The sequence below is a fragment of the Priestia sp. 53B2 genome (assembly GCF_056099005.1).
Window position 1 is genome coordinate 341,812 of sequence record NZ_JBLZXA010000008.1, and the last position, 230,686, is coordinate 572,497.

The following is a 230,686-nucleotide window of genomic DNA, read 5'->3' on the forward strand; positions in this document are numbered from 1 at the left end:
ATTTGACAGCCGTACGTACGGATATAAAACTTACGTCCCTGTCCCATTCCATGAAACTGTTCATCGATTGCAAAATCATTGTGATAGGAAACTTCTTCTTTTCCTCGTTTTTTCGCATCTTTTAAAGAAGGTGGCATGTATACTGTTTGAAAATATTTGCTGTAATCCTTTTCGGATTTTTTGTCCGCTGGATTAACTTGGTTGCTTTCTAAACGTTGTTTTTCGTTCATAAAAAAATCTCCTTTCGCCATGACAATTGTCACGTTGCACCTGTAAATCGCAAAAAAATGTGACAGCCTTATGCTTATGCATAAAACTCATCACATTAACATAGTATATAACTTTCAAGTAGCGAACACAATCATATACCTATTTTCTATACCTGTTTCGTTAAAATTTATTTCGACTTCCGAAACATTTATTAAATTACAAAAAGAGATTGATACATAACTAAATTAATCTATTTTAGAGACGAACAAATGGTATAAAAGGGCTCATAGAAATTCGCTTATTACACCTCTGTTGATTTCTGTGCAAAACTTCGCTTTCCGCGAGCGGCCGATGAGCCTCCTCGTCGCTTCCGCTCCCGCGGGTTCTCACCTATTTCGCTTTTCCCGCAGGAGTCTTCTCCTTGCTCTCCAATTAACAGCCAGAAGCCACTACCTACATGAAACCTAAGTTCGCTATCACTATGAAAAAATCCGAACGAGTTGGATTCTCCATCAAGAATCTCAGTTCACCGTTCGGATTTTCCCTCTACTAAACTGCTTTTATTGCAGCCTCTTTTACATAAATTCAGCTACTAGCTCATCAAATTTTTCTTCAGTCATACCTAAGTCTGCTTTTGACAGCGGCTCTTCACTATAACCGTGAACAAGCTGCTGATACGACGGCTGATGCACATTTTGATAAATAAGTCCTGTTACTAAGCCGTTATACTCCATTAACGTCTGCATAGCTTGCATACGGTTGTTTGCATCATAACCTTCAATTGTGCTAAGACTAGTTAGGTTTTCTTTAAACCAATCATACGTGTTTACTTTGTTATACGTTACGCATGGGCTAAATACGTTAATTAAAGAAAAACCTTTATGTTGGATGCCTTGTTCAATTAAGCTTGTTAACTCTTTTAAATTCGTTGAAAAGCTTTGAGCCACAAAGGTTGCTCCAGAAGTTAACGCAAGCTCCATAACAGATAAAGACGACTCGATTGATCCTTCAGGCGTACTTTTTGTCTTGAATCCTACTTCACTACGAGGAGATGTTTGTCCTTTTGTTAAACCATAGATTTGGTTATCCATTACGATATACGTCACATCGATGTTTCTGCGAATCGCATGTACCGTGTGTCCCATACCGATAGCAAACCCATCTCCATCACCGCCAGATGCGATAACGGTTAAGTCACGATTAGCCATTTTTACACCTTGAGCGATTGGAAGCGCACGTCCGTGAATACCGTGAAAACCATATGAATTAATATAACCAGAGATACGTCCAGAACATCCAATACCTGAAATAACAGCAAGCTCATGAGGTTCTAAACCTACGTTGGCAGATGCGCGTTGAATGGCTGCTTGTACGGAGAAATCTCCACACCCCGGACACCAGTTAGGTTTTACACTGTTACGAAAATCTTTAAACGTTGCCATTTAACACAAACATCTCCTTACTTTTTGCGTATACTTCTTGCGGAAGAAATGGATTTCCATCATACTTCAATACGCTTTGAATTTTATCATGACTTGCAATATTCATTTTTAAAATATTAGCAAGCTGTCCAGTAGCATTGTTTTCAACGACGACTACTTTTTTAGCTCCTTGCACGTAAGGAAGCAGTTCGTCAGCTGGGAAAGGATGAATCAAACGAATGTGAGCGTGATTTACTTTTATACCGTCCTGTTCCAAACGTTCCATTGCCTCTTCAATGACTCCACGCGTCGAATTAAATCCAACAAATAAAATATCAGACTCTTTTTCATGAAAGTGAACATGAATTGGCGTATTAAAACGAATTCCTTTTGTTTTACGAAGGCGCTTATTCATTTGATCATCGCGGTTCACCGGAGATTCAGATGGCTTTCCTGTCTCATCATGTTCTACTCCCGTCACGTGATGAATGCCATGCTTCATTCCTGGAATGACACGTGGTGATACGCCGTCTTCTGTTACACGGTAGCGCTTGTAGTATTGTTTTTCTTCCAGCTCTTCTAGCTCTCCTTGCTGAAGCTTACCGCGGCGGATTTTAACGCGGTTATAGTCAAGCGGTTCTACTGATTGCTTCCCAAGTGAAAGCTGTAAATCCGTTAGCATAATAACTGGACACTGATATTCTTCTGCTAAGTTAAACGCTTCAATCGTATCGTAGAATGCTTCTTCAACCGTACTTGGCGCCATGACGATCTTCGGAATTTCACCGTGCGTACCGTAAATCATGGCCATTAAATCAGACTGTTCTTGCTTAGTTGGAAGCCCTGTACTTGGACCGCCGCGCTGCGTATCTATAATAACAACGGGCTGCTCAGTGATTCCCGCCAATCCAATCGACTCCATCATTAATGATAGACCAGGTCCAGCTGATGCTGTCAGCGCACGTACGCCTGCATAGTTAGCTCCGATAGCCATCGTACATGCTGCGATTTCATCTTCTGTTTGAATAACGGTTCCACCAAATTGAGGAAGCTTTTTAATTAAGTATTCCATGATTTCTGAAGCAGGGGTAATTGGATATGCTGGCATAAAACGAGCGCCGCCGGCTAAAGCACCTAACGCAATCGCATCGTTTCCAATCATAAACATACGTTTTTTACCATCCGCTGGATCTAGTTTCATTGTTTCTAATTGTTCGCCTAGCTGTTCACGAATGTAATCTGCACCTTTTTTAATAGCTTCCATGTTTTTTTGTACAACTTTTTGGCCCTTTTTACCGAAGATTTCAAGCACTACTTCTTCAAATACTTCTGTGTCAATATGAAGCACAGCACTTGAAGCGCCTACAGCAACCATGTTCTTCATTAGCGACGTTCCTAATTCCGTTGCAATTTCCGTAAACGGAACAGCATATAGCGTAGCAGTTGTACATGTTTCGGGCAGACTTGGGTTGAATTTCGCATCTGCAATTACAACGCCCCCTACGCGCAGCTCATGGACGTTTACATCGATTGTTTCCTGATCGAACGCAACTAAAATATCCAAATCATCTGACACAGATCGAACCTGAGTTGTACTCACTCGAATCTTATTATTTGTATGTCCACCTTTGATACGAGAAGAAAAATGACGATAGCCGTATAAGTAATAACCTAATCGATTTAAAGCGGTTGAAAAGATTTCTCCCGTACTTTCGATTCCCTCACCCTGCTGTCCGCCAACTTTCCATGAAAGTTGCTGTACCATAAATCAACGCCACTCCTTTAATTGCTCATAATATAGAAATCTATTTTATTGATAAAAACTGAAAAAAGTAAATTAGCAAACGATTTCATTTGCTTCTGCATTTCACCAACCAAAATCATCTGCAAAACTCCCACAGCACCTTGCCGCTGTGCAGGATACGTTTCTGCTTGAACAGCTCCATAATCCGTTTTCAATTTTATTCCGATTGCCAGAAAAATGCAACCCTTTCCATTGAATTCTCAATCGTTTTAATTATATTTATATTTAATGAATAAGATGAAGTTTTTTAATGATCTTTTCTGCCTTCACATGAGGCATTAGTATATAAATAACTTTTATAAAAAAAGAGCTTTTCCAAGAAGAAAAAGCTCTTTTTTTATTAGCTGCATACACGATCAGCAAAGTTTTGAAACAGAAAACGTTTTACCTGCTCCTCAGTGTAATGCTTAAGGAGCTCTTCGATTAAATTTGTATACTGTTCATATCTTCCGAGACGATGAACCGTTTTGTCAATGCCGTCAAAGTCAGAGCCAAAACCAACGGAGTATTCGCCTCCTCTTTCACACATGTAATCAAGATGACGGATCACATCCGCTATTTGCGCTTTGGCAGAACTCGTTAAAAATTCAGGCACAAACGTAATGCCAATCACGCCGTTTCGCTTTATTAAAGCATGAATTTGATCGTCTCTTAAATTCCGGGGATGAGAACACAATACGTGTGAATTGGAATGAGTAGCCACTACATATTGCGCTAGCTCAATCACATCCCAAAAACCTCTTACCGATAAATGAGAGACATCCGTCCACACTTTATATTCATTATTCAATTCAACAACTTCTCTTCCAAAAGAAGATAACCCCGCGCCTCGAGGTTCTAAAATACCGTCACACACAGCATTGCTGTAATTCCATGTCAAACCTACTGAACGTACACCCAGTGAAAAAAGTGTCTTTAAGCGAACTAAACTTGTATCAATGGCATCGCACCCTTCAAGCGTCAGCATTGCTCCTATTTCACCTTTTTTCAAGCTATCTATATCGGGCTTTGAACGAACCCATTTCACACCGGGAAGCGATAAAATATGACTCTGAAACAGCTGGACCATTTCTAACGCAACATCAAAACGCTGAGCTGCCGGAACCGCTTCTGGAATATAAATAGCGAATAGCTGAACTTTCCCTTTTGCTTTTTTTATTCCTTCTAACGTCACATGCAGCGCTGAATCATATGTAAAAGATAAACGTTTATTTAACCAGAGTTTCATCAGTACATCACAATGAGCATCAAATATCACAACCCACACCCCTTTAACTCTATACAAAAAGGACCTGTTTGGCTTCTATGCTTTACAGGTCCGTGGTTTTTATAATTATCGCGGCTCTACAATTAATTTAATGGCTGTTCGCTCTTCTCCATCAATTTGAATATCTGTAAAAGCTGGGATGCAGATTAAATCAACCCCACTTGGTGCAACGAACCCTCTTGCGATTGCTACAGCTTTTACTGCTTGGTTAAGCGCCCCGGCCCCAATGGCTTGAATTTCTGCTGCGCCGCGTTCGCGCAGCACGCCTGCTAAGGCACCAGCAACTGAATTTGGATTAGACTTTGCTGAAACTTTTAATATTTCCATATCTAGCTCCTCCTTATTCTTTACAATGTATGATGAGAGATCATTAGACCAATGACTTAATTGATTTCAATGTTACTATATTCACGATATGTCAAACGTATTCCTGCTTGTTTTTCCTAAATATTCAAAAACTTATATTTCTACACTTTTCTTTTTTCTTTTTACGTTTTTGACAAAATAAAAAAGCCAACGTATCGTCTTTCGACACATTGACTTTTTCCCTTTATTCAAAAAACGGATGGTCTTCGTTAATTAAAATTCGCTCTGTTTTTGTTGCTTTCCCCGTCTTTTGATCAATATCAATAACGATTCCACTAAGCTGCGTTCTTCCTTCTTTTGGCACTTCAAATCGAACAGGAAGAGACGTTAAAAAACGCTTAATAACAGCTTCTCGCTCCATCCCTAAAATGCCGTCATATGGTCCCGTCATTCCTACGTCAGAAATGTAGGCTGTTCCTTTTGGCAATATACGATTGTCAGCTGTTTGAACGTGCGTATGAGTGCCGACAACAGCGCTGACACGACCGTCCACATACCAGCTAATCGCTTGCTTTTCACTTGTTGTTTCAGCATGAAAATCAATAAAAATAAGCGGAGTGCGCTGACGTGCTTCTTCAATCAGTTCATCTGCTTTTTGAAATGGACAATCAAGCGGAGCCATAAACGTGCGCCCTTGTAAATTAATCACGGCTACCTCAAGCTGATTGTACGTAAAATACGTAATTCCCTTGCCCGGTGTACCTTCAGGAAAATTGGCTGGACGAACAAGATTTTTTGCATCGTCAATAAAATCAAAAATTTCACGTTTGTCCCACGCGTGGTTACCAAGGGTAATAATGTTAGCCCCTGCTTGCAAGAACTGACGATAAATCTTTTCAGTAATGCCTTTTCCCGAAGCTGCATTTTCTCCATTCACAATTGTAAGTCCCGGAGAGTATTTTCTTTTTAATCTTGGTAAATATTCTTCAACCATTTCACGGCCTGGAGAACCAACTACGTCTCCAATAAATAAAATTCTCATGTAAAAGCTCCTATACTTCATTCTTAATCTGCATCTTCATCTCTACGAAAAAAAATAAAGTGGCGAAACGCCACTTCATTTTTATTTTGCATACTCTACTGCTCTTGTTTCACGAATAACGGTTACTTTGATGTGGCCAGGATAATCCAGCTCATCTTCAATTCGTTTTCGGATATCTCTAGCAAGTCGATGCGCTTCTAGATCACCAATCGTATCTGGTTTCACCATAATACGAACTTCACGCCCTGCTTGAATCGCAAATGATTTTTCAACGCCTTCATAAGACTCTGAAATTTCTTCTAACTTTTCAAGACGACGAATGTAGTTTTCTAACGTCTCACTACGAGCACCTGGTCTTGCAGCAGATAATGCATCCGCTGCTGCAACTAGTACAGCAATGATTGATGTTGGTTCTGTATCTCCATGGTGAGAAGCAATCGCGTTAATAACAACCGGATGTTCTTTATACTTTGTAGCTAATTCAACACCGATTTCGACGTGACTTCCTTCTACCTCATGGTCAATTGCTTTACCAATATCATGCAACAATCCTGCTCGTTTGGCTAACGTTTCATCTTCACCTAATTCAGCAGCCATAAGTCCTGATAAATGTGCTACTTCCATTGAATGTTTCAGCACATTTTGACCATAGCTTGTTCTGAATTTTAAGCGACCAAGAATTTTCATCAAGTCTGGGTGCAACCCGTGAACACCGACTTCAAACGTCGTTTGTTCACCAACTTCACGAATATATTCGTCCACTTCACGGCGAGATTTTTCAACCATTTCTTCAATACGCGCGGGATGGATACGACCATCTTGAACGAGTTTATCAAGTGCAATTCTTGCTGTCTCACGACGAATTGGGTCAAATCCTGATAAAATAACTGCTTCTGGCGTATCATCAATAATAAGATCAATTCCTGTCAAAGTTTCAAGCGTACGGATGTTTCGACCTTCTCGACCGATAATTCGGCCTTTCATTTCGTCATTTGGCAAGTTAACAACTGAGACAGTCGTTTCAGCAACATGATCTGCTGCGCAACGCTGAATAGCAAGTGAAAGAATTTCTTTCGCCTTTTTATCGGCGTCTTCTTTTGCACGGTTTTCTGTTTCTTTTACCATTATGGCAATGTCGTGGGAAAGTTCATTTTCAACACGATCTAAAATAATCGCTCTTGCATCTTCTCTTGTTAAGCTTGAAATTCGCTCTAGCTCTGTTTGCTGTGCACGTACTACTTCTTCAACTTTGCTTTCCATCTCTTCAATATGCTGTTGTTTAACAGTAAGAGAATCATCTTTCTTTTCAAGTAACGCTTCACGTTTATCAAGTGATTCGTCTTTACGATCAAGATTTTCCTCTTTTTGCATTAATCGATTTTCTTGTTTTTGAAGTTCTGCTCGACGATCACGAATATCTTGTTCTGCCTCTGTACGAAGCTGATGGATTTCATCCTTCGCTTCTAGTAAAGCTTCTTTTTTCAAAGCTTCCGCCTCGCGGGTTCCTTCATCGATAATTTGTTCTGCACTAGACTTTGCTCCCGCAATTTTAGCTTCAGCAATCGATTTACAAACAAAAAAGCCAACAACTGCACCGACGATTAGGCCAAGCAAAGCGAAGATGATTGTATTAGTATCCATCATTTCACCTCCCCTTGCTATAAACTTGTAAGTTTTAAATTTCATGTCGGCATGTACATCGTATTCACCTTTCAATATACACACAAAGGCTTTTAAACGCTAAAATGTTTTAAAAAGGGAAAATATACATCTTAATTGTAAATCTGTGCATTTTTATTGTCAAGCCTGCCTCTACAGTATATATTGAAATTTCGTATGTTACTTTTCTAGCATTAACAATTTTTACAAAAAAAAGACCCCTTCTTTGAAATAGAGGAGTCTTTTTTTATCTCGCAGCAAATTAAATATTTAAATCGCCTTGATCGTCATCCTCAGGAGCTGGCTCTCCATCTTGGTCTAAACCATGATGTTCACGCACTTGTACCGCAATTTCCTGACGAATATCAGTATTTTCTTTTAAGAATTGTTTTGCATTTTCACGACCTTGACCTAGACGCTCGTCATTATATGAATACCAAGATCCACTTTTTTGAACAATATCTAGTTCAGAAGCGATATCCAAAATTTCACCCTCTTTTGAAATACCTTCTCCGTACATAATATCTACTTCAGCAGCACGGAAAGGCGGAGCTACTTTGTTTTTCACAACTTTAATTCTTGTTTTGTTACCTACAATATCGTTTCCTTGCTTTAACTGCTCTGCACGACGTACTTCTAGACGTACTGAAGAATAGAATTTAAGCGCACGTCCACCAGGAGTTGTTTCAGGGTTACCAAACATAACGCCGACTTTTTCACGAATTTGGTTAATAAAGATAGCGATTGTTTTAGACTTGTTGATAGCTCCAGATAGTTTACGCAATGCTTGAGACATTAAACGAGCTTGTAGACCCACGTGAGAGTCTCCCATTTCTCCTTCAATTTCCGCTTTTGGCACTAATGCTGCTACTGAGTCAACAACGATAATATCTACTGCACCGCTTCGAACTAAAGCTTCAGCGATTTCTAAAGCTTGTTCTCCCGTATCAGGCTGAGATAATAATAGCTCATCAATATTCACACCTAATTTTTGAGCATATACAGGATCTAACGCGTGCTCCGCATCGATAAATGCAGCCTGTCCGCCCTGCTGTTGAACTTCTGCAATCGCATGAAGAGCAACTGTTGTTTTACCTGAGCTTTCTGGACCATATACTTCAACTACACGTCCACGTGGATATCCACCTACACCTAAAGCTATATCTAACGCTAATGAACCACTTGGAATTGTAGAAATTCTTTTTTCCGTTTGTTCACCTAATTTCATAATTGAACCTTTACCAAATTGCTTTTCAATTTGTTTTAAAGCCATATCAAGGGCTGCTTGACGATCGTTCACTCAATTTCCTCCTCTATCTCTTTGAAATCATCTATAAACTGCAAACTTACTACGATGTAGTAGCAATGTCGAATTAACAACTTTCTATAACTTACTATACTAGTTTTTGAGTCGTTTGACAAGCAAAAAGCGAATAAATGTTCGTTTATTATTTTATAAAAAAAAGGCTGTTTTGGAAAAACCAAACAGCCTTTTTTCTTTATTTCTTTATCATCTTTAATACGTAATGACAGCCATAATTAACGGTTCGTGAACGGATCCCCTGGCGGCTTCCAGATAGCTGCAGGCTGTAAACTTGAGGAGCTTGATCTTTATAGGCTACCCCTATATATACTGTTCCTACAGGATGTCCTTCTTGTTTGGAGGGTCCAGCTACACCTGTAAACCCGATGCCAATATCCGTTTTGCATAACTGTTGAATACGCTGAGCCATTTCAGCCGCGCACTGCTCGCTAACGGCTCCGTACTGATTCAGCGTGTGTTCGCTCACTCCGAGAATATTTTGCTTGATTTCATAATGATAGGCGACCAGGCTGCCTTTTACAGCTTCTCCAGAACCTGAAACAGTTGTTAAACGTTCGCTGAATAAACCGCCGGTTAAACTTTCGGCTGAAGCAATCGTTAATCCTTGTGCCGTTAATTCTTTTACCAATTCATTATGTAAAGAAGTTGCTTCGTATCCATATAAATACTCGCCTACGCGCTCTGAAATGTTTTTTTCCACTTCGTCTAACATGCGCTGTGCTTCAGCAGCATCAGCGTGCTTAGCAGTTAAGCGAAGCGTCACTTCTCCATCTCCTGCTAGCGGCGCAATCGTCGGATTGGTTTGCGCATCAAGCAAATCTTCAATTTCCGTCTCAAGCTGTGATTCTCCTATTCCGAAAAAGCGAAGAACGCGTGATTCAATACTTTCTTTTAATTCAAGCTTTTGAGCTAAAAATTCTTGACCATACGATTCATACATTGGATAAAGCTCTTTTGGAGGCCCGGGAAATAGCATATAGTGTTTTCCCTCTACCGTAAGCCCCATACCTGGAGCCATTCCGTAATCGTTAGGGAGCACTGCCGAACCTTCTAGCACAATTGCCTGTTTTTTATTGTTAGGTGTCATGACACGATTTGACTGTTTGAAATAGGCTTCAATGCTTTCAAGTGCTTCTGCATTTGTTGTCAGCTCTACTCCTAGCACACTCGCAATTGTTTCTTTTGTTAAATCATCTTTTGTAGGACCAAGCCCGCCTGTGAAAATAATTAACTCTGCACGCGTTTGAGCTGTAGCAATCACTTCTTTTAAGCGCTGTGCATTATCTCCTACTACCGTATGATAGTAAACATTAATTCCAAGTTCGGCTAATTTTTTCGATAAATACTGAGCGTTTGTATTGGCAATTTGTCCAAGCAGCAGCTCAGAGCCGACTCCAATAATTTCAGCGTTCATCATATCATCTCCATCTTACTTATTTTGAGTTAACAAAAGCCTGTTTGTTTTTAGCAAAGTAGTCCCAGCCTGAAATAACCGTAAAAATCACTGAGATCCAAAGCATTACGCTAGCAAATGGAATGGAAACCCATTCAAAAGGCAAGTTATACAGCAGAATAGCTGAAATAGCTAAAATTTGAGTCCATGTTTTAATTTTACCTAACATATTTGCTGCTACAACTTCCCCTTCCCCTGCTAGTACAAGTCTTAAACCAGTGATAGCAAATTCACGGCTAATAATGATGATAGCAGCCCATCCTGCACCTGCAATTAAATCTAAGTCAACAATAGCTACAAGCGCAGCTGAAACCAATAGCTTGTCTGCTAGTGGATCTAAAAATTTGCCCAAGTTCGTGACTAAATCGTACTTTCGGGCATAGTATCCGTCTATCCAGTCTGTTGTAGATGCAATAATAAATAATGCTGCCCCTAATAGGTGAGCGATCGGAATCTCTTTTCCTGCTGCCTCCACTGTGCCAAATGGTAGCGGCACCATCATAAAAATGAGGAATACGGGAATTAGAAAAATCCGCGAAATGGTAATCTTGTTTGGTAAATTCACTTCTTCTGCCTCCAATTACTGTTACAAACTGAAAGCGTGCAAACGAAGTTGTTTGCACGGCTTTGGTTTTATTATAGCGTGAATGAATGATTAATTCACATATTATCTTTATTTACACTCTGATCACTTTTTAAAACAGGGTGTTTACTGTGCTTCTGCCGGCTGATATTGAATCGTTACAACTTGTCGAACTTGCTTGGATGAATCAAACGGCAAGTCAACCGCTTTTCCATTTACTTTTAACTCTACTCCAGGTGAATAACCGATGTTGACACGAGCTTCAGTTTCTTTCGTCAAATCAAATTCTTTTGTTTCACCTTTTTTTAGAATGGAGCTAAAGAAAGCATTTCCTTTTCCATTTTTCACATCTAACCAAGTATCTGCTTGAGTGGATGTTACTTCTAGATTAAATGCATCTGTACCGGAAAGAGCATACGTAGCACTTCTGCCTGTTTTTTGAACTTCCTTGTATTCTTGTTTACCGCTGTCTTTCTTTTCTTTTTCAGCTTTTTCTTTCTCAGCTTTTTCTTTTGCGGCTTTTTCTTTTTCTTTCTTATCAGCAGCAATTTGTTCATCTTCTGACTTGCTATTGTCATTTTTTGCAGTAGTTTCATTCGTTTCTTCCTGCGTGTTAGACTGCTGAACTTCGCTGTTTGGAGCTTCTTGGTTAGCCTGCTCCTTGTTTTTATCCGAGACGATATTTTGAGCGATTACCCAAATAATAATCCCAACAACTACAACTCCCGCCACCACTAGAACAGTTGGAAGGTAGTCATATGCTTTTGAAACTCCTTTTGTATGCTGAGGAATTTCTTTGCGGCTGCGAACGCGCGAAAGCTGCTGCGGCATGTCTTCTGTTTGAGTTGAAGGAATGTCTGATTTATATTCTTCAAAAATAGCATCTGTGTCCAACCCAATTGCTTCGCAGTATTGCTTAATAAATGCTCGTACGTAAAATTTTCCCGGCATAACCTCATAATTGCCTTCTTCAATGCCAAGTAAATAGCGTTTTTGAATTTTCGTTAGTTTTTGTAAATCCTCTAACGACAATCCTTTGCTTTCTCGTTCTTGTCTTAACCTTTGTCCTAACTCTGTCAATGCTAACACCTACCAATTATGCTAAAAATCAAACATCGATAATCCACCGTCTTGAAACATTTGAGGACCTTCCATTATTTCATATGTAATTTTCTCATTGGAGTCGTTTCTTATTTCAATAATGTAGGCAAAATCATCTAACGAATACTCGGTATTTTGTACAAATACATCCGGATGCTCCACAATTTTTGTCGCGGGTACATTCATTACTTCTCGAACAAGCTGCCAGTGCTTTTCATTCGCTCGTTTTGTCGATACAATTCCATCAATAATAAAAATATTATCAGCGTTGTATTCGTCAGCAATAAGCTGACTGCGAATCGTTTGTTTTAAGAGTGTAGAAGACACAAAAAGCCACCTTTTGTTCGCACATACGCTAGCTGCTACAATGGATTCGGTTTTGCCTACTCGCGGCATACCTCGAATGCCGATAAGCTTATGACCGTCTTGTTTAAACAGTTCCGCCATAAAATCTACGAGCAAGCCTAATTCATCTCTTACGAAACGGAACGTCTTTTTATCATCTGCGTCCCGCTGAATATAGCGACCGTGACGCACTGCTAACTTATCACGCAATTTAGGCGGTCTCATTTTTGTCACAATGATATTATCCATTGTTTTCAAAATAGATTCAAGCCTGTCTATTTGCTCATGTGAATCACAGCGCAGCAATAATCCACGACGAATATCATCCACTCCATTAATTGTGACAATATTAATTGACAACATTCCAAGAAGCGATGAAATATCACCTAAAAGACCCGGACGATTTTTTTGTATTTGATATTCTAAATACCACTCAATTTTCTCCATCAAACCCCTCCCATTTCTTGGCTGGCCTTCGAGAGGTGCCCCCTTTTTTTCACCTAGTTTAACTATAAATGATTTCCATTATATTATAAACCCTAAAGACAAGTAGTTCTACATTTGTTATGTATGTAAGCGCTTATTTATTTGTACTATTTATTTCTAAGAAAAAAGGAGCTTTCACACGCGGTGAATTAGCTCCTTTTTAGAAACGATAACTTATTTTACTGATCCGTTATTTTGAACTAATTTCACCATGCTGCTCGCAATCGCATGCTGCTCTTCTTTAGAAGCAACGCTCCAAAGGTCTGCTAAAATTCGCTCTTGATCATTTTTTGCATCAACTTGGTTTGCTAAATATCCACCAATTTGATAAGCAAGATCATGAATAACTTCTTCTTGCATTCCTTCGTTTTGCGCATGATGTAAACGGTCGCCTAAAAAATCTTTCCAGCTATCCCAGTTTTCTAATACTGACATGAGTAGCCCTCCTTAAGGTTTATTCATATCATAGTTTGTACCGTGTTTTTGATTTTATGCACACTTTATATGTACCAGCCGCCATTAACCGATAATATTTGTCCCGTTATGTAGGAAGCTCGTGAAGATATTAAGTATGAAACCGCCTCTGCCACTTCTTTTGGATATCCTATTCTTCCTAAAGGGATCTCTTCAGCCAGCTCTTTGACCTCTTCTTTTGAATAGCTGGCCATCATATCCGTTTCAATCGCTCCGGGCGCAACTCCATTTACTCGAATCCCACTTAGTGCAACCTCTTTTGCCAAAGCTTTTACAAACGTATTTTGTGCACCTTTTACCATGGAATAAAGGACTTCAAATGAAGCTCCTGTAAGTCCCCAAATGGAAGAAATCATGATGATTTGTCCGCTTTTAGCACTAATCATTTTAGGTAATAAAGCTTTGGTAATAACAAAGGGAGCCGTGATGTGAAGATAGATCATTTCTTCGGTTTCTTTTGCCGGAGTATCTGTCATTAACCCGCTAACGCTTCGTCCGCTGTTATGAATAATAACTTCTACCGGAACAATAATTTCCTCTAAAAACTTCTCCACTCCCTCTTTACATGATAAATCCGCTTGTACCGTAAACACGGTTTTTACCTTTTCAGCAAGCTCATGTGCAAGCGCCTCTATTCTGTCTCTTCGTTGATGGTAATGCAAAATAAGCGAATATCCATCCTCAGCCAATTGCTTAGCAATCGCTGTGCCAATTCCTCCGCTTGCACCTGTCACAAGGGCAAATTTCTCCATAACCTTCTCTCCTTTACATGCAAAAAAGCTGATGAACATCAGCTTTTTTGGCAACAATCATCTTTATTTAGGTACTACTTCACAAACCGTAAAGTTTCTTTCATCAATAATCTCGTTTAGCACATCTTTTATTTCGTTCACCTTCAGTTTTTCCAGCGTTTCAACAATATCAAATAAATTCATATCATTAAATGCATAGCGTGTAAACTGATTAGCGATAAACTCAGGTGAGTTTAATGAACGTAAAAATCCGCCGATTTTCTTTTTACGGATACGCTCAAGCTCCTCTTCTGTTAGTGATTTTGTTTTCATTTCAAGTAAAATTTGTTTAACTCGATCATACAGCTGCTCTGGTTGGTCCGTATCTCCTCCGATAAGAGCAAAACCAAATCCTCTTTCCTCCGTATAATCATAAGCAAATGTTTCATCAATGAGCCCGTCTGCATATAACTCCTCATAGTACGAAGAGCTTTTTCCAAATGCGTAATCTAAAATAATATTCATTGCTAACTCATATTTAAGCATTTCTCCACCTGAACGCTGCGGATTTTTCGCTTTTAGACCCACCATACATTTAGAAGACTGCACCGGCATTTTTAGTACTTGTTTTTCTTGATCCACCGTTTCAGGCTCTTCGTCAAAATGACGCTGTATGTCAGAGATTTCTTTATAATCTTTTTTCTGCTGATTGTCTCGAACTTGCTTCATTACCTTTTCCGCATCAACAGGACCTACAATGAACAACAGCATGTTGCTTGGATGGTAGAACGTTTCATAGCATGTATACAGCAAATCTTTATTAATATGTGAAATCGATTCGATCGTGCCGGCAATATCAATTTTAACAGGGTGGTTTTTGTACATATTTTGAATGGTACCAAAATACAAGCGCCAGTCCGGATTGTCGTCATACATTGTAATTTCTTGACCGATAATGCCTTTTTCTTTTTCGACCGTTTTTTCTGAGAAGTACGGCTCTTGTACAAAATCCACTAATGTTTCAAGGTTTTCTTCAAAATTTGACGTACAGCTGAATAAGTAAGCTGTGCGAGTAAAAGAAGTAAATGCATTGGCCGAAGCACCTTGTTTACTAAACTGCTGAAAGACATCCCCGTCTTCTTTTTCGAATAATTTATGCTCTAAAAAGTGTGCGATTCCGTCCGGAACTTTTGTCATTTCATTTTCATTTAGTGGTACGAATTGATTGTCAATCGATCCGTAGTTCGTTGTAAAGGTAGCAAACGTTTTGTTAAACTCCGGCTTTGGCAAAATATATACCTGCAGCCCATTGTCCATTTTTTCATGATACAGCTGTTCCTGAAGCTGCGAAAATTCAATTTTCTCCATTTTCTTCACCGCCCGTTCCTGTTAAGAAATAAATTGTATCCATTTCAATTTTCTCAGCCACTTTAATAATTTCCTGCTTAGATACCGCATCAATATGCTTTAAGTATTCGTCAATTGAAATATCTTTGCCTGTTAATTCATTATGATACATAACCTCTACTAGTCCTCGTGGAGTATCCACCGTTTCAAGCAGCTGATTGTGAATAACGGCTTTTGTTTGAGCGATTTCGCCGTCTGTAAACGACCCTTGCTTCATCTCCTGCATTTGTTCTTTAATAATGGTCACGGCTTGGTCGTAATTTTTAGCATCAATACCCGACATGACCATCAGTAATCCCTTATGACTTTCTACCCTTGAAGCGGCATAATAGGCTAAGCTTGCTTTTTCACGCACATTGATAAATAGCTTAGAATGTGAGAAACCTCCGAATATACCGTTAAATACTTGCAGAGCAAAGTACTGTCTATCTCCGTATACAACATTTGTGCGGTAGCCAATATTTAATTTCCCTTGTTTTACTTCTTGTTTTTCCACTACTTCATTTACTTTTGAGATATCTTTAGATGTAATAGAATCTTCAATGTCTTTTTGCTCGCGCTTTGGTAACGTAAATGTTTCTTTTACTGTTTGTAAAACCTCTTCGACTTGCAAATCTCCAATAGCATAAAGGTGAATGGCATCTTCTTTTAACACCTGCTGATAATAGGCGTACAAACTTTCACCTGTAATTTCTTCCACGTCGTCAATTTGACCGTTTACATGTAAAGAGTAAGGTTCTTCTTTACACATTTCTTCGACTAGTCTTAAATTAGCATAGCGCATTTTATCATCAAATACGGCTTGAATTCTCTGACGAAGCGAACGCTTTTCTTTTGTCATAATATCCTTTAAAAAAGAGTCCCCTTCAACTGCTGGCTTTAATAAAATATCGCCAAGAAGCGCTAACGCTTTTTGCAAAAGCGGAGTTGAATCTTTCAAATATTTTTCATTCGCTATATCAATGCGAATTGTAATATCGTGGTTATCACCTTTTTTTGTTAAGTCTACTTGTAAAGTAGCACCATAAAGCTCATCTAAATATGTACGAAGCTTTGTCGTAGACGGCAGCGACTCGGTAGCGCTTTGAAGCACATAAGGTAAAAGGGCACGCATTGTCACCGTTTTCTTATCTAAAGGGGCATTTAGTTTTAAAATGAACGTGTTTGTTTTGTACTTAGCTGTTTGAATGGTATGAACAGTCAATCCTTCTAGTTCATGTTTTTGTTCAGTCAATAATTTCATATATAAACCTCCTTTTAAATTTTGATGTATTAACTAGACAATACTTCTATTTTGAATCTTTAACGCTAATTTTAGTCTTATAACCACTATATCGAATTCAAGGAAACATTTTCAAGTAACTTGCCGCGCGCTTCCTCATTTCTTTTCATATTCTTTCTCTCAATGAAAAAAAGGCGGAGAAAAGAATATGATTTCTTTGTCTCCACCTTCTATATTTATCCAACTTTAGTCATTGTTAGACCTCGTATAGAGGATTTATTAGCGGCGGCCTTTTTCATAAGGAACGCCCAGCGCTTTAGGAGCCTCAGCACGTCCTACAAAACCAGTAAGTGCTAAGATTGTTAATACGTACGGTGCAATGGTTAAAAGGACGGATGGGATATCTTGAATAACCGGAATCTGAGCTCCCGTGATACTCAAAGACTGTGCTAATCCGAAAAACATGGCTGCACCTAAAGCACCAATAGGATGCCATTTCCCAAAAATCATAGCTGCAATAGCAAGGAATCCTTGTCCAGCAATCGTTCCCGCTGCAAAGTTTGTAGCGATAGACGTAGCATACACCGCGCCGCCGATTCCAGCGAACATGCCGGAAATCATAACGCCAACGTAACGCATTCTCACAACTTTGATTCCCATCGTGTCTGCTGCCATTGGGTGTTCGCCAACTGAACGAAGACGAAGACCAAACGGTGTTTTATAAATGATGTACCATACAGCAAAAGCTAGCGCAATTGCAATATAAGACGTAATAGGAACATTCGAAAACAGAATTTTACCAATTACTGGAATGTCTGATAGACCTGGAATACTTACTTTATCGATACGGAATTGGATAAAATCTGTTTGTCCTTTCCCAAAAATCTTTTTGATTAAAAAGATTGAAAGACCCGCAGCTAGAAAATTCAGCGCTACACCACTTACAGTTTGATCTGCTTTTAATGTAATACTTGCAACAGCATGAATCAGTGAGAACACAGCGCAAACAACAGCCGCAATTACTATCGCTACCCACGGGGCCCAAGCACCTAATGCATCCTGAAGTAAAAGGGTTGAAACAATACCTGTGAACGCGCCAAACATCATCAGCCCTTCTAATCCGATGTTCACGACCCCGGAACGCTCACTAAATATCCCTCCGAGCGCGGTAAAGATAAGCGGTGCAGCTGAATAAAGCGCCGCTGGAATAATAATGGCTAATACCTCTAAGAAGTTCATTTTGCTCCCCCCTTGCCTGCACGGCCAAGCACCCAGCGAATTAAATAACTAGATGCAACAAAAAAGATAATAAGCGCAATGACAATTTGAATTAATTCAGACGGTACGCCTGTCATAAAGTTCATTTGAGGAGCCGCAGTTTGCAATCCTCCGAAAAAGAATGAAGCTAATAAAATTCCAATTGCACTGTTAGCTCCTAAAAGGGCTACGGCGATACCGTCAAATCCCGTACCTGTAAACGCAGTGAATGTGCCCATATACTGAAATGTTCCAAGCCCTTCCATTGCCCCGGCAAGCCCGGCAAAAGCGCCTGAAATCGTCATGGATAACACAATGTTTCGGCCTACATTCATTCCTGCATACTGTGAAGCATGTTGATTAAAACCAACAGCTCTTAGCTCGAAGCCCTTAGCTGTTTTATTCAAAATAAACCACATTACGACGGCTGCAGCGATGGTAATAAGAATGCCGTAATGAAGGCGAGAGTTATTGGTTAACTGTGCTAAAAAGCTTGATGCTAAAGATGCCGATTCTTTAATATCATACGATTTTTCATTACCCGCGTATAAATACGTACGGATTAAGCTGCTCGTTGTATAAAGGGCAATATAGTTCATCATAATGGAAACAATTACTTCATGAACATGAAATTTCGCCTTTAAAAATCCTGGAATAAACGCCCAAACTGCTCCAGCTGCAGCTGCTGCTAATACAGCTAAAGGAATATGAATGACTGCTGGTAAATCAAACGCATACCCAACCCATACTGAAGCCAACCAGCCAACTAAAAGCTGTCCTTCTACTCCAATGTTAAAGAGACCGGTTTTATAAGCAAACGCAACCGCGATACCAGCCAGAGCAAGAGGAGTCATGGCACGAATCGTTTCTCCAATGGCTTTTGGCGTTCCAAACATCCCGTCAAAAAGAGATTGATAGCCAAGCATTGGATCATAGCCGCCTAGTAACATAATAACCGCTCCGGCAATGAGTCCTAATATGGCCGATACAACAGGGATCAAAATCATCATTACACGCTCATTTTTCACAAGTTTATTCATGCTGTTCCACCCGCTTTCTCACGCGTACCGCCTGCCATTAATAAGCCTAACTCTTGTTCATTCGTTTCTTTTGGATCTACAATGTCGACTATTTTCCCTTCATAAATAACCGCAATGCGATCGCTTAAATTTATTACTTCATCTAGTTCTAGCGAAACAAGCAGCACTGCTCGTCCTTTATCTCGTTCTTCGATCAGTTTCTTATGAATAAATTCAATGGCTCCTACGTCCAGCCCCCTCGTTGGCTGAGCTGCAATTAATAGTTCCGGACTGCGGTCTACTTCACGGGCAATAATGGCTTTTTGCTGATTCCCCCCCGATAGCGATCGCGCTTGTGTATATTCACTAGGCGTTCGCACATCATATTCTGCAATTAGTTCTTTTGCCTTTTTATACATCTCTTTATAATTTAAAATACCTGATTTAGACATCGGCTTTTGATAATACGTTTGAAGACCAATATTTTCACCTATTGTATAATCTAATACCAGCCCGTGCTTATGACGATCCTGCGGAATATGTCCTATTCCTGACTCCGTAATTTTACGAGTGGATAACGTAGACAACTCTTGATTTTTTAATGTGATCGAGCCCGACTTTATTTTTCTCAGACCCGTAATTGCCTCAATCAGCTCTGTTTGACCATTCCCATCTACACCCGCGATGCCTACAATTTCGCCTGCCCGAACGCTTAGATTAAGTGAGCTTACAGCCTCTACTCCTCGGCTGTCTTCTACTACTAATTCCTTTATTGTTAACACAGCTTCTTTTGGAGTCGCTGTTTTCTTTTCAGTTTTAAAATGCACTTCTCTTCCTACCATTAAAGCAGCAAGTTCATCAGGGTTGGTCTCTTGCACATTTACCGTGCCAACCCCGACACCTTTTCGAATAATTGTACAGCGGTCACATACTGACATAATTTCTTTTAATTTATGCGTAATTAAAATAATCGACTTTCCTTCTTGAATTAATTTTTTCATAATTTGAATTAATTCCGTAATTTCCTGAGGTGTTAAGGCAGCAGTAGGTTCATCAAAAATAAGAATGTCGGCTCCTCTGTAAAGCGTCTTTAAAATTTCCACTCGCTGCTGCATGCCAACTGAGATATCTTGAATCTTCGCATATGGATCTACCGATAATCCATATTGATTTGAAAGCTCTTGAATATCTTGAGCTGCTTTTTTAATATTGATTTTCCCCGTTCGCGTCGGTTCGTTCCCAAGAATAATATTTTCTGTTACTGTAAAGTTTTGAACGAGCATAAAATGCTGATGAACCATCCCAATTCCTAAGTCATTGGCTACGTTAGGGTCCGTGATTTTAACTTCTTGGCCGTTTACACGAATCTGCCCTTTTTCAGGCTGATAAAGTCCAAATAAAACGTTCATCAGCGTTGACTTACCTGCACCATTTTCTCCTAACAAAGCATGAATTTCTCCCTTTTTCACTTGGAGTGTAATATTGTCATTAGCGACAATACCGGGAAACTCTTTGCGAATATCTAGCATTTCAATAACATATTCCACTGCTTTCACTCCCTATTCCTGCCTGCTACAGGATTCTGTCTTCCGTTTTTTGGCTATGAAAAAGGCTAGTTTTCACTAGCCTTTTATACTCATATAATCATTGCTTAACAGATATCAGCTTATTTTTTAAGCGTTTTTTCAAACTCTTTAAATTCTTTATCCGTTTGAGGCACTGTAATGTCACCGTCTAGAATTTTTTGCTTATACTCATCAACTGCTTTTAACGCATCTTCGCTTACATTATCTTGTGATGGAGCAATTCCTACTCCGTCTTCTTTTAAGCCAAACACAACTTCTTTACCACCTGGGAATTTGTCGTCCATTGCTTTTTTAGCAACATCTTCTACAGCCAAGTCAACGCGTTTAACCATCGAAGTTAACGTTACGTTTTCAGGCATACCTTCTTCATGCTGATCGCGGTCAACTCCAATTACCCAAACCTTTTTGTCTTTCCCGCCTTTTGAACGGTTTTTAGCTTCTGTAAATACGCCGTTTCCAGTACCGCCAGCCGCTTGATAAATAATATCAGCGCCTTTGCTGTAAATCGTAGAAGCAATAGCCGAACCTTTTTCTGGAGAGTTAAAACTTTCTGCGTATTGAGAGATAACTTCAGCATCTGGGTTTACAGATTTAACACCTGCTTTAAATCCGTTTTCAAACTTCTTGATTAATGGAGATTCAACGCCTCCGATAAAGCCGATTTTATTCGTTTTTGTTTGTTTAGCTGCCACTACACCTACTAAGAAAGAGCCTTGCTCTTCTTTAAATAGAATGCTTGCCACGTTATCTAAGTTCTCTGACTTTAGCGTATCGTCTACTAATGCAAAGTTAGCATCAGGATACTGCTTTGCTGCTTTTTTAATATCTTCTTTTAATAAAAAGCCAATTCCATACGTCAAGTTGTAGCCACTCTCAGCAAATTTAGAAAGATTGCTCTCGTATTCAGATGCTTTTGTAGACTGCAAATATTTATATCCAGTCCCTTCATCAAGTCCGTTATCTTTCCCAAACTTTGTCAGACCTTCCCAAGCAGATTGGTTAAACGATTTATCATCTACCCCGCCCGTATCTGTTACCATTCCCACTTTAAAATCCGCCGCTTTTTTATCTCCGCCGCTCTTACCTGCATCGTCTGAGCCACACGCGCTTAAAAGTGTTCCTGCCGCTAGTACTAGTGATAATGCAAGTCCCGTTTTACGTTTTAACATGTTTTAACCCCCTGAATAGTTTTAAAAGTATAAAGCCAATTTTCTATTTCGTCCTTGTGACCTACATTTGACACCTCCTTAAAAGGACAATGTTAAACAGTTGTAAATTTTCTGACATTTAAACACAAAAAAACTAGACGCGTTTACGCAGTACTTGGAAACTAAATTGATCTGCTTTAAAATAATTGATGGAATATAAAATGGGTTCATCATACTGGTCATAATGCATTTGTTTCAGCACAAGCAAAGCGGTTTCTGGTTCGCATTGTAAAATAGGAGAAACTTTTTCATGATAGCCTAGAGGCTCAATGTTTGCCACGGCGTATGAAATGTGTTTTCCTGCTTGTTTTTCAAGAATTTCTAGCAAAGACTCTTGTTTATATTCGAAATTTTCAGGCAATATTTTTTGAGGAACCTTGTCCATGCAATATACAACCGGCTCTCCGTTTGCCGTTCTCACCCGTTCAACAAATAAAATCTGTTCATCTTCCCCGCAAGCAAAACGTGTTAAATCATTTTCAGACAACTCTTGTATTTGAGAAGATAAGAAGATTGTTCCAGCCTTCATACCGGCTTGTTCAATCATATGTGTTATACTATTTAATTGCTCAATCCCTGACAAAAAAGTAGGCTTCGTGTTGACAAATGTTCCCACGCCGTGTCTGCGAACAATAATATTCTCTTCTTCTAATATGCGAAGTGCCTCACGTAACGTTGCGCGGCTAACCCCTAGCTGCTTTGATAAATCAAACTCTGAAGGGAGTCTTTCCTTTTCTTTAAAAATTCCTTTTTCTATATTTTGTTTAATTTTATCAATCACTTGTAAATACAAGTGCCGATTATCCGCACGTATAGACATCACTCTTCCTCCATATTAAAAAGTCATCAGACCTCTGATGTTCGACTACTTAATCGAAAATAATATATCATTTTTCGACAGATAAATAAATAGGTTATATTAATTTTTTATTAAAATTTTTATTATTTTTTAAAAAAAATGAATTTTTGTTATTTTTTAATGTCAGCATACCTAACAACCTGCTTTTCTTCTAATATTAGATAAAAACCAAACATTTTAGTCATTAAATTTTTTAATATTCGTTTTTATTTCATTTATTTAGCATGACATATTTTTGTATGATACTATTCTTACCGTCTCTTATTCCATAAAAAATGAGATTGAGACATAACGAAATGAATTCAATCTAAAGACGAACAAATGGGATACATGAGCTGAACAGCTTGTGACACTGCATTTGATTTTCCGTGCAAGACTCCGGTTTCCGCCGGCGGGCGATGAGCCTCCTCGTCGCTTGCGCTTTTCCCGCAGGAGTCTTCGCCTTCCCCTTCAATCAACTGCTAGAAGGAACTAAACAGATGAAACCTATGTTCACCATAACAAAAAAAACGAACCACCAATCAAGCATTTTGATTAATGGTTCGTTTTTCACTTGGGCTAAAATACTTTTGTCCCAGCCTCATCTTTTCTACTAACATTATTAAGATCCAACATCCTCATTTTGCTGAGAAATCAGCACGGAACGCGGCTTACTTCCTTCATAAGGTCCCACCACTCCACGCTCTTCCATTGCATCGATCAAGCGTGCAGCCCGGTTATAGCCAATTCGAAAGCGTCGCTGCAGCATAGAAACAGAAGCTGTTTGCATTTCTGCTACAAGCTGTACCGCTTCGTCATATAGCTCATCTGCAAAATCATCAACTTGTTCAGGAGCATCGGTTGGAATCATTTCTTCTTGATACTGCGCTTTTTGCTGCGCAATTACAAAATCAACAATCTCTTCTACTTCTTCATCTGATAAAAAGGCACCTTGCACACGCACAGGTTTTGAAGCTCCAACAGGCATGAACAGCATATCTCCTCTTCCTAGAAGCTTCTCAGCTCCTCCCATATCTAAGATCGTACGAGAGTCAGTTTGTGAAGATACACTAAAAGCAATTCGGGAAGGAATGTTTGCTTTAATAACCCCAGTAATAACATCTACTGATGGTCGCTGTGTAGCAATAATCAAATGAATGCCGGCAGCACGAGCCATTTGAGCAAGACGTGTGATCGAATCTTCGACGTCAGATGAAGCAACCATCATTAAGTCAGCCAACTCATCGACAATTACCACAATATAAGGAAGAGTCGGCTGTTTTGCATCGGCGTCTCCATCATCATTCATACGTTTTACTAAATCGTTATATCCTTCAATGTTTCTCGTTCCGCTGTGTGAAAACAGCTCATAACGTCGCTCCATTTCACTTACAACTTTCTTTAAGGCTTGAGAAGCTTTTTTCGGATCCGTTACAACAGGAGCCAATAAATGGGGAATACCATTGTACATATTCAGCTCAACCATTTTAGGGTCAATCATCATTAATTTTACTTCATGAGGCTTTGTTCTCATTAAAATACTAATAATAATACCGTTGATACACACACTTTTTCCGCTTCCTGTTGCCCCTGCTACAAGCATATGAGGCATTTTATTGAGCTCTGCTAGCACAGCTTCGCCTGAAATATCTCTTCCTAAACCAACTAATAGCTTTTTATCCGGTCGGTTATTTTCAGTTGCTTCAAGTACTTCTCTCAGTGAAACCATCGCTACTTCTTCGTTCGGCACTTCAATTCCTACCGCTGATTTCCCGGGAATTGGAGCTTCAATCCGAATATCTTTGGCAGCTAATGCAAGTGCTAGATCATCACTTAAATTGACAATCTTACTTACTTTTACTCCTACATCAGGATATACTTCATATTTTGTAACAGCTGGTCCAAGGTGAACCTTTGCCACTTTTGCTTTTACGCCGAAACTTTGAAACGTTTTTTCAAGTTTTTCGGCATTTTTATAAATGTTTTTATGCTCTTTTGCCTGGTTGCTTTTCTTTGGCATCGTTAATAGCTTGATAGGAGGAAGCTCATACTCTTTATTTTCCGTTTCAGTAAATGTAATCATAGGAGCTTTTTCTTCTTCCTGTTCCTTTTGCGGCCTTGGCTGTTGCGGTGCAGCAGCTACAGGCTTCGATTCCATCACCGGCGGCACCGGAGCTATAGGAGCAGCAGGAGATTGACTAGACTCTTCCTCTCCGTAGTCAAAGTGTTCAATAATTGGAGGCGAAGGTGCTTCTACTTCTATTTCCATGCTTTCTTCAGGTTCTTGCAAAGCTTTTTCTTGGCGTTTCTTTTTTGTTGTTTTAGGAGCTTTTTTCTTTTTATGTTTCCACGTCTGAATATCTTGCCAGCCTTCTTTTAACTCCGTTGTTAAAAAATTCACTAAAGGTGACAAAAGTTTTAATACCGTTTCGTGAAGCGAACGTCCGGTAATAAGCAGTACCCCAATCACAATAAGTAAGGCAGCGATAAGTTCTGTTCCTAAGCTATCAAATAGATAGTAGAACATGGCAAACATAATAGCTCCTATCATCCCTCCACCCAAATCACTGTGATTCGATTGGCCCGTTGCTTCGAGCATATACAAATTCCACGTGTTCATAATGACAGACGGATCTGTAAACGTTCCATTTTTCGATAAATTTTCAAATAACGTCACGTGACTAAAAAGTAAAATAGATAAAATAATGAGATATGTACCGATAAGCTGCCGCGTCACTAAAGGAGGCATTTCTCTTTTCCAAATAATATAAACAGATAGAATAGCCATTCCGATTAAACACAGCATATACCATTCGCCAATAAATAAGCGGACCACTAGTACAAGGGCCTGTCCTACAGCACCAAGTCCTGCCATGGCAATTAACGTTAACGCTAATAAAAATAAGCCAATTAGCTCAAAGCGCAATATGCGTTTCCATTCATCCTTTTTTATTTGACCTCTTCGTTTTTTCTTTGCCATTTTTCCACTCCAATCAACGTCCAACACTCTATGTTGATTTTGTTTCTTTTATCAGTTGAATAAAAAAGCAGCCAATACAGCGGCTGCCTTCTTCGTCATATTCATTATACCATATTCACCATAATTATACTGAAATCCTTACGACAAAATTTGACCAGGATAATAATTTTCATTCAAATAATCTTGAGGATTCGTGCTTAAAATCCTCACAATTTGCTGTTGCTTTTGTTCATTTTCTTCAACAATAACCGGGATTCCATTATGGTTAATAAGCTTTGGCTGAGATTGTTCTTGATGATAAGACTGCTGAAAGATCAGTTCTTGCGGCATCATTGTATACAAAATCATTGCAGCAGCTGCTCCTCATTCTGACGTCCTTGCTCAATCAGTTCATTCAACTTTTTGATCGCTTGAGCAACTCCGCCTACTTCGTTAATTAACCCATATGAAACAGCATCTCCGCCAACTACATTTGTCCCGATATCACGCGTTAAGTTCCCTTTTGAAAACATAAGTTCTTTAAACTTTTCTTCTGAAATATGAGAATGTTCTCTCACAAAGTTAATCACGCGCTCTTGCATTTTATCTAAGTATTCAAATGTTTGCGGTACACCAATAACAAGACCCGTTAAGCGAATAGGATGAATGGTCATGGTCGCTGTACCGGCAATATACGAATAATCAGTTGAAACCGCAATTGGAACACCGATTGAATGTCCGCCTCCTAACACAATAGACACAGAAGGCTTGGATAACGAAGCAATCATTTCAGCAATTGCAAGACCCGCTTCTACATCTCCACCTACAGTATTCAAGATAATAAGCAATCCTTCAATTTTTGGATTTTGTTCGATCGCCACAATTTGCGGGATGACATGCTCATATTTTGTCGTTTTGTTTTGAGGAGGCAGCTGCATGTGCCCTTCGATTTGTCCTACAATCGTTAAACAGTGAATATTAGAATCCTGAGGAAGCTGAGCCACGTTGGTCTGTCCTAATTGTTGAATTTTATCTAATATTCCGCCCTTGCTTTCTTCATTTTTATTAGGCTGCTGAGGCGCTTCATCAGAATGTAATCTTTCGTTATTTTCAAACATATTCTAGCTCCTTTCACTTATTGATAGTAGTAGTATGAACTTCTCACAGTTATTACATCCGCATCAGCTGCAAATAAAAAGCCTTCCCAGCGGGAAGGCTTCACATTAGATTTCCATGATAATCGGTAAAATCATCGGTTTACGACGGGTTTTTTCATATAAAAATTGATTTAAACTTTCTCTCATTTTTAATTTTAATGAAGACCACTCGATTACTTTGTCTTCCATACACTTTTCTAAAATTTGCTGAACAATCTTCGTGGCTTCTTCTAAAAGTTTTTCTGATTCTCTTACATAGACGAATCCGCGCGAGATGATTTCTGGCCCCGCTACTACCGTTTTTTGGCGTTTATTAATCGTAACTACTACCGTTAAGATTCCGTCCTGTGAAAGCAGCCTGCGGTCTCTCAGAACGATATTTCCAATATCACCGACGCCTAGTCCATCAATGAGCGTATTTCCTGCTTGAATAGAACCGCTAGGGTACATGCGAGCATCTTTAAACTCAACTCGCTCACCTTTTTCAAGCAAACAAATATGATCTTCTGATATTCCTAATTGACCGGCCAGCTTTGCATAAGCTTTTTGCTTTCGGTATTCTCCATTGACAGGCATGACATATTTAGGCTTTGTTAAGTTAATCATAAATTTTAATTCTTCTTGACTGCCGTGTCCGGAAGCCTGCACTTTCTTCTGAGCAAACACTACGCTTGCTCCTAAACGAAAGATGACGTCAATTGTTTTTGAAAAGGTCGTTTCGTGCCCCGCCACAGGTGTAGCAGCCAGCAGGACCGTATCATCTTGTTTGATTTGAATAAATTTATGGGACTGTTTAGCCATTCGAGTAAGACCTAAAATCGGCTCTCCGTGATGACCTGTTGTTAAAATAACCGTTTCATGTTTTGGAAGATCTTTTAGCTTTTGCACAGGAACAATTAAATCCTCAGGCAGCTGCAAATGTCCAAGTTTTGCTGCAATATCAATGATTTTCAGCATACTTTTTTCCATAACGATCAGGTTACGGCCGTGCTGATATGCGGCATGAATGATTTGCTGAATACGGTGCAGATTGGAACTGTATGCAGCAACAATGATTCGACCTTTGCTTTTATAAAAAGCGTCGGTAATATTTTGTCCAATGACGGCTTCGGAAACTGTATAGCCTGGCTTATCTGCATTTGTACTGTCTGAAAGCAAACACAGGACGCCTTTTTCCCCAATGGCAGCCATTTTTCCAATATCAGCGCTTTGAATGCTGACTGAATTTTGATCAAATTTAAAATCACCTGTATATACAATCGCACCTTGATTTGTTTGTAAACAAATACCGACTGAATCTTGTATGCTGTGCTGCGTTCTGAAAAATGAAATATCCACTCCTTCAAACGATAAAACCGTTGACGAAGTGATAGGATGTAAAGCTTCATGTTTTTTAATTCCATACTCTTTTAACTTTTCTTTGATAAGTGCTAGCGTTAATTCTGTACCATATACAGGCACATCCAATTTTTGAAGTATAAAAGGAATAGCGCCAATTTGTTCTTCGTGTCCATGAGTAACAAATATGCCTTTTACGTTCTGCTGATTTTCTACTAAATATGTAATGTCCGGAATGACAATATCAATTCCTAACATTTCCCCTCCCGGAAACTTTGATCCTGCATCTAACACATATATGTTTTCATTGATTTCCACCACATACATGTTTTTTCCAAGTTCTCCGACTCCACCCAAGGCTGAAATTTTAATATTTTCTGTCTTTTCTAGTACCATAAGCTCCTCCTACTTACTTTCACCCGTACAATTTCATTTGCTTACATTATAACTGAAGTAAGAATTGGAATACAAGAAATTTCATTCGTCTATTTCCGTCATCTGCTCTTCTATTATCTTATAAGAAAAAAACGTCCCTTCATCGACTCGTATATACGGTCAATGAAGAGACGTTTAAAAAACATACTTATAGCTTATAGCGTATTTAATGTGCTGACTAACGTTTGGCGTTCTTCTTCCGTTAACGGAACTAAAGGTAATCGTACCGATCCTACGTCTAATCCTTTTAGCTGTAAAGCCGTTTTAACAGGCGTTGGACTTGGAGCTGCAAAAAGAGATTTCATAACGGGTACAATACGCTGATGAATTTTTGCTGCTTCCTTCGGATTTCCTGACTCATACAGCTTAACCATCTCTTGCATTTCATTCCCAATAATGTGAGAGGCAACAGAAATAATACCAGTTCCTCCAATTGCTAATACCGGTAGTGTTAAACCATCATCACCGCTGTATAAAGCAAAATCATCGCTTGTTTGTGCGATAATAGCTGTCATTGCGTCAAGATCTCCGCTTGCATCTTTTAACGCTACAACATTTGGCAGTTCAGCTAGGCGTACAATTGTATCAACAGACATATTGATCACGGATCGCCCTGGAATATTGTATAACATGACAGGCAGCTCTGTACTTTCAGCAATTGTTTTAAAGTGTTGATACAGACCTTCCTGATTTGGCTTGTTGTAATAAGGCGCTACAATCATAATCGCATCTACGCCGATTTCTTCCGCTTTTTTTGTTAATTCAATTGATGCATACGTATTGTTGCTTCCTGTACCTGCAATAACCGGTACACGGCCATCTACTACTTTTACTGAGTGGCGGAACAGCGCTAGCTTTTCTTCTGTTGAAAGCGTAGGAGATTCACCCGTTGTTCCGGCAATTACCAACGCATCCGAACCGTTGCTGATTAAATAGTTAATCAGCTGCGTTGTTTTTTCAAAATCAATATTTCCTTTATGATCAAAAGGCGTTACCATCGCTGTTGCGACTTTCCCAAAATCAATCATGTTTTCACTCCTTGAAATTGCATTATCCCTATTCATGTAATGAACCGTTAGCTTATAGCTAACGGAACATGTAGTTTATCTCTTTTGCGGTGCTTTTGACAAGTCAAAGGCACCATGAAGAGCATTAACAGCTTTCTTTAAATCCTCTTCTTTTACAAGCACCCAAATCGTCGTATGGCTATCAGCAGATTGTAAAATCTGAATACCTTCGCCAGAAAGGGCTGTAACAATTTTAGATGTAACACCAGGCACCCCTGCAATTCCTGCTCCAACCGTTGACACTTTGGCACAATTGCGAATAACAGCCGGCTCATACCCTAGCGCATGAAGCACATCAATCGCTTTGTCAGTTGCTTCATCTGTTACCGTATATACAACACCCTTCGGTGAAATATTGATAAAATCTACGCTGATTTTTTCTTGTGCCATTGCTTTGAATACTTCTGCTTGCGTATCATAATGGCCTTCTTTACTAAAAACTTTAATTTGAGTGACGTTGGATACGTGCGCGATGCCTGTTACAAGGCGTTCTTGCACATCGCTTCCACGCTGCTGTGCTTCACCTTGAGATGTAACGAGCGTACCTGCTGAATCAGCATAAGTGGAACGGACGCGCATCGGCACTTTTGCCTGCATGGCAATCTCTACGGCACGTGGGTGAACTACTTTTGCACCTTGATAAGCCATGTTGCATATTTCGTTATATGTGACAACGGATAGCGGTCTTGCATCTTCTACAATACGCGGGTCCGCTGTCATCACACCTTCTACATCCGTGAAAATGTCAATGTAATCAGCCATAAGGGCTGCACCTAAAGCTGAAGCAGATGTATCGCTGCCTCCGCGTCCAAGCGTTGTTGTATCACCTTCAGTAGTTGCCCCTTGAAAGCCTGTTACAACAACGACATCATATTCTTCTAATTCTTTTAACAAACGGTCGCATTTCATTTCTAGTATCTTGGCATTGGTAAAATCATCATTCGTCACAAACCCGGCCTGTGCACCGTTTAACGCTGTAGCTTTAATACCATTTTCGTTTAATAAATTCGTAAACACTACCGATGAAATTAATTCTCCGCATGCCATAAGCATATCAAGCTCACGTTTATTAAGAGACGCTTTATTTCCATCAACAAGTGAAAGCAATGTATCCGTTGCATACGGCTCACCTTTTCGTCCCATTGCCGATACAACAACGACTACTTTGTACCCCTCACTTAATGCATTATTTAAATGATAGATTGCTCTCGCTCTTCCTTCTTCGTTACGAACGGAAGTTCCTCCAAATTTTTGGACGATTATTTTCATACTTACACCTCATCATGTTCCGAGACACTCTGGTTGCGCTTATTTTACTAAGCTAAGCTTAATAAGTGATTCTGCAATTTGTACAGAATTCCAAGCTGCACCTTTTAACAAGTTATCAGAAACGATCCACATATGGAAACCGTTATCGCGATCTAAATCTTTACGAATACGGCCGACAAACACATCTCGTTTACCTACACAATCTGCTGGCATTGGATATACTTGATTTTCTGGATCATCTTGCAATACGATACCAGGTGCATCAGCCAATAAATTTTTCACATCAGCTACCGTTACACCGTCTTTTTCAATTTCAATGTACACTGACTCTGAATGACCTGTTACAACCGGTAGACGAACACAAGTAGCAGCTACTGGCAATTCAGGCATGCTCATAATTTTCTTCGTTTCATTAATCATTTTCATTTCTTCAAATGTAAAACCGTTATCTTGAAATTTATCAATTTGCGGAATGGCATTAAAAGCAATTTGATAATGTTTTTTATCTCCACCAACCGGTAAAATTTCCGGTGTAAACTCTTTTTCTTCTAAAATAGCTTTAGCTTGTTCTTTTAATTCATTAATTGCAGCAGCGCCTGCTCCAGAAACGGCTTGATACGTTGATACTAGCACTTTAGATAAGCCGTATGTTTCGCGCAATGGCTGTAATGCTGCAACCATTTGAATTGTAGAGCAGTTTGGATTAGCAATGATTCCGTTATGTGCGTGTAATGCATCTTCATTCACTTCCGGCACAACTAACGGGACATTTTCATCCATTCGATAAGCGCTTGTGTTGTCTACAACGATTGCTCCGCGTTTTACTGCCTCTGGTGCAAGTGCTTTTGAAATGCTCCCGCCTGCACTGAATAAAGCAATGTCTACGCCTTCAAAGCTATCAGGAGTTGCTTCTTGCACAACAACTTCTTCTCCGTTAAACAACACTTTTTTACCAGCTGAACGAGCTGAAGATAATAACGTTAATTTACCAACTGGAAAATTACGCTCCTGTAGGGTTTTAATCATTTGTTGTCCTACTGCACCTGTTGCTCCTACTACTGCTACATGTAATTCTCTTGTCATTTTAATACCGCCTCCAACAATTTTCAACTACTCAACATTTATCTGCATATACTGACTATTTTAACATATTATTATGCTTCATTGCGTCAAAGAAGAGAAGATTTTTAAAATCTTCTCTTCTTTGAAATTGAGAGTTCTCTTACAGCCGCAGTATTGAATAGATTCATGCAACAGCAAGAGGCATATATGTCCTATGACTCTTGACCGTCGCGGAACCTTTCGACAATAACAGGCTGAATCTGTTTATCTTCAAGCGCTGCGTACACCGTGTCTGATAACATCGTCATACGCGCTACCATTGAATTCGGCTTAAACACCGGGTCATCTTGACCAAATGGAATAAAATAAATATTTTTAGTCGCCATTAGCCTCATTAAGTTTACACCATTTAGCCCTAGTGCGTCATTAGTTGAAATTCCCAGTACCACCGGCTTATTATTACGAAGCGTTGCTTTAGCTGCCATGAGTACCGGAGATTCAGTCATTGCATTCGCAAACTTACTCATCGTATTCCCAGTGATTGGGGCAACCACCATACAATCAAGCGGAATTTTTGGTCCTAAAGGCTCTGCTTTTACAATTGTATTGATGACGGCATGACCTGTTAATTCCTCAATTTTCTTCACCCAGTCTTCTCCATCTCCAAAACGAGTATTTGTGGATTGTACAGTGTAAGAAACAACCGGTAACACTTCTGCTCCCAAATTAACAAGCTTTTCAATTTCCGGCATAACCGCATCATACGTACAGTGAGATCCCGTCAAGCCGAATCCTATTCTTTTACCTTTTAATGACATTATTTTTTCTCCTCTCTCGCATCCGCAGCGTCTTTTAATAAATTCACTAATACATTAGCGACAATCTGACCTGCTGTTTTTGGAGCCACAATTCCTGGAAGACCAGGTGCTAAAATAGCTTTAATTCCTCGTTTTTCTGCATAGCGGAAATCGGTTCCTCCAGGCTTTGAAGCTAAATCAATAATGAGCGCATGGGTCGGGACATTAGATAATGTCTTAGCCGTTAAGATGGGGTATGGAATGGTGTTAATACATATATCGCTATCAGCAATTTCTTTATCGAGTTCAGAAAGATAGAAAGGTTGCAAACCCATTTCAGCAATACGTGCTAAATGTTCAGATTTTCTAGCCCCTACTTTTACATTGGCACCGAGTGCAGCAAAGGACCTTGCCACGCTCATTCCTACTCTTCCTAAACCTAGGACAGAAATATTTGAACCGTGAATGGTAAAATCCGTATGTTGAATAACAAGCATGATGGTACCTTCAACAGTAGGGATAGAGTTATAAATTGCTACATCATCACGCTCAAATAGCTGAACGAGTTTACGGTTTGTCGTTTTGACTAATTCGTTTAAATACCCATTGCTAATACCAGAATAAATAATGCAGTGCTCAGGCGTTTTTTTAAGTATTTCTTCAGTCAGCACTACTTTTTCATTTGAAAAAATAGTATCTACTTGCCCTTCGTGATTTGTTCCAGGCACTGGAAGGATGATGGCATCAACATCTGAAAAATCCAGCTCCTCTATCTGATATTTCGTCGCACCTGTAAAACCATGATCTAGCTGATCAAAACCAATAAGAGAGGTTTTTGCATCTAATTGAATTAATTTTCGAATGACTTCAAGCTGCCTAGCATCACCGCCAATTACAGCTATGTGCAAATCCGTTAACATGTTTCATTTTCACCTTCTTTAACATTAAATAGATGTATCTTTCGCTTAAACCATCGAAATGTAAAGTGCTATCGTTACGCCCTAGAATGCCTATTGCTTTTCTTCAACATACTATGTAAACACACAGGAATCGGTGAATCTTTATCCCTGAAAATAAAAGAAACGAGATGCAGGAAGCATCTCGTTTCTTATTTTGTTGACTGATTATTTATGTCTTCTAGCTGCTGGACATTTACAATCACCATATCTGTACCAATTTTTTCGATATTCCCCCACGGCACTCGCACTTCATCTCCTTGCTTTCGAAATCCAAACCACTTCACAGATGGAATAATAAGCGCATTAATTTGTCCCGTATGTTCATTAATTTCAAGATCTGTTTGCCCTAAAATACCCAAACGCTCTGCTCGCTTAACATCTACAATTTCTTTCCCACTCAGTTCGCTTAATCTCATAGAATCCCTCCTTTCATCTAATTTATTGAACAACCATGCAAAAAATGACAAAAAAATAAGGCTGGCTCAATTATTTTAGCCAACCTTACTTTTACTGTTTAATTTCCTTTAAAACCTTTAGGTAAATCTCCACTCGGGCTTATTAGCGAAAGAGCAAATTCATCTTTGAAAATATCTCGCGCAAGACCATTTACACTATCTTTAGTCACGGCATTAACAAGATCTAAAATCTCATCTAATGAACGGTGATAGCCTAGCATTAACTCATTTTTTCCGTTTCTGCTCATACGGCTGTTTGTACTTTCAAGACTCAGCATTAAGTTTCCTTTCAGCTGCTCTTTGCTGTTAGCAAGTTCTTTATCCGTAATCCCTTTGTCTTTCAGATCATAAAGCGTTTCTTGAACCGTATCATATAACACGTCGAGCTGATGGCTTCCCGTCCCCCCATAAATCGTGACAAGACCGCTGTCTCGATAAGAAGAATGATAAGAGAAAACAGAGTAAGCCAAGCCGCGCTGTTCGCGGACTTCTTGGAACAAACGACTGCTCATACTTCCACCAAGCACGTTATTTAATACAATTAAGCTATATACATCTTCTCCGCCGATTGGCAAACCTTTAAAGCCAAGGCAAAGGTGAGCTTGTTCAGTCTCCTTTTTGCGCGCAATATGATTTGTATGGAACTCTGGCTGAACATATTGATGAGCGGAATGACTTGACGTATATGTACCAAAATAGTTTTCCACCTGCTGAATAAAACTTTCATCAATGTTTCCAGCTACTGAAATAACAATGTTTTCAGGAATATACATTTGCTCCATATACTGACGAAGCGACTCACCGTTAAATGTTTTTAACGTATCTTCCGTTCCTAAAATTGGATAGCCTAATGGATGATTTCCATATACGGCTTTTCCTAATAGATCGTGTACAATATCATCAGGTGTATCTTCATACATTTTAATTTCTTCATATACAACATTTTTTTCACGAGCTAATTCCTCTTCATCAAATGAAGAATTAAAGAACATATCCGCCAGCACATCGAGCGCTTGATCTGCGTGTTCATCTAATACTTTTGCATAGTAGCACGTGTATTCTTTAGAAGTGAATGCATTTACTTGTCCGCCAATGCGGTCGAAGCTTTCTGCAATTTCACGAGCAGATCTTGTTTTTGTTCCTTTAAAAAACATATGTTCAAGAAAATGTGATACACCATTAATTTCAGGGTGTTCACTTCGAGAACCCGTTCCGATCCACACCCCAATGGCCACAGATCGAACAGTTGGGATATTTTCCAATACAATTCTTACACCATTTTTGCACGTATATCGTTTTATCAAGCTAGTGCCTCCCTTTTGCTTATCTCACTTACTTCTTAGTAAAAGAAGGTATTTTCATCATTCGTTCTTCATCTAGCATTGTTGACACATCGCTAACTTTGAGGCCTTTGCGTTCAATATCGGTTAACAATTGGTCAAGCGATTCAGCCGTTGATTCAGTCGGGTGCATCAGTACAATAGCCCCTGGGTGAATCTTTTTCATTACTCGATTAATTAACACTTCTGAACTTGGCTTTTGCCAATCGATTGTATCAACCGTCCACATGATGGTATTCATTTTTAACTGAGAAGCAAGCGTTACTACTTCGGGGCGAAAACTGCCGCTCGGCGGAGCAAACCATTTTACTTTTTGTCCCGTAGTAGACGTAATAATATCATTCGTTTTTTTAAGCTGCTGATTGATTTGACTAGCCGATAAAGTGGCCATATCAGGATGAGAATAAGAGTGGTTTCCTACTTCATGCCCTGCGTCTACAATCATTTTTGCCATATCTGGATTATTTTTAACCCATTTTCCTTCTAAAAAGAAGGTTGCTTTAGCATGGTGCTTTTTTAGCACTTCTAACATTTTAGGCAAATACTCGTTCCCCCATGCTACGTTCACTGTAAACGATACCATAGGCTTTTCATCGTGTCCACGGTAGATAGGTTCCTGTGGTAAATCCTTCAAGTGAACCTTTGGTCTAACCTGTTTGTACACTAGTTTTTTTTCATCAAATTTACCCGCAGGTTTCATATTTTTATAAGAAGCAGCAAGATCAACTTTTATGCCGTTATAGCCAGGAACCCGTTTCCAAACGGGATCGATTCGTGCATTCACTGCCGGCTTTTCATAATCTTTTGCTTTTTCTTCAATCTTTTGATATAACGCATCATGCTGAGCTGATACAAGTTGTACATCGGATTTAAGTGCTTCTATATATGCTTCAGCAAAAGGATTATAAATAGATTTATATGTAATTGCCAGTAAAAATAGAAATGCTGTAAATTGCACAATGGTTCTCTTCACTTATCCTTCCCCCTTTACCATTTAAAATATGTATAAAGAGGACAAGGTAGAACAAACATCTACAAACGATAAAATCGCCCTACACATGGATTTTCTTCATGTATGGACGATTTCACAATATCTATATAGTAGTAAAAGAAGATTATTTTGTTTCTTTTGCTTTTTCTTCTTTTTCTTTTTGTTCTTTTAAAATTGCTTTACGAGATAAGTTAACGCGGCCTTGTTTATCAATTTCCATAACCTTAACTAAAATCTCGTCGCCAATCGATACAACGTCTTCCACTTTTCCAATACGCTCTTCTGCAAGCTCTGAAATGTGAACAAGCCCATCTTTTCCGCTGAAGATTTCTACAAATGCACCGAATTTTTCAATTCGTTTTACTTTTCCTAAGTACATTTGGCCGACTTCAACTTCGCGTACAAGATCTTCAATAATTTTCTTCGCTTTTTCATTCATCGGCTGATCAATAGAAGAAATGAAGATTGTACCATCTTGTTCGATATCAATTTTAACGCCTGTTTCTTCGATGATTTTATTGATTTGCTTGCCGCTTGGTCCAATAACATCACGAATTTTATCAGGGTTAATAGCCATTGTAAGGATCTTAGGCGCATATTGAGAAAGCTCTTGACGAGGCGTAGCAATCGTTGACATCATATGATTTAAGATCTGCATACGGCCTTTTTTTGCTTGTTGAAGGGCTTCATCTAAAATTTCACGAGATAACCCGTCAATTTTAATATCCATTTGAAGCGCAGTTACGCCATTTTCCGTACCTGCTACTTTAAAGTCCATATCTCCTAGGTGATCTTCCATTCCTTGAATGTCCGTTAGAATCGAGTAGTGTTCACCTGATTTGATCAGACCCATGGCAATTCCTGCTACAGGTGCTTTAATTGGAACCCCAGCATCCATCATTGCAAGCGTACTTGCACAAATACTTGCTTGTGAAGTAGAACCATTTGACTCTAACACTTCAGATACAAGACGAATTGTATAAGGGAAATCTTTTTCATTTGGAATAACCGGCTCAAGTGCACGTTCACCTAGCGCACCATGTCCAATTTCACGACGACCTGGTCCGCGCATCGGTCTAGTTTCACCAACACTAAATGAAGGGAAGTTATAATGATGCATGAAGCGTTTAGATTCTTCTACACTTAAACCATCTAAAATTTGCACATCGCCAAGTGCACCTAATGTACAAATGCTAAGCGCTTGAGTTTGTCCACGCGTAAATAATCCAGATCCGTGTGTACGAGGAAGCAAGTTTGTTTCAGAAGAAAGTGGACGAATTTCGTCAATACTACGGCCATCAGGACGCACTTTTTCTTCTGTGATCAAGCGACGCACTTCACTTTTAACAAGCTTCGATAAAATTTCATTCACTTGATTTAGTACTTCTTCTTCTACATCTTGCTCTTCAAATTTTGCAGCTACTGCGCTTTTCACTTCTTTAATCGCATTTTCGCGCGCGTGCTTTTCTTGAACTTGAACGGCACGGTTCATGTCACCTTCTGCAATTTCGCGAACTTGACGCTCAAGGTCAGCATCCACAGTATAAAGCTCAACTTCTACTTTTTCTTTGCCTACTGCTGCTACAATTTCTTCTTGGAACGCAATTAATTTTTTAATTTGCTCGTGTCCAAACATAATTGCTTCTAGCATTACTTCTTCCGGTACTTCATCCGCGCCTGCTTCAACCATGTTGATCGCGTCTTTTGTACCAGCAACCGTCAGATGAATATCGCTTTTTTCAAACTCATCTACCGTTGGGTTTACAACAAATTCATTGTCTACACGGCCTACGATTACGCCTGCAATAGGACCTTCAAATGGAATATCAGATACTGATAATGCTAATGAAGAACCGAACATTGCCGCGATTTCTGAAGAACAGTCTTGATCTACGCTCATTACAACGCTGACAACTTGAACTTCGTTTCGGAAACCATCTGCGAATAAAGGACGAATCGGACGGTCGATTAAACGGCTAGCCAAGATTGCTTTTTCACTTGGTCTGCCTTCACGCTTAATGAATCCACCTGGGATTTTACCGACTGCATATAAACGCTCTTCATAGTTTACTGTTAACGGGAAGAAATCTACATTTTTAGGCTCTTTTGAAGCCGTTGCTGTACTTAATACAACTGTGTCTCCATAGCGGATTAATGCTGCGCCATTTGCTTGTTTTGCCAACTGGCCAACTTCAACTTCTAGCTTTCGTCCAGCTAGATCTACGGAGAACACTCGTTTTTCTTGTTCCATATCGACGAGTACCCCTCTCTACATATAAAATATGTATGTAATCAAATGTGATAGTTTTATTATAAACGAAATATCCAAAAACAATAGCTTTTTTCACATTATGTAGCATCTTTAATGTTTCTTAAATGTACATACTAAAAAAGCGGGAATGCTCCCGCTTTCTTCTTATTATCGACGTAAACCAAGTTTGTTGATTAACTCACGATAACGAGTAACGTCTTTGTTACGTAGGTAGTTAAGTAAGTTACGACGTCGACCTACCATTTTTAAAAGACCACGACGTGAATGGTGATCCTTTTTATGAGTACGTAAGTGACCGTTTAGATTGTTAATTTGCTCTGTTAGGACAGCGATTTGAACTTCTGGAGAACCAGTGTCGTTCGCATGAGTTTTGTACTCACTAATGATTTCATTTTTACGCTCTTGTGTGATAGCCATCCTATTCACCTCCTTATTATTAAACCCCAGTTACCGAGCAAAACGTTGGTGAATCGTAATGCCAAGCAATGGTTGTTTTACATACAAGTGTTATGTTACTACTTATTAGAACAAAAAGCAAGTCGTAGCAACTATTTATATATTTTTTTTTATTTCTTATGCTTTTGAATTCCTTCAAAATAAGCAAGGGCTTCTTCCTTGTCTTTTGAGATCTGACCGACAAGCTCTTCGATGCCGCTGAACTTTTTTTCTGAACGAATCATTCGGTGCCATTTCACCGTTACGTGCTGATCGTAGATTTGCTCGTCAAATGATAATAAGTGGACTTCAATTGTTGGCTTTTCTAAATTATCGTGAAAAGTCGGCTTGTAGCCCACGTTGCATACTCCTGCATACCACTTGCCGTGGAGCTGAAGCTCAACAGCATACACGCCGATGCGCGGAAGTAAATACTCATCGTCTAAAGCGATGTTAGCAGTCGGAAAACCTATTTGCCGGCCTCGCTTTTCTCCATGAGTTACTGTACCTGACACTTCATAATAGCGCCCAAGCAGCACTTTTACTCGATGCATGTCTCCATTTGCTAAATTTTCGCGAATGAGCGTTGAACTAATTTTTTCTTCGCCATTTGTTAACTTATCAATTGTTGTTTGAGTGAATTTTGATCGAGAATGAAATGGTAGTATTTCCATTGTTCCTTTACCTAACTTTCCATACGTATAGTCAAATCCAGCTACCACATGCTGCACATTCAGGCCAATAATATATTGATCAACAAACTCTTGAGGCAATAGTGCTGCAAACTGTTTATCAAAATGAACGATATATAAAAAGTCAATTCCCATTTCCTCAATGAGTTTCTTTTTTTCTTGAAGTGGTGTGATCATATCAATGTGCTGCACGTTGCGCCCGAGCACCACAGAAGGGTGAGGAGTAAACGTCATCACAGCACTAGCTATGCCTTTTTCATCGGCTAACTGTTTTGCTGAATTTATCACTTGCTGATGCCCTAAATGTACACCATCAAAATAACCAAGCGCTAACACTGATTGTTGAACAGCTTCTCGTTGAAAGTGGTGTGGATGTCGAATTTCAATCGTTTCCAAAACACAGTTCACCTTTTCCCTAACCGGTCTAGTCGATTGCCAACACTTTAACCGGCTTCATTAAATGTTTTTTTGTTGGGTGCTGAGCATAAATTGCTAAGCACTTGCCTGCAGAATTTATCATTAAAAAGAATGGTTCTTTTTTTAACTCTTCATCTTCCGTACACGGCAATACCGCGCCATTTTTCACTTTCTCTGCTAATGTATCACTAATTTGAAGTTTCGGCAAATGATTAAGAGCTTCTTCGATCGAATGTAGTTTCTCATTGATCGTTTCTTCTTCTACCGCCCGTTCAATATCTTCAAATGTCACACAATCTTCTAGTGAAAACTGCCCGGAACCCGTTCGCTGCAAATACGACATATGAGACGGATAGCCAAGAGCTTCTCCAATCATTACAGCAAGCGTTCGCACATATGTACCTTTGCTGCACGTTACGCGGAATTTGAAGGAAATTTGTTCTCCCTCAAATGTAGAGCGATCATCCAGCAGTTCAAAGTTATAGATATGAATGGTTCTAACAGGGCGCTCTACTTCGATTCCTTGCCTTGCATATTCATATAGCTTTTTACCTTTGACTTTTACCGCGGAGTACATTGGAGGGACTTGCTGAAGTTCTCCTGTCATCGAAGACAGCACTTCTTCGACTTGAGCACGTGAAAAAGAATCCACTACTTTCTTTTCTTCTACAACCTCTCCGGAAGAATCTTCTGTTGTTGTAGAAAATCCGAGTGTAACTTCTCCTTCATAGGTTTTAGTAGCTCCTGTTAGATATTCTACAATTTTGGTAGCTCTACCGATACAAATAGGCAATACCCCTGTAACGTCTGGGTCTAATGTGCCTGTATGCCCTACTTTTTTAGTGCGAAGCAGCTTTCGGACTTTAAACACACAGTCGTGCGAAGTCAGGCCAGCTGGTTTATGTAAAACTAAAACACCGTCCACTCATTCTTCATCTCCTTTTCATTTAAAAAAGGGTGTCTCAGAAGCAAAAACCACTTTTGAGACACCCTTTTTTGTTTCTACATTCACTGATCTTATTCGTTCTCTTGATGGTCATCGCTTTCTTTTTTAATTTCATGAAGCAATGATTCAATTCGATTACCATAATCAATTGATTCATCAAACTCAAACGTAATTTCAGGCGTTTTACGTAAGCGAATGCGCTGACCGATTTCTGAGCGGATAAATCCTTTTGCTTTCGCAAGGCCTTTTAACGTATTCTCACGCTGTTCAGCATCTCCTAAAACAGAGATATACACTTTCGCTTGCTGTAAATCGCCTGATACTTGAACATCTGTTACAGTCACAAAACCGATGCGCGGATCCTTGATTTTACGATTTAAAATCTCGCCCATCTCTTTTTTCATTTGTTCTCCGACTCTAGTTGCTCTTATGTTCATCTGTGTCACCCCTTTTATAACCAATCAAAAGTTGTAATAGTACGTTCAATCTCTGGAAAAGAATCAATCAAGCTTAGCGCTTTTTGCAGTTCTTGTTCCGTTGTGACACGGCTAGATGAGACTGCGACAATGCTAATTTTTGTTCGTTGCCACACATCTTGAAAATCAGTTTCTGAAACTGATACGTTAAACCGCTGCTTCAAGCGCATCAAGATGCGCTGAAGCACGGCACGTTTTTCTTTAAGAGAAGCAGCATCGTAAATTAAGCATTCACACTCCACTAGTCCAATCATTTAGGATCAATTTGCTCCATTACATATGCTTCAATAATATCTCCTTCTTTAATATCATTGAAGTTTTTAATTGTAATACCACACTCATATCCTTGAGCGACTTCTTTTGCATCGTCTTTAAAGCGTTTTAGCACATCTACTTCACCTTCAAAGATAACAATTCCGTCACGGATTAAACGAATTCCACTGTTACGTGTAATTTTACCGTCTGTTACGTAACTTCCTGCGATTGTACCAACTTTTGATACTTTGAATGTTTGACGTACTTCCACTTGACCGATGATTTTTTCAGCAAACTCAGGATCAAGCATTCCTTTCATCGCAGATTCAATTTCTTCAATTACTTTATAAATAATGCGATGAAGACGAATATCTACGTTTTCTACGTCAGCTGTACGTTTTGCTCCAGCATCCGGACGCACGTTAAAGCCGATAACGATTGCGTTAGAAGCAGTTGCAAGAATGATATCAGATTCTGTAATCGCACCTACACCCGTATGGATAATACGAACATTTACACCCTCTACATCAATCTTTTGAAGAGCAGCAGCCAATGCTTCTACAGAACCTTGTACGTCTGCTTTTACGATAAGGTTTAAGTCTTTCATTTCACCTTGTTTAATTTTTTCAAATAAATCATCTAAGCTTACGCGAGATTTTTCACCGCGCTGTTGTTCAAGCTGCTTTTGAGCACGAGCTTCTCCGATTTGACGAGCTGTTTTCTCATCTTCAAACACTAAGAAACGATCTCCAGCTAACGGAACTTCGTTTAAGCCAGTAATCTCAACCGGAGTAGATGGTCCTACTTCCTTCACACGGCGGCCGATATCATTTACCATTGCGCGAACGCGGCCAAACGTATTTCCGACTACGATTGGATCACCTACGCGTAGTGTACCAGTTTGAACAAGAAGCGTTGCTACAGACCCACGGCCTTTATCTAGCTGTGCTTCTACAACTGTACCTGCTGCACGACGGTTAGGATTTGCTTTTAACTCTTCTACTTCACTTACAAGTAAAATCATTTCAAGCAATTGATCGATCCCTTCACCTGAAATGGCTGAAAGCTTACAGAAGATTGTTTCTCCGCCCCACTCTTCAGCTACAAGGCCGTGCTCCATTAGTTCTTGCATAACGCGATCTGGATTTGCTGCTTCTTTATCCATTTTGTTAACCGCAACAATAATTGGCACTTCTGCCGCTTTTGCATGGTTAATCGCTTCAATTGTTTGAGGCATTACACCATCGTCTGCTGCAACAACAAGGATTGTAATATCCGTTACTTGCGCACCGCGCGCACGCATCGTTGTAAATGCAGCATGCCCTGGTGTATCAAGGAATGTAATTTTCTTTTCGTCAACCACAACTTGATAAGCACCGATATGCTGCGTGATGCCGCCTGCTTCTGCAGCCGTTACTTTTGTGTTACGGATAGAGTCAAGAAGCGTCGTTTTACCGTGGTCAACGTGACCCATGATTGTAACAACTGGAGGACGCACTTGAAGGTCTTTTTCGTCATCAATGATTTCTAATGATTCAAAAGCAGTGTCATCTACTACTACTTCTTCTTCAACTTCTACACCGTATTCTCCGGCAATTAGTTCGATAGAATCTTTATCTAACTCTTGGTTAATTGTTGCCATTACACCAAGCATAAATAGTTTTTTTATAATTTCAGAAGGCTCTTTGCCTAATTCTTTTGCTAACTCAGAAACCGTTAAGCTTCCGACAAACGTTACTTTTTCCGGTAACTCTTTTGCAGCTGCTGGAGCTGGTCTACCTTTTGGTGCCTGTGACTTTTGTGCCTGTGGCTTTTTGTTACCTTTATTGTTTCCTTTGTTAGCTGTTGATTTTGTATTTTTATTCAATACTTTCACCCCCATAAAATTAACCGAGCATCGTTGCTAGCTTTTTAGCAAATCCCTCGTCCATCACGGCTACCACAACTCGAGCATCTTTTCCAATCGCTTGACCTAGCGTGTAGCGATCGGGAACGATTTTAACCGAAACGTTGTAGTAAGAACATTTATCCGTTACTTTTTTCTTTGTGTTTTCAGACGCATCGCTTGCTAAAAGTACTAACTTTGCTTTTTGTTTCCGAACTTCTCTAACCACAAGTTCTTCTCCAGAAATCAATTTGCGTGCACGGTTTGCAAGCCCTAAAAAGGAGATCCATTGTTCATTCATTAGCGTGACTGTTTCTCCTTTTCTACAAGCGCTAGCAACTCTTCATAAACCGCTTCATCTATTGACGCGCCTAAATGTGTCGAAAGCACATTTTTCTTTTTTGCCAATAAAATTGCTTCTTTATCCTTGCTTACATAAGCTCCGCGCCCGGACTTTTTACCCGTTACATCAACTGAAACGTCGCCTTCTTTTGAGCGTACAACGCGTACTAGCTCTTTTTTAGGCTTCATTTCTCCAGTGGCCACACATTTTCGCATCGGGACTTTTTTACGATTGTTCACCTTGGCTCACCTCTTATTCCATATCTTCATCTGAATCAAATGCATGTTGACTTACTAGCATATCATCGCTGTTTTTTACAACCATACCTTCTTGTTCAGCTTCTGATTGACTTTTAATATCAATTTTCCAGCCTGTCAGCTTAGCAGCTAGACGTGCATTTTGTCCACGCTTACCAATTGCAAGTGACAGCTGATAGTCAGGAACGATAACAGTTGTTGCTTTTTCATTTTCATCTACAATCACATCTACTACCTTAGATGGACTTAGGGCATTGGCAACAAATTCAACTGGATCATTTGACCAGCGAACGATGTCAATTTTTTCACCTTTTAGTTCATTTACAACAGCCTGTACGCGCTGACCTTTTGGCCCAACACAAGAACCGACCGGATCTACTTCAGCATACTCAGAATGAACAGAGATTTTTGAACGGTCTCCAGCTTCGCGAGCTACTGATTTTAATTCAACTGTACCGTCATAGATTTCCGGTACTTCTTTTTCGAAAAGACGTTTTAAAAGACCTGGGTGCGTACGTGAAACATAGATTTGTGGGCCTTTTGTTGTTTTTTCTACTTTCGTAATATACACTTTAATGCGATCATGAGGTTTATACTGCTCGTTTGGCATTTGCTCGCTTTGAGGAAGCAATGCTTCAATTTTGCCAAGGCTCACATAGATGAAGCGAGAATCTTGACGCTGAACAATACCTGTCATAATATCTTCTTCGCGATCGCTGAACTCTGAATAGATAACGCCTCGTTCCGCCTCACGAACACGCTGTGTAACAACTTGTTTTGCTGTTTGAGCCGCGATGCGTCCAAAGTCTTTTGGCGTTACTTCGATTTCAACCACATCGTCTAGCTGGAAGTTAGGGTTGATTGTTTGTGCTTCTTCAACCGAAATTTCCAGACGTGGATCATATACTTCATCAACCACATCTTTGCGAGCAAACACGCGCATTGAACCTCTTTCTAAATTTAAATCAACGCGTACGTTTTGCGCTTGGTTAAAGTTGCGTTTGTAAGCAGAAATTAGCGCTGCTTCAATTGCTTCAATAATTACATCTTTGCTAATGCCTTTCTCTTTTTCAAGAATGACTAAGGCATCAAATAACTCACTGCTCATCGTTGGATAATCCCCCTTTAATATTGGCCCCTACACATTAAAATACAATCGCTAATCGAGCAAAAGCGACTTTGTCATATGGTAAAACCACCGTTTTTGTGCGTGTTTTGATACGAATAGATAATGTGACAGTTTCTCCGTCAAATGATTGTAATTCGCCTTCAAATTCTTTTGCACCTTCAATTGGTTCATATGTTTTTATGTATACATGCTTACCAATTGCACGTTCAAAATCTTTATCTTTTTTTAATGGGCGTTCCGCACCAGGCGATGATACTTCTAAAAAATAGTTATGAGGGATTGGATCTACTGCATCCATTTTCTCACTCAATTTTTCACTTACTGCTCCGCAGTCTTCGATATCCACGCCGGTATCAGAGTCGATAAACACACGTAAAAACCAATCTTTTCCTTCTTTTACGTATTCAATTTCAACAAGCTCTAAATTCATTTCCTCTAAGATAGGGGAAACCATTTCTTCCACTGTTTGTTTTACATTTTTACTCATTCTAATCCTCCCTTCGAGACATTGCATGGTATGTTTAGGTTACGCGTTTTTTATGTCTCTTATATCAAAAAAGAGTGGTTTATTTGCTATTTTTATTTTGCACTCTATAAGAGGTCTAACCTACTAGAGTGGAAATGTTGTCATTTGTGTTGCAGGATTTTAAACGTCACATAATAAATCAATCATGGTGATTGAAAATCTACAGAAAAAACGAATCATGCTAGAAGCCGATTCGTTCTCCATACTACTTACTATGTCAGTAAGTTCATATCAATAAGAAAGAGCGGGTTTCCCCACTCTTTCTCGTCCGTATCCTTAGCATTTCCACAATTACTATATCATAACCGCTTATTTTATGCAAATGTTAGAAAAGAGAAAGCTGGTTCTGATCAGGTAATGATTCAAGGCATCCATGGTTGTCTAGATACTCTAAAATCGTCTTAGATACTTTGCCTCGCTGCTGCAAGTCTTCTTTCGATAAAAACTCTCCCGTTTCACGAGCTTTTACAATGTTCAGCGCTGCATTTGTGCCAAGACCGGGAATGGCATTAAACGGTGGAACTAAAGACGTGCCGTCAATTAAAAATTCGTCTGCGCTCGATTCATATAAATCTACTTTTTTAAATGAATAGCCTCGTTCGCACATTTCTAAAGAAAGCTCAAGCACCGTTAATAAGTTTTTCTCTTTAGGAGATGCATCTAAACCTTTAGCATTGATTTCTTCCATCTTCGCTCGAATGGCAGTTGAGCCTTTAATCATCGTATCAATATCAAAGTCATCTGCACGAACCGTAAAGTATGCTGCGTAATAAAGAAGCGCGTGGTGCACTTTGAAATAAGCAATACGCACGGCCATCAATACATAAGCAGCCGCATGGGCTTTAGGGAACATATACTTAATCTTTTTACAAGAATCAATATACCAGTCCGGAACACCATTTTTGATCATTTCCTCTTCAAATTCAGGTGTTAGCCCTTTCCCTTTACGTACAGACTCCATAATTTTAAAGGCAAGTGAAGGTTCAAGACCTTGATAAATCAGATAAACCATGATGTCATCACGACAGCCGATTACTTCACTTAAGTTGCAAATATCATTGCGAATTAGCTCCTGCGCATTACCAAGCCATACGTCCGTCCCGTGCGACAGTCCCGAGATTTGAACAAGCTCTGAAAACGTCGTTGGCTTCGTATCTTCTAACATTTGACGCACAAAGCGCGTTCCAAATTCAGGTATGCCAAGCGTTCCTGTTTTACACATAATTTGCTCTTCTGTTACGCCAAGTGATTCCGTTCCGCTAAAAATTTTCATCACTTCAGGATCATCCGTCGGAATCGTTTTTGGATCAATTCCACTTAAATCTTGAAGCATGCGAATCACGGTCGGATCATCGTGTCCGAGTATATCAAGTTTTAATAAATTATCATGAATCGAATGGAAGTCAAAATGAGTTGTTCTCCATTCGGAATTACGGTCGTCAGCTGGAAACTGGATCGGTGAAAAATCGAAAATATCCATATAGTCCGGTACAACGATAATCCCCCCTGGATGCTGACCCGTTGTACGTTTTACGCCCGTACATCCTGCTACTAAACGATCCACTTCTGCGTTTCGTAAATGTAAATCACGGTCACCGGCATAGCCTTTTACATAGCCATAAGCTGTTTTTTCGGCTACTGTACCGATTGTTCCCGCGCGGTATACATTATCTTGTCCAAACAGTACTTTTGTATAGTTATGAGCTCGCGGCTGATACTCTCCGGAGAAGTTCAAATCGATATCGGGAACTTTATCTCCTTTGAATCCTAAGAACGTTTCAAACGGAATATCGTGTCCGTCTTTAATAAATGGTACGCCACAATCGTCACAGCTTTTATCCGGCAAGTCGAATCCAGAACCAACGGAACCATCATTAAAAAACTCGGATTTCTTACATTTTGGACAAACATAATGCGGCGGCAGTGGGTTTACTTCTGTAATTTCTGTCATCGTCGCAACGAATGAAGACCCTACGGAACCACGTGAACCAACTAAGTAACCATCATTCAAGGATTTTTTAACGAGTTTATGCGAGATCAAGTAAATAACGGCAAACCCGTGGCCGATAATACTTTTCAACTCTTTCTCTAGGCGAGCTTCTACTACTTCAGGCAGCTCTTCACCGTAGATGCTGCGTGCCATCGCATAGCTCATTTCACGCATTTCTTCGTCTGCACCTTCAATTTTTGGCGTATATAAATCATCTTTAATTGGTTTAATATCGTCAATCATATCCGCTATTTTTTGCGTATTATGAACAACAATTTCTTTCGCTTTGTCCCCGTCTAAAAATGAAAAACAATTCAGCATCTCATCCGTTGATCTAAAATGAACATCCGGCAGCTGGTGACGGTTTAACGGGTTAGCCCCGCCTTGTGAACCAATTAAAATTTTTCGGTAAATTTTGTCTTCCGGATTGAGATAGTGAACATTTCCTGTTGCTACAACCGGCTTTCCAATCTTTTCACCGAGCTTCACAATATTGCTGATAATATCTTTTAAGGCTTTCTCATCTCGCACTAAATCCAGTTCAATTAAGTGCTTGTAGTTGTCAGGAGGCTGCACTTCGATGTAATCATAAAATTCAGCTGCTCCTTCTACTTCATCAATTCCTTTTTGCATCATGCCTTCGAATACTTCGCCTCGGTCACATGCGGTTCCAATCAAGATGCCTTCTCGATATTTGTCGAGCTGAGATCTTGGAATTCGCGGAACTCGATAAAAGTAATTTAAATGAGAAATCGAAACGAGTTTAAATAGATTTTTTAAACCTACGTCGTTTTGTGCTAAAAGCGTCGCATGATAAGGACGGGCCCGCTGATATGCATTCCCTTCTCCCATATAATCATTTAAGCGATCGTGCATCGTAATTTCGCGTTCAAATGCATCTTTCAGCATTTTATTTAACAAATAGCCGGTTGTTTCCGCATCATAAATCGCGCGGTGATGCTGTACAAGTTCAATATCAAACTTTTTAGCAAGAGTATTTAAACGATGGTTTTTCATATGCGGATACAAAAATCTTCCGAGTTCAAGCGTATCAATAACGCCGTTAGCTGCTTTTTCTAATCCGATTTTTTGCAGTCCCATATTTAAAAATCCCATATCAAAGCTTGCATTATGAGCGACTAAAATACTGTCTCCCATCCACTCGTGAAAATCCCGAAGTACTTCTGAGATTTCAGGCGCATTTTGGACCATATCATCTGTAATACCCGTCAGCTCAATTGTTGTTGCAGACAGAGGATGATGAGGATTTGCAAACCGTTCAAATCGATCGATGATTTCGCCTTCTTTCATCTTCACGGCAGCAAGTTCAATAATGGTATCGTACACGGCTGACAAACCAGTTGTTTCGACGTCAAATACTACGTAAGTTGCTTCTGTCAAATCCACATGCTGCGGATTATAGGCAATCGGCACGCCGTCGTCTACTAAATTGACTTCCACTCCGTACAGTATTTTAATGCCGTTCTTTTTCCCGGCTCCATACGCTTCAGGAAACGACTGTGCAACCGCGTGATCAGTTATCGCTACAGCCGGATGTCCCCATTTTTTGGCTTGTCCGACTAAAGCTCCAACAGATGAAACGGCATCCATTTGACTCATTGGCGTATGCAAGTGAAGCTCCACACGCTTTTCATCTTCAGGCGCTGTATCCTGTCTAGCGGGACCGGTAATCTCGTTAACATCATTTCCAATCATAACTAGATCACGGACAAATGTATCGTTTTGTACACTTCCGCGAACCTTTACCCACATTCCTTTTTTAATCGCTTGAAGTAAAGGAATATCTTCTTTGTCACGCGAAAACATTTTAACCATAATAGAGTTTGTATAATCTGTTACTTTAAAAATAAGAAGCGTACGTCCGCTTCGTAATTCTCTAGTTTCTGCATCAAATACGTATCCTTCAACGGCAATTCGCTTTTCTTCATCCATAATGGAGTCCAGGCGAACCGTCTCGTCTTTAATCGTATATCCAATTGTAAGCGGACCTTTTGGTAGGTCTGGTCCATCACTTTTTTCATTTTCTTTATTTTGCATTTCTGTGATGGCTTGTAATACTTTTTCTGTATCTTCTTGTTTTCGTTGCTCTACAAACTGCTGAAATGCTTCTTCTGAATGTACAACTTCCGTCATTAGCTGAAGGTTCGGAAACCCATAGGACGCATACTGATCAGCAATTAACTGACTATACTTTTTACGTAAAGCCGTTCCTTCTGCATCATGGCGTGCGTTCACAATCAATTTGGCACCGTTCAATCTCGGCATTTGATCTTGTAAAAGCGACTGTAAAAGGGGAGATATGCCCTGCATTTCTCCAATACAATGCTTCCAATATGACTGTACATGCTCTTCCGTACATTCTTTATTAACGGTTTGAATAGAAAAAGAAACACTCGCAATATGAGAAAAAGCTGAAGACATGCGAGCATGGAATAACTCATAAATCTCAAAAGGTAATAATCCTTCTAAAGAAAAATGGAAATGCCATTTTTTTTGTTCTTTCTGAATGACGAGCTTTTCAATCGCTGCGTTTTCAAAGTAAGGAACAATTTGATCACTCGTCAGCTCTAACTGCTGCAGCAGCAACTTAAAACGCTCTTTTTTTCCTAGCGTTTGTGCTTCCAAGTTTTCTGCCTCCTTTTATAAATGAGTGCAATCTATTTTAACATAAATGACTTCTATTCTGTCATATGTTCTGTTTATAAACATAAAAACAGCAGGGATACAAATCCCCGCTGCTTCATTACTTCGCTAGCAGTTCTTTCACTGTTGAAACTAGATTGTCAACTGACACTTCTAATGACTCCCCAGTTTTGCGTACTTTTACTTCTACAATCCCTTCAGATGCACGTTTACCAACTGTTACTCGAACAGGAAGACCAATTAAATCTGAATCTGCAAATTTTACTCCTGCACGCTCTTGGCGGTCATCTAACAGCACTTCAAAGCGATTATCTAATAACTCATTATATAATTTCTCACCTAGTTCACGCTGTTCATCATTTTTCACGTTAACTGGAATAACGTGCACTTGATAAGGCGTAACAGCTTCTGGCCATAGAAGACCGTTCTCATCATTAAATTGTTCTGCAACCGCAGCTACCGTACGAGAAACACCGATACCATAGCAGCCCATAATCATTGGCTGGCTGCGTCCGTTCTCATCTAGATACGTTGCTCCCATCGCTTCACTGTAGCGAGTTCCTAGTTTAAAGACGTGTCCGACTTCAATACCTTTAGCGAACTTAATAACGCCTTGTCCATCCGGTGACTGATCCCCTTCTTGGATGAAGCGGAAATCTTCGTAAGTTGCATTAAAGTTACGTTCATTCACATTTGTGTAGTGATAACCTTCTTCATTTGCTCCGCATACACCGTTAGCAATTGCTTTTACAGCATGATCAGCTACCACTTCTACTGAATCACTTACTCCAATCGGCCCTACTGAACCAACTGCGCATTTTAATACTTCTTTTGTTTCTTCTGGAGTTGCCAGTTCAACAACGGAAGCTTCAAAATAGTTTTTCACTTTAATATCGTTTACTTCGTGATCCCCGCGAACAAGTACAAGCACAAAACGATCATCTACTTTAAATAAAAGGGACTTGATACAAGAAGTCGCTTCAACATTTAAGAAAGCAGCTACGTCTTCAATGCTATGCTGATTTGGTGTTTCTACCTTTGTTAATTCTTTTTCAGCTTCACCTGATTTTTCATACGTATTTACAACTGGTGCCATTTCAACATTTGCTGCATAAGAAGATGTATCTGAATAAGCAATTGTATCTTCCCCGATTTCAGACAGAACCATAAATTCATGCGTATCTTTTCCGCCCATTGCACCTGAATCAGCGATAACCGCACGGAAATTTAATCCGCAGCGCTCAAAGATGCGGCTGTAGGCCGCAAACATTTTATCATATACTTCATCTAAACTTTCTTGAGAAGCATGAAACGAATATGCATCTTTCATAATAAATTCACGACCGCGTAATAAGCCAAAGCGTGGACGTTTTTCATCGCGGAACTTCGTTTGAATTTGATATAAATTTAGCGGTAAACGTTTGTATGACTTCACTTCGTCACGAAGCAAGCTTGTGATAACTTCTTCGTGTGTTGCTCCCAAAGCAAATTCACGGCCGTGACGATCTTTCATACGCATTAATTCAGATCCATACGAATACCAGCGGCCAGACTCTTGCCACAATTCAGCTTGTTGTAAAGCAGGCATCAATAATTCGACAGAACCTGCACGGTCCATCTCTTCACGAACAATTTGTTCAACTTTTTGCAATACGCGCTTACCAAGCGGTAAAAAGCTGTACACGCCGCTTGTATTTTGGCGCATATAACCTGCGCGCAATAGAAGCTGATGGCTTTTTATATCCGCATCAGCTGGCACTTCTCTTAATGTAGGAATCAATGTAGAACTTTGTCTCATAACCTCGCACCTCTTTGCTTACTTCTCTATCTTATTTTTTTAAGGCGGACCATGCCGCAATTTTCATATAATCAGCGAGGGAATATCCCTCGCTGAGCGTATGTCTTATAAAAAGAACTTTTGAATATCGTTCCACGTTACAACGAGCATCAGCAGCATTAATAAAGCAAAACCGATAAAATGAACAATGCCTTCTTTTTGACGGTCAATTGGCTTACCGCGAATTCCTTCTACAGCGAAGAACAATAGTCGTCCTCCATCTAAAGCAGGAAGTGGAAGCAAATTGACAATCCCTAAGTTAATACTTAAAACGGCTGCCCATTTCATTAAATAATAAATGCCTGACTGTGCTACTTGATCGGTTGCTGCGTAAATACCTACAGGACCAGAAAGCATATCCAGTTTGAACTGTCCTGTCACAAGCTTCCCTAGACCCGTTAAGATTTCTTTCATCCACGTATATGTTTCAGTAGCTCCGTGCGTGATCGAACCAATGAATGACTTTTCAACCGGTGCATATACGCCAATTAGTCCAATTGTCTGTTCCCCAACTTTGCGACTTTCAGGTGTAATCGGAATATCTAGCGTTTTGCCGCCGCGCTGAACCGTGAATGTAATTTGCTGTTCAGGATGTTTTTGAATTACTTTTACGACATCATCCCACGTTGAAACACTTTGTCCATCAATTGCTTGAACTTTATCTCCTTGTTTAAGTCCCGCATCAACGGCTACTCCATCTGATGTTAATTTGCCCATCACGGGTTTGTCAACAACATATCCTTGAGAAATCCCAAGAACGATAAAAATAACAAAGGCTAATATAAAGTTCATTAGCGGACCAGCGAAAATGGCTAGCGCACGCTGACCAAGAGTTTTGGAAGCAAACTGACGGCTGTAAGGTGCAATTTGAATTTCTTCTCCGTCCATAACGAAGTAAGATTCTTCTGCTACCTCGAATTTTTGCAGACGTTCATCTTCACCTTCTTCATAACCTGAAATAAATAGATTATGCTCTAAGTCTGCTTGCTCTACCTCAATAACTTTTGCATTTGGATGCTGTTCCTTGTTGTTAATAATGACTTTATTTACTTTGCCTTCCTTATCAAACATGAGGCCCACCATTTGACCAGGCTTAACTTCGATCATTTCTGGGTCTTCTCCAGCCATTCGAACAAATCCACCTAGAGGCAGCAAGCGAATGGTATAAACTGTTTCATCTCGTTTAAATGAAAAGATTTTGGGACCAAACCCAATGGCAAACTCACGGCATAAGATGCCTGCACGCTTTGCAAAAACTAAATGACCAAGCTCATGAAAGAATACAAGAGCTCCAAAAATGACGACAAACGCAATGACTGTGTTCAATGGGTATTACCCCCTTCATGTAATAGAGTCAAACCTCCACCCACCAGCAATAAATGAGTGGCTTCTCTCGCACGCACATTATCGAGAGATGGCGGATCTAACAAACTCTCTTGCTTCTAAATCTACTTCTTTAATAGTAGATAAACAAGGTTTCTGTATTACAGTATGTTCATTCATTGCTTTTTCAATCACATCTTCAATTTGTAAAAATGTAATGTGACCATCTAGAAAGGCTTGAACAGCTTCTTCATTAGCTGCATTTAAAACAGTCGGAAGTGTTCCACCCGCTTTGCCAGCCTCAAACGCAAAAGCTAAACAGCGAAAACGCTCTTCATCCATTTTAGCGAAGTGAAGCTGGCCAATATCCGCCAAACTTAAACGCTTGGTGTTGGGCAAAGACATGCGTTTTGGATAGGTTAACGCGTATTGAATTGGCACGCGCATATCAGGCGTTCCAAGCTGAGCAATAACGCTTGTATCAGAATACTCTACCATAGAATGAATGATGCTTTCCTTATGTAACAATACATCAATTTTCTCATAGGGAAGATCAAAAAGCCAATGTGCTTCAATCACTTCCAGTCCCTTATTCATCATCGTTGCCGAATCAATTGTAATTTTAGCTCCCATTGACCAGTTTGGATGATTTAACGCATCTTCAACCGTTACTCCCTGCAGTTCTGCTCTCGTCTTATCTCGAAAGCTCCCTCCAGAAGCCGTTAAAATTAAACGGTCTATTGCTTTTTGATCTTGCCCTTGCAAACTTTGAAAAATAGCTGAGTGCTCGCTGTCTACCGGTAAAATATCAGCGCCATATTCCTTGGCTGCTTCCATGACAAGGTGACCAGCGGTAACAAGTGTCTCCTTATTTGCAATAGCAATCGTTTTTCTCATTTTGATTGCTTCTAGCGTAGGAGTCAACCCTACACTTCCAAGAACAGCATTTACTAAAACTTCTGTGGATGGATGAGTTGCCACTTCCACAAGCCCTTCTTCTCCATAAACAAATCGAATAGAAGGGAATTCTGCTTGCAGTGACAGACAATCTTCTTTCTTCATCACAGAAACAAGGGCTGGCTTACACTGCTGAATAATTTTTCTTGCTTCATTAATATTTCGACCTACAGAGATTGCTGAGAGCTCAAAATGCTCCGGATGCGTTCGAACAATATCAACGGTTTGAGTACCGATTGAACCTGTAGCTCCTAACAAGGAAATTTTCTTCAAGTATATTCACTCCTATTAAAACAAAGACATCTTTTTTATAGAGATAATAAAAAAGCTAAAATTGGCATGATGAACATTAAACTGTCAAAACGGTCTAAAATCCCACCATGACCCGGTAAAATCTTTCCTGAATCTTTTACGCCATAGTGACGTTTGAACGCTGATTGTACAAGATCACCCATCTGTCCAAATAACGATACGATAATACCAATTACAAGTAGTTCGATCATAGTTTGATCAATATTTGCTAACAGCTTAAATACAATGGCTACTATAATGGCGCATACGACGCCACCAACAAAACCTTCAATTGTTTTATTGGGACTGATTTCCGGCCATAGCTTTCGTTTCCCCATTGCTCGTCCAATAAAATAAGCTCCGGAATCCGTCGCCCAAATAATAAGAAAAGCAAAGAACAAATAAGCTAATCCGAACTCTTGACGAACCTCGATAAAATAATGAAAGCCAAAGCCAACATATACTGTCGTTAATAAAATAAACCCAACGTCATCGAAGGTAAATTTATTTTTAACTACAACCGTGTACATTAATAAAAGAAGGACAGCAGCAAGCGCTACTTCTATCTTATGTTCACTTAAGAATTGAAATGCAACATCTCTTCCATTTGGTAGTAAAAACACCCAGGTTAGCAATAAACTAATGATACTTGGAAAAGACATTGCTTTCAAATGTTTCATTTTTAAAAGCTCAATTACACCAACTGTTCCGATTACATACATGATAAGGGTAAAAGGTAACCCTCCAATTAAAACAATCGGTACAAATACCGCAAGTGCTACAATCGCGGTGATAATGCGCTGTTTCATCTTGTTTTCCACACCTTCTTATACACCACCAAAGCGGCGACCGCGCTTTTGAAACGCCTCGACTGCTTCGATTAAATGATTTTCTTTAAAATCTGGCCATAATACTTCTGTAAACCAAAACTCTGTGTAAGCTAGCTGCCAAAGCATAAAATTACTTAAGCGAAGCTCACCGCTTGTACGAATAAGCAAATCCGGATCTGGAAGGCTTTTGCTCATTAAATAGGAAGAAAATAAATTTTCTGAAATAGAAGAGGAAGCTACTTTTCCCTGTTCTACATCTTCTACCAATGACTGAATAGCGCCCATGATTTCGTGACGGCTACCGTAATTGAGTGCGAAGTTTAAAATCAGCCCTGTGTTATGCTTTGTTTTTTCAATTGCGTTATCCACGGCTCGAATCGTATGGGCAGGGAGCTCACTTTTATCCCCCATAATACGAACTTGCACATTTTTTTCAATTAGCTCAGGCAGAAAGGTTGTTAAAAACTCCTCTGGCAGTTTCATTAAAAACTCGACTTCAGTTTTGGGGCGCTTCCAATTTTCAGTGGAAAATGCATATAAAGTTAATACTTTAACACCTAATTCATTGGCCAATCTGGTCACATGACGCACTACCTTCATTCCTTCATGATGGCCCATCATGCGAGGAAGAGCTCGTTTTTGCGCCCAACGACCGTTCCCATCCATAATAATTGCAATATGTTCAGGAACAGGGTGCTGTTTCACTTGATCTTTTCGTTCTGACAAAGACAGTGTATTTAAATCTTGACTTTTCTTCCATGCTTGAAATTTTCTTAACATGCAAAGGTCCCCCGTTGTACGCTCTCACATAAACGTGTAGCTTATGTGAGTTTTTTCTTACTACACATTATTAACAAAAAAACCCCCTGTAAACAATAGAGGGTCTTTTACAATATATTTTACCTTGAAATGACTTAAACTGCCATAATTTCTTCTTCTTTATCTTTCGCCACTTTATCCACTTTTACGATATGATCATCTGTTAGTTTTTGAATGTCGTCACTGTAGCCGCGTAAATCGTCTTCAGTAATTTCACCTTTTTTCTCTAACTTTTTGAAATCATCGTTTGCATCACGGCGTACGTTACGAACCGCAACCTTTGCTTCTTCAGCATATTTTTTCACCATTTTCACTAACTCACGACGACGCTCTTCCGTTAAAGCAGGAATCGATAAACGGATAATAGTTCCATCGCTTGTAGGTGTTAACCCTAAGTCAGATTTTAAAATAGCTTTTTCAACTTCACCAATTTGTGATTTGTCATAAGGCTGAATAACAAGCATACGAGCTTCAGGCACGCTTACTTGCGCCAATTGGTTAATTGGTGTGGGTGCACCGTAGTATTCTACCGTTACGCGGTCAAGAAGTGACGCGCTTGCACGTCCAGCACGAATTGATGCTAGTTCGCGGCTAAATGATTGAATTGCTTTTTCCATTCTTTCTTTTGCGTTTTGCAACACTTGTTTTGGCATGTTTATTTCCCCTTTACAATTGTTCCAATGTTTTCGCCTGTAACGGCACGTTTAATATTGCCTTCTTCCGTAATTGAAAAAACAATTAGCGGAATATCATTGTCCATACATAATGAAGAAGCTGTAGAATCCATAACAGCTAGTCCATCTTTTAAAACATCAATATACGTTAATGTTTCGTATTTTACAGCATCAGGTACAAGCTTAGGATCTGCATTATAAACGCCATCGACGTTGTTTTTAGCCATTAAGATCACGTCAGCTTCGATTTCAGCTGCACGCAAAGCTGCTGTTGTATCTGTAGAGAAATAAGGGTTTCCTGTACCCGCGGCGAAAATAACAACGCGTTTTTTCTCAAGGTGACGAACAGCTTTTCTTCTAATATAAGGCTCTGCTACTTGTCTCATCTCGATAGAAGTCTGAACTCGTGTTTGCACACCAATGTTCTCTAAGCTATCTTGAAGAGCCAAAGAGTTCATTACTGTTGCTAGCATTCCCATATAATCAGCAGCGGCACGATCCATACCCATTTCACTGCCAATTTTACCACGCCAAATGTTTCCACCACCAACGACTACAGCAATTTCCACACCTAATTCATAAACGGCTTTTACTTGTTCAGCAACAGATTTGATGATGGATGGGTTAATACCAAACCCCTCTTCACCAGCTAATGCTTCTCCACTTAACTTTAATACGATACGATTATATTTTGCTTGACTCATGCTTACCTCCATCGTTAACGGTGAGATCTCTTTTGTAAAAAAGGGAACACACAGTGTTCCCTATACGGTCAAACCCTTACTTTTTAACTTGGTTCATTACTTCTTCAGCGAAGTTGTCTTGACGTTTCTCAATACCTTCTCCTACTTCAAAACGAACGAAGCTTTCAACAGTAGCGCCTTTGCTCTCAACGAACTGACGTACTTTTTGATCAGGATTTTTAACAAATGTTTGATCTAGTAAGCAAATATCTTCGAAGAATTTGCCAAGGCGACCTTCAACCATTTTTGCAACGATTTTTTCTGGTTTGCCTTCGTTTAATGCTTGTTGAGTTAATACTTCGCGCTCACGCTCAGTTTCTTCAGCAGAAACTTGATCACGAGAGATGTATTTAGGGTTGATTGCAGCGATGTGCATAGCAACGTCTTTTGCAACAGCTTCTTCAGTTGTACCAGATAATACTGTTAACACACCGATACGTCCGCCAGCATGTAGATAAGCACCGAATGCATCAGCATCAGTTTTTGTTGCTACAGTGAAACGACGTAGAGATAATTTTTCTCCGATTGTAGCGATTGCAGAGTTGATGTGTTCTTCAACAGTTGCACCGTTTTCCATTTTTTGAGTAGCAGCTTCAGCAGCGTCAGCTGGTTTGTTAGCTAGGATGTGAGCAGCTAATTCTTTTGTTAATTTTTGGAAACCTTCGTTTTTCGCAACGAAATCAGTTTCAGAGTTAACTTCTAAGATAACAGCTTCGTTACCTTGAGTTTCGATGTAAGTTAGACCTTCAGCAGCAATACGGTCTGATTTTTTAGCAGCTTTTGCAATACCTTTTTCACGTAAGAAATCGATTGCTTGCTCCATATCACCGTTAGTTTCAGTTAACGCTTTTTTACAATCCATCATACCAGCGCCAGTTTTTTCACGTAGTTCTTTTACCATTTGAGCAGTAATTGCCATAATGTGTAGCCTCCTTGTTTGGGTATGTAATTAATGTATATAAATGGGTTAAATCTTTTCAAAAAAAGGTGATAAAAGGCTATTCCCTCTTATCACCTTTCACGGAATTAAGCAGTAGTTGTTTCAGTTTCAACTGCTGTTTCTTCACCTTGTTTAGCTTCTAGAATAGCATCAGCAACTTTAGAAGTTAAAAGTTTAACAGCACGAATTGCATCATCGTTTGCAGGGATTACATAATCAATTTCGTCTGGATCACAGTTAGTGTCTACGATACCAACGATTGGAATGTGTAATTTTTTAGCTTCCGCTACTGCAATACGCTCTTTACGAGGGTCAATGATGAATAATGCATCTGGAAGTTGTTTCATATCTTTAATGCCGCCTAAGAATTTTTCAAGACGCTCTAACTCTTTTTTAAGTTGAACTACTTCTTTCTTAGGTAGTACTTCAAAAGTACCGTCTTCTTGCATTTTTTCGATATCTTTTAAACGTTTGATACGTTTTTGGATAGTTGAGAAGTTAGTTAATGTACCACCTAACCAACGTTGGTTAACAAAGTACATACCAGCGCGAGCTGCTTCTTCTTTAACAGAATCTTGAGCTTGTTTTTTCGTACCTACGAATAAAACAGTACCGCCGTCTGCAGCTAATTCTTTAACGAATTTGTACGCTTCTTCTACTTTCTTAACTGTTTTTTGAAGATCGATAATGTAGATGCCGTTACGCTCAGTGAAGATGTATTTCTTCATCTTTGGGTTCCAACGGCGAGTTTGGTGACCGAAATGTACACCAGCTTCTAGTAATTGTTTCATTGAAATTACTGACATGTGTTTTTCCTCCTAATGGTTTTAAGTCTCCTCCGCTCATTTCATCTTCAGCCGAAACTACAAAAAGTAGCACCATCAACCGAATCAACAAGCGTGTGTAATAACACCAAAAACAAATATAGCACACTCCTTTTTCACAAGCAAGCGTTTCATTAAGTTTATTGATGAAATTTCAATAATAATTCAATTTCAGTTTTCCCTCTGTATAAATGTTTTGCAATTTCTTCAATTGTTAAACCTTTTCCTTTTAAATAAACGGAAAATTCTTTTATCTCTTCACCTGACAAATCTTGAATTTGGTCTGTAGTTAATTCATCAAAAGGTGTGCGTATATGCTTCTGATTTTCTTCTATAGAAAGAAGTTCATGCAGCGACTGGGAAGGCTCACTTTTTAGATCCACCCTTTGAACAGGCACGTCTTCTTCATCTACCAAAGGTGATTTTACGCTGCTTTTTTCCACTTCCGAAGAAAGCGAAGTGGAACGCTCTCGAAGCTGCCTTAAAAACTGCTCGTTTTGTTCCTGAAATTCAGCGAGATATGAATCCATCGCAGCTTCCATTTTATTTATATTTTGCTGGTGCAAGCGTTCAACCCTTTTCACTTTGGTCACTTGCATATATAAAAGAATAATGCAAAACAGTGATAGACCATGAATTAAAAAACTAACTGTGAGTAAAAACCCCATCCTTTTACCTCTTTGTTAAATTATTTTGCTTAAACTCGTACGCATTTTAAACAGCGCTTTCGAATGAATTTGAGAAATACGTGAAGTAGATAGCCCTAACAGCTGTGCGATTTCTGTGAAAGTCAACTCTTCTTTATAGAATAATGAAACAACGAGCTGCTCTTTTTCATTTAGCTGCTCGATAACTTCAGCAAGCTCTTGATATCGTTCGTCGTTAATTAGCTCCTCTTCAGGAGAGAGCGTTTTTTCATCTTTAATCGTATATTTTTGTTCTCCATCTTCATACTCTTTCGGCTGTTCTTCCATTGACAACACGTTAGCTAAAAAGCCTTCATTCATCGTATGAACGACATCTGCTTCTGTCATGCCTACTTCTTTTGCAACCTCACTTGGTGCAACTCTGCGCAAGTATCTTTGTTCAAGTGCTTCTGTTGCTTGCTCAATCCTTTTCGTCTTTTCCCTTGCGCTTCTTGATAACCAATCTTCTTTACGAAGCCCGTCTATTATCGCCCCTCGAATTCGAAAAGACGCATATGTATCAAACTTTAAGTCTCTACCGTAATCAAACTTTTCCAAAGCATCGTAAAGACCGATTAACCCTAAACTACGAAGCTCTTCTTTATGAATATTCTTCGGCAGCCCCGCGCTAATCCGCTGAACGTGATAGTTAACGAGCGGCATATACTTTTTAACAAGCATGTTTCCCGCATGTGAGTCTCTCGTCTCTATCCATTCCTGCCAAATTTTATGTTCTTCAACTTCTTGTATACTTTTCAAGGGTCTTTCAACTCCTTTTTATAGCGCTATTAAACGGTCAGAGCGCGCTTTATATCGTTTTTATCCCTTCGTTAATCGTACGAACCTTTAAAATAGCCGTTTGAGGATCAAATTCAATTGTGCGTCCGTTGTGTCCTCCTGTAGCTTTTGCTGCAATTTCTACACTGTTTCTATGCAGCTCTCTCTCTACTGCTTGAACATTTCGAAGGCCAATTCGCATGACATCATTTCTTGGTTCAAATTGAAACATCTGCGCGCCTCCTGCTATTTTTGCTTTTAACAATTTTCTATGTGCGCCTTGTTTAATCAACATATTTATCAAATCAAAAATGGCTGTATCTGCATATTTAGCTCTATTAAAAGGACATTTAGCCCCGCTTGAATCCGGAAGCATCACATGAGCAAGCCCAGCTACTGAATGAATAGAGTCATAAACGACAACTCCTACACATGATCCTAATCCCGCTGTTCGAAGCACTGCGGGTGCATGTGTAACATTCATCTCGGCAATTCCTACCTTAATCACTTGTTTATCATCTCTCACGATTCTTCAACTCCTAGAACCTTCAGCGTGATATCCATTATTCGTTTGGCTCACTGGAGGTGGTCTTCTAAAGAGAGCACTTTAGGTAAATTTAGAAGAACAATTAAACGGCTATCTACTTTAACGACTCCGTTTAAGTATTCTACAGCTGTTCCTTCAACTGTTTCAGGCACTGAAGCAATCGTTTTTTCATCAATATCCACTACATCATTTGCCGCATCGACAATCAAACCTGCTTCTACATCATTAAGACGAACCATAATAATACGTGTCAGCTCATGGTTAAGCTGTTCTTGCAAGTTAAAACGAGTGCGCAAATCAATAATCGGTGTAATAACACCGCGAAGATTAATAACACCTTTTACATATTTTTTTACTCCAGGAACACGCGTTATGTGCTGAATCTTTTCAATCGACTGCACTTCTTCTACTGAGATTCCGTACTCCTCGTCTCCCAATTGAAACACAATAATTTTCATGCCTTTCTCCCTTTCTTTTTACAGCATTTGTTATTTAATCAAAGCGTTGCAATCAATGATAAGTGCTACTTGTCCATCGCCTAAAATCGTGGCTCCTGAAATAGCAAACACACCCGGCAGATAATGACCTAAAGATTTTAAAACAATTTCCTGCTGACCGATAAAAGAATCAACAATTAGCCCGGCGGTCTTTTCTCCTTTTTTCACGATGACTACTGAATAATGATCACCTTGTACTGAGTTAGGCACAGTGAATAGTTCTTTTAAATCAAGAAGAGGAATAATGGCTCCTCGAAAGTCAATAACCTTTTGACCGTGTACATGCATGACCTCTTTGGGCTGAACAATAGCTGTTTCAATAATCGAAGAAAGCGGCAAGGCATAGCGCTCTTCACTCATTTGCACGAGTAAAGCAGAAATGATAGACAGAGTGAGCGGCAGTTGAATAGAAAAACGCGAACCGTATCCTTCGTTAGAATCGATCGTTACAGAACCCCCTAGCGATTCAATCGTGTTTTTCACGACATCTAAACCTACTCCTCGTCCGGAAACATCTGAAATTTGCTCAGCCGTCGAAAAGCCCGAAGCGAAAATGAGCTCGTACACTTGTTTATCCGTCAGCGTTTCAGCTGTTTTCCCATCAATAATCCCTCGATCTAATGCTTTTTGCAGTACCTTTTCACGATTGATGCCCGCCCCGTCATCTTCTAAATCAATAAAGACATGATTTCCGCTATGATAAGCTTTAAGGCGAATCGTTCCCTTTTCATTCTTTCCCTTCTCTAAGCGTGCTTGAGGCATTTCAATTCCGTGGTCAACGGCATTTCTTAATAAGTGAACAAGCGGATCCCCAATTTCATCAATGACGGTCCGGTCCAGCTCTGTATCAGCTCCGACAATTTGAAGTTCAATTTGTTTCCCTAAATCTTTTGAAAGCTGTCTCACCATACGGGGAAAACGATTAAAAACGGTTTCTACAGGCACCATACGCATATTTAAAATAATCGTTTGCAAGTCTCCAGAAATACGAGACATCCGCTCTACCGTTTCGTCTAATTCGCTATTATTAAATTCTTTTGATATTTGTTCTAACCTGCCTCTATCAATAACTAGTTCTTCAAACAAGTTCATGAGACTGTCCAAACGGTCAATATTAACTCGAATCGTCTTGTTATTTGAGGGCTGTCTTTTCTCTTCAACAGGCGATTTAGAAGGTGCTGACACAGTAACTTCCTGTATGGCTGCTGCTACTTCTGGTGAAACCAGCTCCTCCATTTCTGTCTCCTTTTTTACGGGGACCGCAGCAATTTTTACACTTTCTACTTCAGAGACTTCCATAATGCTCGCCTGCAGCTTTTCTTGTGATTCGTTTGTTACTAATATAACGATAAAAGATGATTCAAATTTTTCTTGTTCGATATCTTGAACAGTTGGCGCTGACTTAATAACGTCTCCTGCTTGCTCTAACACATCAAATACCATATAAGCGCGTGCAGCTTTTAATAAGCAGGTGCGTTCAAGCTGTACGGTTATTTCAAACGTGTTAAACCCTTGGTCTACTGTTTGGCTGAGCAGCGTTTGTACTAATTCATCGTACTCAATGGAAGAAGCTGCATGCTGTGCTACGGGTTCCTCTGCTACAATACGCTGCAGCTTTTGAACAAGCAATTTGACATCAAGCTGACCATCGCCGCCTTCAGAAATAGATTGAACCATTATTTCTAGCGCATCGACTGATTCAAACAAAGCATCAAGAACTTCCGTATGAACGTCGAGTTGGTGATTTCGAACAGCATCTAACACGTTTTCCATTTTGTGAGTTAATTGTGCTAAATCATCAAATCCCATTGTTGCAGACATACCTTTTAACGTATGAGCAGACCGAAAAATTTCGTTTACATAGCCAAGATCATCGGTATTTTTTTCAAAACGCATTAGCTGGTCATTAACGTTTTGAAGATGTTCCCTGCTTTCTTCAATAAACACTTCTAGATATTGATTCATATCCATCGTAACTTTCCCTCCTATTTCTGTACGTAGCGAGAAATAAAGCTTCCAACGTTTCGCAGCGGTTCAATATAATCAACAAGTTTTGTAGAAACGGCTGATTTGGGCATCCCATAAATGACAGCTGTTTCTTCCGATTCAGCCAATATAAGCGCGTCTTTATTTTTCTTTAAATCAATAACCCCTTCCGTTCCATCCGCCCCCATTCCTGTCAACACAATAGCAAGTTTTTGATAACCTGAAATTTTACTAATCGACTGAAACAAACGATCCACTGAGGGGCGATGTCCCTTTACAGGTGAAGAAGTGTCTAAACAAATGCTGAGCTGTCCTTTTTTCTCTACCACCGTCATATGAAAACCTCCAGGCGCAATATAAGCACATCCTGAGCGAACGATTTCATTGTCTTTTGCTTCCTTCACTTCAATATCAGCTAGCTGATTTAGTCTAACCGCTAATGATTTTGTGAAATTTGGAGGCATATGCTGCACAATAAAAATAGGTGCATTTATGTCTTTTGAAACAGTTGATAATACTTCTTGCAGCGCACGCGGTCCTCCAGTAGAAGTGCCAATACAAATCACTTTGTTCACTTTCGTCCCCATCGGGAGGTTATATACACTGCTGTTTTGCACGTGCTGATGACTGCTTGAAGATACGTTGGCTTTACTAGCAAGCAATAGTTTAGAGATAAGCTCATCTTTCACTTTATGTAAGTCCAGCGAAATAGCTCCCGAAGGTTTAGCAACAAAATCAACTGCGCCGTACTGCATAGCGGTCAGCGTATTTTCAGCACCTTCTATTGTTGTACTCGATAACATGACAACAGGAAGGGGCTTCACACGCATGAGCTGTTTTAACATATCTAAGCCATTCATTTTGGGCATTTCAATATCAAGTGTCACAATGTCTGGCGACAGCTCGAGCACTTTTTTCGCCCCTTCTTCACCGTTACGTGCGGTACCCACAACGTGGAAACGACTGTCACATGCTAAAAAATCGCCGATTAGCTTTCGCATAAATGCAGAATCATCTACAATAAGCACCTTTATTTCATTCACTCTAATTTCCTACCTTTCAAGAAAAAATCGTTTGAGGCGCCGAATAAACATTCCCTCGTTTTTAGCCGTTATCCTATTGTCTTGAGGAATAAGAATACTCACCATTTCTATTAGTGATATACTTGCTTTAGATGCTGGATTTTGAAGCAAAAAAGGCATTTGGCGACTGACCGCTTTCTGGACAGCTTGATCGTTTGGTACAATACCTAATAGAGAAATAGATATGTTCAAAAACTGCTGAACAGCTCGGTTAAATCGTTCATACGTCTCATTTCCTTCTTTGTCAGAAAGCGTTTTGTTAATAATAAGACGAACTGGTGCTGATACAGAATAGGAAGCTGCTAGCTTAATAGCAGCGTAAGCATCTGTTATAGATGTAGGTTCTGGTGTTGTGACCACGATCATTTCATCTACAGCTTTTAAAAACTTAAGCATGCTCTCTGACATGCCCGCTCCCATGTCAAAAATCATATAATCATATTGATTTGTTAACGAATTCAATTCTTGTATTAAATGAGCAAGGTCTGATGGAGACCATTCAAATACAAAGGAAATTCCTGTTCCACCAGCCACATAAGCTAAATCTTGAGGACCTTTTTTAATAATTTGCTGGATGGAAAGCTTTTTTTCTAGCAAATCAACCATCGTATATGAAGCAGTTTGCCCAATCAAAATATCAATATTTCCCATCCCTATATCCATGTCAAAAAGAAGAACTCTTTGCTTTTGCTTCGTTAGCGCAAGAGATAAGTTTAATGATAGATTCGACTTTCCAACTCCTCCTTTTCCGCTTAAGACGGCTATTGTTTTACAATTCCTTAAAGAGTTTTGATGCTTCTTTAACACTTTTTCTCTTAAAACTGCTGCTTGATCATTCATCTTTCCAATCTCCAAACACATCGTCAATAAACTCTTTTATTTTAAATGCTGAAACATCTTCTGGTACATCCTGCCCGTTTGTTGTAAATGCAGCTCGCTGGCCGTAATGATATAACATATTTAAAAGTGAGCCTTTGCGGGTGGTTTCATCTCGCTTCGTAAAAATCAAGTGATCAACAGGCAGACTAGCAAAACGTTCATATACAGCTTGCATATCTGATACTTTTGACGTTAGGGCTAAAACAAGAAACGTTTGCAAATCTTCTTGAAACGTAATAATTTTCTTTAAATCATTTACATATTGCTGTTCTAAAAAGTTACGGCCTGCTGTGTCAATAAAAATCACATCGTATGCTTCCGTTTCTAGCAAAGCTTTTTTAAAATCTGCTCCGTTATAACAAATCGTTAAAGGCGCATTCAAGATCGAAGCGTACGTCTTGAGCTGCTCAATCGCTGAAATTCTATACGTGTCAGTTGTAATAAATGCTATTTTTTGATTGTGTTCCAGGACACACTTTGCGGCCAATTTAGCAAGAGTTGTTGTTTTACCGACACCTGTTGGTCCTACTACACTTACATATTTTTTGAAAGGACCGCTCCATTCACTTGCTTTAAACTGATTGACAAACCAGCTCTTCGTCCACTCCATAAGTTGATTTGAGTTAGGGCGATGTAAGTAGTAGTACTCTAGCATAGGAGCCTCTACGCTTTTTAAAATAGCTTCGTCTATTTCTTGCAAACGCAAATAGGCAAACACATCCTCCACTGCTTTTGGATATGAACCTGAAGAAACCTTTGGCATTTGATTCATTTGTGAGACAAGAGTATTTAACTCACTGAGCTGCTGCTTCATAAAAGATTGATTATCTTCCATACTGGGTTCTGGCGGCGATGAATTCTTCTTTACGCTCAGCTTTTCTACGGAATCGACAGCTGCCAATACTTCTATTTTTGCCTTAGTAAATAAGCCAAGAAACCCTCCTGTTCGAATTTGTTTTGAATGTAAAATAACCGCTTCCTCACCTAAATCTGAACGAATGGCTTTCATAGCTTGCGGCATGGATGCTACTACGTATTTTTTTACTTTCATCAGATATCCACCACTCCAACACTTTGAACTTCAACATTTGCTTCTAGCTCGTTATATGATAAAACCGCCATATGGGGAAAATACCGCTCAGTGATTTGACGCACGTACATCCTCACCGCAGGAGAACATAACACAATTGGAGACTGTTCTTGAAAAGAAAGTGTTTCTGTTTGCTTGGCTATACTTTCCACGATAGCTTGTGAAACGTTAGGGTCTAGTGATAAATAATTCCCATGCTCCGTTTGTTGAACAGCTTCCGCCATCGTTTTTTCAACTTTTCCTGAAAGGGTAAGAACTCGAAGCAGACCTTCTTGGACCGTGTATTGACTGGTAATTTGTCTTGCGAGCCCTTGCCGGACATATTCAGTTAACAAATCGGTGTCTGACGTCATTTTTCCGTAGTCGGCCAGCACCTCAAAAATAATGGGTAAATTTCGAATTGAGACGCTTTCTTTTAAAAGTTTTGCCAGTACCCTTTGAATGTCTCCAACAGAAAGCGGATTAGGCGTTACTTCATCAATTAAAATAGGATACGTTTCTTTTGTGTGATCGATTAGTTGCTTTGTCTCCTGCCTTCCAATCAGCTCATGCGCATACGATTTTATAACTTCTGTTATGTGCGTAGACACAACCGACGGCGGGTCAACAACGGTATACCCGAACATCTCAGCCTGCTCCTTCACCGACTGGCTAATCCATTTTGCAGGCATTTTAAAAGCTGGCTCTAACGTATCAATTCCTTCAATCAAATCATCATCCATTCCCGGACTGATTGCTAAATAGTGATCGAGCAGCAGCTCCCCTTTTGCCACTTCATTGCCCTTTATTTTAAGACAGTATTCGTTGGGCTGAAGCTGAATGTTGTCTCTGATGCGAACAACCGGAATGACTAATCCTAGCTCAAGTGCCAGCTGTCGCCTAATCATCACAATTCGATCAAGCAGATCGCCTCCTTGATTCGTATCAGCAAGCGGAATTAATGCATACCCAAATTCAAATTCAATTGGATCAACGCTTAATAGATTGACAACACTCTCCGGACTTTTCATTTCATTGTCTTCAAGCTCTTCTTCAGTAGGTGCCATTTCTTCACGAACCGCCTGATGCTTAGCCCGAGACAAATAATAGCCTCCCACTCCTAACAAAATAGCAATAGGCATTGTAATAACATCATTAATTGGCGTAATTAAACCAAGCGCCGCAATCGTTCCTCCAGTGACATAAAGCATAACGGGAAAAGCAAACAGCTGCTGTGTAATATCTTCGCTCAAATTGCCTGTTGAAGCAGCTCTAGTGACGATAATACCTGTCGCTGTTGAAATCATAAGGGCTGGAATTTGACTCACTAACCCATCGCCTACTGTTAACAAAGTAAAGGTTTGGGATGCTTCAGTAATGGACATTCCCATTTGCAGCATACCGATAATAATTCCAAACAAGATATTAATAAGGGTAATGACAATCCCTGCAATGGCATCACCTTTGACGAATTTACTAGCTCCATCCATTGCTCCGTAAAAATCTGCTTCGCGCTGAATTTTTTCACGGCGGTCAATTGCTTGCTTTTCTGAAATCATACCTGCATTTAAATCTGCATCAATGCTCATTTGTTTACCCGGCATCGCATCTAAGGTAAAGCGTGCGGCTACTTCAGAAACACGCTCCGCTCCTTTTGTAATAACGAGAAACTGAATGATAATTAAAATAATGAAGACAACAAAGCCCACTAACGGATTGCCTCCAATAACGAAGTGGCCAAATGTTTCCACCACTCCGCCTGCTTCTCCTGTTCCTAAGATTGAACGTGTTGTCGATACATTCAACCCTAATCGAAACAGCGTAAGAACCAGCAGCAAAGACGGAAATACCGATAGCTCTAAAGGTTCTTTCATATTCATGGAAACGAGCAGTACAAGCAGCGCAAGAGAAATGTTAATCATGATTAAAATACTTAATAACCATGAAGGCAACGGAATAACAAGCATAACGATAATGAGTACAACACCTATAACAACTGGCAGTTCTCTTGCAGACATTAATTTTTCTCTCCTTACAATAGCGTAACGTTACATTTTATTTTGAATGCGGTATACGTAAGCTAATATTTCAGCCACCGCTTTAAAAAACTCTTCGGGTACTGCATCTCCTACTTTGGTTTGGTCAAAAAGTGCTCTTGCCAGCGGGCGGTTCTCTACCATAATGATTTCATGGCTTTTGGCAATTCCTTTAATCTTTTGAGCAATAAAATCCACGCCGCTGGCTACAACATAGGGAGCATCCATTTTTTCTTCATCATATTTTAAAGCAATGGCATAATGAGTGGGGTTTGTAATGATTACATCTGCTTTTGGAACTTCTTGCATCATGCGAGACATTGCCATTTCCCGCTGCTTTTGCTTTATTTTTGATTTGATTAGAGGATCCCCTTCAATGTTTTTATGCTCATCTTTGATATCTTGCTTTGACATTCGAATATTTTTCTCGAAATCAAACTTTTGGTACAAATAATCAAGCAGCGATAAAAATAAAAGCATAAGCGAGGCTGCAAGTCCCATTTGAAAAACAAGCTTAGACAGAACAACCAGCGAGTCCCCTATACTTTTTTGGGATAAATTTAATACATCTTCTATGTGAATCCATAAGATAAAAAAGGTGACGGCTCCGATACACGTAATTTTCAGCGTTGACTTGATCAGTTCTACCAGCGCTCTCATGGCAAAAATCCGTTTGGCTCCGCTAATAGGGTTAATCTTTTCTAACTTAGGATGAAGAGCCTCTGTGGAAAAAAGAATACCAACCTGCATATAATTCGCTCCGAGCGCAGCAATAAAAGCTGCGAGCATAACAGGACCTGCTGCAAGGGCTATTGAAGGAAGAAGGTGCTTAAACATCGCAAATACGCGCTCTGCCGTCACTTCCTCAAGCATATATGTTTGAAAAGCTTCTCTTAACAACTTCATCATTTGCTGTAAAAACTGTTTGGCTCCAAACAAAAAATAAAGAAAAACCATTAAAAGGATGAGCGCAGTTGTAACGTCTTGACTTTTAGCTACCTGTCCTTTTTTTCTAGAGTCTTGCTTTTTTTTAGGTGTAGCTTTTTCCGTTTTTTCTCCCGCGAAAAATTGCAAATCAACTTTTACTAAAAACAAAGCTACACCCCTCCTAATATGCGGATCATCGCGCGCATCGCTTCTATCATTTGTTCAAATATGATTTGCATCATATAAAACATGCTCCCCATCACGGCAATCAGCAAAATAAAGGCAACCATAATTTTTACCGGAAACCCCACTACGAAAATATTTAACTGCGGAACGGTTCTCGCGACAATTCCAAGCGCGATATCGACTAAAAATAATGAACCTACCAAAGGCAAAGACATTTGAACAGCTACTAAAAACATCGATGAAAAAACAGTTATGATGTGTGTAGCAAATGCTTGGCTTCCCAAAGGGAAAGCTACTTTGTCTAACGGAATAATTAAATAACTATTATAGATGCCGTCTATTAATAAATGATGTCCATTGGTCGATAATAAAAATAGGAGAGCAAATACATATAAATATTGACCTAGTATCGGACTTTGCGCCCCTGTCTGCGGATCTATTACGTTGGCAATCGCAAATCCAACTTGAAAATCGATGAGACCTCCGGCAATTTGAATAGCCATAATAAATACATACGCAGTCAAACCAATAAACAACCCAACAGCACATTCTTTTACTACTAAAAGTACAAACTGTGCATCTAACGAAACGACGGGTAAATCAATTGTTGTCGCAATAATGACGGATAGCGAGGCAGACAAACCTACCTTATGAACTGCGGGAATCGTTTTGTATGAAAATAGGGGAACCGTGATAAAAAAAGACGTTACCCGCACTAGCACTAGTAAAAACGCGGGATAGGATAAGATCAACTGACTCATAGCTATCCTACGTACCGATACAGATTTGAAAAAATTTCATATGTAAATGAAATCATTTTTGATAACATCCACGGACCAAAAAATACAATCCCTACTAAGACCGCTACAATCTTAGGAACAAAAGCAAGAGTTTGCTCTTGAATTTGGGTAGTTGCTTGAAAAATACTAATAATGAGCCCAACTACAAGGGCCAGCAGCAATAAAGGGCCAGATACAATTAAGATTGTATACACGCCTTTTTCTGCTAACGAAATGACAAATTCTCCATTCATTGTCTATCACCTATTGAAAACTTATTAATAATGATTTAACAACTAAATTCCAGCCGTCAACCAGTACAAATAGTAAAATTTTAAACGGGAGCGAAATCATAACGGGAGGAAGCATCATCATTCCCATAGACATCAGCACGCTTGCTATAATCATATCGATAATGAGAAAAGGAATAAAAATCATAAATCCAATTTGAAATGCTGTCTTTAGCTCACTGATTGCATAAGCCGGAACGAGCGCAGTTAAGGGAATATCTTGAACAGAGGATGGTTTATCTATATTCGCATATTCTAAAAAAAGAGCTAAATCTTTTTGTCTTGTATGGGCACTCATAAATTCTTTCATCGGTTCAGCTGCTTTTTCATAGGCTTGATTCAGCGTGATTTTTTCTTTTAAAAGCGGCTGAAGCGCCTGTTCATTTACCTGAGAAAAAGTTGGCGCCATAATAAAAAACGTTAAAAACAGCGATAAACCAACTAATATTTGATTAGGAGGCATTTGCTGTGTCCCGAGCGATGTACGTACAAATGACAGCACAATGACAATTCGTGTAAAGCAGGTCATCATAATTAAAATTCCAGGAGCTACCGAAAACACCGTCAGCAGCAACAAAAGCTGGACAGACGTTGAAATATTTGTAGGACTGCTCGAGTTAAAGAGATTCATCACTTCATTCATCGTTCTTTTTGTTCCTTTCTAACTCTTTCAGTACGTTTTGCCTTTTTATTTTCATTTCATTCATTTCTCGCTGAAAAAGCTGCTGAAAAGAATGGCTAGATTTCTCTTCTTTTTTAGGAGTCAATTTTTCTAAAAAAGACGGTAGTACGACTTTATATTCGCTCTCGTTTTTCTGTTGTTCCTCATACTGCGTGAGCAGCTGCTGTTTCTCTTGCCCTGTAATTTCTGAAAGAAGCTGTACATTTTCACCGACTCCGATGATAAAAAGCTGATTTCCAACTTTAACTACTTGTACAGATTTGCTGCTTCCAACATTTGTACTACCCAAGTTTTGTACTACTTTATTTTTTTGCAGCAGCCTTCCTTTTTTATTTACCAATTTTAAGAGCGCAAAAAGCAGCCCAATTACAAGTAAAAACGCGAATATCATCTTCACGATATCTCCAGCTGAAAGCGCAGGCGTCCCCTGGAGTTCAGTTTTTTCTTTTGAATCAGTACTCTCACTCTCTGAACACTTCTCCGTTTTTTCCAAGCATTCTTTTACCGATGCAGATCCACTTTCTGCATAGACGATTTGATTTGATCCTGCTAATACGCTTATTAACAGCGCAGCAATTACGAACTTTCGCAGCAATGTCTGCCACCTCTTACTTCAACATAGTGTAAGATTAGCGGGAAAGCCCCGCCAATCTGTTGTTTATCCAATTGCTTTTGAAATTGCCTCTAATACACGATCTGCTTGAAAAGGCTTAACGATAAAATCTTTTGCCCCTGCTTGAATGGCATCAATCACCATTGCCTGCTGGCCCATGGCTGAACACATAATCACCTTAGCATCACCTTTTATGGTTTTAATTTCTTTTAAGGCCGTAATTCCATCCATTTCAGGCATTGTAATATCCATTGTGACAAGATCTGGTGCATGCTCTTTAAATAACTCCACAGCCTGCTGGCCATCTGCCGCTTCCGCTACTACTTCATATCCATTTTTCGTTAAAATATCTTTGATCATCATGCGCATGAATGCAGCATCATCTACAATTAAAATTCGGTTTCCCATCTATACTCCTCCTAAAAATCATTACTTTAGTTTTTTAATACGGTCTTTTTGACTAATAATATCGGTTACGCGAACGCCAAAATTCTCGTCAATGACGACCACTTCACCTTTTGCAATTAATTTGCTATTAATCAAGATATCTACTGGTTCGCCTGCTAGTTTATCAAGTTCAATGATTGCACCAGAAGATAATGCTAAAATCTCTTGAACCGTTCGCTTAGTCCTTCCAAGCTCCACGGTAACTTGAAGCGGGATATCAAGCAGCATGTCTAAATTTCGTGAATTCTCTTGAGGAGAAGACACGTGCTCGAACTCTGAAAACGATGCGGGCTGAACATCAACTGGTACATGAACAGGTTCTGCCTGCTGTGTTTCTTCATGCTGTATGTATTCAGCTGCCGGCGGTTCTGTTTGCTTTTCGTTAAGATCTGATTCTTTTTCAATAGAAGCTGCCGTATATTCTGCGCTTGGAACTAAGAGCTCTTCCACCAAGCTTTTGGCAAAAGATATCGATAAAAGCTGCATAATATTCGAATCGATTAATGTGCCTACCTTCAAATTAAAAGAGACCTTTACAAAGACGTCATCTTGGGGAATCAGCTCTGTGCCTTCCCCTTTTTGAATATTTAAAATATCTAAGCTCGGCGGAGAGATATCAATTTTCTTTTGAAATACCGTGGACATAGACGTCGCTGCAGAACCCATCATTTGATTCATCGCTTCCTGCACTGCACTCAGCTTAATTTCATCCATGATTTCCGTCGGATTCTCACCCGTTCCACCAAGCATCAAATCTGAAATAACAGCTGCATCTTCATGTTTAATAACTAACAAATTCGTACCAGAAAAGCCTTCTGTATACTGAACTTGCACAGCGACATGAGGATTTGGAAATTCATCCGTCAGCTCTTCTTTATATACGAGCGATACAAACGGTGTGGTAATATCGACTTTTTGATTCAATAAAGCCGATAGCGCTGTTGCTGAACTGCCAAACGAAATATTTCCAATTTCGCCAAGCGCATCTTTTTCCATTTCCGTAAAGTAATCGTCTACTTGACTTGACTTATTCGGCTCTGAAAACTCGTCAAGTGAAGAAGTTCCTTTTAACAACGCATCAATTTCATCTTGCGAAAGCATGTCATCGTTCATTCCTTTCGTTCCTCCTCTTAACATCATCTAGAATTTGCACAGCGACTTTCCGACTGACTTTTCCAGGCTGTGCAATAAATTTTGGTTGTTCTCCGACGTAAATAGTTAACGGATTATGAACGCTTGTTTGCAGTCGAATAACATCTCCTGCATCTAATGCTAGGAAATCTTCAATTGAAATATCCGCTTTTCCTAGCTCGGCTACAACCTGCAATTCCGCATCATTGATTTGTTCCTTTAGCTGCTCAACCTCTTGTACATTAGGTTCTTTTTTCGAAGATTGCATCCAGTAATGAACGGACAGTTTGGACACGATCGGCTCAAGCGTCACGTGCGGAATACATAGATTGATCATGCCCGTTTCATCTCCAATTTGTACGTTTAATGAAATGACGATGACAATTTCATTTGGTGAAATTACCTGCAAAAACTGAGGATTCACTTCAAACTCTGATGTTTCAGGTTCAATTTCCGCAATAGAACTCCAAGCTTCTCTCATACTATCTAACGTTTTCTCTAACAAGTTTCGAACCAAGCTCGTTTCAATTTCCGTTAAGTTACTAATTTTCCCACCGCTCTCGCCTTGTCCCCCGAGCAAGCGGTCAAGCATCGCATAGGCAATGTTCGGATTGACTTCCATAATGATATGCCCTTCTAAAGGAGGGACGGCTATCACGTTTAAGATGGTTACTTTCGGAACAGAACGAATGAACTCCTCATACGGAATTTGATCCACTGATACAACGGACACTTGTACAACGTTACGAAGCTGCGCCGAAAAGACATTGATGAGCATGCGCGCATAATTTTCATGAATTCGCGTCAAACTGCGAATCTGATCTTTTGAAAAACGCAGGGCGCGTTTAAAATCATATGTACGAATACGCTGTTTTTTGTTTTCCTTTTTCAGCTCATCCGCATCCATCTCTCCGGTTGATAACGCCGATAATAGGGCATCAATTTCATTTTGTGATAATACATCCCCAGCCACTAGCTTCCCTCCCTTTTTCTTTACTGCAACACTTTAGACGTTGTATAAATTTTAACAACATGTCCGTTTTCCATTAATTGATCAATTTGCTTTGCAATATCTGTTTCTAACGTGCTGAGTCCTTGCGTTCCTTCAAAATCTTGGGCGCTCATATCTGAGAGCGTTTTGATAATAATGTCTCTTACTTGAAAATCTCTTTTTTGAAGCTCTGCCGCTGCTTTTTTACTATCCATTTGAATTTTAAAAGAGATGCTGATGTAGTTATTGCTTTTTAAATTTGTTTTAATATCCGTTACATCTACAGAAGCTTTAATCACATCGTCGATAGATGGACCTTTTTCAGTACTTGCCTGCTCTGTATACTTTAGCGTCACGATAACAGCAATGCTTCCTATTAAAGTAAGAGAAAGCATGATAATAATCATCTTACTAATTAGCTTATTTTTAAACACACTTTATTCCTCCGTCGTTTGCTGCAGCCCTAATACGTTAATTCGCTGATAATAGCTCGTCACTTTCTCATTCACTTCTTCAACTGAATCCTTTACCACTAGCTTTTTGTTATTCGTTAGCGTAATGGTCGTATCAGGAAATGCCTCAACCTGCTCGATGTAGAGCGCGTTTAACGTAAATGTTTTGCCGTTTAGCCTTGTTAAAGTGATCATAATTAACCGGAGTAATACCTACTCCTTCCTCCCGCCTATCGTTTTAGATTCACTAGCTCTTGCAGTATTTCATCGGATGTTGTAATAATTCTTGTGTTCGCTTGAAATCCGCGCTGTGCAACAATCATATCCGTGAATTCTTCCGATAAATCAACGTTGGACATTTCAAGGGCGCTTGATACAAGAGTTCCTGTACCGTTAGCTCCTGGGTTTCCTACTAAAGGATTTCCTGAGTTTACGCTTTTAGCAAATAGATTTCCTCCTGCTTTTTCGAGGCCTTCGTTATTTGCAAATTTAGCAAGTTCAATTGTTGGTGTATTTGGAGTTATATTTCCATTAGCATCTATGATATTAACCTTTCCATCTGCTCCTATACTGTAGCTCTTACTTGTTGAAGGAATGTTAATATTTCCTCCTCCAGTTTTTTGTACGTACAGTCCATCCCCCGTCACCAAATTACCGCTACTATCTAAATAGAAATTCCCAGCTCTTGTGTAGTAGTCCGATTTCCCATCATTTACAACAAAATAGCCGTCTCCAGAAATAGCTAAATCAAGCGGACGCCCCGTTGACTGAATGCTTCCTGCCGTTTGAACTGTATCAATCGTGCCAACCTGTGAACCTAATCCGACTTGTTTAGCATTGACTCCTCCACGGTTAGCTCCTGGTGCTGTTGCTCCTGCTACCTGCTGACTTACTAAATCTTGAAACGTTGTACGTCCTTTTTTATAGCCGTATGTATTAACGTTGGCAATGTTATTTCCTAGGACATCTAATTTAGTTTGAAAATTTTTCATGCCGCTGATTCCTGAATACATCGAACGTAACATAAAATCACTCCTTAAATTTGGTTGGTTAACTGCTTACTTCTAAGATCTCGTTTAGCGAAAGTACCGTATGATTTTCATCATTGATTCTAAACGATACCTCATTGTTTTTAACAGATGCTGCCGAAATGACTCCTTGCTTTTTATTTCCTTCTTCATCTAACCATGCAGCGGTTTTACCAATTAATTCGCTTCCTTTTAAAATAGGAGAAGCCTGAGACTGCGTTAAAAACGTATTGAGCGCTGTGCTCATATTTGTCATTTGTTCAAGAGATGAAAACTGAGCCATTTGAGCAATAAAGTCTTTGTCTTCCATTGGATTCATTGGATCTTGATTTTGAAGCTGAGCAATCAAAAGCTTCAAAAAGTCATCTTTGCCAAGCGAGCTGTTTCCCGTTTGCTTCACTTGTGTGTCCCTATTACTTAAATACAAGTCAGACGTAATTTCATTTGTCATTGTTATCACCTATGCGTTGTAGTTAATGAGCGCTGCTTCAAAAGAAGATAGAAAGGAAGCCGACTCTTCCAATTGTTGTGGATCTTGATCTTCCTCTTCTTTTTTAAACGCTTCTTTTTCCTGTCTTTCTTTTTGCTGGTCGTTTTCATTGTTATACGACATCGCTTGTTCTGACAGTAGCACATCGATTTTATCAATTGATACATGCTGAGACGCGAAACCGTGCCGCAAAGTTGAAAGGTTGGAGTCCAATAACTCTTTTGTTTTTGCTGACGATACGACAATTCGCGCAACCGTTTCACTGTCTTTCTGAAGCATTTCAATTGAAATCGCACCTAGCTGTTTTGGAAATAACTTAATGAAAAGCTTCGATGTTCCCTCTTCAGTACTGAACGAAGCTTTACTCCATATTTTTTCAAGCTCGTTTACCAAATTGCTAGACTGTTGATAGTCAGATTTTGCTTGCCCTAGATAAATAGAGAACTGCTGAAGCTTAGGCATTTCTCCACTTCCAAAGGATAATGGATTATTCTCTACTGTCGCTCCGGTTGTGTTTGTACCTGCAGAACTTTCGCTATTTTTTAAAGAGCTATTTGTATCTATACTTTCGCTGTGTAATACCACATCTTTTTTCCATGGAAGCTGATTGAAAAACGGTACTTTTTCTTCTTTACGAAAAGCGTTCATATTTCTCATAGAACTTTCTGAAGCTGTATGAACAGCGTCCACACCAACTTGATCAACGGATACATGCTGAGACGTGAGAACTTGTCGTAATCTGAAAAGGCTGGCGTCTAACAGCTCTTTTGTTTTCGCTGACGATACAACTACTTGCGCAGTCGTTTTATGATCTTGTTGAAGCACTTCAATTGAAATCGTCCCTAGCTGCTTTGGCAACAACTTAATAGAAAGCTTAGATGCTCCCTCTTCAATACTGAGCGAAGCTTTACCCCATATCTTTTGTAGCTCGTTTACCAAATCGCTAGACTGTTGATGGTCTGATTTTGCTTTCCCTAAATCAATAGAAAACTGCGGCACTTTTTCTTCTTTAGCAAAAGCGTTCATATCTTTCACAGAACTTTCTAGAGCTGCTTGAACAGCGGCCACATCGACTTGATCAACGGATACATGCTGAGAGGTCAGACCTTCCCTTAAAGTCGAAAGGTTGGCGTCTAATAGTTCTTTTATTTTCGCTGACGATACAACCACTTGCGCAATCGTTTTATTTTCTTGCTGAAGCACTTCAATTGAAATCGCCCCTAGCTGTTTTGGAAATAACGTAATGAAAAGCTTGGATCTTCCCTCTTCAGCACTGAGCGAAGCTTTACTCCATATTTTTTGCAGCTCATTTAACAGATTGTCAGACTGTTGATGATCAGATTTTACTTTCCCTAGATCAATAGAAAACTCTTGGACCTTGGGTACTTCTTTAGATTTAAAAGATGATGGATAATTTTCTAACGTCGCCCCGGCCGTGTTAACAGTGAAAGAAATTTCACTATCCTTTTTTGAACTACCTCTATCCATACTTTCGTTACGTAAAATCACATCTTTTTTCCAAGAAAGCTGATTCAAAAGCGGCACTTTTTCCTCTTTATGAAAAGCGGCCATATCTCTTACAGAACTTTTTGGGGCTGCTTGAACAACGGCGAAGAAATAAGCTGAGCGCTTTTCATGTAAGGTATCGGTTAATACACGTGGTTGTTTATGAATTTTCTCTATTTTTTCAGCAGCAGCTTTCTGCAAGCCTTGAAGCTGCGAATCCGAAAGCTTCACTGACTGCAGCTGCGGTTTTTGTAGTTCTTCCATCAGCTGAGCAAACTCTGTTTGAAAAACAGCTGACGTATTTTTACATAGTTCCAGCAAGGTAGAAATAGAAGTTAAATATTGTTCTTGACTGCCTGTTTTGAACGAAACAGGCTCCTGCTGCATTTCTGTTAACACGTGCTGCAGCTTTAGAAGCGGCTGTTCCAAATCTAGACTACTTGGAATACTACTGATCATCTCGGCTAGATGTTCGTACAAGACAGACAGTTCATCTTCTTCATCTTCTGCTTCGCTTAACTGAATCGCAATTAACCCGACCGCCTTGAAGACGTCTTGATCTACCGCTTGTTCATCCGATGATTTCTCCCCGCGCGCTAAAGGCTGCGCATCTAGCTGCTTAAGCTGCTGAACGATTTCTTCAAAAAAACCCTGAGTCTGAATAACAGCTGCTTTTTCATCGCAGTTTACCTTTGATGCAGCTGCTGGACGTAGTGAAATTTCCACTGTTTTCACCTCTGCTTTTATTCATCAATCTGATCTGTTAACAATGTCGTATAGCGTGCAGCTACTTTCGGATCCATTTTTTCTAAGATTGCCGTTCTTGTACTCGCTTTGAACTGCTTAAGCATCGCGACCGCTTTGTCTTCTTTTAATTCGGCAAAGATAAGTGCTGCATTTTTAGGAGACATGTTTTCATAGGTAGCAATGACATCTTTTTTTGCCAGCTGATTGTTCTTTTGTTTTTTCGCTTCATCATCGGCTTTTTCTTCCATATCGCGCATTTCAATTTTTAGTTCATCCATTTGACGATCTTTTGTAGTGATCGTTTTCTCATAAGCTGTGATTTGCTTTTCCTTCGTGCTCAGCTTCTTTTGAAGGCTCTCAACCTGCTTTTGTATTTCTTCGTTGCTTTCTTGAATATTTTCATTTTTTTGCGACTGTTCACTTGATACAAACGGAATGGCGTGTGTAATACCTGAAACTTTATCATTTACATTAACGCCTAAAAGTGTCAGAACAATATAAGCCGCCAAGATGAGGAACACCGCTGGAATAAAGATTAAAAATAAAAACACTTGGCTTTTACTGTAAGACTTTTCTTCTTCGTACTCTTCTCTTAACTCTTTTTGATTAGCCATGTTTTCCACCTAATTCCTATGCAGCATATACTGCTGTAGCGACAGCTCATCCATTTGCTTCGCTTCTAACTGTTTTTCCGCGGTTATATAAGAATCGTAGTCTCTCTTTTTTAACTTTTCATATTTCTTTACTTCTATATTCTTTTCTTCTAGCTTCAGTTTTTTTAAGTTCATTTGCTGTCTTGCAAACATGACCTCTTGTTGCAGCCTCTCAATCACTCGTTCGGCACTTGTTAAAAACTGCTGAAATGACGTAATTTCTAAAATAGAAAGCCCTTGCTTCATTTTGCCCGTATGCTGTTCAATCAGCGTTTCTTTTTCTTTTAACTTTTTATAAAGCTTTTCACCCGCTGTTTCAAACTGCTGTAAGGATTGATTATATTGAGATAGCAGTTCATCTTTTTCATTTGACTTGATTGCCATTATTTTAGATAACCTAAATTCATATGCCATATTTACTCACCTTTCACAAACAGTTCACAGAGCTTTGTTACACTTGTTTCAAATGATGGATGTTCGTTCGTTTTTTGTTTTAAAAATGCATCAATGACAGGATGATAGTGGATTGCCTCATCAATGTAAGCAGAAGATCCTCTTTTGTAGGCACCTATGTTAATTAAGTCTTCAGAATTAGCATAGGTAGCCATTAATGAACGCAGTTTTTCAGCTGCTTCTTTATGCCGTTCACTTACGATATGGTTCATCACGCGACTAACGCTTTTTAAGACATTAATGGCCGGATATTGACCTTTATTAGCCAGCTCCCGGTCTAGTACAATATGTCCGTCTATAATGCCTCGCACCGTATCCGAAATAGGTTCGTTCATATCATCACCGTCTACTAATACAGTGTAAAAAGCAGTAATAGATCCATGTTGATTAGTTCCTGTACGTTCAAGCAGCCTTGGCAAGCTAGCAAAAACAGATGGTGTATAACCTTTGGTAGTTGGAGGTTCACCTACGGCTAATCCAATTTCTCTCTGAGCCATTGCTACACGAGTAACAGAATCCATCATTATCATGACGCTCAGCCCCTCATCTCGAAAGTATTCAGCAATAGAAGTAGCTGTATATGCTGCTTTCATTCGAAGGAGAGCAGGCTGATCCGAGGTAGCAACTACTACAACGGAGCGCTTTAACCCTCCCTCTCCAAGATCTCGCTCAATAAACTCTCTAACTTCTCTTCCTCGCTCGCCTACAAGGGCAATGACATTGATATCTGCTTTTGTATTGCGTGCAATCATCCCGAGCAGCGTACTTTTCCCAACACCGCTTCCTGCAAAAATACCTATGCGCTGCCCCTGACCTACTGTTAGCAAACTATCAATCGTTCGTACCCCTACTTCAATCGGCTGTTCAATAGGCGGGCGCTCTAAGGGATTAGGGGGGTCTTGATCAGTTAAAACAAACGGCAAATAATGAGAAAGTTCGGACCCGTCTAAAGGGTTCCCTAACGAATCAAGCACTTGACCTATTAACTCTTTTCCCACGCTTACCTGCAGAGGTTTTTCTGTCGTTTCCACTAGGCAGCCAGGTCCGATATATCGAACAGACGTATAAGGCATTAAAACGACGTGCTCGCCGTTAAAACCAACAACTTCTGCACGAATTTTATCTCCTCGTTCACTAAGATGAATAAAGCAAACATCTCCTATTGACGTTCTAGGTCCTTTAGATTCAATCATCATTCCTACTACTCGGCTGACTTTCCCGTACCGTTTAAAAGAAGATGTGTGCGGGATTTCATGAATGAGTTGTGCGACTTTCATGTTTACTCTCCTCTAACAAACGTTCTTTTAATTTTTTCTTCATTTCTGTTAACTGACTATCAAAAGAAGCAACAAGACGACCATAAGAGGAATCGATGACACAATCCATTTCCTGAAGATTTTCATCTACATAAATAAATAGCCCGGTTTCTCCGTTTAATAAATCGAACAGTTCTCGTTTATGTTCACATACATATGCATATTTTTTCGGAGAAACAAAAAGCTGGATTTCTTTATGTTCTCTAACTTCTTTTAAAGACCTTGCAACAAGTGATAAAAATGATTCATCTCTTTGAAGCTGCTCATTTAAAATCGTTTCAGCTAGGGCGAAACCTAATTCAAAGATGACTTCTTCAGATTGATTTATATATTCGTAGTACTGATTTTTTGTTTCGTCAACAATGTTTCGCGACATGGCTAATACATGCTCATACTCTTGTTTTCCTTGAAGCAGCCCTTCTTCGTATCCTTCTTCATAGCCTCGCTTTTGTTCTTGTTGAAACAGCAGCACCTTCTCTTCTTCCCACTGCTTTTTCAAACGTTCAACTTCGTTTTGAGCTTGTTTGCGGTAAGCGTCTGCCTCGGCCTTTATTATTTCAGCTTCGCTGTGCGCTTGTTCAATAACGTGCTGTGCATTTTCTTGCTGAAGATGTTCTTCTGCAGGCTCAGCTTGTATCGGAAAACCAAATGGAATGACTCGAATGTGCTTAGCGTTTTCGTCTGAAAGTTTGTTCGTATAAGTTGATTTAATAATATTAGACAATAATATCGTCTCCTCCACCTCGAGCTAGTACAATTTCACCAGCATCTTCTAAACGTCTAATTACAGCAACGATACGTGACTGAGCTTCCTCTACATCTTTCAAACGCACAGGACCCATAAATTCCATTTCTTCTTTAAACGTTTCCACCATACGGCTAGACATATTTTTAAAAATAATAGATTTCACTTCTTCACTTGCTACTTTTAAGCTCAACAATAAATCATCATTTTCTACATCTCGTATCACACGCTGAATAGAACGGTTATCGAGCGTTACGATATCCTCAAATACAAACATTCGCTGTTTGATTTCTTCTGCTAATGCCGGATCTTGAATTTCAAGCGTATCAATAATAATTTTTTCAGTTGCTCGGTCTACTCCATTTAATACTTCAACTACTGCTTCTAAACCACCTGTTTGGGTATAGTCTTGGGTAACAGTAGCAGAAAGCTTTCTCTCCAAAATTTGCTCCACTTCATTAATGACTTCCGGAGACGTACTTCCCATCGTTGCAATCCGTCTTGCAATATCCGCTTGCCTTTCCTGAGGCAGTGATGATAAGATTTGTCCTGCCTGCGGCGGCTCTAAGTAAGATAAAATAAGGGCAATCGTCTGAGGATGCTCATGCTGAATAAAATTTAACAGCTGCATAGGATCAGCTTTTCTGGCAAAGTCAAACGGACGAACTTGCAAAGAAGAAGTTAATCGATTGATAATCATCATAGCCTGCTCTGGTCCAAGTGCTTTTTCTAACACCTGTTTCGCATAGCTTACGCCTCCTTTTTCAAGATAGTTTTGCGCAAGCGTTATTTGTTCAAACTCATGAAGAACAGCTTCTTTTAGAGACGGCTCTATTTTTCTCACTGAAGAAATTTCAAGCGTTAGTTGCTCAATTTCATCTTCACTAAGATGTTTATAGATAGAAGCTGATACATCAGGACCGAGAGAAATCAACAAAATTGCTGCTTTTTGCTTTCCAGTTAACTCATTTTTTTGCATAGCCTTTACCATTAGCTTTCCTCCTAATCCTCACTAATCCATGTTCGCAGCAGTTTTGCAAACTCTTCCGGGTCTTGCTTCGCTAACGTTTCAAGATTGCTTTTTGTTTGCTGTTCAGCACTTAAAACAGGGGCTTTTTGTGCCGCTTCATATGCTTCAAAAGTTTCATCATACTCTTCATCATATTCCTCTTCATCTAAGTCTTGACGCCTTTTCCTAACCAGCAGCACAATAAGAACAACAATAATAAGCAGCAGTGCTCCTCCGATTATATACATCCACAATGGAATCGAACTTGCTGTGTTGTCATCTGTTTCTTGTCCATTAAACGGCTGAACGGAAACGGTAATCTTATCGCTGACCGCGTTATCCGAGAGAGCTTTCGTATTTGCATCTTTTGAAATAGAAGTACGGACAATTGTACCTAACATTTTTTGAACATCTGACTCAAGCGTATCGGAAACTTGTGATTTCCCTTTTGCATTGGACGGATCTATCATTACTTGAATGCCAAGATCTTGAATTTTGTATGGACTTTCGACGATTTCTTTATGAATTCGATTCACTTCATAATTAATTCGTTCTTCGTTTTTTTCGTAGTCTCCGTCTCCACTTGTTGTACTGGATGAGTAATTTGTTGTATCTTCTTCTCCTGTTCCAGCAACGCCTCCATCTTGAGCGTTTTTACCAGAAAATGTTTCATTAATTTTTTCAGCGCTAACGGCAATTCCCTGCATATTATCTTTATCAACAGGCTCTACTAGCTTTTCTTCGCGATTTTCCTGTGTAAAATCAAGATCTGCTGTAACAGAGACCATTACTTTGTCTTGACCGACCAGTCTTCCTAGCATTTGCTGCACTTGACGCTGAATATCTCGCTCAACTTCTTTTTTCGCTTCGTTCTGCGAAGCAAATGAGCTAGAAGCTGAATTCGTTTCGTTACCTTTTAAATCAAAGTACTCAAAATATTGGTTCATGATGACGATATTATCTGTAGGAAGGTTTGGCACACTTTTGGATACTAAATGATAAAGAGATTTAATTTGCTGCTCATCAAATTTATAACCAGCCTTTGTATTAAGCACAATCGATGCTGATGCTTCTCCCTGCTTTTCATTCGCCCAGACGCTTTCATTGGGAAGGGTAATCATCACTTTTGCATCGTTGACTCCTTGAATGTTTTTCATTAAGTTAGCCAATTCAGTTTGCATCGCATCGAGTTTTAACACATCAAATTCATTATCTGTCATACCAAAGCTCGCATTTTTCCCAAAAAACGAATAGTCGATACTTCCGCTATCAGGAATTCCTTGTGCAGCTAAATCAACTTTTAGCGAGTCAACGCTTTGTTCAGGCACCGAAATGGTTGTTCCGTTATCAGAGATTTCTGAAGGAACGCTTCTAGCATCAAGCTCCGCTTTGATTTGTCCTGTTTCTTGAGCCGATAGATTGCTATAAAGAGGGACAAATTTATCCTGGTTTAAAAAAACAGATGCTAAACTAATGACTAGAATAGCCGCAAGAGGAGCAGCGATAAGGGCTATTTTCTGTCCTTTTTTGCGATTATTCCAAAAGACTTTCATCTTATCTCGATAAAGAGCTATTCTTTCATTCATGGTATTCCTCCGGTTATTACTATTTTCATTTTCTTTAATAACCGCTCAATTACATTTGCATTCTCATCATTTCCTGATAGGCTTCAACAGCTTTATTGCGTATTTCAAGAGCCGTTTGCATCGTAATACTTGCTTTTTGAGCAGTAATCATTACATCTTGGAGTTCGACGTTTTCTCCTTTAGCAAGCTTTTCAGTCGCTATATCCGAAGCGCGTTGAGTATTGTTTAACTCATTGATTGAGTCTTTTAAAAACGTTGAAAACTGTTGAGTTGTTTGTCCAGTGCTAGTAGAAGCTGCTGTTTTTGCTATGGCTATTTGATTGCTGATACCATTAATCATTTTATCGCTCCTTTATTTCCCAATTTCTAACGCCTTTGTTAATATACTTTTGTTTGTATTAAAGACCGTCACGTTTGCTTCATAAGATCGAGTAGCACTAATTAAATCCGTCATTTCCTTTAAAGGGTCTACGTTCGGCATCTGCACGTACCCTTGGTCATTCGCATCTGGATGCGTCGGGTTATATACTAAATTAAAAGGAGTATTATCTTCTACGATATCTGTGACTTTTACACCATTGTTTTGATTTTTATTGATTTCGGAGTGTAAGACGGACGAAAAAGAAGGCGAACGATCAGACTGCATGACAACCATTTTTCTTTTGTAAGGCTGCCACTCACCATTAACGTACGTCCCTCTTGTCGTTTCAGCATTCGCCATATTAGATGAAACAACGTCCATCCTTAAACGATTGGCAGTTAAAGCTGAAGATGTAATATTCATATTTTGAAAAATAGTCAAACTTATTTACCTCCTCTAATGACTGTTTGAAGAGAATTAAATTTTCCATTTAAACGATCTACTAGCGCCTCATAGTAAATTTGATTTTCAGCCATATCCGCCATCTCTTTATCCATATCCACATTGTTTCCATTTGCTTGATAGGAAGTGTTGCCTTGCTGGGTAATCACTCGCTGGGATGAATCGGAAAATGGGATATGTTTTGAATCAGTCTGATATGCTTCTAACTCGTTATGTAATAAATCTCGAAATTCACTCGTACGCGATACTGTTTTCGATTTATAATTTGGAGTATCGACGTTTGCGATATTTTGTGCAATCGTCTGCTGCTTTTGTGACGCGTAGCTAATTCCATTTTCAATTGTTTGAAAAGTAGTTGAAAACAAACTCAATTCTTACACCTGCTTATCTATTCTATTTTCCTCAAAAATGAGACAAATTTCGACTTTAGTACCACAGAACTTATTGTAAGAAAAACTTCATGCAATGTCTATCCTTTTTTAAGAACTTTTGGACTATAAACCAAAATTTTCATTCGTTTTCCAAGCATATTTTAACATCAATGCTATACTTTAGCTCTATTTTTTAAATTTAAAATCAAAATATATGCCATAAGTCCTGAACAATATGTAATAAAAGTAACGATTTGTAATCAACTAGTATCTTTTTACTATTTGAAGATTCTATAATATAATTTTTAGATTTTTATATGAAGTTTGTTAAAGATTTATAAAAATAGTGAACGAATCGTCTTAACTCACAGCGAATCTTTTCGTATTGAGAGCATACAAAAAAAGCACACGGGCAAAGCCCGTGTGCTTTTTGGTTCATAAACTTAGTTAGATTTTAATTTTTCAAGCTCTACTAAGAATTTGTTGTTAAGAACTTTAATGTAAGTTCCTTTCATTCCTAAAGAACGTGATTCGATAACGCCAGCACTTTCTAATTTACGTAGCGCATTTACGATTACTGAACGTGTAATTCCAACGCGGTCAGCAATTTTACTTGCTACTAATAGTCCTTCATTTCCATTTAACTCTTCAAAGATGTGCTCAATAGCTTCTAACTCACTGTATGATAATGAGCTAATTGCCATTTGTACAACAGCTTTGCTACGTGCTTCTTCTTCAATTTCTTCTGCTTTTTCACGAAGAATTTCCATACCTACTACCGTTGCACCGTATTCAGCAAGGATTAAATCATCGTCTTCGAACTGACGGTCTAAACGAGATAGTACAAGCGTACCTAGACGCTCTCCGCCTCCGATAATTGGAACGATTGTTGTTAGTCCTGCATCAAATAAGTCTTTATTTTCAACTGGGAAAGCTGTATATTGACTTTCAATGTTTAAGTTAGAAGATGTTTCTTGAATGTTAAATAAGCTTTGAGTATATTCTTCTGGGAACTGGCGTGCTTCTAACATATCTTTCATGCGCGCATTCTCAATTTGCTGTTTAACAGCGATTCCTAATAATTTACCGCGACGGCTTACTACGAATACGTTTGATTCGATCACTTCGCAAAGTGTTTCAGCCATTTCTTTAAAGTTTACTGGTTTACCAGCTGCTTTTTGTAGCATTGCATTAATCTTTCTAGTTTTCCCTAATAAATCCATTAGTACTCTTCCTCCTGCGATTTCAGTTCTATAAAATAAATTGACTCAAATCTTTGTTTTTAGCGATTTTTTCTAATTTTTCTTCCACATACTGCGGAGTAATCACAATTTTCTCTAATGTTACTTCTGGTGCTTCAAACGATAAATCCTCTAGCAAACGTTCTAAAATCGTATGAAGCCTTCTTGCACCAATATTGTCTGTATCTTGATTTACCTGATATGCAATTTCTGCAATCTTACGTATAGCATCGTCAGAAAATTCAATTTGTATACCTTCAGTTTCCAATAATGCCGCATATTGCTTTAATAACGCATTATCTGGCTCTACTAAAATGTTTATAAAATCTTCAACGGTTAGCTTCGTTAATTCAACCCGAATTGGGAATCGCCCCTGCAATTCTGGAATTAAATCCGACGGTTTTGATACATGGAAAGCACCGGCTGCTACAAATAAAACATGATCAGTTTTGACTGCGCCATATTTTGTAACAATCGTTGACCCTTCTACAATTGGTAAAATATCTCGCTGCACGCCTTCACGTGAAACATCAGCGGAAGATGAATTACCATTTTTCTGAGCAATTTTATCAATTTCGTCAATGAAAATAATTCCGTATTGTTCTGCACGATTCACAGCTTCTTGCGTCACTTCATCCATATCAATCAATTTTTGCGCTTCTTCATTTGTTAATACTTTTCGTGCATCTTTAACAGTAAGTTTGCGCTTTTTTTGTTTTTTAGGCATAAAATTGCTTAAGGCATCCTGCATGTTCATGCCCATTTGTTCCATACCCGAACCTTGTAACATATCAAACATAGAAGGCTGTTGCTCTTCTACTTCAATTGTGACATAATGATTTTCAAGCTCTCCTAAAGCAAGCTGATGAGCAATCTGCTTGCGCTTCGTTGCAATATTCGTTTCCTCATCTTGATCAGGATCCGTATCGCTTGACTGTGTACCGTTTGAAAAAATCATTTCAAACGGATTTTTAAACGATTGCTGCTTCTTTTTGCTTGGAACAAGAAGCTCTACTATGCGCTTGTTTGCATTTTCTTCTGCGCGATCACGCACACCGTTCATTTTTTCTTCTTTCACAAGTCGAACTGACGTTTCCACTAAATCACGAACCATTGATTCTACATCGCGTCCTACATATCCAACTTCCGTAAATTTTGTTGCCTCAACCTTAATAAAAGGTGCACCGACAAGCTTAGCTAAGCGGCGTGCAATCTCGGTTTTACCCACACCTGTAGGACCAATCATTAAAATGTTTTTCGGCACAACTTCATCACGTAAAGATTCGTCTAGCAGACCGCGTCGATAGCGATTTCGCAGCGCAACAGCGACCGCTTTCTTTGCCTTCGTTTGACCAATAATATACTGATCGAGCTTTTCTACAATTTGTCGAGGTGTTAAATGAGAATTCATAAAAAAATCCCCTTTCCTACAGTTCTTCTACAATAATATGATCATTTGTATAAACACATATCTCACTTGCTACATCTAAAGCTGCTTTTGCAATTTCTTTAGCTGTTAAATGTTCGCCAGCATGTTGTTTTAATGCACGCCCCGCTGATAAAGCATAATTTCCGCCTGATCCAATTGCTAAAATGCCGTCGTCCGGTTCAATAACTTCACCCGTTCCTGATACTAACAGTAAGTTATCTTTGTTCATAACAATAAGCATTGCTTCTAACTTTCGCAATACTTTGTCACTTCTCCATTGTTTAGCAAGCTCAACGGCTGCACGCTGAAGATTTCCGTTATACTCTTCAAGCTTCGTTTCAAATAATTCAAAAAGAGTGAATGCATCAGCTACTGAACCTGCAAAGCCGGCAAGAACTTGCCCTTGAAATAGACGTCTTACTTTTCGAGCAGTATGTTTCATCACAACAGCATTTCCGAACGTTACTTGTCCGTCCCCAGACATGGCACATTGACCGTTATGCTGAACCGCAAAAATCGTAGTAGCATGGAAAGTAGACAAATTAACTCCTCCTTTTATGCGCGAGGATGGTGATTCATATAAACTGCCTTTAAACGATCCTTCGTCACATGTGTGTATATTTGAGTGGTTGATAAATGTTCATGACCTAGCATTTCTTGAACTGTACGTAAATCTGCCCCTTCATTTAACATATGAGTCGCAAAAGTATGCCTTAAAACGTGTGGACTAATATGTATATTCTCAGCGGTCTTCTTTACTAACTGATCAATGACTAAGCGTATGCCTCGGTCTGTCAACGGTGTCCCCTTATAATTTAAAAAGAGCGAATGAGTATCAGAAGGAGCCTTTTTTAAAAGAAGCTTTCTTCCATTATCTATATATACTCTAAGAGCGTCCTTGGCATAACAGCCAAATGGCACGTACCGTTGTTTTTTCCCTTTGCCATATACGAGCAAAGTTTGAAGTGAAAAATCTATATCGCTAAGCTTAATAGATGCACATTCACTCACTCGTATTCCGGTGGCATACAGCAATTCTAATAGAGACTGATTACGCTGCCCTAACGGAGTTGTTAAGTCATTCATTTGAAATAATTTCACAATCTCCTCTTCATACAGGAAGCGAGGATTTCGCTCTTCCTTTTTAGGAAGGGTAACGAGCGCAAATGGATTATCTTCTACTAATTCTTCTCTATTTAAGTAACGATAAAACGTTCTCAAACAAGAAATTTTGCGTGACATCGATCTTTTTGAATACTGCTTTTCATATAGGCGTGTTAAAAACAGCCTTGCATCAGCATATGTAACACTTTGTAGGTTTTGTATTTGCTCTTCCTGCATAAAAGACATGAAGATACCTATGTCTTTTTCATAGCAGTCAACTGTATATTTTGAATAGTTTTTCTCAATTTGTAAATATTCTAGAAAGGAATTTAATACATCTTTAACAAATTCCAATGTTATCACCTCACAAGGGCTACTAAATATTATCACAATTAAGTAGCCCTTGCAAACAATTTTGATTATTTTGTTGTAAAATTCTGAATAGTTTCCAATGCTCTTTTAGCAAGCGTTTCATTTCGTTCTTGTTTGTTTTTGATTCGCACTTCCAATTCTTTGAATAAGCCAAAGTTGGCATTCATCGGCTGGAAGTTTTTAGCGCTTGTATGTGTGATATAGTGAGCCATACTGCCAATCGCCGTTTCCTGCGGCAATACAACCAATTCTTCACCAAGTACAAGTCGAGCTGCGTTCATTCCTGCCATTAGTCCGCTCGCCGCTGATTCTACATACCCTTCTACTCCCGTCATTTGTCCAGCAAAGAATAAGTCATCACGCTCACGATATTGATACGTAGGCTTTAACAATTTAGGAGAATTAATAAACGTATTTCTATGCATAACTCCGTAGCGTACTACTTCTGCATTTTCTAGACCTGGAATTAAGCTTAATACTTCTTTTTGTGCTCCCCATTTTAAATGTGTTTGAAAACCTACGATATTATATAATGTACCTGCTGCATCATCTTGACGAAGCTGAACAACTGCATAAGGTCGCTTTCCTGTTTTCGGATCTTCTAACCCAACTGGTTTCATTGGTCCAAAGAGCATTGTTTTTTCTCCGCGTGAAGCCATTACTTCAATTGGCATACATCCCTCAAAATAAATTTCTTTCTCAAATTCTTTTAAAGGAACCGTCTCTGCATTGATTAATGCTTCATGAAAACGCTGGAATTCTTCTTTTGTCATTGGACAGTTTAAATAGGCAGCTTCCCCTTTGTCATAGCGAGATTTAAGATATACTTTATCCATATCAATGCTGTCTTTTTCAATAATAGGTGCAGCCGCATCGTAAAAATATAAATAATCTTCACTTGTTAACGCGCGCAGCTTTTCCGATAAATCTTTTGACGTTAACGGACCTGTTGCAATAACAGTTGGTCCTTGTGGAATTTCCGTAATCTCTTCATTAACAACCGTTACGTTCGGATGGTTTTTAACGCTTTCCGTCACACGAGCGGCAAATTCGTGGCGGTCAACAGCCAGTGCTCCACCTGCTGGAACAGCACACTCGTCTGCTGAACGAATAATTACAGAGTCTAATAATCGCATTTCTTCTTTTAACACACCAACTGCATTTGTTAATGTATTCGCACGCAGTGAATTACTACATACTAATTCAGCAAATTTGTCCGTGTGATGAGCAGGTGTTTGCTTCACTGGTCTCATCTCATAAAGGCGGACTTTCAAACCGCGCTTTGCGATTTGCCAAGCTGCTTCACTTCCAGCAAGACCTGCTCCGATAACATTAATTACTTGTTCATTCATTGTAAATCCTCCAACTTCATTTCTATCTTTTCTATCATTTTCCTTATTCATTTACTTGTCTTTTCCTTTTTTAACGGGACAAAGAAAATGCGACATTACTCAATGTCGCTAATAACGTTTCCATTTTAGCACATGAAGCAATGTCGCCGCATCTTATATAACTGCTATTTTTAAATTTAAAGTGTGGGAATTCATCCCATTCTCTTTTACTGCTGAGCTTCCTCTTTATAATCACAACTTGTACAGACGACTTGAGTTCCTTTTTTCTGTTTCTTCTCCACAAGCAGATTTTCACATTTCGGACATTTTCTTGCAATTGGCTTATCCCAAGATACGAAGTCACAGCCCGGGAATCGATCACAGCCATAAAATGTTCGCTTTTTCTTCGATTTTCGCTCAACAATATTTCCTTCTTCACATTTCGGACACTTTACGCCAATCTCTTTTACAATTGGCTTTGTGTTGCGGCAGTCAGGGAAATTAGAGCATGCCATAAATTTTCCGTAGCGTCCCATTTTGTATACCATAGGTGAACCGCATTCTTCACAATCTTCTCCGGCTGGTTCATCTTTAATCTCCACTTCGCGCATTTCTTTTTCAGCATGTTCTAAGCGTTTTTCAAAATCACTGTAAAATTCGTCAATAACACGCACCCATTGAACATTACCATCTTCCACTTCATCCAAATCGTTTTCCATTTTAGCTGTAAACTCTACATCTAAAATTTCCGGGAAAAACTCCAATACAAGCTCTAGTACAATTTCTCCAAGTTCTGTTGGAACAAAACGCTTGTTATCGAGCGCTACGTACCCGCGCTTTTGAATCGTGTCAAGTGTTGGAGCATATGTAGACGGTCGGCCAATGCCTAGCTCTTCTAATGTCTTGACTAAACGAGCTTCAGTATATCTTGGCGGCGGCTGTGTGAAGTGCTGCTTTTCATCGATGTCCTTAGAATAAGCTACTTCTCCTTCTTCTAAGTCTGGAAGAAGGTTTTCTTTCTCCTCCACTTGATCATCATTGCCTTCAACATACACTTTCATAAAGCCTGGAAATTTAACTTTCGAGCCGTTTGCTCTAAATGTTACGTCTCCATTTTTCAAATCTACAGCCATTGTATCCATAATTGCAGGTGCCATTTGACTAGCAACGAAGCGTTCCCATACTAACTTATACAGTCGATACTGATCACGCGATAAGAACTCTTTTACCTCTCCTGGTTTACGCAGAGCTGAAGTTGGACGAATCGCTTCGTGGGCATCTTGCGCGTTCGAATTTTTCTTTTCTTTACGCTTTTCCGTTGCCACAAACTGATTTCCGTATGCATTCGTAATGTAATCTCTAGCTTCTGTTTGAGCTGTTTCTGAAATACGAGTAGAATCGGTACGCATATACGTGATAAGACCTACTGTACCTTCTTTTCCTAAATCAATTCCTTCATATAATTGCTGCGCAATCATCATTGTTTTTTTCGCTCGGAAGTTCAGTTTCCGCGCTGCCTCTTGCTGTAATGAAGACGTGGTAAAAGAAGGAGCCGCATTACGCTTTCGCTCACGTTTTGTTACTTTAGAAATTGAAAATTCATTTCCATCTAATTGTTTAACAATGTTGGTTACATCATTTTCATTCGATAGCTCTACTTTTTTCCCTTGATATTCGATTAACTGGCCTTCAAATTGGTCGTTCCCTTTTTGAAAAGTTGCTTTTACCGTCCAGTATTCTTCTGGGATAAACTTTGCAATTTCTTTTTCACGATCAATAATTAACCGCACTGCAATTGATTGAACCCTTCCGGCACTTAATCCTTTTTTCACTTTTTTCCACAGCAATGGACTGATGTTGTAGCCAACCAGCCTGTCAAGAATACGGCGTGCTTGTTGAGCATCTACTAAATCCATATTAATTGCTCGTGGATGTTTAAAAGATTCTTTAATCGCTTCTTTTGTAATCTCGTTAAATACTACGCGACAGTCCGATGCAATATCTACATCCAAACTGTGCGCCAAGTGCCATGCAATCGCTTCTCCTTCACGGTCTGGATCGGCTGCTAGGTAAATCTTTTTTGCTTTTTTAGCCGCTGTTTTTAGTTCTTTTAAAACCGGGCCTTTCCCGCGAATTGTAATATATTTCGGATTGTAATCCTGTTCAATATCAATTCCCATTTGACTTTTAGGTAAATCGCGAACATGTCCCATCGATGCTTTTACTTTATATTTCTTTCCTAAATAACGTTCAATTGTTTTAGCCTTTGCAGGCGATTCTACAATTACTAGGTAGTCAGACATCTATTTGTTCCTCCTCAAGAGGTAGAATAAAATCTTCATTATTATTAAATATTTGGTTCTTGTTTGTCAAATGTCCAAAAGATAAGTCATACGATTTTACTACGTATCTCACTAGTATTTCATACCATGCAAGAATATGACTACTTTGAAACATTCATCTTACATACATCATTTCATCTGTAATATCAGCAGCGCTTTGCACAAGTTTTGCCCCTAATTGGATTAACTTATTCGTTCCACATGATGTTTCTTCAAAAATAGAACCCGGTATGGCAAATACTTCTCTTCCTTGCTGAAGCGCCTGGTCGGCGGTAATAAAAGATCCACTTCTTTCTTTTGCTTGCACCACCAACGTGCCTCCTGTTAATCCGCTAATAATTCTGTTTCTGCGAGGGAAAAACCATTTCGTCGGCTTCATAAACGGCGCATATTCAGAAAGCAGCAAATGATGCTGCGCAATTTCTCTTGCTAAATTTTGGTTTCCTCTTGGGTAAATATTATAAAACCCTCCGCCTAAAACTGCAATCGTTTTAGCTTTTTCAGCGATAGCCAGTTCATGAGCAGCCTGGTCAATCCCTAAGGCTAGTCCACTTACAACGACAAATTCTTCATGCAGCATCGGCTTAACAATATGAGTCAGAGCTGCAGTTCCATATGAAGTGGGATTCCTTGTTCCTACAACGCTTAAGCTTTCTGGAGCGTGTAGAAGAGAAACCTTTCCTCTTGCAAATAATACCCAAGGCGGATCATAAATATGGCGCAAAAGTTCAGGATATTCATTATCTAGGATGGTGACACATTGAATATTCTCAGCGTCATATTTATCTAGAATATCTCGTATTGGAATAGTTTGCAAATCTTTTTTTATTTGATTAGCACGTTCAATCGAGAGAGTCAATAGTTTTTGAAGCTGTGATGGAGAGTACTCGTAGAGATTTTGTAATGAAGAATTCTGTTGAAGTAGCGTAAAAATTTGTTTCCAATTAACAGATGGACAATGTGCTAAATGAATTAATTTTTCCCGTAAATCAGACATTCTACAATCTCCTTTTTAAATGGACAAAATAGCCCCCGGTCAAAGGAGGCTATATGTCTTCTATTAATGAGTCTTACACTGCTCGTAAATGCCTTGTTCTTTTAACACTTTAATAAGTGTTTCTCCCATAACAGATGGTGTTTCAGCTACTTGGATACCGCACTCATTCATTGTTTTAATTTTTTCAGACGCTGTCCCTTTACCACCTGAAATAATAGCACCAGCATGGCCCATACGTTTTCCTGGAGGTGCTGTTTGACCGCCAATGAAGCCGACCACAGGTTTTGTCATATTTGCTTTTACCCATTCTGCCGCTTCTTCTTCTGCCGTACCGCCGATTTCACCAATCATAATTACTGCATACGTATCTTCATCTTCATTAAACGCTTTTAATACATCGATAAAGTTCGTGCCGTTCACTGGGTCACCACCGATACCAACAGCTGTTGATTGGCCAATGCCAGCTTCAGAAAGTTGATGAACAGCTTCATATGTTAATGTACCAGAACGTGAAACTACACCTACATGACCTTTTTTGTGAATGTACCCTGGCATAATTCCAATTTTACATTCTTCCGGTGTAATAACACCTGGGCAGTTAGGTCCTACAAGGCGCGTACGTTTTCCTTCCATATAACGCTTTACCTTTACCATATCTAATACTGGAATACCTTCCGTAATACAAATAACTAAATCTAAATCTGCGTCAACTGCTTCAATAATGGAGTCAGCTGCGAATGCTGGCGGAACATATACAACAGAAGCCGTTGCGCCTGTTTTTTCTTTTGCCTCGGCAACCGTATTAAATACCGGAACACCTTCTACTTCTAAGCCGCCTTTACCTGGCGTTACGCCACCAACAATTTTTGTTCCATATTCTAACATTTGCTGTGTATGAAAAAGGCCAACTCCGCCTGTAATTCCTTGTACAATTACTTTTGTATCTTGATTAATAAATACGCTCATTCCTATCCCCCAGCCTTTCTATTTCACTAGTGAAACGATTTTTTGTGCGCCGTCTGCCATAGATTCAGCAGCTGTGATATTTAAGCCTGATTTTTGTAAAATTTCTTTTCCAAGTTCAACGTTTGTTCCTTCTAAGCGAACAACTAATGGAAGGCTTAATCCAACTTGTTTCGTTGCTTCAACAACACCTGTTGCAATAACATCACATTTCATAATCCCGCCGAAAATATTAACGAAAATACCTTTTACATTTTGGTCAGATAAAATAATTTTGAATGCTTCTGTTACTTTTTCAGCAGTTGCGCCGCCCCCAACATCCAGGAAGTTAGCAGGGTCGCCTCCGTAATGCTTAATAATATCCATCGTTGCCATTGCTAAACCTGCACCGTTTACCATACAACCGATATTACCGTCTAGTGAAATGTAGCTTAAGTCGTATTTAGATGCTTCAATTTCTTTAGCATCTTCCTCTTCAAGGTCACGATATTCAAGAATATCTTTTTGACGATATAGCGCATTTGAATCAAAGTTTAACTTCGCATCCAATGCCATAACGTCTCCGTCACCTGTTACAACTAGAGGATTAATCTCTGCAATTGAGCAGTCTTTTTCAACAAATACTGTATATAAACCTGTCATGAACTTAACTGCTTTTCCAACTAATTCTTTTGGAATATTAATATTAAATGCAAGTCTGCGAGCTTGGAATGCTTGTAAACCAATCGCAGGATCTACATATTCTTTAAAGATTTTTTCAGGCGTTTTTTCCGCCACTTCTTCAATTTCAGTTCCACCTTCTTCAGAACCCATCAATACAACTTGAGACGTTGCACGATCAAGAACTAAACCGATGTAGTATTCTTTCTTAATATCGCATCCCTCTTCAACTAACAAGCGCTTAACTTCTTTTCCTTCAGGGCCTGTTTGGTGTGTTACGAGGGTCTTTCCTAAAATATCTTGTGCATATGTACGAACTTCATCTAAGTTTTTTGCTACTTTGACACCGCCCGCTTTACCGCGTCCACCAGCATGGATTTGTGCTTTCACCACTGATACTTGTGAACCTAATTCCTTTGCTGCTTCAACTGCTTCTTCAACAGTAAAAGCTACTCGACCGTTTGGTACTGCAACCCCATATTTTCTGAGTAGTTCTTTTCCTTGATACTCATGGATATTCATTTCCCATCCTCCTAACATAATCAACCACAAAACTATACTGCACAAAATAGACTGCGCTTTCATTGTATAAAAATAATTGTCTAATTGTCTACTATTCTAGTGAAAAATATTGAAATAATAAGAAAATTGATATTTTTATGGAGATAGTACTTAACCATACCTTATGAAGTCGATGAGGCTCTGCGGACGTTAAACGTGTGGTTGATCATGTAAATCAACCTTCATAACTAAAGCAAACTGAGAGGAAAATAATTTACGAACTCCACCCGTAGCGATATCTCCACTTAAATAGGCTATATCCTTTTTGAGCCTAAAATCCCGCATGTAAAACATGCGCTAAAAAGCAAAGATATGCTCGGGTATCATGTTCTAGTTTACTTGGTTTTTTATCGGTGCAAAAGATCGGCGGTGTTCTGGCAAAATTCCATATTGTTCGATTGCTTCTAAATGTTGTTTTGTTCCATATCCCATATGTTTTTCGAATCCGTATGCAGGATAGCGTTCACCAAGTTCTTTCATCATTCGATCTCGCGTCACTTTTGCAATAACGGAACTTGCAGCAATCGAAATGCTTGTAGCATCGCCTTTGATAATTGACTGCTGCGAAATAGGCACCGGCAGCTTCATCGCATCAATAAGCAGTTCATCAGGCTGAACAGCTAGAAGTTCAATTGCTTCAGTCATTGCCTTTTTTGTTGCTTCATAAATATTAATAGAATCAATGACCTCTGCCCCTATAATGCCTATACCAATAGCGACAGCGCTTTTACAAATTTCTTCATAAAACGCTTCTCGCTTTGCCTCTGATAACTTCTTGGAATCTGTCAGACCCGGGAGAAAAAAATCAGGAGGCAAAATAACAGCAGCCGCTACTACTGGTCCCGCTAACGGCCCTCTTCCTACTTCGTCTACTCCGGCAATATAGGTTGCTCCTTGGCTATATAATTCATTTTCATATGCCATCATTTCATCAAACTGTTTCTTCAAGCGCTCAGCAGCTTCAAATTGCCTTTGTTTTTGAATAATAACCTGCTGCACACCTTTACGCTCATCTTGCGCATATGCCTTAAATAAAGCATCTTCCGGGCTTCTCACTTGCTTTAGTTCTTCTTTTATTTCCTTAATACTCTTTTTCATTAGCTCCACCTTCTTTATATCAACATTTTCACACGGCACCTTTACATAAAAAACGCCTCATGCTAAAAAGGCAGAGGCGTTTTTTGTTTCAGTTCGCAATGTATTGCTTACAGCTGCTGTTCAGCTTCACTTGGATCATCAAATGTAAAGTTGCCAATTTTATCCGTTCGAATTTCTCGAAGAACAAGCTCAGCTGTTTTATCGTAATCCACCATGCCGCCACCCATTAAACAGCCGCGGCGCGACCCAATTGCATCAAAAAGCTCTACAATATCTTCAGGGATTTCATTTAAATCATAACGCTGCTTTAATTGTTCTGGGTAATGGCTAGATAAGAAGCGCAGCGCATAAACAGCGACATCTTGCATATTTAAAATGGTATCTTTGATAGCACCCGTTGTCGCAAGCTTATATCCAACTGTTTCATCTTCAAACTTAGGCCACAAAATACCTGGCGTATCAAGTAGCTCCAGCTCGTTTCCTACCTTAATCCACTGCTGTGCTTGCGTTACACCTGGACGATCTCCGGTCTTGGCGATTTTTTTGCTGGCAAGGCGATTAATCAGCGTTGATTTACCGACGTTAGGAATCCCTACAATCATCGCTCGGATGGCGCGGGGTTTTTTGACTCCTTTTGCGCGCATGCGGTCAAACTTCTCTTGAAGAAGTTCTTTGGAAGACGAAACAATTTGTTTCATTCCTTTACCTGCTTGTGCATCAATAGCTAAGGCATAAATACCTTGTTGTTTATAATAATCTAGCCACTGCTGAGTAATGCGCGGATCAGCTTTGTCCACTTTATTCAGCAATACGATTCTCGGCTTATTCACAATAATCTCATCGATCATTGGATTTCGCGATGATTGCGGAATACGTGCATCAACCAGTTCGTATACAATATCAATCAATTTTAGCTTTTCAGTTACTTGTCTTCTGGCCTTCGCCATATGACCAGGAAACCATTGAATTGTCATATTTTACTCACCTTTTATATTTTACTTTGCAAAACGCGCTTCTTTAATTGGCCAGTATACGGCACTCGTTTTACCAAGCACCTTGTCCATGCTCACAAAACCAATCTGACGGCTGTCTTTACTGTAGCGTCGATTGTCTCCCATCACGAACAAATAGCCTTCTGGCACGGTCTTTTTACCCGTTACGTCTTCTAGTTTAAAATCTTCGGTTAAATTACCGTCAATCACTTCTTTTTTATACTGATCTAAGTAGGGCTCTTTATAAGCTTTTCCATTTACATATAGCGTATCATTTCGATACTCAATATGATCACCCGGCAGTCCGATAATACGTTTTATGTAATCTTTTTCCGTTGTAGCATGAAAAACAATAATATCAAAGCGATCAGGATCACCAATCTTATAGGAGAACTTATTTACAATCATTCGATTTTGGTCATGCAGCGTAGGCATCATAGAAAGTCCATCTACTACAATCGGTGCAAACAAAAAATAGCGAATTACAACAGCTAACAGTACGGCAATGGCTATTGCTTTTATCCATTCCCACAGTTCATTTTTCTTTCGAGCCATCTTCAGTCCTCCAACTCTTATGTCGTACCTTTATTTTAAACGATAATGTTTGAAACGCCTAATAAATAGAATAAAAAAATGATGACTTGTACGTCTATTTTTTACTGTCAGAGAACGAATCGTTCTAAAAAAACATTTGAAAAAAGGAGCTTGTATAAACAAGCTCCCCTTTACTATTATCGAATTTCTTTAATACGCGCAGCTTTACCACGTAATTCACGTAGGTAATAAAGTTTCGCACGGCGTACTTTACCGCGGCGCATTACTTCGATTTTTGCAATTTTTGGCGTATGAAGTGGGAATGTACGCTCTACACCTACACCGTAAGAAATCTTACGTACTGTAAATGTTTCGCTGATACCACCGCCACGACGCTTAATAACAACACCTTCAAATACCTGAACACGTTCACGAGTACCCTCAACGATATTTACGTGTACACGTACAGTATCACCAGGACGGAACGTAGGAAGATCTGTTTTTAATTGTTCTTTTGTAATCTCTTCGATTAATTTTTGCATCGCGTGTTTCAACTCCTTCCAACAGACGCTCATACCAATGCTTTTCAATCATTGCAGCGGAACATCGTTATAGGTGACCAGACATCTGCCCAAGCCACAAAATCTATCTTAGCACACTCTTATACGGTATGCAACAGAGTTTATGCATAAATTTTATGGATTTATGAAAGCTGATTTTCTTCTTTTAATTGAGCTACTAGTTTCTTTTGCTCTTCTGTTAGCTCCATCTTTTCAAGCATATCCGGTCTTCGAAGCAACGTGCGCTTTAAAGACTCTTTTTGGCGCCACTGTTCAATTTTTTTATGATTTCCTGACATAAGTACTTCAGGAACCGTTAAGCCTCTAAAATTAGCAGGACGCGTATAGTGCGGGTGCTCTAATAAACCGGTGCTGTGTGAGTCCTGTACAGCTGAATGATTATTGCCAAGCACATCGGGAAGCAGACGAACAACGCTATCGATCACAACCATTGCACCAAGCTCTCCTCCAGTTAATACATAGTCACCAATTGAAATTTCATCAGTTATCAGCTGCTCACGAATCCGTTCATCATATCCTTCGTAATGACCGCAAATAAAAATTAAGTGCTCTTCTGCTGCTAGCTCTTCTGCTTTTGCCTGTGTATAGCGTTCTCCTTGCGGACAAAGCAAAACTACCCGGGGCTTCTTAGCTGTTTCAGTTAGCTTTTCTACAGCGTCAAAAATAGGTTGTGGCGTCAATACCATTCCAGCACCTCCGCCGTAAGGATAATCGTCCACATTTTGATGTTTGTTCGTAGAATATTCTCGGAAATTAACTACATTCAGTTCAACCGCATTTTTTTCCTGTGCTTTTTTCAAAATTGATTCACCAAAAACACCGTCAAACATAGAAGGAAATAGCGACAGTACATCAATTTTCATTAGTCCAATAACCCTTCCATTACTGTAATAACAATCTCTTTTCCCTCTATATCAATAGATTGTACAACGTCGTCGATATAAGGAATAAGAACTTCTTTTCCGCCTTTTTTAACAACCCACACATCATTAGCTCCCGGCGTTAAAATTTCTTTGACCGTTCCTACCTCTACTCCGTCTTCTGTTTTTACTGTACAGCCAATAATTTCATGGAAATAGAATTCACCGTCTTCTAAATCCGTTAGCTGCTCCTCAGGGATTTTCACTTCGCAGTTTTTATACTGCTCAACATCATTTACGTTTTGATAGCCTTCGAATGTAAGCAGATCAAAATTTTTATGCCTGCGATGGCTTGCTACCGTTACTTCTACCGGCTCGCTTTGCTTCTCTTTGAAGATATAAAGTTTATTTCCTTTTTCATAGCGCTCATCAGCAAAATCCGTAGTTGATACAATACGAACTTCTCCTTTTACACCATGGGTATTCACAATTTTTCCAACCTTAAACCATTTCATGCTTCTTCACCTCTATCTAATCTCAACAACTTTGCTATCTTTTATAATAATTGTTTTACTTTCTTTTATCTTTTCCCAATCATCGCCGATTTTTACCTCTACTAAGGCATCCAGTTCCGTTTCAACGAGTTCGCTCCCTAAAGGAAGCTTTTCTAATTGCGTCAGCTGAAAGTTCAACACTTCAATTTTTTCAAGGCGAGCGGATTTTTCTTTTTCAAACTGACTATTTAATAAAGAAGAACCTTTATTGGCTTTTTCCATGTGCTTTAACTGAAATTTCAGCTGTTCCATTTCTTTTTCAAGCGCCTGCTTGCGGTTTATAAAACGATTTTCAAGATCTTGTTTGCTTGCTTCAGTTAACACTTGTTTCACAACCACTTTTTGAATAATGTTCAAAACGTTCCCTCCGCCCTCAAGATAGTGACCTTGTGCTTTTTACATGCATATTGAAATAGCTGCCTCTTGCTCGCAAAAGACTTACTGTGATCAAAACCGTTCATCTTATCATAACATAAAAAAAGGGCGAGGTTATCCCTCTCCCTTTTTGATTACTCTTGAATTTTCACATACACTTTTTTACCTTGCTGTGATGCTGCTGCATTCACAACAGTTCGAATCGCTTTTGCAACGCGGCCTTGTTTGCCGATTACTTTGCCGACATCTTCTTGGTGAACAGTAAGGATGTACGTCACTTGACGTTCTTCTTCTTGTTCCTCCACTTTAACATCAGCTGGATAATCAACAAGCGGCTTTACAATTGTTTCGATTAGTGATGTCATCTCGAGTGAAATTATTTTCCTAATTTAGCATTATGGAATTTTTCCATGATGCCTTCGTTAGAGAAAAGGTTACGAACTGTATCAGATGGTTTAGCACCATTTTGTAACCATTTAAGAGCTAGCTCTTCATCGATTTTAACTTCAGCTGGTTGAACTACAGGATTGTAAGTTCCAACTACTTCGATGTAACGTCCATCACGTGGTGAACGAGAGTCTGCTGCTACGATACGATAGAAAGGAGATTTTTTAGCTCCCATACGTTTTAAACGAATTTTTACTGCCATTTTATAAAGCACCTCCGAATATGTTTCAACAAGATAATATAATATCAAATAGGTAAAATGTTTGTAAAGGTTTTTTTCTTAACACTAGAAAAATATTTTATTTTCTTTGGTTTTTCAGTCCAAATCAAGCGTTTTATCATGAAAAGAATGGAAGTTTCATACCCTTTTTCTTGCCTTTTGACATATTTGTCATTTGTTTCATCATTTTTTTCATGTCTTCAAATTGTTTAAGCAAACGGTTGACTTCTTGTACAGAACGTCCGCTTCCTTTTGCAATACGCTTTCTTCGACTTGCATTAATGATTTCAGGGTTTGTTTTTTCCGCTTTCGTCATAGAACGAATGATTGCTTCTACATGATTAATTTGCTTTTCATCAACCTGCAGGTTTTTGAGCCCCTTTACTTTATTGGCGCCCGGAAGCATACCAATTAGCTCATCAAGCGGTCCCATTTGACGCACCTGAGCAAGTTGATCTAAAAAGTCATCAAATGTAAATGACTGCGTGCGTAGCTTAGCTTCAAGCTCTTTTGCTTTTTCAGCATCTACATTTGCCTGAGCCTTTTCGATAAGCGTCAGCACATCACCCATACCTAAGATACGGGAAGCCATACGCTCTGGGTGGAATGCTTCAATAGCATCCATCTTTTCTCCAAGACCGACAAACTTAATTGGTGTATCGGTTACTGCACGAATAGAAAGCGCTGCACCACCGCGCGTATCGCCGTCTAGTTTCGTTAATACAACTCCAGTTAATCCTAATTGCTTATTAAAGCTATCCGCAACGTTTACTGCATCTTGACCCGTCATCGCATCGACAACAAGGAAAATTTCGTCTGGGTTAGAAAGCTCTTTGATCTGTTCTAACTCTTCCATTAGATTTTCATCCACATGCAAACGTCCCGCTGTATCAATCAATACATAATCGTGATGCTCTTCTTTCGCATGAGCAATAGCTTGTTTCGCAATCTCCACAGGACTTACTTGATCACCTAATGAAAAAACAGACATGCTAAGCTGTTTCCCTAGTGTTTCAAGCTGTTTAATAGCTGCCGGACGATAAATATCTGCTGCTACAAGCAATGGATTACGGTTATATTTTTTACGTAATAAATTGGCAAGTTTACCGGTTGTTGTTGTTTTACCTGCACCTTGAAGTCCAACCATCATAATTACAGTTGGAGCTTTTGGAGCTACTGCAATCTTGCTTTGCTCTCCGCCCATAAGTGCAGTTAATTCTTCTTGTACAACCTTAATAACTTGTTGTCCAGGCGTTAAGCTCTTAAGAACGTCTTGACCTACAGCACGTTCGCTTACGCGCTTAACAAAGTCTTTTACTACTTTAAAGTTTACATCGGCTTCTAAAAGGGCAAGTCTAACTTCACGCATCATTTCTTTAACATCAGCTTCGTTAACTTTTCCTTTTCCTTTTAACTTTTGCAGTGTGCTTTGCAAACGGTCGGCTAATCCTTCAAATGCCATATACGCCGCCCCCTAATCTAATTTCTCGAGCGAATCAAGAAGAGAAGAAAGCTTACTGTTCTTGTTTAAGTCGGCTGCAAGTTCGTCTTTCAGTTGTTGAACAATTGATTGACGCTCTTGAAACCGTTGAAATAACAATAGCTTTTCCTCATATTGTTCAAGCATTTGCTCTGTACGTTTTATATTATCATAAACTGCTTGACGACTCACATCAAATTCTTCCGCTATTTCACCGAGGGAATAATCATCCAAGTAATAAAGTGACATATAACTTCTTTGTTTGGGCGTCAACAGCGCCTGATAGAAGTCAAATAAGTAATTCATTCTTGTTGTTTTTTCGAGCATATGCACGCTCTTTTCAACCATCTGACCGCCCCCTTGTTAAGTGAAAAGCCTTTACATGTTATTAGTTTAACTAGGCTAGGTTTGAATGTCAAGTTTTTTCCTTAACACCTCACATTTTCCCACCTGAAAGAGATGGAGATATAACTAAATTACTTCAATTTAAAGACGAATAAATATGAAACCTGCGTCTACCCTACTAGTGAAAAAATCCGAACGATTAATCGTTCGGATCTTCCTTCAACTAAGATACTTATATCCCAGCCTCTTTTGAGATTACGCCTCTTTTTCTGTTTCTTCTTCTACAGCATTGGCAAATAATCCATAGATATATTGCTCCGTGTCAAACGGTTGAAGGTCGTCTACTTTTTCTCCAAGTCCAACGAATTTAACAGGAAGCTTCAGTTCGTTTCGAATGGCAAGAACAATTCCGCCTTTAGCCGTACCATCTAGTTTTGTCAACACAATTCCCGTCACGTTCGTTGCTTCTGAGAATGTTTTAGCCTGACTTAAAGCGTTTTGACCCGTCGTCGCATCAAGTACAAGAAGTACTTCATGAGGAGCACCAGGAATTTCTCGCTCAATAACACGCTTTACTTTCTCTAATTCTTTCATTAAATTCACTTTGTTTTGAAGGCGCCCTGCTGTATCACACAGTAAAACATCTGCTTTTCGAGCCTTGGCTGACTGAACAGCGTCATACATGACAGCGGCAGGGTCAGAACCTGCAGATTGCTTAATAACATCAACACCAACGCGTTCTCCCCATACTTCTAACTGCTCAATTGCACCGGCACGGAACGTATCACCTGCTGCCATTACGACTTTTTTGCCTTCTTGTTTGAATTTATGCGCAATTTTCCCAATTGTTGTTGTTTTTCCAACGCCGTTTACCCCTACAAACAAAATCACCGTTAAATCATTTTGCTGCATATTCAGTTCACCAATCTGCTCTTCACCAGATTCATAAATATCAATTAATTTCTCAGAGATGACAGCCTGCACATCTTGAGGGTCCTTAATATTACGGCGTTTCACTTCCGATTTTAAGTCATCAATTAAATCCAACACGGTAGCCACACCGACATCAGCACTAATTAAAATTTCTTCTAATTCCTCAAAAAATTCTTCGTCTACTTGACGATAGCGAGACACTAGATCATTCACGCGTTCTGAAAAAGAATTGCGCGTTTTTGATAGTCCATCTTTAAATTTTTGTGTAACAGAATCCGTTTGCATTGTAATTTTTTCTTTTAGTTTCTTAAAAAAGCTCATTCGTACCACCCTTTCATTCTATGAGTTAAACATATTGCTTTGATTCTTCTAAACGAACAGAGACTAATTTCGATACGCCCGATTCTTGCATCGTCACACCGTACAGTACATCAGCTTCTTCCATTGTACCTTTTCGGTGAGTAATAACAATGAACTGTGTTTGAGTACTAAATTTGCGTAAATACGTAGCAAAGCGATGAACGTTTGCTTCATCAAGCGCCGCTTCCACTTCATCTAGCACACAAAACGGCACCGGACGTACTTTCAAAATAGAAAACAGGAGGGCAATGGCTGTTAACGAACGCTCGCCGCCTGACAGCAACCCTAGATTCTGCAGTTTTTTCCCAGGAGGCTGAGCAACAATTTCCACACCTGTATTTAATAAATCTTTCGGATCTGTTAATTTTAAATCCGCTTTTCCTCCTCCGAATAGTGAAGAGAACACTGTACCAAATTCATTGCGGATACGAGAGAACGTATCAGAAAAACGTTTCTTCATTTCCTCGTCCATTTCTTCAATCACTTGATACAGCGTATTTTTCGCTTCGTCAAGGTCCGCTCGCTGCGTATTTAAAAATTCATAGCGCTCTGAAACGCGTTCGTATTGTTCAATAGAACCTAGGTTTACGGTTCCTAATTCATCAATTGCCAGCTTAATGAGCTTGATTTTTTTCCTCGCTTCTTGAATATCTAATGTTAAAGGATACTTTTCTTTTGCTGCTTCAAAGCTAATTTCGTACTCTTCTGTCAGCTGCTGCAGACGGCTGTCTAGCTCTACGTCAATTCGATTGATTTTGACTTCTTCATCTTTTAAAGCATCCGCAATTTGTTTGTACTGACGCTGCAGCTCTTTTACAATCCTCTCTTCGTCTTCAAGTTTATTCTGGGCTTTCAACCGCTCTGATCTGCAGTCATCCATTAATTTTAACGTTTCTGTCTTTTCTTTTATTCGCTCATGCGCTGCTTCTTCGAGCTGAAGTTCACCCGAGTCGTTGCTCGTGATTTCACTCGTTAAAAGAGAAAGATCATCTGTAGTTTCAGATAAACGCTGAATGGTTTGATCAAGCTCAAAACACACTCTTTCATATTTTTCTTGCTGATTTGCGAGGAACTGTTCTTTTTTCGCAAGAAGGACTTTTACTTCTGTAAGCTCATGTTGAACCGTTTCTTTAGACGTTTGCTGTGTATGCTTGCGTGCAGCTAACTCTTCAATGTTTTTCTCTAATACATTTGCCTGCTGCTGATTTCCTTGCAAATTCGTATGCAGCTCATCAATTCGAGCGGACAAGCTCGTTTGATCTTGCCTAAAGCTAGCAATATCATGATCGTACATGGTTAAGCGGTCATTCACTGCTTTTTCTTCGATGTCAATTTGCTTTACTTCTCGGTCAGACTCCTGCTCTTTGTCTTTCAAGCGTTCCACAAATGCCTGCTGTTTATTAATTTCCTGTTGAAGCTCTTCAATCTGTGACTTTTTATCTTTCACATCTTGCTCGAGCACAAGCGTCTTTTGTTCCATCTCTTCTATTTTTGCCGTAATGGCTTCCACTTCACGCTGACGGCCTAACAAAGAGTTGGACTTTTGCTTCATTGAACCGCCTGTCATTGAACCACCGGGGTTGACGACATCTCCTTTAACGGTCACAAAACGATAGCGATGCTGTACAAGACGGGCAAGTTCATTCGCACCTTTTAAATCATTGACAACAATAACGGTTCCAAGCAAATTTTTAATAACTCGTTCGTAGGTAGCTTCGTATTTAACAAGAGATGAAGCAATTCCTACATACGCTTCGTGACTCTCTAGCATAGAAATAGTTTGAGCCGGAACATAACGGTCTTTTACAGACGTCAGTGGTAAAAATGTAGCTCTCCCGTAACCGTTTTGTTTCAAAAAGCCAATTGCCTGACGTGCACTTTGTTCGTCTTGAACGACAATATGCTGAGCTGCTCCTCCAAGCGCAATTTCAAGCGCTGTTTCATACTCTTTTGGAACATTGATTAGCTCAGCAATGGCACCTTTAATACCTGCAAGCTTCTCATCACGCGCTTTTAATACTTCTTTTACACCGTGAAAATAACCTTCATAGTCTTCTTGCATCTCTTCAAGCATTTCTTTTCGTGATTTTGTCTGCTGCACGTACTGATAAGCTTGATAAAGCGTAGACTCTTGTTTACGATAGGCTTGCCTTAATGACTCAAGCTTCTCTCCTTGCTGCTTATACACGTGTACAGCCTGCTGAAGCTCTTGACGAAACTGAGCAAGCCTTTTGATCGCCGCTTCTTTTCGCTGCGTTAATTCACGGCGTTGTTCTACGTATTGCTCGTTGGATTTTGTTAAACGCTGCTCTTTTTCAAACGTTTGCATTTTTTGCTGCTCTAAAAATAAAATTTCATTTCGAGCGGATGTTTGAGCGTTCGCTAATTCAAAATACTCGCTTTTCATCTGTTCAAGTTTTTCTTCTAGATTCTCGCTGTACTGCCTGAACAGCTGTTCCTGCTCAGTAAGCTTCAGACGTATCTCTTGTACTTCTTTTTGAGATTGCTCAAGATCTTTTCCTTCGCTGTCTTTTGCTTTACTTAGCTCTTGATGCTTATGAGTATACTCTTTTACTAAACGTTCCAGCTGCTCTTTATTTTGAAAGGCATTTTTCTTACGCTCTTTTAATACTTCTTTTTTGCCTTCTAGCTTTTCTACTTCTTCACTTACATATAGTAGTTTTTTATGTAAAGAATCTAGTTGTTCATCTATTTGCTGAATGTGCAAACGAAGGGTCTGGATTTCTCCTTCACGCGTGCGAATATTCGTCGCGAGAGATTCTTTAAGCTGCTCGTGCTGAGCCATTTCAGCTTTTAATTTTTCCCATTTCTGATGAAGATCTTCAACTTCAAATACCGTAACAGCCACATCAATGTGCTCTAATTCTTCTTTTTTCTGCAAATAATCTTTTGCAATAGACGATTGAATCTGTAAAGGCTCTAACTGACCTTCAATTTCATGAAGAATATCTACCACTCGATTTAAATTTTCTTGCGTTTCGAGAAGTCGAAGCTCCGCTTTTCGTTTACGCGTTTTGTATTTTAATACACCTGCTGCTTCTTCAAAAATTTTACGGCGCTCGTCAGATTTACTGCTTAGTACTTCTTCTACTTTTCCTTGACTGATAATCGAAAAAGCTTCTCTTCCAAGTCCTGAATCCATAAATAAATCGACAATATCTTTCAAGCGGCACGGCTGGTTGTTAATAAAAAATTCACTGTCTCCTGAGCGGTACACGCGCCTTGTAATACTAACTTCATGGTAGTCAAGCGGGAGAAACTGGTCATCATTTTCCAACGTAAGCGTTACGTCAGCAACATTTACAGCACGGCGCGATTCGCTTCCTGCAAAAATAATGTCCTCCATTTTCCCTCCACGAAGCGATTTGGCTGACTGTTCTCCAAGCACCCAGCGTATGGCATCCGTAATGTTGCTTTTTCCGCTTCCATTCGGCCCTACTACCGCCGTTACACCTGGCACAAAATCTATCGATACTTTTTCTGCAAACGATTTGAATCCTGCAATATCTAATCGTTTGAGGAACATAGAAATCCCCCCTCACACATGTAATCTTTTCATAGCAAATCCCCCTTTATAACGAATACGTTAAGAGGGGGATCATTTTATTTCGTTTGACTTGCTCTAATTTTCGTAATAGCTACTTGAGCTGCTTTTTGCTCTGCTTCTTTTTTCGAACGGCCTACACCAACGCCGAGCTCTTCACCATTTAACGATACGCGAGATAAGAATTCGCGATTATGCGCTGGACCTTTTTCTTGCAAAACTTTGTATTCTAATTGTCCAACTCCATCACGTTGAATCACTTCTTGAAGCTGGCTTTTGAAATCCATCACATGAGAAAAAGCACCTTCATTAATTTTTGGAAAGACAACTTTTTTTAGAATCGTTACTACCGTATCAAGCCCTTGATCTAAATAAAGAGCTCCGATAAATGCTTCAAACACATCGGCCAGTAAAGCCGGTCTAGATCGGCCGCCTGTCATCTCTTCACCTTTTCCAAGTAACACTAGTTTACCAAAATCCATTTCATTTGCAAAAGTAACAAGCGACGGTTCGCACACAACTGCTGCACGAAGCTTCGTTAACTCACCTTCACTCATCGTTGGATACTTTTTAAATAAAAATTGTGATACGGTTAGCTCTAATACGGCATCTCCTAAAAACTCAAGACGCTCGTTGTCTTCATACGGTCTTCTGCGATGCTCATTCACATAGGATGAATGTGTAAATGCTTGAAAAAGAAGCGCTTCATTTGTAAACTGAATATCAATTTCCTTTTGAAACTCTGCAAAATTTTGCTTGAATTTCACGTTCATCTTTCGATCTCGATTTGAATATTGTTTAGGCATAAAATACCTCCGCTTACCTGCTTCAATTGTTTCGTAGTTTTCCCTAACATCTCTCATTATAAAACGAGGTATCCTAAAAGATACACTACCTTTTCAAAAAAAAGAGGTCTTTTTTTGAAATTCTTAAAAAGAAGAGAAAGCCCCGCTGTTTAACGGGGCTTTTCATACATATACTACAGATTAAATTTGGCTCTGTATGTAATTAACTGCATCTCCTACAGTTGAAATTTTTTCAGCTTCTTCGTCAGAAATTTCGATATCAAATTCCTCTTCAAGCTCCATTACAAATTCAACTACGTCTAGAGAGTCAGCACCTAAGTCTTCTTTGAAACTAGATTCTAGTTTCACTTCACTTTTGTCTACACCAAGACGATCAACAATGATTGTTGTTACGCGTTCTAGTACCTCTGCCATTGTTCTTCACCTCCCCTCAAGTCATTATAGATGATTTCCATCTAAAATACTATGGTTGAATAATAAAGTTTATCGGTCGCCTAGTAAACGTCCCTTTGTACTTTATCACCAAATTACACTTTTCGTAAAGTGCATTTTTTACATCACCATTCCGCCGTCAACGTGAATCGTTTGACCCGTAATATAACGGCTTGCATCTGATGCTAAAAACGCAACTGCGTTCGCAACATCCTCAGGCTGGCCGAAGCTTGCAAGAGGAATTTGCTTTAACATTTCCGCCTGCACTTCTTCATTCAATTTATCCGTCATATCTGTTGCAATGAAACCAGGAGCAACTGCATTCACTGTAATATTGCGGCTTGCTAATTCTTTGGCAGTTGTTTTTGTTAAACCAATCACGCCTGATTTTGCTGCTACATAATTTGCTTGTCCAGCATTACCGCTGACGCCGACAATTGATGAAATATTAATGATGCGTCCTGCGCGCTGCTTCATCATTTGACGAGTAACCGCTTTTGTACACAAAAATACGCCTTTTAAGTTTGTATTAATAACATCATCCCATTCGTCTTCTTTCATACGCATAAGAAGATTATCACGTGTGATGCCCGCGTTGTTCACTAAAATATCTACTGAACCAAATGTAGAAATCGCTTCTTTTATCATTGCTTGTACAGAATCACTTTCTGCCACATTTGCTTGTACAGCAATTGCATCCGTTCCTAATCCTTTAATTTCATCCACAACTTCAAGAGCTTTCGCTTCGCTGCCAGAATAGTTTACAACTACTTTAGCACCAAGCTTTCCCAGCTCAATTGCAACGGCACGACCAATTCCGCGAGAAGCGCCTGTTACAACCGCAACTTTCCCTTGTAACATGTTATTCTCCCCCTTTTAGTGCGTCAATCGTTGATTTTAATGATGTAAGATCATTAACAGCATACACAGCCGCACGGCGATTTACTTTTTTCACAAGACCTGATAATACTTTTCCTGGTCCAATTTCAACAAATGTATCTACACCTTCTGCAAGAAGTGTTTCAACTGTTTCTTCCCATCTCACTGGAGAATACAGTTGTTCCACTAGCTTTTTTTGAATATCTTGACTGTCAGTAACCGGCTTTGCTGTTGCGTTTGCTATAACTGGAACCTTCGCATCGCTAAAGCTCACTGTTTCTAGCGTATCACGTAGTTTTTCAGCAGCTGGCTTCATTAAACTAGAGTGGAACGGACCGCTTACCACTAGAGGAATCACGCGTTTTGCACCTTTTTCTTTGGCAAGAGCTCCTGCTTTTTCTACGCCATTTACCGTACCTGAAATAACAATTTGACCCGGACAGTTAATATTTGCAAGCTGAACAGCGTCGCCTTCGCTTGTAATTTGAGCGGTAACGGCTTCTAGATCTTCCGCTGACATGCCAAGCACTGCTGCCATTGTACCTTGACCTGCTGGTACAGCTTCGTCCATATAGCGACCTCTTTTGTGAACAGCAACAACGGCATCTTTAAACGATAAAACCTCAGCAGCCACAAGCGCACTGTATTCTCCTAGACTGTGACCCGCAACAAAATCGGGTGTAATTCCGCTCGTTTTAAATGCTTCAAGCAGCATTGTACTCGTTGTTAAAAGAGCAGGTTGAGCGTGATAAGTTAAAGTCAATTCTTCTTGAGGCCCTTCAAAAATAATGTTTGAAAGACTGAACCCTAAAACTTCGTCAGCTGTATGAATCAACTTTTTCGCTTCCTCTGTTCCATCATATAAATCTTTTCCCATACCAACAGTTTGTGACCCTTGGCCTGGAAAGATAAAAGCAATTTTCCCCATTTCTTATCTCTCCTTTTCTTCATTAGCAGTTTGTTCGATTGCTTTTTGAATAGTGGAAGACACATTGTTTTCCACCATATTCACAGCTTGCTTAATCGCGCTAAATACTGCATTCGCATCCGACGAACCGTGGGCTTTGATAACAGGCGCATGCAATCCAAACAGCCCTGCTCCTCCATATTCACTGTAATCCATTTTCGCTTTTAAACCCTGCAGCTGAGGCTTTAGCACCGCTGCGGCTAACTTGCTTTTTAACGTGCTCATTAATTCTTGTTTAATCATAGAAAACAAGGAAAGCGCCGTTCCTTCAATGCTCTTAAGAGTCATATTCCCTGTAAAACCATCTGTTACAACCACATCCGCTACGCCGTTTAGCAAATCACGAGATTCTACGTTGCCTACAAAATTGAGATCAGCGTTCTTTAGTAGCTGAAAGGCTTGCTTTGTTAAATCATTTCCTTTTTTATCCTCAGTCCCAATGTTCAGCAGTCCCACTCTAGGAGCTTGAATACCGCGTACTTTTTCGGCATACACAGACCCCATCACAGCATACTGGAGCAAATGTTCAGGCTTGGCATCAACGTTTGCACCAACGTCTAGCATTAAAAAGCCTTTTCCATCTAGTGTCGGAAGCGTCGGAGCAAGTGCTGGACGTTCAATGCCTTTGATGCGACCTACAATAAAAAGTCCCGCTGTCATTAACGCACCTGTATTTCCTGCTGAAATACAAGCATCAGCACGACCTTCGGCTACTTCATTTGCCATTAATACCATAGATGCTTGTTTTTTACGGCGCACAGCTCGCACTGGCTCATCAGTTGCATCAATGGTTTCTTCTGTATGAATAATCGAAATACGATCTGAATTTGTTAAATACTTTTTTATTTCTGATTCGTTTCCAATTAACGTAATATGTAATTCTTTAAATTGAGCAGTAGCTTTTTCTACACCTTCAATAATGACTTTCGGTGCATGATCTCCGCCCATTGCATCAATAGCTAGTTTCATGTTGCGTCTCATCCTTTTTATTATTTATCCTTTGTAGAACGATACATTTTAAAAGTGCCAGAGAACACTTGCTCTTGCCCTACATAGCTGTTTACCTCAACGGTGGTTCGCACTTCACTAGTTGACAGAACTTTCGCTTTTGCTATCACTCGTTCATGAAGCTTAACAGGGCGATGATAACGGATCGACGCATCTGCTGTGAGCGCTAGTTCGTTGTTAATAACAGCGACAGCTAACGAATTAGCTTGCGCAAAAAGGTGGTGACCACGAGCAATTTGATTACGCTGAAACACATGCTCTGTTTTCACATCAAAAATAGATATCGCTGATTGATCTAGTTCAATGTCGATAACTTCTCCAATTACTTCTTCAATCGGAAGCGAACGCACTTCCTCGTCTAGTTGTTTTGAAGCTACATGCTTAATACGTTCTCGCAGTTCAGGAATCGACAACTCTAGGCGGTCTAATCGAATTGTTTGAACGCTCACTGAAAAACGGTCTGCTAGTTCTTCATCCGTAATAAATGGGTTTTCTTCAATTGTCGTTTTTAATAGCTGCTGTCTTTCTTTTTTACTGCGCTTCATTCTCCACCATCCGAACTTTTAATACTAGGTACTAATAGCAGTATATAATCATTACCTTCTAATTGCAACATTTTTCACATGCTGTATTCTGTGCATTGACGTAGTATTAATGGCTACCAGCCGCTAACTCTTTCACTCTAAGCCGCTTTTTATCTTTATAGACGAAAAGAGATTGAGACACAACTAGATCACTCCAGTCTAAAGATGAACAAATGGGATAAAGGAGCTCGTATAGATTGCTTGTTACACCGCTGCTGATTTCCGTGCAAGACTTCGCTTTCCGCTGGCCGCAGGTGTTCCTCCTCGTCCCTTACGCTTCTGCGGAGCCTCATCTATTCCGCTTTCCCCGCAGGAGTGCCTTGCCCTTCACTTAACAGTTAGAAGCACCTACATACCCATCACATACATGAAATCTACGTTCATCATCACAATGAAAAAAATCCGAACGATTGATCGTTCGGATTTTCCTTCAACTAAAATACTTTGTTCCAGTCTCTTTTACTAATCAAATTTTTCTCCAGTTAATACGCCCGTTGCTTCTAGTTGTATTCTCAGCAGTGCAAACTGATCTTCTGTCCAAAAGCTGTCGGAATTTACAAGCTTAGCAGCATCTTCTCGAGCTACTTCAAGCGCACGGTAATCGTGCACCATATCGGCTACTTTAAACTCAGGCATCCCGCTTTGTTTTCTACCAAAGAAATCACCAGGCCCACGAAGCTCTAAGTCTCTTTCTGATAATACAAATCCATCATTTGTTTCCGTCATAATGGTCATTCGTTCTTTTCCAACTTCTGATTTCGGATCCGCGAGCAGAATACAATACGACTGTGCATCTCCTCGTCCTACGCGTCCTCTTAGCTGATGAAGCTGAGATAACCCAAAGCGCTCTGCATCATAAATGACCATGACGGTTGCATTCGGGACGTTCACTCCTACTTCTACAACTGTTGTTGATACTAAAATCTGCACGTCATTTACGCTAAACTGTTTCATCACTTCTTCTTTTTCATCAGGTGACAATCTTCCGTGCATGAGACCAACGCTTGCTTTTCCATTAAAATAGTGAGTGAGTGTTGCATGCACATCAATTGCATTTTGAACATCAAGCTTGTCCGATTCTTCAATCAACGGACAAATAACGTAAGCTTGTCTGCCGTCATGTATTTCTTTTTCAACGAAATGTAAAATACGTTCAAGCATATCATGTTTTACCCAGTATGTTTCAATTGCCTTACGTCCTGCTGGCATTTCATCAATAATGGACACATCCATTTCTCCAAACACCGTAATAGCAAGGGTTCGTGGAATAGGAGTCGCCGTCATAAACAGTACATCGGGACTTTCTCCTTTTTCACGTAAAACCCGGCGCTGCCCAACTCCAAAGCGGTGCTGTTCATCCGTAATGACGAGCCCTAAACTATTATATATAACTTCGTCTTGAATTAAGGCATGTGTACCTACTAATACATGAACATCTCCGTCTTTCACTCGCTCAAGCAGCTCTCGTCTTGCTTTTCCTTTAACAGACCCTGTTAGCAAGCCTACGCTGATTCCTACCTTTTCAAGCATCGCAGTCAATGACTCAGCATGCTGTTCAGCTAAAATTTCAGTCGGTACCATTAAAGCACCTTGATGCCCTGCTAAAACAGTGGCGTATAAAGCAACCGCTGCTACGACTGTTTTACCTGACCCTACATCACCTTGCAGCAAGCGATTCATGCGATAAGGCGATTTCATATCGTGCGTAATTTCGTTTACTACACGTTTTTGAGCGTTTGTTAACGGAAACGGCAGCAAGTTCGTGAAGTTTACCAGCTCAGTTGAATCAAATGCTTGCTTCATTCCAGGCGTTTCTTCTCTTTCGCGCTTTCTAAGCGCCTGCATTTTTAATTGAAAAAGTAGAAATTCTTCATAGACAAATCGACGCCTTGCTTGTTTTAAATCTTCATGATCACGAGGTAAGTGAATACTTCTAACCGCTTCTTCACGCGTTACTAGTTTGTACCTAGAACGAATAGAGGCCGGAAGCATATCCTGAATGCTACTACCATAATTCTTCAACGCAAGAGAGACGAACTTCCGCATTCCTTTGACCGTTAAGCTGCCTTTAACTGAGTAAACAGGCTCAATCGTTTGATTTTTAACAAACGGAGAAAATTGAAGCTCCTGCAAGTTAATCGTTTGCCGATGCTGATCCCATTTCCCCGTAACCGTAACAGTTTGATCGATTTCTAACTTTGATTTATAGTAAGGGCGATTAAAACAAGTAACCGTAATCAAATAGCGGTTTACTAGCAGCCGAAACGTCAGGCGCGAACGTTTTTTTCCGTAATACGTAAGCGAAGGGACGCTGTGAACCTTTCCTTCTACGGTGACCTTTTCGTCGTGCTTTGCTTCAGCCAAATCTTTTAACTCATAATCTTCATAGCGGTATGGGAAATGTTCTAACAAGTCATGCACACTGTGAATATGCATATCCTCTAATGCTTGTGCTGTTTCCTCTCCAATACCTTTAATGGTTTTAATTGAAATAGTTGTTAGTTCATTCACTTTTATTTAATGCAATACCAAAGATCTTCGCTTCAAGCTCGCGACCTGTTGGTGTTGCCGCTAAGCCTCCTTGTGCAGTTTCTCGTAATGCAACCGGCATTGTTTGACCAATTTTATACATAGCATCAATGACTTCATCACAGGGAATACGACTTGTAATGCCTGCTAAGGCCATATCTGCTGCAATCATTGCATTCGCCGCTCCCATTGCGTTTCGTTTCACACATGGAACTTCTACTAGCCCCGCTACTGGGTCACATACTAATCCTAGCATATTTTTGAGAGTAATTGCCATTGCTTCAGCTGCCTGACTCGGTGTACCTCCCGCCATTTCAACAATCGCTGCAGCTGCCATACCTGAAGCTGAACCAACTTCTGCTTGACATCCGCCTGCTGCTCCTGAAATAGACGCATTATTGGCTACAACAAACCCAAAAGCACCTGATGTAAATAAAAATTCAATCATTTCTTTACGAGTTGGGTTTAGCTTATTTTGCACTGCAAACAGCGTTCCTGGCACTACCCCCGCGGATCCAGCAGTAGGTGTTGCACAGATTGTCCCCATTGCCGCATTTACTTCGTTTGTCGCTACTGCTTTGCTGACTGCATCTAAAATTAAATTTCCAGATAAAGATTTTCCACTTTGAATATAGTTTTGAAGCAGCACTGCATCTCCGCCTGTTAAACCTGTAACAGACTGTACCCCTTTTAAACCGCGTTCAACCGCTTCTTCCATAACCGTTAAGTTCCGGTCCATTTTTTCCATGATTTCTTCACGAGTAACTCCTGTGATATCTATTTCCTGTTGAATCATAATCTCCGCAATTTTTACATTTTGACTTTCTGCTAATTCTACTAGTTCTGCTACGTTTCGAAACATAGTAACCTCCGCTATCATTCTGTCTTATTTTCACTTTAGAATCATCTATAATCACTCGGCTCCAGTTATTCTCTCAAGCCGTTCCTATTCGCTCTATCCTACTCAACCATTCTTGTTACTTGAATAATGTGAGGCAATGTTTTTAACTCTTCAATTACATCATCTTCAATATTCGTATCCATTTCAATTGCCATGAGCGCTACTTCTCCGCGCTCTTTGCGAGATACTTCCATATGTCCGATATTAATTGAGTGTTTCATCAAAATATTCGTAACGGTCGCAATGGCACCAAATCGGTCATTATGCACAACGAGAATAGCTGGATTCATGCCTGATAAATTTAATTCAAATCCGTTCAGCTCCGTAATTTGAATTTTCCCTCCGCCAATTGAAATTCCAACAACTTCAATTTCCTTTAATCCGTCGCTCATTTTGATGCGAGCAGTATTCGGATGATCTGTGATTGCCGCTTCCTCAACAAATGTGACGTCCATTCCTTCTTTTTTAGCTAAGTCCAAAGATTGCGGAATACGCTGGTCGAACGTATCAAAATCTAAAATACCGCCAATCAGCGCTACGTCTGTTCCGTGCCCTTTATACGTTTGAGCAAAAGAACCGTACAGTGAAACCACAACTTTTGTGGGCTGCTTGCCAAAAAGCGTTCGGGCAACGCGTCCAATACGCGCTGCACCAGCTGTATGTGAGCTAGATGGTCCAATCATTACCGGACCAATAATATCAAAGACAGATTTATATTTCATAAGGATTTTCCCCCTGCTATTTAGACATTGTTATTACTTATATGTTACTTGAGCTTTTGACTTTTTGGAAGCTTTGTTTCACGCTCTTAAAAAATTTAAAAATTCTCATTTTTATTAGGGATTCACGCACAAAAAAAGCGGTGTATTTATCCATAAAAATAAGATAAGCACACCGCTTTTTTTGCTATATTATGCAGGAAAAGATGAATTACTTAAGCTGCTTCTTGCTCAGAAGCTACATCGTCTACTGTTTTAATTTTAAAGTTTTTAAAAACAACTGAACCTATAAACCCAGCTAATGCTCCCGCTAGTGCGCAAAGTACTGCACAAATTGTGACCTTCATAGGGTCATTAAACCCAAACATCACCGCAAGTCCTGCGATTGGCGTTGCCGTGCCTGCAGCATCATTTACCAATCCGAACAGAGCCACAACCACACCGGCTAGTGCACCTCCAACAAAGTTTGTAATGTAGATAGGAATCGGATTTGCTGAAATAATATTCGCTTGTGTTAAAGGTTCAACTGCAACTGAAATGGTTGTACGACGATCCCCAATTTTTAATCGATCAAACAGCACATAGTTCATGAAAGAAGAACCAAACACAGCAAGAGCTCCAATCGCCATAGGCAATCCCGTTAACCCTAGCATAGCCGTTAAAGCCATTGAGCTAAGCGGAGCCGTTGCTACTACTGTAATAACTCCTCCTAAAATAATTCCCATCAAAATAGGGCTAGCACTTGTTGTATCTTTGATAATTCCTCCAATATTTAAAAGCGTCGCATCTACAATAGGTGAGAATGCATTACCAATTAATCTTGTTAAAGGTGCTGCAATTAAGATGTTGCCTAATAAGTCTAAACCAGCAGGTGCCTTTTTCTCAATAAATTTCACTACAAATGCCATGAGGTATCCCGCAAAAAATCCAGGGAGCAAGCCTAGCCCTGAACACACTACCCCCATCATAAGAGCATATACAGGAGATACTCCTAACGCCAGAGCAACTAGTGCTGCCGCCGCAACTCCTCCCATTCCTCCTGCAGCCTTTCCAACTTCACCTAGGAATGAAATACCTAGTAAATCTCCTCCTACATATGACTGAAAGGCCTCTACGAGAAACGCAGCTACCGCTCCGCTTGCCAGAGCCCCCATTGCTTTCATGCCATAAGGTGCCTTGTTGCTAAATAACCAAAATAAAAATAAAACTAATAATAATAAACCTGTTCCTTTTAAAATATCCACTGTTGTCTCTCCTCTCATGCTGTTTTCTTTCACATTTGACTCAATCAGTTTTCAAAACTACCATACAAATGGGTTCTTTTCAACTAATATACCTAATATACCGAACGATTACAACATTTAAAAATAAAATAGTTCGTATTTAACTTAAAAAAACACAAAAAAGAAGCGCCCCTCGGGAGGGGTGCTTCTTTTTTTGTTATTCAATTGCAAAAATGTAAGAATATAAAGGTTGATCTCCTTTATGAAGCTCTACCTCAACTTCTTCAAACGTTTCTTCTACAAACGATGTTAGCGCTTCAGCTTCATCGTCTGAGACGTCCTCTCCTTGAAGAATCGTAAGGATTTCCGCTTCGTCATCAATCATATAAGTCAAAAGCTTTTTCGCTGCTTCTAATTTCTCTGAATCTTTTACAACGATTTTCTTTTCGGCAATACCCATAAAATCGCCTTTAGCTAATTCAAGACCATCAATATTTGTATCGCGAACTGCATACGTTACTTGTCCTGTTTTCACGTGCTGTAGAGCTTCTGTCATTACTTCCTCGTTTTCTTTTAAGCTTTGCTGAGGATTAAATGATAGCAGCGCTGTCATTCCTTGAGGAACCGTTTTAGACGGGATAACCGAAACGTGACTGCCGGCAACAGCAGCCGCTTGGTTAGCAGCCATCACAATATTTCCGTTATTAGGTAAAATCAGTACCTGTTCAGCATTTGTTTCTTCAATCGCTTTGACAATATCCTCCGTACTTGGATTCATTGTTTGTCCGCCTTCAATGACAACCGTTGCCCCAAGGCTTTTGAACAATTCAGCAATTCCTTTTCCCATTGACACAGTAACAATGCCAAAGGGCTGTTTTTCAGCATTTTTTACTGCAGGCTTTTCTTCACCTGAAACAATGCTGCTATGCTGTTCTCTCATGTTTTCAATCTTCATTTTAATTAAACTTCCATATTGCTGCCCGTAGTTTAACACTTCTCCAGGATGCTCAGCGTGAATATGAACTTTCACGATTTCATCATCAGATACTACAAGCAATGAGTCGCCCCATTTACTTAAGTCTTGACGAAACGTTTCTTCAGAAAATGTTTTAGCTGCAGGCTTATCCTCTTCCAGCCTTACCATAAATTCTGTACAATAGCCAAATTCAATATCTTCTGTATTCATATGGCTTTGCGCATGCTTATGATGCTCAGCATTTACGAGTTCATTCATCGAAGGAGCTGACATGGGTACACCCGGAAGTTTTTCACCTTTTAATTCAGCTAAAAACCCTTCATAAATTAAAACAAGCCCTTGACCTCCGCTATCCACTACGCCTACTTCTTTTAACACGGGTAAAAGATCTGGCGTACGATTTAACGAAGCATTAGCTTCCTTAAATACTTCTTCCATGAACAGAATCATATCAGATTGCTTTTTAGCAACAGCCGCTGCTTTTTTAGCAGTATCCTTAGCTACTGTTAAAATGGTTCCTTCGATTGGTTTCATAACAGCTTTATAAGCAGTTTCTACACCAAGCTCAAGAGCTTCAGCAAACTCAACTGTTGTAATCGCTGACTTTTGCTCAACCGATTTCGCAAAACCGCGGAATAATTGAGATAAAATAACTCCTGAATTACCACGCGCCCCCATCAATAAGCCCTTAGACAAAGCTTGACTCACTTGGCCGATGTGATCAGATAGTTTATTTTTCACTTCTTTAGCACCAGACGTAATCGATAAGTTCATATTTGTTCCAGTATCACCATCTGGTACAGGAAAAACGTTCAGCGCATCTACATAATCTGCATTGTTAGATAGATGCTGGGCTCCTTGAAGCACCATTTCTCTAAACCGCTTTCCGTCCAACGTTGTCATTGACACGAATCTTCCTCCTTAATTAAACGTTCGTTACACGAACACCCTGCACATAAATATTTACTGAATCAACCGTTAAACCAACCGTTTGTTCCAGTGTGTATTTTACTTTTGTTTGCACATTATGAGCAATTTCAGAAATTTTTGTTCCATAGCTTACGATAATGTACATGTCGATATGTACGTCATCCTCTTCTTGTCTTACCACAATACCTCGTGTAAAGTTTTCTTTGCGAAGAATTTCTGTAAGACCATCTTTAAGCTGATTTTTTGAAGCCATTCCGACAATCCCGTAACAATCAACAGCTGCTCCTCCAGCAATTGTTGCAATTACATCTGTAGAGATATCAATTTGACCATACTTCGTTTTCATTTCGATGGACATACTCGTTCCCCTTTCTACTTTCATAGGTTATAAATATTCTACTATAATCAATCTCGTTTTAAAAGAGGCGTCCAGCTTGTCCCTTTTAAAGATGACAGTATTAGGTATCAACTTGTCTTAAAATACGTAATAGCCCAAGTTATACCTATTTCTACTCTCTATATTATTGAACATAGATTCATTTTATATGTCAAGGAAAATTTCTTGAAAGCTTTTCTCCAGAACTATTGCATTCTCTGTAAGGCTGTGATAAATTAATATAGTATTTCTCAAAACAGAATTGAGTAGTTTTTTTGGTGTTAGGAGGGAAAATCATGGCACGCAAATGTGTAGTAACTGGTAGAAAAGCTCGTTCAGGTAACGCACGTTCTCACGCAATGAACGCTACTAAGCGTAAATGGGGTGCTAACGTTCAAAAAGTACGTATCTTAGTGAACGGTAAACCAAAACGTGTGTACGTTTCAGCTAGAGCCCTTAAGTCTGGTAAAGTTCAACGCGTTTAATCTTTATAATGAAAAAGCACCATATTTTATGGTGCTTCTTTTATTATTCCGGCGTTGTTAATCTTTTTTGAACGAATTAAGCATGACCTTTACGATGCCACCTAAAAACTTTGGAAGTTTGATTGTATAGAATTTCATACTGTCCCTCCTAACCGTCTCCACACTTTATCTCCTTTTAAAGAAAGCCCTATGTCCTGCTCTCATTTTCCATACTTCATCACAAGCAACGTTTATCATTGCTTCTTACCATCATTAATATGCCTTTTGCAAATGAAAAAGTACCTCTTTGTTGAATAAGTTCATTGCTAATACATAAAGTTGAGCCGAGTTCTACTTCATGCTTATTGAGCGGATATTTGAAACCTTCTAGCGTAAGCTCTTTTACACCGCCTGCAAAAGGAACGAATGAAATATAGTGAAACTCCTTTAAACGATCAACATGATAAGTGCCTGGTTCAAACAATTGAATGATATTTTGATTGTCAATCATTTGTACATTCGCTTTCTCTTTTAACCCTTTGTACAGGAGCTGAATGCTTCCAAACATGTGGTCAAGCCTTCCACCTGTTGCTCCAAAGATACAAATACTGTCCGGTTTTTGCCCTATTGCCCACTCAAAAGCAAGTTCCAAATCCGTTGCATCTTTTTCTGCAGGATACAATTCAACATCTTGCAATGCTTCTCTCACTAGCTTAAGCTGCGCATTTGTAATGGAATCAAAATCTCCGAATGCTTTTACGGGCAAAATGTCTTGTTGAAGAAGAAGGAATACGCCGCGGTCTACTCCTACCCACTTTACATCATTTGATTGGTGCAGGGGTGGCATATGTTCATCCGGTCCCCCTGCTAGAATATGAATTTTCATTATGTATATGCTCCTTTTCTATTAAAAAATGAACGAAATAAATATGTTTTCTTTATCCTAAAAGAAAAAGCTGCTGTGTACAAGTTCTACTCGTTGTACACAGCAGCTTTTATTACTTACGCTTGAACAGTTGTGCGAATTTGACTAATTGCGCCAGCTCGATCTTCTTGATTATAAATAGCTGAGCCAGCCACTAAGACATTTGCTCCTGCTTCCACACATTTTCGTGCTGTTTCTTCATTAATTCCTCCATCAACCTCTACTTCAATAGAAAGGTGACGAATTTCAATAAGCTGAGAGATTTGCTCGATTTTCGGCAGTACACTTGGAATAAAGTTTTGTCCTCCAAAGCCAGGGTTCACCGTCATTAATAAAATAAGATCGATATCTTCTAAGATATGCTTCACCACGTCAATTGGCGTTGCAGGATTTAAAGCAACGCCTGCTTTCATGCCGTGCTCTTTAATTAATTGAATGGTGCGGTGCAAATGAGTACATGCTTCAGCATGTACCGTTAAAATATCAGCACCTGCCTTTGCAAACATTGGAACGTATTGATCTGGGTTTTCAATCATTAAATGCACATCTAATGGCAGTGTTGTGACAGGGCGTACAGCCTCAACGATAAGCGGGCCAATTGTAATATTAGGAACAAAATGGCCATCCATAACGTCTATATGGATGTAGTCTGCTCCACCTGCTTCAACTTCACGAATTTCTTCAGCAAGCTTTGAAAAATTGGCTGATAAAATGGAAGGTGCGATTTTTGTCATTTTTAATACCTCGGCTTTCTTTGCTTAATTTCCTCAATAAATTGCAAGTAATGTTCGTAGCGATAACTCGGAATTTCTTTTTGTTCGTATGCTTCTTTCACCGCACATTTTGGTTCTTTCACATGCAAACAACCTCGAAATTTACACTGTTCACTCAAACGCGACATTTCAGGAAAACAATCGGTTAACTCTTCTACTTCTAATGTTAAAAATTCCAGTGAGCTAAAGCCTGGCGTATCGGCTACTAAACCTTCACCAAACGAAATCAGTTCTACATGACGTGTTGTATGCTTTCCTCTTCCAAGTGACATTGAAATATCATTTGTCTTTAACTCAAGCTCTGGTTTAAGTGTATTTAACAGTGAAGATTTACCTACACCTGACTGTCCGGCAATAACCGTTACGCGATCTTCAAATAACGGCTGAATTTGTTCCATGCCTTTTTCTGTGACTGTCGACGTTAAAATGACCTCATATCCTATTTTACGATATTCTTCGGCATATTGCTCGATTTCTTGCTTTTGCTGCTGTGATAAAAGATCTACTTTTGAAATACAAATAATAGGTTCAATATGATTAGACTCTACTAACACTAAAAATCGGTCAAGAAGCATTGTGCTAAAATCAGGTTCAATCGCTGAAAAAACAAGCAGCGCCTGATCAACATTTGAAATGGGGGGACGAACTAATTCATTTTTACGTTCTTTAATTTCAAGTATATATCCTTCAAGCTTATTTTCCGCCTGAAATACTACATTGTCACCGACTAAAGGCGTTACCTTCTTTTTACGAAAAACACCTCGTCCTCGACATTGCGTTACTTGTCCGTCATGAAGAACATAATAAAATCCGCTAAGGGATTTAATAATTCTTCCTTCTGGCATAACCTCACTCCTATCACTCTGGATATTCAACGTCTTTTTCTTCAATAACTTCCCCGTCTCGGACAATTTTATAAGACGCTTTTTCATTTTCATCAACTAAAACATCGAACGATTCTTTTGTTGTTTCAGTAATCGTTAGTTCTTTAGCAGGAACAGACATATCGTTATCTGCATCTTCGATATAAATTTGTACTTTTTGCGGCTTTGGCTTTTCCTCTTCTGTTCCGGTGGCATCGCCTGTTTCCGTTACGTCGCCTTGTTCCGTGCTTGCTTCGGTGTCAGTCTCTTCTTTATACGGAATAGTCACATCCACTGACACCGTTTGAGGAGCTTTTGGCTCCTTGCCCATTGAGACCGTAATGGTGAGCTTATCACCTTGCTCGATACTCTGCTCCGCTGCAGGCTTTTGAGACATCACGAGACCTTTTTCAACAGTGTCGGAATACGCTGTTTTTACGTCCACTTCAATATCTTCATCTGATGCATAATCTTTTACGCTTTTTTCCGTCCAGCCCGAGAAATCCTTTAATGTAATCTTCGGCGGACCCTTACTTACCCATAGCGTAACCGTTGTATCTTCCGGCACGACTTGTTCAGTTTCTTTAGGCGTCTGATCTGTAATATTGCCTTTTGGTTCTGTGCTTTCAACTTCGATGGATTGGATATCTTTATAATTCTGCTTTTCTAACAGACTTTTTACTTCCGTAAAGCTTCTTCCAATGTACCTGTTAAATGCTTCTTTTTTCTTTCCTGTACTTCGATAAATAATGACGTTAGATCCTTCTTTGATAACGTCTCCCGCTTCTGGCATCGTTTTAACCACGTCGCCTTCTTCCACCTCATTATCGGATATATCTTTAGGATTCTTCACTTTAAAGCCTAAAGAAACTAAATCGGTTACTGCTGATTCATAATCTTGATTATGTAAATCAGGAACCTTTACGTCTTTTGGCAGTAATAAAGCTGGAATAAATGTAACGGCGGCTACGCTAGCAGCTGCCAGCAGCAAAAAAATTAAAACAAGCGTTACAATCAGCTTGCTTTTGCCTTTTTTCTTTTTCTTCTTTTTTTTCTTCGGCTTTAACTCTTCTTCCTCTTGTTCTTCGCGCTCTAAGTGAGGTGGTTTTCTCACAGGTACGTGCGTTTCTTCGGATTCAACAAAATCCTCCTTAATAACTGGAATGGCTTTTGTCACTTCTTCATCATCAGGCACCGTAAACCTTTGTTCATTATAACGATTTGGATGAACAGCAGACTGTAAATCCGCTTCAAGTTCTTCGACGGAACTGTATCGGTAAAATGGATCTTTAGTTGTTGCTTTTAATACAACATTCTCCACGCTTTGAGGGATAGATGGATTCCACCTTTTGGGAGAAGGTGTTTCTGTCTGTAAATGTTTTAATGCAATTGACACAGCCGATTCCCCAGAAAAAGGGACTCGACCCGTTAGCAATTCAAATAGGACGATGCCAAGCGAATAAATATCAGAACGCTTATTCGCAAGCCCTCCCCTTGCCTGTTCAGGAGATAAATAATGAACAGAGCCCAAAACAGAATTAGTATGCGTAATGGTTGTAGAACTTAGTGCTACGGCAATGCCGAAGTCAGTAACTTTAATGGTATCATCATGATCAATTAAAATATTTTGAGGCTTAATATCCCGGTGAATAATTCCGTACTGATGAGCATGGGCAATAGCTGATGTAATCTGCGTCATAATATGTATGGCTTTATCAAGAGATAGTGGTGATTCTTGCAGAATGTATTGCTTTAATGTCATACCCGGTACATATTCCATGATGATATAGTAAATATCTTCTTCTTCTCCAACATCATAAATACTGACAATATTAGGATGAGCAATACTCGTAGCAGATTGTGCTTCTCGATGGAAACGCTTTATAAACGCATCGTCACTTGCAAAGTCTAAACGAAGCACTTTAATTGCCACATCACGATCCAAAATCATGTCGCGACCTAAATAGACGTTTGCCATTCCGCCTCCACCAATTACTTGCAATACCTTATAACGGTCGTTTAGCCGTCTACCTATTAGCAACACTCTCACCCACTTTCAGATGTAAAGTCCACAATTGCAAGTGTAATATTGTCTTCTCCACCAAGCTCATTTGCTAATTGAATCAGGCTCGTACCCTTTTCGTGAAGTGATGAACTTGTGGATAACGTTTCGTTCAGCTTTTGTTCCGTTACCTTATTTGTCAGTCCATCTGAACATAATAATAATCGATCTTCTTTTTCCACTTCAATTGTTTTTACATCTAAACTAACGTTTTCTTCGGTACCTAGTGCTCGCAATAAGATATTTTTTCGTGGATGATGCTCAGCATCTTCTTTTGTGATTTGACCATTTTTTACGAGTTCATTCACAAGAGAATGATCTTCTGTTACTTGTTGAAATCCATATTCATTTGAAATATAGCATCTGCTGTCTCCTATATTGCCAATCGCACAAAACGTATCGGCGCATAAAGCAAGTACAACTGTTGTACCCATCCCTTTACATTCTTCATGCTTCTGAGCATACTGATAAATATCTTGATTAATTTGCGAAATATGCGTACGAATCCACTGCGTCGCCTTATCAGGAGACGTTACTTTGTCCGCTTCTTCCCACGCTATTTGCAATTTTTGAACCGCCATCTCACTGGCGACGTCGCCAGCTCGATGACCTCCCATACCATCAGCCACAATTGCAAGCAGCTGATTGTGTTGGTTCAAAAATACCCCTCCGTTATCTTCATTGTGTTGTCTAACTCTCCCTCGGTCTGTCATGAAGACAGTTGCCATACAATCACCTCGTCTCTTCTTTACGCTCCTTCGCACGCAATTGGCCACAAGCTGCATCGATATCATGACCTTGCTCACGTCGAATAGTCACGTTAACGCCACGCTTTTTAAGCGTACGTTCAAATGCAAAAATCTGTTCACGCGGTGTACGAACATAATCACGCTCAGGCACATAGTTTACCGGAATCAAGTTCACGTGACATTTAACGTCTTTAATCAAATCCGCTAATTCCTCGGCATGCTCTACTTGATCGTTTACGCCTCCGAATAGACCATACTCAAAGCTAATACGTCTTCCCGTTTTATCCGTATAATATTTAATGGCTTCCATCAAATCAGGAAGTTTGTACGCACGGTTAATCGGCATTAAGCGTGAGCGGATCTCATTGTTTGGAGCGTGAAGTGAAATCGCAAAATTGATTTGCATTTTTTCATCAGCAAACTTATAGATTTTCGGAATGATCCCACTTGTCGATACTGTGATATGACGTGCACCAATATTTAATCCATCATCACTGTTAATTGTTTTTAAGAAGCGCATCATTTCATCATAGTTATCAAACGGCTCCCCAATACCCATAATTACGACAGAGCTCACGCGTTCTCCTTGTTCATCTAGCGCTTTTTGTACTTTTACTACTTGCGCTACGATTTCTCCAGCTTCTAAGTTACGCTTTAAACCTCCAAGAGTAGACGCACAGAACGTACAGCCGATGCGACAGCCAACTTGAGTCGTTACGCAGACAGAATTTCCGTATTCATGACGCATAAGCACTGTTTCAATCGTATAACCGTCATGGAGTTCGAATAAAAACTTCATCGTGCCGTCCCCAGACGTTTGCTGAACAACTGTTTTTAATGTCGTTAATGCAAATTTGTCTTTTAATTGTTCACGTAATCCTTTAGATAAGTTTGACATATCGTCAAAGTCCGTTACGCGTTTAACATATAACCAGTCAAAAATTTGTTTAGCACGGAACTTCTTATCTCCGTGTTCCACTAACCAATTTTCTAGGTCGTGCATTTCTAATGAATAAATAGATGGTTTTTGCGGTTTTTCTTCTGCTTTTGCTTTTCTTTTAGCTACTTCTTCCATTTTTACACCTTCTTCTGTAAACATGCAATATAAAATCCATCGCTTTGTGCATCTGGCAGCAATTGAATTTCACCATGTTTTACGTTTTGTTTAAGCTTTTGCGGCATGCGTGCAGCGAGTGTTTCATCTTTTTGAAAATCAGCATGATCTGCTAAAAATGCTGCTACAACATCCCCATTTTCATCACGGTCAATTGTACATGTACTATATACAAGGGTCCCACCTTTTTTTAATAAAGGCGCAACCGCATTTAAAATATCTCGTTGAATACGCGCCAGCTGCTTTACATCTTGCTCAGTTTTTGTATATTTCAAATCAGGTTTACGTCTCATTACACCAAAACCTGAGCACGGAGCATCTACTAAGATGCGGTCAAACATTTCTTTATTAAACTGTTCGCCTGCTTTGCGGCTGTCTTGAACCGTCGGCTCAATATTGGTAAGATGCAGACGCTCTGCCTGCTGGGCAATCAGCTTTACTTTATGGTCGTGAATGTCCAAGGAAATAACTTTACCACTGTTTTTAAGCTGCTCTGCAATATGAGTTGATTTCCCTCCCGGTGCAGCACAGCTATCTAAAATTAGCTCTTCTGCCTCTGCACCGAGCGCATGAGCCACTAACATAGAGCTTTCATCTTGAACGGTAAACATTCCTTCACGAAATGCTTGTGTATGAGCTGCATTTCCTTTTTGAACTTCTAGCGCTTCTTCTACAAAATGGCCTGGTTCTACAACAATACCTTCTTTTTCAAGCGCTTCTTTTACTTCATTTTGCGTAAAACGTGCACTGTTTACTCGGATTGTTTGTTTAGGGGCCATTAAATTAGCTAAACAGATTCCGCGTGTTTTGTCCAATCCATATTGTTCCACCCAGCGTTTTACAAGCCACAATGGGTGACTCGTTTCAATCGCCAACCGCTCCACAGGATTTTGTATTTCTTCTAAAGAAGGCGTGCCGCTGCGCTGAATATTTCGTAAAACGCCGTTTACCATTGAGGCAATTCCTTTGTGACCGCGTTTTTTGGCAATTTCTACTGCTTCATGAAGGATTGCCCGGTCTGGCACTCGGTCTAAATACACCATTTGGTAAAGAGATAAACGAAGCAGCACTCGCACCCAAGGCTGAAGCTTTTTTGGATTTTTCAAGAAAGGCGCTAACCCGTAATCTAACGTATCACGTCTTTGAATCGTTCCATACACAATTTCTGTTAACAACCCTGCATCCTTTCCTTGAATACCACGTTTTTGTATGCTGTTATTTAACAATAGATTGCTGAATGCCTGATTTTTTTCAATAGCTAGTAAAATATCTAAAGCTATGTCTCGAACGTTGTACTTACTCATTGACATCCCCTAATGCTGTTCCGACTTCAACGGATGTACCTCGTAAATACTGTGCTGCATCCATACGTTTTTTTCCAGCCGGCTGAAGTTCCGTCACTTTAATAGCTGTTTCATTTCCAGTTGCTACTATAAATCCATCCTCTTCAAGTGATAAAACGGTACCCGGTTTGCCTGATGCAGATACTTTCTCTCCCCACCAAATTTTCATGACCTGACCGTCTGCTGTTGTATAAGCAACCGGCCAAGGGTGAAGTCCGCGGATATGGTTATAAATTTCTTCTCCTGTACGGGCCCAATCAATTTTCTCTTGTTCACGCTTAATATTAGAAGCAAATGTCGCTTCGTCATCGTTTTGTTTAACCGGCGTAATTTCACCTTTTACAAGAGAAGGAATGGTTTCTGAAAGCAATTTTGCACCAGCAGCGCTGAGTTTATCATGAAGTGTGCCTACGTGATCACGTTCTTCAATCGGAACTTCTACCTGTGTTAAGATATCACCTGCATCTAATTTTTCTACCATATACATAATTGTAACACCAGTTTTCGGCTTACCTTGTAGAATTGAATAGTGAATCGGCGCGCCTCCGCGCAGTTCAGGTAACAGAGAAGCATGCACGTTAATACAGCCGTATTTAGGCGCTTCTAAAATAGGAGTTGGTAAAATTTGACCAAAAGCCGCTGTTACAATTAGGTCAGGCTCATACGCTAATACTTGCTGATATTCTTCTTCTAAACGAATCTTTTCTGGCTGCAGTACAGGTATTTCATGTTTTAACGCCTCAACTTTTACAGGAGGAGGTGTTAATACGCGCTTGCGTCCTTTTGGTCGGTCCGGCTGTGTAACCACTGCGACCACTTCATATCCATCTTTAAGTAATGTTTGTAAAACCGGCACTGAAAAATCCGGCGTTCCCATAAATACGACTTTCATCGTGTAAAACCTACCCTTCTAGTTCATCCTCTTCGTAATACTTTGTTACTTTTTCCGTGAACAATACACCGTGTAAATGATCAATTTCATGTTGAATTGCTCGTGCTAAAAAACCTTTTGCTTCTATAAAATAAGGTTTTCCTTTACGATTTTGCGCACGTACTTTCACATAATCAGCTCGAGCCACGTCACCAAAAAGGCCCGGAAAACTTAGGCAGCCTTCTGGACCGATTTGTTCGCCTCGTTGCTCAATAATTACCGGATTAATTAACTCAATTTTACCGTGTCGGTCGTCCACGTCTACCACTGCCACCTGCTGCAGAACTCCTACTTGAGGAGCAGCTAGACCCACACCGTCTGCTTCAAGCATTAAATCATACATGCCGTTTAGTAATTTAGCTAATTTATTATCAAAGTTTTTAACGACTTCACACTCTTGTTCAAGTACTTCATTAGGATGGTAAACAAGCTTAAGCTTAGCCAAATAAGCACCTCCTTTATTCTTTTTATTTATATCCAAAAAGCTTCTTCTTTAACGCCATCAAGACGACTAGTTACATCATCGAGTATGGATTCAAATCAATTGTAATCATTAAATTTCCCTTCTGCATTTCCGCTTGATAACGTTCTAATATATATTTCAACAGCGGAATCAGGCTTGGTTCCAGCTTGTATTTTAACATGCATTGATAGCGATATCTATCTTTTATCTTAGCAATCGGAGATGCGACTGGCCCTAAGATCGTTGTTTGCGGCGAAAGTTTCTGACTCAGATACTGCGAAATTTTGTCTGTAACAGACACCACTTTTGCAATATTTTCATGAGATACCGTTACAAGCGCCAAGTAAAAGAAAGGCGGATATTTATGCATTTTACGAATTTCCATCTCCTGCTTATAAAACGCATCGTAATCATGCTGACTCGCAAGTTGAATGCTGTAGTGTTCAGGCGTGTACGTTTGAATCACTACTTCTCCTGGAAGTTTGTGGCGTCCTGCTCTTCCGCTTACTTGTGTTAAAAGCTGAAACGTTTTTTCAGATGCACGAAAGTCAGGTAAATTCAGCATCGTATCTGCTGTTAAAACGCCTACAAGCGTGACGTTTGGAAAATCCAGTCCTTTCGCAATCATCTGCGTCCCTAATAAAATTTGCGCTTCTCCACTTGCAAACTTGTTCAGGAGCTTTTCATGCGCGCCTTTTCGGCTTGTCGTATCAACATCCATTCGAACGACTCTAGCCTCAGGCAGCACTTTTGTTAATTCTTCTTCCACTTTTTGTGTACCAGACCCGAAAAAGCGGATATGTTCGCTGTGACATTCTGGGCACTCAGTGTGCACATGTTCTTCGTGTCCGCAGTAATGGCATTTTAATTTATTTTGATAGCGGTGATACGTTAGTGAAATTTCACAGTGCTCACATGTCGGAACGTAACCGCAGTCCCTGCACATAACAAAAGAAGAATGACCTCTTTTATTTAAAAATAAAACGATTTGCTCCCCTTTTTCCAAACGGTCTTTCATCTTTTCAAACAGCATAGTTGAAAACATAGAGCGATTGCCGCTGCGAAGCTCTTCTCTCATATCAACGATATCCACCGAAGGCATTGATGACTTATTCATTCTTTGCTTTAACGTCAGTAGCTTATACACACCTTTTTGCGCTCTTGCAAAAGACTCAAGCGTTGGTGTTGCACTTCCTAAAATGACTGGACACTGATGATGCTGCCCTCGGTAAATAGCTACATCTCTTGCATGATAACGGGGGTTTTCTTCTTGTTTATAACTCGTCTCATGTTCTTCATCGATAATAAGAAGGCCCAAATTTTCAAATGGAGCAAATACAGCTGAGCGGGCCCCTACTACAACGGATACTTCTTTTCGCTGAATTTTTCGCCATTCATCGTATTTTTCTCCAGTAGACAAGCCGCTATGAAGTACAGCAACTTTTGAGCCGAATCGCTCTTTAAAACGCTTGACCATCTGAGGGGTAAGTGAAATCTCCGGAACAAGCATAATCGCTTCTTTCCCTTTTTTTAGCACTTGATCAATTGATTGGAGATACACTTCTGTTTTTCCGCTTCCGGTTACTCCATACATTAAAAACACATCGTGAAGATTTTCTTCGATGTCATACAGAATCGGTGCGATTGCCTCAGCTTGTTCATCGGTCAATTGAAATGGCTGTGATGGTGTAAAGTATCGATCTTGATAAGGGTCACGGTATATTTCAATTTCCGTTTCCGCTAAGAGTCCTTTGTTAATCAGCGCTTTTATAGGAGCGGAGGTAATCTGCAAATCTTCCGCTATTTCTTTTATGGCTACTTCTTCATTTCGATTCAGCATAAAAGACAGCACTTGTTTTTGCTTTTCTGCCTGCTTATTTAACTCGCTCATAAACTGCTGAATTTCTTCAAGGCTTTGATTCAGTTTTACGCCTTTTGTCGTTTTTTTGTTTCCTTTGTTTTTAACGACGTAGACGACTTCAATTAGACCTTTTTGAATATCACGGTGAAAAGCAGGAGCAGCGGCTGTTTTTTCTACTTCACTCCACTTCAGCGAGGATCTTGACTGAAAAAACGGCTTTACTTGCTCATGAAGCTGTTCGTATGCCTCTTTTGAAAGGAGTGACAGTTCTTTATCATATTTTGCTTTCATCGCCGCAGGCAGCATAACTTGAAAAGCCGATATCATAAAACAAAGCGTTTTTTCGGTTAGCCAGTGCCCAATCTCTAACAGTTCGGGAGTCAGAACCGGCGTTAAATCAAGCAAGTCAGCGATTGGTTTAACACGCTTAACTTCAGCCTCTTCTTTAAGAGCCACCACAAACCCTTGAACTTTTCTAGGACCAAACGGAACGACAACTCGCATACCCGGAACAATAATTCCTTTCCATTTGTCAGGAATAGCGTAGTCAAAAGCTCGATCTGTTTGCTTAGCAGCCACGTCCACAATTACACTAGCTACACTCATTTTTTCAGCCCTTCTAACATTTCCTTCACTTCTTTTAACACCTCGGTAGCTACATCGTGTTTTGAAAGAATGGGAAGTTCTTTAGACTCTCCGCTTCGCTTATAGAGCGTTACAATATTTGTGTCCGTCCCAAAACCTGCTCCTTCTGTCGTCACGTTATTGGCTACAATCATATCCAAGTTTTTAGATGCAAGTTTCTTTTGTGCATATTCATCCACTTGTTCTGTTTCTGCTGCAAAGCCGACTAAAAGCTGGTGTTCTTTTCTCTCTCCAAGCGTGCGTAAAATATCTGTTGTTCTCTCTAGCTCTAGCACTGCTTCACCAGGCTGCTTTTTCATCTTTTGATCAAACACATGCTTTGGTCGGTAATCTGCCACTGCGGCTGATTTAATGACAACATCTGCTTCATGATAGTGCTGCATAACAGCTTCAAGCATCTGCTGCGCACTTTCAATTTGAACAACCTGCACTCCTTTTGGATATTCTAAATTCGTCGGTCCCGTTACAAGTGTTACCGATGCGCCTAATTTACCAGCTTGTTCTGCAAGGGCATAGCCCATTTTCCCAGTAGAGCGATTGGTGAAAAATCGGACGGGATCAATGCGTTCTACCGTAGGTCCTGCTGTAACCAATACATTCACACCTTCAAGGATCTTTTGTGTATGTGATGCTTGTGAAAAATAAGATCCGATTAGTGAAACAATTGTTTCTGGCTCTTCAAGACGACCTTTTCCTACATAACCGCATGCCAAATACCCTTCTCCAGGTTCTACAAAAGAGTAACCAAATGATGAAAGAGTGCTCATATTTTTTTTAACGGCTGGATGATCGTACATATGAACATTCATTGCAGGTGCAATCCACACAGGTGCAGTAGCAGCCAGCAGCGTTGTGGAAATCATATCATCTGCAAGACCATTTGCTATTTTCCCTATCATATTTGCCGTAGCAGGAGCTACTAAAATTAAATCAGGCCAATCTGCTAAATCAATATGTGCAATCACAGATGGATCTTTTTCATCAAACGTATCTGTATAAACTGGGTTTCGAGACAGAGCTTGAAACGTAAGCGGCGTTACGAACTCGCATGCTGAAGCAGTCATCATTACTTTAACTTCCGCTCCCGCTTGTACTAATTTACTTGTTAAAGCTGCGGCTTTATATACGGCGATTCCGCCGCTAACACATAATAAAATTCGTTTTCCCTTCATCATTATGCCCCCATCTATTTATCCCGCTCAACCAGCATCCGCTTGTTTACTCGGGTAACTATCTAAAGCTTTTCAATTCAATTATTATACCATTTTTGTAGTGAGACATTCACTATCCTGCTTGAACACAGATAAAAGCATCAAAAAAATAACAACCTATAAAGTAGGTTGTTATTTTTTCACTTACTGATGTTTAGAATCTTCTTCTGCTACACCTTGCTTATAGCTTAATTGTTCAGCATTAATTTCTTCTAAAGCACAGCCTACAAACTTATAAGAAACCGGCTTTTCAATCGGCGTATCATTGTGAAGCTGTAATTGACGTGCACGTTTTGCAGCTACTGTCACAAGCGTGTACTTAGAATCTAATTTTTCCATTAGGGAATCAATTGATGGATAAAGCATGTTTATTCTACCTCCAGCATTCTTTTATAGCGCGCAGAAATACGATCACGACGGCAGTGTTCAGCCGTTACGATAGCACGGATGCGAGCACAAGCATTTTCTACTTTGTCATTTTCTACAACATAATCGTAGGCGTCCATAAGTTCAATTTCTTCTTTTGCCACGCGCATACGGTTATTGATTAAATCTTCTGTTTCAGTACCGCGGTTTACGATACGACTTTTAAGCTCTGATAAACTCGGCGGTGCCAAGAAGATGAACAAACCTTCTGGAAATGCTTCTTTCACTTGAAGAGCACCTTGCACTTCAATTTCTAGAAATACGTCTTTTCCTTCAGATAACGTTTGTTCTACATAATCAACCGGGGTACCGTAGTAGTTACCTACGTATTCAGCCCACTCTAATAATTTCTTGTTTTCAATCATGCGCTCAAACTCTTCGCGTGGTTTGAAAAAGTAGTCAACGCCGTCTACTTCACCTTCGCGCGGCTTTCTTGTTGTTGCAGAGATAGAATACTGCAATTTAATGTCTTCTTGCTCAAACAATGCTTTTCGTACCGTTCCTTTTCCAACACCTGATGGTCCGGAAAGAACAATTAATAAACCTCTTTCAATCATCGGTTCAAGTGACCTACCCTTCTAATAATTCTTCTTTGTTTATAAGTCGCTGTGACACAGTTTCTGGCTGTACAGGAGCTAAAATAACATGATCGCTATCCATAACAATAACAGATCGTGTTTTACGTCCTTGCGTTGCATCTATTAAAGAGCCTCGATCTTTTGCATCTTGAATAATGCGTTTGATTGGAGCTGATTCAGGATGAACGACAGAGATTATACGATTAGAAGAAATAAAATTTCCAAATCCAACGTTCACTAATTTACCGCTCATAAGAAGCCTCCTGCTATACCAATATAATCTTTATCTTACACGAAGGCTATTCAATATTTTGAACCTGCTCTTTTATGCGTTCTAATTGTGCTTTCATACTAATAACATACTGAGCAATAGTACCATTGTTTGCCTTCGCACCGATTGTATTCATTTCACGATTCAGCTCTTGAACAAGAAAATCCAGCTTGCGTCCTACTGAATCAGGTGTATTTAATGCTTGAATAAATTGTGAAACATGACTTTGAATTCGCGTAAGTTCTTCGCTAATATCTGCTTTTTCAGCAAAAATAGCTACTTCAGTCAGCACTCGCTGCTCATCGAAAGTACCTTCTAAATAGTCGCTCAGCTTTCTTTTAATACGCTCGCGATATTGTTCAGCAACTTCAGGAGCAAGCCGTGTAATTTTTTCGCGAATGTCTTGAATATCCTGTAAGTACCCCATTAAATCGTGATACAGCTCTGATCCCTCTCGTTTTCGCATATCCACTAACTGATGCACAGCAGCTTCAACGGCTTCAAAGATTGCACCATGAATACTCGTCTGATCAGCTTCTTCTTCATAAGTTGTCATCACTTCAGGCATGTGTAAAATGTCTTGAATTTGAACAGATTGTGACAGACCATGCTTTTCTTGTACTTGCTGCAACGCATTCATATATTCCTCAAGCAGCTGCCAATCCGTCTGCAGTTTCTTTTTTGCCATTTCTTCACCTGAAATAGTAACAAATACTTCTACTCTACCACGTTTTATGTATGTTTGAACGATTTTTTTTATTTTATCTTCAATTTCAATTAATTGTCTTGGCATACGAACAACAATTTCACAAAAACGATGATTAACAGACTTCATTTCGACTGTTACTGATCGATTTTCCGCTTCCGCTTTTCCGCGGCCAAAACCAGTCATACTTTTTATCATTATCATCACATCCACTATGTACATCTTACATAAAAAGTATCATAAAAGAAAGTGTTAGCAAAAAAAAGAAATCTCTCTTCTTTATTCAACCTGTAAAGGCTGCCTTCATGAGTTTTCTCATTTGGGACAGCCTGTATTAAAGTATATCACAATTTATGAAGGTTTTCTTGTTAAAAGTGAACCGGCAAGTAAAAAAGTTGGAAGGCTTGCAAGTCCTAAAATAACGAGCCATTCCCGCGGTGCAATGGCCATTGTATGGAAAATAGGCTGCAGCGGCGGATAGTAGATGGCCACCAGCATAAGGATAATAGATGAAATAACAGCTCCTACAAGATATAAGTTCTGAAATGGATTGCGATCAAAGATTGATTTTTCACTTCGGCAGTCAAATACGTGAATAAGCTGGGCCATGACAAGTGTGGCAAATGCAATCGTCTGTGCATACTGCAGCCGATCTGGGTCATTGTCGTAAACAATCATGAATGCAGCAAGTGTAGCAGCTCCAATTAAAAATCCGCGGCTGACTACTTTCCACCCCAACCCTCTTGCAAAGATACCTTCACGCGGATGCCTTGGATGGCGCTTCATCACGTTGTCCTCTGGTTGGTCTAAGCCAAGAGCCATCGCAGGCAAACCGTCTGTTACTAAGTTTACCCATAGTATTTGAATGGGCACTAGCGGAAGTGGAAGTGCTAAAATCATCGCAAAGAGCATAACTAAGATTTCTCCTACATTTGATGCAAGCAAGTAACGGATAAACTTTCGAATATTTTCATAGATGTTTCGTCCTTCTTTGATCGCTGATTTAATAGTAGCAAAATTATCATCAAGCAAAACGAGTGAAGACGCTTCTTTTGCTACGTCTGTCCCGGTGATGCCCATCGCGATGCCTATGTCTGCTGCTTTAATAGCCGGTGCATCATTTACGCCGTCGCCCGTCATGGCTACAATGTGATCTTTTGCTTGAAGAGCTTTAACAATTTTAAGTTTATGCTCAGGTGATACCCTGGCATATACGTAAACATCATCCACTACTTCTTCTAGCTCTTCCTGCGTCATTTTGGATAAATCCGTTCCTTCCAAGACTTGACCGTTTTTCGGTAGAATGCCTAGCTGTTTTGCAATCGCCTGTGCTGTAATGACGTGGTCACCTGTAATCATAACGGTTTTGATTCCTGCGTCTCGGCATTCTTTGACCGCTTGCTTGACTTCTGGTCTTGGCGGATCAATCATTCCTTGAAGCCCGAGGAAAGTCAGGTCTTTTTCCGCTTCGTTCTCTGTATGAACGCTCTCATGGTCTCCTAACGGCCGATAAGCAATAGCAATGGTTCGAAGCGCTTGGCTAGCTAACTGATCAATCGCTCCTTTCACTTCATTATGAACCGTTACCGACAGCGTTTGTTGTCTGCTTTCCCACAAAATATTTTTGCTGTTTATAAGCAGCACATCCGGAGCACCTTTTGTTATGACATAGCGCTTATTAGATGCGTCTTCAATGACTACACTCATCATTTTACGCGTTGAATCAAATGGAAACTCTTCAATAATCGTAAACTGCTTTTGAATGTTTTCTTTTGTCAGCCCCGCTTTCATCGCGGCAACAAGCAAAGCCGCTTCAGTAGGATCCCCGTCGATGACATATTCTTTATCTTTTCTCGAAATAGACGTTTGATTGCAAAGCAGACCAAACACCAAAAGCTGCTGAAGCGGTTTTTCACTCCGTGTATCAACTTCTCTTTCCTCTCGCGAAAATACGCCCGTAGGTTCATACCCTGTCCCTGATACCCTCCACGTCATTCCTCCTGACCAGAGGTGAGTAACCGTCATTTTATTTTGCGTTAATGTGCCCGTTTTGTCTGAGCAAATGACTGACGCGCATCCTAGTGTTTCAACAGCAGGAAGTTTGCGAACAATGGATCTTTGCTTAATCATGCGCTGTACACCAAGAGATAGCGCCACGGTTACGATGGCAGGAAGACCTTCGGGTATGGCAGCAACAGCTAAGGAAACTCCCGCTAAGAACATACTGTATAAATCATGACCTTGCAGCACACCAATCCCGACAACTAATACAGTAAGTGCAAGAGCTACAACTATTAAAATTTTGCCTAATTGCTCTAACTTCCGTTGAAGAGGAGTAATCATGGCTTCAGCATTTTGAAGCAAATCAGCAATTTGTCCCATCGCTGTTTTCATTCCAATCCCTACAACGATACCTGTTCCGCTGCCTCGCGTCACAAGCGTACCCATAAACGCCATATTGTCCTGATCTCCAAGCGGCACTTCATCTCCTGGCAAAGCTTTTATTTGCTTGGCAACAGGCAAAGACTCTCCCGTAAGCGCTGATTCTTCAATTTCTAGACTTTTAGCTTCCATAATCCGAAGGTCAGCCCCGATACGGTCTCCGCTCGAAAACTTTACAATGTCTCCTACTACCAGCTCTTTAGATGGTAACTTAACCCATTTCCCTTCACGCATAGCTGCTACTTGAGGAGCAGAAAGCTCTTTTAAGGCATGAAGAGATTTTTCTGCTTTTCTTTCTTGAAAAAAACCTAGAAATCCATTAATTACTACAATGGCAATAATAGCAATCGCATCGATGTATTCGCCTAAAAGCCCTGAAATAAGTGTGGCAGCTAGTAAAACCAGCACCATAAAATCTTTAAACTGCTCTAGAAACACAAGAATGGCCGGTTTTTTCTCTCCTTCAGTCAATTCATTAAATCCTTGTTGCTGCTGACGTGCTTTTACTTCTTTGTGTGTAAGACCATGCTGCCTGTCTGTTTTTGTTACTTCTACTATTGCTTTTTCACCTAATTCATACCATTTCATTGCATCTTTTCACACCCTTTTATTTGTAAATGCACCTATTAGATTGTTACAATCTTATATCGTATGCTTATTCAGACTCGTCCTAAAAAATGCTATACTTTTCTATAGGACAATTTTCAATTACTTAAGGATGTGAGCACTATGTCATTTGACGGTATTTTTACATATGGCATTTTACAAGAATTATCTGAGACCTTGGTTTCAGGACGAATTTCAAAAATATATCAGCCTTTTCCAAACGAGTTGATTTTACAAGTACGCGCTAAAGGTGAAAACCGCAAACTTTTAATCTCAGCTCACCCTAACTATTCACGCGTTCATTTTACAAATGAGCCCTATGAAAATCCATCTGAGCCTCCTATGTTTTGTATGCTTCTTCGCAAACATTTAGAAGGAAGTATTATTGAACAAGTGTATCAGCTTGGATTAGACCGCATTTTAGTCATTGAAACAAAAGGACGAAATGAAATTGGCGACGTGACGTACAAGCAGCTTATTATTGAAATCATGGGAAGACATAGTAATGTTGTACTTGTAGATAAAGAAAAACAAACGATTATCGACAGTATTAAGCACGTTCCAATGGCCTTGAACAGGCACCGTACGCTTCTGCCCGGAGCTCCTTACGTACTGCCTCCTAGCCAAGATAAGCTTCACCCATTTGAAGCGGACGAGGAAACCGTGGTTAAAAAAATTGATTTTAATAGCGGAAAGTTAGCGACTCAGCTAGTGCAAACCTTCTCGGGGCTTTCTCCTTTAATTGCAAATGAAGTGGTGTTTCGCTCTGGCTTAGCGAATCGTTCTACCCTTCCAAAATCATTCGTCGAAACGATGAAGCTGATCAAAGAAGGTCAGTTTACACCGACTCTGACAACAGTTAATCAAAAAGACTACTTTTATTTACTGGAATTAACGCATTTAGAGGGTACGAAAAAAACGTATGCAACCATCAGCGAGCTTCTTGACCGCTATTACTACGGGAAAGCAGAGCGAGATCGTGTAAAGCAGCAAGCGCATGATTTAGTACAGTTTATTTCTACCGAGAAAAAGAAAAATGAGAAAAAAATAAAAAAACTTGAGCAAACGCTGCAAAATGCAGAAAAAGCATCTGATTACCAGCTAGCCGGTGAACTCCTTACCGCAAATTTACACCTTGTCAAAAAAGGAGATGCGAAAGTGGATGTGATTAATTATTACGACGAAAATAGTGGTACGCTCACCATTTCATTAGATCCGCAAAAATCACCGTCTCAAAATGCTCAAAGCTATTTTACAAAGTATCAAAAAGCGAAAAATTCCGTTTCGATTGTAATCGAACAAATTGAAAAAGCAAACGAAGAAGTACAGTATTTTGAATCACTTATTCAGCAAATGGATACTGCTACTCACAAAGACATTGCGGAGATTCGTGAAGAGCTTGTGGAAGAAGGGTATTTGCGCAACCGTCAGCAAAAACAAGCGAAAAAACAAAAAAACAACACGCCTACACTTGAACAATACGTTTCAAGCGACGGCACGACGATTTTAGTTGGAAAAAACAATAAGCAAAATGAGTATTTAACCAATCGCCTTGCTGCTCGTGATGACGTTTGGTTTCATACAAAAGATATACCGGGTTCTCACGTTGTTATCCGCAGCCAAGAGCCTTCAGAAGAAACAATTTTAGAAGCGGCTCACCTTGCTGCTTACTTTAGTAAAGCTAAAAATTCAAGTTCAGTACCCGTGGACTATACAAAAATTCGCCACGTCAAAAAACCAAGCGGTGCTAAACCTGGTTTTGTAACGTACGATAACCAGCAAACGGTGTACGTAACGCCTAGCGAAGAACTTGTACTGAAGCTGCGTCAGTCATAATAAAAACCCCCTTTCTATATAGAAAGGGGGTTTTATTATATAGATCTAGTTTAGTTCATCCATGAAGGGTCTGAAGGGTTTTCACGCCATTTAAATAGCTTGTCCATCGCTTCTTCTTCAATGTATCCCGCTTCGTTTGCCGCTTCTACTAGCGTAGAGTAGTCTGTTAGCGAATAAACTTGAAGTTCTTTTTCTTTAAACAGCTGACGCGCTTTTTCCAGCTCATATGTAAAGATAGACACAACTCCCAGCACTTCACACCCCTGCGCTTTTAATGCATCGACTGCGGTAAACACACTTCCCCCAGTTGAAATCAAATCTTCAATCACAACTACTTTTTGACCTTTTGTTACTTTTCCTTCGATTTGATTTCCTTGGCCATGTTCTTTTGCTTTGCTTCGCACATAGCACATTGGAAGCTCTAGAGCTTCACTTACCCATGCTGCATGAGGGATACCAGCTGTAGCGGTACCAGCAATCACTTCTGCATTGGCAAAATACGTTTTAATTAAATGCTGCAGACCTTTTGCAATTTCTTTTCGCACTTTCGGGTAGCTAAGCGTTAGACGGTTGTCACAATAAATAGGTGACTTAATTCCAGAGGCCCACGTAAACGGCTCGTTTGGTTGAAGGCTTACTGCCTCAATATCAATTAATTGTTTTGCAATTTCTTTTCGTAGTTTTGTCATCGCGTAATACGCTCCCCTTTCCACTGCTGTAACATCTCATAATATGCTTTAAGCGGGTCTTTTGCTTTAGTAATAGAACGTCCAACGACAATGGCACTTGAGCCATATTCTCTCGCTAGCTGAGGTGTTGCCACACGGACTTGGTCATCTACTGAATCTGTGCCCATACGAATACCCGGCGTTACGGTCAAAAAGTCCTCTCCTGCTGCTTTTCGAATCGAAGGCACTTCATGAGTAGAACATACAACGCCGTCAAGTCCACTTTTTTTAGCAAGCGCTGCATAATGCGTAACCACTTCTTGCATCGAGTGTGTAATGAGCTGCTGCTCTTTTAGCATTTCATCAGATGTACTCGTTAGCTGAGTAACCGCAATACAGTCCGGGCGCTTTTTGCCGGGAGCGGTTCCTAAGTCAAGTCCTTCAACGGCTGCTTGCATCATGTTCATTCCGCCCGCTGCGTGAACGTTAACCAAATCCACTTCAAGAGAAGCTAAAGACTTCATCCCTTGCTTTACCGTATTTGGAATATCATGAAGCTTTAAGTCTAAAAAGATTTGGTGGTTTTGCTCTTTTAATGCAGAAATAATGGATAACCCTTCTTTATAAAACAGTTCCATGCCTACTTTCACAAATAATGACTCTTGTTGAAAAGGCATTAAAAACTGCTTTACATCGTTAATTGATGAAAAATCAAGAGCAATGATTAACGGTTGCTTCACGCTTTTTCCAGCTCCTTCCGATACATTCTGAAACATGCTCGTATCCTAATGATGTTAATAGCCTTGGCAGTTCGTCAATGATGGTTGGGCATACATACGGGTCAACAAAGTTTGCTGTACCAACCGCCACTGCACTTGCACCTGCATATAGGAACTCGAGTGCATCTTCAGCAGTCGTCACTCCGCCCATACCGATAATTGGAATGTTCACTTTTTGGCTCACTTCATATACCATTCGAATCGCTACAGGTTTAATTGATGGGCCTGACAGTCCGCCTGTGCCGTTCGCTAAAACCGGCTGAGCTGTTTTCAAATCCAGACGCATCCCGAGAAGCGTATTGATCATCGTTAAGCCATCCGCACCAGCTTCTTCAACAGCCATCGCCATGTCTACAATATTGGATACGTTTGGTGATAGTTTAACATAAACTGGAACATTTGAAACATCTTTTACTGCTTTCGTTAAACGAGCAGCAATGACAGGATCTACGCCAAACGCAATTCCGCCTTCTTTTACGTTAGGACATGAAATATTCAATTCAAGTGCTTTTACATTTGATACGGTTGAAATTTCTTTTGCCACGTGCATATATTCTTCAATTGAAGCACCGGCTACGTTCGCGATAATCGGCACATCATATTGCTGAAGCCAAACGAGCTCTTCGTTCATTACTTTTTCTAACCCAGGATTTTGTAATCCAATCGCATTTAACATTCCTGCAGATGTTTCCGCTACGCGAGGAGTTGGATTGCCAAAACGAGTGTCAGCAGTAGTCGCTTTAATCATAATGGCTCCAAGTGTATCAAGTGAATAAAATTGAGCATACTCACGCCCAAATCCAAAACAGCCGGATGCTGGCATAATTGGATTTTTCAAATCTAATCCTGGCAATGTCGTTTTTAGCATACTCATAGAAGCACCTCCCCTGCTTGAAAGACGGGACCGTCGCTGCAGATTTTTTTATACGCCGTAGAATCTTCACTTTCTCTGCATACACATGCAAAACAAGCTCCGATTCCACAACCCATTCTTTCTTCTAAAGAAATGTAAAGCGGCTTGTTTGTATAATTATTTTCTAGTGCTTTCAACATCGGAGTTGGACCGCATGAAAACATAACATCATATGAAAACTGCTGCTCGTCAATCACCGTTGTGACAAAACCTTTTGTTCCGTAAGAGCCGTCTACCGTTGCAATATATGTTTCTCCTAAAGCTAAAAACTCTCGCTCGTAAAATACGTCTGCTTTTGATTGAAAGCCTAAAACGTGAATAACCTGCACGCCTTTTTCACGAAGTCTTTTTGAAAGCTCATAGAGCGGAGGCACTCCAATGCCTCCCCCTACTAATAAAGCCGTTTGACCTGACTCTATGGCATCTAATGGAAAACCTTGGCCAAGCGGACCTAACACGTCAATCGACTGTCCTGCTTGTTTTTCGGCAAGCAGCGATGTTCCCGCCCCTTCTGCACGGTAAATCATCGTAAATTGTTCGTGCGTTTGGTCAATTTCTGCAATACTGATTGGTCTGCGAAGCAGTGGCAAATAGTCGTTGTTGACGCGGATATGCACAAACTGCCCCGGCTCATTCATGAAACGAACAAGCTCGCCTTGAAGGGTTAATTCATATACATTGTGTGTTAACGGTCGCTGACTGACGACTTGCATCATTTCATGTTTGATCATACGGTTGTCACCTCTTTAGTTGGACGAACTTTTTTCATTGGTGTTGTATGGAAGCTGATCGTTTCAAGCACTCGTAAAATCGCTTCTGCTGTATCAAGTGATGTTAAGCAAGGCACACCATTTTCAACTGCTTCACGGCGAATTTTAAATCCATCACGCGCAGGCTGTTTTCCTTTTGTTAGCGTGTTGATGACAAGCTGCGCCTCACCTTTTCGTATCACATCTAAAAGATTGTGATCTTCATGATGAATTTTATTTACTACTTTTACGCGAATGTCTTCTTTTGTAAACGTTGAAGCTGTTCCTTCCGTTGCAATTACCTGATAGCCGATGTTAGCAAAACGCTTCGCTAGCGCTGTTGCCTCTTCTTTATCTTTATCCGCTACTGTCATAAGTACTGAACCGTACGGCTTAATGGACATACCTGACGCAATTAGTCCTTTATATAATGCTTTTTCGTACGTTGAATCTTGCCCCATTACTTCTCCAGTAGATTTCATTTCAGGTCCAAGCGTAATATCTACGCGACGCAGCTTTGCAAATGAGAAGACCGGCACTTTTACGTAGACACCTTCTTCTTCAGGGTGCATGCCTGATTCATAACCAAGCTCTCGCAAACTTGTTCCTAAAATAACTTTTGTTGCCACATTCGCCATCGGAATACGCGTAATTTTACTTAAGAACGGCACCGTACGGCTTGAACGAGGATTTACTTCAAGAACAAACACTTCTCCTTTTGATAAGACGAACTGAATGTTGAGCAGTCCAATAATGTTTAAGCCTTTTGCAATACGTGTTGTGTAATCAATGATTGTATCTTTTACATCCTGTGACAGAGTTTGCGGTGGATATACAGCAATGGAGTCACCTGAGTGTACACCCGCGCGCTCTACATGTTCCATAATCCCTGGAATAACCACTGTTTCACCGTCTGAAATGGCATCGACTTCAATTTCTTTTCCAGTTAAGTAGCGGTCGATTAACACAGGGTGATCAGCGTGTACTTTTACCGCGTGTTTCATATAGTGAAGCAGTTCTTCTTCTTTATACACAATTTCCATTGCGCGTCCGCCTAGTACATATGAAGGTCGTACAAGCACCGGATAACCAATTTCTTTTGCCACAACCACTGCTTCTTCTACGGATGTAACCGTCTTTCCAAGAGGCTGAGGTACTTCTAAACGCGCTAGCGTCGCTTCGAATTTTTTACGGTCTTCCGCTGCATCTAAGCTTTCAAGCGACGTTCCTAAAATCTTGACCCCTCTTGCTTCTAGCTCGTCTGCTAAGTTGATTGCTGTTTGACCACCGAACTGTACAACCACACCTTCTGGTTTTTCTAAATCGATGATATGCATCACATCTTCAATCGTCAGCGGCTCGAAGTATAATTTATCTGAAATACTGAAGTCAGTTGATACTGTTTCTGGATTGTTATTAACAATAATCGCCTCGTATCCAGCTTCTTTAATCGCCCACACGGAGTGAACTGTTGCATAGTCAAACTCAATTCCTTGTCCGATGCGGATTGGACCTGACCCTAACACTACAACGCTTTTACGATCTGTAACAATCGATTCGTTTTCATCTTCAAACGTACCGTAGAAATATGGTGTTGTAGATTCAAATTCAGCTGCACATGTATCTACTGTTTTGTACACTGGCATCACGCCATTTTGTTTGCGGAAGTCATATACTTCACGCTCTGTTTGATTCCATAGCTTAGCAATCGTGCAGTCTGCAAATCCCATTTCTTTTGCTTCCTGTAAAATTTCTATGTTATGAATCTCTTCTTTTAACACATTTTCAAAAGCAATCACTTTTTCAAGTTTTACTAAGAAGAAGAGATCGATTTTGCTCCACTCGTGAATTTGCTGAATCGTTACGCCGCGGCGAATCGCTTCTGCGATGTAGAATAATCGCTCATCACCAGCTTTGCGAATACGTTTTTCAATAATTGCATCATCAAATTCATGCGCATCTTTCAGCTCTAAGTGATGAACGTTTGACTCTAGTGAGCGTACGGCTTTTAAAATTGACTCTTCGAACGTGCGGCCAATTGCCATTACTTCACCTGTTGCTTTCATCTGTGTACCGAGTTTACGGTTAGCTGATTCAAATTTATCAAACGGCCAGCGTGGAATTTTAGATACGATGTAATCTAGTGCCGGTTCGAAACATGCGTATGTCTTCCCAGTTACCGGGTTCATCATTTCATCTAATGTTAAGCCTACCGCAATTTTTGCTGCTAATTTTGCAATTGGATACCCTGTTGCTTTTGATGCTAAAGCCGATGAGCGGCTTACACGAGGGTTTACTTCAATTACGTAATACTGGAAGCTTTCTGGGTCTAGTGCTAGCTGAACGTTACATCCGCCTTCGATTTTAAGCGCTCGGATAATTGTTAGTGAAGCATTTCTAAGCAGCTGATACTCACGGTCGCTTAGCGTTTGGCTTGGTGCTACAACAATTGAATCTCCCGTATGAATACCGACCGGATCAAAGTTTTCCATATTACATACTACGATTGCATTATCGTTTGCATCGCGCATTACTTCATATTCAATTTCTTTAAAGCCTGCAATGCTTTTCTCAAGTAAGCACTGTGTTACAGGACTGTGTTTTAATCCACTTGTTACAATTTCAATCAACTCTTGCTCGTTGTTACAAATTCCGCCTCCCGTACCGCCAAGCGTATAAGCAGGACGCACGATTACCGGATAGTTTACTTGTTCAACAAACGCATATGCTTCGTCTAACGAATGAATGATTTCACTTGCTGGGACAGGCTGATTTAGTTCATTCATCAGTGAACGGAACTGCTCACGGTCTTCAGCTTGTTCAATCGCTGATAATTTTGTCCCGAGAATTTCTACATTAAATTCTTCTAAAATACCCGTTTCGTGTAATTCTACCGCTAAGTTCAGTCCCGTTTGACCGCCAAGCGTTGGAAGCAGTGCATCAGGGCGTTCTTTACGAATAATTGAGCTTACAAATTCAACCGTTAGAGGTTCAATATATACTTTATCTGCCATTTCTGAGTCTGTCATGATTGTTGCAGGATTGGAGTTCACAAGAATAACTTTGTATCCTTCTTCTTTTAGCGCAATACACGCTTGCGCTCCTGCATAGTCAAACTCTGCCGCCTGTCCGATGACGATTGGTCCTGATCCGATTACGAGAATTGTGTTAATATCTTGACGTTTTGGCATTAGCAATTACCTACTTTCTGATTGTTTTTCATAAGATTCATAAATTCGTTGAACAATCCGTTTGCATCTTCAGGTCCCGGTGATGCTTCAGGGTGATATTGAACCGTAAATGCCGGATATTCTTTATGCTTTACTCCTTCAACTGTTCCATCGTTAAGCGCAACGTGCGTCACTTCTAATGGCGTGTTGACAAGAGATGGTTCACATACTGTATAGCCGTGGTTTTGAGATGTAAGAGCTACTTTATTGGTTTTTAGATCCTTTACAGGATGGTTGGATCCACGATGACCAAATTTCATTTTTTCTGTATCTGCTCCGCATGCTAGCGCAAACAGCTGATGTCCTAAACAAATTCCGAAAAGAGGAACCTTTCCTAAAACCCCTTGAATCATCTCGATTGCTTCAGGTACGTCTTTTGGGTCTCCAGGTCCGTTGCTCAACATGATGCCATCTGGATTTAATTGAAGAATTTCTTGCGCAGTTACGTTATAAGGAACCACAATCACGTCGCATTGACGAGCTGTTAATTCGCGTAAAATTCCGTGTTTCATTCCAAAGTCAACGAGTACCACTTTTTTACCTCTGCCTGGGCTTGGGTAAGGCTTCACTGTTGATACTTTTTTAACTGAATCAGTCGGAAGTTCATGATTTTGAAGCTGTGCTACCACTTCTTCTACATTGACTTCCATGTTGCATACGCGTCCGCGAAGCGCACCGTGCTGACGAATTTTTCTCGTTAATTTTCTCGTGTCGATTCCAGCTAATCCTGGAATATCTTTTTGTTTTAAAAATTCATCTACTGATAGTTCGCTTCTGAAGTTTGAAGGAGCATCACAAATTTCTTTTACAATCAAACCGTGTACAGCTGGTTCAATCGACTCAAAGTCATCGCGGTTAATACCGTAGTTTCCGATTAAAGGATATGTTAATGTCACAATTTGTGCACAGTATGATGGATCAGATAGAATTTCTTGATATCCTGTCATTCCCGTGTTGAAAACAACTTCTCCTGTCATTTCTTTGTCGCTGCCGAATCCTTTTCCGATAAATACTGTTCCATCTTCTAAAATTAGTTGACGTTGCATGCTTTAACATCCTCCCATACTCGTTTACCTTCTACTAATGTCATTACCGGCCAACCTTTGCATACCCAGTTAGCAAACGGCGTATTTTTACCTTTTGATACAAATTCTTCTGGATTAATTGCTTTTTCTGTTTCAAGATCAATGATAGTTAAATCTGCTGGTTTCCCTACTTCGATGGTGCCATAAGGAAGGTTGAACGTCTCAGCAGGCTTGTTTGTTAAATATGATACTAGCTGCTCTAGCGTCATTACCTCTTTTAATACCAAGTTTGTATAAAGAAGCGGGAAAGCTGTTTCAAGTCCCACAATCCCAAACGGCGCAAGCTCCATGCCTTCCGCTTTTTCGCCCGCTGTGTGCGGTGCATGATCAGTGGCGATAAAATCAAGCGTTCCGTCTAATAAAGCTTCAATTAATGCCTGTTGATCATCTTTTCCTCGAAGCGGCGGATTCATTTTAAAGTTTGAATCAAGCCCAGGGATGTCTTCCTCATTTAGAAGTAAATGATGAGGCGTTACTTCTGCGGTTACGCGAATGCCTGCTTTTTTTGCATCCCGAATGGCGCGAATGGATTCTTTTGTACTTACGTGACACACATGGTAGTGACAGTTTGCTGCTTCAGCAAGCAGTACATCTCGTGCAATTTGAACGGCTTCACAGATAGAAGGGATACCGTTTAGTCCATGTTCTTTTGCAAATTTTCCGTCGTGGACGCAGCCTTTGTTGATTAAATCATTATCTTCACAGTGTGCAACGATTGCTTTATTTAATGAAGCGGCTTTTTTCATCGCTTCTAGCATCATTCCTGTTGACTGAACGCCTACTCCATCATCTGTAAAAGCAAATGCGCCCGCTTCTTTTAAGCCTTCAAAGTCCGTTAGTTCTTTTCCTAATTGGCGAGTGGTAATCGATGCGTATGGCAATACGCGAACATGTGCTGTTTCTTCAATACGTTTGTTTACCCACTCCATTTGTTCAACAGTATCCGGAACTGGACGCGTGTTTGGCATTGCAGCAATTGCTGTAAAACCGCCCTTTGCCGCTGCTAGAGTACCCGTTTCAATCGTTTCTTTCTTTTCTCCCCCTGGCTCGCGCAAGTGAACGTGGACATCGATTAAACCCGGTGATAAGAAGTTCCCGCCTGCATCAATGACTTCTTCATTCTCTACGTCGATGTGTGAAGCTATTTCAGCAATTACACCATTTTCAATTTTCAGTTCGACTTGTTCAATTTTTCCTTCATTTAACCATGTAGCATTTTTGATAATTGTTGTCATTATTAAGTCCCCTTTCAATTGGTTGTAGCGCTCTTGCTAATACTGCCATGCGAATGTACACGCCATTTTGCATTTGTTTAAAAATTCTTGATCGTTCACATTCAACGAGCTCATCTGCAATTTCGACTCCCCTGTTTACAGGAGCTGGATGAAGGATAATGCTATGTGATTTCATTTTTCGCTCTCGTTCAACGGTTAATCCGAAGCGGCTGTGGTAGTTCTGTGCAAGCTCTGAAGTGTTCTCTTCATGCCTTTCAAATTGAATACGCAGCAGCATCACAACATCGACCGTTTCGATTGCTTCATCGATATCAAGATATGTACCGTGTCTGTTCTCTTCATCTTTCCATTCTTCAGGTCCCGCAAAATATACGGTCGCCCCTAGTTTTGTCAGCATTTCAGCATTCGATCTCGCTACGCGGCTATGTCGCAAATCTCCGACTATTGCGACTTTTAATCCTTTAAACGAGCCGAACTCTTGGCGAATCGTCAGTAGATCAAGCAGACACTGAGTTGGATGCTGACCGCATCCGTCTCCTGCATTAATGATGGGAATCGATACTTTTTCCTGCAGTGCTTCATAATAACGATCTTGCGGGTGGCGAATAACAACTGACTGAACGCCGATTGAAGCTAATGTTTCAATCGTGTCATAAAGCGTTTCTCCTTTTTGGACGCTTGAAGTTGTTACTTCAAACGGAATTGTTGTTAATCCTAGCTGCTGTTCTGCCATTTCAAAGCTGCATCGAGTACGCGTGCTCGCTTCAAAAAATAAGTTGGCAACAAACATTTTCTCTTCCGGTTTCCATCCTTGTTTATTCGTTCGATAGTTTTCAGCGCTGTCTAAAATCTCTAGAATTTCATTTGTTTCTAGTGTTGAGACTGTCACTAAATGTTTCATATCGATTCCCTCCATTTTTGCTTTCCTCGCATTTCTTTATAAAAAACACCCTTTCTAACTTAGAAAGGGTGTAAGAAAACAAGCTTCGTCTATAACGCGCTTTTCACACACCCTTAGAAACCTCTCTGGATTTCAATTAAAAGGCGTTCTATGAAATTTTTCGTGCTGACGTTTGTTGAACGTTTTCTGCTTCTTTTATCTTCTCTTTCGGCAGAACTAGATTCAGCAGAACTCCCATGATAGCAGACAGTGCCATGCTATCAATCTTTACATGTTCTGAGATATCTAAGTGTGCTCCTCCGATTCCTAACACTAAGATAATTGAAGCAATCATTAAGTTTCGTTTTGATCCAAGGTCTACCTTTGCATCCACCATCATGCGCAAGCCTGATGAAGCAATGATTCCGAATAAGAGAATTGAAATCCCGCCCATGACCGGCGTTGGTATACTTGAAATAAGAGCGTTGATTTTGCCGACAAACCCGAACAAAATCGCGAAGACTGCTGCTCCTGCTATCACAAATACGCTAAGCACCTTTGTGATGGCTAACACTCCGATGTTCTCACCGTATGTTGTATTTGGCGGTCCGCCGATCAGCGCAGCAAGCATAGTTGCTACTCCGTCTCCTAAAATCGATCTGTGCAGCCCTGGCTTTTCAATATAGTTTCGATCCACAATCTTATTTAAGACGAGAATGTGTCCGATATGTTCTGAGAGTGTTACGACTGCTACAGGTACCATGATAAGCACAATCCCTAATGAAATGGACGGCGTGTATGTGACAAACGGCACGTAGAAGTGAGGTACTTCAATCCACTCTGCTTTCACTACCTTTGAAAAGTCTACCAATCCTTGTGTATAAGCGAAGATGTATCCGCCGATAATTCCCATCAGTACCGGAATCAGGCTGATAATGTTTTTAAAGAAGATTGAGCAAGCAACTGTTATCGCTAGTGTCACAAGCGCAACCATCAGGTAAGTTAAGCTGTAATTTCCTTTTGCATCGTTCATAGCCATGCCTACTGCTGTATTAGCTAGTCCTAAGCCTATAACCATAATAACTGGTCCTACTACAACCGGAGGAAGCAGCTTCATAATCCAATTAATTCCTGTTCCTTTTATAATCAAAGCAACAATTCCATAAACAAGTCCGGCTAAGAAACAGCCAACCATTGTTTCTTCAGGTCCAAACGAAGCTTTTGCGAAAATGATTGGCGTGATGAACGCGAACGATGAACCAAGATAAGAAGGAATTTGACCTCTTGTAATGAGCAGGAAAGCAAGCGTTCCTACCCCGCTTGAAATCAAAGCAATTGCCGGGCTGAACCCGACTAGGAACGGCACTAACACCGTCGACCCAAACATTGCAAACAAATGCTGTAGACTCAATGTTAACCAATTTACTGCTTTTGGTTTATCATGTATATCAAGTACAAAATCTCGTTGTTGACTCATATGTTTTTCCTCCTATCACTATTAAAAAACCTCTTTACGCAGAGGCAAAGAGGTTTTCAGCATACAAGGAAGACGCTATACCGCAGTATAGTTTTCCTCGTATAGTGACCCCCCTTTTGCAGCCTCACGGGACTACCATTTAAAAGGGTATATAATTTATTTTTCGTAAATAGACACGTGGTCTTTTTCGTCTACTTCCATTAAATGCACCGCAATTTTTTCACTTTTAGCTGTCGGTACGTTTTTGCCAACATAGTCTGCTCGAATCGGCAGCTCGCGGTGCCCTCTATCCACTAAAACAGCCAGCTGAATGAGTTCAGGTCGGCCGATATCAATCAGTGCATCAAGTGCTGCTCGAACCGTACGGCCCGTATATAACACATCGTCTACTAAGATGACGTTCTTATTTGCAATATCTGTCGGAATATCTGATCCTTTTACGAGAGGCTCATCATTGCTTGTCACTTTCGATAAATCATCTCGGTAAAGCGTGATGTCTAGTTCTCCGACTGGCAATGTATTTCCTTCAATTTGTGCAATTCGTTCTGCTAAACGTTTTGCGATATAAATACCTCGCGTTTTAATCCCCACTAGCACACAATTTTCGATTCCTTTATTCTTTTCAATAATCTCATGTGCAATTCGAGTTAAAGCGCGGCGAATAGCCTGTTCGTCAAGTACGGTAGCTTTTACGTTCACTGTTTTTCACCTCAAGTTGTTGACATAAAAAAATCCTCTTGCCTTGAGGCAAGAGGATTTGGTTTTAGACATATTTCTTCAAAAAGGCTATAAGTATGCCTTTTCTGCACCGTTTCCTTCTCAGCCTCTCTGGACTGTTCTTAAAGGTTCTTATTAAGTTAATACAAGTATGCCATCACTTATGGCAGTTGTCAACTTCTTTTTTCAATAAGCTCTAGCATCTCATTAAACTCTTTTGGAGCCGGTGCTTCAAATTCCATATATTCATTTGTACGAGGGTGAATAAAGCCTAATACACCTGCATGAAGCGCTTGTCCGTCAATCGGAAGCGTTTTTTTCGGTCCGTACTTCGGATCCCCGGCAAGCGGAAAGCCAATATACTTCATATGAACGCGAATTTGGTGTGTTCGCCCCGTTTCTAGCTTACATTCGACTAGTGAAAAATCTTTAAAACGCTGCAATACAGTAAAGTGCGTCACTGCATCACGACTGTTTTCATCAGTCACCGTCATGCTTTGACGATCTTGCTTATCTCGCCCGATTGGCGCATCAATTGTACCGTGATCATGCGCAATTACTCCGTGAACGATAGCTTTATAACGACGCGTCACTGTTTTAGCTACAAGCTGACTAACTAGTGATTCATGAGCTAAATCATTTTTTGCAACCATAAGTAAACCGGATGTATCTTTATCAATTCGATGAACGATACCAGGGCGCATAACGCCGTTAATACCGGATAAATCTTTACAGTGAGCCATTAGGCCGTTTACAAGCGTGCCGCTATGATGACCAGGAGCTGGATGTACAACCATGCCGCGAGGTTTATTTACAACAAGCACATCTTGATCTTCATAATAAATATCTAAATCCATTTCTTCCGCTACCACATCAAGCTCTTCTAGTTCCGGCACTTCGATAATAATAGCGTCTCCTGTTTTACATTTATAGTTTCCTTTGACGGTTTTATCGTTCACTTTTGCGTGACCTTCTTTAATCCACTGCTGCACTTGTGAACGTGACCATTCTGCATTTACAGTCGAAAGTACTTTATCAATACGTTCTCCTGCTTGTTCTTCATTTATAACTGTTTCAATTACATTCATTCTTTGTGCTCCTTCTTCATTTTCCCTTCAAACAGCGTCATAATAAACATGATAATTACTCCGACGACAAGTGCCGAATCAGCTACGTTAAAAATCGGAAAATCATACGTAAAGATGTATGTATTTACGAAATCAACTACTTCTTTACGGACCACTCGATCAATAAAGTTTCCAATGGCGCCGCCTAACATTAATGCTAGCGCAATACCGAACCATTTATCTTGTTTTTTGAGCTTTTGAATATAAATTATTAAACCGACTACCACAACCACCGTAATGAGATAAAAGAACCACATCTGTCCTTGTAAAATCCCCCACGCGGCTCCTCTATTACGATGAGAGGTAATGTAAAGAAAGTTTTCAATTACGGTGATGCTTTGTCCATAATACATTTCTTTTACAATCATCCATTTTGTTACCTGATCAATAAGTATAACAACTAAAGCGATAAGATAATAAAACACAAACGTTTTCCTCCCGCAATAAAATCAAACGAATCCATACTAAAGCATTTTAGCACATAATTCATTTTTTTTCTCGCTTCTCACCATAAAACAAATAAATCTTCATTTGTGCGGGCCGTCGGCATTACTTTTAATTTATGAATAGACATCACTTCGCCGGTTAGTTCATCAATTCCGAACGCACCAACGTCAAGCTTTGCTAACGCGTGTTCTACATCTTTTAAATCGGCTTTAATCATTTCTATTACATAACGTTCCTTTTCATCTATATAACCAGATTGTTCTGTAGCATATCTCACTAGGCGATCTTGTAATTCTTCTTTAATAAGAGCTAATTCCTGTCCAATGGAAAGATAATTTTCATACATGCAAACGCCTCCTGTGCTGATAAGATGAAGTATTAATGATGTTAGTTTTACCGAGTTTTCCATCGAATCTACAACACAAGTTTTTCCTAAGGCTTTAAATACTTTATACCATTGTATTTGGGAATTTCGTACAGCAAAAAACACGCCCAAAAAGGACGTGTTTTTGTTAATTACTGCTGAACGTAGTGATTTTTTACAACATCCGCACAGCGTGTACATAAAGTCGGGTGATCTTGATCTTCGCCAACTGTTGGTGATACAACCCAGCAGCGCTCACACTTCTCACCTTCTGCTTTACTTACAACAATTGAAGCATAGCTGAATTTTTGTGCTTCAGCAGGTGCTTCACCTTCTGCTACCTCAAGATCTGAAACGATGAAGAGTTGACCTACATTTTCAGAAATAGATGCTAACAGCTCTTTTGTATCTGCTGTTGGATACAGCGTTAATTTTGCTTCTAAAGACTTACCAATTACTTTTTCATTACGAGCCTGTTCTAGCGCTTTTAATACTTCATCACGAAGCTCCATGAACGCATCCCATTTCTCTACTAATTGATCTGCTCCTTCAATTTCTTGAACCTCTGGCATATCAACTAGCTGCACGCTTTCTTCCGTTACATTTGGAACGTGAACCCATACTTCGTCTGCTGTATGAGAAAGAATTGGAGACACTAATTTCGTTAACGATAATAACGTTTCATAAAGGACCGTTTGAATGCTGCGACGCTCTACATTATTTTCTGCTTCGATGTACAATACATCTTTTGCAAAGTCTAAGTAGAATGAACTCATATCAATTGTACAGAAATTATGCACTGCGTGATAAATGCTTGAGAATTCATATGAATCATAAGATTTTTTCACTTTATCAATTAATTTGTTCAGCTTCACAAGCATGTAGCGGTCTACTTCACGAAGGTCTTCAACGGCTACAGCATCAGTTGTTGGATTAAAGTCCGCTAAGTTTCCTAGTAAGAAACGGAACGTGTTGCGGATTTTACGATATACTTCTGCTACTTGTTTTAAAATGTTATCAGATACACGAACATCAGCTTGGTAATCTACAGAAGCTACCCATAAACGTAAAATATCTGCACCTAGTTGTTTCATTACTTTTTCTGGAATTACAACGTTTCCTAATGACTTACTCATTTTGCGACCTTCACCGTCTAAAGCAAATCCGTGGCTAAGTACCCCTTTATAAGGTGCTTCACCCGTTACAGCTACACTTGTAGAAAGACTTGAATTAAACCAGCCGCGGTATTGGTCAGAACCTTCTAAATACAAATCAGCCGGACGCTGTAAGTCTTCACGTTCTTCAAGAACAGCTTGATGTGAAGAGCCAGAGTCAAACCATACGTCCATGATGTCTGTTTCTTTTGTGAAGCGGCCATTTGGGCTTCCTTCATGAGTAAAGCCTTCTGGAAGCAAGTCTTTTGCTTCACGCTCAAACCATACGTTTGATCCATGTTCTCTAAATAGATTTGATACGTGTTCGATTGTTTCGTCCGTAATGATTGGCTCATCATTTTCAGCATAAAATACTGGAATCGGAACGCCCCATGCACGTTGACGAGAAATACACCAGTCTCCGCGGTCACGCACCATGTTATAAAGTCGCGTTTCACCCCAAGTAGGCACCCATTTTGTTTTTTCTACTGCTTTTAATAAATCTTCACGGAAATCTTTAATAGACGCAAACCACTGCGCCGTTGCACGGAAAATTGTTGGTTTCTTTGTACGCCAGTCATGTGGGTATGAGTGGGTAATGAAACTTAATTTTAACAGCGCGCCTTCTTCTTCTAGTTTGTCTGTAATCGGCTTATTCGCTTTATCATAGAATAATCCTTCAAATCCTGGTGCTTCATTCGTCATATGACCCTTACTGTCGACTGGACAAAGAACTTCCAAACCGTATTTTTGACCAACGATAAAGTCGTCTTCCCCGTGTCCCGGTGCTGTATGAACGCACCCAGTACCAGCATCCGTTGTTACGTGATCGCCAAGAACAACTAAAGAATCACGCTTGTAGATAGGATGCTCAGCTACAACACGCTCAAGTTCTGAACCTTTTACCGTACGAAGCGTCTTATAGTCAGTCCATTCAATTTCTTTAGCAACTGTTTCAATCAGTTCAGTTGCCACTACATATTTCGCTCCATCTGCTTCAACTACGCTGTACTGAAGCTCAGGATTGACAGCAATCCCTTGGTTAGCTGGCATTGTCCATGGTGTTGTCGTCCAAATGATGAATTTTTCATCTTGTTCAAGCACACCTTTACCATCTTTTACGTTAAACGCTACGTAAATAGAAGCTGAACGCTTGTCATAGTATTCGATTTCCGCCTCTGCTAAAGCAGATTCACTTGAAGGGGACCAGTACACAGGTTTTAACCCTTTGTAGATGTAGCCTTTTTTCGCCATGTCACCAAACACTTTGATTTGCTGCGCTTCGTACTGCGGCTGAAGCGTTACATATGGATTATCCCAATCTCCGCGTACGCCTAAACGTTTAAACTGCTCACGCTGGCCGTTTACTTGTTCCCAAGCATACTGTTCGCAAAGCTTACGGAACTCAGCTACCGTCATTTCTTTGCGGTTTACTTTTTTATTTTTTGTTAAAGCTGTTTCAATTGGCAAACCGTGTGTATCCCAGCCTGGTACATAAGGTGCGCAGAAGCCTGACATCGACTTATAGCGAACGATAAAATCTTTTAAAATTTTATTTAATGCATGTCCCATGTGAATATCGCCATTCGCATATGGAGGTCCATCATGCAGGACAAATAACGGACGGCCTTCCGTACGTTTTTGTACTTTTTCATAAATATTCATTTCAGCCCACTGTTCTTGCATTTTAGGCTCGCGGTTCGGTAAATTTCCACGCATCGGAAATTCAGTTTTTGGCATCAATAATGTATCTTTATATTCCATGTTTTACCCTCCAAAAAAAAACGTAAATTTCATATCTTTTTGTACCATAACAAAAAGACCTCCTCATCCCAAAAAGGGACGAGAAGGCCTCCCGCGGTACCACCCTAGTAGATTTGCTGCACGCAAATCCTCTTTGCATTCGTAACGTGAATAAACCGCCACTGCTTACTATCATCAGTTCAGCAATGGTACTCTAGGGTGATTTTCACTTTTTTATTTGTTATCGAGCTCGCACCATCCTCGATTCGCTTTGACAAACTAAAAAAGCTACTGTCCCTGTCTCCGTACTGTTTGATATGAAATTTCATCTGTTACCAAATTATATGACAACAAAACGTGAGAAGTCAAGATGATGTCTTGACTAGTCAATTTTTTCTTCTAGCGCTGGCATCTCATAATCCATCAACTGATCCCAGTCGTCGCTGTTTAACATTTCAAGCTGTGCTTCGATTAACATTTTGAAACGAGTTCTAAATACTTTAGACTGCTTTTTCGTCTCCTCAATGTCCATCGCAATTTTACGAGACTTAGACAGTGCTTCATTAATAATGCGGTCCGCATTTTTTTCTGCTTCTTTTATAATGAGCTTCGCTTCTTTTTCAGCGTTTCGCTTCACATCTTCCGCTGCTTCTTGAGCAATTAAAATTGATTTATTTAACGTTTCTTCGATGTTAGTAAAATGTCCAAGACGATCTGTTAATTCAGATACTCTTCCTTCTAACTCCTTTTTATCACGCATTACCAGCTCATAGTCTTTAATTACTTGGTCAAGAAACTCATTTACTTCATCTTCATCATATCCGCGAAACCCGCGATTAAACTCTTTGTTATGAATATCCAAAGGGGTTAAAGGCATCTAGGCCACCTCCGTGTTGTCTCATTACATCATTAGTAATGGTTTATTCGACATATTTTTAAAATTTCCTGCTAGTAGATTTCTTTATTTCTGCTTTCCTACAACAATTCGCCATTTTTCTTTTTTGGTTTTGCCTTCAAGCGAAACGATACGACTTCTGCCGTGACCACGAAGTGACAAAATATCACCTTCATGACATTCAAAAGAAGGCTGTTCAATGACTTTAAAATTTACTTTTACCGCTCCATTTGCAATAAACGGCTGGACTTTTTGTCTTGATAAATTGTGAATGGTCGACAGCAAAACATCAAGCCTCATTGAAGAAACTGTATAAACGTGTTCAATCAGCTCTTCTTTTACCACATGTAGCTGCTCTCTTTGAATAGAAGAAAGTGAAACTTTGGCTTTTCCAATTGATGTTAAATTCATCTCAATATAAGAAGAAATTTCCTCTGCAGCTACAAGCTGAATATCGTCTCCCGCGACCAAAATATCGCCAAATTTTGAACGGCGCAGTCCTAAGGACATCGCCGAACCAAGAACTTGAGGATGTTCAATCGTCACAAACTTTTTAGGATAATTGAGCTCGTACATATGCAACTGAAAATCTTCGCTTTCAGGTACATAGTAATCCGGATATAGCAGCGCACGCTTGCGTTCAGCAAACGGTTGTCCACCATCAAATGAAACTTGAACCTCTCCTTCAGTCCCGACAATAGCCGTCAAAATCTGCTGTTCTCTTGGATCTAAAAAGTCCGTTAATTTTGGGCTGTATTGATGTAGGACATCTTCTTTCCACTGAAGAACCTGGTCAATAAATCCATGTTCTTCTTGTCTAAAATGTTCATAAATAGACATATTATTACTCCTACTATTGGTATGTAAAAAAGGAATCCAGCGATTCCTTTTTTAAATAAAACCCACCACATTATTAAGTGAATACACGCCTCTTTCCGCAAATCGCAATAAAAAGATTGCGACAAGCGGTGAAATATCAATCATGCCAATAGGTGGAATGATTTTACGAAAAGGCTCTAAGTAAGGCTCACAAATACTGCCAAGCAGCTGACCAAACTTAGACGCCCTTACATCGGGTACCCAAGACATCAAAATGTAAATAATCAGTGCCCATGAGTAAAGCCCAATCAATTTTCCAAGAATCCCAAAAACGATGTCCAAAAACTACCACCTCTTTACGTTTGTTGTATCATGTTCTCCCATCATATCTGAAATGCTTCCGCTTACGTCTACATTATCAGGTGTACATAAAAAGATGTCGGTTCCAATTTTTTGAATGTCCCCGCCTAAAGCATAAACTGTACCACTTAAAAAGTCGACAATTCTCACTGCTTGATCTCGTTGAATGCGCTGTAAATTCACAACTACGACTTTACGATTTTTTAAATGATCCGTAATTTCTTGTGCTTCGGCATAGACGCGAGGTTCGCAAAGCATCATTTTTGATGATTTTTGAACGCTTTGCAAGCTAATCACATTTTGCTGCTGATTCGGCTGCTGACTAGCTTTCGCTGGTCTCGACTGCTGTACAGGCTCTTCTACCGACTCTTCTTGTTCGTAATGTTCTTCTACATATTCAGTATCGTCATCAAGAGCAAAAAAACTTCTAAAGCGATTTTTCATACTCATCTTGAATTACACCTCCTTAACGTTCATTCCCAACTAACGTAGTTCCTAGTCGAATGAATGTTGCTCCTTCTTCAATTGCAATTGCATAATCGTTTGACATTCCCATTGATAGCTCTGTACACGGTGCATATGGCAAATTTAGTTCTTGTATGCGATTCTGCAATTTCTTTAGACCTTTAAAACAGCTGCGAAGCGTAGACTCATCATCTGTGTGAGGAGCCATTGTCATCAATCCGACCACTTGGATATTTGCAAATGCTTCAAGAGATTGAATAAATGGAATTACATCTTCTATAGCAAGGCCATGCTTTGATTGTTCTTCGGCAACATTAACTTGTACAAAACATTTTATACGATGTTCTGCACGTTTATCAATTTCTTTTGCTAAAGATAATCGGTCTAGTGAATGAATATAGTCAACTTTATCAATCACATTTTTTACTTTTCTTGTTTGTAAGCTTCCGATAAAATGCCAGGTCGCTTTCTCACCGATTGATTCATACTTTTCTAGAAGACCTTCATCCCTGTTTTCTCCGAGATGTAAAATGCCTGCATCCACTGCTTCTGCTGCTCGTTTTATGGAAACGTATTTTGTTACAGCAATCAGCTCTACATCTTCTCGATTTCGATTAACTTTTTTACACGCTTCAGCAATTGTTTGTTGAACTGCTTCTAGATTTTCACTTACGCTAGCTGTCACTATGTAATTACTCCTCCTTAAAGCCTATGAAGTTAAACATGCGTCCTGTTTTCCCTTGGTCGCGGCGATGTGAGAAGAACAGGTCATCTTCACAGCTTGTACAATACGACGATGTTAAAATTCGTTCCGGCAATACGCCTGCGTTTTGAATCAACAGCTTATTGACTTTTTTTAAATTAAGCGCGTATTGTCCAGGGCTTACTTCTTGATATCCACTTTGGCCAATTACTTCGTTTACTTGTGTAATGACGCGGTTATCGACAACATAACAGCAATCTTCAATCGAAGGGCCAATCGCCACGTAAATATCTTCAATCGGAACATTTTCTTGCTCTACCCAACGTCGAATCATATTTCCTGCAATATTTTTTACTGTTCCCTTCCACCCAGCATGAGCTAGACCAACTAAATGGTGATCAGGCGCATAGAAGTACAGCGGAACACAATCTGCATAACATAAAGCTAACAAAATATCAGATTCATTTGTATAAATGCCATCCGTTGCTTTTATGCCCTCTTCATACTTGTAGAGTCCTTTTGCACAGTCGGCTTTTGTTACTTTTTGAACAGTTGCTTCATGTACTTGTTCAGCACATACAAAGCTTTCAAAAGACATGTCTAGTTCGGCTGCTAAAATTTTTCTATTTGTAATAACATCTTCTACGTTATCGTTTACGTGAAGCCCTAGGTTAAAAGAAGCAAATGGAGGTTTACTCACGCCATCATTTTTTGTGGTGAAACCAGCAACAAGCATATCATTCTTTTCTACCCAAGGGCTCAGCCACATAAACGACTCGTGATGGCTTTTTTTTAATGGCTCAGGATTCATGTATGTGACACATCCCTTGTTTCATTTGTTCTCACATATTGTACCACAGATTGCTAGGTGCTGTTGACAAAAAACTAATTCTCTTCAGGCTGAAATGCGTCTTTATAACGTACTAAAATGACATCAGAACCAATTTTCACAATATTTTTCCACGGAATCACAATTTCATCATCTTTTCCAAAGAAGCCCAATACACGAGAACCTCCGATAATGACGGCCTGTATTTTTCCCGTTGTTAAGTCAATATCAATATCCCCTACATTTCCAAGTTTTTTGCCATCAGCTACATTCACTACATCTTTCAGCTGGAATTCTGAAATCTTTAACATGCTCTCTCCTCCTATAGCCAACTTTATTCCTTAGCCTATATATATTTTCAAATTTTCATTTCATGAAGGAAAAGCTTATTTTTTCTCTGCCATTCTCGTTCTATAGGCATTTTGTTCACTAATTACACAGCTTTTCATCAAGAGACATTCTCAACGAGTAGCTAGAAGTCCTCACAGCAATAGGAATTCTGATATGAATATCTTTTGGTCATGTATTATACATTGATACATACAAAATAAGCACCGTGTCTGTTTTTATAGACACGATGCTTATTAAGTTGAACATCAAATAAAGTGAATGGTATTAATTGTATGAACGCGAGCAGCTGCCAGTTTAGATAGCTTTTGTTAACTTTGAATATTTTTATTCATCTGTTTAATAGCAGCTTTTTCTAAACGAGAAACCTGCGCTTGAGAAATACCAATTTCTTCAGCCACTTCCATCTGTGTTTTACCTTGAAAGAAGCGCTTTCGCAAAATTAGTTTTTCTCGCTCGTTCAATCTTCTCATACCTTCTTGCAAAGCAATTTCTTCAATCCAAGTTGAATCACGGTTGCGTTCATCGCTTAGCTGATCCATGACATAAATTGGGTCTCCACCATCATTGTAGATAGGTTCAAATAGAGAAACCGGATCTTGGATAGCATCTAAAGCAAACACAATTTCTTCATGCGGCACTTCTAGGACTTTTGAAATTTCCTCAGCTGTAGGTTCCTTGGATGTTTCACTCATAAGCCTTTCACGAACTTGAAGAGCTTTATAAGCAATATCACGAAGGGAACGAGAAACACGGATTGGATTATTGTCACGTAAATAGCGGCGAATTTCCCCTATAATCATTGGGACAGCATATGTAGAAAACTTCACGTTTTGACTTAAATCAAAATTGTCAATGGATTTCATTAATCCAATACACCCAACTTGAAATAAGTCATCAACAAATTCTCCACGATTGTTAAAACGTTGGATCACGCTGAGTACGAGACGTAAATTTCCGCTTACTAGCTTTTCTCTTGCTGTTCCATCTCCAGCCTGCATTTGTTTAAACAACTTTCGCATTTCTTCATTTTTTAATACGGGAAGTTTCGAAGTATCTACTCCACAAATTTCTACTTTATTTCTTGTCAACTCTTTCCCTCCTAACAGGAGATGATGTTCTGAATTCAGTATCTCCTCAGAAGGAAAAAATATGCACTTTTACAATTCTGACAATTCTCCACTAAAAAAGCTGATTGTATAAGATGCTTCTCAGCCCTTATACAATCAGCTTTTTTACTTAAACCATTTTATTAAATTCTTTTCGCAGCCGTTTAATAATTCGTTTTTCAAGCCTTGAAATATAAGACTGAGAAATGCCTAGCATATCAGCTACATCTTTTTGCGTTTTTTCTTCTCCGCCGGCTAGCCCAAAGCGCAGCTCCATAATTTGCTTTTCACGATCATTTAATTGGTGCAGTGCTTTCAACAAAAGTTTTCTATCCACATTCGCTTCTAGGTCTTTTGTGATGATATCTTCTTCGGTTCCCATCACGTCAGATAATAGCAGTTCGTTTCCATCCCAATCAATATTTAACGGCTCATCAAATGAAACTTCAGATCGAATTTTGTTGTTGCGGCGCAAATACATTAAAATTTCATTTTCAATACAGCGAGAGGCGTACGTCGCTAGCTTAATTTTCTTTTCAGGATTAAACGTGTTTACTGCTTTAATTAAACCGATGGTGCCGATGCTAATTAAATCCTCAATATTGATTCCCGTATTTTCAAACTTGCGGGCAATATAAACAACAAGTCGCAAATTACGCTCAATCAACAGCGAACGTGCTGCTTCATCTCCTGATGGAAGTTTTTTTAAGAGCACTTCTTCTTCATCTTTTGTTAAAGGGGGTGGAAGAGCTTCACTTCCTCCTATATAGTACACTTCATCTGTTTTTAGCTTAAGTTTAATTAATAATTTGTACCACCATAATTGAAATCGAATTCGATATGTAGCCATTCTGTATCCTCCTTTATTTGTTCACACCTTTTACGATGCGGAACTTACTTCTCCAATAACAATAAGCTTCGGATGAACAATACACTCATATTGCTTCTCCACTGAAAGCGTTGTATGACTAATACCTACTAATACTTTAGTGACTTCAATCGTGTTGGACTGATGCACAAGCCTTACCATATCTGGCTTTAGAGCAAGCAGCAGCTGATTGGCTTGGCCCACGCTTCGATAAGGGACAAAGCGGACTTTTGAATACCACTCTTGATCAATATCTTCGCTGTGTGAAAAAGATTGGACATTTTTGCTTAATTCCATTAAGCCTTCAGGCAATATTTCTTTTAAAGAATCTGCTGTAACAATCATAACCGGGGTTTTCGTCAGCGGATCTACAAGCTGGTTTCCACTATCAATAAGTCCTTTCATCGACAGCGTCTGTTCGTTTAAAATAACTTCCACATCTACCAGCTGATCAAATGTAATATTTTTCATTCGCAAATCATCAACTCGTGCTTTTGAAAAATAAGATAATAGCGGAAAACCGATAAGAACAAATATCCAGCTAATAGGATCACCAAACTGTGGAGATTTCGTATCAACCATTTGATTAAGAACAAGGAACTGATCTTGAAATAAAAAGTGAACGCCCATTAATCCTCCACCCACAACAAAGGTTGCAAAATAAAACGTTAATAAATTCTCAAAGAAAAAGCGCAGTCGTTTATAACCAAACGTCATCAATACCATAAAAAAAGAGAATAAAATCTTAATAGCAGGGTGAACCATAAGATGAGAAAAAGGCGTAAACATAAGAAGGACAATCAATGAACCGATAAAGCCCCCAAGCAAAAGCCGCCACCACTTGTAATTCCGTTTAAGTACAACTGCACATAACATTAGTAAAATCGTATCTAACCCAAAATTCAGCATCCATATTAAATCTAAATAGATTGGCAATGTTTATAACCTCTCCATTCTTTCTGAATTTTTCTGTTAAAAATTAGTATATAGTACATCCTATTAGGAAGTCTGTCAGTTCATGCCGAGAAACAAGCAGTATTTTTGAGGAAATCATTCGATATTTGTCACACCACTTTTAGAAAGAAAACACAAACCCTTTGAAGGCATCATATTGACCATGTCGAATGTTTTTTATATTCTTTTGGAGTTTTCTAGCTTCATGGCATAAAAAAAGACCTCTGTATAAAACAGAGGTCTTGGCTTTTTATTTTCTTAGCGTCTACGATTACGGTTTCGTAAGAATGTTGGAATATCTAGCGCATCTTCAGACTGTGGCTGAGATGGACGCGTATATTCTTGCTGTACAGGTTCTTCACGCTTTACTTCACGCTTCGGCTGTGGAGCCGGCTGCTGTGTCGATTGCTGCATGCGATTCGCCGATAACGAAGGACGACCTGGTTTTGGCTGTGATAAATCTTGGTCACTAAATCCAGTTGCAATAACTGTAACAACAATCTCGTCTTTTAGGTTTTCGTTAATAACAGATCCAAAGATCATGTTCACTTCTTGGTCAGAAGCCGAAGCAACGATATCTGCAGCTTCTTGTACTTCGTAAAGACTTAGGTTTGTACCGCCTGTGATGTTCATTAATACACCTTGAGCTCCATCGATAGATGTTTCAAGAAGTGGACTTGAAATAGCTTTTTTAGCCGCTTCAGCAGCGCGGTTTTCACCAGTCGCAATACCGATCCCCATAAGTGCAGATCCTTTGTTAGACATAATTGTTTTCACGTCAGCGAAGTCTAAGTTAATTAATCCAGGAACTGCGATTAAATCTGAAATACCTTGCACACCTTGTCGCAATACGTTATCCGCTTCACGGAACGCTTCTAGCATTGGCGTGTTTTTATCAACGATTTCCAATAAGCGATCATTTGGAATAACAATCAGCGTGTCCACTGCTTCTTTCATTGACGCAATGCCGCCTGCCGCTTGAGTAGAACGCTTACGGCCTTCAAACGTAAACGGACGAGTAACAACACCTACCGTTAGTGCTCCTAGCTCACGAGCAATTTGGGCAATGACTGGAGCTGCACCAGTTCCAGTTCCTCCACCCATACCAGCTGTTACGAAAACCATATCTGCACCTTTTAGTGCTTCTTGGATTTGTTCCTTACTTTCTTCAGCTGCTTTTTTACCAACTTCTGGATTAGCACCTGCACCTAATCCTCTTGTTAATTTAGCGCCGATTTGCATTTTTGTTTCAGCTTTTGATAAATTTAATGCTTGTGCATCTGTATTAACTGCAATAAATTCTACACCTTGGACGCCATGTTCAATCATTCGGTTAACCGCGTTGTTACCGCCGCCTCCGACACCGATTACTTTAATCGTCGCTAATTGGTCTACACTTGTATCAAACTCCAACATGATAGTTCCTCCTAATTCTTCGAAATTACCAATCCGTAACGTTAATCAAAGAAGTATCCAAAAAACTTCTTCATTAAATTTTGGTCATTTTTCTTTTTCGGCTGCTCAGCTGATTGTTGCGGCTGCTGTGGTTTCGGGCTAGGTTTGATCATTTCTTTCTCAATCGGCTCTTCTTCCACAACTGGCGCTCCAATTTCCCGGCCTTGTATTTTAGCATTTTTGTATGCAAATTTTATTAATCCTACGCCTGTTGTATAATGCGGCTCACGTACTCCAATATAATCAGGCACTGCTATGCGCACGTTATTCTTTAAAATTACTTGAGCTAGCTCAAGAATACCAGGCATCGCTACTACTCCGCCTGTTAAAACAAATCCTCCTGGAATATCTTTGTATCCTAGGCGATTTACCTCTTGCGTAATCATATCTAAAATCTCTTCTAATCTAGCTTCAATAATATCAGAGATTTCGAGCTGATTAAACTGCTGATGCTGATCGCTTCCAATGATCGGTACACTAAATACTTCTTCTTCAGAAGCATGATCGTAGAAAGCATGTCCATGCTTTATCTTAATATTTTCCGCATCTTCAGTCGATGTGCGAAGGCCAATCGATAAATCCTTGGTAATGTGCTCTCCACCAACAGCTAGTACATTTGTTACTTTCAAATGTCCTTGGTCAAAGATCGCAACCGTTGTTGAACCTCCACCGATATCTACCAGTGCGACACCTAAGTTTTTTTCATCACGAGATAATGCAATTGAACCAGCGGCTAGAGGCTGTAAACAAATATCACTGATTTCTAAACCAGCTCTTTCTACACAGCGTAATAAGTTATGTAAAACCGTTCTAGATCCTGTTATGATTGTGCCTTCCATTTCTAAACGTACCCCAATCATACCTCTAGGATCGTTAATACCTTCTAAGCCATCTACAATAAATTGCTTTGGAATAACATCAATGATTTCACGATCTGGCGGGATAGACATGACTTGAGCAGCATCAATTACTCGATGAATATCTTCGTTTGTAATTTCACGATTCTCGCTTGACACGGCTACTACTCCGTGACAATCCTGTAAAAATACATGATTTCCGCTTATGCCCACTACAACCTTTTTAATTGTAATGCCTACCATTCGTTCAGCTTGTTCTACTGCTTTTCTAATAGATTGAACTGTTGCATCTATATCAACGATAGAACCTTTTTTTAGTCCGTGTGATTTAACATTCCCTACACCAATGATATTCAATGAATCGTTACTCATCTCTCCGATGATTACTTTCACACTGGATGTACCGATGTCTAAACTAACGTATATTTCATTGCTGTTCATTCTTTGGCACCTCCTTTTTCTTTCTGCACATGTCATCTTAATAAATTAAGAAGAACAACAATATTAATTTTTTATTATATGAAAATATTCAACAAATACATCTGTTTCCCTTTTGTAAAATCAATTTTTTTCAAGTTTTTCACAGACTTTATCTCTTTCAAAGAACAAAACGTTCTTGTTTTGACTTTTTTTTAGATTTAAGCCTAAAATTCACTGAAAAAAAGCTATTTAACTACAAGTCTACACTAAGATGTACACTGAGAAAAGCGAAACTTACCTAGAACAAATATTACATTTCCATTTCACAGCACCGGAGAAGAAAATCATATGTATGCAGAATACTTGCATGTGATTATACAATGTACAAGGGCTAGTTTGCCAGTCTCAACTCATCTATTTCCTTTAATTAACACTTATAAAAAATAATTACTGCTTGCTTTTTTTATAAGGTTTAAATGCATATCCTTCTTCTAAATCAATAATACCTTTTTGATCATCACTCAATTTACTTGCAATAGCTGGGTAATGAACAATTTTATCAGAGAAGTTGCTAATTTTTCCGCTTACTTCACGCGTATCATTCATAAATACCTCTATGTGAAGAGGTTCTGATTTTGTCGGCGCATAGTAAATCTCAGAAATAGCCCCTTTTATACTCTTAGGCGTTTTAGCTAACTCTTGAACCATGCTTTGTATAGCTTCTCCGTCTTTCCAGTCAATTAGCAACGGAGCGTCGGATGACACTTTCTTAGCACTTACTTCTTTTAAAACTTTTCCATTTTCATTCACAGGGAAATATTTATTCCCCGAGGTTACATATGCAATTCTTGCGTACTCTTTTACGTCGATTACGACCTTATTAGGAAATGTTTTGTGAATGACAGCTTCCTTCACCTCAGGGTTTTTTTCGACTTTTTCTTGAATTTGATCAGCATCAGCTTTCCAGTAGCTGGTTTTTTTGGACAGACCACTCGCTTTGACAATATCCTTATCACTTACATGTTTATTCCCTTGTACTTCAATGTTAGAAACATTACTCAGAGAAGATTGAGAATATACAATAAATAAAATAAGGATGAAAAAGAGTGATAAATACAAAATAAGCCGTCTATTTGCTTTTTGCTTTCGCTGTTCTTGTAGCTTCGGTACCCGATCTTCTAAAACAATTAACTTACCTTTTTCCATTTTTTTCACCCTTATCCATTTGAGAAAATAAACGAGGAATTACCATCTATTTATTTCCAATCTTTGCTTCATGAGAATATCCCCATTATAGCATAGAATAAACACATAAAAGCTACCTTTTCACGCATAACCATACAGCGACGGGCTGAGTAATTAGCGACCGATAATCTCAACTTCTGTATGAATATCAATATCGAATTTCTCTTTAATTGTTTTCTTAACGTGAGCAATTAAATTCAGCACGTCTGAAGCCGTTGCATCTCCTGTGTTGACAATGAAGTTCGCATGCTGCTCACTAATTTGCGCCCCGCCTACTGAAAAACCTTTTAAGTTGGACTTTTCAATTAAGTCTCCTGCATAACTTGGAAGTGGATTTCTAAAAATACTTCCCGCACAAGGGAAATTCCAAGGCTGTGTTTCGCGGCGATAGTCTTTATTTTTCTGCATGACCGCCACAATATCATCTTTCGTTCCCTTTTTCAAACGCAGCACGGCTTCTACACATACTCCAGGACGGTCTTTTTGTAGAATTGAATGACGATACGAAAATTGAAGCTCTTCATTTGTCAGCCACTCAAGAGTGCCATCTTCAAATAAAATCAGCGCTTTTTCGACTACATGAGACATATCAGAACCATGGGCACCTGCATTCATATAAACAGCGCCTCCCACAGATCCAGGAATTCCACTTGAAAACTCCAATCCAGACAGACCTTGTTTTGTAATAACTGTTGCAAGCTTGATGCTAGGGTATCCCCCACCTACAGTAACCGTCTCTCCATCTACTGTTAAATCATCTAATCCGGCTCCGAGCTTAATGACCACACCTTCAATTCCCTTATCAGAAACAAGAAGATTAGATCCTCGACCAATCGCTCTCCATTTCACGCCGTGTTTTTTAATAATATCCATTGTAACTTTTAAGTGATCAACAGAATCAGGTTCTACAAGCACATCTGCTGGACCACCAATTTTCATTGTTGTATGTTTTGCTAGCGGTTCATTTTCACGAACCTTTCCAATATTCGCTTCGACTAACTCTTTTACTAACGCTTCCATAAGAACCTCCTAAAACCCTCTTTGCTGTTATAAAACTTTCATGTCAATGCGCCCTTACTTCTAATGCATAAGAATAATAAGAACAGATTCATAACTAAGCAGCAGCACCTTGTAAGATACCTTTTTTCTACGAAGGCACTCTATTCTGTTGTCAATTTCATCATTTTTATTTATCGTATGACATTCACCCATAGAATGTACGTTCATCTGCTATATAAAGTAATTTTGATTGTTTTTTTATCGTTTTTCATTTAGAAGTTAAACACATGCTGACAGTCATTAAAAAACGCTACGCTCATAAGTGCACATACGTCCACCTAATCACTAAGGTAAAACATTTAACCTTACACATCATACCATAGTTGGACTCAAAATTGGTTATCACAACATTACATTTTAAAAACATTTCATACAAAAATATCATCTACCTGTAAAAAATCGAAAATAAACCGCCAACAAAATCCGGCGTGCACTTGGATTTAAGATGACGGTTTACTTCAGTAGACCATTGCCTACTTGACATTATACAATTTTTTTCAATTAATAGCGAGAATATCTACTAACATTTAACAAAACTCCAACTGCTGCCAGCATGAGCGTCAGCGATGATCCGCCGTAACTTAAAAATGGAAGCGTAATTCCCGTAACAGGCATAAGACCTGTTACCACGCCTATATTAATCATGACTTGAATCGCAACCATTGAAATAATTCCTAAGGCTAAAAACGTTCCGTAAAGATCAGGAGCTCCGAGCGCTACTTTAATTCCTCTCCAAAGCAATAAGCTAAACAAAAGTAGAACAAGCGTTCCGCCGATGAAACCGAGCTCTTCTGCTAGAATAGCAAAAATAAAATCAGTTTGAGGCTCCGGCAGATAAAAGAACTTTTGTCTACTTTGCCCTAACCCTAATCCAAGCAATCCCCCCGGCCCAATTGCATAAAGAGATTGAATGATTTGAAACCCGCTTCCAAGCGGATCTTCCCAAGGATTTAAAAATGAGGTGATGCGTTTAATCCGATAAGGAGCCGATAAAACAAGCCCTACAAAACCGGCAACGCCAAGCAACCCAAGACCTGCAAAGTGACTTACTTTTGCTCCTGAAACAAAAATCATGACTAAACAAGTTCCAACAAGCACCGTTCCCGTTCCTAAATCCGGCTGCATCATAATAATGCCAAACGGTAAGAAAACCAGTAATAACGCCGGTAACATTCCTTTTCTAAAAGATGTAATTTTCTTCTGGTTTTCTGATAAATATTTCGCTAAAAATATAATCATAGCAAACTTCATAAATTCTGAAGGCTGAATCGAAAACGCTCCAACTCCTATCCAACTTTGCGACCCATTCCGTACTAGCCCTACTCCCGGAATCAATACAAGTACCAGCATAACAAAGCAAATGATTACAATTGGCTTCGCCCACGTACGCCACATCCAATAATCAATATTCATGATGACAAACATCGCGCATACTCCAAGCCCTGCAAATAAGAGCTGGCGTTTAGCAAAGAAAAAAGAATCATTAAACTTGTATGTAGCCCATACCGCACTTGCGCTGTATACCATAATAAGGCCGATGGTTAGCAAGGAAAGCGTAACGATTATGAGAAAAAAATCTGGGGTAGACCTTTTTGTCGACACTGTCACACACCTCTAAAAATAGATTAGGGCTAGTGTATTTTCTAGGTGTTTAGACAAGCCCTTATTTCAGTTTATGCACAGATTCAATAAAGATGTCACCACGTTCTTCAAAAGTTTTAAATTGATCCCAGCTTGCACAAGCAGGAGATAATAAAATAACATCTTCTTCATCTGAACAAGCATATGCTTCTGAAACTGCTTGTTTAACATTATCGACACGTTTTACAATTTGTATTCCCGCTTCTTTTGCTACACGTTCAATTTTAGGAGCCGTTTCACCAAACGTAATCACAGCTTTCACATTTTTAAACTCTTCTTTTAAATCATCAAACTCATTGCCGCGATCGAGTCCACCTGCAAGTAGAATCGTCGGCTGCGAAAAAGCGGAAAGAGCTACTTTTGTAGCAAGCATATTCGTAGCTTTAGAGTCATTATAAAACTTACGTTTGTTGATTGTCGTGACATATTGAACGCGATGTTTAACACCAGCAAACGTTGTGAGCACGCGGTAGATAGCTTCATTTGAACAGCCGTACAGCTTCACAACGGATACAGCTGCTAAAATGTTTTCTTGATTATGTTTACCTGGCAGCACCACATCTTTTAACGACATCACTTCTTCATCTTTAAAGAAAATCGTTTCGTTTTTAATATACGCTCCTTCTGTCGTTTGAGCTGTAACAGAAAAAGGTACTTTTGTGGCTTTAACATCTGCACTAGCTTTCATCACTAGCTCATCATCCGCATTAATAACGGCAAAGTCTTCACTTGTTTGATTGTTAAAGAGATTTGCTTTAGCTTTGATATATTCCTCTTTTGTGCCATGATAGTCTAAGTGAGCATCAAACAAATTCAATAATAAAGAGATTTTCGGACGGAATTTTTCAATTCCCATCAGCTGAAAAGAAGAAAGCTCCGTTACAATTACATTGTCCTTTGTTGCTTTTTGCGCCACTTCACAAGCTACTGTTCCAATATTTCCAGCAATCAACGGCTGCTTTTGATCTTCTTCTAACATTTTATAAATTAGCGTTGTTGTTGTTGTCTTCCCATTGCTTCCCGTAATTCCGATAAAAGGAGCTTCGCTAATTTCATAAGCTAATTCTACCTCTGTTAAAATCGGAATATTTCGCTTTAATGCTTCTTGCAATAGAACATTTGAATACGGAATCCCAGGGTTTTTTACAATAACATCCGCTTTGTCTAAAAGCTCAAGCGGATGATGTCCACAGACAACTTCAATACCCGTTTTTTCTAATTCCTGTGCTGCTACGTTCTCTTCGTACGGTTTTTGATCATTAACGACTACTTTAGCACCAAGCTGTTTAACTAACTGAGCGGCTGCTAAACCGCTCTTGGCTAATCCTAAAATAAGTACTTGTTTACCTTGATACGTATTGACTGATTTCATTTAAATCCACACCTCGATATAAATTCCAAGCATTGCAAATAATAGTCCTACAGCCCAAAAAGTCATAACTACGCGCCATTCCGACCAGCCGCTTAGCTCGTAATGGTGATGAAGCGGGCTCATTTTAAACACACGTTTTCCTGTTGTTTTGAAAGATGCGACTTGAATAATAACAGATAGTGTTTCAATAACAAACACACCACCGATAATAACAAGCAAGAATTCCATTTTCATTAAGACAGCCACCGTAGCGATAGCTCCTCCTAGCGCTAAAGAACCCGTATCTCCCATAAATACTTTTGCAGGATGGGCATTAAAAACTAAAAATCCTAACACAGCTCCTACTACAGCAACTGAGAAAATAGATAGCTCAAACTGCTCTGCATTCCAGGCAAGAACTGCAAATGCACCAAAAGCAATCGCACTTGTACCAGATACAAGTCCGTCTAATCCATCCGTTAAGTTAACCGCGTTTGAAAAACCAACAAGCCAGATGATGAGGAAAACAACATAAAACCAACCTAAATCGATTGGGTCTTTAATTCCAGGAATCGTCACTTCAGTTGAAAACTCAAACTGTCTTGCAATAAAGTAAAAAATAATTGAAATGACAACCTGACCTAAAAACTTTTGTTTAGATGTTAATCCAAGGTTACGCTTTAACACTACTTTTATAAAATCATCTAAAAATCCTAATAAACCAAATCCGATTGTGACAAATAATAATAGAAACGTCTTATATGTAAGTTCTGCATATTGATTGACCATAATAAGAGTTGCCACAATAATAGATAATAAAATCATGATACCGCCCATTGTAGGTGTACCTGATTTTTTCTGGTGAGATTTCGGGCCTTCATCACGAATACTTTGACCAAACTTTAATCTTCTTAAGAAGGGAATAAAAATCGGCGACAATACAACCGTAATCAAAAAGGCTACGCCGATTGTCAATAAAATTGATTGTTCTAGCACGATGTTCCCTCCTTAACTTCCAACTCATTCCGACTCATTTTGTTCTCTACCCATTTCATTACTACTTTCGCTCCTCAATCATTTTGCGTGCTACTTCTCGATCGTCAAAATCGAATACTTTTTTACCAATAATTTGATAGGTCTCGTGCCCTTTTCCAGCAATGACAATAACATCATCTGCATGCGCTGTTTCCACTGCATGGCGAATAGCTTCTGCACGATCAGCAATCGTCACATAGTTATCTGTATCCAAACCTTCTTCCATATCTTTCAAAATAGCCAGTGGATCTTCACTTCGTGGATTATCAGATGTCAAAATAGCTTGTGTACTGTATTCAGCTGCAATTCGAGCCATGATTGGTCGTTTTGTACGATCTCGATCTCCGCCACAACCAACAATAACATATATATTGCGTTTTGCGAATTCTTTTACAGTTTTTAACACGTTCTCTAAGCTGTCCGGCGTATGGGCATAATCGACGATAACCGTAAAATCTTGCTCCGCATCAACCACTTCAAAACGCCCAGACACGCCTTCTAACACTTTTATTTCCTCGACAATAACTGACAGAGGAATGCCTGATACTAAACATGCAGCCGTAGCCGCTAATACGTTGTAAACGCTGAATTTTCCAATAAGCTTCATTTCTACACGAACCGTTTCTATCGGTGTTGTCAAGTCGAACGTTGTGCCGCTGTTTGTAATTTGAATATTTGTTGCACGAATATCACTTTCACGGTCAATACCATAGGTAATCACTGTAGCAGCCGTGTTTTTAATATATTCCTCGGTTGCCGCATCATCGACATTAAGAACAGCAAATTTAGGACGATTATGGTTATAAGCGTTTCCTAACTGTGCAAATAGCAACCCTTTCGCACGACGATAATCTTCCATTGTATGATGATAGTCCAGGTGATCTTGCGTTAAGTTACTAAATACCGCCACGTCAAAGTCGCACCCGTGTACGCGTCCTAAGTCAAGTGCATGAGAAGATACTTCCATTATCGCTACTTCTACATCCTCCTCCACCATTTGGTGAAATGTTTTTTGGAGCGTCAGCGATTCAGGCGTTGTGTTTTTCACATCATAAGACGTATCACCAATACGAATTTCAATCGTTCCAATTAGACCCGTCTTTTTATGTTGTGATTTAAAGATATGCTCAATTAAATGTGTAATCGTTGTTTTTCCATTTGTACCTGTTACACCAATTAAATGCATTTTTTGTGTGGGCTGATTGTAGAAAGCATCCGCTAGCACTGCCATTGCTCGCTTTGTGCTCTTCACGCGTACAACAGGCACTTCTACATCCACAGGCTTTTCTGCTAAGATTGCTACTGCCCCTTTTTCCACAGCCATCTGTGCAAAGCTATGGCCATCAACTGTATAGCCGTCTATACAAATGAACAATGCTCCGGGCTTAACTTCTCTTGAATCCATTTCAATTGACGTAATATCAATATTCTGTTCAGGAAGCTGAACAAAATCATGTAAATGTGTTAGTAGTTCTCGTAAATCCATTCCTACCATGTCCTCTCTATTTGTAAAGTGAAACGTTTGTTATAAGACGCTATGGCAACTATTCTTCTTTTTCTAGCACCTAACCTATTACATTTTACAGAAAAAGAAGCCCGGAGGGAACACCCCCAAGGCTTATTTGTTGATTTCATGTTCACACGCAGAGTAACCTGCTGATTATCATGCAAGGAAGAATAATGGTTTATAGAGATTTTTATTTTCCCATATAAATTCTAACCGTTTCGCCTTCTTTAACTTTCGTTCCGGCTGCAGGAGACTGCTTGACCACTTTATCTCCTTCGCCACTCACATCTAATTTTAAATTAAGTAGCTGTTCTTGTAACTCTTTTTTTGACATTCCTACGACATTTGGTACTTTTATCATTGGTGTGTCCAGCCACGTTAACTCTTTTTCAATTTGTCCTTTACGCGGTTTAACGTCCATCACACGCAAACTGTCTTCAATCATTTTACCTACAATCGGAGCTGCTACAACTCCACCAAACTGAATGGTGCCTTTTGGATTATCAACCGCAACATACACGACAATTTCAGGGTTATCTGCTGGTGCAACACCGATAAAAGAAACGATGTGATTATTTTTCAAATACTTTCCATTTTGAGCTTTCTGCGCAGTACCCGTCTTTCCTCCAACGCGGTACCCTTCCACAAAAGCTCCTTTTCCGCTTCCTTGTGCTACTACACTTTCAAGAGCAAAACGCACTTGCTTAGACGTTTCCTCGGAAATAACTTTTCGCTTAGCAACCGGCTTATGACTGCTTACAACTTTTCCGGTAGTTGGATCCACCCACTCTTTTGCAATATAAGGTTCATAAAGCGTTCCACCGTTTACGGCTGCGGAAACAGCAGCTACTTGTTGAATAGGCGTAACAGCAACCCCTTGCCCAAAAGCTGTTGTAGCTTGTTCAACCGGCCCTACGCGCTCAAGCGGGAACAAAATTCCTTTTGCTTCCCCTTGTAAATCAATACCTGTTTTTTGACCAAAGCCAAATTCTTTAATGTATTTGAACAATTTCTCTTTTCCTAACCGTTCCCCAAGCTCCACAAAACCAGGGTTACATGAGTTCTGTACAACTTCTAAAAAAGACTGCTGTCCATGTCCGCCTTTTTTCCAGCAGCGAAGTCTCGCTCCTCCAACTTCCGCGGCTCCATCATCGTAAAATTGATCTTTTAGTAAATCCACTTTCTTTTCTTCAAGAGCAGCTGCCAGTGTAATAATCTTAAACGTTGATCCGGGCTCATATACGCTCCAGATTGGAAGATTGCGATTATACACCTCAGGCTTCACATTTTTAAAATCCGTAGGATCAAAGCCCGGACGACTTGACATACCTAAAATTTCACCGTTTTTAGGATTCATGGCAATGGCAATCATACCATCTGGATTATAAGCTGTCTGAGCATTATCCAACTCACGCTCCATGATCGTTTGTACACGTGAATCAATGGTCAATCTCAAATCCAGCCCGTCCACAGGTGCTGTGTAGTCATCGGCTATATTGGGCATCTTTTTACCTTTAGCATCCGAATACAATTTAACTGAACCTTTTTGTCCTTTTAGCTCTTTATCATAATATAATTCAAGGCCTGTTAACCCTTGATTATCTACTCCCGCAAAGCCTAATACATGCGACAAATAACTTCCAAACGGATAGTACCGCTTCGAATCCTCAGCTATATATACGCCTTTTAAATTTAAATTTCGCACTTCATTTGCTTTCGCATGTGAAATTTTTCTTCCTTCAGGACGCAAATATACGCTAGAAGAAGCTTTTGTTATTTGTTCATATACTTTTTCTTTTGATGCTCCCAGCACTTTCGCTAACTTTTCAGCCGTAACAGCTGGATTCTCAACTTGTCTTGGCATAACTAAAACGGTCGGTGCACTTTTATTTGTAGCAAGTGCCACATCATTGCGATCTAGTATCTTTCCTCTTTCAGGTTCAAAAGGAATATTCCGACTCCATAAGTCTTTGGCTTTTTCAGTTAGCGTATCCCCAGTCAGCAACTGTACATATCCAAGCCTTGTATCAATAATCAAAAACACAATAAAACCGACAAACAAAACAATGGCTAGCCTTTTACGAACTGTGACTCCTGATACCCGCATATATTAGAACCTCCTCTGAATCGGCTCGTTCCAATATATGCTTGTACAGGGTTCACTAGAACTTATTTTCTAGTCAAGTTGCTTATCGTCTTTTTTACTATCAGACTCACTTTTTTCCGTTTCTTTTAACTTATTTAACGTGCTTGAAAACTCTTTAGGCGTTTCAAGTTCCACTTTCAGGTACGTTCCTGCTTTTAGCGGATCGCCTGCTTTAATACTTTGACTTACAACATAACCATTTTCAAGTGCGCTAGGTCGAACGTTGACAAATTCACTAAAGCGAATAACATCACGATGTGAAAAACCTGTTAAATCAGGCATTGTGGCTTTTCCATTTGTCTTAATAAACACGCGTTGACCAGTGACAATGGTATCAGAAGTCGGTGATTGGCTTTCTACCGTATCTCCTTTACCTATTACAACAGGAACAAGTCCTTTTTGTTTTAAGTCTTTTACGGCACTATCAACTGATTCGTTAACGTAAGACTTAAGCGTAATTTCTGAATCTACTTTTTTATCTTCTGTTTTCTTTCCGTCTTCGTCTGTTTTTTCAGGCTCCACCCCTAAGTACTGCAGGCTGTTTTTCATCACCGGATTAAATACGGCTGTAAGCGGCGCAGTACCCGTCTCTTGAGGCGTGAGAGTTGGATTTTTAACGGCTACATAGACAAGCAGCTTTGGATCTTTAGCAGGTGCAAAGCCCATAAAGGAAATGAAATTTTTCCCGTGTCCATGCAAGTAGCCTCCGTTAGGACCAGGAATTTGAGCTGTTCCCGTCTTTCCAGCGACATCGTATCCTTCAATCGCGTAAGGTTTCCCTGTTCCGTCATCAGAAGAAACAACGGTTTCTAAAATATCTAGCGTTTCGTTCGCTGCTTTTTTAGAAATAGGTTGTCCTACTACGGTAGGTTTCGTTTTCTTAATCGTTTTCTTATTTGTTTCATCGACTACTTGTTTAATCACGTAAGGCTTCATCATTTTCCCGTCATTTGCAATCGCAGTAGCCGCTTGAATTTCTTGAATAGGCGTAAAAGCGGACGCCTGTCCAAATGCAGTGGTTACGCGGTCTCTCGGATACTTCGTCACTAACTTGCTAGAAGCTTCGTTTGGCAAGTCAATTCCCGTTTTATCCATAAAGCCAAACTTGTCCAAGTATTTATACAAACGGTCGGTACCCAATTTTTCGTTGGCTAAAATGGCAACCGCTACATTTGAAGACCTTTGAATTCCTTCATTAAATGTAATAGCTCCCCAGCCGACCCCGCCGTTGTGGTCGTTAATCGGAACGCTGTTTTTCGTTACTTTATAAGATCCCGACTGATAGCGGTCTTCGCCGTTATAGACTCCTGCATCAATCGCGGCTGCTAACGTAAAGATTTTCATCGTTGAACCAAGTTCATAGCTGTTTTCAACAAACGGATTACGATAAGAAGTGATATCACGAATATTTGGGTCAAATGAAGGGCGGTTTGACATCGCCAAAATTTCACCGGTTTTCGGATTCACTACCGTCGCCATTAGCTCTTCTGGTTTATATTCTTTAGCAGCAGCTGTCATTGCATCCTCTAAAAACGTTTGAATTTTTTCATCAATCGTAAGGGTGACGCTGTCTCCATTTTTCGGAGCTACAATTGACTCTTTTGGATCCGGAAGCTTAATTCCATTTTTAGCAGCTTCGTATTTTACATATCCATCTTCTTCAGAAAGCTGCTTATCAAATACTTTTTCAATTCCCATTTTCCCTACGATTTTACCCGTATCATCTTTTTGCGCGTATCCTAAAATACTTGAGGCGAATACACCGTTTGGATAGAAGCGCTTCGAATCGCGTAAAAACGTGATGCCTGGGAGATTTAGTTTCTCAATTTTTTGTTTTAGCACGTTATCAATGTCACGGCCTCCGGGACCAAGTTCGACTTGGAAGACGTCTTTAGACATCATTTTTTCAAGTTTAGACTCATCCATCTTCAACAATGGGGCTAATTTTTCAGCCGTTTTTTCTGGGTCTACTACGTGCTGCGGGTGATCTTTGTCTTTTGTTTGTTTTTTATCTAAAATCGCCACAACCGTATAAGCACCCGTGTCTTGGGCGATTGCTTCTCCGTTTCGATCGTAAATCGTACCGCGCTGTCCTTCAATTTTAGACGTTCGCGTATGCTGTTTTTGTGCAATTTCGGCTAAAGCTTCTCCATCTGCTTTGCCCGTCGCTTGGATGTAAAAGAACCTGATGGCTAATACAAAAAAGAGCAATGCAAATATTAAAATTAATATTGCTGCTCCTGTACTAATATTGCTATTTTTTCTTGGCGTAGTCATCGCAATTAATCGTTAACGACTTTTACGTTATTTTCATTCAATTTTAGTCCAAGTTCTTTTGCTTTTGTCCAAATACGATCGTATGCACTTAACTCTGTTACCTGTAATTTTAACTCATTGTTTTTGGCTTCTTGCTTGTCAATCTTTCCATCGAGTGATTGCACTTCCTCACTGATGCTATAAAGCGAAGATTGATTTGAAATGATTTGCACAGACCCAAACAGCATGAGTGCGACAAATCCAGAATACACAATTTTTTCACCAACCGTGATTTTTCTTTTTGTCTTCCGAACAACTTGACGTACCGTCTTTTGCTGCTTCTGCTGCTGATCTTGCTCTCTTACTTTGTATGCTGCATTGTTCATTCTCGTCCCCTCCTCTTTGATAAAACCCTTTAATTACACTAATTTCTCAACAATTCGAAGCTTTGCCGAACGCGCGCGCTTATTTTCTTCTATCTCTTCTTCTGAAGGTAAAATAGGTTTTCTTGTAATAACTTTCATTTTAGGTTTAAATTCTTCTGGAATAATCGGCAGTCCATGCGGAAGCTGCGGAACCGTGCTTGCATTTTTAAACGCAACTTTACAAATTCGATCTTCAAGTGAGTGGAAGGTAATAACACTTACACGTCCACCTTTTTTGATCACATCCATTGCCTGTTCAATTGCATCTTCAAATACTTGAAGCTCATCATTTACAGCAATTCGAATAGCCTGGAAAATTCGTTTTGCCGGATGTCCACCCGTTCGTCTAGCTGGCGCTGGAATACCATCTTTAATAAGATCAACCAGCTCTAGCGTTGTTTCAATTGGCTTAGACTCTCGATATGCTTCAATTTTGCGGGCAATTTGTTTCGAAAACTTTTCTTCTCCGTATTGGAAAAAGATTTTCACAAGTTTTTCATAAGGCCATTCATTTACTACGTTGTACGCAGAAAACATTGAGTTTTGATCCATGCGCATATCAAGCGGGGCATCATGATGAAAGCTGAATCCTCGCTCTGGTGTATCCAACTGAGGAGACGAGACTCCAAGGTCAAACAATACTCCGTCTACTTCTTCAATTCCGTGTTTCATTAGCTGCTCTTTTAAATAGCGAAAATTACTTTTGATTAGAATAACTCTGTCTAGATACGGGGCCAATTTCTCTTTTGCATTTGCAAGAGCGACATCGTCCTGATCAAACGCAATTAATTTCCCTTTTTCTGATAGCTGTTTTACGATATATTCACTATGACCTGCTCCGCCAAGCGTGCAGTCGACATATACTCCATCCGGCTTAATATTTAAGCCTTCCGCTGCTTCTTTAAGCAAAACAGTTGTGTGATTAAACATTATGACACCTACTTCTTTCTAAACTACTTAGTTATGTATACAAAAAGCAAAAAACGGTGTTTTTCTTTGATATATATACACGTTTATATTATATATCAAAGTTCAACATTATTTCAGCTATTTATATAAGAATTAAGTAGAATTTTGTCTTTTTGTCACAAATAGTGTCATTTTGTTAAAAGCAGGACATATTCGTAGAATAAAATGTAAGGAATATAAGGTTTTTTTGTGTAATTAGAAATAAATACCTTATAAGGATTCAATTGGTTGACATTCACCTTGTAGACTTTTTCTCTTTTCCAAAATAAAAATCCTGCTTTTCAGCAGGATTTTATTAGACATAACAGACTTTCAACTGGTGATTTAATTCGACTTCAGCACTTAGTAAATCTGACACAAATTGCATACCATAACGGTTTAAATAATACATAATATTCCACATACGTTCTTGTGGAGCATTGTAGGGGCGAAGAGCAAGTTCAATTTGAGCATATTTTGAATGCTTCACATCATGCTTAATTAGCTGTTTGGATTCGACAATCTTTTGAATGGTTTCAAACTGCTTTTGAATAATCCCTCGATTTTTAAGCATGACTTCATCAAATGTTTTGTCTTCTTTTTGAATATTTTCACGAAGAGTTTTATGAATTTTTTCGAAATCTTCTTTCGCTTTTTCAAAATACATTTCGTATGGGTTGTGAACTTCTGTCTTAAGCCAGTGCTCCCTCTCTGCATCTACGCCTTCGTTCACTACGTTAGAAAGGTCTAACTGAAGTTCATCCATATACTTCTCGATATGTCTTTCTACGATTGCATAGGATAACCTAGGGACCACGGGAGGCATTTTAAAGCTAAATAAAGAAAATGCTTTTTCAAGCTCTGCCCAATACGCTACTTCCCCGGGACCTGCAATAAACGCAAGGGTAGGAAGTAAGTACTCCTGCATAAGGGGTCTAGTCACAACGTTGTTACTAAGAAGCTCAGGCGTTTGTTTAGCAATTTGAACCAGCTCTTCTTTAGACAGCGCGAGTTCATTTTGCTTTCCAACAAACTGCTCTTGTTCTGCATCTCTTTCTAAAAGTACTCTGTTTTCGTTGTGTGAATAAAAGAGATGAGCCGTTTCTTCTCCCACTTCAATCATTCGTCCGTATTGTTTTTGAATCTCTGTTTGCTGTTCCATGACGGCTGACGATAATTTGTCATTTTGTTCAATTAACGTCACAAAGAAAGAAGATTCAATGCTGCGCACTTCTTTAGAGGCTGCATCCATTAAAATAAGACCTGACTCTGCGAACATTGTGGTAACCAAATGAGCAAAGAAATCGACATAGGTACGTGATTTATCTAACGCCTCTAATACAAAGTGTAATACCTGGTTTGTATGCGCCGTTTCGTTAAACGTTTGAAATACATCACGAACCCAGCTTCTACAGGCTTCATGGTCTAGTTCGATTTGAGAAACCATTTGCTTTTTCTTTAAAGAATGCTTTAGCGTTTTCTTTAAAAGCTGGTTTTTATGCTCTGTGTATACATGGTTGATCTCAGCAAAATCATGATCTTCTCCAGCAATCCAAAATACCGGAAGCACGGGCACGTTTAAAGCTTCCTCTTGTTGTTTAGCTAGGAGCACAATTGAAATCACTTTATGAATGGTGTACAAAGGACCCGTAAGCAGCCCCGCTTGCTGACCTCCAACGACCACTACGCTGTTAGGATCTTTTAGCTTTTTAATATTTTCAATCGTCTTAGAAGATGCTCCGTAGCGCTTATTAAAATCAAGCAGATACTCAGCAAGCTGTTCTCTTGGATAAGACTGCTTTTGAACATCCGCTAAACGTTTTTCATATACGTCTTTTTCGTGTATATTATAATGAAAAAAGGAAAGTGCTTGCTTTTCACCTTTTATGTAATCGTTCGTTAGTTTGTTTCCCGCCTTTAAAGAGACGTCTGTAATCTCCATGAAAGAACTTCCTTTCTTTTCCTAATACTTATATTCTCTACATATAGCTTCATTATCCATAATGTAACTGCTCACGTCTAGTAACATGCTTTACAGAGAGGAAATACGAAAAGCGATTCCACCTATATTTAATACAATATGTGCAATAAGAAACAAAACAAAATTCATCCGAAAGAACCCTTTCGCAATAAGCTTCATTTCTAAGTCATGTTTGACTTTCCAATGTACAAACATCATAATCATTGCTACAACTAAAAGGACTAACGCAATCAACCACAAAAAAGAGTGCCCGAAAATTTCCACAGCTGCATAATGCACGGACAAAATAAGAAAAACCGTAGTAATGTACGTTGCTATGTGGACAGATTTCCTTTTATTTTTCGTCAGTTTGCGTAAAAGCATGTATAGAATAAAAAAACCAACGAGCGGCAGAGTGACAAACGTCGCAAAAACTCCAGCAATAAAACTTCCCATGTTAATCACCCTTTTCTTCTTCGATTCCTTTTATTGACCCATATAAAAAGTCAACAATAGGCGTCGACGTTCTTTTTTCAGCAGCTTGTGTTTGAATATAGCCTAAAATAGCATCAATTTCTGTTTGCCGCCCCTCCTGTATATCTTTTAGCATAGAAGATTGATTTGTACTCGTGCGTGAACAAACCCCCAGCGCATTTTCCCAATAATTAAAAGCTGAATCCAGTTTTAACACAGCAGCAATCTCTTCAAACAATAGACGCATCGTTTTATAAAAGTAGCTGTTGTGAATCAGCTGCCCATTTTTTACCCGATACAGCGCCGTAAGAGGATTGATGAGCGCATTTACAACTAATTTCTTCACCAGCATTGCATACCAATCTGTTTCAATCACCCAAGGAAAATTCACAATTGGCAAGATAGACTCCATTTCTCCTCTGTACGAAGCAATACGGGTTGTTCCTATCCCTGTATGATGGACGCTATCCATATTTGTACGCATTGCCCCGTGTTCAACTGTACCCAAATAGAGAGTGCACTGCGGGAGATTTTTGAGAATTTCAATATGGCTCATACCGTTTTGGATAAACAAAAGGGGAGTATGTATAGTAAGGGTTTGAATAAAAGGAATTATCTCTTTTAAATGATACTGTTTTACAGTAATAATGATTAAATCTGCTTCTTTTATGTTTTTTTCCAGAGGGATAGCACTGACTTTTTTAATGTGATGTTCCCCTTGTCTATGTAAGGTAATTCCATTTTCGTTAATACACTTTGCTTGAGTTTTTGTTTTCGTATACAAGGTTACATCATAACAATCTGATAAATACGCGCTAAACAACAGACCTAATGATCCTCCTCCAATAATACCTATAGTTTTCATCGTATTTTTTGTTCCTCTTTCTATTATTGAGTTTCATTTTAGCAAAAAAATGCTTTGAATTAAATGCATTCTTAAAATTTTACCTATTCATATAGCCCGTGTGATTAAAAATCACCGGGCTTGTTGTAAATTATTTAGAGTGATCCCGTTTTTTTCTATTATACGGGATACACCGGATGTTTACGACGGCTAAAGGTCACATTCTTTGTTTCATATAATCGAAAGCGGTCAATTAAAGTTCGACGCAGTTCGTTAGCAGGAACGATGTCGTCAATAATAAGTTCAGAAGCCAGCGTATAGATATCAATGTGTTCTTTATACTCCTGCTGTTTCTGTTTAACAAACATAAACCGCTCTTTCGGATCTTCAATTTCATTAATTTTATTAGAATAGACGGCATTTACTGCGGCTTCAGGACCCATTACGGCAATTTGAGCAGTAGGTAATGCAAGGCAGCAATCCGGTTCAAAAGCTGGACCAGCCATAGCGTAAAGCCCTGCGCCATAAGCTTTGCGCATGACTACGGAAATTTTAGGAACTGTAGCTGAACTCATCGCTGCAATCAATTTTGCTCCATGTCTAATGATGCCTGCTCTTTCTACTTTGGTTCCAATCATAAATCCAGGTACATCCGCTAAAAATAGCAAAGGAATATGGAAGGCATCGCACAGTTGAATAAATTTTGCGCCTTTATCTGCTGAATCTACAAACAGCACTCCTCCTTTGACCTTCGGCTGATTGGCAATAATCCCTACTACTTTTCCATCTATTCGTGCAAGCCCTGTTACCAATTCGGCGGCAAACAGTTTTTTCACTTCAAAGAAGCTCCCTTCGTCAATAAGGGTATCAATTGCTTCATAGATATCAAATGGAACATTTTGATTCTCCGGAATTAGTTCTACTAAATCCTTTGTCTGCTTAGGTTCTTTAGCTTTTTGTACTTTAGGCTTCTCTTGATAGTTTTGTGGAAAGTAGGTTAAATAAGATTTGGCATACGAAATAGCTTCTTCTTCAGAATAAGCTAACACATCTCCACATCCGCTAACGCTGCAGTGCATATGTGCTCCTCCCATTTCCTCTAGCGTAACCTTTTCTCCAATAACAGCTTCGGCCATACGCGGCGAACCTAAGTACATAGAAGCGTTTCCATCTACCATCACAACAATATCACAAAATGCAGGGATATAAGCCCCTCCAGCTGCTGACGGACCGAAGAGCAAACAAATTTGAGGAATGACGCCGGAAAGTTTTACTTGATTGTGAAAGATCCGTCCAGCTCCTCGGCGGTTTGGAAACATATCTAATTGATCCGTAATACGTGCTCCTGCAGAATCCACTAGGTACAGCAAAGGCACATGCAGTTTTTCTGCTACTTCTTGAATCCGAATAATTTTCTCTACTGTTCTGGCCCCCCAAGACCCTGCTTTTACAGTAGAGTCATTAGCCATTACACAAACCGTTTCACCGTTTACTTTTCCAATTGCAGTTACAACACCGTCTGCCGGCAACCCTTCGGCTTTATTATTTGCAAACATGCCGTCTTCTTCATATTTCCCGTCATCAAATAAAAGCGCTAAACGATCTCTTACAAAAAGCTTCTGTTGTTTTGCAAGTTTCTCTTTGTACTTCTCCGCGTTGCCACGCTCTACTTTTTGACGATTTTCATCATATTTTTTCTGAGATTCACCTGTATGTATCATGATATCTCTCCTTTATGAGTTATGAAATAGTCACCAAAACGTCGCCTTCGTTCACAAAATCCCCCACGGCTATATGGACAGTCTCCGCGATACCAGCTTGATCGCTTTCAATAGGAATTTCCATTTTCATAGATTCTAATACAACAACAACTTCTCCTTTGGCTACACTTGCACCTTGCTGAACAAACACATTAAATACCATGCCTGCCATTGTCGCTTTGATTTCACTCATTGTGGTGCTCCTCCTTTATTTAATACTGTTGATAATAACGATGTGTTATAGGTGCCTTTTTCATATAACTCTTCATTTAACAACTGCTTAAATAGAGGAATATTCGTTTTGATTCCCTCTACAACAGCTTCCGTAAAATATGATTTAGCTAGTTCAATTGCATTTGAACGCGTACGACCAGTAATGATAACTTTTGCAATCATTGGATCATAAAAAGGTGTAACCGCATTCATATCACTGTAGCCGCTATCTACGCGCGCATAGGTTCGCTCCGGCAAGTGATAACCCGTAATTTTTCCTGGAGCCGGTAAAAAAGTAAACGGATCTTCTGCATAAATTCGAAATTCAATGGCATAGTTATTTGCTGCTATTTCCTCTTGCACACGAGGAAGCTTTTCGCCGCGCGCAGCTAAGATCTGCCACTTAACTAAATCGACCCCTGCAATTTGCTCGGTGATCGGATGCTCAACTTGCAGCCGCGTGTTCATTTCAAGAAAATAAAAATTTTCGTCTTCATCCACGATAAACTCCACCGTACCTGCATTATAATATCCGATTGCTTTAGCCGCTTGAACGGCTTGGTTTTGCATGGCTTGTCGCGTACTTTCTTTTAAAGAAAGCGCAGGGGCTTCTTCAATCACTTTTTGATTTCTTCTTTGTACAGAACAATCGCGTTCAAAAAGATGAACGACATTACCATGCTGATCTCCAAACACCTGTACTTCGATATGTTTTGCGTTTGTGATAAGCTTTTCAATAAACATTCCTTCTTGACCAAAATATGCTTTTGCTCTTGCTTTTGTTGAAGCATACACTTGTTTTACTGCTTCTTCGTTATCACAGCGCACCATCCCAATTCCGCCGCCGCCTCCGCTTGCTTTTAACATAACGGGATATCCAATTAGACTCGCTACTTTACAAGCCTCTTCAACTGACGTCACATCGCCTTCGCTGCCGGGGACAACAGGTACACCCGCTTCTTTCATCGCGGCACGAGCAGCAATTTTGTCGCCCATCATCGAAATGATTTCGGGAGAAGGACCGATAAAACAAAAACCTTCATCAATCGCTCTTTTAGCAAATGCACTATTTTCCGATAAAAATCCATATCCAGGATGAATGGCATCTACTTTTTCTTCATGACTAATTCGCAGCAATTCTTCTACATTCAAATATGACTTTTGCACAGGAGGCTCTCCAATTCGACGTGCTTTTGTAGCCGCTTGAACATAAGGAAGTTCTGCATCTGCATCGGAATAGACAGCCACCGTTTCAATGCCCATTTGTTTGCATGTATGAATAATACGAAGAGCAATTTCTCCTCGATTTGCAATCAGTATTTTTTTCATCTTTCTCTCCCCTTTCCTCAAATTTCTACTTTCCCCCATATAATTCTACAATAATTTTAAAACTCCTCTACAATTTTTGAAAACGCTTTCCATTTGAATCTCCCTTTCCTTTTGCTTCCTTTCTAAAAATTGATGCTTATAGTATTGTATTCTTCGTATTTAACTGAAAGAATTCATTTTTCTTTATGCGCATTGAACATTCGTTCACCAATCATGAAAACAGAATATTTTGTATTTTTGTTATATAATATTAGATGAACGAACCAAGCCAGTTCGTTCGCCTAGCAAGGAGACATAACAAGGGGGATATGAGATGAATTACGAAGTGAAGCATTTAAAAATTAATTTTAAAACGCTAGAAGAGTTCAAGAAATTCAAAGAATATGGCATTCAAGAACTTTCAATGCTAGAAGAATTACATGCTAAGATTTCCGATAATGAAATAAATTCTCCGTTTTACGGCATTTATTTTGGAAATAGCTTAGTAGCTCGTATGAGTCTCTATAAGCGAAACAAACAGTACGATCAATATTTCGAGCCGCCTCAAACGTATATTGAAGTGTGGAAACTTGAAGTGCTCAGTGATTTTCAGCGCAAAGGATTAGGTCAAACGCTCGTTGAATATGCCAAATCCTTTCAATTACCTATCAAAACAAGCCCACGAGTAAAATCGAGTGATTTTTGGTCAAAAATGGGGTTCGTACCTGTAACGTATGATATCGATCGCGATTTGGGAGAAAACCCTCTTATTTGGCTACCAAACGGTGTAAGCGAACAAAAATAAACAGCTGATTTCCAGCTGTTTATTTTATATCTATGTGGTATATATGATCAACATGAAGTAGGGAGCATTCAAACTATCGCTTTACTTTTGAACTTTTTCTAAATTTAAATTTTTATCCACTTGAAATTTCACTTTTCTACTTTTTTCATCCTCTTTTAATACAACCATTTTACGAGCCCTCTCCATAATTTCAATAAGAGCTTTATAGTCATCTTCCACAATTAACAAGTTGTTTTGCAAAGCTTTTTTTTCTTTTTCCAAAATCGTTACTTTCTCTTGTAAACGTTCAATCTTTTGCTGCAGTTCTTCATTAGCTTCGAGAAGCTCCGACGAGTGTTTTTGCCCTTGATCTACATTTTCTAAATACTTAATTACCTCATTAAGCGAAATATGTTTCTCTGCTTCCATATATGATAAGCGTGCAGGCTGCTCGTCATCTTTTGAAACAGTTCTTGCTTTTAATTCTTTTCTCTGTTTTTTCGCAAGATCAATACCAGTCTTGTATTGTTTGCGCACAAAAGAATTCCAGCGGAAGCCACAAGCTGCTGATGTTCGTGTAAGTTTCTTCCCCACTTCTTCAAATGCAGCTAGCTGAGTGCCACCTTCACGTATATGACGCAGTACAATTTCTGCGAGTAATAAATCTTCATCATGAGTCCATGCATCTTGACGAGAAGAAGTCATTTTTCTATCCCTCCTTATCCGTACTTATTAAATGAATATGCACCTACTAGATAAGATAGACTATTGTTCCTCTTCTCAATCAAGAAAATCTTTCATATACTTTGAAGCAAAATGGGAAACCCGTGATTCTTTCATCTTTCGCTTATTCACTATATTGCTATGGAAATGCAGTTCATAACTATGTTTTTTTAACGATGACCTTTTGAACCGCCTCTTCATGCTCAGGCGACTCCCACAATATCGAACAGCGATGAATTTCTTGTTCCATCCGATTCCAAACCCGGCTTTGCTCCCATTTCTCAATAGCGATTTCTTTGTAAGCTTGCAATACCTGGGTCGGTTTATGAGTGATAGGCGCTAACCACTCCTCACACCTCATAGTTAGCTCTTTAAACGACGTGACATAGGAAAGAAATCCAATTTGCTTTGCTCGTTCTACTCCATACAGCTGAGCACTGTAGATCATTTCCATCGCTTCTTGATAACGCAGCTTTTCAAGAAGAATGGTTCCTCCTCCCCAGCCTGTTGTAATTCCTAAATTCCCTTGAATAAAGCCCATTTCGCTATGTGTTGCACTTATACGGAAGTCACATGCAATCGCAAGCTCACATCCTCCTCCAACCGATGTTCCATTCAAAAGGGCAACTGTTGGTTTTGGGAGTGTTAAAATCTCATAAAGAATTTTCCCCATTTTCGTTAACATTTGAGACGCCTCTTTCGAAGTCTTTAGCTCATGAAATACGCTTAAATCTCCTCCACTGCAAAATGCGTCTGAACCAGCACCTGTAATTACAAAAGCTTTTACTAACTGATTATGTTTCACATAATCTACAGCTTGCTGCAGTTCATTCATAACATCATAATCAATAGCATTACGCTTTTCAGGACGATTAATCACAAACGTAGCAATGCCTTGGCTTGTAGTAAACAGCTCGCTTTTTTTCATGCTTTTTCCTCCTTATAGACAAGGTATGAATCCTTTTACAACAGTAATTGTTTATTTAAAAAGAGTTCTTGTTCTATAAGAAAAATCCTTCTCTTCCAAAGGGCAGAGAAGGAAAAAAGGCAAAAAAATAAAAGACCCTTTAAGAGGGTCTTTTATTTAAATAAGCAATTATTTGCTTACTACGTCATTTCCTTTGTAAGTACCACAAGCTTTACATACGCGGTGTGATAGTTTCATTTCACCACAATTTGGGCACTCTACCATACCAGGAACTTGTAATTTAAAGTGCGTACGACGCGTTCTTTTCTTCATTTTAGATGTTCTTCTAAAAGGTACAGCCATTATTCCCACCTCCTTAAAAGAATTTTAAAATCATATGAAGGCCCGAAAGCCGGATCTTCGCATTTTTATTTCTTTTTGTCTTTAAAGAAATTTTCGAGTACGGCTAAGCGGGGATCTACTTTTTCCTGCTGTTCTTCTTCGGTAACAACTTCCCAGTCTTTTCCTGACTGTGGAGCTGCTCCTGCCGCTTGCTGATTTTCACTAAATACCTGCAGAGGAATTTCAACAATAATTAACTCTTGAATCAAAGGTTGTAAATCAACCGTTTCTCCCTCTACAATGCGTACTTCAGCATCTTCTTCATAATCAGCATTCACATTCAATAAAAACGTTTCAGTTGCGTTAATTTCAAACGGATACGGAACGTCAACTAATGTACGAGCACAAGGCAACGTCATTTCTCCTGAAATTTTAAGGTGAAACGTTACTTTTGAAGAGCTAATGTCGGCTCTTCCTTTCACGTTTACATCTGACATTCTACGAATTTGAGGATCAGCATTCATAAACTCTTTGCCGTCAATCACTTCGTCAAATGTTAGACCTTTATTTTGCAACTGATACAATTGATGTATTGTCCATTTCATTGTTAATCACCTCAAGGCAACAAAGGTTATTATAGCTTTCACAAGATTATTTGTCAATATTTTTTCTTTACACTATAATGTACTTAAATATGCTTTTTTGTAAAAATTTCTTACTTTCATAAAAAAACGTTTTTAAAATAAAGAGCTAGACTAAAAATAATAAATTAAAAGGAGACATTATGCAAGCAGTTGGAATAATTGTCGAATATAATCCTTTTCATAACGGACACGCTTATCATTTGCAGCAAGCGAAACAACAAACCGGAGCAGATTGTGTGATTGCTGTGATGAGCGGGCACTTTTTGCAGCGCGGAGAGCCTGCTCTTGTATCGAAATGGTCCCGCACAAGAATGGCTTTAGCCGCTGGTGCAGACTTAGTCGTTGAATTACCCTATGCTTTTTCTACTCAAAAAGCTGAAACATTCGCAAGCGGCGCTATTTCTATTTTAGAATCCCTTCGCGCTGACTTTGTATGCTTTGGTAGCGAAAATGGCAATATTGACTCATTTACCGGCACCGCTGATTTGCTCGAAGCTCATGAATCAGAACTATCCGCTTTAATTCAACAAGAGATGAAAAAAGGGAACAGTTACCCAAAAGCAGCTTCCAATGCTTTCTTACAGCTTTTCACGGAGGCTCCTATTGATTTATCTCAACCAAATAATGTGCTTGGAATGAGCTATGTAGCTGCCATTAAAAAACAGCATGCATCTATTAAACCATATACAATCACTCGAATTCAATCACATTATCACGATGATTCCCTGTCTTCCTCTTTTATTTCAAGCGCTACAAGCATACGTAAAGCTATTTTTGACAGCAGCAGCCATGGGGACCTGAGCAAGCACATGCCAGTTAGTACGGCAAACGAATTAGCAGCTTACAAGCAAGCACACGGACAGTTTCATCATTGGGAGCATTATTTCCCATTTTTGAAATACAAATTATTAACTACTCCGCTTTATGACTTACAGCGTATTTATGAAATAGAAGAAGGTATTGAACATCGGCTGCTATCTTATATTTCTTCATCTACTTCATTTGAAGATTTTTTAACAAACGTTAAAACGAAGCGATATACGAGAACCCGTCTACAGCGCATGTGCGTGCATCTTTTAACCAATACAACAAAAAGTGAGATGCAACAAGCTGATCCTTATATTCGCTTATTGGGAATGTCAAAGATAGGACAAGGCTATTTAAAAACAATTAAGAAAAAGCTGTCCCTTCCTATTGTATCCACTGTCTCGCAATGTAAACTAAAAGAAATTGATACCGATATTAAAGCGACACATGTTTATAGTATACCGCTTCAGGAGCCTCTGCGCTCTCAGTTTATGAAACAAGAATATACGCAGCCCCCTATCATTTGGCCATAAAAAAATCGTCTGCAAGAGACGATTTTTTTATGGTTTCAGCTTTTCTAAATATGTTACGGCATCCGAAAATGAATCTACGGGTACAATTTTCATATCACTGTTTATTTTTTTAGCTGTCTTCACTGCTTCTCGGTAGTTAGAGCCCGCAGCCCCTTTTTCATTTGGTGCAAAGAAAATCTCTGCTCCTTCTTTATCTGCGGCTACAATTTTTTGCGAAATACCTCCGATTGGTCCTACCTCTCCTTTATCATTGATAGTCCCTGTACCTGCAACACGATGGCCTTTTGTCATGTCCTCTTTAACAAGCTGATTATAAATTTCAAGCGAGAACATCAGTCCCGCTGAAGGCCCTCCTATTTTTTCAGTATCAATATGTATATCGGGCTTAACTTTTAGTTCTTGGTTCGTTTCTAAGGCAATTCCTAGGCCTACTCGTTTCGGGTCGTCAGGAAATGCTTTAACTTTTAGAGTATATTTGCTTTCTTTGCTATCTCTTTTTACATAAATTGATACTGAATTTCCTGCTTTTTTAGTCGATACGTAGTTGATTAAGTCCTCAGCAGTTTGAATTTTTTTCTCGTCTACTTTCGTCACTACATCTCCAACATGAAGTTTTCCATGTGCAGGCATATTTTCCACGACATATGTAACATATACGCCTTTATTGAGATAGGAAACGCTCTTTCCAGCTGCTTCGTATGCTACTGAAATAGCGGCATTTTTTGACGTATCCATCATATGTAATTGCCTTGTGGAGTAATCTTCATCGCTTTCACCTTGCTGCAAAATTTGCTTTGTAGGGAAAATTTCATGAAAGTCCTGTATTTTCGCAAGACCATATGAAAGAGGAGTTGCTCTGCCCATTCTTACAGTTGTAAGCATAAACGTCCCTTTTTCATGGTATCCATCTTCTACCTTAATAATAGGCGCAAGTTCTTCTGCCATTCCAGGCTTTGTAATGTAGTACGGCAAAGGATAAAAACAAAGCATTGCCACCACTGCAATAACAGCCAAATATACCAAAATTCTAATTCTAGATTTCACTTTTTTTTGTTCTCCTTCCAATGATCAATTGCTTGTAGGATAGAAGGCAACTGCTCATGTGCTGCTTGTTCACCAATTGAAATCATTTCTTGAATGTTTGTAAACGCTCTGGAACTAAAAGTATCGAGATTAGGACGAATCATAATGTCTGAAGCAATGGTCCGATGAGCTACTAGCTCATCTTGCAAAATATCTAAACTTTGCATAATGACATCAAAAATGGAGCTGATTTCTGCATTCACTTTCGCTTTTGATACATCGACTCCAATGACAATATCAGATCCCATTTCTTTTACAACCGATACAGGAATACGATCCACTACCCCGCCGTCTACAAGCAATCGTCCATCAATTACTTCGGGAGCAAAGATTCCTGGAATTGAAATACTTGCTCTCACCGCTTCAGCGATAGGTCCTTTTTTAAACACCACTTTCTCTCCTGTTTTCAAATCTGTCGCTACAATGGCAAACGGTATAGATAGCTGTTCAATGGTTCTATTTTGCGTAAAGGTGCGAACCAACGATTTTACTCTGTTGCCCGTAATAAATCCCATTTTAGGTACGGTAAAATCCAAATAGTACTTTCGTTTGAACGTTAGCGCCATTTTATAAAGAGTTGATAGTTCAATACCTGACGCATATAGTGCACCAACTAAAGCTCCCATGCTGCTGCCAGCTAAAAAATCAATAGGAATGTTATTTTCTGTTAGCTTTTTGATTACTCCTAAATGTGCAAAACCTCTAGCTCCACCTGAGCCTAATGCAACTCCTATTTTTGGGCTTTCCACTTTACCTGCCCCCTCGTTTTACCTTATAGACTTCTAAAAATGTAAAAACATTTGATGAGCTTCTCTATCATTGTTGCCCTGTCTTCGGTAGGACTATTCTTTATTTTCTATTTGTTCATTTAGTATGAAGCTAAAGATATGTTTTGCTCAATACACGGTGGTTATTAAGCATTATACTATACTGAAGGTTGTTTTAAGAAATTCTTAATCTTCACTTGCTGCGTCTACGTTTTTTTACTCCTTGACTATCATAGAAGTGCATTGATTTATGTATATGAATTGTATTTCCAAATGTGACAAGACGCCTTTTTATTCAGTATGAATTTATTTTCTCCTTACTCATAGGCATAAAGTCGATGCATAGCTTCGTATATTGATATATAGAAGAACTTGTACATTTGCCTAAAACTCCTCATTTCATTCATATCAAGATGACGTGAGAATAGAAAAGGAGATGAATCGTTCGTTGAATAAATCGATGGTGAAAACACTTCTGCTCGGGTCGAGCGTAACGCTTCTCGCTATCGCGCTTATTGTATATCCAAAAGAAGCGCTAGAAGGTTCAGTAAGAGGTCTCAACACATGGTGGAAGGTCGTCTTTCCTTCTCTGCTGCCCTTTTTTATTGTTTCAGAAATGCTTATTGGGTTTGGCGTAGTGAAGTTCATTGGGATCTTATTAGAGCCGTTTATGAGGCCTTTATTCCGAGTACCTGGAGTAGGGGGGTTTGCTTTAGCAATGGGCATGGCTTCTGGGTTTCCTTCAGGTGCAAAAATCACTTCCCGGCTGCGTCAAGAAAAACAGCTAACAGCTATCGAAGCTGAAAGACTCGTATCATTTACTAACTCATCTAACCCTATTTTTATTTTTGGGGCTGTGGCAGTTGGCTTTTTTCACAATCCAGCTGTCGGTATCATATTAGCTCTCTCTCATTACATAGGGAATATTTGTGTAGGACTGGTGATGCGTTTTTATGGATCAGCAAAACCGAAAGGACAAGTAACTCAAAAACCTTCTTTATCGTTAGCTTTTCATGAAATGCATAAAACGCGTTTAAAAGATAAGCGTCCTATCGGGAAGCTTCTAGGAGATGCAGTTACTTCTGCTGTTCAATCTCTCTTAATGATTGGCGGTTTTATCATTTTATTTTCTGTATTAAACAAACTTTTGTATGTTACTCATATCACGGCCGTTTTAAGCAGCGGTCTAGCTTATTTATTTTCCCTTTGTCATATAGGGACTGAACTGAGCCTTCCCTTTATTTCAGGGCTTTTTGAAATCACGCTAGGAAGCCGTCTAGCAAGTGAAGCGCCAGACACGCTGCTGTTTCATCAAATTATCATCGTTAGCTTTGTATTAGGCTTCAGCGGTTTCTCCGTTCAAGCACAAGTGGCTAGCATACTCGCCGAAACAGATATTCGATTTTTCCCGTTTTTTATTGCACGCATTTTTCACGGCTGTTTTGCGGTAGTATTCACTATCTTTCTATGGGGCCCTCTTCGAGAATCCATTACTACTTTTCAAGCATCTGAAGGAGCACTGCCGGTTTTTTCTCACTTGGAGTCCGTTACGACTCTATCGCAGTGGCTAAACGTGTACGGTCCGCTCTTAACGATTTTTACGCTGTGCTGCTATATTTATATATATTCAAAACGAACGTTTCTTCATCGTTCCTAGTAAAAAAAGAACGTGATGTTTTCTTATCGGCAAAGAAAACGTCACGTTCTTTTTTATCTTATTTTTGAGAAAGCTGTTCAAATTTTTCCGCAAGCGCTTCTCTAACAGGGGGAGGAACTAATTCAGAAATATTCCCGCCATATTTAGCTACTTCTTTTACAATACTAGAACTTAAAAACGAGTATTGATTATTTGTCATCATAAATAACGTTTCGATTTCTTTATCTAATACGCGATTTACAGATGTGATTTGCATTTCGTACTCAAAATCCGATACTGCACGCAAACCTCTTAAAATGGTTTTTGCCTGCTTTTCTTTTGCATATTCCATTAATAATCCGCTGTACGACTCTACTACCACATTAGGAAGTGATTTTGTTACTTCTTTCAGCAAAGCTACTCGCTCTTCCCCTGTAAATAGAGGACTTTTTGAAGAGTTATTTAAAACAACTACATAAATCGTATCAAATACATTTGCGCCTCGTTTAATAATATCAAAATGCCCATTTGTAACCGGATCAAAGCTTCCTGGACAAACAGCTATACTGCCCATACGTATCCCCTTTCTACATCTAACAGCTCATTGATTTAGTCAACTGATTCTTCTTTTTTGTATGTATAAATAGAAACACCAATGATACCGTACGTTTCGCTTTTTATTTTTTCAAATAAACCAATCTCATTATCTAACTGTACATCATGAGAATGCTCCGCTACAATAATTCCTGTTTTTGCTAGAAGGTTTTCTTCACTTACCGTTTCGATAAGCGCTTTCAACTTTTGTGCTTTATACGGTGGATCAAGCAAAAGTAAATCGACAGTCAGCTCCCTTTTCTTTATCGCTTTCAGTGCACGTTCTGCATCATTTCGATACACTTCAGCGCGGTCTTCTAACCGGCAAGATGCTAAGTTTGCTTTAATCGTCTGAATCGCTTTGCCATCCCGATCCACAAAAATGACTTTATCTATTCCTCGGCTTAGAGCTTCAATTCCCAAGCCACCGCTTCCACCGAACAAATCAAGAGCTGTTCCACCTTCAAAAAACGGTCCAATCATATTAAAAATAGCCTCTTTCACCTTATCTGTTGTAGGGCGGGTTGAGTATCCTGGAACCGCCTTTAACGCATGGCCTTTATATAAACCTGCTACTACTCTCATCCTTATCACTACCTTACTTTTACTTCCTTATTCTTCATTATCCTAACATATTTTGAATTACAAAGACTAGCAAAAATCCTCAATTTATTCAATGCTGTATACATTCTGTGCAATAACCCAGCAGCTTGCTTTTATGCTGGACTTTTACGACCGTGTCCTTAGATGCACTGATTCTTTTCTAAAAGATACACCTATGAAGATCATTCGGCATTTCGTTCATAGAAGAATTCCTTTACTTTAATATGTCATAATAAACGTAAATTTACCCTTTTTCTCTGTCATGTTATCAGTCTTTTATGTATTAAAAAGTGAATTTCACAAGACAGGTATATGAACGTTTAAAACGGACATACTTACTAGTAACAACATCATCTAACCGATGTTGTTGCCAACCGCGGAGAAGACTTACGTTTCCCCATAAGTTCTTCCTCCGGTTTCTCCTCTCCCTTTGCCTTCATCAAGGTGCTTGTAATCGCAGAGGTGATTACACCCCTTTATTGAAGGGCCCTACAATGAGTAATTGTAGGGATTTTTTTATTTACTCTTAAAATATTCAGTGATACATTAAACTACGTGAGTTTGCTTTTTTAATACATAAAGGGGGAAATACATATGATTCAGCGTTTTATTGAGCTCGGAGAAGGGTATTCAGATATTTATGAGCTGTTAGAGATTGTCAAAAGCAACAAACACCGTCTTGCTCATCTTATTATGCTGCGAACAGTAAAAGAAGATCGACAAGTAGCTTCTTTTGTCGCTGTCTTGCATCCAACAGCTGAAGGGAATTTCCAACCGCTTTACGTTTGCCGAGAAGGAATTGTTTTAAAACAAAACGACAGCAAGCGCGTTGAGTTATTTAAACAAGCTGCTGAGGAAGCGGGAAAAGAAATTGTGGTACTCGATGTCAAACCATCTACTACATTTCCAGAAACAGCACTATACTATCAGCACCTTATTGGCATTTTGCGAATGAACCGCTTTATTCCGCCAATGCAATAATCTCATCTCATCCCTGCCTATTCGTTTACTAAGGGCAAGTAAAATAAAAAAAGGAATGTAAATAACATTCCTTTTTTGTTTAAATTCCTATCTTATAGTCATATTCCTTCGCCTTATCCGGCTTTGAATTTTCGAATTCTGTTTTTAAAAACGGCCGATAAGAAGGATCTACTTTCTTCACAAAAGGTAGAGACTGAAGTTTATGGATTGTTTTTTCAATGCCATCTTGGTTGCAATATAAGACAACATACTTTAATTCTTTAGATACGTAATGTACATTTCCGTACTTTCGCAATGCTTTTGCTTGCTTAACAGAATGCACATACGCCACAATTCCTTGACGTTCAACAAACATATTTAGTTCCCCTTTTGCATACGTTATATTGGTTTTCTTTATCATAAATTCTTTTATATGAAGTAGGTGCTTTATGTATGAATTTAGATGATATCTGGATGCTCTTTCTTACTCATTTTAACGAGCACAGAGCTATTGAACAAGTCATTTTCAAAAAAATCACAAATATACCCTTTTTATATATAAACACATCAATTAAGCGTAGAAAAATAGATGAGCTTCTAGAAGCTTCATCTATTTTTGCTACATCCAATACAAATGCTACGTGGCGCTCGACTTTTGTCAGAAGTCAGCATCTTACTTATGTCTATCAGCACAGGTTTTACGTTCCACAGCGTAAAATGGCCTGCTGCGGAAATTCCTGTGCTGATTGCGTTCGATTTATACAGTGAACGGCTTATGCGCTGCACCCACAGCTTCCACCAGATCCGCAGCCACCGCCGCAGCTGCTTCCCGTATCAAAAAACGGATTTCCCGTCGGGACTTTCACGTGCTCTGAAACAGCTTGACCAAGAATAACGCTAATTTCATCAAGCAGCTTTTGTAATTCATTTTCTGCTTTTTTGAACGCAGCGATTGTCGCGTGTAAATCAACTTGACGCTTTACATCACGTACTTGTCTCGTAATGGCTTTATAATCAGGATGATATTTTCCAAATCGCTGAACATCCTCATACTGTTCCTTTATTTTCACAAATTCAGCAATTAATGCCTGTGCCTGGGAATCTTTATTTAATCTATATAAACATTGACGATAGTTCTCGGCTACATCTGATTGTAACACCATGTTCGCTACGTGATCAGACTCATCGAGTAATTCAACAGTTCTCATTGTTGTCAGCATGGCTGTGCACCTCCGTTTTTATCTTATCACGTTTTGGATCTAAAGAAAAAGAACTTGCTAAAACAGCTTACACTGATTTACTACAAGTTCTACTTTTTAACTATATAATTTCAACCGTAAAGGTATTCCTCACTTGATAACTTTCTTCTTTAGATTTCATCAGTTCAATCGTAACAGTATGAGATCCTTTTGGAAGATCACTTAAAACAAAGGCTGCTTGCTTCATTTCTTTAAATGGTTTTCCATCTACTTTGATTTGAAGGAATCCACTCTCTGTTGAAAATGAAAACCCGCTTAGAATACATTCGACGTATACGTTTTGTCCTTTCACATGCTGGTGTACCATCAGTGAAGGTTTTGTATTCATTGCACCAAACGTTTCAGCTGCCCGCGGTTGAGAGGAAATTTTAGTTTCAGGTTTTGGTTTATCATGGTTGCATCCTAGCAGAGAAACTACACATAAGGCCGTCGTTAATAGTAAGCGCATAATACCATTCCTTTATCATTCGTTTCTCCATAGTGTTTACAAACTCTTTGTTTTTACTCATGACGTGCAAAAATCTCTGCATCGCTATGTATGCAGAGATCATTGATTTTTCATGGACTGAAACATATGAAACATCATGTTTGCCATTTGAATCGAATTCGAAAACTTTTCGACTTTATGAGGAATCGTTTGTTTGTAGTAGTGCTTGGATTCTAATTCAAATTTCTCCAGTTCTTCAGGGTTTCTAGATAAACGCCGGTACCACATTGGCTGTTCACGAACGAAGTCGTTGAGTTTAGGACGAGACTGCATATACTCGTATATATCTTTTCTCATTGCGTTTAATCTTTCCTAAAGCCAAATGGATTCCCTGGCCCGGAAGCTGCTCCTCCACCGGATGGCTTAGATGGCTGAAATTGCTGCAGTACTTGTTGAATATTGGAAATAGCTGAATTTACATTTGTGATATGATTTTGCATTTGATTCAAGTCCATATTTTTCAGCGAGGATACAATTGTACCCATAATATCTTTTTTCTCCTCTGTTGCAGCAGCTGGTTCAGCCTTTGCACTTTCTTCTGAACGATATGCCTCCCACATTGGATCTTCTGCACCGAATAAATACCAATCTTCATAAAGCTCTTTCCACGTTTTTTGCTGCTTTCGAACCTGTTCTACTAATTTGGGATGTGATTTTACAAATTGTTTAAATTCCACAACGGACGGATGAAGCTCTCGTTTGGTTTCCTTCACAGTCACTCACCTCATACTTAAATATAGCCTACTATATCTTAGAAAAAGAGAGCTCGTTTCGTGCGCCTATTTCAAAAATTTTTTATAGCTGTTTTTTTGAAGAAGCACGAACTGTGAACCAGTATGTAATGAAAATAGATAAAATACTTAGCCAAAATGTAAAATAACCAATTTCAGACATGTACGCATTGAGCATGCTGTATCTTGGCATCATAGAAAAAACGTAATCAATGATATCATTATGTACAGCCCATACAGCGGCAACAGCTACATGCCATAATTTAATCCGGTAAAACGGTACGTACAAAAGCCCTTGAAAAGCCATTGCTGCATGAGAAGCCATTAACATAAGCATCATCCAATCAATGTATCCTGTTAACACATAGACCAATACATTCATTACGACGGCCCAAATCCCGTATTTAAACAGCGTGATCATTGCTAAAGCTTCAAACAGTGAAAAATGCTTTCCAAGTAAAAGACCGATAAGTACAATAACAAAAAACAAGCTTGCCGTTGGACTATCAGGCACAAATAATAAAAACCTCTTAGGTGTTTCCGCTAATTGACTTCCATACCAAATATATCCGTAGATTGTTCCTAGTATATTCACAATCAACAAAAGCGTTAAAAAACGCTTATCTTTTAAGGTATACCATAACCAAGCCATTTAGAAAGTCTCCTTTACATTTAATCTCTTCTTTATTATGTACAGTTTTTGAACAATAGCAAGCACCTATCTCATTGATGTAAAACACAGCATTAAATAAATTCAAAAAAAAAAACCAGCCCATTGGCTGATTTTCACTATTCTTTCCCTAAGTTGCCGACAAATTCCGAGAGCGTTTTCAATTCTTTATCTGAACCTTTGAAAACACCTTTTGGCATATTGCCTTTACCATTTTTTGCGATATTGGCGATTTCTTCAGGAGATAAATCAATTCCTGTTAAAGCCGGAGCCGCAGGGCCTCCTTGTAAATTATCACCGTGACAGGTCAAGCACGTTTGCTCTTGCATGATTTTGTAACCTTCTGAATTTTTGTCAATCGCTACTTCTTCTCTAATTTTCCCTTGCTCTTCACGCGCTTTCCAATCCACCTGTGTCGCTGACTGCCACGTTAGGAAAAAGACTGCTGCTATAGCCAAAAGCATGAATCCTGTTGCAAACGGCCTCTTAGCTGGTCTTCTTTCGGGTCCTCGATCAATGAACGGAGCAAGCATTAATGCGCCAAATGCAATCCCTGGAATAATAAATGCACCTATAATATTATATGGACCAGAAGCAAATGAATATTTAAGCAATTGATATAGGAACAAAAAATACCAGTCAGGAAGAGGCAAGTACCCCGTATCAGTCGGATCGGCAATACGTTCAAGAGGAGATGGATGAGCGATGGTTAAACATAGATAACCGATTAAAAAAACTGCCCCTACCATCCATTCTTTTAGTAAAAAGTTTGGCCAGAATGCTTCTGTTTTCCCTGGAAATTCAGAGTAATCTTTTGGAATATTGGGTTTTCGTTCTGCAGGAACACGTGAATCTCCAACAAACTTCATCCCTTTACCACGATGCATGTTCTCCCTCCTTTTTCTCACTGTTCTAGTGAAAGTACTAACAACGGAGTATGTGCTTGATGCATATGATGACTAGTGTGATTGAATACTTGAATAAAGCGTATAAAATTTTATAGTGGTCCTGAAATTCCTTGTTTACGAATCATTAAGAAGTGGGCACCCATTAAGCCAAGTAGGGCTCCGGGTAAAAAGAATACGTGAATGGCGAAAAAGCGAGTTAGTGTTTGAGCACCAACGATGTCTGGATGTCCTGAGAGTAATGTCTTCACTTGCTGGCCTATAATTGGTGTGGATTCAGCAATTTGCAAACCTACTTTCGTTGCAAATAGGGCTTTCATATCCCACGGCAACAAATAACCTGTAAAACCTAAACCTAACATAACAAAGAAAATTAACACGCCCACAATCCAGTTTAACTCGCGGGGTTTTTTGTATGCTCCTTGGAAGAAAACACGAAGTGTATGTAAAAACATCATGACGATAACCAAACTTGCTCCCCAGTGATGCATACCTCGAACAATTTGTCCGAAAGCGACTTCATTTTGCAGATAATAAACGGATTCCCATGCATTTTTTATATCTGGTACATAATACATGGTTAAAAACATGCCTGATAAAATTTGAATAACGGTAACAAAAAACGTTAATCCACCAAAACAATACACAAATGCTGAAAAGTGATGTGCAGGATTTACGTGCTCTGGCACTTCATGATCGGCCACATCTCGCCATAAAGGAGTAATATCTAGCCGTTCATCCACCCAGTCATAGATTTTATTCAACATTTTCTATGCCCCTCCTTGTGGTTTGGCTTTTCCTAGATATAACGTACCGCCTTTTACTTTTTGAACGTATACATCTAACGGTCCCATCGGTGGTGTCCCCGGTACATTTTTACCGCTTTTTTCATACATTCCCCCATGACAAGGGCAGTAGAAACGGTGTGGATAGTTTTTGTCACCAGCCCAGTTAACCGTACAGCCTAAATGCTTACAAATTGGTGACAGCGCGACGATTTCACCTTTATCAGTTTTGTACACCCAAGCCGATCTTGGCTCTTCTGATTTATGCCACGCATCCACTTGCTTGATTTTAAAATCGACACGTTTCGGCTCTTTTGTAATGTCTTTAACCTGCGCTACAGCTACTAAATCCTGACCCGCTTCTTTTTCCAAAATTGGGTCTACTGCAAAGCGCACCATTGGCATTAACATTCCAGCAGCCATGAATCCCCCTACACCAGTGAGCGTATAGTTTAAAAACTGTCGTCTTGATACCCGATCACCCATGCTTTTCCCCCCTTTAAAAAAGTTCAGTCCAGAGAATTTTGGACACATGATGGACCATTCTATTAAACTAGGACATAATCATGATATATTAATATTTCTGGAAGGTCAATACAATAAAAACCTAAAACATGGAAATAATCTTTATTTTTCTAAATTTTTTGTCATTATTTTGTTTGCGCTTCCATTACTTATTCTACAGTCTTTTTAAACACTCCATTTCTCTACAAAAATCGGTAAGAGCTGTTGAACTTGTTCATGTATGAGCGTATACTTATGCGACTCATCTATATGCTCAAGCGGTAAAGCAGGTATCCAAATGCAGTACGCCCCTATTTCTTTTTCAAACTGCAGCCAGTCTCGGTCGCTAGTAAGCACAAAAAGATGTTTGACTTCATTGTCATTTATATGCTCATTCCAACGAAGTAATGTTTCATAAACAGCAGCTACTCCATCTTTTTTTAAGTATGTAAAACTAGGTGTTAAAATCACTCTTCCTTTAAATTGCCTCTCTAACTCTTCAGTAAGAGCAGTCGTATATTCACTCATAGATGCAGTAAGCTTTAAATCTTCTCCGAAATCAATCGGAATGAGTGGAACCAATACGGTATCAACATAACTTTTGGATTGTAGGTACACATCCATTTCCTTGGCCTGAAGCTTCAACTTCCTTCTCCTCTCAGCAAGCCTGCTAAAGCTTGTCTTATTTATTTTCCAAAATGAATAAGGAGATAAAAAAAGAGATTGACCTTTTTCTAAGAAGCTAGCCAATCCCTCGTTTATCTACTGTACATAATGGTTATTTAAATATTCGCTTAAGCGCTGAAATTCCTCTTTATCGTTTTCATCTAATGCTTTATCAATTAGTTCCATGATTTTTGATCGTTGAAACTTCTGAATAGATTCTTCCAATATTTGCTCAGCTAATACTCTGTCTTTTTCATTTGTTTGATTAGCTTTTGGCATATACGGATTGTCTTCCAGTACGGCCACATATTGAGGCGATGAATACAACGATCGGAAGTTTAATTGAATATAAATGTCTTCTTCTCGATTCAAACGAATATCATGAAATGATTTTTCTGCATCGGTTGTCATGATATTTTCTTTATAAAAACGAAATGGAGGGTCTTCCACACAGTGCGTAGACATCACCATCCCGCGAGGACAAAACTGTGCTTGCTCAACGAAGTGAACTCGTTTCATCAATTGATCATGGCTCATCAAATAATTTAAAATCCATACACATTCTCTGCGCTTCAGCTGATAATTCGTTAAAAACCAGCGAACAAATTCTTTTTTCTCGTTGACAGTAACAGGGGTCGTCATATTCTCACTTCCCTCCTCTGTGTTTAAACTCTCAGTTAAAACACCTTTTACAGTTATTTATTCCACACGGCAGCAATAAAATCCTCTGAACTATTATTTATTCTTCTAATTGAAATAATATGTCTTGAATTTCATCTACTGTTGGATCCATTGCTAATAAGGCTTGGAAAATCCCCTTCGCTTTCGAGCGCTGTCCTTCTTCTAATAAGAAGTAGCCATACTCTTCTAAAAACGCATACTCTTCTTTAAAAACAGTGTATGCAGATTCGTAGTATTTTAGCGCTTCTTCATAATTTTCTAATTCCTGGTGAGCTTTTGCTAAATCCCATTCAAAATGAGGGTCATGCTCATTATATTCTTTGGCGTGCTCGATATTCTCTACTACATCTTCATATCTCTCTTGACTCATATAAAGTTTAGAGAGAGTTAAAATGGCTTCAATATACCCTGGATCTAGTGCAATCGCTTGTTGAAATGCCGATTCAGCCTCTTCTTCTAGACCGCGCTTTAATGCTATCTTCCCTTTAAAAAAGTAAAGTTCTTTTTGAAATTCATCTTGCGCAATACCTTCGTTGACAGCCACTGCAGCCTCTTCTAGCATCTCTTTATGTTCATATGATTTTGCTAAATATAAATAAAGAGAATGGTACTCACGGTCTAGCTCTTTTAGTTCTGTGAACTTTTCAATAGCGGTCTGATAATGACCTGCTTGATACGCTGAAATCGCATATTCAAATAGTGTGTTAATCTCAAGCTTATCTTTTAGCGCTTGATCAAAGTAAGGAAGCGCTTCTTCGAACTGGCCGATACCTGCTAAACTTTCAGCTAATCGCTGACGAAGATCCGTGCCGTTAAATTCTTTTTCTGTTTTTAGCAGCGTTTGATAAAAAGGAATCGCCTTTTGATAAATTCCTTGACTGCTGTAAAATTCACCGAGCCCAAAATCTATAACCGGCTCATTTGGAAGCATTTTTTTCGCTTCCATTAACTTTTGCTCACTTACTTCACTAAGGCCTTGCATTTGATATAAGTCAGCTACAAGAAGCAGAGCTGGCACGTAGTTATCATCTTCGCTACTAATTTGATTTAAAATATGAATTGCTTCTTCTTCTTCTTCTAAATCAATAAGCATTTCAGCTTTTAATAAATACAGCTCGCCTTCTTCTGGGTATTTAGCGATGAGCTCGTCTATTAAAGGCAGCGCATCATTTACTAGTCCCCACTCCTGAAGCTGTTCAGCCATTAAAAATTTTTCTTCGTCTGTAGCTTTATCTTTCAATTCATGAATAAGGGCAAGACCTTTTTCAACTTCATTGGATTCTACGTAACCTATCGCGCGGTCTAGTTCTTTCACACACAATTCTCCTTTATTATTACATTCACTTTTTATATACAAATAAAACGAATTAATTTTCTATTTTTCCAAACCAAAGCAAGAACACATGCTTCTATACACCATGATAAAATAGTTTGAGCGTTTGTTCAACAAATCAATTTGAATACGCTTACATTTTTTTGAATAAAAACGAGATTGAGACATGACTACATTAATCAAAAATCGAATCTAAAGGCGAACAAACGGGATAAATAATCCAGTATAGATCGCTTGTGACACCGCTGTTTATTTCCGTGCAAGGCTCCGCTTTTTCCGCAGGAGTCTTCGCCTTGCTCTTTAATCAACAGCTAGAAGCACCTACATACATGAGACCTACGTTTACCCTAACAATAAAAATCCGAACGAGTTTGATTCTCTATCAAGAATATCAATTCATCGTTCGGATTTCCCTTCAACCAAAATGCGTTTGTTCCAGCCTCTTTCTTATTCGCTTAGTTTATCAAGATCTTCAAAGAAAGTAGGATAGGAGACGTGAATAGCTTCACTTCTCATTAGTGTTACCTCTCCCGTTGCAATGGCTGCTGCAACCGCAAGCATCATTCCAATTCGATGATCTCCATAGCTGTCTATTTCACCGCTTTGTAGAGCCGTCTTGCCTTCAATGATGAGGCCATCAGCTGTTGGAGTAACAGAAGCACCGAGCTTGCTTAGCTCCGTTGCAACCGTATCGATACGGTTCGTTTCTTTTACTTTTAATTCTTCGGCATCTTTAATAACCGTTTTCCCATTCGCCTGAGTCGCCAAAAGAGCGATCACTGGAATTTCATCAATTAAACGAGGAATTAAATCCCCCCCAATTTCAATCCCCTTCAACTGAGACGTTTCAATCGTCAAATCGCCAATAGGCTCTCCATTTTGAATACGTTCATTGGAAATTGTAAGGCGTGCACCCATTTGCTGAAGCACATCAATAATACCTGTTCTTGTAGGATTGAGTCCGACGTTTTTCAAAACGATTCGGCTGTTTGGAACAATGGCTCCTGCAACCAGAAAGAACGCGGCTGAAGAAATGTCACCAGGTACGTATACATCCGTTCCGCGCAGAGATTGTCCTCCTTCAATGCTTACAGTCGTTCCATCTACCTCTACGTCTACTCCAAAGGCGCGAAGCATACGCTCTGTATGGTCACGTGATGTAAAAGGCTCGGTTACTTTTGTTGTGCCTTCCGCATGAAGTCCCGCTAGTAAAATCGCTGATTTTACTTGTGCACTTGCTACAGGAGAATGGTAATGAATTGCTTTTAAAGCTCCTCCTCGAGTCGATAAAGGCGTATATTGGCCGTGCTCACGCCCATCAATCTTTGCACCCATAGAGCGCAGGGGCACCGTAACGCGGCTCATAGGACGCTTGGCAATCGACTCATCTCCAATTAGAGACGTGTGAAATGGCACACCTGCAAGAATCCCAAGCATTAAACGAGTAGTCGTTCCTGAATTTCCTACATCCAGGATGGAAGTAGGTTCACTTAACCCTTCGATACCTTTACCTTCCACTTCGACATACTCGCCTTCTCTTTTAATCGATATGCCCATCTTTTCAAAACACGAAATCGTACTTAAGCAATCTTCCCCTGCTAAAAAATGATTAATCGTTGTTTTCCCTTCTGCCATCGCTCCGAACATCACAGCTCTGTGAGAAATCGATTTATCTCCAGGAATAGAAATTTCTCCTTGGAGAGATAAAAGATTAGTTTTTAATTGTTTTCCACTCATTCCATTCACACCTTTCGTACATTAAGAAATAAACGTCTGATATTGATGGTGATGGAGACACGCTCTTGCCCGCTTTCTATCTTCCTCTGTTTGAAAGCTCAAACGTAATACTCCGTATATGTCTTCTCGTGTTTCTAAAATTCGAATGTTTGTAATACTGATTTCATCTTCTGCTAAATAACCCGTTACTTCTGAAATAATCCCCGGATAGTCAGGAACATCCACATAGAGATCATAAAAGGAGGGAATCGCTCCTTTGCTTCGTACAGGAAGCTGATCTCTAAATTGTTTTGCTTGTGAAAAATATGTATAGATATCGTTCGCATCTTTTCGTTCGATCATATTTCGCACGTCGTTCATTTCTTCAAGCCAGTGGTCAAACATTGAAAGAAGCGCATCCTGGTTATGAAGCAAAATATCTCTCCACATCGCTGGACTGCTTGAAGCAATACGTGTAATATCACGGAACCCTCCAGCTGCAAGCTGCGAAACTAGCTGATTGTCTTGTTGGTAATATTCTGCTTGATGAACAAGGCTTGCAGCAATAATATGAGGAAAATGGCTGATGACACCTGCTAATTTATCATGTTCTTTTGGTGACATCACAATAATTTTAGCTTTTGTACCACTTAGCAATTCCTTTAAGCTTTCTAAAGCCTCCGAAGAAGTAGAAGATGAAGGTGTTAATACATACATTGCATTTTCAAACAAATGAGCTTTAGAAGCAGCTACTCCGCTTTTATGAGACCCAGCCATCGGGTGACCTCCGATAAACTCAATGCCTTTAGCAAGAAGAGTCTCCGCTGTCTTCACTACTTCTTCTTTTGTGCTTCCTACGTCTGTGACGATGACAGACTGTTTGAGCGTAAAATGTTCTAGCTGTTTTAGCACTTCCGCTGCTTGGGTGACCGGAATGGCAATAACAATATAATCTGCTTGCTCAGCGCCTTGTTGCAAAGAAGAAGCCGCTTGGTCAATTACACCAAGAGTTTTAGCAAGCTCCAGTTGCTCTTGATTAATGTCAAAACCTACTAAATCAAGATGATGATGTGTCTTTTTTATATTAAGTGCCAGCGATCCTCCAATTAACCCCAGGCCTATAACAAAAACATTTTCTTTCACTTTCCTTCACCTCATTGTACATATGAAGATGAGAGTGTGAAATCACACTCTCATCTTTTACTATATTGGGTATTAAGCTTTCGCCGTTTCTTGGTTAACAAACTGCTGAAGCAATTCAATGATTTGTTCATTTTGTTCTTTTGTTCCCACCGTAATACGAACGGAAGTTGGGAAGCCTAATGCATTGCCTGAACGAACGATAAATCCGCGCTGCAATAAAAATTGAAACACTTCATCGCCTTGACGGCCAAAATCAATTAGAACAAAGTTAGTGAAAGAAGGATAATAGTTTAAGCCGTTCTTGTCGCAGAAAGCATAATATTGCTGCAAGCCTTCTTCATTTTTCTTTTTACACTCTTCAATGAACGCTTGGTCTTCAAGAGCAACGATTGCTGCTTTTTGAGCCATGCGGCTTGTATTAAAAGGTTCACGAGCCGGCTCAATTTTTTGCAGCAATGATTCGTTTGCAATGCCGTAACCAATACGCAAAGAAGCTAAGCCGTATGCTTTTGAAAATGTGCGAAGTACAATTAAGTTTTCATATTCATTCAAAAACTCTACCGTATTCGGGTAGTCCGCTTGATCTGCTGCATACTCAAAATACGCTTCATCCATCACGATTAACGTATGCTTAGGAACTTGTTTCATAAAGGAAATTAACTCATCGCCCTTCACATACGTTCCCGTTGGATTATTAGGACTGCATACCCATACAATGGTCGTATTTTCATCAATTGCACGAAGCATAGCGTCTAAATCATGGTCTCCGCCGCGCAGCGGTACTTCACGAATTTCTGCACCTTCAATTACGGCATTATGCTTATATTGAGGAAATGATGGCGTCGGCATCACAGTATTTGTATCAGCTGATAGCAAAGCTCGGCAAATAATTTGAATGACTTCATCAGATCCATTTCCAAAAATCAGCTGATCTTGCTCTACACCTACATGTTTTGCTACTGCTGCACGCAGTTCAGCTGCATAGCCGTCTGGATAAAGTGCCATATTTTCAATTTCCGCAGCAATGGCTTCTTTTACTAAAGCAGAACTGCCGTAAGGATTTTCATTAGACGCTAATTTTACAACGCGATCTAAATTAAATTCACGCTTTACTTCTTCAATTGGCTTACCTGGTTTATATGGAGATAAAGTTAGTAATTGTTCTTTTACCTTCAACGTGTTACACCTCGCATTTTTGTATAGGCGAAACGATGGATGCAACATACTCCTCAATTTGATTTAATCCGTCTCGACGTGTATCCTTATTTAAAAGAACTTGTTCAAGCTGGCCAATTTTATTAACAATTGCACTTCCAATTACAATGCCGTCGCTATGTTCTTTTAACACTTCTACCTGTTCGCTTGTTGAAATCCCAAAACCGACGGCAACCGGTATAGAAGCTGCTGCTTTCACATCTTCTAAAAAGGTGCCAATATCAGCTGGCAACGTAGAGCGAACTCCTGTAACGCCTAAAGACGACACGCAGTATAAGAAGCCCGTTGCATCTGCAGCGATTTTTTGAATACGCTCTTTAGATGTAGGAGCAACCATTGAAATGTACGCAACTTCATTTTCAGCGGCAAGCTTTCGGATACGGCCACTCTCTTCGTACGGTAAATCCGGAATTAGCACTCCATCTATTTCATTTTCTCGCATTAACGCGAAAAAGGATTCTAAACCTAATTGTAACACAGGATTAAAATAGGTAAAGAGAATTACCGGTATTTTCACACCTTTTTTTCTCATCACCGATACAAGCTTAATGGCTTTTGAAATAGACATACCGCCAGATAAAGCTCTTTTAGACGCCTCTTGAATGATCGGACCATCGGCTAAAGGATCAGAATATGGTACGCCCAGCTCTAAAATAGAAGCACCTTGCTTTTGCAAAGACAAAGCAATATCCACCGTTGCATCTTCATGAGGATCTCCGGCTGTAATAAATGGAATAAATAATGTTTCATGTTTAGGCAGTCTCGCTTCAAACGTATTCATGCTCTTCTTCCTTCCCTTCTAGCAAATTTACTAATGTATGAACGTCCTTATCTCCTCGACCTGATAAGCAAATTAAAATCGTTTCTTCTTTCGTCATGCTTTTAGCCAGTTCAAATGCTTTTGCTAGTGCATGGGCCGATTCAATAGCCGGGATGATCCCCTCTGTTTTGGCCAGCAGCTGAAGAGCTTCGATTGACTCATCATCCGTTACGCTTTCATATTCTACTCGTCCAATAGATGAAAGGTGAGAATGTTCTGGACCGATACCCGGATAATCCAAACCTGCTGAAATAGAATAAGGCTCTGTAATTTGACCATTTTCATCTTGAAGTAAATACGTGAGCGTACCGTGAATAACACCTTTTGTGCCTTTAGCCATTTTCGCAGCATGAAGGGCTGTATTTAGTCCTTTCCCTCCTGCTTCTACGCCGATCAAACGTACATTTTCTTCTTTAATAAAATCATAAAACATGCCGATTGCATTACTGCCGCCTCCGACGCATGCCACGACAGCATTCGGAAGCTTGCCTTCTACCGCTGTAAACTGTTCTTTCGCTTCTTCTCCAATAATTTTTTGGAAATCTCGAACCATTTTAGGATAAGGATGCGGTCCAATTGCCGAACCAATTAAGTAAAAATGATCTTCACAGTGTTGAACCCAGTAGCGAATTGCTTCATTTGTTGCATCTTTTAACGTTTTTGTTCCAGAAGTTGCAGGAATGACTTCCGCTCCTAGAAGCTTCATGCGAAAGACGTTCAACGCCTGACGTTCAATATCTTCTTCTCCCATGAATACTTTACATTCCATTCCGAACTTTGCAGCTACTGTAGCCGTGGCTACCCCGTGCTGACCGGCTCCTGTTTCAGCAATAATTTTTGTTTTGCCCATACGTTTAGCAAGTAAAATCTGTCCAATGGCATTATTGATTTTGTGAGCACCCGTATGATTTAAGTCTTCACGTTTTAAATAAATTTTTGCCCCGCCGAGTGTTTCGGTAATATTATCAGCATATGTTAAAGCCGTTGGTCGCCCTGAGTAGTTGACGAGTAGGGATAGGTACTCATCTTTAAATGCTGGATCTTTCATTGCTTGATTCAAAGCTACTTCTACTTCTTCGAGTGGTTTCATTAATGTTTCAGGTACGTATTTTCCGCCAAATTCACCAAAGCGGCCAAATTCATCAGGATGATTGTATGTCATAGTATGATCTTCCTTTCAATCTCTATAATTTTTGTATAGTCCTTCGTTCCATTTGTTTCAATACCGCCAGAAATATCAATCGCCCCAGGCTTGTAGGGTAACAAGTTCTCAATGTTAAAAGCATTGATTCCTCCAGCAATAAAGCATTTTTTACCTAACCTTTGTGCAGCTGATTCATACTGAGGAACGAAGCTCCAATCAAAAGCAACGCCCGTTCCTCCGAATTGTTCTTTAACCTTGCTATCAATTACATACCCGTCAGCCTCTTCATATACATGCATTTGCTGCAGCGTTTCTTTATTGTGAGGGAGCGCTTTCCACACTTCATATCCACGCTGCTTTAACTGACGTACGTCTGCAGCTGTTTCTTGCCCGTGGCACTGAATTACATCTAAATTTGTTACGGAGGCAATTTCAAGTATTTGATCTACCGGTGTATTAACAAATACCCCTACTAGCGAGACTTGTTTTTTTATTTCATCCGTTACAAACTCATTTACTCGTTCAGGCTTTACATATCGTTTACTTCTAGGATAGAAAATAAAGCCAATGTGAGTAGCAGCCGACTTTTCGATTAAAGCTATATCTTGTTTTGATCGAATACCACAGTACTTAATGAGCATATTCACTTTCCCCAAACAGCTTTTCAATCGCTTTGGTTTGATTATCCTTCCTCATAAGCGATTCCCCTACTAAAATAGCTTTTGCTCCCGCTTCTTTTACGTAGGAAACATCATCGTATAAGTAAATTCCGCTTTCACTCACTAGCAGCTGATCTTTCGGAACATGCTTGGCGATTTCTTTTGTCTGCTGCACGCTAGTTTCAAACGTGTGAAGATTTCGATTATTAATTCCAATAATCTTCGGGGTAAATACAGCTAGCAGCTTTTCAAGCGTTTCTAGAGAATGCACTTCTACTAAACAATCTAACTCTTTTTCAGTAGCTTGAAGATAAAGCTCTTGCAATTTTAATGGTTCAAGTGCTTCTCCAATGAGTAAAATAGCATCAGCACCGATTCTTGCACTTTCTTCCACTTGAATGGAATCAATGATGAAATCCTTGCGAAGCACAGGGATAGAGACATGCTGTTTAATGTCACTTAAAAACGTTCGATGTCCTTGAAAATAGTGCTGATCTGTTAACACAGACAGAGCATCTGCTTTTCCTTCTTCGTAGGCTTTAGCAATTTCCACAGGCTGAAAATTCTCTTTTATTAATCCTTTAGAAGGCGAGGCTTTTTTCACTTCTGCAATAAGAGCCAGCTCTCGATTCGGATTTGATAAAGCGTCTAAAAATGATCGTTTTGCAACATTTTGCTGTTCGGGTAACTGTAGGTTTTGAATTTCTTCTTTTTTTGTTTCAATAATTTTATTGAGCATGTTCAACCACCTTTTTCGATTTCAATCGTTGTAATTGCGTGTATGCAGCACCTGATTCAATTGTTTCTAAAGCTACAGCTACTCCTTCTTCAAAAGTAGAAACGTTTCCGCTAACGTAAATAGCTGCAGCAGAGTTTAATACGACTGCGTTTTTAGCAGTTACATTACTTTTATTTAAAAATAGCGATTCAATAAGCTCGGCACTCGATTTCGCATCTTCTACCACTAAGTCTTCAAGCTTCCCTCTCTGTAAGTGTACATCCTCTGGTGCAAGCGTATATTCTATAATGACATTGTCTTGCACTTCTACAATATCCGTTACATCCGTGGCACTAATTTCATCCAAACCGTCTCTGCCCGCAACCAGAAGGACGTGGTTAGCTCCCAGTACAACAAGCGCTTCTGCTAATTTTCGTGCAAGCTCAATAGAATAAACGCCAATTACTTGCTTTGTGCAGTTAGTAGGGTTTGCTAATGGACCTAATGCATTAAAAACGGTTCTAAACCCTAATTCCTTTCGAGTAGCAGCAACGTGTTTCATAGCAGGGTGATAAAGCGGCGCAAATAAAAAGGACATGTTGAGGTCAGCCACCGCATTTTTCACTTCTTTTTCATTTCCTTGAATCCATATATTCAGATGTTCTAACACGTCTGCACTTCCGCTTTTAGAAGATACGGCGCGGTTCCCGTGTTTCGCAACCTTTACTCCCGCAGCAGATGCCACAATCGCACTAGCCGTCGAGATATTAAACGTAGAGGCCCCGTCTCCTCCGGTACCGCATGTATCTACTACGTTTAATTCTTCTAGAGAAATAGCATTCATATTATTTTTCATACCTCGGACAAAACCAACAATTTCATCGACGGTTTCTCCTCGGTACGTTAAAATGGTTAGCACGCTAGCAATTTGAGCTGCCGGGACTTTACCGTTCATAATATCATTCATAATTTTTTCTGCTTCTTCCGCTGAAAGTGACTCACCGCGCAAACACTTTTTTAACAATTCTTTAAACATATACATCCTCCTTTTTATCGTAGATGTCTTGGGCTAATTGAATTGTTTTGATTAAAGCGCTAGCTTTATTGCGGGTTTCTTTCCACTCAAGCTCCGGTTTTGAGTCAGCAACCACTCCTGCTCCAGCCTGGATATAAGCGGTCTGGTCTTTCAAAAGAATGGTCCGAATCGCAATGCACGAATCAATGTTTCCATCAAATCCGAGATATGCTACGGTTCCTGCATATACATTTCTCGCAACTGGTTCAATTTCATTTAAGATTTGCATCGCTCGCACTTTTGGAGCGCCAGATACGGTACCCGCTGGAAATGCAGAAAGCAGCGCATCAATGGGATGTACTTTTTCGTCAAGGCGCCCTGTCACTTTAGAAATCAAGTGCATGACGTGCGAAAAGTTAACCTGCTGCATTAATACTGGTGTTTGGACACTTCCATACTGTGCAACTCGGCCGATGTCATTTCTTGCTAAGTCCACGAGCATATAGTGTTCTGCCCGCTCTTTTTCATCGTTAATTAAGTCTTCGTATAAGCGCGCATCTTCTTCTGCATCCCTGCCACGTCTTCTCGTTCCTGCAATCGGATGAATTTCTAAATGGCCGTTTTCAATTTGAATCAACCGCTCAGGAGAACTTCCAATTAACTCCACGCCTTTTACTTTCACGTAAAATAAATACGGAGACGGATTAACTAATCGCAATACTCTGTAAATATCAAATCCAGCTACGGTCGTATCAATTTGAAATCTCTGCGACAATACGGCTTGAAAAACATCTCCGCTTTTAATGTATTCCTTAATTTTTTCCACATCTTGCACAAATTTGTCTTTTTGGTATGACGATGTCACGCCTTCAAAGCTAACTTCGCGCTGCTCGCTTTCAAACATCATTGGCTTTTCTTTCACCGTCTGCGCTATTCTTTCAACATATCTATTGATCTCTGCTAAAGCTTCACCGTATTTTTCTTTTTTCTGCTGCTCTTTGTCTTGCTCATTAAGCTGAATGTAGTGAATCACCATAAGCTCTTTTGTTTGATGATTATAAGCAAGCATCGTTTGACAATAGATAAAGTGAAAAGTAGGCATGTTCAAATCATTTTGGGCATGTACGTTTACTTTTTCAATTTGCGATACTGCGTCGTAGCTGATAAACCCTACTGCTCCTCCTTTAAAAGGAAGTGCAAGGTCTGGTACTTTCACTTTCAGCTCTTGCTGAATTTTACAAAACACCTCTTTAAAGCTGTCTCCTTGCAGCATAGGCTGAAGCTGCTTGTTTTTTGCTAGATAGGTTCCGTTTTCTTCCTCAACATACAAAAATGGATTTAAGCCAATAAAAGAATAATTGGACCATGGTGATGATTCATCATTACTTTCAAGCAAATATACGGCTTCATCTTTTACTTGTTGAAAAAGATCAACAGGTGTCATGCTATCGATAAATATTTTTTTTATAATTGGAATGGTTAAATACTCTGTAGAGTCTTCTAAAAAAGAAGTATACGTGTTCGTCATATCTTTCAATCCTCCATTTCATGGAGAATGAGAATAGATGAGGTTATATAAAAGAGGATATAATAAATAAACCCAAAGACACATCAAAAATGGGTCTTTGGGTATACGAATGGTAAAATTCACTCAACTAAACTCTGCTCAACTGTCTCATTCTCGTCTACCCTAATCTCAACTAAACTGTCTATTGTTTTCTCATAACTAAAATCTCTAAACTAACTTGTTACCAATTGTAGTACGTTTCAAATTCATTTGTCAACTACTATCTACTTGGCTTTAGACGAAACTAAGCTTTAAGCTCCTCATTCAGCAGTTTAAGAATCACTTCATCTTCTACTTGTTGAACAAAAGGTTTGCCTATGCCTTCAAGCAATACCATGTGAACATTGCTTGATTTAGACTTCTTGTCCGCTTTCATTCTTACGAGCAGTTTTTCAGCTGAAAGATGTTTTGGGACAGACGTCTTGTAGCCAAATTTTCCAAACCATTTCGCAATGTCGTCCACAGAGAACTGACTTTTCTCAAGAACATTGCTGACTTTCATAGCAAACAGCATACCAATCGCTACGCCTTCTCCGTGGCTGATTTGTCCATAGCCGCACTCTGCTTCGATCGCATGCCCTAACGTATGTCCAAAGTTCAGATGAGCGCGAACGCCAGCTTCTGTCTCATCTTCTTTTACAACAGATGCTTTGACTAAAATACCGTTTTGAATAGCATAAATTAATTTTTCATCCTGTAAATCAGTCAGCGATTGTATATTTTGCTGAAGCCATTCATAAAATGCTTGATCGTGAATAAAAGCGTGTTTAATCACTTCTGCAAAACCGGAACGCCACTCTCTTTCAGGAAGCGTTTTAAGAAGATCAATATCATAAACAACCGCTTCAGGCTGATAAAAAGCACCAATCATATTTTTTCCAAGCTCATGATTAATGGCTACTTTACCGCCTACAGCACTATCGTGAGCAAGAAGCGTCGTTGGCACTTGAATAAAAGAAACACCCCTCATGTATGTAGCTGCTACAAATCCAGCTAAATCACCAACTACTCCTCCGCCAAAAGCAATAACTAGTGCATTTCGATCAAGCTGCTGCTCGAGCGCAAATGTCTGACAATTGTAGTAATGTTGAAAGGACTTCGCATGCTCACCGCTTGGCACTACGTATTTAGCCACTTTAAACTGCGTCTCAATAGCTTTTACAACCGCTTCTCCATAATATGAATCTACAGCTGAATCGGTGATGATTAACACGGACGACAGATTAGGTTTTACACTCTCGATAATAGAAGGCAACTTTTCAATTAATCCATTTCCTAAATAAAGAGGATATGTTTTGGATAAAGTTTGAATATCAATTTGCAACATTAAAACTCCCTCGCATGTGCACGCATTTTCTCAATATTTTCAGCAATTAAATCAATTCGGTCCTGTCCAAACTGTTCGATTAGCGCATCAGCCAATTCCCAAGCTACAACGGCTTCTGCTACAACGCTTGCAGCCGGCACAGCGCAGCTGTCTGAACGTTCGATGCTTGCCTCAAAGGCTTCTTTTGTTTCAATATCAACACTTTTTAACGGCTTGTAAAGCGTTGGAATAGGTTTCATTACACCGCGTACTACAATTGGCATACCTGTTGTCATGCCGCCTTCAAAGCCGCCTAAGTTGTTTGTTTTACGGGTATATCCATTCTTTTCATCCCATAGAATTTCGTCATGAACTTCGCTTCCTGGTCTGCGAGCCGCTTCAAATCCAATCCCAAACTCAACGCCTTTAAATGCATTAATGCTCATAACAGCTGCGGCAATCTTCGCATCTAATTTACGATCGTAATGAACATAGCTGCCTACTCCTGCTGGCACGCCTTCAATAATAACTTCTACTACGCCTCCGATAGAATCGCCGTTTTTCTTAGCATCATCGATTGCTTGCATCATGTCTTTCTCAACAGCTGAGTCAAAACATCTTACTGGAGAAGCTTCAGTGACTTCTTGAAGTTCCTCTAAGCTTTTGTATTCAGGCGGATTTGCCTGTACGCCGCCAATTTCTAATACATGTCCAGCTACAGAAATCCCGAACTGAGCAAGGATTTGACGAGCCACAGCACCCGCTGCTACCCTTACAGTTGTTTCGCGAGCTGAAGAACGTTCTAATACATTTCTCATATCGCGATGACCATATTTAATAGCGCCGTTTAAATCGGCATGCCCTGGTCTTGGTCTTGAGATTTTACGCTTTACTTCTTCTGATTCTTCTTCAGAAATTGGCTCGATGCCCATAATTTTTGTCCAGTGTTTCCAGTCGTTATTTTCTACCGCTAACGTAATAGGAGATCCTAACGTATAGCCGTGGCGGACACCGCTTAAAATTTCCGCTTGATCTTTTTCAATTTGCATACGTCTTCCGCGACCATGACCTTTTTGTCTTCGCGCTAAATCTGTATTGATGTCTTCGGCTGTTAAAGGAAGCCCTGCCGGAACACCCTCTAAAATAGTAGTCAACTGTGGACCATGTGATTCTCCTGCTGTTAAATATCGCATAATCGTACCTCCGCTTAATATGTATTATTCGTCAGAATTTTTCCATTTTTAAATATGACTATACCATACTATAACATAAGAATGTACAAAAAGTTTCACCTCGGCTTTTAAGAAACCGTTTCAGGTTGTCTTGATTAAATGGTCTTTACTTTTCTGTAAAAAAACGTATCAGCCGTTTCAAATCCATACTTTTGCGGAGTAAAAACCTGTTCTGTGCTACCTACAAATAAGATGCCGCCAGGTGCTAAAGCTCTGCTAAATTTTTCATATAAAGTATGCTTTGCTTCATCTGTAAAATAAATAAGCACATTTCGACAAACAATCAAGTCAACGTTTTTAGGAAAAGAGTCTGACAGTAAATTATGTTTTTGAAAAACAACTGTTTTTTTGATTTTTTCATCTAATAAGTACCCGGTTCCTCTTTGTTGAAAGTACTTATTTTTCATTGAAACAGGCACTTCCTGAAGTGAACGTTCATCATAAAAGCCTATTTTTGCTTTTTCTATCACTTTTTCATCCAAATCGGTCGCCAATATAGAAATACGCGAAAGCGGAAAAAATGTTGATAAAACCATCGCTAGTGTATATGGCTCTTCCCCTGTTGAACAGGCAGCGCTCCACACTTTGAGGTCTGTTTTTCCTTTTACAAGAGTCGGTAAAATTTTTTTCTCCAATATATCCCACCGCTGATAGTTGCGATAAAACTCTGACACGTTAATCGTCATCCGATCTAAAAACTCCTCAAGCAGTTCGTTGTTACTGTTCATTGCTCGATAATATTCAAAAAAACTAGAAAAACCTTTTTTTTCATACAGGGAGGTGAGACGGCGTTGCATTTGAGACTGCTTATATAGTGATAAATCAATGCCTGTTTTTATTTTTATTTTCTCCACAAACGCGTCATATTCATCTATCATCTTTGACTCTCCTTTCTTATTTCTATACGTTTATGTTAGACGTATAAAGAAATAAAACCTTTATATACGCTTATCTTCTTATTAATATATCGGAATACATTGTGAAAATGTTTATGTAGAGAGACATTCGCAATGAATAGCCTAGGACCTATTTATAAACACAATAAAAAAGACGAATGAAAATTCATTCGTCTCCTTGCGCTATCTAAATTAGTAAATCCAAGCGTCTGCGTCTTTTTTATAGAAAGTCAGCTCTTCACTTTCAAAGAATAAGCTGATTTCACGCTCCGCACTTTCTGGTGAATCTGAGCCGTGAATAATATTCTTATCGACAATCAGTCCATAATCACCTCGAATAGTTCCAGGAAGCGCTTCTTGAGGGTTAGTTTTTCCCACCATTTGACGTGATACTGAAATCACGTTTTCACCTTCCCATACCATAGCAAAAACTGGACCTGATGTGATAAATTTCACTAACTCACCGAAGAAAGGTTTCTCTTTATGTTCACCGTAGTGTGTTTCAGCTAATTCCTGCGAAATATGCATAAGCTTAGCTCCGACTAATTGAAAACCTTTTTTCTCAAAGCGAGAAATAACCTCACCAATAATGCTTCTTTGTACCCCGTCTGGTTTGACCATTAAAAACGTTTTTTGTATCATTTTACTCTCCACCCCTGAAGTTCATGATATGTAAACAAGTTTTGAAAGCGCAATCACACCTCATGAAGATATTAACATTGTTTCGAGCAGTTTACAACTTATGAAAGTAAATAAATCAAAATTTCCGTTTTCCAATGTACTTCGCAATTTGATGCAGCGTTTTTTTCGCCTTGTTTGGCGGCAGTTCTTCTAAAATGCTCATCGCTTTTTGCAGATAACGATCGCTCATCTCAAATGAACGTTCAATGGCGTTAGAAGATTTAATATCAGAAATAATTTCATTGATCAGCTCTTGCTCATATTCCCTCTCGAAAAGCTGTTCTACTTTATCTCGAAACTCAGCATTTTCAATGGCATGCAAAACTGGCAGCGTAATATTTCCTTGCAGTAAGTCGCTGCCAACTGGTTTCCCAAGCTGTTCTTCTGATGAGATAAAATCTAAAATGTCATCGGTAATTTGAAATGACATTCCCACGTAATATCCAAACCAAAATAAACGTTTATGTATATCTTCAGGAGCTCCCGCTGCAATTGCACCTAACTGACAGCTTGCAGCAATTAGCAGTGCCGTTTTACGTTTAATTCTACGCAGATACACGCGTAGGGTTTGGTTTAGGTTGTATTTGTCCTTAATCTGTTCAATTTCACCGAGCGTTAATTCCACCATTGTATTAGATAAAATTTTATGTGCTTCCACATCTTTAACCTCACTCATAACTTCAAGCGCACGAGCAAAGATGTAATCCCCTGTATACATAGCAATACGATTGTCCCATTTTGCCTTAATTGTTGGTTTTCCCCGTCGCTTATCAGCGTCATCAATAACATCATCATGAACAAGAGACGCCATATGAATCAGCTCAAGCGCTACTGCCACGTGTTTGATTTGGTCGATGTTGTAATGCCCAAATTTAGCTGCCAACAAAACAAATACAGGGCGAATTCGTTTCCCCCCTGCTTGTAAAAGGTGAAGAGAAGCATCTGTGATAAGTGTTTCATCGGTATGAACAGTTTGTTCAAGTTCTTTCTCAATAAGGGTAATATCCGTATTCAAAAAAGCGTACATCATTTTTAGTTTCATTGGACTCACCTTGCATTATATATTCATTCTTTACTACTTATCCTACAGGCTGTTGCACCTTTAGGACAAGCTTTTTCTCTTTTATCGTTTGTACCCTAGATGCATCGCTGCTACTCCACCTGTGTAAGATTTCACTTCAACATCTGTCAAACCGGCTTCACGGAACATATCAGCCAATTGCTTTTGACCTGGAAAGTCCCTTGCTGACTCTTGAAGCCATGAATATTCATCATAGCTTTTAGCGACCATCTTTCCAAGCGCAGGCATAATATACTTAAAGTAAAGCAAGTACATTTGTCGGTAGCCGATCATCGTGGGCTGAGACGTTTCAAGGCAAACCACTTTTCCGCCAGGTTTCACGACGCGCTGCATTTCCTTTAAAACTTGAAGGTAATCAGGCACGTTGCGCAGTCCGAATCCAATCGTTACATAGTCAAATGAATTATCTTCAAAAGGAAGTTCCATTGCATTGCCATGTAGTAAGGTAATATTTGAAAAAGGTGAGTTTTTTACTTTCTCTTCACCAATCTTTAGCATATTCTGACTAAAATCCAAGCCAACTGCCTCTCCTGTTTCTCCAACTGCTTCAGCCATAGCTAGCGTCCAATCCGCAGTTCCGCAACAAACATCTAAAGCTTTTGTTCCTTTTTGAACATTCATTCGCTTCATCGTATCTTTGCGCCATGCCTTATGACGCTGAAAACTAATAACAGAATTCATTTGATCATAATTTTTGTATATTTTTTCAAATACGCCATGGACACGCTGTTCTTTTGATTGCTGCATATCTCTATCCTTCTCCTACGACATTTTTCAGCACTTCTAAGCTAGATGTAAGTTCATCTAAGTGCTCTCTTAAAAACTCATTCATCACAAATTCACTTCGTAAGTATCCTCTAACAATATTTACAGACTGTTGAGTATACGAATAAAGGTATTCTTTTATTTGTTCTTGATTCATACCAATTTGTTTGCAATAGTTTAGCAAGAGAGTAGGCTCTTTATGCTGTAATGACTTTAATTGCTTTAATATCCCGTTCAAATACGCTGCATGTTTTAAAAGTTCTTTCCACTCTTCACGTTCAAAATAGTCACATAAGCATCTTACAAACGATGATTCTGCTGCTAAAAAACTATTCATAACGTCGTGTGGATTAGTAGAGCGATTGTTATAAATGTGTATCTTAGCGATATTAATTTCTTTAATAGCAGATGCTATAACTTTCATTAAATTCAGCTGGTTGCTTTGAGCTAAATAGTAATAGTACAGGCCGCTGTAATAATCTCCGGCCAAAACTACCAGCTGCCGCTCATGCAGCTTTCCTTCATTTCCGCTAACATTTTGAGTGGAGACTAGATCGTGGGTATCAAGTGCGGTTTGAACGAGCATCACAGATAGCACAGAGCTGTTCTTTTTTTCTTCTTCCATTGAAAAAGTATCTAAGAACGAACACATGTACAGTAATCTATTTTCATCAATACGCGGATGATGAATATATTTTTTTACATATGGATGACTTAATTCAACATGAAGCTGTTCTTTCATGTTGGCCACAATATCATAGATGGTTTTTACGCTCATCATCCTTGTCTCCCTTTCCATCACTATTTGTTTAAAGTTCTTTTAACTCCAAATCGATAGTGTCAATTATAACATAATTACATTATAAAATATCCTTTAAATTCTTTTGAAGCTTTTTCACGGTTTAAATCATTTAGCTGTTCATCCTCTTGAACACCGTTCATCTACATACCATCTGGATTCCTTAGACAGTAATTTAAGATATTGGTTTTAGTTTCACCATGTTTTTCCTGTTCTTATTCATTTATTTTAAATATAAATAAAAGCAGGAAAATCCCTGCTTATTTTTTCGTATCGGATTCAATTTCTCCGTGAACAGTCTGAATGACGGCTTTGCCACGAATTTTAATTGCGGATGTATGCTCAGTAAACTGCGCAATCATTACTTCGCCTTTATCTAGTTTTTCTGAATGATGAAATCGCGTATCTGCTCCTCGCGTTAAGCCAATTACGTTAACTCCATCTTCGACCGCTTTAATGACAATATACTCTGGCGTTCCTTTTTGTGTCATATTCTCTTCTCCTTCATCATCCACATTATGATTTAATCAGTGATAAAACTTCAGCTCTAGAACTTGCATCGTGTTCTAACACTCCACGTACAGCAGAAGTGATTGTCATAGCTCCAGGCTTTTTAATGCCTCGCATGGTCATACACATGTGCTCTGCTTCCACTACTACCATTACCCCGTGCGGCTCTAATGTTTCTACAATAGAATCCGCCACTGTAGATGTAATTCTCTCCTGAAGCTGAGGACGTTTCGCAACAGCTTCTACCGCTCTTGCCAGCTTACTTAAACCGGTCACTCGTCCGCCTTTTGGAATATACGCAACATGAGCTTTTCCGTAAAAAGGCACTAAGTGGTGTTCACACATAGAGTAAAAAGGAATATCTTTTACAAGCACTAGCTCTTCATGATCTTCTCCAAAAACTGTTTTAAAATGCTCTTTTGGATCTTCATTCAACCCGGAAAAGACTTCCTCATACATTTTAGCTACTCGCTTTGGTGTATCTAATAATCCTTCACGGTTTGGATCTTCGCCAATTGCTTCTAAAATTAGTCTCACAGCTTGTTCGATCTGTGGTTTATTTACAGATGACATGTTGTTGCCCTCCAATTCGTTGCATTACGACTTTATGAAAAAAATTCTAGCATATGTATATACCAAAGGCAAAAAAGAAAGGTCGCAAATGTGCGACCTTTCAAAGCTCTTCATCAACGGCTATGAATAAAGCCATTTTATGTAGATATTATTTTACAGCATCTTTAAGAGCTTTACCTGGTTTGAATGCAGGAACTTTGCTAGCAGGAATTTCGATTTCTTCGCCAGTTTGTGGATTGCGTCCTTTACGAGCAGCACGTTCACGTACTTCGAAGTTACCAAAACCGATAAGTTGAACTTTGTCCTCAGCTTTTAAAGCTTCTAAAATTGTATCGAAAACAGCATCAACTGCTTTTGTAGCATCCTTTTTTGAAAGCTCGCTTGCTTCTGCAACAGCATTAATTAATTCTGTCTTGTTCATGCCATTCACCTCCTCCCAAAATCGGATCATATAATAACTAAAAACCTTGTTAGAAAAGGAATCTAGTAATTCGTTATATCTCATTCTTTAACAAAACAAATGGATATTATACATAACCTATGTATCGACAAGCCTAATCATAAACGATTGAACTAAATAATTCAATGTTTTTCATTCATCTGCCGTATGTATGTAGTGAAAACAGTATGATCGATCGATTTCTGTTAAAAGATTAACATATTGAACAAGGCATAGCAAGCAGAAAATAACGAAGGAATAGGATAACCACGCGATCTATCACAATATATGTAAAGTTTTGTATGATCTATCCAAAAAGAAGAGGCTCCTTTATGAGGAGCCTAACGTTATATTCTTATAAAATAATCGCGATTAAACCTCCAGATCCTTCGTTAATAATCCGTTCTAGCGTTTCTTTTAACTTATATCGCGCATTTTCAGGCATCAGCGACAGCTTTCCTTGAATCCCTTCTCTTACGATTGAACTTAGAGAGCGGCCAAATATATCTGAATTCCAGATTGAAAGCGGATCATCTTCAAAGTCTTGCATCAAATAACGAACTAATTCTTCGCTTTGCTTCTCCGTTCCGATAATCGGCGCAAATTCTGATTCTACATCCACTTTAATCATGTGTATAGAAGGTGCCACTGCTTTCAAACGAACTCCAAAACGCGATCCTTGGCGAATAATTTCAGGTTCATCAAGGCTCATATCCGAAAGTGAAGGTGCAGCTACACCATAACCCGTTTGTTTAACCATACGAAGGGCATCAGAGACTTGATCATACTCGGTTTTTGCATGCACAAAGTCTTGCATTAACTGCAGCAAATGATCTCTTCCGCGAATTTCTACTCCCACGATTTCTTTCAAAATCTGATCATATAAGTCATCTGGAGCGTATAAGTCAATTTCGGCAATTCCCTGCCCCATCTCAATTCCGGCTAATCGAGCCTGATCGATAAACTCAAACTGGCTAAATTGCTCTACTACCCGTTCAACGTCTCTCAGCCTCTTAATATCTTTTACCGTTTCTTTAACGGCTTCTTGATAGCTTTCACGCAGCCAATGTTTATCTTTTAAAACCATTACCCAGCTTGGTAGATTAACGTTGACTTCTAATACAGGGAACTCATAGAGTGCTTCTCTTAATACGTTCATCACATCAGTATCGCGCATGCTTTCCACACTCATCGCTAATACTGGAATATCATATTTTTCATTAAGCTTTGCACGAAGCTTTTCTGTATCAGGATGATATGGCTGTACGGTATTAATAACCATGATAAATGGTTTGCCTACTTCTTTTAGCTCATTAATAACGCGCTCTTCTGCTTCCACGTAATCTTGACGAGGTATATCTCCAATTGAGCCATCTGTTGTAATGACGACACCAATCGTTGAGTGTTCTTGAATTACCTTTCTCGTTCCAATTTCAGCCGCTTCGTGAAATGGAATTGGTTCTTCATACCAAGGTGTATTGATCATTCGAGGTCCGTTTTCATCTTCGTACCCTTTAGCGCCAGGCACCGTATATCCTACACAATCTACTAATCGTATGTTAACTTCTAGCCCGTCATCTACCAAAACATTAACTGCTTGATTCGGTACGAATTTCGGCTCAGTTGTCATAATCGTTTTTCCAGCTGCACTTTGTGGTAGTTCGTCTTGTGTGCGAGCTCTTTCTGCCTCGTTCTCGATGTGAGGCAGGACCACCAGCTCCATAAACTTTTTAATAAATGTAGATTTTCCTGTTCGAACTGCTCCCACCACACCTAAATATATATCGCCTCCTGTACGTTCAGCGATATCTTTAAATACATCTACCTTTTCCAAAAGATCCCCTCCGATCTATGAGTTCATGGAATATGACATCCATTGCGAGAGTAAATTAGGACACTATATAGTTATGACGTTGTCCTATTAAAATATGACTTTTGATAGAAAAATTTATGATTTTTTTCATGCACATGCTGACTTAGTCATTCTGATTATCATTATTGGTGTACAAGAAAGAGAAAACCCCTTCTCTCTGAATATTATTCAAGGAGAAGGGGTTCATGACTTATTTTTTAAAAAATATTGGTTCATTCTTATCGTTGACTGTATAAGGGAGAGAGTAAGCAGGTACAAAATCACTGTTTTCCACGAGGAGCTTTCGTATATCTTCACCCGGTTTGTAGGCGCTTTTATGCTTTTGAATGGCATCATACAAATCAGGACGATAATCTACAAATACATCTCCCTGTCCATTAACAATTAAAGAAAGACTATTCCCTGTATATGGGCTAGTAACGACAGGAGGTTCTTTCATATTCAATTTTTTATAATTAATAGAGAATACGCCGGGAGCGATGACGTCTTTAAACGGTACGTACCCTTTATGATTTTGACGGTATATATTCAAATGTACGTTAACATCTTGAATCGTATCCGCCATCCGTAAGTCTAATAATTTAACCGTCGGCTTTGTTTCTGCATCCACAAGCACGTACGCAAATATCCCTCCACTTTCATACGAATTCCCAGGTGCGTCTTGCATGTATCTAGGAACAATTTTCGTAAAGTCAATCGGATATTTTTGATAAATCGGCGTGTTCATATCTTTCGTTTTTATCGGCAATAAGCCTCCGCTTTCTTGTTTAAATTGATCAACCGCCGTTTGCACGGAAGCAACTTGATCTTTATAAGGAACTTGATTTTGAGACATTCTTTCCGCCGGGTACAAACAACCGGATAATACAAAAATGGTTAACCCAACAATAGACGTTAGCATGAATTTTTTCATTTTTCTCACCCTACCATATGTACATTAAGCATCTGTCGGCCCGCTGAATACAACAATTACCATAATAAGACCTGCTACAATCATAAGCGAATAGGCAATGAAAGCGAGTACAATTTTACCAATGCGGTTCGTAATTTTATAACGACTAAAGTAAATAGAAAATACCGAAATAAACATAAATACAATGGAACCCAATGAAATCCACATCTTTAACAAACCTGGCGACAAATTGCATCCACTCCTTTTTTCACCGTTATTATAACATAAGGACTTATAGTTAAGATGGATATTGATAGAACTTTCTAAATTCACTATTTATTTACCTTCCAGTGATTCATGCTCTATAGTAATTACTTTCCTATTAAATTGACAAATTCCTGCTTTTTCACATAAAAAAAATCGAAGCGAAGGGGGCTCTTCGCTTCGATCATAACTAAATATTCCCATACTAACAGTTCTACTCATCTTTATTTACACGTTATTTTATGCAAGTAAATGATTTTGGGTATCACCAATTGCCTATTTTTTCATATTTCTTTGCACTTAATTTAATTTTTCTCCTAAAACATTCGCTAAATCTTCCATTTCATGTGTTTTAGTACGAGACATAAGCGCGTCTACTGCATCCTTTGCCTTCACATCATTAAACAGTACATTATATAAAGCATCAGCAATCGGCATTTTTACGTCATATTTTTGAGATAGCTGGTAAGCTGCTTTCGTCGTGCGTACACCTTCTACAACCATTCCCATATTTTCTAATACTTCGTCTAAATTTTTGCCTTTTCCAAGAAGATTACCAGCGCGCCAATTTCGAGAATGAACGCTTGTACACGTTACAATCAAGTCTCCAATCCCGGTTAAACCTGAGAACGTCAGAGGATTGGCACCAAGCACAGTACCTAAACGAGCGATTTCAGCTAAGCCACGAGTCATAAGAGCGGCCTTCGCATTGTCACCATATCCAAGTCCATCCGTGATACCAGCAGCAAGAGCAATAATATTTTTTAACGCTCCCCCAATTTCCACACCAATCACATCAGGATTTGTATAAACACGGAAGTACTGCTGATTATTAAATAAATCCTGCACTTTTTCTGCTGCTTGTATATTTGTTGAAGCTGACGTCACAGTTGTGGGCTGCCTTCTACTTACTTCTTCAGCATGACTCGGACCTGATAAGACAACGATGTCTTTTGTATCAATTTCTTGTTGAATCATTTGAGATATACGTAAAAGAGAATCCGGTTCAATCCCTTTACTTACGTGAACAATTGTAAACAGTTCACCGGTAAGGGATTTTAACTGCTGCAACACTTCACGAATGGCCTTCGTTGGAACAGCTAAAATAAGGGTTTCAACACCCTCTATTGCCTTTTCTAATGACGTAAAACCTTTAATCTGATGAGGAAGCTCTACACCAGGCAAATATTTCTCATTCTGATGCGTCTCGTTGATTTGATCAATGACTTGTTGTCTATGTCCCCAAATGCGAACATCGTGTCCATTTTCCGCCAATACGAAAGCTAATGCAGTTCCCCAGCTTCCTGCTCCTAGTACAGCTATTCTTT

At 39.4% G+C, this 230,686-nt stretch carries 230 protein-coding genes, 1 pseudogene and 1 other annotated feature (2 of these 232 running past the window's edge); of the genes and pseudogenes, 7 read left to right on the forward strand and 224 right to left on the reverse strand.

Annotation, left to right across the window (positions count from 1 at the left end; all coding sequences use genetic code 11):
- The 121 genes and pseudogenes from miaB to ACN6NE_RS05720 all read right to left on the reverse strand — a co-directional run.
- Positions 1-230: the beginning of a tRNA (N6-isopentenyl adenosine(37)-C2)-methylthiotransferase MiaB gene (miaB, locus tag ACN6NE_RS05120; protein WP_025601388.1), read on the reverse strand. Its footprint begins 1,300 nt before the window's first position; 230 of the gene's 1,530 nt are visible here — the first part of the coding sequence; its start codon is at positions 228-230; the stop codon falls past the left edge of the window.
- Positions 231-785: 555 nt separating this feature from the next.
- Positions 786-1,652 carry a 2-oxoacid:ferredoxin oxidoreductase subunit beta gene (locus ACN6NE_RS05125; protein ID WP_129704391.1) on the reverse strand — a complete coding sequence of 289 codons (867 nt, stop codon included), beginning with the start codon at positions 1,650-1,652 and terminating at the stop codon, positions 786-788.
- A complete protein-coding gene (locus ACN6NE_RS05130; protein WP_474324780.1) occupies positions 1,639-3,396 on the reverse strand; it encodes a 2-oxoacid:acceptor oxidoreductase subunit alpha in 1,758 nt (585 codons plus the stop codon). The genes ACN6NE_RS05125 and ACN6NE_RS05130 overlap by 14 nt, the downstream gene beginning before the upstream one ends.
- A 17-nt stretch (positions 3,397-3,413) precedes the next feature.
- A complete protein-coding gene (locus tag ACN6NE_RS05135) occupies positions 3,414-3,590 on the reverse strand; it encodes a hypothetical protein (RefSeq protein ID WP_160309919.1) in 177 nt (58 codons plus the stop codon).
- Between the two features lie 185 nt (positions 3,591-3,775).
- Entirely contained in the window at positions 3,776-4,693 is a 918-nt protein-coding gene (locus ACN6NE_RS05140; RefSeq protein WP_474324782.1) for a dipeptidase, read from the reverse strand.
- A gap of 75 nt (positions 4,694-4,768) precedes the next feature.
- The gene (gene spoVS / locus ACN6NE_RS05145) at positions 4,769-5,029 is read right to left on the reverse strand and encodes a stage V sporulation protein SpoVS (RefSeq protein WP_003181955.1); all 261 of its coding nucleotides are present in this window, start codon (positions 5,027-5,029) and stop codon (positions 4,769-4,771) included.
- Between the two features lie 223 nt (positions 5,030-5,252).
- Positions 5,253-6,050 (reverse strand): TIGR00282 family metallophosphoesterase, encoded by a 798-nt coding sequence (locus ACN6NE_RS05150; protein ID WP_028411380.1) that lies wholly within the window; start codon positions 6,048-6,050, stop codon positions 5,253-5,255.
- A gap of 81 nt (positions 6,051-6,131) precedes the next feature.
- A complete protein-coding gene (rny, locus tag ACN6NE_RS05155) occupies positions 6,132-7,691 on the reverse strand; it encodes a ribonuclease Y (RefSeq protein ID WP_013058803.1) in 1,560 nt (519 codons plus the stop codon).
- Positions 7,692-7,971: 280 nt separating this feature from the next.
- Entirely contained in the window at positions 7,972-9,009 is a 1,038-nt protein-coding gene (gene recA, locus ACN6NE_RS05160) for a recombinase RecA (protein ID WP_129704397.1), read from the reverse strand.
- A gap of 199 nt (positions 9,010-9,208) precedes the next feature.
- Positions 9,209-10,450 (reverse strand): competence/damage-inducible protein A, encoded by a 1,242-nt coding sequence (locus ACN6NE_RS05165; protein ID WP_129704399.1) that lies wholly within the window; start codon positions 10,448-10,450, stop codon positions 9,209-9,211.
- A gap of 16 nt (positions 10,451-10,466) precedes the next feature.
- Positions 10,467-11,051, reverse strand: a complete 585-nt coding sequence (gene pgsA / locus ACN6NE_RS05170; RefSeq protein WP_013058806.1) for a CDP-diacylglycerol--glycerol-3-phosphate 3-phosphatidyltransferase — start codon at positions 11,049-11,051, stop codon at positions 10,467-10,469.
- A gap of 144 nt (positions 11,052-11,195) precedes the next feature.
- Positions 11,196-12,158 carry a helix-turn-helix domain-containing protein gene (locus ACN6NE_RS05175; protein ID WP_240702466.1) on the reverse strand — a complete coding sequence of 321 codons (963 nt, stop codon included), beginning with the start codon at positions 12,156-12,158 and terminating at the stop codon, positions 11,196-11,198.
- A gap of 12 nt (positions 12,159-12,170) precedes the next feature.
- Positions 12,171-12,962, reverse strand: coding sequence for a DUF3388 domain-containing protein (locus tag ACN6NE_RS05180; protein WP_129704403.1), 792 nt, complete (start codon positions 12,960-12,962; stop codon positions 12,171-12,173).
- A 213-nt stretch (positions 12,963-13,175) separates the two neighbouring features.
- A complete protein-coding gene (locus ACN6NE_RS05185) occupies positions 13,176-13,436 on the reverse strand; it encodes a DUF3243 domain-containing protein (protein WP_013058809.1) in 261 nt (86 codons plus the stop codon).
- A 65-nt stretch (positions 13,437-13,501) separates the two neighbouring features.
- The gene (ymfI, locus tag ACN6NE_RS05190; protein WP_474324785.1) at positions 13,502-14,227 is read right to left on the reverse strand and encodes an elongation factor P 5-aminopentanone reductase; all 726 of its coding nucleotides are present in this window, start codon (positions 14,225-14,227) and stop codon (positions 13,502-13,504) included.
- A 63-nt stretch (positions 14,228-14,290) separates the two neighbouring features.
- Entirely contained in the window at positions 14,291-15,574 is a 1,284-nt protein-coding gene (gene yfmH, locus ACN6NE_RS05195; RefSeq protein WP_165351669.1) for an EF-P 5-aminopentanol modification-associated protein YfmH, read from the reverse strand.
- Positions 15,561-16,856 carry an EF-P 5-aminopentanol modification-associated protein YfmF gene (gene yfmF / locus ACN6NE_RS05200; protein WP_013058812.1) on the reverse strand — a complete coding sequence of 432 codons (1,296 nt, stop codon included), beginning with the start codon at positions 16,854-16,856 and terminating at the stop codon, positions 15,561-15,563. Before yfmF ends, yfmH begins: the two co-directional genes overlap by 14 nt.
- A 258-nt stretch (positions 16,857-17,114) precedes the next feature.
- Complete coding sequence (locus ACN6NE_RS05205) at positions 17,115-18,074, reverse strand: ABC transporter permease (RefSeq protein ID WP_057243049.1); 960 nt, start codon at positions 18,072-18,074, stop codon at positions 17,115-17,117.
- Entirely contained in the window at positions 18,071-19,132 is a 1,062-nt protein-coding gene (locus ACN6NE_RS05210) for an ABC transporter permease (RefSeq protein WP_129704409.1), read from the reverse strand. The genes ACN6NE_RS05205 and ACN6NE_RS05210 overlap by 4 nt, the downstream gene beginning before the upstream one ends.
- Positions 19,129-20,658 (reverse strand): ABC transporter ATP-binding protein, encoded by a 1,530-nt coding sequence (locus tag ACN6NE_RS05215; RefSeq protein ID WP_043976534.1) that lies wholly within the window; start codon positions 20,656-20,658, stop codon positions 19,129-19,131. The genes ACN6NE_RS05210 and ACN6NE_RS05215 overlap by 4 nt, the downstream gene beginning before the upstream one ends.
- Before the next feature lie 119 nt (positions 20,659-20,777).
- Positions 20,778-21,866, reverse strand: a complete 1,089-nt coding sequence (locus ACN6NE_RS05220; protein WP_129704413.1) for a BMP family lipoprotein — start codon at positions 21,864-21,866, stop codon at positions 20,778-20,780.
- Between the two features lie 133 nt (positions 21,867-21,999).
- Complete coding sequence (locus ACN6NE_RS05225) at positions 22,000-22,725, reverse strand: GntR family transcriptional regulator (protein ID WP_028411389.1); 726 nt, start codon at positions 22,723-22,725, stop codon at positions 22,000-22,002.
- Positions 22,726-23,066: 341 nt separating this feature from the next.
- A complete protein-coding gene (locus ACN6NE_RS05230; protein ID WP_165351670.1) occupies positions 23,067-23,222 on the reverse strand; it encodes a hypothetical protein in 156 nt (51 codons plus the stop codon).
- Between the two features lie 143 nt (positions 23,223-23,365).
- Positions 23,366-25,723, reverse strand: a complete 2,358-nt coding sequence (locus ACN6NE_RS05235) for an FtsK/SpoIIIE family DNA translocase (RefSeq protein ID WP_474324788.1) — start codon at positions 25,721-25,723, stop codon at positions 23,366-23,368.
- Positions 25,724-25,861: 138 nt separating this feature from the next.
- On the reverse strand, positions 25,862-26,071 hold the full coding sequence (locus tag ACN6NE_RS05240) for a YlzJ-like family protein (protein WP_013058819.1): 210 nt from the start codon (positions 26,069-26,071) through the stop codon (positions 25,862-25,864).
- Positions 26,068-26,820, reverse strand: a complete 753-nt coding sequence (locus ACN6NE_RS05245) for a ClpP family protease (protein ID WP_013058820.1) — start codon at positions 26,818-26,820, stop codon at positions 26,068-26,070. Before ACN6NE_RS05245 ends, ACN6NE_RS05240 begins: the two co-directional genes overlap by 4 nt.
- A 105-nt stretch (positions 26,821-26,925) precedes the next feature.
- Complete coding sequence (locus ACN6NE_RS05250; protein WP_129704417.1) at positions 26,926-28,593, reverse strand: ribonuclease J; 1,668 nt, start codon at positions 28,591-28,593, stop codon at positions 26,926-26,928.
- A 194-nt stretch (positions 28,594-28,787) separates the two neighbouring features.
- The gene (dapA, locus tag ACN6NE_RS05255; RefSeq protein ID WP_129704419.1) at positions 28,788-29,660 is read right to left on the reverse strand and encodes a 4-hydroxy-tetrahydrodipicolinate synthase; all 873 of its coding nucleotides are present in this window, start codon (positions 29,658-29,660) and stop codon (positions 28,788-28,790) included.
- A 75-nt stretch (positions 29,661-29,735) separates the two neighbouring features.
- Entirely contained in the window at positions 29,736-30,968 is a 1,233-nt protein-coding gene (dapG, locus tag ACN6NE_RS05260) for an aspartate kinase (protein ID WP_116076124.1), read from the reverse strand.
- 39 nt (positions 30,969-31,007) lie between these two features.
- Positions 31,008-32,051, reverse strand: a complete 1,044-nt coding sequence (gene asd / locus ACN6NE_RS05265) for an aspartate-semialdehyde dehydrogenase (protein ID WP_013058824.1) — start codon at positions 32,049-32,051, stop codon at positions 31,008-31,010.
- 191 nt (positions 32,052-32,242) lie between these two features.
- Positions 32,243-32,848, reverse strand: coding sequence for a dipicolinate synthase subunit B (locus ACN6NE_RS05270; RefSeq protein WP_025750286.1), 606 nt, complete (start codon positions 32,846-32,848; stop codon positions 32,243-32,245).
- The gene (gene dpaA, locus ACN6NE_RS05275) at positions 32,848-33,747 is read right to left on the reverse strand and encodes a dipicolinic acid synthetase subunit A (protein ID WP_013058826.1); all 900 of its coding nucleotides are present in this window, start codon (positions 33,745-33,747) and stop codon (positions 32,848-32,850) included. The genes ACN6NE_RS05270 and dpaA overlap by 1 nt, the downstream gene beginning before the upstream one ends.
- Positions 33,748-33,935: 188 nt before the next feature.
- Entirely contained in the window at positions 33,936-34,202 is a 267-nt protein-coding gene (locus tag ACN6NE_RS05280; protein WP_016765372.1) for a YlmC/YmxH family sporulation protein, read from the reverse strand.
- Positions 34,203-34,300: 98 nt separating this feature from the next.
- Positions 34,301-35,545 carry a M16 family metallopeptidase gene (locus ACN6NE_RS05285; RefSeq protein WP_129704421.1) on the reverse strand — a complete coding sequence of 415 codons (1,245 nt, stop codon included), beginning with the start codon at positions 35,543-35,545 and terminating at the stop codon, positions 34,301-34,303.
- A gap of 28 nt (positions 35,546-35,573) precedes the next feature.
- Positions 35,574-36,554 (reverse strand): polysaccharide deacetylase family protein, encoded by a 981-nt coding sequence (locus tag ACN6NE_RS05290; RefSeq protein ID WP_129704423.1) that lies wholly within the window; start codon positions 36,552-36,554, stop codon positions 35,574-35,576.
- Positions 36,555-36,696: 142 nt separating this feature from the next.
- On the reverse strand, positions 36,697-38,823 hold the full coding sequence (pnp, locus tag ACN6NE_RS05295; protein ID WP_474324795.1) for a polyribonucleotide nucleotidyltransferase: 2,127 nt from the start codon (positions 38,821-38,823) through the stop codon (positions 36,697-36,699).
- A gap of 168 nt (positions 38,824-38,991) precedes the next feature.
- Positions 38,992-39,261, reverse strand: a complete 270-nt coding sequence (gene rpsO, locus ACN6NE_RS05300; protein WP_013058831.1) for a 30S ribosomal protein S15 — start codon at positions 39,259-39,261, stop codon at positions 38,992-38,994.
- A gap of 149 nt (positions 39,262-39,410) precedes the next feature.
- Positions 39,411-40,367, reverse strand: a complete 957-nt coding sequence (ribF, locus tag ACN6NE_RS05305) for a bifunctional riboflavin kinase/FAD synthetase (RefSeq protein ID WP_129704427.1) — start codon at positions 40,365-40,367, stop codon at positions 39,411-39,413.
- 28 nt (positions 40,368-40,395) lie between these two features.
- Positions 40,396-41,313, reverse strand: coding sequence for a tRNA pseudouridine(55) synthase TruB (gene truB / locus ACN6NE_RS05310; RefSeq protein ID WP_129704429.1), 918 nt, complete (start codon positions 41,311-41,313; stop codon positions 40,396-40,398).
- A gap of 92 nt (positions 41,314-41,405) precedes the next feature.
- Positions 41,406-41,771 (reverse strand): 30S ribosome-binding factor RbfA, encoded by a 366-nt coding sequence (gene rbfA / locus ACN6NE_RS05315; RefSeq protein ID WP_013058834.1) that lies wholly within the window; start codon positions 41,769-41,771, stop codon positions 41,406-41,408.
- Positions 41,772-41,785: 14 nt separating this feature from the next.
- Positions 41,786-42,064: a DUF503 domain-containing protein gene (locus tag ACN6NE_RS05320; protein WP_013058835.1), complete on the reverse strand. Its 279-nt coding sequence runs from the start codon at positions 42,062-42,064 to the stop codon at positions 41,786-41,788.
- Positions 42,061-43,929, reverse strand: a pseudogene (gene infB, locus ACN6NE_RS05325) (translation initiation factor IF-2); the annotation flags it as partial. The gene ACN6NE_RS05320 and the pseudogene infB, both read right to left, overlap by 4 nt.
- A 22-nt stretch (positions 43,930-43,951) precedes the next feature.
- Positions 43,952-44,251 (reverse strand): YlxQ family RNA-binding protein, encoded by a 300-nt coding sequence (locus tag ACN6NE_RS05330; RefSeq protein ID WP_013058837.1) that lies wholly within the window; start codon positions 44,249-44,251, stop codon positions 43,952-43,954.
- Entirely contained in the window at positions 44,251-44,532 is a 282-nt protein-coding gene (gene rnpM, locus ACN6NE_RS05335) for an RNase P modulator RnpM (protein WP_013058838.1), read from the reverse strand. Before rnpM ends, ACN6NE_RS05330 begins: the two co-directional genes overlap by 1 nt.
- Positions 44,533-44,545: 13 nt before the next feature.
- The gene (gene nusA / locus ACN6NE_RS05340; RefSeq protein ID WP_013058839.1) at positions 44,546-45,658 is read right to left on the reverse strand and encodes a transcription termination factor NusA; all 1,113 of its coding nucleotides are present in this window, start codon (positions 45,656-45,658) and stop codon (positions 44,546-44,548) included.
- Positions 45,659-45,695: 37 nt separating this feature from the next.
- A complete protein-coding gene (gene rimP, locus ACN6NE_RS05345) occupies positions 45,696-46,166 on the reverse strand; it encodes a ribosome maturation factor RimP (protein ID WP_013084764.1) in 471 nt (156 codons plus the stop codon).
- Positions 46,167-46,530: 364 nt separating this feature from the next.
- Positions 46,531-50,841 carry a PolC-type DNA polymerase III gene (locus tag ACN6NE_RS05350; protein WP_474324801.1) on the reverse strand — a complete coding sequence of 1,437 codons (4,311 nt, stop codon included), beginning with the start codon at positions 50,839-50,841 and terminating at the stop codon, positions 46,531-46,533.
- A gap of 118 nt (positions 50,842-50,959) precedes the next feature.
- Positions 50,960-52,657: a proline--tRNA ligase gene (locus ACN6NE_RS05355; protein WP_129704432.1), complete on the reverse strand. Its 1,698-nt coding sequence runs from the start codon at positions 52,655-52,657 to the stop codon at positions 50,960-50,962.
- 105 nt (positions 52,658-52,762) lie between these two features.
- A complete protein-coding gene (rseP, locus tag ACN6NE_RS05360) occupies positions 52,763-54,022 on the reverse strand; it encodes an RIP metalloprotease RseP (RefSeq protein ID WP_025750292.1) in 1,260 nt (419 codons plus the stop codon).
- A 78-nt stretch (positions 54,023-54,100) separates the two neighbouring features.
- Positions 54,101-55,249, reverse strand: coding sequence for a 1-deoxy-D-xylulose-5-phosphate reductoisomerase (gene dxr, locus ACN6NE_RS05365; RefSeq protein ID WP_474324804.1), 1,149 nt, complete (start codon positions 55,247-55,249; stop codon positions 54,101-54,103).
- Between the two features lie 35 nt (positions 55,250-55,284).
- The gene (locus ACN6NE_RS05370; protein WP_033579794.1) at positions 55,285-56,076 is read right to left on the reverse strand and encodes a phosphatidate cytidylyltransferase; all 792 of its coding nucleotides are present in this window, start codon (positions 56,074-56,076) and stop codon (positions 55,285-55,287) included.
- Between the two features lie 18 nt (positions 56,077-56,094).
- Positions 56,095-56,877 carry an isoprenyl transferase gene (locus tag ACN6NE_RS05375; protein WP_028410833.1) on the reverse strand — a complete coding sequence of 261 codons (783 nt, stop codon included), beginning with the start codon at positions 56,875-56,877 and terminating at the stop codon, positions 56,095-56,097.
- A 134-nt stretch (positions 56,878-57,011) separates the two neighbouring features.
- Positions 57,012-57,569: a ribosome recycling factor gene (gene frr / locus ACN6NE_RS05380; protein ID WP_013058847.1), complete on the reverse strand. Its 558-nt coding sequence runs from the start codon at positions 57,567-57,569 to the stop codon at positions 57,012-57,014.
- A gap of 2 nt (positions 57,570-57,571) precedes the next feature.
- Positions 57,572-58,294: a UMP kinase gene (gene pyrH / locus ACN6NE_RS05385; RefSeq protein ID WP_013058848.1), complete on the reverse strand. Its 723-nt coding sequence runs from the start codon at positions 58,292-58,294 to the stop codon at positions 57,572-57,574.
- Between the two features lie 76 nt (positions 58,295-58,370).
- Complete coding sequence (tsf, locus tag ACN6NE_RS05390) at positions 58,371-59,252, reverse strand: translation elongation factor Ts (protein ID WP_129704434.1); 882 nt, start codon at positions 59,250-59,252, stop codon at positions 58,371-58,373.
- A 107-nt stretch (positions 59,253-59,359) separates the two neighbouring features.
- Positions 59,360-60,079 (reverse strand): 30S ribosomal protein S2, encoded by a 720-nt coding sequence (gene rpsB / locus ACN6NE_RS05395; RefSeq protein ID WP_013058850.1) that lies wholly within the window; start codon positions 60,077-60,079, stop codon positions 59,360-59,362.
- A 158-nt stretch (positions 60,080-60,237) separates the two neighbouring features.
- Positions 60,238-60,765, reverse strand: coding sequence for a hypothetical protein (locus ACN6NE_RS05400; RefSeq protein WP_129704436.1), 528 nt, complete (start codon positions 60,763-60,765; stop codon positions 60,238-60,240).
- Positions 60,766-60,780: 15 nt separating this feature from the next.
- The gene (locus ACN6NE_RS05405) at positions 60,781-61,542 is read right to left on the reverse strand and encodes a FliA/WhiG family RNA polymerase sigma factor (protein ID WP_129704439.1); all 762 of its coding nucleotides are present in this window, start codon (positions 61,540-61,542) and stop codon (positions 60,781-60,783) included.
- A gap of 49 nt (positions 61,543-61,591) precedes the next feature.
- Positions 61,592-62,086 (reverse strand): chemotaxis protein CheD, encoded by a 495-nt coding sequence (locus tag ACN6NE_RS05410; protein WP_016765382.1) that lies wholly within the window; start codon positions 62,084-62,086, stop codon positions 61,592-61,594.
- A 50-nt stretch (positions 62,087-62,136) separates the two neighbouring features.
- Positions 62,137-62,565, reverse strand: coding sequence for a chemotaxis protein CheW (locus ACN6NE_RS05415; RefSeq protein WP_013058854.1), 429 nt, complete (start codon positions 62,563-62,565; stop codon positions 62,137-62,139).
- 30 nt (positions 62,566-62,595) lie between these two features.
- Positions 62,596-64,575 (reverse strand): chemotaxis protein CheW, encoded by a 1,980-nt coding sequence (locus ACN6NE_RS05420; protein ID WP_474324807.1) that lies wholly within the window; start codon positions 64,573-64,575, stop codon positions 62,596-62,598.
- A gap of 14 nt (positions 64,576-64,589) precedes the next feature.
- Entirely contained in the window at positions 64,590-65,633 is a 1,044-nt protein-coding gene (locus tag ACN6NE_RS05425) for a protein-glutamate methylesterase/protein-glutamine glutaminase (protein WP_474324809.1), read from the reverse strand.
- A 9-nt stretch (positions 65,634-65,642) separates the two neighbouring features.
- Positions 65,643-66,512, reverse strand: a complete 870-nt coding sequence (locus ACN6NE_RS05430) for a MinD/ParA family protein (RefSeq protein ID WP_474324811.1) — start codon at positions 66,510-66,512, stop codon at positions 65,643-65,645.
- The gene (gene flhF, locus ACN6NE_RS05435) at positions 66,505-67,602 is read right to left on the reverse strand and encodes a flagellar biosynthesis protein FlhF (protein ID WP_474324814.1); all 1,098 of its coding nucleotides are present in this window, start codon (positions 67,600-67,602) and stop codon (positions 66,505-66,507) included. Before flhF ends, ACN6NE_RS05430 begins: the two co-directional genes overlap by 8 nt.
- On the reverse strand, positions 67,602-69,638 hold the full coding sequence (gene flhA / locus ACN6NE_RS05440; RefSeq protein ID WP_129704449.1) for a flagellar biosynthesis protein FlhA: 2,037 nt from the start codon (positions 69,636-69,638) through the stop codon (positions 67,602-67,604). The genes flhF and flhA overlap by 1 nt, the downstream gene beginning before the upstream one ends.
- Positions 69,639-69,668: 30 nt before the next feature.
- Positions 69,669-70,751 carry a flagellar biosynthesis protein FlhB gene (flhB, locus tag ACN6NE_RS05445; protein ID WP_474324816.1) on the reverse strand — a complete coding sequence of 361 codons (1,083 nt, stop codon included), beginning with the start codon at positions 70,749-70,751 and terminating at the stop codon, positions 69,669-69,671.
- A 2-nt stretch (positions 70,752-70,753) separates the two neighbouring features.
- Positions 70,754-71,530 (reverse strand): flagellar biosynthetic protein FliR, encoded by a 777-nt coding sequence (gene fliR, locus ACN6NE_RS05450; RefSeq protein WP_474324818.1) that lies wholly within the window; start codon positions 71,528-71,530, stop codon positions 70,754-70,756.
- A 2-nt stretch (positions 71,531-71,532) separates the two neighbouring features.
- Positions 71,533-71,802, reverse strand: coding sequence for a flagellar biosynthesis protein FliQ (gene fliQ, locus ACN6NE_RS05455; protein ID WP_016765390.1), 270 nt, complete (start codon positions 71,800-71,802; stop codon positions 71,533-71,535).
- 10 nt (positions 71,803-71,812) lie between these two features.
- Positions 71,813-72,481 (reverse strand): flagellar type III secretion system pore protein FliP, encoded by a 669-nt coding sequence (gene fliP, locus ACN6NE_RS05460; RefSeq protein ID WP_129704455.1) that lies wholly within the window; start codon positions 72,479-72,481, stop codon positions 71,813-71,815.
- A complete protein-coding gene (locus ACN6NE_RS05465) occupies positions 72,474-73,115 on the reverse strand; it encodes a flagellar biosynthetic protein FliO (RefSeq protein ID WP_474324822.1) in 642 nt (213 codons plus the stop codon). Before ACN6NE_RS05465 ends, fliP begins: the two co-directional genes overlap by 8 nt.
- Positions 73,116-73,178: 63 nt before the next feature.
- Positions 73,179-73,541, reverse strand: a complete 363-nt coding sequence (locus tag ACN6NE_RS05470; RefSeq protein WP_016765392.1) for a response regulator — start codon at positions 73,539-73,541, stop codon at positions 73,179-73,181.
- Positions 73,542-73,562: 21 nt separating this feature from the next.
- On the reverse strand, positions 73,563-74,693 hold the full coding sequence (gene fliY / locus ACN6NE_RS05475; protein WP_474324825.1) for a flagellar motor switch phosphatase FliY: 1,131 nt from the start codon (positions 74,691-74,693) through the stop codon (positions 73,563-73,565).
- Complete coding sequence (fliM, locus tag ACN6NE_RS05480; RefSeq protein WP_028410819.1) at positions 74,683-75,684, reverse strand: flagellar motor switch protein FliM; 1,002 nt, start codon at positions 75,682-75,684, stop codon at positions 74,683-74,685. Before fliM ends, fliY begins: the two co-directional genes overlap by 11 nt.
- Positions 75,685-75,704: 20 nt before the next feature.
- Complete coding sequence (gene fliL / locus ACN6NE_RS05485) at positions 75,705-76,136, reverse strand: flagellar basal body-associated protein FliL (protein ID WP_474324828.1); 432 nt, start codon at positions 76,134-76,136, stop codon at positions 75,705-75,707.
- Positions 76,137-76,139: 3 nt separating this feature from the next.
- Positions 76,140-76,349 (reverse strand): flagellar FlbD family protein, encoded by a 210-nt coding sequence (locus tag ACN6NE_RS05490; protein WP_025750317.1) that lies wholly within the window; start codon positions 76,347-76,349, stop codon positions 76,140-76,142.
- A gap of 35 nt (positions 76,350-76,384) precedes the next feature.
- On the reverse strand, positions 76,385-77,179 hold the full coding sequence (flgG, locus tag ACN6NE_RS05495) for a flagellar basal body rod protein FlgG (protein ID WP_474324831.1): 795 nt from the start codon (positions 77,177-77,179) through the stop codon (positions 76,385-76,387).
- 25 nt (positions 77,180-77,204) lie between these two features.
- Positions 77,205-77,633: a flagellar hook assembly protein FlgD gene (gene flgD, locus ACN6NE_RS05500; protein WP_129704466.1), complete on the reverse strand. Its 429-nt coding sequence runs from the start codon at positions 77,631-77,633 to the stop codon at positions 77,205-77,207.
- Between the two features lie 9 nt (positions 77,634-77,642).
- The gene (locus ACN6NE_RS05505) at positions 77,643-79,904 is read right to left on the reverse strand and encodes a flagellar hook-length control protein FliK (protein WP_474324834.1); all 2,262 of its coding nucleotides are present in this window, start codon (positions 79,902-79,904) and stop codon (positions 77,643-77,645) included.
- Positions 79,905-79,921: 17 nt separating this feature from the next.
- On the reverse strand, positions 79,922-80,539 hold the full coding sequence (locus ACN6NE_RS05510; protein WP_129704470.1) for a MotE family protein: 618 nt from the start codon (positions 80,537-80,539) through the stop codon (positions 79,922-79,924).
- A 9-nt stretch (positions 80,540-80,548) separates the two neighbouring features.
- On the reverse strand, positions 80,549-80,992 hold the full coding sequence (gene fliJ, locus ACN6NE_RS05515) for a flagellar export protein FliJ (RefSeq protein WP_013058874.1): 444 nt from the start codon (positions 80,990-80,992) through the stop codon (positions 80,549-80,551).
- Between the two features lie 2 nt (positions 80,993-80,994).
- Positions 80,995-82,308, reverse strand: a complete 1,314-nt coding sequence (fliI, locus tag ACN6NE_RS05520) for a flagellar protein export ATPase FliI (RefSeq protein ID WP_474324836.1) — start codon at positions 82,306-82,308, stop codon at positions 80,995-80,997.
- On the reverse strand, positions 82,283-83,071 hold the full coding sequence (gene fliH, locus ACN6NE_RS05525) for a flagellar assembly protein FliH (protein ID WP_474324838.1): 789 nt from the start codon (positions 83,069-83,071) through the stop codon (positions 82,283-82,285). Before fliH ends, fliI begins: the two co-directional genes overlap by 26 nt.
- Positions 83,064-84,083: a flagellar motor switch protein FliG gene (fliG, locus tag ACN6NE_RS05530; protein WP_129704476.1), complete on the reverse strand. Its 1,020-nt coding sequence runs from the start codon at positions 84,081-84,083 to the stop codon at positions 83,064-83,066. The genes fliH and fliG overlap by 8 nt, the downstream gene beginning before the upstream one ends.
- 11 nt (positions 84,084-84,094) lie before the next feature.
- Positions 84,095-85,687 (reverse strand): flagellar basal-body MS-ring/collar protein FliF, encoded by a 1,593-nt coding sequence (fliF, locus tag ACN6NE_RS05535; RefSeq protein WP_474324841.1) that lies wholly within the window; start codon positions 85,685-85,687, stop codon positions 84,095-84,097.
- A 49-nt stretch (positions 85,688-85,736) separates the two neighbouring features.
- On the reverse strand, positions 85,737-86,027 hold the full coding sequence (fliE, locus tag ACN6NE_RS05540; RefSeq protein WP_014458432.1) for a flagellar hook-basal body complex protein FliE: 291 nt from the start codon (positions 86,025-86,027) through the stop codon (positions 85,737-85,739).
- A 12-nt stretch (positions 86,028-86,039) separates the two neighbouring features.
- Positions 86,040-86,489 carry a flagellar basal body rod protein FlgC gene (gene flgC, locus ACN6NE_RS05545; RefSeq protein ID WP_013084799.1) on the reverse strand — a complete coding sequence of 150 codons (450 nt, stop codon included), beginning with the start codon at positions 86,487-86,489 and terminating at the stop codon, positions 86,040-86,042.
- A gap of 2 nt (positions 86,490-86,491) precedes the next feature.
- A complete protein-coding gene (flgB, locus tag ACN6NE_RS05550) occupies positions 86,492-86,881 on the reverse strand; it encodes a flagellar basal body rod protein FlgB (RefSeq protein WP_028411435.1) in 390 nt (129 codons plus the stop codon).
- A 443-nt stretch (positions 86,882-87,324) separates the two neighbouring features.
- Positions 87,325-88,104: a GTP-sensing pleiotropic transcriptional regulator CodY gene (codY, locus tag ACN6NE_RS05555; protein ID WP_013058882.1), complete on the reverse strand. Its 780-nt coding sequence runs from the start codon at positions 88,102-88,104 to the stop codon at positions 87,325-87,327.
- Positions 88,105-88,132: 28 nt separating this feature from the next.
- Positions 88,133-89,533 (reverse strand): HslU--HslV peptidase ATPase subunit, encoded by a 1,401-nt coding sequence (gene hslU, locus ACN6NE_RS05560; protein WP_129704484.1) that lies wholly within the window; start codon positions 89,531-89,533, stop codon positions 88,133-88,135.
- A gap of 16 nt (positions 89,534-89,549) precedes the next feature.
- A complete protein-coding gene (hslV, locus tag ACN6NE_RS05565; RefSeq protein WP_013058884.1) occupies positions 89,550-90,092 on the reverse strand; it encodes an ATP-dependent protease subunit HslV in 543 nt (180 codons plus the stop codon).
- A gap of 14 nt (positions 90,093-90,106) precedes the next feature.
- Positions 90,107-91,009, reverse strand: a complete 903-nt coding sequence (xerC, locus tag ACN6NE_RS05570; protein WP_014458427.1) for a tyrosine recombinase XerC — start codon at positions 91,007-91,009, stop codon at positions 90,107-90,109.
- Between the two features lie 65 nt (positions 91,010-91,074).
- Complete coding sequence (trmFO, locus tag ACN6NE_RS05575; RefSeq protein WP_013058886.1) at positions 91,075-92,379, reverse strand: FADH(2)-oxidizing methylenetetrahydrofolate--tRNA-(uracil(54)-C(5))-methyltransferase TrmFO; 1,305 nt, start codon at positions 92,377-92,379, stop codon at positions 91,075-91,077.
- A gap of 206 nt (positions 92,380-92,585) precedes the next feature.
- Positions 92,586-94,661, reverse strand: coding sequence for a type I DNA topoisomerase (topA, locus tag ACN6NE_RS05580; RefSeq protein WP_013058887.1), 2,076 nt, complete (start codon positions 94,659-94,661; stop codon positions 92,586-92,588).
- 154 nt (positions 94,662-94,815) lie between these two features.
- Positions 94,816-95,697, reverse strand: coding sequence for a DNA-processing protein DprA (dprA, locus tag ACN6NE_RS05585; RefSeq protein WP_129704492.1), 882 nt, complete (start codon positions 95,695-95,697; stop codon positions 94,816-94,818).
- A gap of 63 nt (positions 95,698-95,760) precedes the next feature.
- Positions 95,761-96,663 (reverse strand): succinate--CoA ligase subunit alpha, encoded by a 903-nt coding sequence (gene sucD, locus ACN6NE_RS05590; protein ID WP_013058889.1) that lies wholly within the window; start codon positions 96,661-96,663, stop codon positions 95,761-95,763.
- An 18-nt stretch (positions 96,664-96,681) separates the two neighbouring features.
- Positions 96,682-97,842 (reverse strand): ADP-forming succinate--CoA ligase subunit beta, encoded by a 1,161-nt coding sequence (gene sucC / locus ACN6NE_RS05595; protein WP_013058890.1) that lies wholly within the window; start codon positions 97,840-97,842, stop codon positions 96,682-96,684.
- A 369-nt stretch (positions 97,843-98,211) separates the two neighbouring features.
- Positions 98,212-98,979, reverse strand: a complete 768-nt coding sequence (locus ACN6NE_RS05600) for a ribonuclease HII (protein ID WP_029320570.1) — start codon at positions 98,977-98,979, stop codon at positions 98,212-98,214.
- Positions 98,980-99,086: 107 nt separating this feature from the next.
- A complete protein-coding gene (gene ylqF, locus ACN6NE_RS05605) occupies positions 99,087-99,953 on the reverse strand; it encodes a ribosome biogenesis GTPase YlqF (RefSeq protein WP_129704494.1) in 867 nt (288 codons plus the stop codon).
- Between the two features lie 21 nt (positions 99,954-99,974).
- On the reverse strand, positions 99,975-100,526 hold the full coding sequence (gene lepB / locus ACN6NE_RS05610) for a signal peptidase I (protein ID WP_474324847.1): 552 nt from the start codon (positions 100,524-100,526) through the stop codon (positions 99,975-99,977).
- Between the two features lie 176 nt (positions 100,527-100,702).
- Complete coding sequence (rplS, locus tag ACN6NE_RS05615) at positions 100,703-101,047, reverse strand: 50S ribosomal protein L19 (protein ID WP_013084808.1); 345 nt, start codon at positions 101,045-101,047, stop codon at positions 100,703-100,705.
- 161 nt (positions 101,048-101,208) lie between these two features.
- Positions 101,209-101,949 (reverse strand): tRNA (guanosine(37)-N1)-methyltransferase TrmD, encoded by a 741-nt coding sequence (gene trmD, locus ACN6NE_RS05620; protein WP_129704496.1) that lies wholly within the window; start codon positions 101,947-101,949, stop codon positions 101,209-101,211.
- Positions 101,949-102,461, reverse strand: a complete 513-nt coding sequence (gene rimM / locus ACN6NE_RS05625; protein WP_129704498.1) for a ribosome maturation factor RimM — start codon at positions 102,459-102,461, stop codon at positions 101,949-101,951. Before rimM ends, trmD begins: the two co-directional genes overlap by 1 nt.
- Before the next feature lie 12 nt (positions 102,462-102,473).
- Positions 102,474-102,857, reverse strand: coding sequence for a YlqD family protein (locus tag ACN6NE_RS05630; protein WP_474324849.1), 384 nt, complete (start codon positions 102,855-102,857; stop codon positions 102,474-102,476).
- Between the two features lie 152 nt (positions 102,858-103,009).
- Entirely contained in the window at positions 103,010-103,240 is a 231-nt protein-coding gene (locus ACN6NE_RS05635; RefSeq protein WP_129704500.1) for a KH domain-containing protein, read from the reverse strand.
- 11 nt (positions 103,241-103,251) lie between these two features.
- Positions 103,252-103,524: a 30S ribosomal protein S16 gene (gene rpsP, locus ACN6NE_RS05640; protein WP_013058899.1), complete on the reverse strand. Its 273-nt coding sequence runs from the start codon at positions 103,522-103,524 to the stop codon at positions 103,252-103,254.
- Positions 103,525-103,660: 136 nt separating this feature from the next.
- The gene (gene ffh / locus ACN6NE_RS05645; RefSeq protein WP_013058900.1) at positions 103,661-105,004 is read right to left on the reverse strand and encodes a signal recognition particle protein; all 1,344 of its coding nucleotides are present in this window, start codon (positions 105,002-105,004) and stop codon (positions 103,661-103,663) included.
- 12 nt (positions 105,005-105,016) lie between these two features.
- Positions 105,017-105,349: a putative DNA-binding protein gene (locus ACN6NE_RS05650; RefSeq protein ID WP_013058901.1), complete on the reverse strand. Its 333-nt coding sequence runs from the start codon at positions 105,347-105,349 to the stop codon at positions 105,017-105,019.
- Positions 105,350-105,622: 273 nt separating this feature from the next.
- On the reverse strand, positions 105,623-106,621 hold the full coding sequence (gene ftsY / locus ACN6NE_RS05655; protein WP_013058902.1) for a signal recognition particle-docking protein FtsY: 999 nt from the start codon (positions 106,619-106,621) through the stop codon (positions 105,623-105,625).
- Between the two features lie 25 nt (positions 106,622-106,646).
- Positions 106,647-110,207: a chromosome segregation protein SMC gene (gene smc, locus ACN6NE_RS05660; RefSeq protein ID WP_474324852.1), complete on the reverse strand. Its 3,561-nt coding sequence runs from the start codon at positions 110,205-110,207 to the stop codon at positions 106,647-106,649.
- 77 nt (positions 110,208-110,284) lie between these two features.
- Positions 110,285-111,031, reverse strand: a complete 747-nt coding sequence (gene rnc / locus ACN6NE_RS05665) for a ribonuclease III (protein ID WP_129704504.1) — start codon at positions 111,029-111,031, stop codon at positions 110,285-110,287.
- A gap of 180 nt (positions 111,032-111,211) precedes the next feature.
- On the reverse strand, positions 111,212-111,445 hold the full coding sequence (gene acpP, locus ACN6NE_RS05670) for an acyl carrier protein (RefSeq protein ID WP_013058905.1): 234 nt from the start codon (positions 111,443-111,445) through the stop codon (positions 111,212-111,214).
- A 138-nt stretch (positions 111,446-111,583) separates the two neighbouring features.
- Positions 111,584-112,324, reverse strand: coding sequence for a 3-oxoacyl-[acyl-carrier-protein] reductase (gene fabG, locus ACN6NE_RS05675; RefSeq protein WP_013058906.1), 741 nt, complete (start codon positions 112,322-112,324; stop codon positions 111,584-111,586).
- A 1-nt stretch (position 112,325) separates the two neighbouring features.
- Positions 112,326-113,270: an ACP S-malonyltransferase gene (fabD, locus tag ACN6NE_RS05680; protein WP_474324853.1), complete on the reverse strand. Its 945-nt coding sequence runs from the start codon at positions 113,268-113,270 to the stop codon at positions 112,326-112,328.
- Positions 113,271-113,273: 3 nt separating this feature from the next.
- On the reverse strand, positions 113,274-114,278 hold the full coding sequence (plsX, locus tag ACN6NE_RS05685; RefSeq protein ID WP_114896646.1) for a phosphate acyltransferase PlsX: 1,005 nt from the start codon (positions 114,276-114,278) through the stop codon (positions 113,274-113,276).
- A 20-nt stretch (positions 114,279-114,298) separates the two neighbouring features.
- Positions 114,299-114,862 carry a transcription factor FapR gene (gene fapR / locus ACN6NE_RS05690; protein WP_013058909.1) on the reverse strand — a complete coding sequence of 188 codons (564 nt, stop codon included), beginning with the start codon at positions 114,860-114,862 and terminating at the stop codon, positions 114,299-114,301.
- A 501-nt stretch (positions 114,863-115,363) separates the two neighbouring features.
- Positions 115,364-117,412, reverse strand: coding sequence for an ATP-dependent DNA helicase RecG (gene recG, locus ACN6NE_RS05695; protein ID WP_129704510.1), 2,049 nt, complete (start codon positions 117,410-117,412; stop codon positions 115,364-115,366).
- Positions 117,405-118,292, reverse strand: a complete 888-nt coding sequence (gene sdaAA, locus ACN6NE_RS05700; protein WP_014458410.1) for an L-serine ammonia-lyase, iron-sulfur-dependent, subunit alpha — start codon at positions 118,290-118,292, stop codon at positions 117,405-117,407. Before sdaAA ends, recG begins: the two co-directional genes overlap by 8 nt.
- 98 nt (positions 118,293-118,390) lie before the next feature.
- Complete coding sequence (gene sdaAB, locus ACN6NE_RS05705; protein WP_013058911.1) at positions 118,391-119,053, reverse strand: L-serine ammonia-lyase, iron-sulfur-dependent subunit beta; 663 nt, start codon at positions 119,051-119,053, stop codon at positions 118,391-118,393.
- 212 nt (positions 119,054-119,265) lie between these two features.
- A complete protein-coding gene (locus ACN6NE_RS05710; protein ID WP_016765419.1) occupies positions 119,266-120,294 on the reverse strand; it encodes a PTS sugar transporter subunit IIC in 1,029 nt (342 codons plus the stop codon).
- 196 nt (positions 120,295-120,490) lie between these two features.
- Positions 120,491-122,158, reverse strand: coding sequence for a DAK2 domain-containing protein (locus ACN6NE_RS05715; protein WP_129704512.1), 1,668 nt, complete (start codon positions 122,156-122,158; stop codon positions 120,491-120,493).
- 16 nt (positions 122,159-122,174) lie between these two features.
- Positions 122,175-122,537, reverse strand: a complete 363-nt coding sequence (locus ACN6NE_RS05720; protein ID WP_013058913.1) for an Asp23/Gls24 family envelope stress response protein — start codon at positions 122,535-122,537, stop codon at positions 122,175-122,177.
- A gap of 314 nt (positions 122,538-122,851) precedes the next feature.
- Here ACN6NE_RS05720 and rpmB point away from each other — a divergent pair, with 314 nt between their 5' ends.
- Positions 122,852-123,040: a 50S ribosomal protein L28 gene (rpmB, locus tag ACN6NE_RS05725; protein ID WP_013058914.1), complete on the forward strand. Its 189-nt coding sequence runs from the start codon at positions 122,852-122,854 to the stop codon at positions 123,038-123,040.
- 57 nt (positions 123,041-123,097) lie between these two features.
- Here the strand turns inward: rpmB and spoVM are convergent, their stop codons facing one another.
- The 17 genes from spoVM to ACN6NE_RS05810 all read right to left on the reverse strand — a co-directional run bounded on the left by spoVM (position 123,098) and on the right by ACN6NE_RS05810 (position 140,970).
- Positions 123,098-123,178: a stage V sporulation protein SpoVM gene (gene spoVM / locus ACN6NE_RS05730; RefSeq protein ID WP_016765421.1), complete on the reverse strand. Its 81-nt coding sequence runs from the start codon at positions 123,176-123,178 to the stop codon at positions 123,098-123,100.
- Positions 123,179-123,257: 79 nt separating this feature from the next.
- Positions 123,258-123,905, reverse strand: coding sequence for a thiamine diphosphokinase (locus tag ACN6NE_RS05735; RefSeq protein WP_129704514.1), 648 nt, complete (start codon positions 123,903-123,905; stop codon positions 123,258-123,260).
- A gap of 116 nt (positions 123,906-124,021) precedes the next feature.
- Positions 124,022-124,678, reverse strand: a complete 657-nt coding sequence (gene rpe / locus ACN6NE_RS05740) for a ribulose-phosphate 3-epimerase (RefSeq protein ID WP_013058916.1) — start codon at positions 124,676-124,678, stop codon at positions 124,022-124,024.
- 2 nt (positions 124,679-124,680) lie between these two features.
- A complete protein-coding gene (gene rsgA / locus ACN6NE_RS05745) occupies positions 124,681-125,562 on the reverse strand; it encodes a ribosome small subunit-dependent GTPase A (RefSeq protein ID WP_013058917.1) in 882 nt (293 codons plus the stop codon).
- A gap of 13 nt (positions 125,563-125,575) precedes the next feature.
- The gene (pknB, locus tag ACN6NE_RS05750) at positions 125,576-127,621 is read right to left on the reverse strand and encodes a Stk1 family PASTA domain-containing Ser/Thr kinase (RefSeq protein ID WP_165351672.1); all 2,046 of its coding nucleotides are present in this window, start codon (positions 127,619-127,621) and stop codon (positions 125,576-125,578) included.
- 5 nt (positions 127,622-127,626) lie between these two features.
- The gene (locus tag ACN6NE_RS05755; protein ID WP_129704519.1) at positions 127,627-128,370 is read right to left on the reverse strand and encodes a Stp1/IreP family PP2C-type Ser/Thr phosphatase; all 744 of its coding nucleotides are present in this window, start codon (positions 128,368-128,370) and stop codon (positions 127,627-127,629) included.
- Positions 128,371-128,374: 4 nt separating this feature from the next.
- Positions 128,375-129,466 carry a dual-specificity RNA methyltransferase RlmN gene (gene rlmN, locus ACN6NE_RS05760; protein ID WP_474324855.1) on the reverse strand — a complete coding sequence of 364 codons (1,092 nt, stop codon included), beginning with the start codon at positions 129,464-129,466 and terminating at the stop codon, positions 128,375-128,377.
- A gap of 2 nt (positions 129,467-129,468) precedes the next feature.
- The gene (gene rsmB / locus ACN6NE_RS05765) at positions 129,469-130,809 is read right to left on the reverse strand and encodes a 16S rRNA (cytosine(967)-C(5))-methyltransferase RsmB (RefSeq protein ID WP_129704521.1); all 1,341 of its coding nucleotides are present in this window, start codon (positions 130,807-130,809) and stop codon (positions 129,469-129,471) included.
- Positions 130,802-131,740, reverse strand: coding sequence for a methionyl-tRNA formyltransferase (gene fmt / locus ACN6NE_RS05770; protein ID WP_129704523.1), 939 nt, complete (start codon positions 131,738-131,740; stop codon positions 130,802-130,804). The genes rsmB and fmt overlap by 8 nt, the downstream gene beginning before the upstream one ends.
- Before the next feature lie 10 nt (positions 131,741-131,750).
- Positions 131,751-132,224, reverse strand: a complete 474-nt coding sequence (def, locus tag ACN6NE_RS05775; protein ID WP_013084828.1) for a peptide deformylase — start codon at positions 132,222-132,224, stop codon at positions 131,751-131,753.
- A 70-nt stretch (positions 132,225-132,294) separates the two neighbouring features.
- Positions 132,295-134,709, reverse strand: coding sequence for a primosomal protein N' (gene priA / locus ACN6NE_RS05780; protein WP_474324857.1), 2,415 nt, complete (start codon positions 134,707-134,709; stop codon positions 132,295-132,297).
- Positions 134,706-135,923: a bifunctional phosphopantothenoylcysteine decarboxylase/phosphopantothenate--cysteine ligase CoaBC gene (gene coaBC, locus ACN6NE_RS05785; protein ID WP_129704527.1), complete on the reverse strand. Its 1,218-nt coding sequence runs from the start codon at positions 135,921-135,923 to the stop codon at positions 134,706-134,708. Before coaBC ends, priA begins: the two co-directional genes overlap by 4 nt.
- A gap of 180 nt (positions 135,924-136,103) precedes the next feature.
- Positions 136,104-136,325 (reverse strand): DNA-directed RNA polymerase subunit omega, encoded by a 222-nt coding sequence (gene rpoZ, locus ACN6NE_RS05790; protein WP_013058926.1) that lies wholly within the window; start codon positions 136,323-136,325, stop codon positions 136,104-136,106.
- Positions 136,326-136,327: 2 nt separating this feature from the next.
- Positions 136,328-136,942 (reverse strand): guanylate kinase, encoded by a 615-nt coding sequence (gene gmk / locus ACN6NE_RS05795; RefSeq protein ID WP_013058927.1) that lies wholly within the window; start codon positions 136,940-136,942, stop codon positions 136,328-136,330.
- A gap of 13 nt (positions 136,943-136,955) precedes the next feature.
- Entirely contained in the window at positions 136,956-137,216 is a 261-nt protein-coding gene (locus ACN6NE_RS05800) for a DUF370 domain-containing protein (protein WP_013084831.1), read from the reverse strand.
- 46 nt (positions 137,217-137,262) lie between these two features.
- The gene (locus ACN6NE_RS05805; RefSeq protein ID WP_129704529.1) at positions 137,263-138,138 is read right to left on the reverse strand and encodes a YicC/YloC family endoribonuclease; all 876 of its coding nucleotides are present in this window, start codon (positions 138,136-138,138) and stop codon (positions 137,263-137,265) included.
- A gap of 153 nt (positions 138,139-138,291) precedes the next feature.
- Positions 138,292-140,970 carry a calcium-translocating P-type ATPase, SERCA-type gene (locus tag ACN6NE_RS05810; protein ID WP_474324860.1) on the reverse strand — a complete coding sequence of 893 codons (2,679 nt, stop codon included), beginning with the start codon at positions 140,968-140,970 and terminating at the stop codon, positions 138,292-138,294.
- A gap of 141 nt (positions 140,971-141,111) precedes the next feature.
- Between ACN6NE_RS05810 and ACN6NE_RS05815 the strand changes: the two genes are divergently transcribed.
- Complete coding sequence (locus tag ACN6NE_RS05815; protein ID WP_205654847.1) at positions 141,112-142,824, forward strand: Rqc2 family fibronectin-binding protein; 1,713 nt, start codon at positions 141,112-141,114, stop codon at positions 142,822-142,824.
- A 50-nt stretch (positions 142,825-142,874) separates the two neighbouring features.
- Here the strand turns inward: ACN6NE_RS05815 and pyrE are convergent, their stop codons facing one another.
- The 42 genes from pyrE to ACN6NE_RS06025 all read right to left on the reverse strand — a co-directional run bounded on the left by pyrE (position 142,875) and on the right by ACN6NE_RS06025 (position 189,667).
- Positions 142,875-143,513 (reverse strand): orotate phosphoribosyltransferase, encoded by a 639-nt coding sequence (gene pyrE / locus ACN6NE_RS05820; protein ID WP_013058931.1) that lies wholly within the window; start codon positions 143,511-143,513, stop codon positions 142,875-142,877.
- Positions 143,510-144,232, reverse strand: coding sequence for an orotidine-5'-phosphate decarboxylase (gene pyrF, locus ACN6NE_RS05825; RefSeq protein WP_474324862.1), 723 nt, complete (start codon positions 144,230-144,232; stop codon positions 143,510-143,512). The genes pyrE and pyrF overlap by 4 nt, the downstream gene beginning before the upstream one ends.
- Complete coding sequence (locus ACN6NE_RS05830; RefSeq protein ID WP_474324864.1) at positions 144,204-145,145, reverse strand: dihydroorotate dehydrogenase; 942 nt, start codon at positions 145,143-145,145, stop codon at positions 144,204-144,206. The genes pyrF and ACN6NE_RS05830 overlap by 29 nt, the downstream gene beginning before the upstream one ends.
- Positions 145,142-145,915 (reverse strand): dihydroorotate dehydrogenase electron transfer subunit, encoded by a 774-nt coding sequence (locus tag ACN6NE_RS05835; RefSeq protein WP_129704539.1) that lies wholly within the window; start codon positions 145,913-145,915, stop codon positions 145,142-145,144. The genes ACN6NE_RS05830 and ACN6NE_RS05835 overlap by 4 nt, the downstream gene beginning before the upstream one ends.
- Positions 145,912-149,124, reverse strand: coding sequence for a carbamoyl-phosphate synthase large subunit (carB, locus tag ACN6NE_RS05840; protein ID WP_474324865.1), 3,213 nt, complete (start codon positions 149,122-149,124; stop codon positions 145,912-145,914). Before carB ends, ACN6NE_RS05835 begins: the two co-directional genes overlap by 4 nt.
- Complete coding sequence (locus tag ACN6NE_RS05845; protein WP_043976434.1) at positions 149,124-150,209, reverse strand: carbamoyl phosphate synthase small subunit; 1,086 nt, start codon at positions 150,207-150,209, stop codon at positions 149,124-149,126. Before ACN6NE_RS05845 ends, carB begins: the two co-directional genes overlap by 1 nt.
- A complete protein-coding gene (locus ACN6NE_RS05850; RefSeq protein WP_129704543.1) occupies positions 150,194-151,483 on the reverse strand; it encodes a dihydroorotase in 1,290 nt (429 codons plus the stop codon). Before ACN6NE_RS05850 ends, ACN6NE_RS05845 begins: the two co-directional genes overlap by 16 nt.
- Positions 151,446-152,384, reverse strand: coding sequence for an aspartate carbamoyltransferase catalytic subunit (locus ACN6NE_RS05855; protein WP_013058938.1), 939 nt, complete (start codon positions 152,382-152,384; stop codon positions 151,446-151,448). The genes ACN6NE_RS05850 and ACN6NE_RS05855 overlap by 38 nt, the downstream gene beginning before the upstream one ends.
- Before the next feature lie 148 nt (positions 152,385-152,532).
- Positions 152,533-153,840 carry a uracil-xanthine permease family protein gene (locus tag ACN6NE_RS05860; RefSeq protein WP_025750364.1) on the reverse strand — a complete coding sequence of 436 codons (1,308 nt, stop codon included), beginning with the start codon at positions 153,838-153,840 and terminating at the stop codon, positions 152,533-152,535.
- A 156-nt stretch (positions 153,841-153,996) separates the two neighbouring features.
- On the reverse strand, positions 153,997-154,539 hold the full coding sequence (gene pyrR / locus ACN6NE_RS05865; protein ID WP_013058940.1) for a bifunctional pyr operon transcriptional regulator/uracil phosphoribosyltransferase PyrR: 543 nt from the start codon (positions 154,537-154,539) through the stop codon (positions 153,997-153,999).
- 191 nt (positions 154,540-154,730) lie between these two features.
- Positions 154,731-155,645: an RluA family pseudouridine synthase gene (locus ACN6NE_RS05870; RefSeq protein ID WP_013058941.1), complete on the reverse strand. Its 915-nt coding sequence runs from the start codon at positions 155,643-155,645 to the stop codon at positions 154,731-154,733.
- Positions 155,642-156,109, reverse strand: a complete 468-nt coding sequence (gene lspA / locus ACN6NE_RS05875) for a signal peptidase II (RefSeq protein WP_075419512.1) — start codon at positions 156,107-156,109, stop codon at positions 155,642-155,644. The genes ACN6NE_RS05870 and lspA overlap by 4 nt, the downstream gene beginning before the upstream one ends.
- Before the next feature lie 80 nt (positions 156,110-156,189).
- Entirely contained in the window at positions 156,190-156,477 is a 288-nt protein-coding gene (locus tag ACN6NE_RS05880; RefSeq protein ID WP_013058943.1) for a conjugal transfer protein TraR, read from the reverse strand.
- Between the two features lie 170 nt (positions 156,478-156,647).
- Positions 156,648-159,413: an isoleucine--tRNA ligase gene (gene ileS, locus ACN6NE_RS05885; protein ID WP_129704547.1), complete on the reverse strand. Its 2,766-nt coding sequence runs from the start codon at positions 159,411-159,413 to the stop codon at positions 156,648-156,650.
- Positions 159,414-159,484: 71 nt separating this feature from the next.
- Positions 159,485-159,705 (reverse strand) — a binding site (T-box leader).
- 69 nt (positions 159,706-159,774) lie between these two features.
- On the reverse strand, positions 159,775-160,269 hold the full coding sequence (locus ACN6NE_RS05890; protein ID WP_013058945.1) for a DivIVA domain-containing protein: 495 nt from the start codon (positions 160,267-160,269) through the stop codon (positions 159,775-159,777).
- Positions 160,270-160,353: 84 nt separating this feature from the next.
- Entirely contained in the window at positions 160,354-161,127 is a 774-nt protein-coding gene (locus ACN6NE_RS05895) for a YlmH family RNA-binding protein (RefSeq protein WP_474324866.1), read from the reverse strand.
- Positions 161,128-161,178: 51 nt separating this feature from the next.
- Positions 161,179-161,448 (reverse strand): YggT family protein, encoded by a 270-nt coding sequence (locus ACN6NE_RS05900; RefSeq protein WP_013058947.1) that lies wholly within the window; start codon positions 161,446-161,448, stop codon positions 161,179-161,181.
- 3 nt (positions 161,449-161,451) lie between these two features.
- Positions 161,452-161,916 carry a cell division protein SepF gene (locus ACN6NE_RS05905; protein ID WP_045290211.1) on the reverse strand — a complete coding sequence of 155 codons (465 nt, stop codon included), beginning with the start codon at positions 161,914-161,916 and terminating at the stop codon, positions 161,452-161,454.
- A 16-nt stretch (positions 161,917-161,932) separates the two neighbouring features.
- A complete protein-coding gene (locus ACN6NE_RS05910) occupies positions 161,933-162,616 on the reverse strand; it encodes a YggS family pyridoxal phosphate-dependent enzyme (protein ID WP_129704550.1) in 684 nt (227 codons plus the stop codon).
- Positions 162,617-162,623: 7 nt separating this feature from the next.
- Positions 162,624-163,445, reverse strand: coding sequence for a peptidoglycan editing factor PgeF (pgeF, locus tag ACN6NE_RS05915; protein WP_129704552.1), 822 nt, complete (start codon positions 163,443-163,445; stop codon positions 162,624-162,626).
- 74 nt (positions 163,446-163,519) lie between these two features.
- A complete protein-coding gene (locus tag ACN6NE_RS05920; RefSeq protein ID WP_013058951.1) occupies positions 163,520-163,774 on the reverse strand; it encodes a YlmC/YmxH family sporulation protein in 255 nt (84 codons plus the stop codon).
- Positions 163,775-164,122: 348 nt separating this feature from the next.
- Positions 164,123-164,902, reverse strand: coding sequence for an RNA polymerase sporulation sigma factor SigG (sigG, locus tag ACN6NE_RS05925; protein WP_013058952.1), 780 nt, complete (start codon positions 164,900-164,902; stop codon positions 164,123-164,125).
- A 148-nt stretch (positions 164,903-165,050) separates the two neighbouring features.
- Positions 165,051-165,770, reverse strand: a complete 720-nt coding sequence (gene sigE / locus ACN6NE_RS05930) for an RNA polymerase sporulation sigma factor SigE (RefSeq protein WP_013058953.1) — start codon at positions 165,768-165,770, stop codon at positions 165,051-165,053.
- Between the two features lie 30 nt (positions 165,771-165,800).
- Positions 165,801-166,724 (reverse strand): sigma-E processing peptidase SpoIIGA, encoded by a 924-nt coding sequence (spoIIGA, locus tag ACN6NE_RS05935; protein ID WP_013084851.1) that lies wholly within the window; start codon positions 166,722-166,724, stop codon positions 165,801-165,803.
- Positions 166,725-167,000: 276 nt separating this feature from the next.
- The gene (gene ftsZ / locus ACN6NE_RS05940; RefSeq protein WP_013058955.1) at positions 167,001-168,158 is read right to left on the reverse strand and encodes a cell division protein FtsZ; all 1,158 of its coding nucleotides are present in this window, start codon (positions 168,156-168,158) and stop codon (positions 167,001-167,003) included.
- A 41-nt stretch (positions 168,159-168,199) separates the two neighbouring features.
- Positions 168,200-169,495 (reverse strand): cell division protein FtsA, encoded by a 1,296-nt coding sequence (gene ftsA, locus ACN6NE_RS05945; RefSeq protein ID WP_129704556.1) that lies wholly within the window; start codon positions 169,493-169,495, stop codon positions 168,200-168,202.
- A 426-nt stretch (positions 169,496-169,921) separates the two neighbouring features.
- On the reverse strand, positions 169,922-170,680 hold the full coding sequence (locus ACN6NE_RS05950; protein ID WP_025750373.1) for a cell division protein FtsQ/DivIB: 759 nt from the start codon (positions 170,678-170,680) through the stop codon (positions 169,922-169,924).
- 153 nt (positions 170,681-170,833) lie between these two features.
- Positions 170,834-171,739 (reverse strand): UDP-N-acetylmuramate dehydrogenase, encoded by a 906-nt coding sequence (murB, locus tag ACN6NE_RS05955; protein ID WP_025750374.1) that lies wholly within the window; start codon positions 171,737-171,739, stop codon positions 170,834-170,836.
- A gap of 540 nt (positions 171,740-172,279) precedes the next feature.
- Entirely contained in the window at positions 172,280-173,380 is a 1,101-nt protein-coding gene (gene spoVE / locus ACN6NE_RS05960; RefSeq protein WP_013058959.1) for a stage V sporulation protein E, read from the reverse strand.
- Positions 173,381-173,441: 61 nt separating this feature from the next.
- Positions 173,442-174,791, reverse strand: a complete 1,350-nt coding sequence (gene murD, locus ACN6NE_RS05965) for a UDP-N-acetylmuramoyl-L-alanine--D-glutamate ligase (protein WP_013058960.1) — start codon at positions 174,789-174,791, stop codon at positions 173,442-173,444.
- Positions 174,792-175,766, reverse strand: a complete 975-nt coding sequence (gene mraY, locus ACN6NE_RS05970) for a phospho-N-acetylmuramoyl-pentapeptide-transferase (protein WP_013058961.1) — start codon at positions 175,764-175,766, stop codon at positions 174,792-174,794. It abuts the gene before it with no gap.
- A 61-nt stretch (positions 175,767-175,827) separates the two neighbouring features.
- Positions 175,828-177,291 (reverse strand): UDP-N-acetylmuramoyl-L-alanyl-D-glutamate--2,6-diaminopimelate ligase, encoded by a 1,464-nt coding sequence (locus tag ACN6NE_RS05975; RefSeq protein WP_129704558.1) that lies wholly within the window; start codon positions 177,289-177,291, stop codon positions 175,828-175,830.
- A gap of 211 nt (positions 177,292-177,502) precedes the next feature.
- Positions 177,503-179,419, reverse strand: coding sequence for a stage V sporulation protein D (locus ACN6NE_RS05980; protein WP_013084856.1), 1,917 nt, complete (start codon positions 179,417-179,419; stop codon positions 177,503-177,505).
- 69 nt (positions 179,420-179,488) lie between these two features.
- Complete coding sequence (locus tag ACN6NE_RS05985) at positions 179,489-181,735, reverse strand: penicillin-binding protein (RefSeq protein ID WP_129704560.1); 2,247 nt, start codon at positions 181,733-181,735, stop codon at positions 179,489-179,491.
- A gap of 5 nt (positions 181,736-181,740) precedes the next feature.
- Positions 181,741-182,100: a cell division protein FtsL gene (gene ftsL / locus ACN6NE_RS05990; RefSeq protein ID WP_028410764.1), complete on the reverse strand. Its 360-nt coding sequence runs from the start codon at positions 182,098-182,100 to the stop codon at positions 181,741-181,743.
- Positions 182,101-182,133: 33 nt separating this feature from the next.
- Positions 182,134-183,069: a 16S rRNA (cytosine(1402)-N(4))-methyltransferase RsmH gene (gene rsmH, locus ACN6NE_RS05995; RefSeq protein WP_013058966.1), complete on the reverse strand. Its 936-nt coding sequence runs from the start codon at positions 183,067-183,069 to the stop codon at positions 182,134-182,136.
- Between the two features lie 334 nt (positions 183,070-183,403).
- Positions 183,404-185,029 carry a bacillithiol biosynthesis cysteine-adding enzyme BshC gene (bshC, locus tag ACN6NE_RS06000; protein WP_474324870.1) on the reverse strand — a complete coding sequence of 542 codons (1,626 nt, stop codon included), beginning with the start codon at positions 185,027-185,029 and terminating at the stop codon, positions 183,404-183,406.
- Positions 185,030-185,119: 90 nt separating this feature from the next.
- Positions 185,120-185,503, reverse strand: a complete 384-nt coding sequence (locus ACN6NE_RS06005) for a DUF3397 domain-containing protein (RefSeq protein WP_013058968.1) — start codon at positions 185,501-185,503, stop codon at positions 185,120-185,122.
- Position 185,504: 1 nt separating this feature from the next.
- Complete coding sequence (locus ACN6NE_RS06010; protein WP_474324872.1) at positions 185,505-186,386, reverse strand: 2-dehydropantoate 2-reductase; 882 nt, start codon at positions 186,384-186,386, stop codon at positions 185,505-185,507.
- Positions 186,387-186,544: 158 nt separating this feature from the next.
- Positions 186,545-188,086 (reverse strand): acyl-CoA carboxylase subunit beta, encoded by a 1,542-nt coding sequence (locus tag ACN6NE_RS06015; protein WP_013084862.1) that lies wholly within the window; start codon positions 188,084-188,086, stop codon positions 186,545-186,547.
- Between the two features lie 19 nt (positions 188,087-188,105).
- Positions 188,106-188,318, reverse strand: coding sequence for a biotin/lipoyl-containing protein (locus ACN6NE_RS06020; RefSeq protein WP_013058971.1), 213 nt, complete (start codon positions 188,316-188,318; stop codon positions 188,106-188,108).
- Complete coding sequence (locus ACN6NE_RS06025) at positions 188,315-189,667, reverse strand: acetyl-CoA carboxylase biotin carboxylase subunit (protein ID WP_057243122.1); 1,353 nt, start codon at positions 189,665-189,667, stop codon at positions 188,315-188,317. Before ACN6NE_RS06025 ends, ACN6NE_RS06020 begins: the two co-directional genes overlap by 4 nt.
- A gap of 313 nt (positions 189,668-189,980) precedes the next feature.
- Here ACN6NE_RS06025 and ACN6NE_RS06030 point away from each other — a divergent pair, with 313 nt between their 5' ends.
- The gene (locus tag ACN6NE_RS06030) at positions 189,981-190,451 is read left to right on the forward strand and encodes an N-acetyltransferase (protein ID WP_013058973.1); all 471 of its coding nucleotides are present in this window, start codon (positions 189,981-189,983) and stop codon (positions 190,449-190,451) included.
- 81 nt (positions 190,452-190,532) lie between these two features.
- Here ACN6NE_RS06030 and ACN6NE_RS06035 read toward each other — a convergent pair whose 3' ends face one another.
- The 4 genes from ACN6NE_RS06035 to ACN6NE_RS06050 form a co-directional block, all read right to left on the reverse strand.
- A complete protein-coding gene (locus ACN6NE_RS06035) occupies positions 190,533-191,135 on the reverse strand; it encodes an RsfA family transcriptional regulator (RefSeq protein ID WP_028411482.1) in 603 nt (200 codons plus the stop codon).
- Positions 191,136-191,313: 178 nt separating this feature from the next.
- Entirely contained in the window at positions 191,314-192,081 is a 768-nt protein-coding gene (locus ACN6NE_RS06040; protein ID WP_075419523.1) for an enoyl-CoA hydratase/isomerase family protein, read from the reverse strand.
- Between the two features lie 168 nt (positions 192,082-192,249).
- Entirely contained in the window at positions 192,250-192,423 is a 174-nt protein-coding gene (gene rpmF, locus ACN6NE_RS06045) for a 50S ribosomal protein L32 (RefSeq protein ID WP_013058976.1), read from the reverse strand.
- A 65-nt stretch (positions 192,424-192,488) separates the two neighbouring features.
- Positions 192,489-193,007 (reverse strand): YceD family protein, encoded by a 519-nt coding sequence (locus ACN6NE_RS06050; RefSeq protein WP_014458367.1) that lies wholly within the window; start codon positions 193,005-193,007, stop codon positions 192,489-192,491.
- A 179-nt stretch (positions 193,008-193,186) separates the two neighbouring features.
- Between ACN6NE_RS06050 and ACN6NE_RS06055 the strand changes: the two genes are divergently transcribed.
- On the forward strand, positions 193,187-194,386 hold the full coding sequence (locus ACN6NE_RS06055) for a nucleotidyltransferase (RefSeq protein ID WP_474324876.1): 1,200 nt from the start codon (positions 193,187-193,189) through the stop codon (positions 194,384-194,386).
- 27 nt (positions 194,387-194,413) lie between these two features.
- On the opposite strand, the gene ACN6NE_RS06060 is transcribed toward ACN6NE_RS06055, so the two are convergent.
- Entirely contained in the window at positions 194,414-195,430 is a 1,017-nt protein-coding gene (locus ACN6NE_RS06060) for a SepM family pheromone-processing serine protease (RefSeq protein ID WP_276319768.1), read from the reverse strand.
- Positions 195,427-196,218 carry a patatin-like phospholipase family protein gene (locus ACN6NE_RS06065; protein WP_129704570.1) on the reverse strand — a complete coding sequence of 264 codons (792 nt, stop codon included), beginning with the start codon at positions 196,216-196,218 and terminating at the stop codon, positions 195,427-195,429. The genes ACN6NE_RS06060 and ACN6NE_RS06065 overlap by 4 nt, the downstream gene beginning before the upstream one ends.
- Positions 196,219-196,684: 466 nt before the next feature.
- Between ACN6NE_RS06065 and ylbJ the strand changes: the two genes are divergently transcribed.
- Positions 196,685-197,893, forward strand: a complete 1,209-nt coding sequence (gene ylbJ, locus ACN6NE_RS06070; RefSeq protein WP_129704572.1) for a sporulation integral membrane protein YlbJ — start codon at positions 196,685-196,687, stop codon at positions 197,891-197,893.
- Between the two features lie 58 nt (positions 197,894-197,951).
- On the opposite strand, the gene coaD is transcribed toward ylbJ, so the two are convergent.
- Together coaD and rsmD are read right to left on the reverse strand one after the other, a co-directional pair.
- Positions 197,952-198,446 (reverse strand): pantetheine-phosphate adenylyltransferase, encoded by a 495-nt coding sequence (gene coaD / locus ACN6NE_RS06075; protein WP_013058982.1) that lies wholly within the window; start codon positions 198,444-198,446, stop codon positions 197,952-197,954.
- Positions 198,447-198,481: 35 nt separating this feature from the next.
- Positions 198,482-199,051 carry a 16S rRNA (guanine(966)-N(2))-methyltransferase RsmD gene (gene rsmD / locus ACN6NE_RS06080; RefSeq protein WP_013058983.1) on the reverse strand — a complete coding sequence of 190 codons (570 nt, stop codon included), beginning with the start codon at positions 199,049-199,051 and terminating at the stop codon, positions 198,482-198,484.
- A 612-nt stretch (positions 199,052-199,663) separates the two neighbouring features.
- On the opposite strand from rsmD, the gene ACN6NE_RS06085 reads away from it, so the two are divergent.
- Positions 199,664-200,050, forward strand: a complete 387-nt coding sequence (locus ACN6NE_RS06085) for a DUF7147 family protein (RefSeq protein WP_014458362.1) — start codon at positions 199,664-199,666, stop codon at positions 200,048-200,050.
- A 79-nt stretch (positions 200,051-200,129) separates the two neighbouring features.
- Here the strand turns inward: ACN6NE_RS06085 and ACN6NE_RS06090 are convergent, their stop codons facing one another.
- A complete protein-coding gene (locus tag ACN6NE_RS06090; RefSeq protein WP_013058985.1) occupies positions 200,130-200,405 on the reverse strand; it encodes a YlbG family protein in 276 nt (91 codons plus the stop codon).
- A 77-nt stretch (positions 200,406-200,482) separates the two neighbouring features.
- Here ACN6NE_RS06090 and ACN6NE_RS06095 point away from each other — a divergent pair, with 77 nt between their 5' ends.
- Positions 200,483-200,797, forward strand: coding sequence for a hypothetical protein (locus ACN6NE_RS06095; RefSeq protein WP_129704574.1), 315 nt, complete (start codon positions 200,483-200,485; stop codon positions 200,795-200,797).
- A 5-nt stretch (positions 200,798-200,802) separates the two neighbouring features.
- Here the strand turns inward: ACN6NE_RS06095 and ACN6NE_RS06100 are convergent, their stop codons facing one another.
- From ACN6NE_RS06100 to ACN6NE_RS06270, 35 genes are all read right to left on the reverse strand, one after another.
- Positions 200,803-201,249: a YlbF/YmcA family competence regulator gene (locus tag ACN6NE_RS06100; protein ID WP_474324878.1), complete on the reverse strand. Its 447-nt coding sequence runs from the start codon at positions 201,247-201,249 to the stop codon at positions 200,803-200,805.
- Between the two features lie 100 nt (positions 201,250-201,349).
- Positions 201,350-201,736, reverse strand: a complete 387-nt coding sequence (locus ACN6NE_RS06105; RefSeq protein WP_013058987.1) for a carbohydrate-binding protein — start codon at positions 201,734-201,736, stop codon at positions 201,350-201,352.
- A gap of 99 nt (positions 201,737-201,835) precedes the next feature.
- Entirely contained in the window at positions 201,836-202,072 is a 237-nt protein-coding gene (locus tag ACN6NE_RS06110; RefSeq protein WP_013058988.1) for a YlbE-like family protein, read from the reverse strand.
- A gap of 5 nt (positions 202,073-202,077) precedes the next feature.
- Complete coding sequence (gene ylbD / locus ACN6NE_RS06115) at positions 202,078-202,488, reverse strand: YlbD family protein (protein WP_013058989.1); 411 nt, start codon at positions 202,486-202,488, stop codon at positions 202,078-202,080.
- 82 nt (positions 202,489-202,570) lie between these two features.
- Positions 202,571-203,158 carry a lipoprotein heptaprenylglyceryl N-acetyltransferase LhaT gene (gene lhaT, locus ACN6NE_RS06120; protein WP_474324880.1) on the reverse strand — a complete coding sequence of 196 codons (588 nt, stop codon included), beginning with the start codon at positions 203,156-203,158 and terminating at the stop codon, positions 202,571-202,573.
- A gap of 137 nt (positions 203,159-203,295) precedes the next feature.
- Positions 203,296-204,063, reverse strand: coding sequence for a menaquinol-cytochrome c reductase cytochrome b/c subunit (locus ACN6NE_RS06125; RefSeq protein ID WP_013058991.1), 768 nt, complete (start codon positions 204,061-204,063; stop codon positions 203,296-203,298).
- Positions 204,064-204,173: 110 nt separating this feature from the next.
- Positions 204,174-204,848 carry a menaquinol-cytochrome c reductase cytochrome b subunit gene (gene qcrB / locus ACN6NE_RS06130; RefSeq protein WP_013058992.1) on the reverse strand — a complete coding sequence of 225 codons (675 nt, stop codon included), beginning with the start codon at positions 204,846-204,848 and terminating at the stop codon, positions 204,174-204,176.
- 3 nt (positions 204,849-204,851) lie between these two features.
- Entirely contained in the window at positions 204,852-205,352 is a 501-nt protein-coding gene (locus ACN6NE_RS06135) for a QcrA and Rieske domain-containing protein (protein ID WP_013058993.1), read from the reverse strand.
- Positions 205,353-205,556: 204 nt separating this feature from the next.
- Entirely contained in the window at positions 205,557-206,015 is a 459-nt protein-coding gene (locus ACN6NE_RS06140) for a YpiF family protein (protein ID WP_025750392.1), read from the reverse strand.
- 117 nt (positions 206,016-206,132) lie between these two features.
- Complete coding sequence (locus ACN6NE_RS06145; RefSeq protein WP_013058996.1) at positions 206,133-206,678, reverse strand: ReoY family proteolytic degradation factor; 546 nt, start codon at positions 206,676-206,678, stop codon at positions 206,133-206,135.
- A gap of 97 nt (positions 206,679-206,775) precedes the next feature.
- Complete coding sequence (locus ACN6NE_RS06150; protein ID WP_474324883.1) at positions 206,776-208,038, reverse strand: tetratricopeptide repeat protein; 1,263 nt, start codon at positions 208,036-208,038, stop codon at positions 206,776-206,778.
- 191 nt (positions 208,039-208,229) lie between these two features.
- The gene (locus ACN6NE_RS06155) at positions 208,230-208,358 is read right to left on the reverse strand and encodes a hypothetical protein (RefSeq protein ID WP_276319769.1); all 129 of its coding nucleotides are present in this window, start codon (positions 208,356-208,358) and stop codon (positions 208,230-208,232) included.
- 139 nt (positions 208,359-208,497) lie between these two features.
- Complete coding sequence (aroA, locus tag ACN6NE_RS06160; RefSeq protein ID WP_474324885.1) at positions 208,498-209,787, reverse strand: 3-phosphoshikimate 1-carboxyvinyltransferase; 1,290 nt, start codon at positions 209,785-209,787, stop codon at positions 208,498-208,500.
- Between the two features lie 21 nt (positions 209,788-209,808).
- Positions 209,809-210,909 carry a prephenate dehydrogenase gene (locus tag ACN6NE_RS06165; RefSeq protein ID WP_474324887.1) on the reverse strand — a complete coding sequence of 367 codons (1,101 nt, stop codon included), beginning with the start codon at positions 210,907-210,909 and terminating at the stop codon, positions 209,809-209,811.
- Positions 210,910-210,981: 72 nt separating this feature from the next.
- The gene (hisC, locus tag ACN6NE_RS06170; protein ID WP_129704585.1) at positions 210,982-212,085 is read right to left on the reverse strand and encodes a histidinol-phosphate transaminase; all 1,104 of its coding nucleotides are present in this window, start codon (positions 212,083-212,085) and stop codon (positions 210,982-210,984) included.
- Positions 212,086-212,089: 4 nt separating this feature from the next.
- Entirely contained in the window at positions 212,090-212,905 is an 816-nt protein-coding gene (gene trpA, locus ACN6NE_RS06175) for a tryptophan synthase subunit alpha (protein ID WP_129704587.1), read from the reverse strand.
- A complete protein-coding gene (trpB, locus tag ACN6NE_RS06180) occupies positions 212,892-214,106 on the reverse strand; it encodes a tryptophan synthase subunit beta (protein WP_129704589.1) in 1,215 nt (404 codons plus the stop codon). Before trpB ends, trpA begins: the two co-directional genes overlap by 14 nt.
- The gene (locus tag ACN6NE_RS06185) at positions 214,103-214,729 is read right to left on the reverse strand and encodes a phosphoribosylanthranilate isomerase (protein ID WP_474324889.1); all 627 of its coding nucleotides are present in this window, start codon (positions 214,727-214,729) and stop codon (positions 214,103-214,105) included. The genes trpB and ACN6NE_RS06185 overlap by 4 nt, the downstream gene beginning before the upstream one ends.
- A complete protein-coding gene (gene trpC, locus ACN6NE_RS06190) occupies positions 214,719-215,486 on the reverse strand; it encodes an indole-3-glycerol phosphate synthase TrpC (RefSeq protein WP_129704593.1) in 768 nt (255 codons plus the stop codon). The genes ACN6NE_RS06185 and trpC overlap by 11 nt, the downstream gene beginning before the upstream one ends.
- Positions 215,476-216,501, reverse strand: a complete 1,026-nt coding sequence (gene trpD, locus ACN6NE_RS06195; RefSeq protein ID WP_129704595.1) for an anthranilate phosphoribosyltransferase — start codon at positions 216,499-216,501, stop codon at positions 215,476-215,478. Before trpD ends, trpC begins: the two co-directional genes overlap by 11 nt.
- Positions 216,494-218,008 carry an anthranilate synthase component I gene (gene trpE, locus ACN6NE_RS06200; RefSeq protein ID WP_057233632.1) on the reverse strand — a complete coding sequence of 505 codons (1,515 nt, stop codon included), beginning with the start codon at positions 218,006-218,008 and terminating at the stop codon, positions 216,494-216,496. Before trpE ends, trpD begins: the two co-directional genes overlap by 8 nt.
- A 283-nt stretch (positions 218,009-218,291) precedes the next feature.
- Positions 218,292-219,374 (reverse strand): 3-dehydroquinate synthase, encoded by a 1,083-nt coding sequence (gene aroB, locus ACN6NE_RS06205; protein ID WP_129704599.1) that lies wholly within the window; start codon positions 219,372-219,374, stop codon positions 218,292-218,294.
- A complete protein-coding gene (aroC, locus tag ACN6NE_RS06210) occupies positions 219,374-220,546 on the reverse strand; it encodes a chorismate synthase (protein ID WP_129704601.1) in 1,173 nt (390 codons plus the stop codon). Before aroC ends, aroB begins: the two co-directional genes overlap by 1 nt.
- Before the next feature lie 134 nt (positions 220,547-220,680).
- On the reverse strand, positions 220,681-221,463 hold the full coding sequence (locus tag ACN6NE_RS06215) for a CheR family methyltransferase (protein ID WP_474324891.1): 783 nt from the start codon (positions 221,461-221,463) through the stop codon (positions 220,681-220,683).
- Positions 221,464-221,673: 210 nt separating this feature from the next.
- Positions 221,674-222,123: a nucleoside-diphosphate kinase gene (gene ndk / locus ACN6NE_RS06220; protein ID WP_013059010.1), complete on the reverse strand. Its 450-nt coding sequence runs from the start codon at positions 222,121-222,123 to the stop codon at positions 221,674-221,676.
- 115 nt (positions 222,124-222,238) lie between these two features.
- On the reverse strand, positions 222,239-223,204 hold the full coding sequence (hepT, locus tag ACN6NE_RS06225) for a heptaprenyl diphosphate synthase component II (protein WP_474324893.1): 966 nt from the start codon (positions 223,202-223,204) through the stop codon (positions 222,239-222,241).
- Between the two features lie 81 nt (positions 223,205-223,285).
- Positions 223,286-223,990 carry a demethylmenaquinone methyltransferase gene (locus tag ACN6NE_RS06230; RefSeq protein ID WP_013059012.1) on the reverse strand — a complete coding sequence of 235 codons (705 nt, stop codon included), beginning with the start codon at positions 223,988-223,990 and terminating at the stop codon, positions 223,286-223,288.
- Between the two features lie 4 nt (positions 223,991-223,994).
- Positions 223,995-224,789 (reverse strand): heptaprenyl diphosphate synthase component 1, encoded by a 795-nt coding sequence (locus ACN6NE_RS06235; RefSeq protein ID WP_129704608.1) that lies wholly within the window; start codon positions 224,787-224,789, stop codon positions 223,995-223,997.
- Between the two features lie 278 nt (positions 224,790-225,067).
- Complete coding sequence (gene mtrB, locus ACN6NE_RS06240; protein ID WP_013059014.1) at positions 225,068-225,298, reverse strand: trp RNA-binding attenuation protein MtrB; 231 nt, start codon at positions 225,296-225,298, stop codon at positions 225,068-225,070.
- 25 nt (positions 225,299-225,323) lie between these two features.
- Positions 225,324-225,890 (reverse strand): GTP cyclohydrolase I FolE, encoded by a 567-nt coding sequence (gene folE / locus ACN6NE_RS06245; RefSeq protein WP_013059015.1) that lies wholly within the window; start codon positions 225,888-225,890, stop codon positions 225,324-225,326.
- Positions 225,891-226,038: 148 nt separating this feature from the next.
- Positions 226,039-226,311: an HU family DNA-binding protein gene (locus ACN6NE_RS06250; RefSeq protein ID WP_013059016.1), complete on the reverse strand. Its 273-nt coding sequence runs from the start codon at positions 226,309-226,311 to the stop codon at positions 226,039-226,041.
- Positions 226,312-226,684: 373 nt separating this feature from the next.
- Positions 226,685-228,163 (reverse strand): stage IV sporulation protein A, encoded by a 1,479-nt coding sequence (spoIVA, locus tag ACN6NE_RS06255; RefSeq protein ID WP_013059017.1) that lies wholly within the window; start codon positions 228,161-228,163, stop codon positions 226,685-226,687.
- A gap of 229 nt (positions 228,164-228,392) precedes the next feature.
- The gene (locus tag ACN6NE_RS06260; protein WP_474324896.1) at positions 228,393-229,115 is read right to left on the reverse strand and encodes a hypothetical protein; all 723 of its coding nucleotides are present in this window, start codon (positions 229,113-229,115) and stop codon (positions 228,393-228,395) included.
- Between the two features lie 24 nt (positions 229,116-229,139).
- On the reverse strand, positions 229,140-229,343 hold the full coding sequence (locus ACN6NE_RS06265) for a DUF2768 domain-containing protein (RefSeq protein WP_013059020.1): 204 nt from the start codon (positions 229,341-229,343) through the stop codon (positions 229,140-229,142).
- Between the two features lie 315 nt (positions 229,344-229,658).
- Positions 229,659-230,686, reverse strand: the 3' portion of a protein-coding gene (locus tag ACN6NE_RS06270; protein WP_129704612.1) for an NAD(P)H-dependent glycerol-3-phosphate dehydrogenase. It continues 4 nt past the right edge of the window; only the last 1,028 of its 1,032 coding nucleotides appear in the window; its start codon lies off the right edge, out of view; it ends in the stop codon at positions 229,659-229,661.

Bases quoted from the DNA above. Each gene is read 5' to 3' on its own strand.
- trpB (WP_129704589.1), bottom strand. From the start codon at position 214,106: ATGACATACAATCATCCTGATGAATTTGGCCGCTTTGGTGAATTTGGC.
- rsmH (WP_013058966.1), bottom strand. From the start codon at position 183,069: ATGTTTAATCACACAACTGTTTTGCTTAAAGAAGCAGCGGAAGGCTTA.
- ACN6NE_RS05245 (WP_013058820.1), bottom strand. From the start codon at position 26,820: ATGTTTGAAAATAACGAAAGATTACATTCTGATGAAGCGCCTCAGCAG.
- ACN6NE_RS05905 (WP_045290211.1), bottom strand. From the start codon at position 161,916: ATGAGTATGAAAAATCGCTTTAGAAGTTTTTTTGCTCTTGATGACGAT.
- ACN6NE_RS05375 (WP_028410833.1), bottom strand. From the start codon at position 56,877: ATGTTAAGAAAATTTCAAGCATGGAAGAAAAGTCAAGATTTAAATACA.
- rpmF (WP_013058976.1), bottom strand. From the start codon at position 192,423: ATGGCTGTACCTTTTAGAAGAACATCTAAAATGAAGAAAAGAACGCGT.
- ACN6NE_RS05815 (WP_205654847.1), top strand. From the start codon at position 141,112: ATGTCATTTGACGGTATTTTTACATATGGCATTTTACAAGAATTATCT.
- ACN6NE_RS05835 (WP_129704539.1), bottom strand. From the start codon at position 145,915: ATGATCAAACATGAAATGATGCAAGTCGTCAGTCAGCGACCGTTAACA.
- ACN6NE_RS06040 (WP_075419523.1), bottom strand. From the start codon at position 192,081: ATGAAAAAAAGCGAGCTGTTTACTACAAGCCAAGGCATTGCTACGTTT.
- aroC (WP_129704601.1), bottom strand. From the start codon at position 220,546: ATGCGATATTTAACAGCAGGAGAATCACATGGTCCACAGTTGACTACT.
- yfmF (WP_013058812.1), bottom strand. From the start codon at position 16,856: ATGAAATTATTGACTGAACAAAAACATGAACTAGAAGGATTGACTGTT.
- fliI (WP_474324836.1), bottom strand. From the start codon at position 82,308: ATGAAAGTCGCACAACTCATTCATGAAATCCCGCACACATCTTCTTTT.
- ACN6NE_RS06010 (WP_474324872.1), bottom strand. From the start codon at position 186,386: ATGAAAACTATAGGTATTATTGGAGGAGGATCATTAGGTCTGTTGTTT.
- ACN6NE_RS05755 (WP_129704519.1), bottom strand. From the start codon at position 128,370: ATGGCAACTGTCTTCATGACAGACCGAGGGAGAGTTAGACAACACAAT.
- ACN6NE_RS05850 (WP_129704543.1), bottom strand. From the start codon at position 151,483: ATGACAACAATTATCAAAAATGCTACATGGTTAAATGAAGGAAAAATT.
- pnp (WP_474324795.1), bottom strand. From the start codon at position 38,823: ATGGAACAAGAAAAACGAGTGTTCTCCGTAGATCTAGCTGGACGAAAG.
- ACN6NE_RS05165 (WP_129704399.1), bottom strand. From the start codon at position 10,450: ATGATGAACGCTGAAATTATTGGAGTCGGCTCTGAGCTGCTGCTTGGA.
- gmk (WP_013058927.1), bottom strand. From the start codon at position 136,942: ATGATTGAAAGAGGTTTATTAATTGTTCTTTCCGGACCATCAGGTGTT.
- ACN6NE_RS06260 (WP_474324896.1), bottom strand. From the start codon at position 229,115: ATGAAAAAATTCATGCTAACGTCTATTGTTGGGTTAACCATTTTTGTA.
- ACN6NE_RS05220 (WP_129704413.1), bottom strand. From the start codon at position 21,866: ATGTTAAAACGTAAAACGGGACTTGCATTATCACTAGTACTAGCGGCA.
- ACN6NE_RS05320 (WP_013058835.1), bottom strand. From the start codon at position 42,064: ATGATTGGACTAGTGGAGTGTGAATGCTTAATTTACGATGCTGCTTCT.
- asd (WP_013058824.1), bottom strand. From the start codon at position 32,051: ATGACAAGAGAATTACATGTAGCAGTAGTAGGAGCAACAGGTGCAGTA.
- spoVM (WP_016765421.1), bottom strand. From the start codon at position 123,178: ATGAAATTCTATACAATCAAACTTCCAAAGTTTTTAGGTGGCATCGTA.
- dpaA (WP_013058826.1), bottom strand. From the start codon at position 33,747: ATGTTAACGGATTTGCACATAGCTGTAATTGGCGGTGATGCTAGGCAG.
- ACN6NE_RS05635 (WP_129704500.1), bottom strand. From the start codon at position 103,240: ATGACATCACTAATCGAAACAATTGTAAAGCCGCTTGTTGATTATCCA.
- rpsO (WP_013058831.1), bottom strand. From the start codon at position 39,261: ATGGCTATCACACAAGAGCGTAAAAATGAAATCATTAGTGAGTACAAA.
- pgeF (WP_129704552.1), bottom strand. From the start codon at position 163,445: ATGAATCCTGAGCCATTAAAAAAAAGCCATCACGAGTCGTTTATGTGG.
- hepT (WP_474324893.1), bottom strand. From the start codon at position 223,204: ATGAAACTAAAAATGATGTACGCTTTTTTGAATACGGATATTACCCTT.
- ACN6NE_RS05130 (WP_474324780.1), bottom strand. From the start codon at position 3,396: ATGGTACAGCAACTTTCATGGAAAGTTGGCGGACAGCAGGGTGAGGGA.
- dapA (WP_129704419.1), bottom strand. From the start codon at position 29,660: ATGATTGATTTTGGGAAAGTCGCAACAGCGATGGTAACGCCTTTTGAT.
- ACN6NE_RS05845 (WP_043976434.1), bottom strand. From the start codon at position 150,209: ATGCAACGTCAACTAATTTTAGAAGATGGAACAGTATTTATCGGAAAA.
- trpC (WP_129704593.1), bottom strand. From the start codon at position 215,486: ATGCTCAATAAAATTATTGAAACAAAAAAAGAAGAAATTCAAAACCTA.
- fmt (WP_129704523.1), bottom strand. From the start codon at position 131,740: ATGAAAGTCGTATTTATGGGAACGCCGGATTTTTCAGTGCCGGTTTTA.
- ftsA (WP_129704556.1), bottom strand. From the start codon at position 169,495: ATGAACAGCAATGAAATATACGTTAGTTTAGACATCGGTACATCCAGT.
- ACN6NE_RS05800 (WP_013084831.1), bottom strand. From the start codon at position 137,216: ATGAGCGGTAAATTAGTGAACGTTGGATTTGGAAATTTTATTTCTTCT.
- rnc (WP_129704504.1), bottom strand. From the start codon at position 111,031: ATGCCTAAACAATATTCAAATCGAGATCGAAAGATGAACGTGAAATTC.
- murD (WP_013058960.1), bottom strand. From the start codon at position 174,791: ATGAAATCAGTCAATACGTATCAAGGTAAACAAGTACTTATTTTAGGA.
- fliF (WP_474324841.1), bottom strand. From the start codon at position 85,687: ATGAATGAAAGAATAGCTCTTTATCGAGATAAGATGAAAGTCTTTTGG.
- ACN6NE_RS05150 (WP_028411380.1), bottom strand. From the start codon at position 6,050: ATGAGAATTTTATTTATTGGAGACGTAGTTGGTTCTCCAGGCCGTGAA.
- rpmB (WP_013058914.1), top strand. From the start codon at position 122,852: ATGGCACGCAAATGTGTAGTAACTGGTAGAAAAGCTCGTTCAGGTAAC.
- ACN6NE_RS05330 (WP_013058837.1), bottom strand. From the start codon at position 44,251: ATGAATGAACAATGGATCTCCTTTTTAGGGCTTGCAAACCGTGCACGC.
- sigE (WP_013058953.1), bottom strand. From the start codon at position 165,770: ATGGCTACATATCGAATTCGATTTCAATTATGGTGGTACAAATTATTA.
- ACN6NE_RS06145 (WP_013058996.1), bottom strand. From the start codon at position 206,678: ATGACGACCCCTGTTACTGTCAACGAGAAAAAAGAATTTGTTCGCTGG.
- ACN6NE_RS05975 (WP_129704558.1), bottom strand. From the start codon at position 177,291: ATGGATTTACGAGAACTACTAACACATTTACATGATTTTGTTCAGCTT.
- sdaAB (WP_013058911.1), bottom strand. From the start codon at position 119,053: ATGAAATATAAATCTGTCTTTGATATTATTGGTCCGGTAATGATTGGA.
- ACN6NE_RS05860 (WP_025750364.1), bottom strand. From the start codon at position 153,840: ATGAGTCAACAACGAGATTTTGTACTTGATATACATGATAAACCAAAA.
- ACN6NE_RS05810 (WP_474324860.1), bottom strand. From the start codon at position 140,970: ATGAAATGGTATGAATTAGGTGAAAAAGCAATAGTAGAAGTAACAAAA.
- nusA (WP_013058839.1), bottom strand. From the start codon at position 45,658: ATGAGCAGTGAGTTATTTGATGCCTTAGTCATTCTTGAAAAAGAGAAA.
- ACN6NE_RS06105 (WP_013058987.1), bottom strand. From the start codon at position 201,736: ATGCGCTTACTATTAACGACGGCCTTATGTGTAGTTTCTCTGCTAGGA.
- rpe (WP_013058916.1), bottom strand. From the start codon at position 124,678: ATGACAAAAATCGCACCTTCCATTTTATCAGCCAATTTTTCAAAGCTT.
- ACN6NE_RS06125 (WP_013058991.1), bottom strand. From the start codon at position 204,063: ATGCATCGTGGTAAAGGGATGAAGTTTGTTGGAGATTCACGTGTTCCT.
- ACN6NE_RS06025 (WP_057243122.1), bottom strand. From the start codon at position 189,667: ATGAAAAAAATACTGATTGCAAATCGAGGAGAAATTGCTCTTCGTATT.
- trpA (WP_129704587.1), bottom strand. From the start codon at position 212,905: ATGAATACGTTTGAAGCGAGACTGCCTAAACATGAAACATTATTTATT.
- ACN6NE_RS05225 (WP_028411389.1), bottom strand. From the start codon at position 22,725: ATGTCTATACGTGCGGATAATCGGCACTTGTATTTACAAGTGATTGAT.
- smc (WP_474324852.1), bottom strand. From the start codon at position 110,207: ATGTTCCTCAAACGATTAGATATTGCAGGATTCAAATCGTTTGCAGAA.
- murB (WP_025750374.1), bottom strand. From the start codon at position 171,739: ATGGAAGCGTTAGTAAAAGAGTTAGTCGAAGCGAATATTGGAAAGGTT.
- ylqF (WP_129704494.1), bottom strand. From the start codon at position 99,953: ATGACAATTCAATGGTTTCCTGGTCATATGGCGAAGGCCAGAAGACAA.
- fliP (WP_129704455.1), bottom strand. From the start codon at position 72,481: ATGAATGAAGTGATGAATCTCTTTAACTCGAGCAGTCCTACAAATATT.
- ACN6NE_RS05470 (WP_016765392.1), bottom strand. From the start codon at position 73,541: ATGGGAAACCGAATTTTAATTGTAGATGATGCTGCATTCATGCGCATG.
- ACN6NE_RS05180 (WP_129704403.1), bottom strand. From the start codon at position 12,962: ATGGAGAAAATTGAGTGGTATTTAGAATATCAAATACAAAAAAATCGT.
- ACN6NE_RS05270 (WP_025750286.1), bottom strand. From the start codon at position 32,848: ATGTCATTAAAAGGTAAAAGAATAGGATTCGGCTTGACGGGATCTCAC.
- ffh (WP_013058900.1), bottom strand. From the start codon at position 105,004: ATGGCATTTGAAGGATTAGCCGACCGTTTGCAAAGCACACTGCAAAAG.
- ileS (WP_129704547.1), bottom strand. From the start codon at position 159,413: ATGGAATATAAAGATACATTATTGATGCCAAAAACTGAATTTCCGATG.
- ACN6NE_RS05600 (WP_029320570.1), bottom strand. From the start codon at position 98,979: ATGAAAAAGAGTATTAAGGAAATAAAAGAAGAACTAAAGCAAGTGAGA.
- rsmD (WP_013058983.1), bottom strand. From the start codon at position 199,051: ATGAGAGTAGTAGCAGGTTTATATAAAGGCCATGCGTTAAAGGCGGTT.
- ACN6NE_RS06250 (WP_013059016.1), bottom strand. From the start codon at position 226,311: ATGAACAAGACAGAATTAATTAATGCTGTTGCAGAAGCAAGCGAGCTT.
- ACN6NE_RS05650 (WP_013058901.1), bottom strand. From the start codon at position 105,349: ATGCTCGAAAAAACAACAAGAATGAATTACTTATTTGACTTCTATCAG.
- ACN6NE_RS06110 (WP_013058988.1), bottom strand. From the start codon at position 202,072: ATGAGAAAAGATATATACGAGTATATGCAGTCTCGTCCTAAACTCAAC.
- ACN6NE_RS05805 (WP_129704529.1), bottom strand. From the start codon at position 138,138: ATGATAAAAAGTATGACTGGTTTTGGCCGCGGAAAAGCGGAAGCGGAA.
- ACN6NE_RS05720 (WP_013058913.1), bottom strand. From the start codon at position 122,537: ATGTCCATCGAAATGAAAACGAAGTATGGTCAAATTGATATCTCTACA.
- ACN6NE_RS05855 (WP_013058938.1), bottom strand. From the start codon at position 152,384: ATGAAACATTTAGTGACAGTCTCAACACTAGAAACAAATGAAATTCTA.
- ACN6NE_RS05950 (WP_025750373.1), bottom strand. From the start codon at position 170,680: ATGGAAAAAGGTAAGTTAATTGTTTTAGAAGATCGGGTACCGAAGCTA.
- rpsB (WP_013058850.1), bottom strand. From the start codon at position 60,079: ATGTCAGTAATTTCAATGAAACAATTACTAGAAGCTGGTGTACATTTC.
- ACN6NE_RS06020 (WP_013058971.1), bottom strand. From the start codon at position 188,318: ATGAGTGAAATCAAAGCGACAATGGCAGGCATGGTATTTAATGTGTTT.
- ACN6NE_RS05985 (WP_129704560.1), bottom strand. From the start codon at position 181,735: ATGACTACGCCAAGAAAAAATAGCAATATTAGTACAGGAGCAGCAATA.
- ACN6NE_RS06095 (WP_129704574.1), top strand. From the start codon at position 200,483: ATGAATTTAGATGATATCTGGATGCTCTTTCTTACTCATTTTAACGAG.
- ACN6NE_RS06215 (WP_474324891.1), bottom strand. From the start codon at position 221,463: ATGATAGATGAATATGACGCGTTTGTGGAGAAAATAAAAATAAAAACA.
- mtrB (WP_013059014.1), bottom strand. From the start codon at position 225,298: ATGACACAAAAAGGAACGCCAGAGTATATTGTCATTAAAGCGGTCGAA.
- flhA (WP_129704449.1), bottom strand. From the start codon at position 69,638: ATGTCTGCAAGAGAACTGCCAGTTGTTATAGGTGTTGTACTCATTATC.
- ACN6NE_RS05240 (WP_013058819.1), bottom strand. From the start codon at position 26,071: ATGATTTTGTATACAATGATGCCGCAAGAACTGATCTTTCAGCAGTCT.
- plsX (WP_114896646.1), bottom strand. From the start codon at position 114,278: ATGAAACTAGCTATTGATGCAATGGGCGGAGATCATGCACCGAAAGTC.
- fabG (WP_013058906.1), bottom strand. From the start codon at position 112,324: ATGTTACAAGGGAAAGTTGCGGTTGTAACAGGCGCTTCTCGCGGAATT.
- acpP (WP_013058905.1), bottom strand. From the start codon at position 111,445: ATGGCAGAGGTACTAGAACGCGTAACAACAATCATTGTTGATCGTCTT.
- lepB (WP_474324847.1), bottom strand. From the start codon at position 100,526: ATGGCTCGAAAGAAAAATGAACTGTGGGAATGGATAAAAGCAATAGCC.
- sucC (WP_013058890.1), bottom strand. From the start codon at position 97,842: ATGAATATCCATGAGTATCAAGGAAAAGAACTACTCAGAAAATATGGG.
- flgG (WP_474324831.1), bottom strand. From the start codon at position 77,179: ATGTTACGTTCGATGTATTCAGGAATCAGCGGCATGAAAAATTTTCAA.
- fliJ (WP_013058874.1), bottom strand. From the start codon at position 80,992: ATGGCATATGAATTTAGGTTATCTAAAATAATGGCAATCAAGTCAAAT.
- rimP (WP_013084764.1), bottom strand. From the start codon at position 46,166: ATGAGTAAAAATGTAAAACAAACAGTGGAAGAAATGGTTTCCCCTATC.
- fabD (WP_474324853.1), bottom strand. From the start codon at position 113,270: ATGGGGAAAATTGCTTTTATCTTTCCAGGCCAAGGGTCACAAACTGTT.
- coaBC (WP_129704527.1), bottom strand. From the start codon at position 135,923: ATGATGAAGGGAAAACGAATTTTATTATGTGTTAGCGGCGGAATCGCC.
- ACN6NE_RS06185 (WP_474324889.1), bottom strand. From the start codon at position 214,729: ATGCTCATTAAGTACTGTGGTATTCGATCAAAACAAGATATAGCTTTA.
- ACN6NE_RS06085 (WP_014458362.1), top strand. From the start codon at position 199,664: ATGATTCAGCGTTTTATTGAGCTCGGAGAAGGGTATTCAGATATTTAT.
- ACN6NE_RS05510 (WP_129704470.1), bottom strand. From the start codon at position 80,539: ATGGCTAATCAAAAAGAGTTAAGAGAAGAGTACGAAGAAGAAAAGTCT.
- ACN6NE_RS06005 (WP_013058968.1), bottom strand. From the start codon at position 185,503: ATGGGAAGTTTTATTGCTGGAGTTTTTGCGACGTTTGTCACTCTGCCG.
- ACN6NE_RS05880 (WP_013058943.1), bottom strand. From the start codon at position 156,477: ATGTATGAAAATTATCTTTCCATTGGACAGGAATTAGCTCTTATTAAA.
- coaD (WP_013058982.1), bottom strand. From the start codon at position 198,446: ATGGGCAGTATAGCTGTTTGTCCAGGAAGCTTTGATCCGGTTACAAAT.
- fliQ (WP_016765390.1), bottom strand. From the start codon at position 71,802: ATGAATGGAGAATTTGTCATTTCGTTAGCAGAAAAAGGCGTGTATACA.
- tsf (WP_129704434.1), bottom strand. From the start codon at position 59,252: ATGGCAATTACTGCTCAAATGGTAAAAGAACTACGTGAAAAAACTGGC.
- pyrH (WP_013058848.1), bottom strand. From the start codon at position 58,294: ATGAGTCAAGCAAAATATAATCGTATCGTATTAAAGTTAAGTGGAGAA.
- trmD (WP_129704496.1), bottom strand. From the start codon at position 101,949: ATGAAAATTGATGTACTGTCGCTATTTCCTTCTATGTTTGACGGTGTT.
- carB (WP_474324865.1), bottom strand. From the start codon at position 149,124: ATGCCAAAACGTCAAGATATTAACACAATTCTCGTAATCGGATCAGGA.
- spoVS (WP_003181955.1), bottom strand. From the start codon at position 5,029: ATGGAAATATTAAAAGTTTCAGCAAAGTCTAATCCAAATTCAGTTGCT.
- fliR (WP_474324818.1), bottom strand. From the start codon at position 71,530: ATGAGTCAGTTGATCTTATCCTATCCCGCGTTTTTACTAGTGCTAGTG.
- ACN6NE_RS06135 (WP_013058993.1), bottom strand. From the start codon at position 205,352: ATGGGTGATCGGGTATCAAGACGACAGTTTTTAAACTATACGCTCACT.
- codY (WP_013058882.1), bottom strand. From the start codon at position 88,104: ATGGATTTATTAGGGAAAACTAGAAAGATTAATGCAATGCTACAAAAA.
- ACN6NE_RS06030 (WP_013058973.1), top strand. From the start codon at position 189,981: ATGAATTACGAAGTGAAGCATTTAAAAATTAATTTTAAAACGCTAGAA.
- ACN6NE_RS06050 (WP_014458367.1), bottom strand. From the start codon at position 193,007: ATGAAATGGACAATACATCAATTGTATCAGTTGCAAAATAAAGGTCTA.
- yfmH (WP_165351669.1), bottom strand. From the start codon at position 15,574: ATGGAGAAAATTGAATTTTCGCAGCTTCAGGAACAGCTGTATCATGAA.
- rpoZ (WP_013058926.1), bottom strand. From the start codon at position 136,325: ATGCTTTATCCATCAATTGATTCCCTAATGGAAAAATTAGATTCTAAG.
- fapR (WP_013058909.1), bottom strand. From the start codon at position 114,862: ATGAAGCGCAGTAAAAAAGAAAGACAGCAGCTATTAAAAACGACAATT.
- rsgA (WP_013058917.1), bottom strand. From the start codon at position 125,562: ATGCCAGAAGGAAGAATTATTAAATCCCTTAGCGGATTTTATTATGTT.
- ACN6NE_RS05185 (WP_013058809.1), bottom strand. From the start codon at position 13,436: ATGTCAGTATTAGAAAACTGGGATAGCTGGAAAGATTTTTTAGGCGAC.
- ACN6NE_RS05430 (WP_474324811.1), bottom strand. From the start codon at position 66,512: ATGAATGATCAAGCAGCAGTTTTAAGAGAAAAAGTGTTAAAGAAGCAT.
- trpD (WP_129704595.1), bottom strand. From the start codon at position 216,501: ATGTTTAAAGAATTGTTAAAAAAGTGTTTGCGCGGTGAGTCACTTTCA.
- flgD (WP_129704466.1), bottom strand. From the start codon at position 77,633: ATGACAAATGAAATTACGTCTGACTTGTATTTAAGTAATAGGGACACA.
- rbfA (WP_013058834.1), bottom strand. From the start codon at position 41,771: ATGAACATAAGAGCAACTAGAGTCGGAGAACAAATGAAAAAAGAGATG.
- ACN6NE_RS05980 (WP_013084856.1), bottom strand. From the start codon at position 179,419: ATGCGGGTATCAGGAGTCACAGTTCGTAAAAGGCTAGCCATTGTTTTG.
- hslU (WP_129704484.1), bottom strand. From the start codon at position 89,533: ATGAATTCTCATTTAACACCTCGACAAATTGTAGAAAAGCTCGATCAG.
- rlmN (WP_474324855.1), bottom strand. From the start codon at position 129,466: ATGGAAGAAGTAGCTAAAAGAAAAGCAAAAGCAGAAGAAAAACCGCAA.
- sucD (WP_013058889.1), bottom strand. From the start codon at position 96,663: ATGAGCGTATTTATTAATCAAGATACAAAAGTAATTGTACAAGGAATT.
- topA (WP_013058887.1), bottom strand. From the start codon at position 94,661: ATGTCTGACTACCTAGTAATTGTAGAATCGCCTGCAAAGGCTAAAACA.
- fliY (WP_474324825.1), bottom strand. From the start codon at position 74,693: ATGAACGATGACATGCTTTCGCAAGATGAAATTGATGCGTTGTTAAAA.
- ACN6NE_RS05735 (WP_129704514.1), bottom strand. From the start codon at position 123,905: ATGAAAATTCATATTCTAGCAGGGGGACCGGATGAACATATGCCACCC.
- ACN6NE_RS05830 (WP_474324864.1), bottom strand. From the start codon at position 145,145: ATGAGTATGCTAAAAACGACATTGCCAGGATTAGATTTGAAAAATCCA.
- frr (WP_013058847.1), bottom strand. From the start codon at position 57,569: ATGCCAAAACAAGTGTTGCAAAACGCAAAAGAAAGAATGGAAAAAGCA.
- trmFO (WP_013058886.1), bottom strand. From the start codon at position 92,379: ATGAATGAACAAGTAATTAATGTTATCGGAGCAGGTCTTGCTGGAAGT.
- ACN6NE_RS05370 (WP_033579794.1), bottom strand. From the start codon at position 56,076: ATGAAACAGCGCATTATCACCGCGATTGTAGCACTTGCGGTATTTGTA.
- flhF (WP_474324814.1), bottom strand. From the start codon at position 67,602: ATGAAAGTAAAAAAATACGTAGTAGCATCCATGCCGCAAGCTATGAAA.
- ymfI (WP_474324785.1), bottom strand. From the start codon at position 14,227: ATGGAGAAATTTGCCCTTGTGACAGGTGCAAGCGGAGGAATTGGCACA.
- ACN6NE_RS05870 (WP_013058941.1), bottom strand. From the start codon at position 155,645: ATGAATGTAATTGAAACAGTTATAAATGAAGAACAAGCAGGAGAACGT.
- ndk (WP_013059010.1), bottom strand. From the start codon at position 222,123: ATGATACAAAAAACGTTTTTAATGGTCAAACCAGACGGGGTACAAAGA.
- ACN6NE_RS05205 (WP_057243049.1), bottom strand. From the start codon at position 18,074: ATGAACTTCTTAGAGGTATTAGCCATTATTATTCCAGCGGCGCTTTAT.
- ACN6NE_RS05400 (WP_129704436.1), bottom strand. From the start codon at position 60,765: ATGGGGTTTTTACTCACAGTTAGTTTTTTAATTCATGGTCTATCACTG.
- dapG (WP_116076124.1), bottom strand. From the start codon at position 30,968: ATGAAAATAATCGTCCAAAAATTTGGAGGAACTTCCGTTCGTAACGAA.
- fliG (WP_129704476.1), bottom strand. From the start codon at position 84,083: ATGGTAAAGGCTATGCAAAAAAATGAGTTAACTGGAAAGCAAAAAGCA.
- rplS (WP_013084808.1), bottom strand. From the start codon at position 101,047: ATGCAAAAATTAATCGAAGAGATTACAAAAGAACAATTAAAAACAGAT.
- ACN6NE_RS05210 (WP_129704409.1), bottom strand. From the start codon at position 19,132: ATGAATAAACTTGTGAAAAATGAGCGTGTAATGATGATTTTGATCCCT.
- aroB (WP_129704599.1), bottom strand. From the start codon at position 219,374: ATGTTGCAAATTGATATTCAAACTTTATCCAAAACATATCCTCTTTAT.
- ftsZ (WP_013058955.1), bottom strand. From the start codon at position 168,158: ATGTTGGAGTTTGATACAAGTGTAGACCAATTAGCGACGATTAAAGTA.
- ACN6NE_RS05125 (WP_129704391.1), bottom strand. From the start codon at position 1,652: ATGGCAACGTTTAAAGATTTTCGTAACAGTGTAAAACCTAACTGGTGT.
- fliE (WP_014458432.1), bottom strand. From the start codon at position 86,027: ATGATTAATGGTATCAGCAATCAAATAGCCATAGCAAAAACAGCAGCT.
- pyrE (WP_013058931.1), bottom strand. From the start codon at position 143,513: ATGACAAAACTACGAAAAGAAATTGCAAAACAATTAATTGATATTGAG.
- ACN6NE_RS05890 (WP_013058945.1), bottom strand. From the start codon at position 160,269: ATGCCTTTAACCCCTTTGGATATTCATAACAAAGAGTTTAATCGCGGG.
- ACN6NE_RS06090 (WP_013058985.1), bottom strand. From the start codon at position 200,405: ATGTTTGTTGAACGTCAAGGAATTGTGGCGTATGTGCATTCTGTTAAG.
- ACN6NE_RS05420 (WP_474324807.1), bottom strand. From the start codon at position 64,575: ATGGATATGAATCAATATCTAGAAGTGTTTATTGAAGAAAGCAGGGAA.
- ACN6NE_RS05490 (WP_025750317.1), bottom strand. From the start codon at position 76,349: ATGATCACTTTAACAAGGCTAAACGGCAAAACATTTACGTTAAACGCG.
- rimM (WP_129704498.1), bottom strand. From the start codon at position 102,461: ATGAAATGGTTTAAGGTTGGAAAAATTGTGAATACCCATGGTGTAAAA.
- ACN6NE_RS06015 (WP_013084862.1), bottom strand. From the start codon at position 188,086: ATGATACATACAGGTGAATCTCAGAAAAAATATGATGAAAATCGTCAA.
- ACN6NE_RS05355 (WP_129704432.1), bottom strand. From the start codon at position 52,657: ATGAGACAAAGTTCTACATTGATTCCTACATTAAGAGAAGTGCCAGCT.
- ACN6NE_RS05280 (WP_016765372.1), bottom strand. From the start codon at position 34,202: ATGAGATTAAGCGAACTGAGTGGGAAAGAAATTGTAGATGTTAAGCGA.
- rny (WP_013058803.1), bottom strand. From the start codon at position 7,691: ATGGATACTAATACAATCATCTTCGCTTTGCTTGGCCTAATCGTCGGT.
- ACN6NE_RS06100 (WP_474324878.1), bottom strand. From the start codon at position 201,249: ATGCTGACAACAATGAGAACTGTTGAATTACTCGATGAGTCTGATCAC.
- ACN6NE_RS06235 (WP_129704608.1), bottom strand. From the start codon at position 224,789: ATGATGAGCGTAAAAACCATCTATGATATTGTGGCCAACATGAAAGAA.
- ACN6NE_RS05415 (WP_013058854.1), bottom strand. From the start codon at position 62,565: ATGAAAATTATTGTGTTTCAATTGGGAGACGAGGAGTACGGAATCTCA.
- ftsY (WP_013058902.1), bottom strand. From the start codon at position 106,621: ATGAGCTTTTTTAAGAAACTAAAAGAAAAAATTACAATGCAAACGGAT.
- ACN6NE_RS06055 (WP_474324876.1), top strand. From the start codon at position 193,187: ATGCAAGCAGTTGGAATAATTGTCGAATATAATCCTTTTCATAACGGA.
- ACN6NE_RS05250 (WP_129704417.1), bottom strand. From the start codon at position 28,593: ATGGTACTAGAAAAGACAGAAAATATTAAAATTTCAGCCTTGGGTGGA.
- ACN6NE_RS05895 (WP_474324866.1), bottom strand. From the start codon at position 161,127: ATGTCTATTTATGAACATTTTAGACAAGAAGAACATGGATTTATTGAC.
- trpE (WP_057233632.1), bottom strand. From the start codon at position 218,008: ATGACGAACACGTATACTTCTTTTTTAGAAGACTCTACAGAGTATTTA.
- dprA (WP_129704492.1), bottom strand. From the start codon at position 95,697: ATGTCTGATTTACGGGAAAAATTAATTCATTTAGCACATTGTCCATCT.
- ACN6NE_RS05235 (WP_474324788.1), bottom strand. From the start codon at position 25,723: ATGGCAAAGAAAAAACGAAGAGGTCAAATAAAAAAGGATGAATGGAAA.
- sdaAA (WP_014458410.1), bottom strand. From the start codon at position 118,292: ATGTTTCGAAACGTAGCAGAACTAGTAGAATTAGCAGAAAGTCAAAAT.
- bshC (WP_474324870.1), bottom strand. From the start codon at position 185,029: ATGGAGATTACAGACGTCTCTTTAAAGGCGGGAAACAAACTAACGAAC.
- folE (WP_013059015.1), bottom strand. From the start codon at position 225,890: ATGTCATCTGTAAATAAACCACAGATCGAACAAGCTGTGAGACTAATT.
- rsmB (WP_129704521.1), bottom strand. From the start codon at position 130,809: ATGAGTAAGTACAACGTTCGAGACATAGCTTTAGATATTTTACTAGCT.
- ACN6NE_RS06230 (WP_013059012.1), bottom strand. From the start codon at position 223,990: ATGCAGCAATCAAAAGAACAGCGTGTCCATGGCGTATTTGAAAAAATA.
- aroA (WP_474324885.1), bottom strand. From the start codon at position 209,787: ATGAGTGGAAAACAATTAAAAACTAATCTTTTATCTCTCCAAGGAGAA.
- ftsL (WP_028410764.1), bottom strand. From the start codon at position 182,100: ATGAACAATGCAGCATACAAAGTAAGAGAGCAAGATCAGCAGCAGAAG.
- ACN6NE_RS06035 (WP_028411482.1), bottom strand. From the start codon at position 191,135: ATGACTTCTTCTCGTCAAGATGCATGGACTCATGATGAAGATTTATTA.
- lhaT (WP_474324880.1), bottom strand. From the start codon at position 203,158: ATGGCTTGGTTATGGTATACCTTAAAAGATAAGCGTTTTTTAACGCTT.
- rpsP (WP_013058899.1), bottom strand. From the start codon at position 103,524: ATGGCAGTAAAAATTCGTTTAAAACGTATGGGAGCTAAAAAATCTCCT.
- ACN6NE_RS05920 (WP_013058951.1), bottom strand. From the start codon at position 163,774: ATGTTAAAGATTTCAGAATTCCAGCTGAAAGATGTAGTGAATGTAGCT.
- priA (WP_474324857.1), bottom strand. From the start codon at position 134,709: ATGAGTGTAGCTAGTGTAATTGTGGACGTGGCTGCTAAGCAAACAGAT.
- qcrB (WP_013058992.1), bottom strand. From the start codon at position 204,848: ATGTTGAATAAAATCTATGACTGGGTGGATGAACGGCTAGATATTACT.